Below are 222764 nucleotides of genomic sequence, written 5' to 3'. Positions count from 1 at the left end.
ACGCGGCGGCGCTTGGAGGGCCGGACGCCGTTGTGCGGGATCGGCGTCACGTCGCGGATTGACGTGATCTGGAACCCGACCGCCTGCAGCGCGCGGAGCGCCGATTCGCGGCCCGATCCGGGACCCTTCACTTCGACCTCGAGCGTGCGCACGCCATGGTCGGCGGCTTTCTTGCCCGCGTCTTCCGCCGCGACCTGGGCGGCGTAGGGCGTCGACTTGCGCGACCCCTTGAAGCCCATCATGCCGGCCGAGGACCAGGCGATCGCATTGCCCTGGGCGTCGGTGATGGTGATCATCGTGTTGTTGAAGCTGGCGTTCACATGGGCGACGCCGGCGGTGATGTTTTTGCGCTCGCGCCTACGAAGGCGCTGAGGTTCGCGTGCCATATTTCTCTACCTATCCTGAGAAGATCACGAAGCTGACGAGTCAGCTTACTTCTTTTTGCCGGCGATCGGCTTCGCCTTGCCCTTGCGGGTGCGCGCGTTGGTGTGCGTGCGCTGGCCGCGAACCGGGAGGCCCTTGCGGTGACGGAGGCCCCGATAGGAAGCGAGGTCCATCAGCCGCTTGATGTTCATCGCCACTTGGCGGCGAAGGTCGCCTTCGACGGTGTAGTCGGCGTCGATCGCTTCGCGGATCTGGAGAACCTCCTGGTCGGTGAGGTCCTGCACCCGGCGCTCGCTGGCGATGTTCAGCTTGCTCGTGATCTCCTTGGCCTTGGTGCGCCCAATGCCGTGGATATAAGTCAGCGCGATTTCGACGCGCTTGTTCGAAGGGATGTTCACCCCTGCAATACGTGCCATCTACTAGTTTCTCCTGCTCCACAGGGCGGCGGGCAAAGCCGCCCTATCTCAGCGCTTTGAACCCTTAAAACAGGCACAGCCGACGCGCGCACGAATGCGCCGCCGGTCGACCGGTTGAACGGGATAGGTGGCAATTAGGGATGCGCCGTGCGCGAGTCAAGCCGGAACGCAGGGCACCAAGAGGCAAATTGGACCGCCGCCCGCAAGGGGCGGCGGTCCAATCCAGCGTCAGACGACGCCGAACGCCAGCATGGCGTCGGCGACCTTCTTGAATCCGGCGATGTTGGCGCCGCGGACATAATCGACATAGTCGCTGCCGTCGCGCCGGCCATAGGTGAGGCAGCGCCCGTGGATGCCATCCATGATGTCGCGCAGCAGCTGCTGAAGCTCGGCTTCCTTCCAGCTGATGCGCGCCGAATTCTGGCTCATCTCTAGGCCGGAGACGGCGACGCCGCCGGCATTGGCCGCCTTGCCGGGCGCATAGAGGATCTGCGCGTCGCGGAAGACATGCGCGCCTTCAAGATCGGTGGGCATGTTGGCGCCCTCGGACACGGCGATGCAGCCGTTCTTGACCAGAGCACGGGCATCGTCGGCCAGCAGCTCGTTCTGCGTCGCGCATGGCAGCGCGACATCGCACTCGACGCCCCAGGGCCGCTTGCCGGCGTGGAAGGTCGCGCTCTTGAATTCGTCCGCATATTGGGAAATTCGACCGCGGCGCTTGGTCTTGTGCGCCTTCACCCAGTCTATCTTCTCCTGGTCGATTCCGTCGGGATCGTGGACGAAGCCTTCGCTGTCCGAAAGGGTCAGCACCTTGCCGCCCAGCTGCACGACCTTCTCCGCGGCGTGGGTGGCGACGTTGCCCGATCCGGAGATGACGGCGCGCTTGCCGGCCAGCTCCTGCCCCCGCGTCTTCAGCATATTCTCCAGGAAATAAACCGCGCCATAACCGGTCGCTTCGGTGCGGATCAGCGAGCCGCCATATTCGAGGCCCTTGCCGGTGAGGACGCCTTCGAAGCTGTTGGTGATGCGCTTATACTGGCCGAACATGTAGCCGATCTCGCGCGCGCCGACGCCGATATCGCCGGCCGGCACGTCGATGTTGGCGCCGATGTGGCGGTAGAGCTCGGTCATGTAGCTCTGGCAGAAGCGCATGATTTCGGCGTCGCTCTTGCCCTTGGGATTGAAGTTCGCGCCGCCCTTGCCGCCACCCATGGGCAGGCCCGTCAGCGCGTTTTTGAACGTCTGCTCGAAGGCGAGGAATTTAAGGACGCTCTCCGTCACCGACGGATGGAAGCGAATGCCGCCCTTGTAGGGGCCGATGGCGTTGTTGTTCTGGACGCGCCAGCCGCGCTGGACGCGGATATTGTGGTTGTCATCCTCCCAGCAGACGCGGAACGAAACCACCCGGTCCGGCTCCGCGATGCGGCGAAGTATCTGCCAGCGGTGATATTCTTCCTTGTCCTGGATGAAGTCGAAAATGTCCTCGGCCACTTCCTCGACAGCCTGGACGAATTCCGGCTGCGCCGGATTGCGGCGCTTCACGCCCTCCATGAAGGCGTTGAAATCGACATGCTCCGACGCCTTTGGGACAGATCCCCCCCTGTTCATACACCCGCTCCCTGATGAAATATGCGCGAAAAGCTTTACCCCCCTCGGCTCGCGCGGAGTCGAGAACGGGCAACCATAGCATGTTTTGAGAGAATTCTAGCGAGACCTAATCGGCCGACTTGGCAGATCTGCCGAGATACTCGGCCAGTCGGGCGAGTTGTTGTCCCATCACCTGGTCGATGATGGGCGCGAGCTTGGCGGCACTGCCGCGGATATAGCCGCCGACGACGTAGCTTTGCGTGATTTCGGTGCCGCCATCGACCGGCTTCAGCTGCCAGGTGAGCGTGCCGGTCGCGGCTTCGGACTGGAGGGGGCCGAGGCTGCCCTGCAACCTCAGCGTCTGGCCGGGGCGGGCATAGATGATGCGCCCATGCTCGATCGTGCCGCCGTCGTCCGGAATGGTCTCGCAGAAGCAGCCGCCGGCCTTCGCGACCAGGGTCATGTTGGACGCATCGCCGGAATAGGTATGTTCCGAATCCCACCATTCGCCGATGCGCGTCAGCGCGGCATAGGTCTTGGCCGGCGACACCTTGACCACCGCTTTCGCCTCGGCCTCAAACCCGATGGGCGTAGCGGGCTTCACATCGGCGACTGCCGGAGATGCCGTCGCGAGGAGCACCAGCGCCAGGAAAGCGGGCCTCATCATTCTCACCTCCGAAGTCGACCGCGCGAGATCGGCGCCAGCTTACCATTTTCCGGAGCAAAAGGTGATGACCTTCGCGCGTTCCGCCGCGGCAGAGCGGCTGGCGACCCGCGGGCCAGGCCGACGCTAGGCCCCGCCGTCGAGGATCGCCTCGATGGCGTCGTTGACCTCGGCAATCGGTGCCATTCCGTCGGCCCGCCGGACCAGCCCCTTCGCCTCGTAATGGGGCAGGATCGGCGCGGTCTTGGCGCGATATTCGGCGAGACGGTTGCGAACCGTCTCCTCATTGTCGTCCGGCCGGCGCTTGAACTCGCGGCTGCCGCAGACGTCGCAGACGCCCTCCACGAGCGGACGCTTGTAGCGCTCATGATAGCCGGTGCCGCAGCTGGCGCAGGAGAAGCGGCCGGTGATGCGGTCGATCAGGGCGTCCTCGTCGACGACCAGTTCGATGACATGATCGAGCGCCATGCCCTTCTGGGTCAGCAGGCGCTCCAGCGATTCCGCCTGGGCGACGGTCCGGGGATAGCCGTCGAGGATGAAGCCCTTCCGGACATCGTCATGGTCGAGCCGTTCCGACAGGATGCCGGTCACGATCTCGTCCGAGACCAGATCGCCGGCGTCCATCACCGCCTTGGCCTTGAGGCCGACCTCGCTCTTGGCGGCGACCGCGGCGCGGAGCATGTCCCCGGTCGAGAGCTGGACCATGCCTCGCTCCGCTTCCAGCCGGCTCGCCTGGGTCCCCTTGCCTGCCCCCGGAGGCCCCAGCAGTATGATGTTCACCTCGAGCGCCCGCCTTTCAGCTTCGCCTTCTTGATGAGGTCGCCATATTGGTGCGCGATGAGGTGGCTCTGGATCTGGGTCATCGTGTCCATGGTGACGTTCACGACAATGATGAGGCTGGTGCCGCCGAGGTAGAAGGGAATGCCGGCGCGGGCGATCAGATATTCGGGAATGAGGCAGGTCAGCGTCAGATAGGCGGCGCCGACGACCGTGATGCGGGTCAGCACATAATCGAGATATTCCTCTGTGCGCTTGCCGGGGCGGATGCCGGGAATGAAGCCACCATAGCGCTTCAAATTGTCGGCGGTCTCCTCCGGATTGAACACCACGGCGGTGTAGAAGAAGCAGAAGAAGGCGATGCCGGCGCCGTAGAGGAACATGTAGAGCGGCGCGCCGTGCTGGAGCGCAGTCGTCACCGTGATCAGCATGTCGCCCCAGAAGCTCTCGCCCTGGACGCGGTTGCCGGCGAACTGCGCGACCGTCAGCGGCATCAGCAGCAGCGACGAGGCGAAGATCGGCGGGATGACGTTCGCCGTGTTGATCTTCAGCGGCAGGTGCGAGCGTTCCGCCTGCATCTGGCCCCGTGCCGTCTGGCGCTTGGGATATTGGATGAGGATGCGGCGCTGCGCGCGCTCCATGAAGCAGATGAAGCCGATGAGGCCGAGCCCCAGGGCCATCACCGCCATGATGAGCAGCGGCGACAGGCTGCCGGTCCGCCCGCCCTCGAACACCTGGGCGAGCGCGGTCGGCATCTGGGCCACGATGCCGGCCATGATGATGAGGCTGACGCCATTGCCGATGCCGCGGCTGGTGATCTGCTCACCGAGCCACATCAGGAACATGGTGCCGCCGACAAGGCTGACGACGGTCGTGGCGCGGAACATCAGGCCGGGATCGATCACGGCCGAGCCGCCCTGGCCCGAGCCCCAGCCCTCTAGACCAACGGCAATGAAATAGCCCTGGATGATGCAGAGGAAGACGGTGCCGTAGCGGGTATATTGGTTGATCTTCTTGCGACCGCTCTCGCCCTCTTTCTTGAGGGCGGCCAGCGTCGGCGACATCGACGTCGCGAGCTGCACCACGATCGAGGCCGTGATGTAGGGCATGACGCCGAGCGCGATGAGGCTCATCCGCTCAAGGCTGCCGCCCGAGAAGGTGTTGAAGAAATCGAGGACGGTGCCCCGGGTCGTGTCGAACAGGGTCGAAAGCGCCCGCGGGTCGATGCCGGGCAGCGGCACGAAGCTCAGCAGGCGGAAGATGATCAGCGCGCCGAGGGTGAACCACAGGCGCTTCTTGAGATCGGTCGCCTTGGCGAAGTTGGCCAGTGAGAGATTGGCGGCCAGTTGTTCGGCTTGCGATGCCATGTGTGTTTCGACCCCGGAAAAGAATGTGGCGGCGGGAGAATGTTCGCCCCCGCCGCCTCATATAGTGATCGGTCGCGGCCTGTCAGCCCTCAACCGAGAAGATCAGGCTTTCGCCTTGGCGGCCTTCTTGGCGCTGCCCTTCTTGGCGGCCGCCTTTTCAGCCGCAGGAACGACCCCGATCAGCTCGACCGAACCACCGGCCTTCTCCACCGCCTCGCGGGCACCCGCAGACGCGCCGGCGACGACGAACTTCAGCTTGGCGCTGATCTCGCCCTTGCCGAGCAGGCGGACGCCATCCTTGCCGCCACGCGCGAGGCCAGCTGCCTTAAGCGCGGCATGGTCGATCGTGCCCTTGCCGTCGAGCTTGCCGGCGTCGACCGCCTTCTGGACGGCACCGAGGTTCACCTCGGCATAATCCTTGGCGAAGATGTTGTTGAAGCCCCGCTTCGGCAACCGCATGTGGAGCGGCATCTGACCGCCCTCGAAGCCCCAGATGGAGACGCCCGAGCGGCTCTTCTGGCCCTTCTGGCCGCGGCCGCCGGTCTTGCCGAGGCCGGAACCGATGCCGCGTCCGACACGGACGCGGGACTTGCGGGCACCTTTGTTGTCGCGGAGATCGTTGAGATTCATTGTCTGCACTCGCTTTCGCTTTTTTCGCGCTTAGTTTGACCGTCACCCCGGCGAAGGCCGGGGTCTCAGGCCGAAAAGGTCGCGGCGGGTCTCGCCGAGATTCCGGCCTTCGCCGGGATGACGGAGTGTTACTCCGCCACCGTCACCATATGCTGCACCTTCCGAATCATGCCGCGCACCTCGGGGGTGTCGTTCAGCTCGACCGTCTTGTGCATCTTGTTGAGGCCCAGGCCGATCAGCGTCTTGCGCTGGTCGGGCGTGCGCCGGATCGGGGATCCCGTCTGGGTGATCTTGATCGTCGCCATGGGACGCTTACTCCGTGACTGCTTCGGCTTCGGCCTGAGCCTCGGCCGCGCCCAGGCCGGCACGACGCGACATCAGGTCGGCAATCTTCTTGCCGCGACGCTGCGCCACCGCCTTGGGGCTGGACTGATCGCCAAGCGCCTCGAAGGTCGCCCGGATCATGTTGTAGGGGTTGGACGTGCCGACCGACTTGGTCACGACGTCCGCCACGCCCAGGCTCTCGAACACGGCACGCATCGGGCCGCCGGCGATGATGCCGGTGCCCGGCTTGGCCGAGCGGACATAGACGCGGCCGGCGCCGAAATGGCCGATGCCGTCATGGTGAAGGGTGCGGCCCTCGCGCAGCGGCACGCGGACCATCGCCTTCTTGGCCGCCGCGGTCGCCTTGGAGATCGCCTCCGGCACCTCGCGCGCCTTGCCATGGCCGAAGCCGGCCCGGCCCTTGCCGTCGCCGACGACGACGAGCGCGGCGAAGCCGAAGCGCTTACCGCCCTTCACGGTCTTGGAGACGCGGTTGATGTGGACGAGCTTCTCGACGAGCTCCTCGCCCTCTTCCTCACCGCCACGGCCGCCACGGCGGTCGTCGCGGCGGCCACGGCCGCCACGACGGTCGTCGCGGCCACCGCGCCCGCCACGGGCACCACGCTCGCGGCGCTGCTCGCCCTGGGGCGCTTCGGAAGCCTCGGTCGGCAGGTTCGACTGCTCGGCCGCTTCCGGGGTCTGGTTCTTGTCGTCAGCCATTTAGAACTCCAATCCGCCTTCGCGCGCGGCATCGGCGAGAGCCTTCACGCGGCCGTGGAACAGGAAACCGCCACGGTCGAAAATTACCTTGGTGACGCCGGCGGCCTTGGCGCGCTCGGCGATCCGCCGGCCCACATCCTGCGCGGACTCGGCCGTGGCACCGGTCTTGCCCTTGCCGTCCTTGTCCAGGGTCGACGCGGCGGCGACGGTGCGGCCCTCCACGTCGTTGATGACCTGGGCATAGATGTGCCGACCCGAACGGTGAACCGACAGGCGGGGCTTGTCGCCGCCGCGCTTGCGGAGCGAGGTGCGGACGCGCTGACGGCGCCGATCGAAGAGAGAGAGTTTCGCCATGGCTTACTTCTTCTTGCCTTCTTTGCGGAAGATATACTCGCCGCGATATTTGATGCCCTTGCCCTTGTAGGGCTCCGGCTTGCGCCAACGCCGAATCTCGGCGGCCAGCTGGCCGACCTTCTGGCGATCGATGCCCGAAATCTCGACCGTGGTCTGATCGGGGGTCTTCACCTCCAGGCCTTCCGGCACGGCGATGTTGACGTCGTGGCTATAGCCGAGCTGCAGGCGCAGGTTCTTGCCCTGGGCCGCCGCGCGATAGCCGACGCCGGTGATCTCGAGCGTCTTGGTGAAGCCCTCGGTCACGCCGGTGATCAGGTTCTGCACCATCGTGCGCTGCATGCCCCAGAAGGAGCGGGCGCGCTTGGAATCGTTGACCGGCTGCACCGAGATGGCGCCGTCGGCGATGTCGTAGGTGACTTCGTCGACCATGTTCAGGCTCAACGTGCCCTTCGGGCCCTTGACCGAGAGGATCTGGCCTTCGGTGGTCGCAGTGACGCCCGCGGGCATCGGGACCGGTCTTTTACCGATACGTGACATATCAGAATACCTCCGCCAGCACCTCGCCGCCGACATTCTGATCGCGCGCTTCCGCGTCGGACAGAACGCCCTTGGGCGTAGAGACGATGGTGATGCCGAGGCCGTTGCGCACGCGCGGAAGCTCCTGGCTTCCCGAATAGACGCGGCGGCCCGGCTTCGAGATGCGGGCCAGATGCTGGATAGCGGGCTGGCCCTCGAAATACTTCAGCTCGATGCGCAGGCCCTTGTGGTTGCCCAGCGCTTCTTCGCTGTATCCGCGGATGTAGCCTTCGCGCTGCAGCACCTCGAGCACGCGGGCGCGCAGCTTGGACGCGGGCGTGAGGACGCTGTCCTTGCGCGCCTGCTGGCCGTTGCGGATGCGGGTGAGCATATCGCCCAGAGGATCGGTCAATGGCATAGTCTAAACCTTACCAGCTCGACTTCGTGACGCCGGGGATGAGGCCCTTGTTGGCCAATTCCCGAAGCATGACGCGCGACAGTCGGAATTTGCGATAATAAGCGCGGGGACGGCCGGTCACCTCGCAGCGGTTGCGAATCCGGGTCGGATTGCCGTTGCGCGGGATCTCGGCCATCTTCAGCCGCGCGATCAGGCGCTCGGTGTCGTCCTTGGACTCGTCGTTCGCGATCGCCTTCAGCTTCGCATATTGGCCGGCATATTTCTTCACCAGCCGCTTGCGACGCTCGTTCTTGTTCACGGAACTCAGTTTCGCCATGACTTAAGTTCTCTTCCTTTCCTAGCAGACCGCTTACGCGGCCTGCTTCTGATCCTGATCCTGCGGGAACGGGAAGTTGAAGAGGCGCAGCAGCTCGCGCGCTTCCTCGTCCGTCTTCGCAGTGGTGGTGACGATGATGTCCATGCCGCGAACCTTGTCGATGCGGTCATAGTTGATCTCCGGGAACACGATCTGCTCCTTGAGACCCATGGCATAATTGCCCCGGCCGTCGAACGACTTCGGGTTGAGCCCGCGGAAGTCGCGGACGCGCGGCAGCGCGATCGTCACGAGACGGTCGAGGAACTCGTACATGCGCTCGCGGCGGAGCGTGACCTTGACGCCGATCGGCATGCCTTCGCGCAGCTTGAACTGGGCGATCGACTTCTTGGCCTTGGTGATGACCGGCTTCTGGCCGGCAATCAGCTCCATTTCCTGAGCGGCCGTCTCGACCTTCTTCTTGTCCTGGGTCGCCTCGCCGACGCCCATGTTGATGACGATCTTGTCGAGCTTGGGAACCTCGAGACGGTTCTTGTAGCTGAACTTCTCGGTCATCGCCTTGACGATGCGCTCGTCATAATCCTTCCGGAGGCGCGGCGTATATTTCGCGTCAGCCATTGATCATCTCCCCGGACCGCGCAGCGACGCGGACCTTCTTGCCGTCGCGGACTTCGAACCGGACCCGGGTCGCCTTGCCGGTCTTGGGGTCCTCGATCGCGACCTTCGATACGTGCAGCGGCGCCTCGGCCCGCTCCAGCCCGCCCTGCGGGTTCACCTGCGTCGGCTTGCGGTGGCGCGTGATGATGTTCACGCCGGCCACGATCACCTTGCCCTCCTTCGGGAACGCCTTGGTGACCTCGCCATGCTTGCCCTTGTCCTTGCCGGACAGGACGACGACCTTGTCGCCTTTCTTGATCTTCGCGGCAGCCATGATCTTACAAAACCTCCGGCGCGAGCGAGATGATCTTCATGTGCTTCTTCGCGCGCAGTTCGCGGACGACCGGCCCGAAGATACGGGTCCCGATCGGCTCGGCATTGTTGTTGACGAGGACGGCCGCATTCGAATCGAAGCGGATCGTCGACCCGTCGGGGCGGTGGATGTCCTTGGCGGTGCGGACGATGACGGCCTTGTGGACGTCGCCCTTCTTCACGCGGCCGCGCGGCGCCGCTTCCTTGACGGAAACGACGATGATGTCGCCCACGCCCGCAAAGCGCCGCTTCGAACCGCCCAGCACCTTGATGCACTGGACGCGCTTGGCGCCGCTGTTGTCCGCGACATCCAAGTTAGACTGCATCTGGATCATCGATCCATTCCTTCTCTAAACTTCAACCGGGACCCGCCCGGCGATCAGCTTCTACTTTTACGCGACGTCAGCCTTGGCCGGGGTGGCGTGCGTGTCGACACGCTCGATCACCTTCCAGGTCTTCAGCTTCGAGATCGGCCGCGTCTCTTCGATGCGGACGGTCTCGCCGGCCTTGAACTCATTGCCCTCGTCATGGGCATGATACTTCTTCGACCGCTTGATGATCTTGCCGTAGAGCGGGTGCTTCACCCGCCGCTCGACCTTGACCACCACGGTCTTGTCGGTCTTGTCGGACACCACGGTCCCGGTCAGAATGCGCTTCGGCATGGTAACTCCTTAGGCCTTGGCCTGAGCCGCGCGAGCGCGCTCGGTCTGCAGCGTCTTGATCTGGGCGATGGTGCGGCGCACCTCGCGGACCCGCGACGGCTTCTCGAGCTGGTTGGTGGCGCTCTGGAAGCGCAGGTTGAACTGCTCGCGCTTCAGCTCGCCCAGCTGCTCGGTGAGCTGGTCGTCGGTCTTGGTCTTGAGATCGTCGATCTTGGCCATCGTCTTAAGCTTCCTCAAACAACGATTCACCGAGGCGGGCGACTACCTTGGTCTTGATCGGCAGCTTCTCGGCCGCACGCTCGAAAGCGGTCTTGGCGAGCGGGCCGGGGACGCCGTCCAGCTCGAACAGGATGCGGCCCGGCTTCACGCGGGCGGCCCAATATTCCGGGCTGCCCTTGCCCTTGCCCATGCGGACTTCGGCGGGCTTCGACGAAACCGGCACGTCCGGGAACACACGGATCCAAAGACGCCCCTGGCGCTTGATGTGGCGCGTGATGGCGCGGCGGGCCGCCTCGATCTGGCGGGCGGTGATCCGCTCGGGCTCCATGGCCTTGAGGCCGAAGGCGCCGAAGTTGAGCGCCGTTCCGCCCTTGGCGTCGCCGGAGATGCGGCCCTTGAAGGCCTTGCGGAACTTGGTGCGTTTGGGTTGCAGCATTTTCTACGTTCCTTAGCGGCGATCGTCGCGCGCGGGGCGGACGCCGGAGGTCTGAGCCTCCATCATCAGCCGGTCCTGCGACATCGGGTCATGACCCAGGATCTCGCCCTTGAAGATCCAAACCTTGACGCCGCACACGCCGTAAGCGGTGTGGGCCTGGGCCTCGGCATAATCGACATTGCCGCGCAGCGTGTGGAGCGGCACGCGGCCTTCGCGATACCATTCCGTGCGCGCGATCTCGGCGCCGCCCAGACGGCCGGAGCAGGTGATGCGGATGCCCTCGGCGCCCAGACGAAGCGCCGACTGCACCGCGCGCTTCATGGCACGGCGGAAGGCGATGCGGCGCTCGAGCTGGTCGGCGACGCCCTGCGCGACGAGCTTGGCGTCGATCTCGGGCTTGCGGATCTCGACGATGTTCAGCGACACGTCGCTGGACGTCATCTCGCCGAGCTTCTTGCGCAGCTTCTCGATGTCCGCACCCTTCTTGCCGATGATCACGCCGGGGCGCGCGGCATAGATGGAGACCCGGCAGAGCTTCGCCGGACGCTCGATCACGACCTTGGAGATCGCGGCCTGCGGGATCGTCTTCAGCACATATTCGCGGATCTTGAGGTCCTCGAGCAGCAGCCGGCCATAATCGGCGCCTTCTGCGTACCAGCGGCTGTCCCAGGTCCGGTTGATCTGCAGCCTGAGGCCGATCGGATTGGATTTCTGACCCATAGTTTACGCTTCCTGCTGCTCGCGGACGACGATGCGCACGCGGCTGAACGGCTTGACGATGCGGCTCGAACGGCCGCGCGCACGCGGCGTCCAGCGCTTCATCGAGATCGACTTGCCGACACTCGCCTCGGCGACGACGAGGGCATCGACGTCGAGATTATGGTTGTTCTCCGCATTGGCGATGGCCGACGCCAGCACCTTGCGCACATCCACCGCCATCGCCTTGGGCGAGAACTTCAGGATGTTGAGCGCTTCCTCGGCCTTCTTGCCGCGGATCATCGCCGCAACCAGGTTCAGCTTCTGCGCCGAGCCACGGATGGTCGTGCCGACCGCCAGCGCCTCGTTGTCGCCGACCTTGCGGGGGGCTGCCTCTTTACCCATGGCTTACCTCTTGCCCTTCTTGTCGGCGGCGTGGCCCGGGAAGAAGCGGGTCGGAGCGAACTCGCCCAGCTTCATGCCGACCATGTCCTCGTTCACCGAGACGGGAACGAACTTGCGGCCGTTGTAGACATTGAACGTAAGGCCGACGAACTGCGGCAGGATGGTGGAGCGGCGCGACCAGGTCTTGATCGGAGCGCGGCCACCGGCCTCCTGAGCAGCCTCTGCCTTCTTCAGCAGGCTCAGTTCGACGAACGGGCCTTTCCAGACGGAGCGGGCCATTGCTTACCTCTTCTTCTTCGCGTGACGCGAACGGATGATCATCTTGTCCGTCGCCTTGTTCTTGCGGGTGCGGGCGCCCTTGGTCGGCTTGCCCCACGGAGTCACCGGGTGACGGCCGCCCGAGGTCCGGCCCTCACCACCGCCGTGCGGGTGGTCGACCGGGTTCTTGGCGACGCCGCGAGTGAGCGGACGCCGGCCCTTCCAGCGCGTGCGGCCGGCTTTGGCGAAATTCTGGTTCTGGTTGTCGGGGTTCGAGACCGCGCCAACCGTGCCCATGCAATCCGCGCGCAGATAACGCTGCTCGCCTGAATTAAGCCTGACGATGACCATGCCGCGGTCACGGCCGACGACCTGCACATAGGTGCCAGCCGAACGGGCGATCTGGCCGCCCTTGCCCGGCTTCATCTCCACATTGTGGACGATGGTGCCGACCGGCATCTGACCGAGCTCCATGGCGTTGCCCGGCTTCACGTCGACCTTCTTGCCGGCGACGATGCTGTCGCCCGGCGCCAGGCGCTGCGGCGCGAGGATGTAGGCGAGCTCGCCGTCCTCATATTTCACCAGCGCGATGAAGGCGGTGCGGTTGGGATCATATTCCAGCCGCTCGACAGTGGCCGGCATGTCCCACTTGCGACGCTTGAAGTCGATATAGCGGTAGCGCTGCTTGTGGCCGCCGGCGATGCCGCGCGACGTCACATGGCCCTTGTTGTTGCGGCCGCCGGTCTTGCGCTTGCCTTCGGTCAGCGCCTTGACGGGCTTCCCTTTCCACAGCGCCGACTTGTCGACGAGGATCAGGCCGCGCTGCGACGGGCTGGTCGGGTTGTATGTCTTGAGTGCCATCTTGCCCTTAGCCTCAGATACCGGTGGTGACGTCGATGGAATCGCCGTCCTTCAGGGTGACGATCGCCTTCTTGACGTCCGAACGTTGATAGGGGCGACCCTTCCAGCGCTTGGTTTTGCCCTTCTGGGTGATCGTGTTGACGCCCGTCACGCTGACGCTGAACAGAGCCTCGACGGCCGCCTTGATCTGCGGCTTGGTGGCGTCGTTCGCGACCTTGAACACGACCGCATTCTGCTCCGAAAGCAAGGTCGACTTCTCGGTGATGTGGGGGGCGAGCACGACATCATAATGGTTGATGTCGACCGCCGCTTTGGCAGGCTTCTTAGCCATTGAAACGCGCCTCCAGCTTCTCGACCGCGGCGCGCGTCAGCACCAGGGTTTCATGCTTCAATATGTCGTAGACGTTCGCGCCGACCGCCGGGAGGAGGTTGATCTCCCTGAGGTTCTGCGAAGCCTGGGCGAAACCGACGTTGAGGGCATCGCCGTCGATCACCAGCGCGGTCTTGCCGAAGCCCAGCTTCGAGAGCTGCTCGGCCAGCGCCTTGGTCTTGGCTTCCTTGACGTCGAGATTGTCCATGACGACCAGCTTGCCGTCGCGGGCCTTGCTCGACAGGGCCATCTTGAGGCCGAGCGCGCGAACCTTCTTGTTCAGCGACGGATTGAAGTCGCGGACGCGAGGACCATGCGCCTTGCCGCCGCCGACGAAGATCGGGGCGCGGCGATCGCCGTGACGGGCCGTGCCGCCGCCCTTCTGGCGACCGAACTTCTTGCCGGTGCGGGCGACATCGCTGCGCTCGCGGGCGGCGCGGGCGGTGCCGCGACGCTTCTCGAGCTGCCAGGTGACGACGCGGTGCAGGATGTCGGCGCGGGGCTCGACGGCGAAGATCGCGTCGTTGAGCTCGATGTCGCTGCCGGCCTTGCCGCCGTCGAGGGTCTGAACCTTGACCTTCATGACTTAGCCTTCCTGGCCTTCGGTGGCCGCCGCCGGAGCCTCGGCCTCGGCCGGAGTCTCAGCGGGAGCTTCGTTGTTGTTCTGGGCCTGCTTCAGACCCGCCGGATAGGGCACGCCCTCGGGCCGCGGCACCTTCACCGCGTCCTTGACGAGCAGCCAGCCGCCCTTGTGACCGGGCACGGAGCCCTTCACGAAGATGAGACCGCGGGTCGCGTCGGTGCGGACGACCTCGAGATTTTGCTGGGTGCGGTTGCGAGCACCCATGTGACCGGCCATCTTCTTGTTCTTGAAGACACGGCCCGGATCCTGGCGCTGACCGGTCGAACCGTGGGCACGGTGCGAGATGGAGACGCCGTGAGAGGCGCGCATACCGCCGAAACCCCAGCGCTTCATGGCGCCGGCGAAGCCCTTACCCTGGGTCACGCCCTGGATGTCGACCAGCTGGCCGGCGACGAAATGATCGGCCGAGAGCTCGGCGCCGACGTCGAGGAGCGCGTCCTCGGCGACCCGGAATTCGGCGAGGCGGGCCTTGGGCTCCACCTCGGCCTTGCCGAAATGACCGCGCTCGGGCTTGGTCAGGTTCTTCGCCTTGGCCGAGCCGGCGCCGATCTGGACGGCGACATAGCCGTCACGGTCCGCCTCGCGGCGCGCAACGACCTGAACATTGTCGAGTGCCAGGACGGTGACCGGCACATGGCGGCCGTCCTCCTGGAACAGGCGGGTCATCCCCATTTTCTTCGCGATCACGCCGGTGCGCATGACCAAACTCCTTACACAGAGGCCCGCGGGAGCCATCGCTGCCGCGGGCGTGCCAGCCCATGAAAGATACGTGCCCCGCTTGGGCTATTCCCGGCCGGGGCCGGAATGCGGGGGACGCAGACCACGGACGAGTCCGTGCGGTATCCCTAAATCCTGCGAGGAGCGTCGCCCCTCTCGTCGCCCCGGCGGAAGCCGGGGTCCAAGAGCACCGACCTCAGCGATATTCCGAGGCGCTTCGTGTTCCTGAGTCCCGACTCTCATCGGAATGATGTTCGCGCTCCGTGAGCGCAGTGGCCGTTAGGCCAATTTAATCTCGACATCAACACCCGCGGCGAGATCGAGCTTCATCAGCGCGTCGACCGTCTGCGGGGTGGGCTGCACGATGTCCAGCAGCCGCTTGTAAGTCCTCACCTCGAACTGCTCGCGCGACTTCTTGTCGATGTGCGGCGAACGGTTGACGGTGAACTTCTCGATGCGCGTCGGCAGCGGAATGGGACCGCGAATAAGAGCACCCGTGCGCCGAGCGGTGTCGGCGATGTCGCCAGTGGCCTGATCGAGCACACGATGATCGAACGCCTTCAGGCGAATGCGGATATTCTGCGTTTCCATGTCCATACCGATGCGAAAGAGCCAACCCCAACAGGGGCAATCAACAAAGCGTCACCAGGGCCTCAAGGCCCCGGTTCGGCCGATACTCAAACTGAAAAGCGAGCCGCGCGAATCTCTAAGGACCCGCGCGGCTGACGCCCTATATTACTTCGAGATCGAAGCGACAACCCCCGCGCCGACGGTCCGGCCGCCTTCGCGGATGGCGAAGCGCAGGCCCTGGTCCATGGCGATCGGAGCGATCAGCTTCACACCCAGGTTCACGTTGTCGCCGGGCATGACCATCTCGGTGCCTTCCGGCAGAACCACTTCGCCCGTCACGTCGGTCGTGCGGAAGTAGAACTGCGGACGATAGTTGGCGAAGAACGGCGTGTGACGGCCGCCTTCGTCCTTCGAGAGGACATAGACCTCGGCCTGGAAGTCGGTGTGCGGAGTGATCGAGCCCGGCTTGGCCAGAACCTGACCACGCTCCACTTCGTCACGACCGACGCCGCGGATGAGAGCACCGATGTTGTCGCCGGCCTCGCCCTGGTCGAGCAGCTTGCGGAACATCTCGACGCCGGTGACGGTCGTCTTCTGGGTGTCCTTGATGCCGACGATCTCGACTTCCTCGCCAACCTTGACGACGCCGGTCTCGACGCGGCCGGTGACGACGGTGCCGCGACCCGAGATCGAGAACACGTCTTCGATCGGCATCAGGAACGGCTTGTCGAGCGGACGCTCCGGCTGCGGGATGTACTCGTCGACGGCCTTCATCAACTCCAGAACGGCATCGCGGCCGATCTTGGTGTCGCTGTCCTCGAGCGCGGCGAGAGCCGAGCCCTTGATGACCGGGATGTCGTCGCCCGGGAAGTCGTAGGAGGAGAGAAGCTCGCGGACTTCGAGCTCAACGAGCTCAAGCAGTTCCTCGTCGTCGACCTGGTCGACCTTGTTCATGAACACGACGAGCGCCGGAACGCCGACCTGACGGGCGAGCAGGATGTGCTCGCGGGTCTGCGGCATGGGACCGTCGGCAGCCGACACGACCAGGATCGCGCCGTCCATCTGAGCGGCGCCGGTGATCATGTTCTTCACATAGTCGGCGTGGCCCGGGCAGTCGACGTGCGCATAGTGACGCTTCTCGGTCTCATACTCGACGTGGCTGGTCGAAATGGTGATGCCGCGCTCGCGCTCCTCGGGAGCCTTGTCGATATTGTCGTAGCTGGTGAACGTGGCGCCGCCCGTCTCGGCCAGGACCTTGGTGATCGCCGCCGTCAGCGACGTCTTACCATGGTCGACGTGACCGATGGTGCCGATGTTGCAGTGCGGCTTGTTCCGCTCGAACTTAGCTTTCGCCATTTTGCCTTACCCTCGTCTTTCTGACTAACTAACCGCCGCCCTGTCAGGCGAGCTTTGCCTTAACCTCGTCCGCAACATTCTGCGGAACTTCCTCATAATGCGAGAACTGCATCGTGTACTGAGCACGGCCCTGCGTGAAGGAACGCAGCTCATTAACGTAGCCGAACATATTCGCAAGCGGCACCATCGCCTCGACGACCTGCGCGTTGCCGCGGCTGTCCGTTCCCTGGATCTGGCCGCGCCGGCTGTTGAGGTCGCCGATGACGTCGCCCAGATAGTCCTCCGGGGTCACCACCTCAACCTTCATCACCGGCTCCAGCAACTTAATGCCGGATTTCTGTGCAACCTCGCGCATCGCGCCACGGCCGGTGATCTCGAACGCCAGGGCGGACGAGTCGACGTCGTGGTAGGCGCCGTCGATCAGCCGGATCTGGAAGTCGATGATCGGGAAGCCAATGAGGCTGCCGGTCTCGGCCGTCTCGCGCATACCCTTCTCGACCGAGGGGATATATTCGCGCGGGATGTTGCCGCCCTTGATCTCGTCGACGAAGGTGACGCCGGAACCGCGCTCGCCGGGAGCGACGATCACCTTGACGCGGCCGAACTGGCCGGAGCCGCCCGACTGCTTCTTGTGGGTGTAGTCGACCTCGACCTCGCGCTTCAGCGACTCGCGATAGGCGACCTGCGGCGCGCCGACATTGGCGTCGACCTTGAACTCGCGCTTCATGCGGTCGACGAGGATCTCGAGGTGGAGCTCGCCCATCCCCTTGATGATCGTCTGGCCCGATTCATGGTCGGTCGACACGCGGAAGCTGGGATCCTCGGCAGCCAGGCGGTTGAGCGCGATGCCCATCTTCTCCTGGTCGGCCTTGGTCTTGGGCTCGACGCTGAGCTCGATGACCGGCTCCGGAAACTCCATCCGCTCGAGGATGATCGGAGCGCCGGACGCGCACAGCGTGTCACCCGTCGTCGTCTCCTTGAGACCCGCGATGGCGACGATGTCGCCGGCGAAGGCCTCATCGATGTCCTCGCGCGAATTGGCGTGCATGAGGAGCATGCGGCCGATCTTTTCCTTCTTGTCCTTCACGGAGTTCAGGACCGTGCCCTTCTCCAGCTTGCCGGAGTAGATGCGCGCGAAGGTGAGCGAGCCCACGAAAGGATCGTTCATGATCTTGAAGGCCAGCGCCGAAAAAGGCGCAGCGTCGTCCGCCGGACGCGTATCCTTCGTCTCGCCGTCCAGCTTCACGCCATCGACGGGAGGAATGTCGAGCGGGCTCGGGAGATAATCGACGATCGCGTCGAGCAGCGGCTGCACGCCCTTGTTCTTGAACGACGAGCCACACATGACCGGCACGAACGAGAAGTTGAGCGTGCCCTTGCGGATCAGCTTCTTCAAGGTCGCCGCGTCGGGCTCCTCGCCGCCGAGATAGGCCTCCATGACATCGTCGTCCTGCTCGACGGCCATCTCGATCAGTTCCATGCGCGCCGCAGCGGCCTCGTCGGCGAGGTCGGCGGGGATGTCCTGATATTCGAACTTGGCGCCCAGGCTCTCTTCGAGCCAGACGATCGCACGATTGTTGACGAGGTCGACCAAGCCCTTGAAATCAGCCTCGGCGCCGATCGGCAGGTAAAGCACGGCCGGACGCGCACCGAGCCGATCCCGGATCATCTGGACGCAGCGCGGGAAGTTCGCACCGGTGCGGTCAAGCTTGTTGACGTAGCACATGCGCGGAACCTTGTACTTCTCCGCCTGGCGCCACACCGTCTCCGACTGGGGCTCGACGCCGGCGACGCCGTCGAACGCCGCCACGGCGCCGTCGAGCACGCGCAGCGAACGCTCGACCTCGATGGTGAAGTCGACGTGGCCAGGCGTGTCGATGATGTTGATGCGGTGCTCTTCGCCCTTGCCCTCATCGGCCCGCCAGAAGCAGGTCGTCGCGGCGGACGTGATCGTGATGCCGCGCTCCTGCTCCTGCTCCATCCAGTCCATGGTGGCCGTGCCCTCATGGGTTTCACCGATCTTGTAGTTCTTACCGGTGTAGAACAGGATGCGCTCGGTCGTGGTGGTCTTGCCGGCATCGATGTGAGCCATGATGCCGATGTTGCGATAGCGTTCGAGCGGATGGCTGCGGGCCATGTCTTGTCTCCAGGGCCGGGGCCGCTACCCTTTCATGGCAGCGCCCCGACGTTGTTTTCAGTTACCAGCGATAATGCGAGAAGGCGCGGTTCGCTTCCGCCATGCGGTGCGTATCCTCGCGCTTCTTGACCGCATTGCCGCGATTATTGGCGGCGTCGAGCAGCTCGCCCGACAGGCGGGCGGCCATCGTGTTCTCGCTGCGGGCACGCGACGCCGAGATCAGCCAGCGGATGGCGAGCGCCTGGGCACGCTCCGGACGAACCTCGACCGGCACCTGGTAGGTGGCGCCGCCGACGCGGCGGCTGCGGACCTCGATGCCCGGCTTGATGTTGTTGAGGGCGTCATGGAACACCTGCATCGGGTCCTTCTTGGCCCGCGCTTCGACGGTGTCGAGCGCGCCATAGACGATACCTTCCGCGACGGACTTCTTGCCGTCGAGCATGACGCTGTTCATGAATTTGGAAAGGACGATGTCCCCGAACTTCGGATCGGGGAGGATTTCGCGCTTTTCGGGACGGCGACGACGAGACATCTTCTTCTATTCCCTTACTTCGGACGCTTGGCGCCGTATTTCGAACGGCTCTGCTTGCGGTCCTTGACACCCTGGGTGTCGAGCACGCCGCGAAGCACGTGATAGCGCACGCCCGGAAGGTCGCGCACACGGCCGCCGCGGATCAGGACGACGCTATGCTCCTGAAGGTTGTGGCCCTCGCCGGGAATGTAGCTGATCACTTCGCGCTGGTTGGTCAGGCGGACCTTGGCCACCTTCCTGAGCGCGGAGTTGGGCTTCTTGGGGGTCGTCGTATAGACACGGGTGCAGACCCCGCGCTTCTGCGGGTTCTGGTCCATCGCAGGGACCTTGGATTTGGCCTTCTGCGGTTCGCGACCCTTACGGATCAGCTGGTTGATCGTCGGCATTGAAGCCCTTCACCTTTTCTCAAGTTACTCTACTGTCACGCAAAATGCACAAAAACCCCGGCGGCCATATCGGCCCCCCAGGCCCTTCGCGAACGTGCAGCAATGTTCAAGCTCTTGCCCGTTAAAGGCAGCGTCTGGTCTGTTTAAGGAACCACCACCAGCCCCGAGGCAGGGGCGGCCTATAGCGGCGGGGCACATGTGGGTCAACTGCTCACGTTTGTGAAGAGGACCGTGCTCAAAAACAGACGTCAGCGGCTACGCCTCAGTGGACCCGCACAAAGGCTCGGCCGCTAGCAGATTGCTCTTCGTCGCGGACGCGATAGTCGAACCGGGCAAGACCGCGAAAACCCGGGAGAGCCTTGATTCGCAAAACACCGTCGGATCCGACTTCCACGGATATGTGATTGACGTTGGCGGGAGCGATCGAAATCATGTCGATCATCGGCGTCGTCAGCCCGCCGAAAGTGATGTTCGGATAGAAGCGCCAATCATTGCTCGATAGTCGCCTTAAAGCACCATCGTGCTGGTCGAGGACGATCTCTCCGCCCGCAGGCACTTCTCGATAATCGGGTCCAGCGACAAGGAGATCTTCGACGAATTGACGCGGTGTATCGGCGTATACCGCGAAATCCTCTGCGATACTGGTGGGAGTTCGTGCGAGAATCGACGCAATCTCGGCATTCGCGTGACCCCTCAGCAGACTTTGCACCTGGGGCATTACGTCAAATACCAATCCAAGTTCGAATCGGCCTATAGTATCTATGTCGTCGACGAGATCCGGGACGGCGGAGGCATAATCGGACAGCAACTCGGCCGCCGCCTTTGTGGCCTCGTCTGTTGCAGCTGTCGCGAGGTTCATCGAGTGGATCAGCGTTTCCATATCGGTTGCAGAGCGCAGATCGCCTCGGCCTCCATCGGCAATGAATTCGCCAAACCGCCGCAGGCTTTCCTCAGTAGAAAAGAGGTCAGCCTCAGAAGAATTTCGTCCATACCCCGGGGAAAGGAGAATGCCCACCGCCAGCAGCTGCAGGTTGACCGAAGTTAGGCGCGCAGCGTCGCGCGCAGTAGCGGGATCAGATGACCTAAGTCCTCCGCCGGCGTGAAAGGTGAGGAGATCACGACCGTCGGAAATGGGTTGAGGACCTTCCCGCAGCCGCAGCGCGCTTATGACGGAGCTCGAGTTTCCAGCACCTTCTATGACTGTAGTGAGCGGCGATACCGTCGTCCCCCCAACGGGGGAGCTAAAGGACCAAGTGAAGCCGCTTGCCGGATCGATGCCTAGTACTCCCACCAACTGGGTCGGCGTATCCGGCGGCAAACGTCTGCGCGACCCCGGGATGATCACGCCAGTCACGCCGTTCCCGAACTGCCCTTTTCGGTTCGTGAATACGGCCGTCGCATCGTTCGAGAAGGGGCGGTCCGGCGGCTCTTGAAAATAGCCAACCCCAATCAGCGGCATGCCAAGTGAGGTCGTAAAGGTGAGATGGTCGGGAGGAGGTGGTGGCGGCGGTGGCGGGGGTGGTGGCGGTGGCGGGGGTGGCGCAGTGTTGGAACCGCCCCCGCTTCCTCCCCCCGAACCGCCTCCTCCGCAGCTAGCCAACAAGCAAGCCAATGCGATGGTCGCCGCTCCGACCAGCAAACGATTCCGTTTCACGAGTCCCCCTGTTCGTCCCCCGACGAGTAGAAAGTCGCGAAAAAACGCTAATTGTCAATTCGATACTTGACCGAGACTACCAGGATGCCTTTTGGAGAGCCCAAGGACTTACCCCTGCGGGCAAGGTGTTATTCAGTTGTCTTGCCGTCGAAATGGTCTTTGTCGTGGTCGTACTCGGCTTGAGCCTTGTCCTTGTGAACCACCCCGTCGCGGTGCTCGGGCGGGCCGTAAAGCGTGTAGAGCCGCAGCGGGCTGCTGCCGGTGTTGACGACGTTGTGACGAGCGCCGGCCGGGACGATGACGGCGAAATCGTCCTCGACGACGTTTGCGGTCCCGTCGATGCGGATTTCGCCGCGGCCTTGCTCGATCCGGAAGAACTGGTCGCGATCGTGGTGCACTTCCTCGCCGATCTCCTCGCCGGGTTTCAGCGTCATCAGCACGAGCTGAAGGTTCTTGCCCGTATAGAGAACGCGTCTGAAATCCTCATTCTCGACCGTCCGCGTCTCGATATTGTCGACATAGCCCTTCATCGGATCCTCCCTGCCACCTTGCAGTTCAAACAGCGCTCGAGGCCGTGTGTTCCCGTCGCGGCTCCCACCATTGCTCCGCCCGCGCCACTCCCCTACATGGCGAAGCCGGTGTCCGCGGGGAGAGACTATGCTGCTTGCCTTTTTCGACGTTCTTCAGCTGCTGCTGACGGTGCTGACCTGGATCATCATCATCCAGGCGATCCTAAGCTGGCTCGTCGCCTTCAACGTCATCAACACCTATAATGATTTCGTCCGTTCGCTCCTCAATGCGCTCGATCGGATCACCGAGCCGCTCTACCGCCCCATCCGCCGCATCCTCCCCGACTTCGGCGGCATCGACTTCTCGCCGCTCGTCGTGCTGCTGCTGATCTATGTCGTGCGTATCCTGCTCGGCGGGGTCGCGGCCGACATCGCCTACTGAGCCGCCATGAGCGCCGACATCATCGACGGCAAGGCCTTCGCCGAGGGCCTGCGCGCCCGCATCGCGGAGGCCGTGCCCACCTTCGTTTCGGCCAAGGGCCGCAAGCCCGGCCTCGCCGTCGTGCTGGTTGGCGAGGATCCGGCGAGCCAGGTCTATGTCCGCTCCAAGGGCAAGGCGACGGTCGCGGCCGGCATGGAGAGCTTCGAGCACAAGCTGCCGGATACGACGACCCAGGAAGAGCTGATCGCCCTCGTCGAGCGGCTGAACGCGGACGAGTGCGTCGACGGTATCCTCGTCCAACTGCCGCTCCCCAAGGGTGTCGACGACAAGGCCGTGATCGCGGCGATCGACCCGGCCAAGGACGTGGACGGCTTCCACATCGCCAATGCCGGCAAGCTCGCGGTGGGTGAAGAGGCGCTCGTGCCCTGCACGCCGCTCGGCTGCCTGATGCTGCTGAAGGACCGGCTCGGCGATCTCTCCGGCCTCGACGCCGTCGTGGTCGGCCGCTCCAACATCGTCGGCAAGCCGATGGCGCAACTGCTCCTCCAGGAGAATTGCACCGTCACCGTCGCCCACAGCCGGACGCGGGATCTTCCCGGTGCAGTCCGCCGCGCCGACATCGTCGTGGCGGCGGTCGGACGGCCAGAAATGATCAGGGGCGATTGGCTGAAGCCCGGCGCCACCGTGATCGACGTAGGCATCAATCGCATCCCCGCCAAGGAGGCAGGCAAGACCCGCCTCGTCGGCGATGTCGAGTTCGCGAGCGCCAGGGATGTCGCCGGCGCCATTACGCCGGTGCCTGGCGGCGTGGGCCCGATGACGATCGCCGTCCTGCTGCGCAACACCCTCGTCGCCGCCCATGCCCGGGCCGGCCTGCCGCCGCCCGCCGGACTGTGATCGAGCTCCTCACCTCGGCGCTGGTGACCTTCTTCGTCATCATCGACCCGCCGGGATGCGCACCGATCTTCGCCAGCCTGACCCAGGGCGCCCCCCACGCGCAGCGGCGGGCGATGGCGATTCGCTCGGTGCTGATCGCCGCCTCCATCCTCATCTTCTTCGGCCTGTTCGGCGAGGATCTCCTCTCCGCGCTCGGCGTCAGCCTCGCCGCCTTCCGCATCGCGGGCGGCATCATGCTGTTCCTGATCGCGCTGGAGATGGTGTTCGAAAAGCGCACCGAACGGCGGGAGCACCGCGCGCAGGAGGTCAATGCCACGCCGGAGATCGAGGACATCTCCGTCTTTCCTATGGCGATCCCGATGATCGCCGGGCCCGGCTCGATCGCGTCCATCATGCTGCTGATGGCGCGGAGCAACGGCCTTCAGGAATCGCTGATCGTGCTCGGCGCTCTTCTCGCCATCCTGCTCCTGACCCTTGTCGCGCTGCTGATGGCGAGGCCGCTGATGCGCCTGCTCGGCCACAAGATGGAGGCGATGATCACCCGCCTGCTCGGCGTCATCCTCGCCGCGCTCGCCGCCCAGTTCGTGATCGACGGCATCGCGATCAGCTTCAACGCCTGACGACGCGCCACATCCGGTAGGGCGAATTCTTCGGCAGCGCGATCGGCTCCAGCCAATCCGGCACCTGGCCGCGTGACAGCTGCACGTAGAAGCCCTGGGGCGCGCGAGAGCGATAGATGGTCGATTCGGACAGGTTCGGGCAAATCAGCACATAGTCGATGCCCCGCCGGGCAACGATGGCATGCGCATTGTCCGCCGAACCCCGAAAGGCCTGCATGACGTCCAGGATGGCGTCCCCGTTGCGGTGATAGGGACCGGCGACGGCGTCGTGATGGGTGACGGTGATGAGGCGCGGCCCGAGGTCGACATGGGTGAGGACATAACCCTTGGGCCGCAGCGCGATCGGACGCAGCGCGGCCAGCGTCGGGCATTTGGCATTGGCCGCGCTGACGGCCTTCGCCCCGGCGCTCGTCGGCTCCGGAAAGGCGCGGACCACCCACTGCACGGCGATGCCGGAGATGAGCAGGAAGGCAACCAGGACGGCCACGGCGCGCAACGCCAGGTTTGGAATCGACCAGGCCCGGCCGACGACCATCCATGCCAGGGCCGCGGCACCCGGGATGGCGAGAAGCTGGGCCGCCGGCGTCGCCCGCGTCTGCCAGAAGAGAAGGGCCACTGCGATCAACGCCGACAGCGCGATCGCCGCCCAGGGCGTCAGCGCCGCCTCGTCGCGCCGCAGCCGCCAGATCGTCACGCCATAGCCGATGAGCCCGGCGACCGGCAGCGCCAAGCCGTTGACGATCGTCTGCCAGCTATGGGTGTAGATCGGGCGAGCCTCGCGAACGTGGCTAAGCCACATCTTGTAGAGCTCCGGCGAGACGCCTTCCGGCCGACTGACGCAGTCCGGCCAGGCGAGCGCGAACCCGCCCGCCAGCAGTGCGCCCGCCAGCGCCGCGGCAGCAAGCCGCAGCAGCGGGCGCCCCAGTCGAAGCCAAGCGAGGAGCACCGCCAAGGCTCCCGCCGCCGCCATCACAGACAGCCAGACCGGAGAGAGCGCATCGCAGACCGGAGCCCTGTTCGCATCGGAGGCGAAGATAAGGTAGCCGAGCGTCGTGCCGCCGGCGAGGCTGGCGCCGTAAGCGGCCAATCGGCGCGCCTGGCCCGCATCGCGGATCCACATGAGCGCCGTCGCCGCGCCCGCGACGGCAAGATAGATCAGCATCTCCAGGCCGATCGAGAGCGAGAGCGCGGTGGCGATTCCGGTGACGGCGCCGCCGCGCGCGCGCTTGCGATCGGTCAGGCCGAGGAGCACCAGGCTCAGCATCGCCAATTGCCAACCATGATGGTCGATGCGCAGCGGCAGCCACATGCTTTTGGCGGAATGGGCGTAGAGCAGGAGCAGAAGGGCGAAGATATAGGCGGTCGGCGCGATCAGCCGGCGGCACAGGATGGCGAGCGACGCCATCGCCACCCCCATCGGCAGCATGGGCGCGACCGCGACCGCCACCTTCTCGGCCTCCGCTCCCGACATGAACAGCCTGAACAGCAGCATGAGCCCGGCCAAGGGCAGGTCGACCAGCCGCGACCAGTGGATGTCGGCGCCATAAGGGGGATCGAGCCGATATTGGCGGAGGTCGAACCAGCCCTGCCCCGCCAGCAGCGCCCGGGCCTCCATCATCCTCAAATTGTCGTCGGTATCGCCGAGCGCGAACCAGCCGATATATTGCCACCGCGCCCAGACGAAGGCAGCCGCCGTCGCCAGCCAGAAGAACGTCACCAACAGCCGCCAATGCCGGTCGAAATGATCGGCGGTGAAAATCATGCCGTCGGTCGCCCCTTCCCAATCCCTTGCACCGGCATTAGTCGCTGCGAAGCAAAGGGCAACCCGCGGGATTAAGGCGAGCGACAAGGAATGGATGGCGTTTCAGTCCTGTTCGGCCAGCTTGTCCGCTATGGCCTTACCGGCGCCTTCGTCACCGCGCTCGGCGCCGCCCTCTATTGGGTCACGGCGACGTTCCTGGGCGTCCATCCGCTCATCGCCAATTGGCTCGCCCATCTGCTTTGCGTCGCCATCGGCTACGTTCTGCACAGCCGCTGGAGTTTCCGGGGGCATGGCGGTCGCGACAATCCGGCGCGCCGGACGGGTCGTTTCTTTCTCGTCACCCTGGTAAGCTTCTGTCTCAATAGCATATTCGTCTGGATATTGACCGGACCGTTGCTGGACGGCCCCACCTGGTGGCCGATCGTGCCCATGCTGTTCGTGACGCCCTTCGTCACCTTCGCCCTCAACCGCCGCTGGGTTTTCGTCTAATGGAGCGTGTCGTCTACGACCGCATGGCGGAGCTCGACAGCCGCCATTGGTGGTACCGGGCGCGGCGGGAGATACTGGCCCGCCTCATTGAACGGAAAATCCGGCTGCCGAAGGACGCCCGCATCCTCGAAATCGGCTGCGGAACCGGTCACAATCTCGCCATGCTCCGCCGCTTCGGCCACGTCGATGGGATCGAGATCGACGCGGCCGCCCGGGCGATCGCCAGCCGCCGTCTCGGCCATGCCGTGAGCGAGGCAAGGCTTCCGGACCTCCCCGGCGTTCCCACCCATCACTACGATCTCGTCGCGATCCTCGACGTGCTGGAGCATGTCGGGGAGGATAGCGCCTCGCTCGCCAGCATCGCCCGCCGGCTGAAGCCAGGCGGCCGCATCCTGATCACGGTCCCGGCCTTCCCCTGGATGTGGAGCACGCACGACGTCGTGAACCACCATCATCGTCGCTACACTCGCGGGTCCCTCCGCAAGGCTGTCGCGGAGGCAGGGCTGCATGTCGAGTTCCTGAGTTGGTTCAACAGTCTTCTCTTCCCGCTCGCCGCCGCCGCACGGCTGGCGGGACGGCTGACCGGCAAGGAGGACAGCGACGACAAGCTGCCGCCCGGACCCGTCAATGGACTGTTCGAGACGCTGTTCGGCTTCGAGCGTCACCTCATCGGGCGAATGCCCTTCCCGCCTGGGGTCTCGCTGGTCGCGATCGTCTCGGCCTCGTGAGCGACATGGCCGAGCTGCGGCCGACCGGCGGCTCGTCCGGCAATATCCGACACGATGTAGAGGGGCCGTCGCTTCGCCTCGATATAGAGCCGCCCCAGATATTCGCCGATCATGCCGAGCACGAACATCTGCACCGCGCCGAGAATCACAACGACCAGCATCAGCGACGTCCAACCCTGGATCGTGCTGCCGCTCAGCCAGCCGATCGCGATGTAGAGCAGCAGCAGCAGCGAGGCGCCGACCAGCCATAGGCCGATATGGCTCGCCAGGCGCAGCGGCGCGGTGGAGAATCCGGTCACCGCGTCGAGCGCGAAGCTGATCATCTTGCCCAGCGGATATTTGGTGACGCCGGAGAAGCGCTCCGCCCGATCGTAAGCAAAGGGCACCTGTCGAAAACCGACCCACGCCACCATGCCGCGGATGAAGCGCGCTTGCTCGGGAAGGCTCAGCAGCGCGTCCAAGGCGCGGCGGCTCATCAGACGGAAGTCGCCGGCGTCGAGCGGGATTTCCACATCCGTCAGCCGCGACAGCAACCGGTAGAAAATCTTGGCGGTCGCCTTCTTGAAATGCGTTTCGCCCGCGCGCGCCCGGCGCACGGCGTAGACGACGTCCGCCCCCTGCGCGTCCATCTCCGCCACCATCTGCGGCAGCAGTTCCGGCGGGTCCTGGAGATCGGCGTCGATGATCAGGATGCGCTCGCCCGAACAGAGGTCGAGGCCCGCCGTCAGCGCCAGCTGGTGGCCGTGATTGCGCGAGAGGTTGATCGCCACCAGCCGCTCGTCGTTCCGCGCCAGGTCCTGCATGGCCGCCCAGCTGCCGTCGCGCGAGCCGTCATTGACGAGCACGATCTCATAGGAGTCGCCCGCGCTCGCCCGCGCCGCCGCGCTCACCCGGCGATGCAGCTCGGCCAGGCACGCCGCCTCATTGTAGCAGGGGATCACAACCGACAGGGCAGGAGCGCTCATTCATTGTCCTCGCTGGCGGTCGCCCGGCGTCGACCGATCGACCACGCGATAGAGCACGCTGGCGCCGCTGCGCCAGACTTCTTCCATCCCGCGGGCAAGGACGGGAGCATAAGCGGGCGGCTCGATCAGCCAGACATAGTCGAAGGCGTTGCGCGGGAAATTAGCCAAGGCTCGGTCGATGGTTCGCCAGCCTTCCCCACGGCAACTTGTGGCGGTGACGATCTGCGAAGGATCCGTGTCGAACCCGCGCGCCGCGGGATAGTCCACCTCGAGCAGTTGCGCGCCCGCCATCGCCCACTGGTCGTTTGAAAAGGCGTGGCGGCGGACGATCGCCAGCGCGGGAAGATGCTCCAGCCGGGACATCGTCCAAGGATCGGCGCACCCCCTGCCGACGAAGCTGACCATGCGGGCATCAGGCGGAACATGATTCAGAGCGGTGAGCAGCCGGTCATAGCTGCGGTCGTAGAGCCAGAAGCTGACGGTCGTCGACATGGTTCGGACCAGCAGGAAGGCGATGCCGAGCGCGGCGAGCACGCCAGCGAAGCGGCGGCCGGCGCTCGGCTTCAGGCGGATCGCGATGACCGCGACGGCGATCATGTAGGGAACGAGGCGCATGTCGGCATAGGCGGAGCCGAACACGATACGCGGGAGCAACAGGTACACGAGCGCCAGGAACACCGCCGACGCGGCAAGATTGCGCGAATATTCAAGGCGCCGGCTGAACAGGGCGAATAGAAGCAACAGGCCGATTAGGGCGAGCGAGGCGAGATCGAAAATCTCCCACCGATCCCGTAGCGCCATGATCAGCCAGTCGAACTTGCGCTCCCAGTTGAACCAATCAATTGTTCGGCCTTCGACATGACCTCCACTGCGCCACAGCAGCATGAGCAGGACCGGCGGCGCCAGAACGAGGCAATGCAGTCCCGCCCTGAACCCGGCTTTCAGGAAGGGACGGCCAAGATCGTACTGGCGGACGAGCTCCGCCGAGAAGGCCATGACGCCGAGCGTGCCCCAGCCGTAGGTGTGGACCAGCCAGATAAGAAAGGAGATCGGAACGAAGATCGCGGCGCGCATCGCCAGATGGCCAAGCCGCGCGAGACGCAACCACAGCGCGAAGGCGAGGAAGGCCAGCGCCATCGAGAGCGCGAAATTTAGGAAGCCGAAGTGAAACGGGAAACCATAAGCGAGCGGCGCGGCGAATATGGCCGTGGGTGGCAAGCGCCCTGCAACTTCGCGGGCCACCCAAAGAAAGCCGGCCACCGTCAATGGCGGAATGGCGATCACGATCAGCTTGACGGCGAGCTCCAGCCCAAAGAGCTTTGCCGCTCCAATCACCAACAGATCGAGGCCAAGATTGCCGATCAATGCCCAGTCGAAATCGTAGAAGCGCTGCAAGCCGGGCGACGAAGCAAGATTGAGCTGAACCTCGTACCTCCCCATGTGGCCGGGCAGATCGACGAGCGGCGGTATATCCGGCCAGACCAGCGGAAGCGCGGTTAGCAGGACGAGCGCGAACGCAAAGCTGCGGGTCTGCCACCAGCCCCGCAATTTCTCGTCATCGTTGCCGATTGCGCCCACGGTCATACAAGCTCGTTTTTCCTGCTTCACGAGCGACGTCAATCGACAACAAAGGGAGCGCTAGCGTAGACGGGCCGCCAGGATCGCCCCAGACAGGGCGGCTGGTTCTGGGATGGGAGCCCGCTCACTCGATGACGTGCGCTTCCCTGGCCTGAATTGGAGTGGCCCGGGAATCAGCTGGATTGCCCGCAAGCTTCGACGCCAAGAGGCGCCGCCCGCGATAGAATTTGTGCAACAACTGAAAGCACAAGACGGCGCACCCCGCCCCGACAATACCGTCGGCGGCATAGTGCCAACCGAGCGCAATCGAGAGTAGAAAAATGAAGATGCCCGCGATTGCCATGGGCATCATCAAGCGCCGCGCAAAAATATGTACTGCGATCATCATCCAGGCGGTTGTGGCGATGTGGAGTGAGGGCATGGCTGAGATGCCGCTGCCAGGACCGAAACCGTTGCTCGAATAGATTGCCCAGAGATAGGTCGCGGCGTCCTTTGTCTCCGAAACGCTGTGCAGGTCTGAAAAACGATTCCCGTAACCCAATTGATCGAAGAAAATGGGGCCCGCTGCGGGCAGAGTAGAGTGCACCAGGGGACCGACGACTGACCATAGGGTGAAATAAGTCAGCATGACGGCCGATTTTCTTGGCGACGGAGGAGCGGCGAGAACGATCACCAAGGTCACGATCATCAGTGCGAACCAGCCTCTATGGTAGAATATCGCAGCTGGAGTTGAGTTCAGCCACGTGAGCAGCGTCCAAGGGTCACGGCCGAAAAATACTGCATGATCAACATTGGCCAGTAGCGGGTCCGCCCAAAACGGAACCAAGTAATTCAATAATGGCTTTGTCCACATGAAGGTCGTCATGTTGATGCCGGCAAGGAATATGCAGAATACTCCTAGCCCCGCGCGTCGTGGGTCATTGGCGACAGCCTTGCGCATATGAGCAATCGGGCTATCCACGCGTGCGATCAGCATGGACAAGAACCAGCAGATGCTCGCCAGGACCGCCGATGCAAGCATCCAGTAAGGAAGTATCATGACCGCTGGCATGACGCCCGCGTAGTCCGGGATCAGAACGATGGCGATCAGGCCCGACGCAACAGTGAGGGCGATACTCGGCGCCAGCCAGTCACGATCGGTCATCGCAAATTCCGTCACCTATCCGTCGGACCCTGTGCCGTTGCACGTAGCTAGCCAGCGAACTTAGAAGGAATGGTTAATGCGATTAACGATCGGGACTTGAGGTCCAATGCGTTAGCGGCGCCTCGGCTTATTCAGCCAACTCGCTCTCCGCCGGTCGCAAGCGGGCACGCGCGGACGTCGGTGCGACGGCCCGATAGCGGTCCTCCGCCTCGGCCATATAGTCGCGGGTGATCGGCAGGGCGTGGCGGTCTCGGATGTATTGGAGCTGGTAGTTCACCATGCCGCCGTAGCGGAAGGTGACGACGACGCCCGCCAGATAGAATTGCCACATGCGGAAGAAGCGCTCGTCATAGAGCGTCACGATTTCGTCGCGCTTCTCCGTCACGCGGCGATACCAATGCTCGCCGGTATAGGCGTAATGAAGGCGCAGCGTCTCGACGTCGGCGAGGATGAGCTTGGTGCGCTCGCTGGCCCGCACGATTTCCGAAAGCGCCGGGATGTAGCCGCCGGGGAAAATATATTTGCGCGTCCAGGCGTCCGTCACCCCCGGCTCGCCCATGCGGCCGATCGTGTGCAGCAGCATCACGCCGTCCGGCTTAAGGAGGCTGCGGCATTGGCGGAAGAAGGTCCGGTAATGCGGCGGCCCGACATGCTCGAACATGCCGACAGACACGATCCGATCGAACGTGCCGTCGATGTCGCGATAGTCGATCAGCTCGAACTTGACCCGCTCCGCGACGCCCGCTTCCTCGGCGCGGCGGCGTGCGACCTTCAGCTGCTCCTCCGACAAGGTGATGCCGAGCACATCCACGTCGGCGACGCGGTTGAGGTAGAGCGCCATGCCGCCCCAGCCGCAGCCTATGTCGAGCACCCGCTGCCCGGGCTGCAAATAGAGCTTGGACGCGATATGCGCCTTTTTGTCCGCCTGAGCCTGGTCCAGGCTGTTGCCGGGATCGGTGAAATAGGCGCAGCTATATTGCCGGTCCGCGTCGAGGAAGAGGTCGTAGAGCCGGTCCGACAGGTCGTAATGATGGGCGACGTTCTGCTTCGAGCGCTGCTGCCAGTTGAGCCGGTCGAGCCGCGCCAGCAGGCGGCTGCCGCTCTTCTTCACGCCCCCGTCGCCACGTCCTCGGCCCCAGGGCGCGTTGGAGCGGAACAGGTCGAGGAGATCGAGTATCTCGCCTTCGACCATCACCAGTCGGCCGTTCATATAGGCCTCGCCCCCGCCGAGCCGCGGGTCCCGCGCGATGTCTAATGCGGCGCGCCGGTCGGTCAGTCGGACGACGACTCGGCGGCGTTCCGGATCGGGGACGCCAAAGCGATATTCCCGCCCGTCATGGTCGATCACCAGAAGCTCACCGCGCTTAACCACGCGCGCAAGCAGCTTAGCCAGCAGCCACATGGGCTCGATGTTACCTCAAATCGAAACGGAAGCAATCGGCGTCGAGCGTTGCCAGCCGGGGTCCGGTGAGGCATCGCTGCCGCTATGCAGGACAGTCCCGCGGCCGCATGAAAGAACGTATCTCGCTCGCCCAGGCTCGCCGCATCGCGCTCGCCGCGCAGGGTTTCGGTCGGACGCGACCCGATCGCACCAACCATGGTCATCTCCGCCGCACCGTCGAGCGCCTGGGGCTCCACCAGATCGAGCGTCAACGTCCTCGCCCGCGCCCATTATCTGCCGGCCTTTTCCCGCCTCGGCGTCTATGATCGCCAGCTTCTCGACCGGGCGGCCTGGGGGCGAAACAAGCGGGAGCGGCGGCTGTTCGAATATTGGGCGCACGAAGCGTCGCTGCTTCCGTTCGATCTGCATCCTCTCCTGCGCTGGCGCATGGCGGCGGCCGATCGGGGCGAGATCGGCTGGCGAAGCCTGCGCGCCTTTGCAGGGCAGCGTCGCCCCGAAGCCGAGGCGATATTGGCGCGCATCCGGATGGAAGGCCCCCTCGCCGCCTCCGATTTCGACCAGGGCAAGGGCAATGGCGGCTGGTGGGGCTGGGGCCATACGAAGCAGGCACTGGAATGGCTGTTCTGGGCCGGACACATCACGACTGCCACCCGCCGCGTAAGCTTCGAGCGGGTGTACGACATCCCCGAGCGCGTGATCCCGCCTGCTATCCTTACCTTGCCGACGCCTGCCGAAGCCGAAGCGAAGCGGGCGCTGGTGGCACTTGCCGCTGGAGCGTTGGGCATCGCCACCGAGGCCGACCTGCGCGACTATTTCCGCCTGGATCCCGCATCAACGGCGACGGCGGTGAAGGAGCTGGTCGAGGACGGGGTGCTCGTTCCGGTGAGCGTGCAAGGCTGGAGCAGACCGGCTTACCTGCACCGCGAGGCCCGCTGGCCGCGACGTATCGAAGGCCAGGCCCTGCTCGCCCCTTTCGATCCGCTGATCTGGCACCGCGGTCGCGCGGAGCGGCTGTTCGGCTTTCGCTATCGAATCGAAATCTACACGCCCGCGGAAAAGCGGACGCATGGCTATTATGTCCTGCCCTTCCTGCTCGACGACCGGCTCGTCGCCCGCGTCGATCTGAAGGCAGACCGCCGGCACTCCCGTCTCCTGGTCCAAGCGACGACCCTGGAGCCTGACGCGCCGGCGGAAACGAGCGAGTGGCTCGAAAATGAACTCCAGCTCATGGCGAAGTGGCTCGACCTCGAAACGATCGATCACCGGCACCGCTAGGAGAAGTCGTTTTAGATTCTCGTCATTGCGAGGAGCGCAGTGACGACGCAATCCAGTTGTGCCGAGCTGGATTGCTGCGCTTTGCTCGCAATGACGATCACCCGCGTGTTCAGACGGCGGGCAGCGCCGCCAGCTTTTCCTCGGCCAGGCGATCGAGCTCCGCGCGACTCTTCTTTTCCGCCGCCGATTTGAGCTGGCCGCAGGCCGCCATGATGTCGCGGCCGCGCGGGCGGCGGATGGGGGCGCTGATGCCCGCCTCGAAGATGATGTCGGAGAAGCGCTCGACCCGCTCGTCGGTCGAGCATTCATAGGGTGCGCCGGGCCAGGGATTGAACGGGATGAGATTGACCTTGGCCGGAAGCTTGTATTTGCGGATCAGGCGGACCAGCTCGCGCGCATCCTCGTCGCTGTCGTTCTTGTCCTTCAGCATCACATATTCGAAGGTGATGCGGCGGGCGTTGTTGGCGCCGGGATAAGCCGCGCAGGCCTCCAGCAGCTCCTCGATGCCATATTTGCGATTGAGGGGCACGATCTCGTCGCGGACTTCCTTGGTCACGGCATGGAGCGAGACGGCGAGATTGACGCCGATCTCCTCGCCCGCCTTGGCCATCATCGGCACGACGCCCGAGGTCGAAAGGGTGATCCGGCGGCGCGACAAGCCAAGGCCGTCGCCGTCCATCACGATCTTCAGCGCGTCGCGGACATTGTCGAAATTGTAGAGCGGCTCGCCCATGCCCATCATGACGATGTTGGAAAGCATGCGCCCCTCCGGCTGGGACGGCCATTCGCCGAGCGCATCGCGGGCCAGCATCACCTGGCCGACGATCTCGCCGGCGGTGAGATTGCGAACCAGCCGCATCGTGCCGGTGTGGCAGAAGCGGCAATTGAGGGTGCAGCCGACCTGGCTGGAGACGCAGAGCGTGCCCCGATCCGCATCCGGGATGAACACCATCTCGAAGTCATGGCCGTCACCGGCCTTGAGCAGCCATTTGCGAGTGCCGTCGGTCGAGACCTGCTGCACGACGACGTCCGGCCGCCCGATCCGGAAGCGCTCGGCGAACCACGCCCGCTGCGGCTTGGCGATGTCGCTCATCGCTTCGAAGCCGGTGGCGCCGCGATTGTAGATCTGGTGCCAGAGCTGCTTGGCGCGAAGCTTCGCCTGGCGCGCATCCAGCCCCGCTTCCTCCAGCGCCGCCCGAATCGCTTCCCTCGACAGGCCGACGAGGTCAGTGCGCGGGTCGTCGCCCACGGCGGGAGCGCGCGGCACGGGAACAGGGTCGATAAGACCCGGAATGGGCATGGCAGCTGTCATGAGAGGCGCCATGTAGTGACGAATGTGGCTTTTTTCTAGCGCTAGCGCGCGCAGGCGATGGCGGCGGCATCGATCGCGGTGGCGGCGCCCCTCAGCAGATAATAGTCGCGAACCCTGGCCCCGCTGGCCGATCGCGTCTCGACGGTCATGTCGACGCCGGTGCGCATCGCCGCGACGATCTCTGCATCGACGCGTCGATCCGGCGCCCAGGCGTTGTTGCCGCCGCCGATCAGCTGCCAGGTGCGGTCGTCGATCTTCAGCAGCACGGCCGATCCCTCCCGCTTCTGCCGGCTGAGGCGGACATGAAGCTGCCCGCGGGCGCCGCGATCCGGCCAGTAGCCGACCGAGGCGAACGGCTTCCACTCCAGTGGCCGTAGCGAACGTTCCGGCTCCGCGATCGCAAAGCAGCGGCCGGGTTCCTCGAACGCGCCCCACTGAAAAAATGCGCCGAGCGACTGGCGCTGGGCCGCGGCCGGAGCGGCAAGATTCAGCAACAAAAGGAGGATGATCGCGCCCCGCATCGCGCCTCCACAGTTCAACGGTCTGTGGCGCGATGGCAACAGAAAATCGCGTTTATCTTGGGTTAATGAAACTTACCGGAGCCGCGTTCGCTGGGCTCGCCGTTCCCCAATGAGGGCACGTAACGAATGGAGTTTAGGTATGCGTAGTTATGTTATCGCCGCCCTGCTGGCCGGCAGCGTCGCGTTTCCGGCGATGGCCCAACCCACGTCGCCCTTCACGGGCCCGCGGGTCGAAGGCCTGATCGGCTATGACTCCCTGCGCTCCGGCGAACGCGAGGACGACGCCGACACGGCCACCGACCAAGGCGACGAAACGATCGACGGCGTCGGCTTCGGCGTCGGCGTCGGCTACGACTATGACGTCGGCGGCGTGATCCTGGGCGTCGAGGGCGAGTTCATGGAATCGTCCGGCGAGCAGGATTCGGACGAGAGCATCGACGGCTTCACCCGCAGCATCGAGACGGGACGCGACCTTTATGTCGGCGGCCGTGTTGGCATGCAGGTGGCACCGAGCACGATGATCTACGCCAAGGGCGGCTACACCAACCTCGCCGTCGAGGCGAATTACGAGGGCGTCGACAATACTGTCGAGTTCGATGACAATGCCGACGGCTTCCGCGTCGGCGCGGGCGTCGAGCAGCTGTTCGGCCCCAATGCCTATGGCAAGCTCGAATATCGCTATTCGAACTACAACAATATCGAGCACAACATCGAGGGCGCCACCGACGTCACCCGGAACATCGACCTCGACCGTCACCAGGTGGTCGCCGGCGTCGGCTTCCGCTTCTGACCCGCGCAGCGGAGTCATCCGGTGTCTCGTGGAGAAGGGCCGTAGCCTGACAAATGAGATCCCAGCCTTTGCTGGCATGACGAGACTAGGGTCGGGCGGCGACGACGTCCGGCCCTTCTTTTTTCCGTCACTACCCTCTGGCGGGCGTCGCCACGCTCGTTATAACCGGCGGACTAAACCGGAAAATGCGGCAGGGGTCAGTAATGAAGGCGACGATCGAACGGGCTACGCTTCTCAAGAGCCTGGGGCACGTCCAGTCTGTGGTGGAGCGCAGGAACACCATCCCGATTCTGTCCAACGTGCTGATCGAAGCCACCGAAGACGGCACGATCCGCCTGATGGCGACCGACCTCGACCTGCAGGTGAACGAGACCGTCGAGGCCAACGTCACCCAGCCCGGCGCGACCACCGTCTCCGCCCACACGCTTTTCGACATCGCCCGCAAGCTTCCCGAAGGCAGCCAGGTCGAGCTGAGCGCCGCCGAGGGCAAGATGCAGATCAATGCCGGCCGCGCCCGCTTCAACCTCGCCACCTTGCCCCGCGACGATTTTCCGGTGATCGCCGAGGGCGACCTTCCGACCAAGTTCGAGCTTCCCGCAGCGACGCTCCGCCAGATCATCGACAAAACCCGCTTCGCCATCTCGACCGAAGAGACGCGCTACTATCTGAACGGCATCTTCCTCCACGTCTCGGATGAGGCGCAGCCGGTGCTGAAGGCGGCCGCCACCGATGGCCACCGCCTCGCCCGCGTGACGGTGCCGCGCCCGGCCGGCGCCGAGGGCATGCCGGACGTCATCATCCCGAGGAAGTGCGTCGGCGAGCTCCGCAAGCTGCTCGACGAGCTCGACGGCACGGTCGAAATCTCGCTTTCCGAATCGAAGGTCCGCTTCGGCCTCGGCAGCGCGATCCTGACCTCCAAGCTGATCGACGGCACCTTCCCCGACTACAGCCGCGTCATCCCGACGGCGAACGACAAGCTGCTGAAGATCGATCCGCGCTCCTTCGAGGAGGGCGTCGACCGCGTCGCCACCATCGCCAGCGAGAAGACCCGAGCGGTGAAGATGGCGCTCGACCGCGACCGCGTGACCCTATCGGTCACCAGCCCCGAGCAGGGCACCGCCGCCGAAGAAGTGCCCGGCGACTATGCCAACGAAGCGCTCGAGATCGGCTTCAACGCCCGCTATCTGCTCGACATCCTCGGCCAGATCGAAGGCGACACCGTCGAGGTCCATCTCGCCGACGCCGCCGCCCCGACCCTCTTGCGCGAGAATGACAAGGCGCCGGCGCTCTACGTGCTGATGCCGATGCGGGTCTGATGATCTGCCGGCTGTGGCGAGGCTGGACGAGTCCGGCAAACGCCGCAGCCTATGAGCGGATCGTCCGCGGCGAAGTCATCCCCGGCATCGAGGCGCGGCGCATCCCGGGCTTCCGCCATATCGACCTGATGCGCCGCGATGCCGGCGACGAAGTCGAGTTCCAGACCCTGATGTGGTTCGACAGCATCGCCGACGTGTCCGACTTCATGGGCGAGGATTACACCGTCAGCCACGTCCCCGCCGCGGCAAGGGCGGTGCTCTCCCGCTTCGATGCGCATGCCGTCCATTATGAAGTGCTAGACCGGCGGGAGCAGCCAGGGTGAACGCGTGACCAGACCGGGCCGGTCGACCGGTGGCGAGGCTTCCCTTGCCGAGGAGGTTGCCGCCGCGCAGCCTTGCGAATGGCGGGTGGGAAAACAACGCATCGTCCACGGGGACAGCGTCGACCTGCTCGCCCGCCTGCCCGCCGCGTCGATCGACGTCATCGTAACCTCGCCGCCCTACAATATCGGCGTCGCCTACAACAGCTATGACGACCAGCGGCCGCGTGCGGACTATCTCGCCTGGCTTGCTCGTATCGCTGGGGAGCTGGCCCGCGTGCTGGCGCCCAGCGGCTCCTTTTTCCTCAATGTCGGCGGCACCAACTCGGATCCCTGGATCGCGATGGACGTGGCGGGCGCCTTTCGCGACAGCTTCGTGCTCCAGAATCATATCGTCTGGGTGAAGTCGGTCAGCATCGGCGAGGACACCGTCGGCCACTTCAAGCCGATCACCAGCCGCCGCTATCTCAACAACAATCACGAGGCCGTATTCCATTTCACGAAGACCGGCGCGGTCGAGGTGGACCGGCTCGCCGTCGGCGTACCCTACAAGGACAAGACCAACATCTCGCGCTGGAAACATGGTTCCCCCGTTCGCTGCGCGGGGAACAGCTGGTTCATCCCCTACCGAACGGTGAAGTCGCGCGCGCAGAAGTTCGATCATCCGGCGGGCTTTCCCGTCGAGCTGCCGGAGCGCTGTATCAAGCTCCACGGGGTCGCCAATGCGACCGTGCTGGACCCGTTCCTCGGCGCCGGCAGCACCCTCGTCGCCGCGGAGAAGCTGGGCTGCACGGGAACCGGCTTCGAGATCGACCCGGCCTATGCCAAGGCGGCCGTCGCTCGCCTGAGAGCCGGGGAGCGCTAGGAACGAGCGCGCGATGACCTGGCGCGAAGCGATCATGCCGGCGGCATTTCCACGACCAGCGGCCGTGGCGGGTTGCGTTCAAGCCGACCTCTTCTATCGTGACGCCCCGATGAAAACCGTGACCGCTGCCGGCGAGCCCGTGGAATTGTTGACGGGTCGACGCCATCACCCCTGCGTCGGCATCCGCGGTGCGGCCAATGGCACGCGGGCGCGTTGATCGTTCGTGATGGAGGGGGCCCAAGAGTATATTGACGCCAACAGCGCGGTCATCGGGCTGATCATCCTCGCGGTGATGTTCGTCGAGTTCCTCCGCGAGCGCTATCCGGTTTCCGTCGTTTCGCTCCTCGGCGCCTGCGCATTCCTGGCCACGGGGCTGCTCGACGCCGACGGGCTGTTCTCGGCCTTTTCCAACAGCGCCCCGATAGCGATCGGAGCGATGCTGATCCTGTCGGGCGCGCTGATGCGCACAGGCGCCATCGAGGCCGTCGCAAACGTCATCGTCGCGCGAGCTGAGAAGCATCCGCGGCTCGCGCTCATCGAGGTGTTCGCAGGGATGCTCGTCGCGTCCCCGTTCATGAACAACACGCCGGTCGTGGTCATCATGATACCGATCATGTTCCGCTTGGCGGACGTCACCGGCATTCCGGCCAAGCGGCTGCTGATGCCGATGTCGATCCTGGCCGTGCTCGGCGGCTGCCTGTCGCTGATCGGCACCTCCACCAACCTGATCGTCGATGGTCTCGCCCAAGAGGCGGGGATGCTGCCGTTCGACATCTTCGAAATCACGCCCTACGGCCTCGCCGGTCTCGCCGCCGGCATCGTGGGCTTGCTCGTGCTGACGCCGCTGCTTCCGAAAGACCTCACCTCCACTGAGAAAAGAAGCGGCGCCGCGGGGGGGCAGCATTATCTGACCGAACTCACCATCCGGGCGGAGAGCCAGCAGATCGGCAAACCCGTCACCAAGCTCCCCCTGTTCAAGCGGGATGCCAAGCTGCTCGGCATCAAGCGCGGCGCCGAGACGATCCGGCGCGATCTCGAGGATCATCATTTGAGGGCGAACGATCGGCTGGTCGTCCGCGCCAGCGCGGTGGAGTTGATGACGCTGCGCAGCAGCCGCGATTTCGATGTCGGGGTGACGGGCACGGCCGGCCCGCCGACCAAGGGCGACAATGTCGTCGAGACCATGGTCGCGCCGTCGCACCCGTGGATCGGGCAGCGGTTGGGCGAGATCCCGTTCCTGCACAAGCTGCGCGTGCGTCTGCTTGGCGTCGCCCGCTACAACCATCTTCCCGGCCCCGACGTCACCAATGTGCGGATCAGGGCGGCCGACCGGCTGCTCGTCGCCGGCGACGAGGTCGAGATCGACCGGCTGCGCGAGAACCAGCATCTGCTGGGCGTCGATATCGCGCCGACCCGGGCCTTCCGTCGCGACAAGGCGCCGATCGCGGTCGCGGCTCTTGCCGTCGCGGTCACGCTCGCCGCGCTTGATGTCATGTCCATTGCCGTGGCCGCCATTCTCGCCGTCGCGGCCATTCTGGTCACGCGCTGCATCGATGCCGAGGAGGCGTGGAGCGCGATCGACGGCGACGTCCTGATCCTGATCGTCGCCATGCTGGCCGTCGGCTTCGGGCTGGAGGAAGCGGGCAGCGTCGCCCTCATGATCACGTGGCTGACGCCCCTGCTTATCGACGCCTCGCCGGCCTTGCTGGTCTTCCTCGTCTACGGTTTCACCGTCCTCCTGTCGGAGCTACTCAGCAACAATGCCGTCGCGGCGATATTGACGCCTATCGTGATCGGCCTCTCCCGAGACCTCGGCATCGATCCCCGCCCCCTGGTGCTCGCCTTGATGATCGGGGCGTCGGCATGCTTCGCCACCCCGATCGGCTATCAGACCAACGCCCTCGTTTACGCGGCCGGCGAATATCGCTTCGCCGACTTCGTCAGGATCGGGGTGCCGATGAACATCATCGTCGGCGTGGCAGTCTGCACCGCCATCCTCTTCCTCTACTGACTCACGCTGCCGGAGCGGGTAATCGTGCCTCCCATGACGGTCACCGCCAAGAGACTCCGGGTGCGCGGCCGCGTCCAGGGCGTGTTCTATCGAGGCTGGACGGTGGAGCGGGCGCGCTCGCTCGGCCTCAGCGGCTGGGTCCGCAATCGCCGCGACGGCAGCGTCGAGATACTCGCCTCCGGCCCTAGCGAGGCGATTGAGACGCTGATCGAGCAGTGCCGCCAAGGGCCGTCAGCGGCGCAGGTCACCGACGTCGATGTGCAGGAGACGGGAGAGCCCGCGCCCGACGGATTTCAGCAGCGCCCGACCGAATAAGAAACTAGCGGCGGCGGCCGATCAGCGTTCCCTTGGTGCCGCTCTTGACCAAATCGAAGTCGAAATCCGGCCAGAGCTTGCGCCAGCGGCGGGCGACGACCCGCTCGCCGGGACGCGCACCGTCGTCGAGCATGACGACGCCGCCCGGCGTGATCCGGCCGAACAGGGTCGCCGCCGCGCCGCGGGTGAAGGGATGTATGGTCCAGGGCGGACCATCGATCAGCATGAAGTCGATCGCGTCGGGCAGCGGCTCATGATCGTACCACATTCCCGGCCAGCCGCCCGGCGACGGCACTAGCGGCACGGCGCGAAGATCGGCGGAAAGGCCGTGCTCGGCGAGCCAGTCGCCGGTCGCCTCGACGAACTCCTTATGCTGGTCGAAGGCGATGTGCGTGCCGCCGCCGGCCATCTGCAGCGCCCGCGCGACGATGAGGGTCGAGGCGCCGGCGCCGAATTCCACCACCACCTTGGGGCGACGGTCGAGAATATGATCGGCCACCAGATGGAGCAGCCCGACATCGGCTTTCCAACTGCCCAGGTGCGGCAGCGCGTCGGCGGGAAGGTCCAGCTTTTCGAGCAGCGCGCGTTTGCGTTCCTGGCTGCCGCCGTACAGGCTTTTCAGCAGCCAGGGCGTGTTGATCGGCCCGAACGCGAATAGGGTAGCCCATTCGCGGATGGTCCGCTCATGCTTTGCCCACTCTGTGCCAGCCTGCGCGCGCGGAAGGATTCCGGTCGTCTCTCTCGAGGTCACTGTCTCTTCCGCACCTGTGGTTTATCAATCGGCGAACGGATCGCGCACCAGGATGGTGTCCTCGCGCTCCGGACTGGTGGAAACCAAAGCGACGGGACACTGGATCAGTTCCTCGACCCGCCGGATGTATTTGACGGCCTGGGCCGGAAGCTGCGCCCAGCTGCGCGCGCCAGCGGTCGACTGGGACCAGCCTTCGACGCTCTCGTAGATCGGCTCCACCGCCGCCTGGTCCCCGGCATGGGCGGGGAAATGGTCGAGCGTTCGGCCGTCGAGGCGATATCCGGTGCAGATCTTGATCTCGTCCAGCCCGTCGAGGACGTCGAGCTTGGTGAGGGCGATGCCGGTGACGCCGGAAACCGCCATCGACTGGCGCACCAGCACCGCATCGAACCAGCCGCAGCGGCGGCGACGACCGGTGACGGTGCCGAATTCACGGCCGCGCTCGCCGAGACGCTGGCCGATCTCATCCTCGAGTTCGGTCGGGAACGGCCCGGAGCCGACGCGGGTGGTGTAGGCCTTGACGATGCCGAGCACGAAGCCGGCCGCAGACGGCCCGAGCCCGGTTCCCCCCGCCGCCGTCCCCGCGATGGTGTTGGAGGAGGTGACGAACGGGTAGGTGCCGTGGTCGACGTCGAGCAGGACGCCCTGTGCGCCTTCGAACAGGATACGTTTGCCGCGCGCGCGCGCATCGTTGAGCGTCAGCCAGACAGGCCTGGCAAATTGCAGGACGAACTCGGCGATCTCGCCCAGGTCCGCCTCCAGCCGCGCCCGGTCGATCGGCCCTTCGCCGAAGCCGGCGCGGAGCGCGTCGTGATGGGCGCAGAGCCGGTCGATCTGCGGTCCCAGATCGCCGAGATGAGCAAGGTCGCAGACGCGGATGGCGCGGCGGCCGACCTTGTCCTCATAGGCAGGCCCGATGCCGCGCCGGGTCGTGCCGATCTTGCCCTGGCCACTCGCATCCTCGCGCAGCGCATCGAGATCGCGGTGGAAGGGCAGGATGAGCGGGCAATTGTCGGCGATCTGCAGTGTCTCGGGCGTGACTGAGACGCCTTGGGCGGTGAGCTTCTCGACTTCGGTCTTGAGCGCCCAGGGATCGAGCACCACGCCATTGCCGATCACCGACAATGTGCCGCGGACGATGCCCGACGGCAGGAGCGACAGCTTATAGGTCTCGTTGCCGACCACCAGCGTGTGGCCGGCATTATGCCCGCCCTGAAAGCGGGCAACGACATCGGCCCGGCTCGCCAGCCAGTCCACGATCTTGCCCTTGCCCTCGTCGCCCCACTGGCCGCCGATAACGGTTACGTTCGCCAAAGCTCTTCCCCGGAAAATGACCCGCCGGCTCTAGGAGGAGTCGCTTGCCGCGTCCAGCCGTGCCTTAGAAGCGCAGCGGCTTCACTTCACGAACACCGGGCAGCGCCTTGATCCGTTCGAGCAGACCGCGATCGACATGGTGGTCCACGGAAAGCAGCAGCACGGCCTCCCCGCCGGCGGACCGACGGCCGAGTTGGAAGGTGCCGATATTGATGGCCGCTTCGCCCAAGGTGCTGCCGAGCCGGCCGATGAAGCCGGGGGCATCGTCGTTCGCGATGTAGATCATCTCGCCGAAAAGCTCGGTCTCGATGCCCATCCCGAGCATCTCGACGAGGCGGGGCTTGGCGTTGCCGAACAAGGTACCCGCCACCGATTTCGGCCCGTCGGGCGTGTTCGCGGTGACGCGGACCAGCGTGTGATAGTCGCCCTCGCGGTCGTGACGCACCTCGCGCACATCGAGCCCGCGCGCCTTCGCGAGGAAGGGCGCGTTCACCATGTTCACCGTGTCCGAATAGACCCGCATCAGCCCGGCCAGCACGGCGCCTGTGATCGGCTTCGGGTTGAGATCCGCGGCCGCGCCTTCGACCTCGATGGCCACATTGGTGATGTGCCGCCCCACAAGCTGGCCGATCAGCGAACCCAGCTGCTGCGCCAGCTCCATATAGGGTTTCAGCTTCGGCGCCTCCTCGGCCGACAGCGAGGGCATATTGAGCGCGTTGGTGACGCCGCCGGTCATCAGATAATCCGACATCTGCTCGGCGACCTGAATGGCGACGTTGACCTGGGCCTCGGTGGTCGACGCGCCGAGATGGGGCGTGGCGATGAAGCCCGGCGTGCCGAACAGCGGGTTCGCCTTGGCAGGCTCCTCCACGAACACGTCGAGCGCGGCGCCCGCGACATGCCCGCTCTCCAGCGCCTCTTTCAGCGCCACCTCGTCGATGAGGCCGCCGCGGGCGCAGTTGACGATCCGCACCCCCTTCTTCGTTCTGGCCAGATTTTCCCGCGAGAGGACGTTGCGCGTCTGGTCGGTGAGCGGGGTGTGAAGGGTAATGAAGTCGGCGCGGGCGAGGAGATCGGCTAGCGCCACCTTCTCCACCCCGAGGTCGATCGCCCGCTCCGGCGTCAGGAAGGGATCATAGGCGATCACACGCATCCTGAGGCCCAGCGCGCGTTCGGCGACGATCGAGCCGATATTGCCGGCACCGATCAGGCCGAGCGTCTTGCCGGTGAGCTCGACGCCCATGAAGCGGTTCTTCTCCCACTTGCCCGACTGGGTGGAGACGTCGGCCTGCGGCAATTCCCGGGCGACGGCGAACATCAGGGCGATGGCATGCTCGGCCGTCGTGATCGAGTTGCCGAACGGCGTATTCATCACCACCACGCCCTTGGCCGACGCGGCCGGAATATCGACATTGTCGACGCCGATGCCGGCTCGGCCGACGACCTTCAAGTTCGTCGCGGCCTCGAGCAGCTCCTTCGTCACCTTGGTGGCCGAGCGGATGGCCAGGCCGTCATAGTCGCCGATGATGGCCTTCAGCTCGTCCTTTGACAGGCCGGGCTTCTCATCGACTTCGATGCCGTTGGCGCGAAAGATTTCGGCGGCCTTGGGATCCATGGAATCCGAGATCAGAACTTTGGGCATTTTTGATTTCCTTGTTCCCCGGCGAACGCCGGGGTCCAGTCTGGGCACAGGTTTTCGCCGGTGAACTTAAGCCGTCCGGGCTTCCTCGAAGGCCCAGTCGAGCCAGGGGCCGAGAGCCTCGATGTCGTCAGTCTCCACCGTCGCTCCGCACCAGATGCGGATGCCCGGTGGGGCATCGCGATAGCTGGCGATGTCGTAGGCCGCGCCTTCTGCCTCCAGCAGGGCGGACATGCTTTTCACCAGCGCATTCTGCCCCTCCTCGTCGAGGCCGCGAACGGCGGAGTCGGCGAATTTGAGGCAAACGCCGGTGTTGGTCCGGATCGCGGGATCGGCAACGAGATGCTCGACCCAGGGCGTCGCTTCGACCCAGGCGTCGACCGCTGCGGCGTTCGCATCGGCGCGGGCGATGAGCGCGCTGAGCCCCCCCAGGCCCTGCGCCCATTCGAGCGAATGGATGTAGTCCTCCACCGCCAGCATCGAGGGTGTGTTGATCGTCTCGCCCTTGAAGATGCCTTCGATCAGCTTGCCGCCTTTCGTCAGGCGGAAGATTTTCGGCAGCGCCCGGTCCGGCGTGTAGCTTTCGAGCCGCTCGACCGCGCGGGGGCCGAGGATGAGCATGCCGTGCGCGCCTTCGCCGCCCAGCACCTTTTGCCAGCTGTAGGTGGCGACATCGAGCTTGTCCCAGGGCAGCTCCATGGCGAAGCAGGCCGAGGTCGCGTCGCAAATGGTCAGACCCTCGCGCTCGCCGCTGATCCAGTCGCCGTTCGGAACGCGCGCGCCGGAGGTGGTGCCGTTCCAGGTAAATACGATATCGGTCGCGGGGTCGACCGCAGACAGGTCCGGCAAGGCGCCGTAATCCGCCTTCATCACGGTCGCGTCGAGCTTCAGCTGCTTCACCGCATCGGTGACCCAGCCTTCGCCGAAGCTCTCCCAGGCGAGCATCGTCACCGGCCGGGCGCCGAGCATCGTCCACATCGCCATTTCAACGGCGCCGGTATCGGATCCGGGCACTATCCCGATGCGGTGCGTCGCCGGCACGCGCAGCACCTTCCTCGTCAGCTCGATGGCATAGGCGAGCCGCGCCTTACCCAGCTTCGACCGGTGCGAACGGCCAAGCGATCCCAATGCGAGATGTTCGGGGCCCCAGCCCGGCGGCTTGGCGCAGGGACCGGAAGAAAAAAAGGGGCGCGCCGGGCGCACCTCTGGCTTATGATTCGTCACGTTTCAGTCTCTCCTTCCAGAGAGCGCGCGCCGCGTTGGGACGGCGTGGCCCGCCAGCGGCCTTAAAGGAGGCGGCGGGCCTGTCAACCGGCCCGCCGCATATTGGCGCGTAGCGGGAACGGTTCGACTCGTCGCGGCCGGTGACGTCTTGACCGCCAGACTCCCCCTCGGTCACCTTCTACTGATGGGGAGACGGGGGCTCATATTGGCGACGCTGCTGCTGGCAGGATGCATTCCTTCCAGCGAGCCGCGGCGGGCCGAGCCTTCGCGGGAGGAGCCTCGCGCCGCCAGATCGGATCCCGACACGCGCCAATGCCTGGCCGACCTGTCGCGGGAGCGTGTCCGGTTCGAGGTGCTGCCGGACCGAAATTTCGGCGGCGGCTGCTCGGCGATCGGTGCGGTGCAGCTGCTCGATATCGGAACGCCCACGGCCAATCTGGGCGCCATGACCTGCCCGCTCGCGCGCGAATATGCGCGCTGGACGCGCCAGGCGGTGCAGCCCGCCGCCCGAAGCTGGCTGAGCAGCGACGTCGTGAAGATCGAAAGCTTCGGCACCTACGCCTGCCGCCCGGTCAATGGCATGGCCGGCGGAAAGCTCAGCGAGCATGGCCGCGCCAACGCCGTCGACATTTCCGCTTTCGTCCTGCGCGACGGCCGGCGCATCACCGTGCTCGAAGGATGGAACAGCGACGATGACGATGTCCGCGCCTTCCTTCGGGCGGTCCATCAGGCCGGCTGTCGTCGTTTCGGCATTACCCTTGGTCCCGAAGCCAACTCGCTCCACCATAACCATTTTCATTTTGACATGGGACAGGGACCCTATTGCCGCTAAGGGTCGGCGCATGAACGATCTCGTCCCGCCGAAGCGCGTGTTCTCCCCCGCCCGCGAAGAAGCCGAAGTCGCCAGCCACGCGACATCGAGTCCGCAGACCGAGCATCCCGCCTACCGGCTTGCGTTCCAGGATCTGGATTTCCTGCTGCGCGAGGATCTGCGACCGGTGCGCTTCCAGCTAGAGCTGTTGAAGCCGGAGCTGGTGTTCGACGAGGCGAACATTGCCTCGACCTTGGTCTTCTACGGCTCGGCGCGCATACCCGAGCCCTCCAAGGCGGATGCCCTGATCGAGGCCGCCGCGACCGATCATCAGCGTCGCATCGCCGAGCGGCTCAAAGCCAAGTCCAAATATTATGACGAGGCACGCAAGCTCGCTCGCCTCGCCAGCCGCGTCGCTCCGGACAGCGACGGCAAGCGGCAATTCGTCGTCTGCTCGGGCGGCGGCCCGTCGATCATGGAAGCCGCCAATCGCGGTGCCGCGGACGAGGGCGAGGAATCGATCGGCCTCAACATCGTCCTGCCGCACGAGCAGCTGCCCAACCCCTATGTCACGCCGTCGCTCAGCCTCCAGTTTCACTATTTCGCGCTGCGAAAGATGCACTTCCTGATCCGCGCCCGGGCGGTGGCGGTCTTTCCCGGCGGCTTCGGCACGTTCGACGAATGTTTCGAGCTTCTGACGCTCATCCAGACCGGCAAGATCAAGCCGATGCCGATCATGCTGTTCGGCCGGGAGTTCTGGAATCGGGTGGTAAGCTTCGAGGGGCTGGTCGAGGAAGGCACCATCGCGCCCGACGATCTCAAGCTCTTCCATCTCGTCGAAACCGCCGACGAGGCGTGGGACTATCTCTGCGACTATTATTCCGGCAGCGAGCACCACCTCGACTGCGGGAAATAGACCTCGGGAGACACGGCATGGACCGGTTCACCGGGGGCTGCTTGTGCGGCGACGTCCGGATCGTGGCGTCGGGACGCCCCTACCGCGTCGGCATTTGCCACTGTCTCGACTGCCGCAAGCATCATGGCGCCCTGTTCCATGCGTCGGCGATATTCCCACGGGATGCGGTGACGATCGATGGCGAGACGGGCGACTATGCCGGGCGGATTTTCTGCGCCCGTTGCGGCTCGTCCGTGGCAGGGCGCAGCGGGGACGAAGTCGAGGTTAATCTGGGCTCATTGGACGCTCCCGACCAGCTGACCCCAAGCTACGAACTGTGGACCGTGCGCCGCGAGCGCTGGCTGCCGCCCTTTCCGGTGACGCGACGCTATGAGCGCGACCGCGAAACGCCGGCCCGCACCGAGGAATAAGGCACTAGATCAGCGCGAAGCTGCGGGTTCCGCTCGGCTTGGGCAGCCGGCGACACAAAGTAAGGAATGGCCGCCTGGCAGCTGGCCATCCCCTTGGTGCTTATTTCGTCTTGGGAGCGGCCTCGCCCTCGACATTGCCTTCGGGCTGCTGGGCCGCCTCGGTCTCGTTCAGCACGGGCTCGTCCTCGGCCTTGCCGGGCAGTGCTCCCTGATCGGCTTCCTCGGCCGCGACTTCGGCCGGCGTGTCGACGGCCGGCGGCGGCGGCAGGGGCAGGTTGCTGCCCTGGCTGTTCAGATAAGCCAGCAGGTCGGCCCGATCCTCGGGCTTGGAGATCCCGGCGAAGGTCATTTTCGTGCCGGGCGCGAAGTTGCGCGGCGATTTGATCCACTCGCTCATCGTGTCCCAGTCCCAGGTTCCGCCGTGCGACTTCAGCGCATCCGAATAGGCGAAGCCCGCGACATGGGCGACGGGCTTGCCCATTGTCGCCCAGAGGTTTGGACCAAGGCCGTTGGGGCCGCCCTGGTTGATGGTGTGGCAGGCAGCGCATTTCTTGAACTGCGCCTCGCCCCGGGCGGCGTCCGCGCTGGCCAGGAAGAAAGCGATCGGTTGCTCGGCGGCCTCACCTCCGCCTTCGGCTTCGACGCCCTCGATCGGATAGCCCATCTGCTCGGGCCGCTCGCCCTTAAAGATTTCGCCGGTGACGAGCGACGCGCCGAGCGCCACGATGCCCGCGCCCAAGACCCAGCCCGCAATCGTGTTCTTCCGATCCTGCACGCCCAAAAACCTCCGCGAAATCGCGCGGCCGCAGATGAGGGCGCGCGTCAGACCAATGAAATGATGGCGCTCCTTTAGGCGGGCCCGCGGCCTTGGGCAAGCATGTCAAGGCCATGAAGCCACCGCGTCATCAGCGTATTGGCGATGGCGAAGGGGGGCGGCGCCTGAAACGGCGCGTCCTCGGCTCCCGCCAGCGCGGCGGCGACCTGGCCGCGATCCACCCACATCAAATCCGCCAGCTCCGTGCGGTCGATGACGACGGCGGCGCTTTCGGCCTCGGCGATGCAGGCGATCATCAGCGACGCCGGAAACGGCCAGGGCTGGCTGGCGACGTAGCGGACGGACTTCACCCGGACGCCGGCTTCCTCCAGCAGTTCGCGGGCGACGCCCTCCTCGATCGATTCGCCGGGCTCGACGAACCCGGCGAGCGCAGAATAGCGCCGCTCCGGATAATTGAGCCCGCGTCCGACCAGCACCTTGCCGTCATGCTCGGCCAGCATGATCACGACCGGGTCGACGCGCGGAAAATGCTCCGCGCCGCAGCCGTCGCATTTCCGAGCCCAGCCGGCCCGGAAAATCTCGGTCGGGCTGCCGCAAACGCCGCAATAACCGTGGCGGTTGTGCCATTCGATCAGGCTCCGAGCCGTCGCCCAGAGCGCCGCATCCCCGCCTTCCATCCGGCCGATCAGCCCGAACACGCCCCAACCCCGCGTGGGTCCCGGCGCCATCCGCGTCAGCGGCGCGAATAGCGGGCTCTCGCCATCCAAGCCGAGGAAGAGCGGCACGGCACCCTCGGCCAGCTCGCTCATCGCCTGCCAGGCCAGCCGGTCATCCTCGCCGAGCAACGGATCGAGCGCCTCCAGCCTCAGCAGGCGCGCGTCGTCATGGTTCAGCAGGGCCGAGATTCTCTCCTGATCGAGTCGCAGATTGTCCGCCCGATCGATGGTCGAGCCGGTGAAGCCTGGCGTGGGAAAGTTCATGCGGCCCTTTGCCACGCGGTGCCGCGAGCCGCCAGCTTGGCGAAGACGGTCGGGAGCCCTGCTTCGTCCAGCCTGTCGATCGGCCACCATAGCTCGCCCGCGTCGCGACTGGCGGCCGGCGCGCAATAAAGCCGCAGGGTGAGGGCGAAATGGGTGAAGACATGATCGACCGCGCCGGCCTCGTCCCAATCCGCCGCCAGCGGGGCGCCTTCGCCCGGCTCGACCGTCTTCGCCCAGCTCCCGGTGGGAAAGCCCAGCATCCCGCCCAGCATCCCCCGCGGCGGGCGGCGTTCGAGGAGAACATGGCCGTCATGCTCCAGCCAATAGGCATTGCCCTGGCGAATCGGTCGGACGCTTTTTGCGGCCTTGAGGGGATATCGCTCCGGCTCCCCTTCCCGCCTTGCATCGCACCGGTCGGCCAGCGGGCATGCATCGCACGACGGCGCACGCGGCGTACAGAGGGTGGCCCCCAGGTCCATCATGGCCTGCGCGAAATCGCCGCAGCGCTCGACCGGCGTGATGGCGTCGGCGAGGGCGTACAGACGCGGCCGCGCGCCGGGCAGCGCCTCCTCGACGGCGAAGAGACGCGACACGACTCGCTCGACATTGGCATCCACCACCACCGCGCGGCGGCCGAAGGCGATCGCCGCGATGGCGGCGGCGGTGTAGCGGCCGATGCCGGGGAGCTTGAGGAGCCCCGTTTCGCTGTCCGGGAAGCGGCCGTCATGCTCGTCGGCGACCTTGCGAGCGCAGCCGATGAGGTTGCGGGCCCGGGCATAGTAGCCGAGGCCGGCCCAGGCGGCCATGATTTCCGAGTCGTCGGCCGCCGCCAGCGATTCGACGCTCGGCCAGCGACGGGTGAAGGCTTCGAAATAGGGCCGGGCATGGGCCACGGTCGTCTGCTGAAGCATGATTTCGGAGAGCCACACCCGATAGGGGTCCGGCCGCTCTTCGCCCCGCGCGCGCCACGGGAGCACCCGGGCGTTCGAATCATACCAGTGGATAAGTTGAACCGAGGCATCGACGGACATGGCCCGCCTATGCCATGCTGGCGCGGATGGTGAAATCGGGTCCGCGTTCGAAAAAACAGCAGGGGGAGCCGAGGCGCGCCATGCGCCCGCGCGCCGTTTCGGACCTGCTGCCCGAGGTGGGGCGCGCGGCTTTCCGTCGTTTCGGTTTCGTGCAGTCGTCGATCGTGAGCCGTTGGCGCGAGATCGTCGGCGAGCGCTACGCCGGCGTCTCCTCCCCAGAATCGATCAAATTCCCGCCCGGCCGGAAGTCGGACGGGGTGCTGACCCTCACCGTCGAAGGTGCCCATGCGCCGATGATGCAGCATGTCGCGCCGGTCATCGTCGAACGGGTCAATCGCTTCTTCGGCTATCCGGCCGTCGAGCGCGTCGTCTTCCGCCAGGGCATCGTCAAGATGACCAGGGCCAAGCCGCGGATCGCGCCGCCGTCGCTGAAGCCGATCCCCGCCAGCCTCGGCGACTCGCTCCGCGAGGTCGCCGATCCCGAACTCCGCGCGGTTCTCGAATCGCTTGCGCGCGGGCTTTCGCCAAGCGAAGGGCAAAACGCATCCCCCGACATGATGACGATTCCGGTCGTCGGCAAACTGACGAGGTAGATAGATGAAGGCATTGATCACCACCGCCACCGCGACACTCACCTTGCTGCTCGCAGGCTGCGGCAGCGAGGGCGGCGACACGGCCAATGTGGCGACGGCGGCCGATTCGGGCCCGATCGAGCAGATCCCGGCGCCGAATGGCGGCGACTGGACCCAGGTCGTGTCGGCGACTCCCGAAGGCGGCTTCATCATGGGCAATCCCGACGCCCCGGTGAAGCTGGTCGAATATGCCTCGATGACCTGCCCGCACTGCGCCGCCTTCTCCGGTGACGCCAGCGAGGCGATCAAGAATGAATATGTGAAAAGCGGCCAGGTCAGTTTCGAGTTCCGCAACTTCGTATTGAACGGCATCGACATGGCGGCGTCCCTGCTGGCGCGCTGCCAGGGGCCGGGCCCCTTCTTCCAGCTGACCGATCAGGTGTTCGCGGCGCAGGATCAGTGGATGCAGGGCTTCCAGAACATGTCGGAGGCGACTGCCCAGCAGCTCCAGACGCTGCCGCCCGAACAGCAGATCCCGGCGCTCGCGGAGGCTGGCAACCTCTATTCCTTCTTCCAGATGCGCGGCCTGCCCCAGGCGAAGGCCAAGGCCTGCGTCTCAGACAAACAGGCGGTCGAGCAGCTGGTCGCCATGGGCCAGCGGGCGACCGACCAAGGCATACAGGGCACGCCCACCTTCATGATCAACGGGGAAGTCGTCGAGGGCGCCGCGACCTGGGACCAGATCGAGCCCCGCATCCGCGGAGCGATCGGCTGATATGAAGCGGACCCTTGCCCTCCTGCTCGCCGCGGCCGCGCTGCCCCTCGGGGTGGCGGCCGTTCCCCCCGCCGAGGCCCAGGCCGTCAAGGACTGGACGAAGGTCGTTGCCCAGACGGCGGAGGGCGGCTTCCGGGTCGGCAATCCCGACGCGCCGGTAAAGCTGGTCGAATATGGCTCGCTCACCTGCGATCATTGCGCGCACTTCGCCGAGGAAGCGATGCCGAAGCTGCTCGGGCAATATGTGAAGAGCGGCAAGGTCAGCTTCGAATTCCGCAACTTCGTGCGCGATCCGGCCGACCTCACCGCGAGCCTGCTCAGCCGCTGCGCCGGGCCGGACGACTTCTTCGCGCTTACCCACCAATATTTCACGACTCAACCGCAATGGTTCGGCAAGCTCCAGGCGATGACCGAAGCGGAGCGGGAGGCGATCAACGCGCTTCCTCCCGCCGAGCGGCTGGTCCGCTTCGCGTCCATGGTCGGGCTGGACGCCACGGCCGCCAAAGCCGGTGTCTCGGCGGCCGAGGCCAAGCAGTGCCTCGCCAGCGAGGCGAACATCGGGCAGCTCGTCGAGATGGGCAAGACCGCGGTCGAGAAGCACCAGATCAAGGGCACGCCGAGCTTCATGATCAACGGCAAGACGTTGGAGAACGTCCACAATTGGGCGGCGCTGGAGCCGCATCTGAAGACGGGAGGCTGAGCAGGGGCCAATGAGCGCCGGGGGGCGGACTTGAAGATAAAGCGTCTCAAGCTTTCGGGCTTCAAGAGCTTTGTCGAGCCCGCCGAACTGCGCATCGAACCCGGCCTCACCGGCGTCGTCGGCCCCAATGGTTGCGGCAAGTCCAACGTGCTGGAAGCCATTCGCTGGGTGATGGGCGAATCCAGCCCGAAGTCGATGCGCGGCTCGGGCATGGAGGACGTGATCTTCGCCGGCACCGCCGCCCGACCGGCGCGCGACTTCGCCGAAGTCTCGCTGCTCGTCGAGCGCCCTGTCGGAGAAGTCCCCGACGAGTTCGGCGTCGCCAGCGAGGGCGAGGTCGAAGTCACCCGGCGGATCGAGCGCGGCGCCGGCTCCGCCTACCGCGTCAACGGCCGCGACGTCCGCGCCAAGGACGTGGCCCTGCTCTTCGCCGACGCCGCCACCGGCGCCCACTCGCCCGCCCTCGTCAGCCAGGGCAAGATCGCCCAGGTCATCTCCGCCAAGCCGACCGAGCGCCGGATGATGCTCGAGGAAGCGGCCGGGATCGCGGGCCTCCACGTCCGGCGCCGGGATGCCGAGCAGAAGCTGCGCGCCGCGGAAGCCAATTTGACTCGCCTGGATGAACTCCTTGGCGACATGGAGCAGCGCGCCGCCGCCCTCAAGCGCCAGGCCAAGGCCGCCGAACGCTATCGCAGGCTCACCGACCAGATCCGCGTTGCCGAGGCCCGCCTCATCTTCGCCCGCTGGCGCGAAGCGGCGCAGGCGGCCGAAGTCGCGAAGACGGAAGCCGAGCAGGCGAACGCCGCCGTCGACAAGGCCGCCGAAGCCCAACGCGCCGCCGCCGCCTACCAGACCGAGGCTGCCCAGGCGCTGGCCGACAAGCGCAAGGCCGCCGAAGCCGCCCGCGAGCAGGCGTCGTCGCTGGGCCACAAGCTGGCCGCGCTCCGCGCCGAGCGCGACGGCATCGATCGCCGCATCCGCGAGCTGGAGACGCGGCGGACGACGCTCGCCACCGACCGAAATCGTGAAGCCTCGCTCGGCGATGACGCCCAGGCAGCCCTCGCGCGCCTCGACGAGGAGCTTGCCGCGATCGCGCAGCGCCTGGCCGAGGCTGAAGCCAGCCGCAGCACCATCGACGTCCGCACCGTCGAGCATGAGGACAGCGCCCGCGAGGCGGAAGCGGCGCTCGGCAAGGCCCGCGCGGTGCAGGCGGCCGAGCAGGCCGAGGCCCGCGTCGCCGGTGTCGCCCTGGAAGCGGCGCGAACGAAGCTCGCCCGTGCCGAAGCCGAGTTGGGGCGGCTCCAGGAGCAGCTGGCCCAGATCGGTGATGAAGCGCCGCTAATCGAAACCAAGCGCGCGGCCCGCGCCAGGCGCGAACAGGCCGAGGCGGCTCTGGTTTCTGCATCGAGCGCTATCGCCGCCGCCGAGGAGCAGCGCGAGGCCGCCGTCACCGCCCGCGATTCCGCCGAGAGCGAAGGCGCTTCCGCTCGGGCCGCCCTTGCGGCGCTGGAATCGGAGGCCAAGGCTCTCATCCGCGCCGTCGAAAGCTCCGGCGGCGACCGCGCCATCAATCACCTGAAGGCTGCGCCTGGCTATGAACGCGCGCTCGCCGCCGCGCTGGGCGACGATCTCGAGGCGGCGCTCGAAGGCGATGCGCCCCGACGCTGGGCCGGCGCGGAGACTGGAAAGAACGACCCTGCCCTCCCCGCCGCTGCCTCGCCGCTCGCCGATCACGTCCAGGCACCCGCTGCCCTCGCCCGCCGCCTCGCTCAGATCGGCGTGGTCGACGAGGATGACCGCGCGATCGCTCTGGCGGTCGGCCAGCGTCTCGTCACACGCGACGGGCGGCTGCGGCGCTGGGACGGCTTTGTCGCCACCGGTGTCGGCGCGGCCGCGGCCGAACGGCTGATCCGCGTCAATCGTCTTGCCGAGATCGAGAAGGCCTTCCCAGCCGCCCGAGCGACAGTCGATGACGCTCAACAGGAGATCGAGCGCGCCCAGGCCGAGATGCAGTCCGCCCGCGCGGCCGCCGAGGCGGGGCGCAAGGCCGAGGCAGAGGCCGCCGCCGCCATTCGCGAAGCCACGCGCGAGGAAGACTCCGCCAACGTCGCCATAGAGCGGCTCGAGGTCCGCCGTACCGGCCTTGCCGAGCGCATGGCCCAGGCAGACGCCGACCTCTCGGACGCCAGGGCCGCCTTCGCCGAGGCGGAGAAGGCCGTCTCCGCTCTTCCCGACGCCGATGCCACCGAACGCCGTGTCGCCGAGCTTCGCTCGCGCGCCGAGGCTAAGCAGGCGGCGCTCGCCGAAGTGCGCGCCGAAGCCGCCACCCACGCCCGCGCCGTCAGCGCCGACAAGCAACGCGCCGAAGCCGCGCGCAAGGAACAGGAGGACTGGCGCGCCCGCGCTGCCGACGCCGCCCGGCGCCAGGCGGACGTGGCGAAACGCATCGGCGAGACGGAAGAGGAGGCCCAGCAGCTGGCCGACGCACCGCAAGCCTTGGCGGTGCAGCTCGAGAAACTGGAAGCGGAATCGACCGAGGCCGCCGAGGCCGCTCGCGCCGTCGCAGCTCATGAGCGCGGCGCCGAAGACGCGTTGCGGGAGACCGAGGCGCGGCTTGCCCAGGTCGGCGAGGCCCTGTCCATCGCCCGCGAGGCCCGCGCCGGCGCCGTCGCCCGCCACGAGAATCAGGAAATGCGCCGCGTCGAAATGGGCCGCATCTCGGGCGAGCGCTTCGAATGCCCGCCGCCGCTCCTGCCGCAGAAGCTCGATTTCGACGAAGGGAGCATCGAGGAAGCGCAGGCCGAGTCCGCCCGCCTCGACCGCCTCACCGCCGATCGCGAACGTATCGGCCCGGTCAATCTCGTCGCCGAGCGCGAACTCGCCGAGTTGGAGGAAGGCCGCACCTCGTCTCAGGCCGAGCGCGAGGAGCTTGGCCTTGCCATCCATCGGCTGCGCGGCTCGATCGGCAGCCTCAACCGCGAGGGGCGCGCCCGCCTCCTCGCCGCCTTCGAGGCAGTGGACCGCCACTTCCAGAGCCTCTTCACCACCCTGTTCAACGGCGGCCAGGCTCATCTCGCCCTCATCGAGTCGGACGATCCGCTGGAGGCGGGGCTGGAGATCATGGCCCAGCCGCCCGGCAAGCGCCTCTCCGCCCTCACCCTCCTTTCAGGCGGCGAGCAGGCGCTTACCGCGGTCGCCCTCATCTTCGGCCTTTTCCTCACCAACCCCGCGCCCATCTGCGTGCTGGACGAGGTCGACGCGCCACTGGATGACGCCAATATCGAGCGCTTCTGCGACCTCCTCGACCGCATGGCGGCGGAGACCGAGACCCGCTACCTCATCGTCACTCACAACGCCGTGACGATGAGCCGCATGCACCGCCTGTTCGGCGTCACCATGGTCGAAAAAGGCATCAGCCGCCTCGTCAGCGTCGACCTCGGCGGAGCGGAACGCCTCCTCGCCGCCGAATAACGTCATCCCGGCGAAAGCCGGGACCCAAGAACACGGTTGCCGGAACCACTCGCGCGGCTTTTTCATCGCCTTTCGGTGTTCTTGGGTTCCGGCTTCCGCCGGAATGACTAGATTCGTCTCATGACGACCCGTTTCGTCCCGCCGCACCCTCCGCGCGGACCCGCGCCGGTCCCGGTCTGGCGCGGTTTCTTCGGCGAACGGGCGCGCAATGCCGTCTATGGCTGGTCGGCGCCGATGTTCGAGAATTGGCATATCCGCCGCAACATCCTGGGCATCGTCGTTCACGTTGTGACGCATCCGGACGCGGTGCAGCGGGTGCTCCAGGCGAACGCCGCCAACTATGCGAAGCCGGACATCGTCAAGCGCGTGATTGCGCCGATGATCGGTCGGGGGCTGCTCAGCTCCGACGGGGAGCTTTGGCGCGAGCAGCGGCGGATCGTGGCCGCCAACTTCGCGCCGCCAGCCGTCGATGCGCTCGTCCCCGACTTCGCCCGCGCCGCCACGGCGAGGATGGCGGCCTGGGGCGATGGCGGCGTCCGCGACATGGCGGCGGAATCGACCGCCACCACAATGAGCGTCATCGCCGACACCCTGTTCGGCGGTGATCCACGGCTCAAGACGGATGCGGCCATGGCCCATATCGCGGCGGCGCTGAAGGCGGCGGCCGAGGCTCGGCTGTCGGCCGTGCTGCGCCTGCCTCCGCTCGGCTGGAATCCCACGATGCGCGCCGGCCAGCGCGGGCAGGCCTTCCTCCGCTCAACCCTTGCGGAGCTGGTGGAAGAGCGGCCCGGCCGATCCGACGGCGATTTCCTCGACCGCCTGATCTTCGCGCTCCACGACCGGTTCGGCGAGGAAGAGGCGGCGGCGCTCGCCCTCGACAATGCCGCCACCTTCTATCTCGCCGGCCACGAGACCACCGCCAACGCCCTCACCTGGACGATCTACTTGCTTTCGGAACAACCCGACCTGCAGGACCAGGCGGCGGAAGAAGCTCGGTCGGCACTGTCGGTCGGCGACGAAGCCGGACTGATCGAAGAACTCCCCCTGCTCCGCCGCATCCTCGAAGAGTCGATGCGCCTCTATCCGCCGGTGCCGCGCTTCGATCGCCAGGCGCTCTCCCTCGACACCCTCGCCGGCGCCTCCATCTCGCCAGGCGACATCGTCTCGATCTGGCCGTGGATCATCCACCGCCACAAGAAGCTGTGGGACGACGCCGACGCCTTCGACGCCGACCGCTTCCTCCCCGAGCGCAAGGCGGCGCTCCACCGTTTCCAATATGTGCCCTTCGGCGGCGGCCCGCGGGTCTGCGTCGGCGCCCGCTTCGCCACCAGCGAGGCGCTGACCATCCTCGCCCATTGGCTCGCGGCGTGGCGTTTCGAGCGCGTCCATGCCCGACCCGTCCGAGTGATCGGCACCGTCACCCTGCGCCCCGAAGGCGGGCTGCCGCTACGCCTATCGCGCCGCTAGCCCTTCTTCCGGCCAAGACGAGGCGCTCGTGGAAGAGCTATTGCGAATTAGTCTCATCTGCAATAACGGGAGGCAGACGCAAAAGCGCAAATAAGGGGTTCATTGATGTATATCCGACCGGTCTCGCTGGCCGCCATTGCGGCTGCGATTGCCGCTGTTCCCGCCCACGCCCAGGACGATATCGCGACTGGAGCCGCTGCAACCGCCGCCGCCGCCGACGCGGTGAACGGCGCGGCGGACATCATCGTCACGGGGCGGGCGCAGAAGCTCTACCGCGTCGACGAGATCGTGACCGGCAAGCTTCCCACCGATCCGCTCGCCTCCAGCCAGACCATTACCGTCATCACCGAGCAGCTGATCGAGGATCAGGGCGCCCGCGACGCGCAGGACCTCTATCGCAACATCTCCGGCGTCTCCTTCTTCAGCTACGCCGGAGTCACCGCGCGCGGCTTCAGGCAGGAAGAGATCTTCTACGACGGCTTGCGCGGCGATCCCTATGCCGGCTTTTCCGTCCCGCAGCTCTTCAACATCGAGAGGGTGGAGTTTCTCAAAGGGCCCGCCGGCATGCTCTACGGGCCGGGCGCGCCGGGCGGCCTCTTCAATTATGTCACCAAGAAACCCGAAGACAGCTTCTCGGCCGAAGTCTCGACCGTGGTGGGCACCGGCGACCGCTATGGCGGTTCCGCCGAAGTCACGGGCCCGCTGGTCGGCGCCCTCACAGGCCGCGCCGGGCTCTTCTACGAGGATCGCGATACCTACCGCTTCAACGCCGGCAGCGAGACGCTGATCGCCGACGGCGGCCTCGCTTATGATTTCGGGCCGGCTAAGGTCATCCTCCAGGCCACCCGCTACGATCAGGAGCTGGATGCCAATCGCTTGCGCGGCGTCCCCACCGACGACGAGGGCAACTTTCTCGCCAGCCGCCGCTGGAATCATAACGAGCCGACCGACTTCCTCAATCTGCGCTCCGATGTCGTCCAAGCGCGCATCGAAGCCGACCCGTCGGACAGCCTCAGCTTCGATGCGACGCTCCGTTACAATGACGCGCTGGAGGAACAGCAATATCATGAGCCGCGCGGCCTGTTCGATTCCGACGGCGACGGCGAGATCGACGCCACCATCCGCGAATTTCGCGATCAGGTGAGGATGCAGGAGACTTGGTCCTTCGGCACCAACGCGATCTGGTCCGCCGACTTCGGTCCGGTCTCCAACCGAATTCTCGTCGGCTATGACCGCTTCACCGGAGACTCCTTCTTCAAGGGCCGGAGCCTGCGCGGCACGACCGAGGTGACGCCGGGCCTTCCCAGCCCCTTAAGTCTCATCGATCCGCAATATGGTCTGTCGGACAGTTCGACCTACGACCAGATCCCGTTCCGGATCACTGACACCGAGCAGTCGCGCCAGGGCGTCTATCTGCTGGAGGAGGCGACAATCGGGCCCGTCGTTGCCGTCGGCGGCATCCGTTACGATCGTTTCAACGACGTGGAAGGCGAGACTGAATTCAAGGACAGCGAAGTCACCTGGCGCGCAGGCCTCGTGTACCGGGCGCGCGAGGACCTGTCCTTCTTCGGCCAATATGCAACGAGCTTCGAGCCTCAGGGCATTTCAGCCCAAAGCGAGCTCGCCGGCGGGCCGTTCGCGCCGACGACGGGCGACATTTTCGAAGGCGGGGTCAAGACCGACCTATTCAGCGGCAAGGTGCAGTCGACTCTCTCGGCCTATCGCATCCGCCGTCGCAACATTCTCCAAACCGATCCGCGAGGGGACGTCGGTGGCGACGGCATCGACGACCTCATCGCGTTCGGCGAGATCACCAGCAAGGGCATCGATTTCGACCTCGCCGCCGACCTTACGCGCAACTGGGTGCTGACCCTGGCCTATGCCTATAACGACACCCGCATCACCGAGGACAATGGCGAAGGCGGCGGCTTTGCGAATAATGTCGGCGACCGCTTCGCCAACGCGCCCGAGCACAAGCTAGGCTTCTGGACCCGCTACCAGTTTCCGGAACTCGGTCTCGCCCTGGCGCTGGGCGGAGACTATGTCTCCGAGCGGCTCAGCATCGATGGCCAGCGCGTCAAACCCTACATGATTTTCGACGCGTCGATCATCTACGAAACCGGCCCGTGGCGCGCTCTCCTGCGTGCCGACAACATCTTCGACAAGACCTACGCCGCCTCGGGCTTTATCGCCCGCACCGGCCACTTCCCGGGCGAGCCTCGCTCGGTCTTCCTCGAGGTCAGCCGGCGGTGGTGACGCGCGTCGCCCCCGCGACTGAGGTCGCCCCCTTCCCGCCCAAGGCGTTGCCCAAGAAGGCGCGCCTATGGTGGGTGATCCACCAATGGGCCGGCCTCAAGCTCTCCATCTTCATGAGCTTCGTGCTGCTGACCGGCACCCTCGCCGTGTTCAGCCACGAAATGGACTGGCTGATGCGCCCGGCGCTCCGCGTCGAGATGTCCAGCGTCTCCGGGCCGGTGAACTGGCCGGCCATTGCCCGCAACGTTGCCGCGCACGCGCCCGGGGCCAGTATCCGCAGCCTCGATGCCCCACTCGCCAAGGCTTTCGCCGCCACGGCTACCATCGAAAGTCCGGACGGCGAACTCCGTTTCGTCTACGCCCATCCCACCACCGGCGAGGTGCAGGGCGACGGCCATTGGGTCGGCGCGGCCCGCATCCTCCGCAACATGCACCGTCACCTCAATATGCCGACCTGGCTCGGCGTGCCGATCGTTTCCTCGCTCGCGCTGCTGCTCGCCGTCAGCCTCGGCACCTCCTTCGTCGTCTACAAGAAATGGTGGCGCGGCTTCCTGAAGCCGATACGCCTGCGCGACGCCCGCACCGCGTGGGGCGACTTCCATCGCCTGGCGGGCGTGTGGAGCCTGTGGTTCGTGGCTCTGATGATCCTGACGGGATTATGGTATCTCGCCGAAAGCACCATCGCGCGTGCTCCGCCGCATCCCCGCACGGAGGTTCCGGCACTCAGCCTTTCCAACACCGACATTGCGGCGCGTCTCGGCCCCAGCCTCGCCGCCGCCCGGGCCGCCAACCCGGACCTCGACATCAAGCGCATCATCTTTCCGAACGGCAAGTCGGGCGCCTTCCAGTTCCAGGGACAGGACGAGGCGATCCTCGTCCGCGACCGCTCCAACGCGGTTTGGACCTCCGCGGCCACCGGCGAGCCCCTGCTCGTCACCGCCGGGCGCGACCTCAACATCCACCAGCGCATCTCCGAAATGGCCGATCCCCTGCATTTCGGCACCTTCGGGGGCTATTGGACCAAGCTCCCATGGTTCCTGTTCGGCGCGCTCCTCACCGCTCTGTCCGTGTCCGGCGCGGCGCTTTACTCGCTCCGCCTCTTCAAGGCCGAACGGCGCCCCTCGGCAGGCCGGGCTGTTGCGGTTCGGGCGTGGCACGGCATGGGCCACTGGCGCTGGGCAGCGCTCGCCCTCGTGTTGACGGGGTTCGCCATGTTGCCGACCTTGTTCGGGGTCGCCGGCGATTAAATCCTTCCCGCGAAAGTATCGCAGGCTGCCGGGTCGCCGGTCGTGAGCCCACGCTGGAGCCATTCCATCCGCTGCTCCGATGTCCCGTGCGTGAAGCTCTCGGGAACGACGAATCCTTGCGAGGCCTGCTGCAACGTATCGTCGCCGATCGCTGCGGCGGCAGTCATCCCTTCCTGCACGTCACCCTGCTCCAGCGCCGCTCGCTCCGTCGAGGCCCAGACGCCGGCATAGCAGTCCGCCTGCAGCTCCATCCGCACTTGGAGGGCGTTGGCTTCCGCCTCGCTCGCCCGCGCCTGCGCCCGCCGCACTTGGTCGGCCGTGCCGTCCAGCGTCTGGATATGATGGCCCACCTCATGCGCGATCACATAGGCTTGCGCGAAATCGCCGGGGGCGCCGAGCCGCTGCGACAGTTCGTTGAAGAAGACCGTGTCGATGAAGATGCGCTGGTCGCTGGGGCAATAGAAGGGGCCCATGGCGGCCTGGGCGATGCCGCAGCCCGAGCGGTCGGTGCGGTCGTAGAGCACGAGAGTGGTCGGCGTATAGGTCTGACCGGCTTGCTGGAAGAGGCGGCCCCATTGGTCTTCGGTCGAGGCCAGGACCTGGGAAATGAAGCGATCGGTCTCGTTGTCGAGCGCCGTCTCGCCGCTCCTGGCGCCGTCCTGCTGCGCGTGCGGCGCCGTGAATTGGCCCTGATCGGCGGGCCCCAGCAGCTGCAACGGATTGACCCCGAGCAAAAGGGCAATGACGATCACGATCAGGAGTCCGCCGCAGCCGAGGCTGCCGCCTCCCACGCGCAGCCCGCCTCCCCCCATCGGGAGCCCGAAGCCCCCGCCCGCGCCCCGGCGGTTCTCGACATTGCTGCTCGTCCTTCTTCCGCCAAAGCGCATGGAACTCTCCGACTTTATGTGACGGCACAATGCTCGGGCCCGACCACGGGTTGCAACGGGGCCGCAACTAGTCGATTGGAGCCGCAGCCATGGCCGAAGCCGCCCCCCGCCGACGCAGCAATGGATCCCTCCCGCTGCCGGACCAAGTCGCCCTCGTTTTCCAGGGCGGCGGCGCGCTCGGCGCCTATCAAGCGGGCGTCTATGAGGCTTTGGCCGAAACCGCGATAGAGATCGACTGGATCGCCGGCATCTCGATCGGCGCGGTCAACGCCGCCATCATCGCCGGCAATGCGCCGGGTGAACGGGTGGCGAAGCTCAGATCCTTCTGGGAGATCGTAACCTCCGCCTTGCCGAGCCTGCCAATGATGGGCGGGGACGAATGGCGGGAATGGATGCACATCCTCTCCGCCGGTTTCGTCGCCGGCGCGGGTGTCCCCGGCTTCTTCCGGCCGCGCGCAGTCCCACCGGTGCTGGCTCCAGCCAAGAGCGCCGGCGCCCTCAGCTTCTACGACACCGCTCCGCTTGTCGAGACGCTGGATGCGCATGTCGATTGGGATCGGCTGAACGGCGGGCCGATACGACTGTCGGTCGGCGCGGTGAACGTCGAAAGCGGCAACTTCCGTTATTTCGACACGGCGAACGAGCGCCTGGACGCCCGCCATATCACGGCATCGGGCGCGCTCCCGCCGGGCCTCCCCCCGGTCGAGATAGATGGCTGCTGGTGGTGGGATGGCGGCATCGTTTCCAATACGCCGCTCTCTCATGTGCTCGACCGGCAGAGCGAGGATTTGCTCGTCTTCCAGGTCGATCTCTTCCCCGCGCGCGGCGACATGCCCCACACAATTATGGACGTCTATTCGCGCGAGAAGGACATCCGCTATTCCAGCCGTACCCGTCAGGTCACCGACCAGCTGATGCGCCTCCGCCAGGAGCGCGAGATCATTCGTAGGGTGCTGGCGAAGCTTCCCGACAGCCTCAACGACGATCCCGACGTCGCCAGTCTGCGCGACCTCTCCGCGGAGCACGCCGTCAACGTCGTCCATCTCATCTACCGCGCCCATGGCTGGGAAGGCGGCGCCCGAGACTTTGAATTCTCCCGTGACAGCATGGAGCATCACTGGGCGGAAGGCCGCGCGGCCGTCGCTGAGACGATGAAGAAGGGCGCGCTCGTCGCCCGCAACATCATCGACGGCAAGACCGCCGCCTTCGACCTCACCAAGTAGAAAGGACACCCCATGTTCCTCCAAGGCAAGACCGCCCTCGTCACCGGCTCCACCTCGGGCATCGGCCTCGCCTGCGCCCGCGCCCTGGCGGCGGAAGGCGCGAACGTGATGCTGAACGGGTTCGGGGATCCGGCGGAGATCGAGGGGCTGCGGACGGAGCTGGAGCAGGCGAGCGGCGGCACGGCGCGCTATAGCGGTGCCGATCTCACCAAGCCCGACGCGATCGAAGGGTTGATGAGGCTATGTGCCGACGAGCTCGGCGGAATTGACATCCTGATCAACAATGCCGGCATGCAGCATGTCGCTCCTGTTGATGAGTTCCCGGTCGAGAAGTGGGACCTCATCATCGCCCTCAACCTCACCGCCGCCTTTCACACGACCCGGCTCGCTTTGCCCGGCATGAAGGCGAAGGGCTGGGGCCGCGTCATCAACACCGCCTCGGCGCACAGCCTCGTCGCCAGCCCCAACAAGTCCGCCTATGTCGCCGCCAAGCACGGCATCGCCGGCTTCACCAAGACGGTCGCCCTGGAGACGGCGCAAATGGGCGTCACCATCAACTGCATCAGTCCCGGCTATGTCTGGACGCCTTTGGTCGAGAACCAGATTCCCGACACGATGAAGGCCCGCGGCCTCACCCGCGACCAGGTGATGAAAGACGTCCTCCTCGCCGCCCAGCCGACGAAGAAGTTCGTGACGGTCGACCAGGTTGCGGCGTTGGCGCTGTTCCTCTGCAAGGATGAAGCGAGCTCGATCACCGGCGCCAATCTCAGCATGGATGGCGGCTGGACGGCCCAATAAAGCATGCTGCCGACGCTGACGCGCAGCTTTGCCGTTCCGATATAGTACGCCTCCTTTCGGCCATCGACGACCGGCTTCTCCCCCGCTAAGCTCCTCCCCCGAGAGGGGATCGTTGGCTCGTGAGGTGGTGCATGAGGCTCGGTTATCTTCCCCTGTGCGCGGCGGCGGCGATGCTGGCCGGCTGCGGCTCGGGAAGCGGGAACGAGGCAGCCGGCGCGGCTTCCGTCGTGCCCGACTGGCGCTCCATCGCCACCACCAGTGATCGGCATCGTCTCCGCGAATGGCGGACGGCCTGGGTAAAGGCGCTAGAGTTGGCTCGGGCTTCCGGGCATGGACAGGCGCTCGCCCAGGAAGGCGCTCTGCTCCAGCCCGACGCGGGGCTTGCCTGGCAGGACCCGCCGCCCGGCGTCTATCGCTGCCGCACGATCAAGATAGGCGGGCAGTCCGAGGCGATGCTCGATTATATCGCCTATCCCTGGTTCGACTGCCGCATCCGCAACGAAGATGGCCTGATGAGCTTTACCAAGCTTACCGGCTCGCAGCGGCCGATTGGCCTCCTTTTTCCCTATGTCGGCCAGCGCATGGTGTTTCTCGGCACCCTCCAACTCGGCGACGAGAGCCGCGCGCTCCAATATGGGCGCGACACCGAGCGCGACATGGCCGGCGTGATCGAGCGGATCGGCGAGGCGAAGTGGCGGCTGGTCTTCCCCTATCCGCATTTCGAGTCCACTATCGACATATTGGAGCTCGTTCCCAAGAGCGCCGCCGGCTGAACCTGAAGAGGAAATTCGCCCAATGAGAAGCCAATTGCTGGCCGCCGCGTTGCTGTGCCTGATGACCACCGCCGCGCCCGCGCACGCCGACGCCTTGAGCGACGCAGTCGCCAAGGACATGCCGTCGCTGATCACGCTCTACCAGGACCTCCACGCCCATCCCGAGCTCTCCATGCAGGAGACGCGCACCGCCGCCAAGCTCGCGGCCGAAGCGAAGAAGCTCGGCTTCAAGGTCACCGAAGGCGTCGGCAAGACCGGCGTCGTCGCGGTGATGGAAAACGGCCCCGGCCCCGTTGTGATGCTCCGCGCCGACATGGACGGGCTCCCGGTCGAGGAGCAGACCGGCCTCCCCTATGCCAGCAAGGAGCGCGGCACGAGCCGCGCCGGGGTTGAGACCGGCGTCATGCACGCCTGCGGCCACGACACGCACATGACCGCCTGGGTCGGCGCCGCCCGCCGGCTTGCCGCCACCAAGGATCAGTGGTCCGGCACGCTCGTCATGATCCTCCAGCCCGGCGAGGAGACCAGCGAGGGTGCGAAGGCCATGCTGGAGGACGGCCTCTACACCCGCTTTCCCAAGCCCAGCCACGTCATCGCCTTCCACGACGCCGCGGCCCTTCCGGCCGGCGTTGTCGGCTATTCCAACGGCTATGCGCTGGCCAATGTCGACAGCGTCGACATCACCGTGAAGGGGGTTGGCGGACACGGCGCCTATCCGCACACGACCAAGGATCCGATCGTCCTCGCCAGCCGCATCGTCGGCGCGCTCCAGACCTTGGTCAGCCGCGAGAACGACCCGCAGAGCCCGGCCGTCGTCACCGTCGGCAGCTTCCACGCCGGCGCCAAGCACAACATCATCTCCGACGAGGCGCAGCTGCTGCTCACCGTGCGCAGCTACAGCGATGAAACCCGCCGGCTGCTGCTCGACGGCATCGAGCGCATCGTGCGCGGCGAGGCGATCGCCGCCGGCATGCCGGAGGACCGGATGCCCGTGGTGACCATTCGCGAGAAGGAATATACGCCCGCCGTCTTCAACACCGAGGCGCTGACGACGAACACCGCCAAATTGCTCACCGAGCGCTTCGGCCCCGAGCGGGTCATCGCCACGCCGGCGGTGATGGGCGGCGAGGATTTCAGCCGCTACTATCTCGCCGACAAGTCGATCCAGAGCCTGATCTTCTGGGTCGGCGGCGTGCCGCAGGACAAATGGAAGGCCGCCGGCGGCGACGCGTCCAAGCTGCCCTCGCTACACAGCCCCTTCTGGGCACCCGATCCCGAGCCGACCATCTCTACCGCCACCGAAGCCATGGTGACGGCGGCGATGGGCGTGTTCAACCGCGCCTCCTGAGGAATACGGTTCCCCGGCGGAAGCCGGGGTCCAGCTACTGACTCAGGCCTGGGCCCCGGCTTCCGCCGGGGAACTGCTAGTCGCCGATCCTACCGCTTTCGTCGCTGCGGCGCATGGCCGTCGCGCGAGGAGCGGCGGCTATCGCGGCCTGCGTGTCTTATTTCAGGACGATAGTAGTGGCCTCCTATTCAAGGAGGCCACCCATGAACACGCTGATCATCGCCGCCGCCCTCGCGCTCGCCCCCGCAGCCAGCGCCGGGGAACCCAGCCTCGATGCGGTGCGCGCCGCCGCGGAGCGGTTCCAGGACGTCAAGGTCGCGCTCGCCGAAGGCTATGTGCGCGATCCGATGAATATGTGCGTCAACGCGGAGGATGTGGGTTTGCCGCGAGAGCAAGGCGGCATGGGCGTCCATTATTTCCGCCCCGACCGGCTCGGCATTGCCGGCCCGCCCAATCCGCGCGTGGACGGAACCGGCACGCATACCGACTTCCTGAAGCCTTCGATCCTCATCTACGAACCGCAGGCGGATGGTTCGATGACCTTGGTCGCCGCCGAGAATCTGGTCTTCGCCCGCGCCTGGGAAGCGGCTGGAAACAAGACGCCGCCCGCCTTCCACGGCGTTCCCTTCGAACATATGGTCGACGATCCCGCGACCAAGCTCGACGAGGCCCATATGTTCGAGCCGCATTACGACCGCCATGTCTGGCTGTTTCGCGACAATCCCAGCGGGGTCTTCGCGCCCTTCAACCCGAACGTCAGCTGCGCTCACCACCGGCAGGGACACGCCCACCGTTAGCACTGTCGTCATGCCAGACCGAAGTTAATGCAGGATGGCGCGAGGTTCAGCCGCCCCAAAGCTCCTGAAGCCGCGCATCGCGGCCGCAGCGGGTGCGGTAGAAGCGATATTTGAGATCGTTCTTCTTGTAATAGTCCTGATGGTATTCCTCGGCCTCGTAGAAGGGCGCGGCCGGAAGGACCGGGGTCACCACCGGCCGATCGAGGGCCGCATCCGCCTCGGCCTTCTCGGCTTCGGCGATGCGACGCTCCTCCGGCCCCACGACGAAGATGGCGGTGCGATAGCTGTCGCCCCGATCGCAGAACTGGCCGCCGGCATCGGTCGGGTCGACGGTGCGGAAGAAATAGTCGGTCAGCTGCTCATAGCTGACGCGCGCCGGGTCGTAAGTGACGCGCACCGCTTCATAATGGCCCGTGCCGCCGCCCGAGACCTGCTCGTAGGTGGGGTTCTTGAGCGTTCCGCCGGTATAGCCCGACACCGCGGAGATCACCCCCGGCACCTTCTCGAAATCCGCCTCGGTGCACCAGAAGCAACCGCCCGCGAAGATCGCGGTTGCGGTCTCCCCGGGTCGCGCGGCAACCGGCCCTTCCGCGGTGTGCCCCTCGACCTTGGGCTGGTAATCGGGCGCGCATCCGGCGAGACCGAGCAAGGCGGCAAAACCGCCCGGCAGGAACAGGGGCGTGCGACGGCTCATAGGGCCCATCTGGAGCCCGCTGCCCGGGAATCAAGGCTCAGGGCTCCCACCGCAGGAACGGCATGTCGAAAAGGAGCGACCTGGCCTCCCGGCAGGACGGGTCAGCGCGACGCGTCGGAAAGCCGCGCCAGCTGGCCCTCGTCCAGCTCGAGCGTCATCGCCCCGATAAGCTCCTCGAGCTGCTCCAGCCGATTGGCGCTGGCGATGGGGGCGGTGACTCCGGGCTGGGCGGCGATCCAGGCGAGCGCGACTTGCGCCTGAGTGGCACGGGTCTCGGCCGCCACTTCGTCGAGCGCAGCCAGGACGGCCCGGCCGCGCGGGTTCAGATATTTGGCCATGCCGGCACCGCGCGGGCTTTTGCCAAAATCCGCCTCCGATCGGTATTTCCCGGTGAGGAACCCGGAGGCGAGCCCGAAATAGGAAAGGACGCCGAGGTTCCGCTCAATGCAGAGCTGCTGCAGGTCCCCCTCGAAACCATCGCGGGCCATGAGATTATATTCGGGCTGCAGGACCGTGTAGCGCGCCAGTCCCTCGCGCTCGGAGATGGCGAGCGCCTCGGCCAGCCGCTCGGCCGAATAGTTGGACGCGCCGATCGCCCGCGCCTTGCCGTCCCTGACCAGCCGGTCGAAAGCGGCAAGAGTCTCCCACAGAGGCGTCTTCTCATCGTCCTGATGCGCATAATAGAGGTCGATATAGTCGGTCCCGAGCCGCTTCAGCGACGCCTCCGCCGCGGCGGCGATGCGGGCGGGTTCCAGCTTCTCGCCGCCTTCGCCCGCCAGCATGCCCACCTTCGTCGCGATCAGCACGTCGTCGCGCCGGCCGCGCCGCCTCAGCCACTCGCCGAGCAACGTCTCGGACTCGCCGCCATGATGCCCCGGCACCCAGGCTGAATAGACGTCGGCCGTGTCGACCATCGTGCCGTCCGCCTCGACGAAGCGGTCGAGCACCGCGAAGGCCTCCGCGCCCCGCGTGGTGTTGCCGAAGACGTTCCCGCCCAGCACCAGCCGGGGCGTCGCCAATCCGCTCGCCCCCAGCAACCTCGTCGCGGCCATGCCGCCTCTCCTTCGTCCGCCGTGTTGGCCTTAGGCCTTGGCGGGCGCCGCTCCAACTCGCCGCGCCTCAAGGCCATGTATTTCGTCGATTATCCGATTGCGCAGAACCGTGAGGAGGACGATCCTGCACTCTGCGACTCGTCAACAGGAGGGAAACCAAGATGCTTTACCAGGAACATCGCTGGCAATCCTGCCGGCTGTTGATCGTGCACGGCCCGCCCGGTGTCGACGCCTCCTCGGTACTCGAAGGAAATGGCGTGACGCTGATGCACGACGATATCCTCATGATCGCCGAGCATGACGAGGGACCGACGCCTTGGCTCGAACTGGAACGGATCACCGTGCGCGGCGAGGCCGGACCGCTCGAAGACCCCGGAATACCGCGGGCGGCCTAGACCGCCGCTTTACCCGCTCGCGACCACAGCGGTGCGGTCGTCGGCCCATAGAGGTCCGCTTTCTCTCTTCCGCGACGCCGCCTCGACCGGGATGGCGAAGTCCCTGAGATAATCTCGGAAGCTCTCCCTCACATCCTCCGCCTCGAGCCCGAAACTGCCCAGCCTGTAGCTGTGCGACCGATATCGGCGGTCCCTTTCAGCGCGGGCCATATAGGCGCCCATCGCCGGTTCGGCCGGGGCCATGTCCAGGTCGAGAAAGCGGTAGATGCGCCGCATCACGCCGTGCCAGTCGCGATCCATCTCGTCAAAATGAACGTCGATCATGCGCCCCGCCGGAAGACCGGCCCGAGCCGCCGTCATCCGATCGATCTTGAGCCTCGTCTTGCGCAGCCATTCGCGACCTATCCAGCGGGGATCGACATGGTCGCTCTGCAGGCTCATCTGGTTCCAGGCGAGCGAACAGCTGCTCCCCACGACCGCCGCCGGATCGCGATGGGTGAAGATGATCCGCGCGTCGGGAAAGACGCGGAGCAGCGCCGGCAGGTCGAGCATGTGCTGCGGCGTCTTCAGGAGCCATGGCTTGCCCGGGTCCTCCTGCCTCATCCAGCCGGTGAGACGCAGCAGGTCGGCCATATGGGCATAGGCCGGGGTGGCATCGTCGGCCTCGCACCAGCGCGCATAGGCGGGCACGCGCCACTGCGCCTCGTGCTTCATGCCCCAGGCCGAAGCGACCAGGAGGCCGAGTTCCTCCTCCGGCGCCATGGGCCCCGTCGGATGGACCACGGCTGTCGCCGGATTGACGCGGTGGAGAAGCCCCAGGCTCATCGCCGCCAGCCACGGGCGGCGATCGCGCCCGCCCCCTCGCGCCGGCCGCGGCACCGGGCACATGGTTTCGAACATGCGCAGATGCGCGAAGCGACTGTCGGCGGCGAGCAGCCGGTGGAGCCGCGTCGTTCCCGACCGCATCGGCCCGACCACGACCACCGGCGGGGCGAGAGGTCGCCGCCGGATCTCGGCATTCTCGCCGAACCATTGCTGCGCCCAAAGCCGTTCCTTGAGCAGCTTCAGCACATAGGCGCGCGCGACGATACGCCCGACCGGATTGAGCTGCGCCTCCTCGGCGAGCGACTGCAGCAAACGGCGCAGAGGCCGGCGGAACCAGGGGTCGCCGAAGTCCGCGAGGCCCGTCTGCTGCTCGGCGCGCGTTTCCATTGCCTCCCCGTCCATCTCCGGCGGTGCCGAAAGCCTGCTATTCCAGACGGCATCCAGCAGATGGTTGGCGAGACGCAGGGGCGCCGGGCGCGGAAGGGCGAGGTCGGCTACAGGCATTTGGGTTCAAGCGAGGGGAGCCTAACTTGTTCCGGATCAGGATCAAGATTCCGCGGTCACGCCACGGCGGGGTCCATGATCCGGATGGTTCCTGCCTCGGCGTCGATCTCGGCGGGAATGCCGACCGGCAGGCTGAACTGGTTCGCGACATGGCCGATCAGCGCGCCCTGGAAGGCGGGTATGCCGAGCGGCTCCAGATGCTGCTTCAGCACCTCGGTGACCGTGAAACCGCCATAGGAAGGAGCCGAGGCACGGCAGTCGGTGCACTGGCCGAACACGACGCCGGCAACTTGGCCGAGCACGCCGCCGAGCGCCAGCTGGGTCAGCATCCGATCGATCCGGTAGGGTGCCTCGTCGGTGTCTTCGAGGAACAGGATCGCTCCCTTGAAGTCGGGAAGATAGGGCGTGCCCATCAGCGCTGCGAGCACCGTGAGGTTGCCGCCGAGCAACCGGCCCCGGGCCCGGCCGGGACGGATCGTCCAGGTGCGCCAGCGTGCCTGCACCAGCCGATCATCGGTCGCGACCGGGTTGCGATAGGTCGGCGTCCCACCTTCGAAAGCGAGTTGGCGGAAGGCGTTCCACGACAGCTCGCCCCAAGAGCTCGCGGCGTTCGGGCCGTGGACCGTCGCGAAACCCGCATGGGCGGCGAAGGCGAGATGCAGGGCGGTGATGTCGCTGAAGCCGATGAGCAGCTTCGGATGGGCGGCGATGCGCTTGTAGTCGAGGAGCGGCAGAATGCGCGCGCACCCCCAGCCGCCGCGCACTGCGAACACCGCCCGCACATCGTCGTCCGCATACATGGCGTTGACGTCGGCCGCTCGCGCCTCGTCGCGTCCGGCGAGATAACCGTAGCGCTGGAGCAAATGCGGCGCTGGCTTAGGCACCAGGCCCATCGCCCGCACCGTCTCCTCGACAAGCGCCAGATCGAAGGCGTCGTCGGTGAAGCCGGCCGGCTCGATCAGCCCGACCGTGTCGCCCGGCCGGAGCCGGGGCGGCTTTCCGGCCGCGGCTCGCGCAGCGGCGGTGCTGGACGGAAGCGCCAGCATGGCGGCGCCGGCGGCAATTCCTTGAAGGGCGGTTCGTCTATCGAGCATGCGGCCGCGCATAGCAGCTCATTTTGATGGTCCCAAACCGCCGCTTTTCCGGGCTCTTCAGGAATTATTTGTCAATTTGAGCGACACCATCGCCCGTGTCGGAAACCCTTACACGAAGGTCGGGGCCAGGCGGGGCGGCGGAGCGGCGGTGATCAGGCTGTTCAAACATTACGTGCCGCACACCGTGCTGCTCCTGGGTCTCATCGACTTCACGCTGCTGATGCTGGCCGCGGAGGGCGGCTGGCTGCTGCGCGAATGGCAGATCGGCGGCGGCATCGATCCGGCCGCCTCGCGGCTGCCGCACATGTTGACCTTCACCCTAACCCTGCAGGCGGCGATGGTCGGCGTCGGCGTCTATTCGGCGGATGCGTTGCTTTCGATCCGTTACGCCGTCGCGCGGCTGGTCGTCTCCATATCGCTGGGCGTCCTGCTTCTTTCCCTCATTTTCTTCATGGTGCCGTCGGTCACTTTCTGGCGATCGAACCTGCTCTACGCGATGATGATCGCGCTCATCATGCTCGGCGCCGCACGCGTCGCCCTCGGCCGGTCCCTGGGCGGCGAGGCGTTCAAGCGGCGGGTGCTGGTGCTGGGCGCCGGTCCGCGCGCCGCCCGGCTGGAGACGCTTGCCCGGCGCGATGGCGCAAGCTTCGCCATCGCCGGCTATGTCAACATGAACGAAGGCCCGGCGGCCGTCGGCCACGCCGTCAATCGTGACGACATCCCCCACCTTCCCCAGCATGTGTTGCGGCTAGGCGCCAGCGAGGTCGTGCTCGCGCTGGAGGAGCGCCGCAACGCCCTGCCGCTGGCCGACTTGCTGCGCATCAAGACGACGGGAGTCCATGTCAACGACCTGTCCTCCTTCCTGGAGCGGGAAACCGGGCGGGTGGACCTCGACAGCCTCAACCCCAGCTGGCTCATCTTCTCCGATGGATTTTCCGCCGGGCGGCGACTGTCGAGTCTCGGCAAGAGGCTGTTCGACATCGTCATCAGCGCCGCCATTCTCGTGCTCGCCGTGCCGATCATCCTCCTCACCGCCCTTGCGGTGAAGCTGGAGAGCGAAGGCCCGGCCTTCTTCCGGCAGCGCCGCGTCGGCCTTTACGGCCAGGGTTTCGAGATCGTGAAGCTGCGCTCGATGCGGCAGGACGCCGAAGTGGGCGGCGTCGCCGTGTGGGCCCAGCAGGACGATCCCCGCGTCACCCGCGTCGGCCATATCATCCGCAAGCTCCGCATCGACGAACTGCCCCAGGCCTGGAGCGTGCTGAAGGGCGAAATGAGCTTCGTCGGCCCCCGCCCCGAGCGGCCGCAGTTCGTCGCCGATCTCGAGGCGCGCCTACCGTATTATGCCGAGCGCCACATGGTGAAGCCGGGCATCACCGGCTGGGCGCAGATCAACTATCCTTATGGCGCCTCGATCGAGGACGCGCGCCAGAAGCTCGAATTCGATCTTTATTATGCCAAGAACTACACGCCGTTCCTGGACCTGTTGATCCTGCTCCAGACAATGCGCGTCATCCTCTGGCCAAAGGGGGCGCGCTGATGCTGACCGTCCTCGGCCTGTGGAGCCATGCGCTCGCCGCGCTCCTGTTCGGCGCCCTCGCCATCTGGCAGCTTCGTCACTGGAACGGCGATCCCCGCAACCGCCCGCTGGTCGCCGCCTTTGCGGTCACGGCGGTCTGGGCGATCTTCCTTGCGCTGCTCGGCTCGCACCATTGGCTTGCGGACATGGCCGAAAGCGCCCGCAACTTCGCCTTCCTCGCCTTCATGTACGGTATCGTGCGGAGTGCCGCCGACAATGAACGGCTGAGAGCCGTCCGGCTCGTCTACTTCACCGTCGCGGCGGTGATCGGCCTCCAGATCGTCGTCGCCGGCGTCCTCCCCCGCTTCGACGACGAACCGGCCGTCCGCAACGCGCTCGAAACGACGGCCCATATCATCGGTCTCACCATCGCGGCGGGCTCGCTGGTGCTGGTCCACAATCTCTATGGCCAGGCGGCGCCCGATGCGCGCTGGGGCATTCGGCTGCCGATGATCGCGCTGGCCGGCCTGTGGGCCTACGACCTGCATCTCTACACCGTCGCCTATCTGAGCCGGGCGCCGGTCGACGACCTGCTGGCGATGCGCGGCGCGATCGCCGCCATGCTCGTGCCGCTCTTTGCGCTGGCGAGCCGGCGCAATGCCCAATGGCGGATGCGGATGTCGCGCGCGGCGACCTTCCAGTCGCTCTCGGTGCTGGCGATCCTCGCCTATCTGATCCTGATGATGTCGGCGACCCAGGCGATCGAGGTCATCGGCGGCAATTGGACCCGGGTGGGCCAGATCGCTCTCATCTTCGTGATGAGCGTGGTGACGCTCATCCTCCTGCCTTCGGGAAAGGCAAGAGCGTGGCTGAGGGTGATGCTCGCCAAGCATTTCTTCGAACACCGCTATGACTATCGGGAGGAATGGCTCCGCTTCACCCGCACGGTCGGGCGTAGCGGCGGCGACGTCGCACCGCTCGGCGACCGGGTAATCAAGGCCCTGGCGGACATATCGGACTCTCCGGCCGGTCTCCTCCTCGTCACCGACGATCAAAACCGGCTCGTTCCGGCGGCACGATGGAACTGGCACCACGAGATAGGCCGTAGCGGCGCGAGCGATCACGGCTTCATTCGCTTCCTGGAGGCGACCGCCCATATCGTCGATTTCGAGACGACGCGGGATGGCAGGCTGATCGCGGGCGAAGAGCGCGTCGCCGTGCCGGCCTGGTTGGCCGAGATCGAGACCGCCTGGGCGGGCATTCCGCTCCTCCACAACGACAGGCTGGTCGGCCTCGTCATCCTGGCGCATCCGCTGGTCCGCCGGCCGCTCGACTGGGAGGATTTCGACCTGTTCCGCGCCGCCGGCATCCAGGCGGCGAGCTATCTTGCCGAAGCGCGCAGCCAGGAGGCGCTGGCCACATCGCAGCGCTTCGACGAATTCAACCGCCGCTTCGCCTTCATCCTCCACGACATCAAGAATCTGGTGAGCCAGCTCAGCCTGGTCGCCCGCAACGCGGAGCGACACGCCGACAACCCCGAATTCCGCGCGGACATGATCGCGACCCTCAGAAATTCGGTGACGAAGATGAACGACCTTCTCGCCCGCCTCACTCGCGACGGGCGCACCGAGCCAGCGTCGGTCCGCGAAACTAAGCTGCATCCGATCCTGTCGGCTATCGCCGGAGCCAAGCAGGGGTTGCACGCCGTCCATCTCTTCGGTGACCCGGCACTGACGGCTCGCGCCGATCCCGCCCGGCTCGAACAGGCCGTCGGGCACCTGGTGCAAAATGCGATCGATGCGAGCCCCCCGGGCGAGGCGGTGCGGATTTGCTACGGCGCCCGCGGCTCGGAGCTCGCAATCGAGGTGATCGACAGCGGCGCGGGAATGTCGGCGGAGTTCGTCGGCGGCCGCCTCTTCCAGCCCTTCGCCTCCACCAAGGAAGGCGGGTTCGGCATCGGCGCCTTCGAAGCGCGAACCTTGGTCGCCGCCATGGGCGGGCGGATCGAGGTCGAGAGCCGCGAGGGCGAGGGAAGCCGCTTCACCATCTTCTTGCCGGCGTGTCGGCCCGAGGCCGTCCGCCCATTCAAACCTGAACATGAACGGAAACGCGCATGAGTGCCGAAGCCAAGGCGAAACTGTTGATCGTCGAGGATGACGAAGGCCTGCAGCGGCAGCTCCGCTGGGCCTATGACGATTATGAGGTGCTGGTGGCGTCCGACCGCAACGCCGCCGTCGACCTCGTCCGCGCGCAGGAACCGCCGGTCGTCACGCTGGACCTGGGCCTGCCGCCCGACCCGGACGGCGTGAGCGAGGGCTTCGCCACGCTCGAGACGATCCTGTCGCTGAAACCCGACACCAAGGTCGTCGTGGCCACCGGCCACGGCGCCCGCGAAAGCGCGCTCCGCGCCATCTCGTCGGGCGCCTATGACTATTATCAGAAGCCAGTCGATATCGATCAGCTCGGCCTCATCGTCCGCCGCGCCTTCCAGCTCCACGACATCGAGGCCGAGAACCGGCGCCTCGAAAGCCAGGTGGGCGAGGGCCGCACGGTGCTCGGCACCATGATCACCGCGGCGCCGGAGATGCTGAGGGTGGCCCGCACCATCGAGCGGGTCGCCAACACCGACGTATCGGTCATGCTGCTCGGGGCCAGCGGGACCGGCAAGGAGCTCCTCGCCAAGGGCCTCCACGAGTCGAGCGGTCGCCGGAGCGGCGGCTTCGTCGCCATCAACTGTGCCGCCATCCCGGAGAATCTGCTCGAGGCCGAGCTGTTCGGCTATGAGAAGGGCGCCTTCACCGGCGCCATCAAGACGACCGAGGGCAAGATCGAGCTCGCCCATGGCGGCACCCTCTTCCTCGACGAGGTGGGCGACATCCCGCTGCCGCTCCAGGTGAAGCTGCTCCGTTTCCTGCAGGAGCGGGTGATCGAGCGCATCGGCGGCAGGAAACCGATCGCCGTCGACACCCGCATCGTCTGCGCCACCCATCAGGACCTGCCGGAGATGATCAAGGCGGGCAGCTTCCGCGAGGACCTCTACTACCGGCTCGCCGAAATCGTCGTGACGATCCCCACCCTCGCCGAGCGTCACGGCGACGCCACGCTCCTCGCCAAGCATTTCCTCCACCGCTTTGCGCGCGACATGAATCCGCAGGTGAAGGGCTTCGCGCCGAGCGCTTTGGCCGCGATCAACGACTGGCCCTGGCCCGGCAATGTCCGCGAGTTGGAGAACCGGATGAAGCGCGCGGTCATTATGGCCGACGGCAAGCTCATCGCGGCCGAGGATCTCGACCTCACGACCGACGAGGCGGACTCGCTCGCGGTCAACCTGAAGGCCGCGCGGGAAGAGGCCGACCGCAAAGCCATTCGCCAGGCGCTCGCCCGCACCGAGAACAATATTTCGGGCGCTGCCAAGCTGCTCGGGATCAGCCGCCCGACGCTCTACGACCTTCTCAAGCAATATGGACTCCAGCCATGACGCAATATTCCTCGAAGCTCGCCCTCAGCCTCGCCCTCCTGTTCGGCGCGGCCGCCTGCTCGAATGCGCCGAGCGACGCCGCCGGAGCCTATGAGCGGGGCGTCGCCGCGCTCGAAGCGGGACAGCCGCGCACTGCGCGCGTCGAATTTATGAACGCCCTCAAGGCCGATCCCGACAATGGCGAGGCGAGGGTGATGCAGGCCAGAACCTATCTCGCCTTGAACGACGGGGTCGCGGCCGCCGCCGAGCTCGCCCGCGCGCGTCAGCTCGGTATCCCGGCCGAGGCGACGGGGCACCTGATGGCGCACGCCCTCATTCTCCAGGACAAGCCGGAGGAAGCCTTGCGCGAAGCCGAGGCGGCGCCGGCGGCGCATCGCGGCTATGCGTCACGGATCAAGGGCCAGGCGCTCGCGAAGCTGGACGACCGGGCGGGCGCCGCCGCCGCCTTCGCCGAAGCGATCGAGGCGGCGCCGGAAAACGCCGACGCCTGGATCGAGGCGGCTCGCTTTCGACGCGCCAGCGGCGATCTTGCCGGCGCGATCGAGGCGACCGACCGGGCGGTGAAGCTGGCGCCCAACGACGCCGAGGCGCTTACCCTCCGCGGCGAGTTGACCCGCGGCCAATATGGGCTTCGCGCCGCCCTGCCCTGGTTCGATCGGGCGCTCGAGACCGATCCCGATTATGTGTCGGCCCATCTGGAACGCGCCGCGACCTTGGGCGAGATGGGCGAGATGCGGGCGATGCTGGCGGCCACCCGAAAAGCGCTGGAGCTGTCCGAAGGACACCCCTTCGCTTATTATCTCCAGGCGATGCTGGCGGCCCGGGCGCGCAATTTCGAGCTCGCCCGCTCCATTTATCAACATACCGAGGGCAAGCTCGACGATCAGCCGGCTGCGATGCTGCTCGCCAGCGCGATCGACTATCAGACGGGCAATGTCGAACAGGCGGTGAAGCGGCTGCAGCAGCTGATCGCCCGCCAACCCCATAACCGGAAGGCGCGGCGGCTCCTGGCGGCGGCCCAATGGAAGCTCGGCGACGCCGGCGCAACCGTCGCGACCTTGAAGCCGATCGTCGACGCCCCGGACGCCGACAGCTATTCGCTCACGTTGATCGGCGAGGCGCTACAGGCGCAGGGAGACGATGAAGCGGCGGCCGTCTACCTTGCCCGGGCGGCGCAGCCGCAGCGGCGCGCCGCAACCGCGCTGTGGTCGGAACCCGTCGACCAGGGGAAGCTCGAGGCACTTCGGCGCAACGCCGAGCGGAATCCGGGGCGGGCGCCGGCGCAAGTGGCGCTGATCGGCGCGCTCCTTGCCAATGGGCTGGGCGAGGAGGCGCTGCAACGGGCGGTGAAGCTTCAGGCGGAAAATCCCGGCGCGCCCGATGCTCATGTGCTGGTCGGCGACGCGCGCGGCCTCGGCGGCGACTTCAAGGGCGCCGCACAGGAGTATCGCAAGGCGGCGAACATCGCCTTCACGGAACCGGTGGCGATGCGCCTCATCGAGGCGCTGGAGCGCTCGGGTCAGGCCGCCTCCGCGACCGAGGTGCTGAACCTCTATCTGGCGCAGAACCCGCGCAGCGTGCCGGCTCAGCTGCTCGCCGCGGGCCGGATGATGGCCGCCCGCCAGTGGCCCGATGCCGTCCGCGTCTATGAAGGGCTCCGCCGCCGCCTCGGCGACCGGGACGCGGTGATGCTCAACAACCTCGCCTGGGCCTATTCGGAGCTGGGCGACTATGGCAAGGCGCTGCCGCTCGCCGAAAAGGCGTGGAAGCTCGACGAGGACAATCCCGCCACCGCCGACACCTATGGCTGGCTTCTGTTCAAGAGCGGCCGCGATCCGGCCAGGGGCCTGGCGCTGCTCGAACGCGCCTCCCGCGGCGCCCCCACCGACGAGCAGATCCGCGCCCATTTGACCGAGGCGCGGCGGGGCTAGAGTCCGCCGTCAGTAGCGCTTCAGCTCGCCAGCGCTTCTACCTGCTCGGCCAGTTCCAGCCATCGCTCCTCGGCGGCGTCGCGCTCGGCCCTCGCCTTCTCGATGGCGGCGGTAAGAGCGGCGAAGCGGGCGGGGTCGCGAGTGTAGAGGTCGGGATCGGAGAGGATGTCCTCGTCCCGGGCGATCTCGGCCTCCAGCTGGTCGATGCGCTCCGGCAGCAGGTCATAATCGCGCTGGTCCTTGTAGCTGAGCTTCGTCTGCCGGCGCGGCGCAGACGGCGCGGCCTTGGCGGGCTCCGGCACCTTCGCATTATGGGCGTGCGGCCGGCGCTTCCTCTCCCAATCCTCATAGCCGCCGGCAACGACGTCGACCTTGCCGGAGCCGTCGAGGCCCAGGGTGATGGTCACCGTGCGGTCGAGGAAGTCGCGGTCGTGGCTGACGATGAGGACGGTGCCGTCATAGTCCGCGATCACCTCCTGGAGGAGGTCCAGCGTCTCCAGGTCGAGATCGTTGGTCGGCTCGTCGAGCACCAGCAGGTTGGAACGGCGCGCGAATTCGCGCGCCAGCAGCAGGCGCGACCGCTCCCCTCCGGACAAGGTGCCGATCTTGGCGTCGATCAGCTCCGGGGCGAACAAGAATTCCTTCAGATAGCCCTGGACGTGCTTCCTCACCCCGCGCACCTCGATCCAGTCGCCCCCGTCGGCGAGCACGTCACGGACGCGCTTGTCGGGATTAAGCAGCTTTCGCTGCTGGTCGATCATGATGCCTTCCAGCGTCTTCGCCCGCCGGATCGTGCCCTCGTCCGGCTCGATCTCGCCGGTCAGCAGCTTCAAGAGGGTCGTCTTCCCCGCGCCGTTGGCACCGACCACGCCGATCCGGTCGCCGCGCTGGATGCGCAGGGTGAAGTCCTTGATGATCGCGCGGTCGCCGAAGCGCTTGGTGACGCCTTGGGCGTCGATCACCATCTTCGTCTTCACATCGTCATTCTCGAGGCCGAGCTTGGCTGTCCCCGCCGGCCCCAGCATCGCCGCCCGCGCCGCCCGCATCTCGTGCAGCTTGGCGAGCCGGCCCTGGTTCCGCTTCCGCCTGGCGGTCACGCCGCGCTGCAGCCAGTGCAGCTCCAGCTTGAGCTTGGCGTCGAGCTTCTCGGCTGCCCGCGCCTCCTCGGCATAAATCTGCTCCGTCCACGCATCGAAGCCGCCAAAGCCGATCTCCGCCCGCCGCAACTGCCCCCGGTCGAGCCACAGGCTCGAACGGGTAAGGCGCTTCAGGAACGTGCGGTCGTGGCTAATCGCGATGAAGGCGCCGGTGAAGCGGCCGAGCCAGTCTTCCAGCCATTCGATCGCGGCGAGATCGAGATGGTTGGTCGGCTCGTCTAGCAGCAGCACCTGCGGGTCCCGCGCCAGCGCCCGCGCGATCGCCGCGCGCCGTCGCTCCCCGCCCGAGGCGGTGGCGGCCGGCCGGCCGAGGTCGATGCCGATCTGGTCGGCGATCGCCTCCACCTCATGCGCCGCCGGCGCACCGGGGCCTGAGAGCGCATAGTCCCGAAGCGTCTCGAACCGGGCGACGTCCGGATCCTGCTCCAGCAGCACGACCTTCACCCCGGGCTGGATCGTCCGCCGCCCCTCGTCGGTCTCGATCATCCCGGCGAGGCATTTCAGGAGCGTCGTCTTCCCGGCGCCGTTGCGCCCGATCAGCGCCAACCGGTCGCGCGGCCCGACGAACAGGTCGAGACCCCGGAACAGCCAGCCGGCACCCTGGACGAGGCCGAGATTTTCATAAGCAAGAACAGGTGCAGCCATGGCCCGGGACATAGTCTGAGTTTCAACGGATGCCACTCCCTTAGGCCGGCCTTAGAGTTCTACAAGCTCCATGGCCGATCGACGCATTTCCTCGCGAAGAGCGGCAGGCGCCAGGGCCTCGATTCAGCGTGATGAGGCGGAGGAGCGGGCCTCCTCGCGCCGGTGGGGCGATACGTCTACTCGGGCGCTGCCTTTCCCGCGTAACGATCGGTGGCACGGATGAGCTGATCGAGAATACCGGGCTCGGAAAAAGCGTGGCCGGCACCCTCGACGAGGCGGAAGTCGGCTTCGGGCCAGGCGTGATGGAGACGCCACGCATACCGCGCCGCGCAGGGCATGTCGTAGCGGCCGTGAACGATCGTGCCGGGGATGCCTTTCAGCCGTCCCGCGTCGCGGATAAGCTGGTTCGGCTCCAGCCAGGCGCCGTGCATGAAATAGTGCGTCTCGATCCGGGCGAAGGCGAGCGCGAAATCGGGATCGTCATGCTGCGCCTGAAGCTTGGGATCGGGGAGCAGGGTGATCGTCTCGCCCTCATAGAGGCTCCAGGCGCGCGCGGCAGCGATCTGAAGCTCGCGGTCGTCGCCGGTCAGCCGCCGGTGGAAGGCGGCGAGGATGTCGCCCCGCTCCTCCTCGGGAATGATGGATACGAAACGATCCCACTCCTCCGGGAACATTTCCGACACGCCGAACTGGTAGAACCAGTCGAGCTCCGGCTTGGTGCAGGTGTAGATTCCCCGCAGGACCAGCTCGCTGACGCGCTCCGGATGGGTCTCGGCATATGCGAGCGCCAGGGTCGAGCCCCAGGAGCCGCCGAACACCAGCCATTGGTCGACGCCCATGAGCTCGCGCAGCCGCTCGATGTCGGCGACCAGATGCCAGGTCGTGTTCGCGTCCAGGTTCGCATAAGGCGTCGATCGGCCGCAGCCGCGCTGATCGAAGAGCAGTACGTCATACAGAGCCGGATCGAACTGGCGGCGATGCTCCGGCGAGCAACCGCCACCCGGTCCGCCGTGCAGGAACACCGCCGGCTTGGCGCCCTTCGTTCCGCAGCGCTCATAATAGACGCTGTGGCCGTCGCCGACATCGAGCATGCCGGATTCAAAAGGTTCGATCGAAGGATAAAGGGTGCGCAGCATGGTCTCTCCCGTTCCGGCCCTGTCAGGCCCTTCTCGGGGGACTAGCGTGACGCCGCCGCCGACGCCAGCGGCGACCCCTTGAGCTCCGCTCAAAGCTGGTAGGCGCGGATACGGCTCAGCAGGGCCTCGCGGGATTTGACGTTAAGCTTCACATGGAGGCTCTTGATGTGGGAGCGCGTCGTCGCCGTCGAGACCCCTAGACGCCGCGCGATCTGAGCGGCGGAATAGCCGTCGGCCAGCTGAAGCAGCACCGTCGTCTCGCTTCGCGTGAGCTGGAACGCCGCCTGCAGGTCGGCATAAGCGGGGCTGAACTCGGCCCCGCACCGCCGGAAGGTGAGGCCGAACCGGTCTCCAGGTAGCGGCTGCGCCATCAGCAGGAGATGACCTTCCTGATCCTCGCCCCTCAGGCACAGCGTCCCGCCACCGTCACCGCAGCGCTTCAGGAAGGCGATCAGCTCGCCATGCTGGGTGGTGCTGGTCGCCATCAGCAGCTCGCCCCGCCGCATGACGCCGCGCCGACGCCGCAACTCCCGCTCGGCGCTGAGATTCAGCCACTCGATCGTCAACGCGGGATCGACGACCAGCCGCGGGGCATCATCGGCGCCGAGCCAGTGCAGCGCGAGCTCCGCGATGTCGGGCGCGCCAGCCCCGGCCTGGCCCTGGGTTTGCCCGGTGCCATACTCATCCCCCTCGATGAGCCGGCGCTGGATCATTTCCGAAAGCATGACACCCGGCAATGTCCGCGACACGGCCCTAGGGCTGCTTCCAGCGATCCTTCCCCGATCCTGTTCATGATTGACGATGCGTTCCCCTCTCGCGGCGGCCAACAGATTGCGCGGATGGACTTTCTCGATGAGGGCTCCCATGAAACCCGTTAGCCCGTCCGGACGCAACTGACCGTCCGTTCCCCGCGCCGAGCGTAGCAAATCCCGGTTTGGGACTGGATATCCATGCGTCCCAAAAGTGGGATGCGGCGGCTAGCGAAGGCTGCCCATCCAGCCCCGCCAGCGCCTGTGTCCCTTTTCCGGGTCGCTTTCTGGAAGCGCCGTCATGATCCGCCGATAGGCGCCTGGCGACTTACCGAACGCCTCCCGGAAGCGGCGGCTCATATGGCTTTCGCTGGCGAAGCCATAAGCGTGGGCGAGCTCCGACAAGGGCGCCGTCGAGCCGTTATCGATCGCGGAGCGAACCGCTTGGAGCCGACGGGTCAGGATCAGCTGGTTGACGCCGCCATGGCTCTGCAGAAGGCGGTAGAGCACGGACCGCGACAGTCCCGTCGCCGCCGCGATCTTATCCGCCGAAAGATCACGGTCGCCGAGACGCGCGGCAATGCACCGTTCGATGGCTGTGAGGCGGTCGGAATGGAGCCGCCGCGCCGCCGCGCCGCCGGGTGCCTCGTCCGTCAGCGTCGCCGAGATGAGATCGGCCAGCACCCGCGAATAGTTGGGATTCTCGTCCTCCGGAAGCATCGGGAGCCAGCGCACCAGCGAGAGCAGGAAGTCCCTCAGCAGCAATGTCGATGGCGGCGAGAGCAGCCGTCCGTGGAGCACCCGCGCATTTCCGATCGCCGATTCGACCAGATGGCGGCTGATGCTCGCCGTCAGCATATGGACGTCGCGGGACAAGGTGCGGGACGGCTGTGTCGTGTCGACGAACAGGACGTCGCCAGGGTTGACCGTCCGGCTGCCTGCAGCATCGCTCCACTTCAACCGCCCCTCCAGCACCGCGTGGATCACGATATGGTCGAAGCCGTCGGAAAGGACGCGCATGTCGCGGGAATGCACGACGCCCGTCAGCCGGCGATCGAACAGGATGAAGCCGGGCAGTCGCCAGGCCCGGACCTCGGCCCAAAATGGCCCCTCGCCGCGAGCGACGTCCGATCCATGGGAATAGAGCCGCGCATACTCGTCGAACGCCTGGTCCTCCGTCCGGCCCGCACTCGAATAGGTGAAATGATCGCGCAGCTTCACCCTCCCGAGCAGGCTGAGACGCGATCCGTCCGCCCCGACCGGAGCGACTGGCGGCCGATCAGCCCGGCCAGCGCCGCCACGATGAGCGCGCCCGCCGTCACCAGCAGAAGCGCCAGCCGCAGTTCGTCGTGGCCGAGGCGATCGCTCAGCAGACCGGTCAGAAGCGGCCCGACGCCGTAACCGACCAGGGTGACGCTCGATAGGAACAAGGTGTTGGCGGTGAAGCGTTGCTCGGCGGGAAACATCGGCTGGAGGCCGATCAAGGCGGCCGCCGCCGCAAAGCCACCGCCCGCGCAGAAGGCGGCCAGCGCCAGCGCCGCTCCGGCAAGGCTCGAGGCGGCGGCCAGGGCGATGGCGGCGGCGAGCGTCGTCCCGAGCCCCACGAGGATGGGCGCATGCGGCCAGCGCTGGTCCTCCGGCCGCCTCGCCGAAAGCCACCCCGCGCTGAGATGGCCCAGCGGCGCCGCCACCAAAACGATCAGCCCAACCGCCATGGCGCTCTCGGCCACATCGAGGCCGAAATCGCGATAAAGGACGGTCGGAGCCCAGGCGCCGCCGGCCTGGACGATCACGATCGCCGCGGCGGCAACGACGAAATAGCTGGCGTGGACGACCGGAGCCCGGGCGAGACCTCGCAGCGTCGGCACCAGCCGACCCGAGGCGACGGCGTTGAACGGCACCCGCAAGCGCGATTTCCCCAGCAGCACCAGGGCGAGCAGGACATTGGGAGCGACCATGGCGAGGCTGGCGACCCGCCACGGCTCGAGCGCCACGGCCTCAAGGCTCACCGCGAACAGCAGCAAGGCCCCACCGATCAGCAGGCCCCCGCTCCTCCCCGTCGCCGAGCCGGTGGTCATCGCCGAGATCGCGACGGGCGGGCGTGGATGGCTGGACAAAGCGAGGATGGACAGGGCGGCCGGCGCGAAAGCCGCCTGGGTGAAGCCCAGCATCATGCGGGCGACGAGAAGTTCGCCATAGCTGGTCGCCAGCGCGAAGCCGGCCGCGGCCAGACTCCAGGCGAGGACGGAAAGACCCATCACCAGGAACGGCCGCACCGCCCTCAGGCACAGGCTGGCTCCGATCATGCCGGCCGCATAGGGAATGATCACCGCCGTCCCGTGCAGCATCCCCAATTCGGCATCATTGAGGGTGAAAGCGGCCTGAAGATCAGCCGCGAAAGCGGCCGTCAGGGCGCGGTCCGCATAAGCGCCGAACTGCGCCGCGCCGATAATGAGCACCATGGCCCATCCCAGACGCACTTTCGTGCCTTCGGCCTTATCCCCCATGGGGGCATGATCGGCACTTCAAATGGTTAGTCAACCTTTAGCCACGCCGGCCCCGCATTACGGCTGTTCAGTTCAGGGACGAGGGCCCCGTCGCTTTTTGAGCCTCCACCATCGCCGCGACGTCGGCGAGCAGCTTGTGGGCGTCGTAGACGATGCCGTCCTTGATGGTCCAACGGACGCCGCCGATCCTTTCGACCTGGCCGTTCTCGTCCAGCCGCTCGAAGCCGGTGCCGTAGAGCGTCTTAAAGTTGTGGAGCGGGTTTTCGGGGACGATGACGAGGTCGGCCAGCATGCCTTCCTTGACCATGCCGATGGGTGCCTCCGCGCCCTTGGGACGATAGAGCTCAAAGGCGCCGTTCTTGGTCGCCGCAACGATCGCTTCCAGAGGCGTGAAGCCCGCTTCCTGGAGCATCTCCAGTTCCTGGATGTAGGGGAAGCCCCAGCTCTGGTAGATATAGCCCGGATCGGAGCCGACGGTGACGATCCCGCCCATATTCTTATAGTCGTTCATCAGCCGCATGTACGGACCGTAGAAGCGGCGCCAGGCAACCTCCTTCTCGGTCGTCCAGTCGTACCAGTAGCTGCCATGATTGATGCGGCTCGGCTGGTAGAATTCGTAGAGCGACGGCAGCGTGTATTTCTCGTGCCAATCGGCGTTGCGGGCGCGCATCAAGTCGCGGCCGGCGGAATAGATGTTGAGCGTCGGGTTGAAGATGACGCCATTTTCGAGCTGCGCCTGGAGATAGGCCTGCCATTCCGGGCTGCCCGGCTCGACGATCTGGCCGGCGAGATTGGCGATCTCGTAGAAGCGGTCCTGCTCGTTGAACATATTATAGTCGGACGGATATTTGGGCAAACGGCCGTCCTTCAGCAGGCTTTCGAAATGGCCGTAGAAATGGGTGACGGTATCGAGCCCCATCTCGCCGGCGACGCGGGCGTTGACCTGGGCGACGCCGCCCTGGCCGAGATGCGCGATCGTGCCGAGCCCCTGCTTCTCCGCCTCGTCGATCGCCGCCGCCGTGACGGCGGGAGAGTTGGAATTGAAGAATTTGACGCCGTCATAGCCCTGCTTCGCCGCCCAGCGCACCCAGGCGCGGACCTTCTCGGGCGTGTCGACCGTGCCGCCGTCCCATTCGGAGCCGGGGACGATGTAGGCGAAGATGCGCGGCGCGACGATGCTATTGTCGGCGCTGCGCTTCTTGTCGGCGAGCGCGGTGGGACCATCCTGGATCGGCACGCCGCGCACGGTGGTGACGCCATGGGCCAGCCAGAGCTTGTAGCCATAGCTTGGCTGCGGCGCCTTTACGGGATCGCCATTATGGCCGTGGGTATCGATGAAGCCCGGCAGCACGTACATGCCGGTGGCGTCTATCTCCTGGTCGAAGTCGCGAGGCTCGCGATTCGACTCCAGCGGCAGGCCGGGCGTGCCGGCGCCGCGGATCTCGGCGATGCGGTTACCCTTGATGACGATATCAACCGGACCCATGGCCGGAGCCCCGCTGCCGTCGATGAGGGTCGCGCCCCGAATGACCAGCGTCCCGAACGGCCCCATGCCTTCATCGGCGCCGCGGGCGGGCACCGGCTGCATCGCGGCTTCCGGCTCGGCCGCTCCCGCAGCCGGCGCCATCAGCAGCGCCGCAAGCGCGGCAGCGGCGGCAAGCTTCAGTTCACGCATCGACGGCCATCCCCCTTCTTTTCGTGCGGGCTCAAAAGCTTAAGCTAAGCCCTCATTTGCATTCATGGCTTATTCAATGCGCCTTGGCTATCAGGCGGATCGAAACAAGGAAATAAGTGCAAATACGATGATCAAGCGCCTTCCTCTCCTGTTGGCCGTTGCCGTACTCGGCATCACGTCCGTCGCGCCCGCGGCCGACGCACGCCCGGGCCGCGACCGCGAACAGGACGCCGCCTACAAGGCGCGACAGCAGGGCCGGATCATGCCCTTGAGGAGCATCGAATCGCGAGTCATGCCGCGCATGCGGGGCGCCGAATATCTGGGTCCCGAACTCGACGCCGGCTCCGGCACCTATCGCCTGAAGTTCATGCGCGGCGGCCGCGTCATCTGGGTAGACGTCGATGCTCGCACCGGCGACGTTATCGGCCGCTCGGGCGATTAACGCGCCTCCACTGACCATTCCCTTCATGAAACCATTGGCATTCGCGCCGGTTGGGCGGATAGACTGCCGGCACGAACAGCCATAGGGGAAACTGATGCGGGTTCTCATCGTCGAGGACGAACCTAATCTGGGGCGGCAGCTCCGCGCGACGCTCGAAGGGGCGGGTTATGCCGTCGACCTAGCCACCGACGGCGAGGATGGGCATTTCCTCGGCTCGACCGAAAGTTATGACGCGATCATCCTGGACCTTGGCCTGCCCGAGATCGACGGCCTGACCGTGCTCGATCGCTGGCGCAAGGAGGGGATCAAGATCCCCGTATTGGTGCTGACGGCGCGCGACAGCTGGTCCGACAAGGTCGCCGGGCTCGACGCCGGCGCTGACGACTATCTCGCCAAGCCCTTCCAGACGGAGGAGCTGATCGCCCGCCTTCGCGCTCTTATCCGCCGCGCGTCCGGCAACGTAAGCTCGGAGCTCACCGCCGGCGACGTCCGCCTCGACACGCGCTCGGGCAAGGTGACCTTGGCGGGCGAGCCGGTGAAGCTCACCGCCCAGGAGTATAAGCTCCTGTCCTATCTCATGCATCACAAGGGCAAGGTGATCAGCCGCACCGAGCTCATCGAGCATATCTACGACCAGGATTTCGACCGGGATTCCAATACGATCGAGGTGTTCGTCACCCGCATCCGCAAGAAGCTCGGACCCGACGTCATCACGACCATCCGCGGCCTCGGCTATTCGCTGGAAGATCCCAACGGCTAGGGCTGCGTTCATGCCCCTCCTCGTCCTCCCCACGAGAGCGGGAGCCGAAGACGACCACAGGTCAATTCCGGCTGACGTTGTACCGAGGCAAGCGTTCTTCGGATGAACTGGCGCACTCTTTTGACCCGATCCCGCCAGCGCGGCACCGGATCGCTCTGGCGGCGGATGATCGTCGTGGCCACGGTGTGGATCGCCGTGCTCCTGAGCGGCGGCGGCTTCGCCCTCGATCGAGTGCTGGCCAGTGCCATCACCCGCAATTTCGACGCCCAGCTCGAATATGTGCTGACCGCGCTGATCGCCTCGGCGGAGATCGGGCCGGACGGCGAGGTCTTTCTCAACCGCGCGCCCGCCGACCAGCGATTCCTGGAGCCCTATTCGGGCCTCTATTTCCAGATCAGCGGCGAGACGTCCGATCCCGAATCCTGGTTTCCCTCCCGCTCGCTCTGGGACCGGCGCCTGGAAGTGGGCCGGGCCCATAACGACTTCCAGATCCACACCTACGACAGCGAGCAGTTCACCACCGAGACGCTCCGCGTCCTCGAACGCGACGTGCAGCTGCCGGGATCGCCGGTCCGCTGGCGCTTCCAGGTGGCTCAGAGCCGCGACGGGCTGGACGAACAGATCGGCGTGCTTCGCCGCACCATGGTGCGCTCCTTCGGAGTCCTCGGGCTCGGCTTGATCGTCCTGGCGGCGCTCCAGGCCTTTTACGGACTCTGGCCGCTCCGCCGCATGCGCAAGGCGATCGCCGCCATCCGCTCGGGGGACAAGTCCCGGATCGAGGAGCGCTTCCCCCAGGAAATCGCACCGATGACCGAGGAGCTGAACGACCTCCTCGCCCACAACGAGGTGCAGGCGGAAGAGGCGCGGCGTCACGCCGGCAACCTCGCCCATGCGCTGAAGACCCCGCTCACCGTCGTCACCAACGCCGCCACCGCGCACAGCCCCGACCTCGCCGAGACCGTCATCCGCGAGGCCAAGACGATGCGGCGCCAGGTCGACCATCATCTCGCCCGTGCCCGCGCCATCGGCCGCCGATCCAGCGCACAGGCCCGCGCCGAGGTGTGGCCCTCGCTGGAGGCGGTCCAGCGCGCGGTCGACCGGCTTTACGAGGGCGTCACCATCGACCTTGTCGGCGACAAGGCGGCCATCGTTCGAGTCGAACGCCAGGACCTGGACGAGATGCTCGGCAATCTCATCGAAAACGCGGCCAAATATGGCGGCGGCCGGGTTTTCGTGACGGTGAAGACCGCTCCGGAATGCGTCGAAATCGAAGTGGAGAATGACGGCCCCGGCATCCCGGCCGCCGAGCGCGAAAGCATCTTCGACCGCGGCGCCCGTCTCGACGTCGAAAAGCCCGGCACCGGCCTCGGCCTCGCCATCGTGCGCGACGTGGCCACAATCTACGGCGGATCGATTGCGCTCGAGGAAAGCGAGGATCTCGGCGGCCTTCTCGCACGACTCAAGCTACCGCTCTCCGGCTGACCCCTTGCCTTTGCGGCCTCCAGCGCGCAGAGGCGGCGGCCAATGAGCGCCACCATTCACCATTTGGGCGGCACGGGCCGCGCCCCTTCGCTCGACGCGATGTTCCAGCTCGTCGCGGCCGACCTCAACCATGTGAACAGCGTCATCCTCGAACGGATGCAGAGCGAGGTGGCGCTGATCCCGGAGCTCGCCGGCCATCTCATCGCCGGCGGCGGCAAGCGGATGCGGCCGATGCTCACCCTCGCCTGCGCGCGCCTGCTCGACTATGGCGGTACCCGCCACCATAAGCTCGCCGCCGCGGTCGAGTTCATCCACACCGCCACCCTGCTTCACGACGACGTCGTCGACATGTCGGGCCTTCGCCGCGGCCGGCGCACCGCCAACATCATCTGGGGCAATCCGGCGAGCGTGCTGGTCGGCGATTTCCTCTTCTCCCGCTCCTTCGAGCTGATGGTCGAGGACGGCAGCCTGAAGGCGCTCCGCGTCCTCTCCCGTGCCTCGGCGATCATCGCCGAGGGTGAGGTCAACCAGCTGACCGCCCAGCGCCGGATTGAAACCAGCGAGGACCAGTATCTCGACATCATCACCGCCAAGACGGCGGCCCTCTTCGCCGCCGCCTGCCAGATCGCCGCGGTCGTCGCCGAGCGCGACGAATCGGTCGAGCAGGCGCTCGACGCCTATGGCCGCAACCTTGGCATCGCTTTCCAGCTGATCGACGATGCCATCGACTATGCTTCGGACGCCGAGACGATGGGCAAGGGCGTCGGCGACGACTTCCGCGATGGCAAGGTCACGCTCCCCGTCATCCTCGCCGTCGCCCGCGGCAGCGACGAGGAACGCGGCTTCTGGCGCGACGCGATGGAAGGCCGCCGCAGCTCGGACGACGACCTCGCCCACGCCACCCGCCTTCTCCGCGCCCACAACGCCATCGACGACACGATCGAGCGCGCCCGCCACTACGGCCAGCGCGCCATCGACGCGCTGGGCCCATTCCCCGCCGGAAAGGCCAAGTCGGCGCTCGTCGAAGCCGTCGAATTCGCCATTTCCCGCGCCTATTGAGGCTCGCGGCTTCGGCGCGGTGGTCGGCTAGCGACCCGTCGCGTTCAGAGAGCCTCTTCCGCGGATAGTCTGAGCCGGGCGAGTATCTCATTCGCCTCGATGGCGCAGTATCTCAGATCGTCCAGCTCGACGTGCGGCAGGCCGGCTTTGACCTTCACCGCTTCCCAGCTGCCCTGGATCGACCGATAGGGCTGCCCGGTGCGGGGGTTGGACACGAGATACCGAGAACCCGCCGGCCTCGGCAGGGCCGCCAGCAATCTGATCGCACCGTCGCCCAGCTGCGCCTGGCGCGACCTTCCGGCCTCGATCTCTGGAAGCGTCCAGTGACGCTCTTCGACGTCGATGTGATCCCATTCGGCCTTCAGCAATTCTCCCGGGCGGACACCGGTGATCATCATCATGGCGAGGATGAACTTGAGTTCCCGGTTCGAACTGGACTGGGCCGCCTCAAGAAGCTTCAGGGCGCTCTCCGCCGTCAGCGCCTCATGTCGAGCCGCCCGCCATTCGCCCATGCTGTGCCTCTCGAGCGGGTTAGACTCCGCGCCGGGCAGGCCGAGCTTCACGGCAAGATTCCATATCTGGTTCAGGAGCGCGTGGAGCCGGTCGTCCGTGCCCGCCGGACAGGCCTCGACCTCGACCTTCGCGGCAAGCCAGGCGAATAGATCCGCTTCCGAGACCTCATCGAGGCGCAACTGGCCGAAGCGCGGCAGCACGTGGTTCCGCAAGTCGCGCTTGGCGCGTTCGCGACTGTGCTCATCCCCTTCGAACATGTCCAGATACCGCGCCGACAAGTCGCGGATGGTCGTCGCCGTATCACCATAGGCGCCTGCTCCGCTGCCGTCCGAACCGGACGAGTGCTGCAGCGACCGGCGCGGCGCAAGAGTAAGCCCGAGACGCTCGGCAAGCTTTTCCAGCGGTGTCGGGCTGACGCCCTCGTCCTCCACGACCGGATTTGAGGGTGTGGGCAGGCCCATCGTGCTTAGCAGATAGGGCGACACGCGATGGCTCGTGCACAGCCCGCCATTGCCGTCGTCGACGAGATGCTGCTCGAACGCGACCCCGTGCTTGCGTCCATCCGAACGGATCACGCGTGCGAAGGCGAGTTGGCCGTCGCCGAAATCCACGACGAGCAGGGTGTCCGGATTGAGCGCGATCGCACCCACGATGAGCGCACCGGACTCGGACAGGTTTTGAATGATGGCCTGTTCATAACGGCCGTCGTGGATGACGCCGACCCGCCGATAGACCGATTGCCGCGCGCTTCGCTGTCTGGCGGGCCCGGAAGGCTCGATAACCCAATCACCGGTTTCGAGCTTCTCGCTCAGATCGGCGGAGCTCAGGGCCCGGCTGTAGATCCAGCCTTGGGCGTGGCTGACCCTCAATTCCCGGATCAGGTTCAACTGATCCATATATTCGATGCCCTCCGCCGTCGTTTCCATGTCGAGCGCCTCGGCGAGCGCGACAATGGCCGCGATGATCGCGCTGTTCCGGGAGTCCGGCAGCGTCGCGGCCCTGACGAAGGATTGGTCGATCTTAATCTTGTCGAACGGCGCGCTCTGGAGGTAGCCGAGGGACGAATAGCCTGTTCCGAAGTCGTCGAGCGCCAATCGCACGCCGAGCTCCTTCAGCGCCGAGAAGATCGTGTCCGTGTCGGCCGACTGGCTGAGGAAGACGCCCTCGGTGATCTCCAGCTCGAGCTGATTGGGTGCCAGGCCTGAATGCGCGAGGGCATTCACGACGGTCGCTGGAAACCTCTCGCTCGAAAATTGGATCGGCGACACGTTCACGGCGACCCGGAGCTTGCGCGGCCAGCCGGCGGCATCCGCGCAGGCCTTGCGCAACACCCATTCGCCGATCTGCGCGATGATCCCGGCTTCCTCGGCAATGGGAATGAAGAGGGCCGGAGACACGTCGCCGCGCACCGGATGTCGCCATCTGACGAGCGCTTCGACGCCGGTCATGCGGTTGGTTCTGGCATTGACGATCGGCTGATACTCGACGCTCATTTCGCCGCGCGCCAAGGCCTCACGCAAATCCTCCTCGAGAGTTCGCTTGTCCTCTGCGTCCTTCAGCAGTTCACTGGAAAAGAAGCGAAACCGTCCCCGTCCGGCGCCCTTGGAGGCGTAAAGAGCAAGGTCGGCATTTCTGATCAGTTCGTCCTTGCTGTCTCCATCCAGCGGAGCCACCGCGATTCCGATCGAGGCACCGATGATGCAGCGGCTTCCTTCGATCAGATAAGGCTGGGAAATCGACCGGATGATATCGGTCGCGAGATCGCCCAATATGCCGCGATTGTCGTTGTTTCGCAGGACGACCTGAAACTCGTCGCCGCCCAGGCGGAAGACCGATTCCTGATGCCCCACGATCCTGACCACTCGCTCGGCCACCTGCTTGAGCAGCTGATCTCCGGCGGGATGACCGAGCGTGTCGTTGACCTGCTTGAAGCGGTCCAGGTCGATGAGCATGATGGCGCAGGACGTGTTCTGATGCCGCGCGATGCGCAGGTTCGTCTCCAGCACCTCCGCCATCCGCCGCCGGTTCGGCAATCCGGTCAGCGCGTCATATTGCGCCAGTAGCGATGCATGCTCGGACGATTTGCGATGCTCCGTCACGTCGACGGCGCTGCCGCGATAGCCCAGGAAACGGCCGCTCTCGTCGAACTGCGGTCGTCCAGACAGGGACCAGCAGCGCTCATTGTCTGCGACGGCCGCCCTGACGGTCAGGCGCTCGAACGGCGAATGCTTTGACAGCAAAAAGGGAAGCGTGCGTCGGCCGCTGCTATCTTCGTCGACATGGATGAAAAGCCGCGTGAATTCGTAGCCGAGGAAAGCTTCGGGCCCTCCCCCCAGCAGGTCACACATGCTCCCGCTGAGGTACGTCACATGTCCGCCCTCGTCCGTCGACCAGAACCATCCGTTGCAGGACTCTTCGAATGCCTTCAGGAGAAGCAAAGCTTCGGCCGTCGACATGCGGCGAGATGTTCTCGGCCTTCGCTGCGGACCCAGGCGTGAGATGAGATCTATAAACGATCGGTTGGTTGCGGACTGTTCCGCCTGCAAGCCAAGCGAAACCGCGCCCTTGGACACGCCCCAGCTCCCTGAATTAAAGGTCCATCATCTGGTTAGCCCGAATTGCTTAATGTTCGGTATTGCGCGGCGACTTCCCCGCTGCGGGTAAAGACGCAGGATTCGTTGCGTGAGGACACGCCCGGTTCCTGCCATGGCGCAACTGCCAGGACGAGATTAGGAGCCTTCCTAATCGGGACCTTTTACAGTCTAATCATGTGCCGGCCTTGCGAGCTTCATCCTGTCACCTTTCCGGAACCACCGTGCTGAGCCTGCCGATCAATCTCGTTCTACCTGACTTGCTGGCCGCCCTCCGGCGCGGATCGAACGCCGTGCTCGTCGCGCCGCCTGGGGCGGGCAAGACGACGGCCGTCGCGCCGGCGCTGCTCGATCAGCCCTGGTGCACGGGCGAGATCCTGCTCCTTTCCCCGCGCCGCCTCGCCGCGCGGGCCGCGGCCGAGCGCATGGCGGAGCTGGCGGGGGAGAGGCCGGGCGAGACGATCGGCTATGCGACCCGGCTCGACAGCAAGCGCTCGGCCAAGACCCGTATCCTCGTCCTCACCGAAGGCATATTCCGCAATCGGATCCAGGCGGATCCGGAGCTTGCCGGCGTCTCCGCCGTGCTGTTCGACGAGGTCCACGAGCGCAGCCTGGACAGCGATTTCGGCCTCGCCCTCGCCCTCGACGCGCAGGCGGCGCTGAGGCCGGACCTCCGCCTGCTCGCCATGTCGGCGACGCTCGACGGCGCCCGATTCGCGGCGCTCATGGGCGACGCACCGGTGATCGAGAGTGAAGGCCGCAGCCATCCCATCGACCTTCGTTATCTTGGCCGTTCGCCGGAGAAGCGGATCGAGGATGAGATGGCGGGCACCATCCGCCGCGCGCTGGGGGAGGCGGAGGGGAGCCTGCTCGCCTTCCTGCCCGGCGTCGCCGAGATCGAGCGGACGGCGGAGCGGCTGGATCGCCTCCCCTCCAACGTCGAGTTGCATCGCCTGCACGGCTCCCTCGACCCGAGGGACCAGCGTGCCGCCATCGTCGCCGCACCGACGGGCCATCGCAAGGTCGTCCTCGCCACCTCCATCGCCGAGACCAGCCTCACCCTCGATGGCGTCCGCATCGTCGTCGACAGCGGCCTCGCCCGCCGTCCCCGCTACGACCGCGGCGCCGGCATCACTCGGCTGGTCACCGAGCGCGCCAGCCAGGCCGCTGTCACCCAGCGCGCCGGCCGCGCGGGACGGCAAGGCCCCGGCACCGTCTACCGCCTGTGGGAAGAAGCCGCGACCGCCGCCCTCCCCCGCTTCGATCCGCCCGAGATATTGGAAGCGGACCTCTCGGCCCTTCTCCTCGACTGCGCGCTCTGGGGCGTCTCCGATCCGCGCGACTTGAAATGGATCGACCCGCCCCCCACCGCCGCCATCGACGAAGCCCGCAAACGCCTACGGTCGCTCGGCGCCCTTGACGAGGGTGGCCGCCCGACCCCGCACGGCAAGGCCGTCGCCGCTCTGCCCCTCCCCCCGCGCCTCGCTCACATGATGTTGGAGGCCGACGCCCGCGGCTGGGGCGAGACGGCGGCGGAGGTGGCGGTGCTTTTGTCGGAACGCGGTCTTGGCGGCAATAATGACACGGACCTGGAGCTCAGGCTGCGACGCTGGCGCGGCGACCGCGGCAAGCGCGCGGAAGCGGCACGAGGGTTGGCCAAGAGATGGCTGCAAATCACTCGTTCGTCCCGAGCGAAGTCGAAGGGCGCTGGCACGGACTCAGAGAAACACCCCTCGACTGCGTTCGGGACGAACGACGTAGGTCCATGTGTCGCCCTCGCCTTTCCCGACCGCTTGTCAAAACGCCGCAGCGCTGAAGGCACCGACTGGCTCTCCGCCGGCGGCCGCGGCTTCCGGCTCGATCCCGCCTCCCCACTCGCCCGCGAACAATGGCTTGCGGTCGCCGAGGTCGGAGGCGCGGCGTCGGGCGCCCGCATCCTCTCGGCCGCGCCCATCGACGAGGCAGACATCGAAGCGCTCTTCGGGGACCGCATCGAGACCGGCGCACAGGTCCGCTTCGATCCCGCGACAGGGGGCGTCCAGGCGACCCACGGCCGCCATCTCGGCGCGATCCGACTCTCCGGCGGCCAGGACAGTCGCGCCGACCCCGAGGCCATCGCCGCGGCGCTGGTCGAGGGCGTCCGCCAGCACGGCCTCGACCGCCTCCCCTGGAGCGAAGCAGCCCGATCGCTCCGCCGGCGCGCCGCGTTCGCGACAGCGCACGACCCGGCGCTCCCCGACCTTTCCGATGTCGCGCTCCTCGCCTCGCTCGACGAGTGGCTGCCGCTGATCGTCGCCGGCAAGCGCCGCCTCGGCGAGATCGACCCCGCCGCTCTCACCGGAGTCCTCGATGCCCGACTTGGATGGGAGGGCCGCAAGGCGGTCGACCGGTTCGCGCCGCACGCCTTCACCACCCCGGCCGGCAGCAGCCACGCCATCGACTATGAGGCGGAGGGCGGCCCTACCGTCACCGTGCGGGTGCAGGCGCTGTTCGGCCTTGCCGAGCACCCCGCCATCGCCAATGGCAAGGTCCCACTCGTCCTCAGCCTCACCTCCCCCGCCGGCCGGCCGATCCAGACGACTCCCGACCTGCCCGGCTTCTGGAAAGGAAGCTGGAGTTCCGTCGCCAAGGAAATGCGGGGGCGCTATCCCAAGCACCCCTGGCCCGACGACCCTGCCGCCGCCGATCCGACGCTCCGCACCAAAAGGGCGAGCGGGCGCTGAATCGCTCACGCCGGTGGCCTTTCGATAGTGGCGGACGCCTACCCCTCCCGTTTTGGGAGAATCCTCGTTAGAAGCGCGGACGCAGTCACATCCCTTCGGAAGCAAAAGCCTTGACCACCATCATTCGCGAGGCGGACCTCATCGAGAGCGTCGCCGATGCCCTTCAGTACATCTCCTATTACCACCCGATGGATTATATCCGGGCGCTTGGGGAGGCTTATAAGGCGGAGGAGAGCCCCGCAGCGAAGGACGCGATCGCGCAGATCCTGACCAACAGCCGCATGTGCGCCGAAGGGCACCGACCGATCTGCCAGGACACGGGCATCGTCACCGTCTTCGTGAAATGGGGGCAGGATTGCCGGCTGGAGTCGAGCAAGAGCCTCCAGGAAGTAATCGACGAGGGGGTGCGTCGCGCCTATCGCAACCCCGAAAATCCGCTCCGCGCCTCGATCCTCGCCGACCCCGCCTTCGGCCGCGTGAACACGAAGGACAACACGCCCTCGGTGATGCATGTCGAGATGGTGCCGGGCGCGACGGTTTCGATCGACGTCGCGGCCAAGGGCGGCGGCTCGGAGAACAAGACCAAGTTCAAGATGCTGAACCCGTCGGATTCGATCGTCGACTGGGTGCTGGAGATGGTGCCGCAGATGGGCGCCGGCTGGTGCCCGCCCGGCATGCTGGGCATCGGCATTGGCGGCACCGCCGAAAAGGCGATGCTGCTCGCCAAGGAAAGCCTGATGGGCGCGATCGACATGGCGCAACTCAAGGCACGCGGTCCCCAGAACAAGATCGAGGAGCTTCGCATCGAGCTGTTCGACAAGGTGAACGCGCTCGGCATCGGCGCGCAGGGGCTGGGCGGGCTTTCGACCATCCTCGACGTCAAGATCTTGGATTGGCCGACCCATGCGGCCTCGAAGCCGGTGGCGATGATCCCCAATTGCGCGGCGACCCGCCATGCGCACTTCACGCTCGACGGATCGGGCCCGGCCTATCTCGAGACGCCGAACCTCGCCGACTGGCCGGACGTCAACTGGACCCCGTCCAAGGAGGCGATCCGCGTCGATCTCGACGCGCTGACGCCCGAGATCGTCCAGAGCTGGAAGCATGGCGACCGGCTGCTCCTGAACGGCAAGATGCTGACCGGCCGCGACGCCGCCCACAAGCGCATCAAGGACATGCTCGACCGCGGCGAGGAGCTGCCCGTCGAGTTCCGCGGACGCGTTATCTACTATGTCGGCCCGGTCGACCCGGTCGGCGAGGAGGTGGTCGGCCCTGCCGGCCCCACGACCGCGACGCGCATGGACAAGTTCACCCGCATGATGCTGGAGCAGGGCCTGCTCGCCATGGTCGGCAAGGCCGAGCGCGGGCCGATGGCGATCGATGCGATCCGCGAGCACAAGAGCGCCTATCTGATGGCGGTCGGCGGAGCGGCCTATCTCGTCGCCCGCGCGATCAAGGGCTCGAAGGTCGTCGGCTTCGAGGATCTCGGCATGGAGGCGATCTACGAGTTCGAGGTTCAGGACATGCCGGTGACGGTGGCCGTCGACGCTGCCGGCGAGAGCGTCCACCACCTAGCCCCGCTGGTGTGGCGGGAGAAGATCGCGAAGATGAGAGCGCTGGAAGAAGCCTGATTATTGAGCCGCCCCCACGCGGGCGGCGATCAGGCCGACAGCCGGTTTTGCGTGCCGTGGACCAGCTCGCTGGCGCGTTCGAACTCCATCGGGCGGCCGAATAGATAGCCCTGGATCTGATGGCAGCCGAGGTCGCGCATGCGGGTGAAGTCGTCCGCGGTCTCGACGCCCTCGGCGGTCACGGTCATGCGGAAGCTCTTCGCCAGCTGGACGATCGACTGGATGATCGCCACCGTCTCCCTGTTGCCCGCGGCCTCGCGCACGAAGCTGCCGTCGATCTTCAATTTGTGGAAGACGGCCTTGTTCAGATAGCCGAGCGAGGAATAGCCGGTGCCGAAATCGTCGAGCGCGATGCCGACGCCGAGGGCGCGGAGCCGCTTCAGCACGTCGAGCGAACCGGCCGTATCCTCCAGGAACACGCTTTCCGTCACTTCCAGCTCGAGCCGGTTCGCCTGGACGCGGTAGCGCGACAGCGCGGCGTTGACGGTAGCGGGGAGGGCGGGAAGGACGAGTTGGCGCGCCGACAGGTTGACAGCCACCGAGATATTCTCAGGCCACTGCGACGCGGCCCGGCACGCTTCCTCGATCACCCAGTCGCCGAGGTTCATGATGAGCCCGGTCTCTTCCGCGAGCGGGATGAACTCGGTTGGCGGCACCACGCCCCGCGTCGGATGATGCCAGCGAATGAGCGCCTCGAAGCCGACGAGGCTCTGGTCGGCGGCGTTGATCAGCGGCTGGTAGAGAAGCTTCAGCTGGCCGGCGCCAATGGCGTGGGAGAGGTCCTGCTCGAGCTTCAGCTTATGCTCGGCAACGCTCTGCATCTCCGCATTGAAATAGCAGCAGGTGCCGCGCCCCTGGCCCTTGGCCTGGTAGAGGGCGATGTCGGCCTTCTGGATGAGATCGTCGACACTCTGCCCGTCGATGGGGCCGAAGGCGCAGCCGATCGAGACGCCGATCCGGATCTCGACCTTGTCGATGCGGTAGGGCTGCGCGACGGACTGGATGAGGCGGTCGGCGAGGTTCTCGACGATCTTGCGACCCTGGGCATCCTTGATGACGATAGCGAACTCGTCGCCCCCCATGCGCCCGACATAGCCGGCATCGCCGACCTCCTTGACGAGCCGCTGCGCGACGCCCTTCAGGACGGCGTCGCCCTTGGGGTGGCCGAACGTATCGTTGACCGGCTTGAAGCCGTCGAGGTCGAGGAACATGATCGCGCAGGGAATATTGGTCGCCTGCGCCGTGGAGAGCGCTTCGCCGAGAAGCTGACGGACGCGGCCGCGATTGGGGAGGCCCGAAAGCACGTCCATATTGGCGAGGTTGGTGAGCCGCTCCTGCGTCTTCCTAACCTCCGTGATGTCCGAACCGACCCCTCGAAACCCCTGGAACTGGCCGGCCATGTCGATGATCGGATCGCCGGCAAGGCTGATCCAGCGGGTGCCGCGCCGCGTCCTCAGCTCCATCTCGAGATTGGCGAAAGGCTGACGGGCGAGCAGCGTGCGGCCGAGCGCACTGTTGCCGCCGAGCGCGGCGGGAAGCGAATGACCCATAAGCTGGCTGGCCGAACGGCCAAGCAGCGAGGTCATCCGCGAGGAAATGTAGACGACCCGGTTCTCGCTATCGATCTGCCACAGCCAGCCGACGCCGCGATGCTCATATTCGCGGAGCAGCAGGCGGACCGATTCCGCCTGGGTGTTGATCCGCGCCATGTCCTGCAGAGCGCCGTAGGTCCAGCGAGTGAGGCGGGCGATGCCGAGGATGGCGATGGCGGCGAAGCCGACGATGGTGGCGGCGAGCTTGGGATTGATGGAAGGACTGTTGAACCAATAGGCGAAGCACAAGGCCAACGCCATCGTCGCGATCCACGCCACCGCCGCGGCGGGAATCGCGGTCAACGCCAGGCCCGCGACGATGAGTGCGCCCATCGCGCCGGCGATCACCACCTGCACTCCGCTCGGATGCAAAGCGAAGGCGTAGACGGGCAGCGACGCCCATATTCCGGCCAGCACGACCGCTTCCAGCACCGGGCGCCAGGTCGGCTCGATCCGCGCGCTGCGACCGCCGGCCGCGGCGCCGGCTTCGATCGCCTTGCGATAGGCCCACCAATGACCGCCGGCTACGGCGGCGAGCCAGGGAATGATCCGTTGGAGTTGACCCTGCTCGAACATCGCCCAGCCGACGAGCACGGCCGCGCCGACGCTCGCGAGGGCGAAATAAGGAGCGAACAGCGCGGTGGCCTTCGCCTGGCCATTATGGAGGTGCGCCCGGCGCAGACGTTCATTGCCGTCGTCGTAGGGAAGCTCCGCATCCGGCATTTCGGAGGGGGCGGCTTCGCTGGCGGCTGCATCTGCGGAAACAGGAGCGTTGAACATGGGCACCCTGACCAACTGACCGGAGCCGACTTACTATCTGCAGAGCCTTGATGGAGTGTTAAGACGCGCGCGCCGCCGAGGCCTGCGGCCGCCGCAAGTGCTTCAGTCTAGCGCCTGAAATCGGACGCAAGCGCGTGAAGGCTAGGCGGCTTTCGCCTGCTCTTCCGGCAGATCCTTCAACAGCCTGTCGATCGTCCCGGCCGTGACCGCGTGATAGGTCGGCCGCGCGGCCTCGTAGATTCGGGTGGCGATGGGGCGGCCCCACTCGCCCTGCGCGACCAGCGAATCGAACAGCGGCGCGACGAACTTGCGCCGTCCCTGGCTGGTGAGGAACCGTTCGAGCGCCGGGACGGCGGGGTCATAGCGGTTGGCGATTGCGAGCTGCAGCCAGGCGAACAGTACCTCGCTGTTGTTCGACTGCGACAGGTTGAAGGTGGTATCGAGCGCCGACAGACGCTCTTCCGGCAGCTCGCGCGGCAGCGCGTTCAGGAAACGGACCTGCTGCGCGTAGCTCCATTTGGGGAAGCCGAGCGAGGCGGCCGGCGCGCCGAGCGCATAAGCCTGCGCCTGCTGGTCGACGACGCGGAAGCCTTCGGACCTGAGGACGACGGCATTGGCGGGAAGGCCCGGCTGATACACCCATTCGTCCAGCCGGAGCAGCTGCTCCAGACGCTCGTCATTCTGGATCAGATTCTTGCGAAGGTCCGCCAGGAACAGGGCGCTGGTGATCGGCTGGAAGGCGTGCCGATCGAAATAGCCGCGCAGCCACTGGTCGAAGCGCTGGCGTCCGACGGCCTTCTCGATGGTGCGGAGGAAGGCTGCACCCTTGTCGTAGGCGATGGAGCTCATGCCCTCGTCCGGGTCTTGATCGGCGAGGTCGAGGTGGAGCCGGGTCATGGGAGACTCGGCTCCCGCGTCCTGGATCGCCGCCTCCAGCTCCTCCCAGCCGAGCTCGATGAGCTGGGCGGCGCGTTCGCGGCCGTACAGCTCCTCCATGATCCGGCCTTCGATGTAGGAGGTCACGCCCTCGTTGAGCCAGAAATCCGCCCAGGTGGCGTTGGTAACGAGATTGCCGGACCAGCTGTGCGCCAGTTCGTGCGCGATCAGCGAGACGAGGCTCTTGTCGCCGGCTAGGACGGTCGGCGTCAGGAAGGTGAGGCGCGGATTCTCCATGCCGCCGAAGGGAAAGGCCGGCGGCAGTACGATCATGTCGTAGCGGCCCCAGCGATAGGGGCCGTAGAGCGCTTCGGCCGCTTCGACCATCCGCTCGGTATCGGCGAGCTCGTTGGCGGCGGCCTTCAGCATCGACGGCTCGGCATAGACGCCGGTGCGCGGTCCCAATGACTGGAAGGCGATGTCGCCGACGGCGAGCGCGATCAGATAGGGCGCGACGGGCTTGTCCATCTTGAAGTGGAAGGCGCGGCCGCCACCCTCCACTTCCTCGCCCTCGGGCATCAGGTTCTGGGCGCTCATCACCGCCTTCAGCGGCGCCGGCACGACGATGCGCGCCTCCCAGGTCTGGCGGATGCCCGGGCTGTCCTGGGTCGGAATCCAGGTGCGGTTGAGGATCGCCTGACCCTGGCTGAACAGGAAGGGATATTTCTTGCCCGACGTCTGCTCGGGCGACAGCCATTGCAGCGCCGCCGCATCCGGGGCGCTCTTGTAGGTGATCTTGATCTGATCGGCGCCGTTCAGCTGCACGGTGAGCGGCGCGCCGAGAGTCTCGTCGGCGTTGCCGAGCTTCCAGGGCAGCATCTGGCCCTGGGCGTTGGTCACCGACCGGATCTGCAGCCCCTTGGTATCGAGCACGATCCTATTGGCGCCCTCGGCCGCCTGGATGTCGAGCGTTGCGGTGCCGCCGACCTGCCGCGCGTCGAAATCGGTGACGAGGTCCAGCGCGACATGAGTGACGCGCGCCTCGGCCGGAATGGCGTAGCTGTGAATGTCCTTGGCGTCCTCGGTCAGCAGCACCGGCGCCACCATCCGCTCTTCGCCGGGCGCCGTGGGCGCCTCGTTCGCCTTTTCGGAGGAACAGGCGGAAAGCAAGAGCAGGGCGGCGGCGAAGACGGCTCCGGCGGCGCGCGAAAGCGAAGAGTGGGGCACGGCTACTGTCCAGTCGAGTGGCGGATCGACGAGACGCTAACGAGCCACGCCGGTCGGGGCAAGGCCGGGCGGCGGCGCGATGCATCCGCCTCAGGGCACGGCCCGGCTTCGCATCGGGGAACGGTCGGCTGCGCGCTCCGTTGGTTTGTCTCAAGCCAATCCCGGCAGAAAGGAGTAGTCGATGGACATCAATCGCCATCTTGAACACGACCACAGGCAGATACATTCGCTGGGCGAGGACATCATCCGCAGCGGCGACGCAGGGGGCGTCGGCGGCCGCGACAATCAGTTCGACCTGTTCGACCTGCAGCTGCGCCGGCATCTCGCCGTCATCGAGGACGTTCTGTTCACGCCCCTCAAGAAGGAAGGCGAGGCGAAGACGGCGGTCGGAGACATAAAGAGTCTCCACAAGGAGCTTCGCAAGTCCCTCTCCGCTCTCGACCGCCGCGACAAGAACACCCACGAATGGACGGCCGAGTTTCGCAATGCCCTCGAGCGCTTCGACGTGGTCGCCAAGCGTCATCGGGCGATCGCCGCCCAATGCGAGGCCCGTATCGGCGTGGCCGAGCTCGGCGAGCAGTATGAGCAAGCCAAGCTGAGGCGCCTCGAGGGCGGCCATTGGAGCTGGAACAAGGTTGGAATGGGCGTGGCGAGCGCCGCCGCGGTGGCGGGTGCCGCCTATGCCGCCAATCGCTGGTATCAATCGGGACGGCGTCGTCACGGCAAGGCCGAGGACGATTTCGAGCTTCGGCTGGAAACCGACGAGAATCTCCGCCTCATCTCATCCAGGAAGGTGGAGGGGACGCCGGTCGTCGGCCGCGATGGAGAGCGGCTCGGCACGATCCAGAGCTTTATGGTCGACAAATATACGGGCCGTGTCGCCTATGCGATCATGAGCTTCGGCGGCACCATGGGCTTCGGCCAGAGCCTCTTCCCCCTGCCATGGCCGCTGCTCGACTATGACGAGGCGAATGACGGCTACGGGCTCGACATTTCCAAGGACGAGCTGGCCGCCGCGCCTCGCTTCGAGCCCAATGAGGAACCCGAGTTCACGCCCGAATATCGGCGCCGGATCCTGGTCTTCTACCGCCCGTCCGACCTGACCGCGTCCACCCGCACGACCGAGCGTTCGTCGACGCGCACCGGCCGGACCGAAACGGCGAGCCCGGAAACCGCCCAGGCCCGCGAACCGGCCATCGAGGGAGCGTAGGCGCACCTAAGAAGCGCACCGCAGCGCAAGGACATGCGAGTTCCGCAGCGGTGAGCAGGCCGACGAAGGGCGGGAGCGCTCCCGCCCTTCTCGTTCGCTCGATCCGAGCAGCGCCGGCCCCTCACTCTCTGTTAACCGCTCCCGCCTAGATTGCGGCGGCGCAAGAGCGAGTGAGGTGACGGGTGGCGGAAACGGACCGGACGGCGACTGAACGGCCTTCGCAGCTTGCCGACGAGAATGCGCTCCTGCGCGCCTCGCTTGCGCAAATGCGCGAGCGCGTCGACGAGCTCGAGCAGGCCGCCGATCTCGACACGTTGACGCCGCTTCCCAACCGCCGCGGCTTCCTCCGCGAGCTGGAAAGGGCGGTCGGACAGGCGGAGCGTCACGGAACGCCGGCCGCCCTGCTCCACATTGAGCTCAGCAATTTGGCGGCAATCAACGGCGGCCACGGCCAGGTCGCCGGCGACGCCGCTCTCATTCATATGGCGAAGCTGCTCGGCGGCCTCATCCGTTCGACCGATGCGCTCGCCCGGATCGATGGCGACGCCTTCGGCCTGATCCTCGACCATCTAGACCATAATAGCGCGATCGAAACGGCCGACCGGCTGTTCCGCTGCATCGCCGGCAGCCCGCTCGACCTCGGCAGCGCCACGGTCGCGCTGCATGCGACGATCGGCATCGCGACCATCCTTCCCGGCGACACGGTGGACGACGTGGTTCGCCGCGCCGAGCATACGCTCCGCGCCGCCAGGGAAGAGGCGTAGCCGCTCCGCCCTCGGCGGGAGCTAGCGGTCCTTCAGATAATAGCGCTCCTTCGCGTTCAGCCCTTCGTCCAGCTCGTAGACGATCGGCTGGCCAGTCGGGATTTCGAGGCCCGTAATCTCGTCGTCCGAAATGTTCGACAGATGCTTCACGAGCGCGCGGAGCGAATTGCCATGCGCCGATATCAGCACGCGCTCGCCCGCCTTCAGCGCCGGCGCGATCCGTTCCTCCCAATAAGGCAGAACGCGCGCGATCGTATCCTTGAGGCTCTCGGTCTGGGGCACGTCGATGCCGGCATAGCGGCGGTCATTGGCAAGGTCGAAGGGGCTGTCCGGCTCCATCGCGGGCGGCGCGATGTCGAAGGAGCGGCGCCAGATATGGACCTGTTCCTCGCCGACCTTCTCCCGCATCTCCTGCTTGTTGAGGCCGGTGAGGCCACCATAGTGACGCTCGTTGAGGCGCCAGTGCTTCTCGACCGGCAGCCACAGCCGACCCATCGCCTCGAGCCCGAGATGAAGCGTCTTGATCGCGCGGGTCTGCACCGAGGTGAAGCAAAGGTCGAAGTCGAGACCCTTGGCCGCCATCAGCTCGCCGGCTTCCTTCGCCTCGCGGGCGCCCAGCTCTGTAAGGTCCACGTCCCACCAGCCGGTGAAGCGATTTTCCAGGTTCCACGCCGACTGGCCGTGGCGGATCAGTACCAGCTTCGGCATCGTCAGCGCCGCTTCGGAAGTTCGTCGATCATCGCGTGGAGCGCGTCGAGGCAGGAGCGGGCGAGGAGGCGGCTGCGCTCCGGCGACCAGCCATGGTCCGGATCGGGCAGATCGTCATTGTCCTTGAAAGGCATTTCCAGCGTCATCGACACCGCGCCGAAGCGCTCGGCGAGCTGGGCGGTGGACATGGAAAGGTTCGCCTGCCCCGGACCCGGTATCTCATAGCCCTTCTCTGTCTGGAAGTCGGGCGAGAGCTTCACCAGCTCGTCGGAGAAGCCGTTGAACAGATCCTGCTGCGCCTGCTTGAAGGACGGGATGCCCTCGAAGCCGGCGAGGAAGTTGGCGGCGATCGCCTCGTCGCCATGGATGTCCATCGCGAAATCGACGCCGGTCTTGTCCATTTCTGCGAGCACGTGGAGCACTTCGGGGCTCTTCTCCGCCGAAGGTTCGTGCCACTCGCGATTGAGGTTGATCCCGGCCGCGTTGGTGCGGAGATGCCCGCGCTTGGAACCATCCGGATTCATGTTGGGGACGATATGGAAGGTCGCCTTCCGGACCAGGCGCCGGGATACCGGGTCGGCGTCGTCGAGCAGCTTCTCGAGCGCGCCTTCCATCCACCATTCGGCCATCGTCTCGCCGGGATGCTGCCGGGCGTAGAGCCAGACCGAGAGCGGCCCCTCGCCGACGCGGAAATAGTCGATCTCCTGCCCGTCCAGCGTCTGGCCGAGCGACTTATATTCGACGTCCGGATAGGCGGCGACGGAGGCGACGAGATCGTGATGCCGCTCCATCGTATAGGGCGCGAAATAGGCGAACCAGACGCTGTCGGACGCCGGCGTCACCTTGATGGTGAGGATGCCCTTCTCGTAGCTCGTCTCCGCCTGCTCCCAATATTCGCGATCGTAGGAGAGGCGAGCGCGGTACCCGTCCCAGCCGTGCGGATAGGCGGAATCGGCGCAGTTCAGGAGCCGCAGCTCGACGGCCTTGCCGCCGGCGCCGGTCAGCCGGAAATAGAACCACTGGTAGAAATCGGACTGATGATCCTTGACGATCTCAAGGTCGATACGATCGCCTTCGATGGCGACCAAACGGATGTTGCCGCCATCGAAGGCGCTCGAAATGCTATAGGTCATTCAACCCTGATAGTGCGGCCCGACTCCCCGGGGAAGTCCCGAAACAGCGCCTCGGACAGCTTTTGCGCGGCATAGTCTGGCTGGGCTTCGGCGCTGCCGGCGCAGGCTTCGGTAATGCCGCGGCCTTCCCAGAAGACGGTGCCGTCGGAGCGGCGCTTGATCCGCACCTCCATCAAGGTGGCGACGACATCCTCGCACCCGCCGCCGCCCAAGAGACTGCCGAGACCGACTCCCACGCCCACGCCAACGCCGCTCCCCCAGCCGCCGGTGTGGCCGCCGACGCCGACATTGACGGCCGAGCGGTCCCGTCCGAGGTTGCCGCGGGCGCCGCGCTCGACATGCACGGTCGCGACCTGCTCGGACTGGCCGACCGTCCCCACCACGTTCCAGCCGAGGCGCGCCAGCTGCTGCGCGACGGGAGCGGCGAGGGTGCGGAATTCGAGGCTGCCCGCGCCGGCCGGACTGATCGGCTCAACGGCGATCTGGCCGCGGGCGATGGGATCCTGACCGAGGTGGAAGCGGGTGACTTCGACGCCCCGCGAGGCGGGATTGGAGGCACAGCCCGCGAGCGAGGCGACGAGCGCGAGAGCGCAGGCGCGGGAGAAAAGGGCTTTCATTACATCACCTCGTCGTTATGCGGCTTCGTATAGGGACTGAAACGATCCGCAGGGAATTTTGCTGCAATCACAGCCATTGGAGAGGCGCCAAAATGAGCCAGGGTGGGGAAAAGCTTCCGGTGCTGGTGACCGGCGGCGCCGGCTATATCGGCAGCCACGCCGTGCTGGCGCTGCTCGACGCCGGCTGGCCCGTCATCGTGATCGACAATCTCACCACCGGCTTTCGCTGGGCGGTACCGGAAGGCGCGGTCTTCGCCGAGGGGGACATCGCCGACCAGTCGCTCGTCGCGCGACTGATCGAAGAGCATGGCATCAAGGCGATCATCCACTTCGCCGGATCGGTGGTCGTGCCGGAGTCGGTGGAAAACCCGCTCAAATATTATGAGAACAACACGGTGAAGAGCCGTTCGCTGATCGAGAGCGCCGTGCGGGGCGGCGTTCGCCACTTCATCTTCTCCTCGACGGCGGCGACCTACGGCATCCCGGAACGGGTGCCGGTAGGCGAGGACTCACGCACCCAGCCGATCAATCCCTATGGCTGGTCGAAGCTGATGACGGAGCGGATGCTCGCCGACACGGCCCACGCCCACCCGATGAACTTCTGCGCGCTTCGTTACTTCAACGTAGCGGGCGCCGATCCGCGGGGACGCTCGGGCCAGTCGACCGCGGGCGCCACCCACCTCATCAAGGTCGCCGTCGAGGCGGCCATCGGAAAGCGCAGCCATGTCGCCGTCTACGGCACCGATTACGAGACCCCCGACGGCACCGGTGTGCGCGACTATATCCATGTCAGCGACCTCGCCGCCGCCCATGTCGACGCGCTCGAGAAGCTGATCGCGGAGCCCGAGGCGTCGCACATCATGAATTGCGGCTACGGCCGGGGCTTCTCGGTCCTCCAGGTCCTCGACGCCGTCGACCGCGTCACCAACAGGAAGCTCGACCGCCGCGTCGAGGCGCGCCGGGCCGGCGATCCGGACGCGCTGGTCGCGGACAATGCGCGCATCCTCGCCACTCTCCCCTGGCGGCCCAAGCGCGACGACCTCGACACGATCGTCGCCAACGCGCTCGCTTGGGAGCGCAAGCTGGCGGAGCGGCCGCGCAGTTAATCTTTCGTTTCCGCCGCTAGCTTATGGTCGACGGGGTTAGGCGGGGGCTGACTGTGTTCGAGCGGCTATTCATGTTCGTCCTCTTGCTGCTGGCGTCGCAGGCCGCCCTCGCGCATGCCGAACAGTCCCCTCCCATCGCCGAGCGCTATTGCCACCAGGTGACGCCGATCGGAGCCGTTGCCGGCCCGGCCTGGAACTGCCAGGGCAGGCCCAGCGGCCATGAAGATCGGCGACTCTGGCTAAGCGCCGCGCCCGTAGCGGAAGAACTGGGCATGGAAGGCGCCACCTTGCTCGTCCACCAAAGTCGCTTCCAGGGGCTGACGGTGCTTTTCGGCTATGCCGATGGCCGGATCGTGCGGCACGCGGTTCGGGCCGGCGACTATGGCTCCTATTGGCGCGTCGGCGGCCAAGTCGCCTTCAGCGCGCCCCAGCGGGAAGCAGCGCTCACCTCGGTCACGCTCGGCGTCGATCGGCTTGCCGACTACCAGCTGTTGCGTACGCGCCTGCTCCCCGCCGGCGCGGCGGCGCGCGACGCGGCGCTCGCCGCAAGCCTGATCGGCGGCGCGCTCACCCTGCTCGCACTCAGCAGCGCCTACAACCTGCTGCTGGCAAGGGCATCGCGGCAGCGCTTCGTCGTCTGGCACGCGGCCTGGGTGGCCTCGGTGCTGATTTGGGGGCTTCTCTGGTCGCAACTCGCGCTTATCGCCTTCCCGGGGCTTGCCGGCACCACCGCGTCCAGGCTCTGCACCCTGCTCGCCACCTTGGCCATCGCCTTCGCCGCGACATGCGCCGCTACCTGTCCCGAAGCCGGGACCGTGCCGAGATGGCTGCAGCGGCTCGTGCTGGCGCTCGGATGGGGCGTCGCGGCGGTCGGGGTGCCGCTGGCGTTCGGGCCGCCCATCGTCATCGACCTTCTCGGACCTGTCAGCAGCGTCCTCGTGCTGGCCGTGCTCGCCGCCGTCGCCCTCCTTATCGGCCTTGCCTGGCGTCGCGGCAGCCGGGAGGCGCGGTCCTTCTTCCTCGCCTGGGCCGTGCCGATGGTCGTCCTCGGCGCGACGCAGTTGTTCGACATGGGGACGAGCCTGTTCGGCGGTGGCCCTCAAATCGCCGTCCTCTTCGCTTCCGCGATGCAGACCGTCTGGATCTCGGTCGCGACGACGCTGAACCTCGCCCGCTTTCGCGCCGAGCGCGACGCGGCAAGAGCCGCCCAGGCCGAGCTTCGCGAGCTCGCCCAGCGCGATCCCCTGACCGGGCTCCTCAATCGCCGGGGCTTCGTCGAACGCGCGGAAAAGGCCCTGGCGCGCCTCGCCAAGCGTGACGGAGCCTTCGCCCTGCTCCTCATCGACGTGGACCATTTCAAGGCGATCAACGATCGCTTCGGACATGAAGCCGGCGACGGCGTGCTGCAGCGCCTGGCGAGCCGCCTCGACGAGCTCGCCGGCGCGGGCTTCCACGCGGCCCGGCTCGGCGGAGAGGAGTTCGCTCTCGGCGCTACCGGTCTGTCACACGCGGACTTGCCCGAATTGGCCGAGCGCGTGCGCACCTGTCTCGGCGCCCTGTCTCTCGCGGATCTGATCGGCGAAAGCACTCGGCTCAGCGTCAGCATCGGCGTCGCCGAAGCCGCACCAGGCTCGACCTTCCAGTCGCTTTATCGACGGGCCGACGAGGCGCTCTATGCCGCGAAGAATGCCGGTCGAAACCGGGTGGCCCATGCGCCGCCGATGACGCCGACCCGCTTGGGCGAAAGTCGCATGAAAGCGGCCTGACCTGGACCGGCCTCAGGGCGCCGCCTTTTCATTGGTGGGCGCCGGCGTTGCCCCGGAGGCTTCGACGGGCGTGGGTGCCGGGAACGGAGCCGGGGTTCGGTTCAGCGTGCCCAGCCAGGCGAGCAGGTTGGCGCGGCTCTTGGGATTGCGAAGTCCGCCAAAGGACATCTTGTTGCCGGGGATCGCCCGTGCCGGGCTTTCGAGATAGATATCGAGCTGCTCGTAGGTCCAGGCACCGGAATGGCTGGCGAGAGCGTCGGAATAGGCGAAGCCCGGCGCGCTCCCTACCGGCCGACCGACAATAGCCCAGAGATTGGGTCCGACGCGGTTGGGGCCGCCCTGCTCGAACGTATGGCAGGAGGCGCAGACCTTGCCGACGCTTTCGCCGCGAGCCGGGTCGGCGGCGGCGAGGAGGGTGCCGAGGTCCGTCGGAACGGCTTCGGCGGCAGTTCCGGTGCCGGCTTCGCCCACGGGAAGCGCCGCCTTTTCGATATGGGCCATATAGCCCTTGAGCTCGGCGGGGTCGCCAGGCTGGTGCATGCCGGCCGGCCAAGCGCGCTGGAGAGCGGCGAGATCTATGGGCGCGACACCTTCCACCCCATAGCCGCGTGCCTCAGGATAATTGACGTCCAAGAGCTCACCCGAGAACCAATAGCCGCCCAGCATCACCGCGACGGCCGCGCCGACCGCGGTGCCGACCTTGGTCCACTCCCAGCCGTCCATCAGCCGCCCCCGTCGAAGAAGAGAATACGGGTCCAGAAGGTGTAGTCGGACTCGATCCACATCAGCCAAACCAAGGTGCCGAGCGCCAGCGGCGGCACGAGGATCGCGTAGATCAGCGCCATCCGCTCCCACATCATGTGCATGAACACGGCGACGATCAGCCCCGCCTTCAAGATCATGAAGGTGATGATGAGCACCCAGCGCATCACCCCCTGCACGGCGAAATAGTCGACCGCGTAGGACATGGCGCTCAGCACGAAGAGCAGGCCCCAGATTTTGAAGTAGATGCCGATCGGATGCTGCTGCCCGGGTTCGTGCGCGGGCGGCGGCGCGGTCTGGTGGGCGTCGTCCTGAACGGGATGGATCACGTGGTTCATGGGCGTCTCACCACAGGTAGAAGAAGGCGAAGATGAAGACCCAGACGAGGTCGACGAAGTGCCAGTAGAGGCCGGCTATCTCGACCGCGCTGTAATCGCCGGACCGGTCGTAATGGCCGCGCCACACCTTGGAGGCGACAATCAGCAGCATGATGACCCCGGCCGAGACGTGGAGGCCATGGAAGCCGGTGATCATGAAGAAGGAGGCGCCGAACTGCTCCGCCCCCCAGGGATTGCCCCAGGGCCGGACGCCCTCGTGGATGAGCTTGGTCCATTCGAAGGCCTGCATCGAGACGAAGGTCGCGCCGAGGACGGCGGTGGCGATCATCAGTGCGGTCGTGACCTTGCGGTTGCGGCGATATCCGTAGTTGACCGCCATCGCCATGGTGCCGCTGGAGCTGATCAGGACGAAGGTCATGATTGCGATGAGGAGCAGCGGCACCGAAACGCCGCCGACGGTGAGGCCGAACACCTCGCTGGTGTTGGGCCAGGGCACCGTCACCGACGAACGCATCGTCATGTAGGAGACGAGGAAGCTCGAAAATATGAAAGTATCGGAGAGGAGGAAGATCCACATCATGGCCTTCCCCCAGTGGACGCCCTTGAAGACCTCCTGGTCGGACGCCCAATCCTCGGCGAACTCGCGCAGAGCCTCCGGCGGCCCGCCGGCCGCGTCTTTCCCTGGGCGGATCACGGTGGACATGCCTTCGTCTCCTCAGGTCGACACGAACAGCCCCAGCATCAAAATCCAGACGAGCAGCAGGAAATGCCAATAGGCGGCGGTGAGCTGGATCGGCAGAGCCGCAGCTCCGCCGCCGAGCGAGCGCCGCATCGCCAGGCCCCAGAACCAGAGGCCGCCGATGAGGTGGAGGCCGTGGAGCGTGGTGATCATGTAGAAGAAGGCGTTGGCGGGGTTCGACTGCAGGAAATAGCCGCGCGCCGCGAACTGGCTCCAGAGGAGAAGCTGGCCGGCGAGGAACAGGATGCCGAGCGCGCCGGCGGTCACGAGGCTAGGCCGAACCAGCGCGCTCTCGCCCCGGCGCACGCCGATCCGCGCCGCTTCCCAGGCAAGGCTGGCGAGGAGCAGGACGGCGGTGTTGATCCAGATGAGCGGCGGCTCGGGCATGGGATGCCAGTCCAGCGTCCCGTGGCCCATGCCGGGCATGCCCATGCGCATGAAGTAGGCCGAGGTGACGAGGCCGAAGAGGATGGTGATGACGCCGAAATAGACGAGCATCAGCACCTGGGCGGCGGGCGGGCGATAGGTCACAGGATCGGGGGCATCGGCGCCGGCGCCCGGCGTCTCCCAGCTCTTTTCGCCGAGGCGCCTGAACAGGCTCATGTCGGGTGGTGCCTTGCCGAGCCGTCGTGCGGCACATTCTGCGGAATGAAGTCGCGTTCGGCGCCGGGGACCGAATAGTCGTAGGCCCAGCGATGGACGATGGGGAGCTTGTCGCCCCAATTGCCGTGCTTGGGGGGCGTGTCGGGCGTCTGCCATTCGAGGGATGCGGCGCCCCACGGATTGGGATCGGCCTTGGGCCCTCGGAACAGGGACCAGATCATGTTCCAGAAGAACAGCATCTGCGCCGCGAAGACGGTCAGCGCCGCGATGGTGATCGCCTCGTTGGCGAGATGCGCGGAGGGCGGGATGAAGGCGGTTTCGCCCAGCTCGAAATAGCGGCGGGGCACACCCAGGATGCCGAGATAATGCATCGGCAGGAAGATGGCGTAGACCCCGAGGAAGGTGATCCAGAAATGGAGCTTGGCGAGCGTATTGTTCCACATCCGCCCGGTGATCTTGGGATACCAATGGTAGATGGCGCCGAAGATGACGAGGATCGGCGAGACGCCCATCACCATGTGGAAATGGCCGACGACGAAGAAGGTGTCGCTGAGCGGCACGTCGACGCTGACATTGCCGAGGAACAACCCCGAGAGACCGCCATGGATGAAGGTGAAGAGGAAGGCGATGGCGAACAGCATCGGCACGGTGAAATGGATGTTGCCGCGCCACAGGGTCAGCAGCCAGTTGTAGACCTTGATCGCGGTCGGGATGGCGATGATCAGGGTAGAGGTCGCGAAGAAGAAACCGAAATAGGGGTTCATCCCGGATACGTACATGTGGTGGGCCCAGACGAAGAAGCTCAGCGCGCCGATGATGACGATGGCCCAGACCATCATCCGATAGCCGAAGATGTTCTTGCGGGCGTGGACGCTGATGAGGTCGGAAACGATGCCGAAGGCGGGCAGCGCGACGATATAGACTTCCGGATGACCGAAGAACCAGAAGAGGTGCTGGAAGAGGATCGGCGAGCCGCCTTGATGGCCCATATCGTCGCCGCCCATCGCCATGATGGTGGGCATGAAGAAGCTGGTGCCGGCAATGCTGTCCAGCAGCATCATGATGCAGGCGACGAACAGCGCCGGGAAGGCGAGCAGGGCCATGATCGAGGCGACGAAGATGCCCCAGACCGAGCAGGGCATGCGCATCAGGGTCATGCCCTTCGCGCGGGCCTGCAGGACGGTCACCACATAGTTGAGGCCACCCATGGTGAAACCGACGATGAAGATGGCGAGGCTGGCGAGCATCAGGATGATGCCCCAATCGTGGCCGGGCGTTCCCTGTAGGAGCGTCTGCGGCGGATAGAGGGTCCAGCCGCCGCCGGTCGGCCCGCCGGGCACGAAGAAGCTCGCGACCAGCACGAGCACGGCGAGGAGATAGACCCAGTAGCTCAGCATGTTGACATAGGGGAACACCATGTCGCGCGCCCCGACCATCAGCGGGATCAGATAGTTGCCGAAGCCGCCCAAGAGGATCGCGGTGAGGAGGTACACCACCATGATCATGCCGTGCATGGTGACATACTGAAGATAGTTTTCCGGCTGGATGAATCTGAACGTGTCGGGGAAGCCCAGCTGCAGCCGCATCAGCGCCGAAAGCACCAGCGCGACCAGGCCGATGGCGATCGCCGTCAGCGCATATTGGACGGCGATGACCTTATGATCCTGGCTCCAGATATATTTGCCGATGAAGGTCTTGGGGTGGTGGAGGGGCTTGAGGTCGTCGGCCAGCGTCGGATGCGTAACAGTCGCCATTCAGCGTCCCCCGGTCATGGCTGCGCCGGCATCGGCCAGCCGCACATTCCTGGCGGCTTCGTTCTGGGCGAGGAGCTGACCGAAGGTCATCTGCTCGGAAAGCCAGCTGTCGAAAGCCTCGCGGCTCTCGACGACGACGGTGCCGCGCATATTGTGGTGACCCACGCCGCAGAGCTCAGCGCAGAGAATGTCGTAGGTCCCCACCTTGGTGGGCGTCATCCAGAAATAGGTGACGATGCCGGGCACCAAGTCCATCTTCGCGCGGAACTGGGGCACGTAGAAATCGTGGAGCACGTCCTTCGAGCGAAGGACCAGCTTGACCGGCTGGCCCACCGGCATGTGGAGCTCGCTGGTCTCGACCAATATGTCGTCCCGGCCATAGGGGTCGCGCGGGTTGATGCCGAAGGGGTTGTCCGGCGAAATATGGGCCACGGCAGCCGTGCCGAGCACGCCGTCTCCGCCCGGGAAGCGATAGCCCCACTGCCATTGCTGGCCGGTCGCCTCGATCACCGACGCGTTCGCGGGGACGGTCACATATTGATTCCAGGCGAGGAGGCCGGGGGCGAGCATCCCGGCGATGCCGACGCCCGTCCAGAGCGTCAGCCGTTTCTCCAGCTTCGCATTTTCCGGCTCATAATGGGCGCGGTGTCCGGCGCGGCTCCGATAGCGCCAGAGCGCCAGTGCCAGGAACAGGTTGAGGACGATGAAGGCGACCGCGCAGATGTAGAGGGTGATGATCAGCGCATTGTCGATCGAGCCCCAATTGGAGGCGAGCGGCGTCATCCACCAGGGGCTCATCAGGTGGAAGATAATGGTGCCCAGCACCAGCAGCGCAATCACGATTGCGACAGCCATCACCCCTCCTGTCCGGTGGCGATCGTCGCCAGACATGCGGGGTATGACCTTGGACCTGGCTCAACCCGGCACGCGGGAACTCACCAACCAACTGAGAGAACCATATAACGAAACTAGGTGCGCGGGGAAAGCATCTCCCGGCGCATGATTATTCGCGAGGAGGAACGGTCCACAGATAGATGGTGTTGCCGTCCACTTCCTGCGTCACCTCCGGCTCCCATTCGCCCATGCTGAAGGCGTGGCTGACGATGCGGGTCCCGGGCTTGAGCTCGGCGAGCAGCTTGGGCCGCAGCTTCTCGTTGAGGCTCTGCAGCAGATAGAGGGTGACGACGCTCGCCTCGCTGATGTCGGATTTGAAGAGGTCCGCCTCCTGGAACGTCACCCGGTCGGTGACACCGGCCTCCTTCGCATTGGCGTTCGCCTCGGCGATGCGCTCGGGATCGATGTCGATGCCGACTGCCCGGATGCCGTAAAGCCTGGCAGCGGTGATCGGAATGCGGCCGTCGCCCGAACCGAGGTCGTAGAGGACGTCGCCCTTGTGAACCTTGGCGAGCTTCAGCATGCCCTCCACCACCGGCTGCGGCGTCGGAACATAGATGACGTCCGGCCGCCGCGCCGAGGCGGGATCGGGATGGACGAGCGCGACCGGCGGCATGGAGGCCGGCGCGGCCAGCGCGGCGGCAGCAAGGGCGATGAGGGCTTTCATGGGCAGGTCTCCTCTTCGGGTGGAACGCGAAGGAACAGGAGCAGCACGGCACCCAAGGCGAGGATTCCAACCCCGACGAGGGCGCTGGTGCCCGTATAGGCGACGCTCGAATAGAGAAGATAGAAGCTGGTGAGGCAGAAGATGGCCGGCAGCAGCGGGTACAGCGGGACGCGGAACGGCCGCTCGGCCTCCGGCTCGCGCACGCGCAGCACGAACAGGCTGATGCCGACCAGCAGCAGGAACAGCCAGAAGACGGGGGCTGTATATTCGACGGCCATCTGGAAGCCGTCGCGGGCAAAGGTTCCCGCGCCGATCAGCAGCAGCGCGATCGCCGCCTGGGCGAGCAAGGCATTGCCGGGCGTCTCGCCCCGCATCTTCCAGCGGCCGAGCCAGCGAAGCTGCGGAAAGTTGCGCCCGAGCGCATAGGTGGTGCGCGCGCCGGTGATCGACGTGGCGTTGGCCGAAGTGAGGGCGGAGACGGCGACCAGCAGGCTGATCAGCACGGCCCCGGCCGGGCCGACGGCGCGCTCCATCAGATCGGCGGCCACCGCGTCCGATCCCGCCACGCCGCCTAGGCCCAGCGCACGCAGATAAGCGAAGTTCACGAGCAAATAGAGCAAGGTGACAAGGACGAGGCTGCCGACCAGCACGCCGGCGATCCGCCGTCGGCCGCCACGCAGCTCGGCCGAGAGATAGGCGCCCTCGCTCCAGCCGCCATAGGTGAGGAGCACGAAGACGAGCACCAGCCCGATCGAGGATTCGCCGGACGGCTCGGTCGTTGAGGCTTCCGCCGATCCGACCAGCAGCCCGGCCGCGATGACGGCGAAGAGCCCGCCCACCTCGAGAATCGTCAGCCAAAGCTGGCTGCCCGTGCCGCGATGGACGTGAATCCAGTTGATCCCAGTGAGGGCGATGACAGCGGCCGCGGCGTAGAGCGCGGAGCTGTGGCGGCCGAGCGGCACGATCTCACTCGCATAGTCGCCGAACAGGAAGGCCAGCAGGGCAAGCGAGCCGGTCTGGATCACCGACAGCCTCGCCCAGGCATAGAGAAAGCCGAGGCGCCGGCCGAAGGCGCGGGTGAGGAAATGATAGTCGCCGCCGGCACTCGGAAAAGCCGACGCGAGCTCCGCATAGCAGAGCGCCCCTATGATCGAGAGCAGGCCGCCCGCCAGCCAGGTGAGGAGGAACACGGTCTCGGTCCCCGCCGCGCCGGCGACCAGCGAGGGGGTCCGGAAGATGCCCGCGCCGATGACGATTCCGATCACGACCGCCGCCACGTGGCGCGCGCCCAGGGTCGGGCGGGGTCCCGAAGGCCCCGTGGCCAGGAGGTCAGGCTGGGGCACGCTCGACCGATTCACGCTCCTCTCCAGGCTGGCGGAGCCGAAGCTCGGCCGTTACGCTTGACTTGAGCGGTCCTTCTTCATAGGGGAGCGCCTTCTTTTTCAGCAATCAGAATCGCAAAAGAACAGGCAGGTCAGTTCGGCCATGAAGATCCGCAACTCTCTCAAATCCCTCAAGTCGCGCCATCGCGACTGCCGCGTGATCCGTCGCCGGGGCCGCACGTACGTCATCAACAAGACGAATCGCCGCTTCAAGGCGCGCCAGGGCTGATCTTAACGCAGGGCCAAACTTCGTTCGTCCCGAGCGTAGTCGAGGGGCGTGCGTGATGAGTCCGTGCCAGCGCCCCTCGACTTCGCTCGGGACGAACGGGTGACTGTGAAAGCGCCCACCGCCGTCGTCTTCGATGTCGGCAACGTCCTCTACGGCTGGGATCCCGAAAGCTTCCTCGCCCGCCAGATCGCGGACGATGAAGCGCGCCTCAAGTTCATCGCAGACGTCGACCTTTGGGCCTGGCACGAGCGCCTGGACGGCGGCCGGCCCTATGACGAGGCGGCGGCCGAGCTCAGCGAGACCTTTCCCGATTACGCCCATCTGATCGCCGCCTGGGGCGAGCGCTTCGGCGAGACGATCACCGATCCCGTGCCGGGCGTCCACGCCATCGTCGAGGAGCTGGACGAGCGCGGCGTGCCGCTCTTCGCCATCACCAATTTTTCCGCCGACTTCTGGGCTCCCTTCCGCAAGCGGGAGAACGCCTTCTTCAGCCGCTTCCGCGACATCGTCGTTTCGGGCGAGGAGAAGCTGCTGAAGCCCGATCCGGCACTCTATTATCGCGCCCTCGACCGCTTCGGCCTCAAGCCCGAGGCAGCCATGTTCATCGACGACCGCCTCATCAACGTCGAAGGCGCGCGAGCCGTCGGCATGCACGCCCACCTGTTCACCAGCGCGGAGGATCTGCGCGAGCGGCTGGAGCAACAAGGGCTGCTCTGAACTTTTTGGCCCGCAGGGGCTTCTCAGCGGCATGACCGAGCCCCGCCTCCTGAACGCCACGCTGCTGCGCGACTTCCCGCTCCCGCACCATCCCGACGATTCCGACAAGGAAGATCGCGGCCGGCTGCTCGCCGTCGCTGGCAGCCGGCAACTGCCCGGCGCGGCGGTGCTGGCGGGGATAGCGGCGCTGCGGGCGGGCGCGGGCAAGCTTCAGATCGCGACGGCCCACAGCGTTTCCGCCGCGATCGGCGCGGCCGTGCCGGAGGCGCGGGTGATCGGCCATGAGGAGACCGAGGACGGCTGCATCGCGGAGAGCGCGATCGAGCCGCTGCTGGAATGGGCGCGCGCGGCACAGGCGATGATGATCGGCTGCGGGCTTCAGCACGGGCCGCCCCTCGACCGATGGCTCGACGCCCTGCTGGCGAGCCGCCTCGATCTGCCGCTGGTGCTGGATGCGACCGTGCTCGGCAGCCTCGCCAAGCGGGCGGATGCGCTGCATGGGTGGAAAGGCGACGCTATTCTCCTTCCCCACCCGCGCGAGATGGCACGGCTCCTTCAATGCGACGTCGCCGACGTAACCGCGGACCCGCTGGCCGCGGCGCGGACAGCGACCGAGCGGTTCGGAGCGGTGGTCGTCGTCAAAGGCGCCTGGAGCTTCGTCGCGGCGCCGGACGGCCGCTGCTTCAAGTTCGAAGGCGGCGGCGTCGGCCTCGCTACGTCCGGCTCCGGGGACGTGCTGGCCGGGATCGTCGGCGGTCTCGCGGCGCGCGGGGCGGACGGCCTCACCGCCGCCTTATGGGGCGTTTACCTCCACGGCGAGGCCGGGCGGGCCCCCGGCCTCGCTACGTCCGGCTCCGGGGACGTGCTGGCCGGGATCGTCGGCGGTCTCGCGGCGCGCGGGGCGGACGGCCTCACCGCCGCCTTATGGGGCGTTTACCTCCACGGCGAGGCCGGGCGGGCCCCGACCGAGAGGGTAGGCCGGATCGGCTTTCTCCCCCGCGAGATCCCGGACCTTGTCCCCGGGTTGATGAACTAGTCCGCTTTGTGGCGCTCCAGCTCGTCGCCGATCAGGCGGACGATGTGGAGGACATTGGTCGAGCCTGGCGTGCCGAAGGGGACGCCCGCGGTGACGACGACCCGCTCGCCGCCGCCGGCGACGCCGTGCCGCAAGGTCATCCGCTTGGCCTTGCCCACCATTTCCTCGAAGCTCGAAACATCGCGCGTGCGCACGGCATGGGCGCCCCAGAGGAGGCCGAGGCGGCGTGCCGTCTTGAGCGAGGGCGTGAGGATGAGGAGCGGCACCGTCGGCCGCTCGCGGGCGACTCGGCGAGCGGTGGACCCCGACGTGGTGAAGCAGACGATCGCCGAGGCGCCGACGGTGCGGACTATGTCGCTCGCCGCCCGGGCGATCGCGTCGTTGGTGGTGGCGTCGGGCAGGGTTTCGGTGAAATGCACACGGGCCGAGTGGCTGGGATCGGCCTCCACGCTGGTCGCGATGCGGTTCATGATCGAAACCGATTCGAGCGGCCATTGGCCCGACGCGCTTTCGGCCGAGAGCATGATCGCGTCGGCGCCGTCGTAGACGGCGGTGGCCACGTCGGAAACTTCCGCCCGCGTCGGCGACGGCGAGGTGATCATCGATTCGAGCATCTGCGTCGCGACGACCACCGGACGCCCCAGCCGGCGCGCGGCCTCGACGATCTGCTTCTGCAGGGGCGGCACGTCTTCGGGCGGTAGCTCGACACCAAGGTCGCCGCGCGCGACCATCACCGCGTCGGCCAGTTCGAGAATGCCTTCCAGCCGCTCGACCGCCGCGGGCTTCTCGATCTTGGCGAGCAGCGCGGCGCGGCCGGCGATCAGGCGCCGTGCTTCGGCGACGTCCTCCGGCCGCTGGACGAAGGAGAGCGCGATCCAGTCGACATGGTTGTCGAGCGCGAAGCTGAGATCCGCCCGATCCTTCTCGGTGAGCGCAGCGAGCGGCAGCACCACGTCCGGGACGTTGAGGCCCTTGTTGTTGGAAATAGTTCCGCCGACCTCGACCAGGGTCTCGATGCGCTCGGGCGCGACGCGAGTGACCCGGAGCACCAGCTTGCCGTCGTCGACCAGGAGGCGCGTGCCTTCCTTCACAGCATCGAAAATCTCCGGGTGCGGAAGGTTCACGCGGTCCGAATCGCCGAGCTGCCTGTCTCGATCGAGGATGAAGGTGGCGCCTTTCTCCAGCATCGCCTTGCCGTCCTTGAAGTGGCCGACGCGGAGCTTGGGACCCTGCAGGTCGGCCAGGATCGTCGTCGGCCGCTCCAGTTCCTTTTCGAGGCTGCGAATCGTCTCGATCAACTTCTTGTGATCGGCGTGCGTGCCGTGACTCATATTGACGCGGAAGGCATCGGCGCCCGCCTCGGCCAGCTGGCGGACCATCTCCGGCGTGTTGCTGGCGGGGCCAAGGGTGGCGAGAATGCGGACCTTGCGGCTGCGGGGGACGAACTGGCTCGGCAATGGTCTCTCCGGTCGGCTTGCGGTGGCGGAATAGCCACTATTGGCGACAGTTCAACCCGAACGTGCGGCGCGCGCTTGAGCCGCGTCCCCCGACCCCCAGGGTCCGTACTCGATTCCCGCAACGGTCGTGACGGAGCGGATTTTGGCGCAGGGCAAGGAGCAAGGAGGGAGCGATGCTGACGCATCGTGACCGACGCGCGACGCGGCCCTGCGACAAAATCCGCCCGCCGCTTCGCGGTCGCCCGGAGAAGGCCGCCAGCTACGTCGAACGGCTTGTCCGGGCAACCAGCCCGGCCCGCGCCGCCCTCCTTGCCGGCGACCTTCTCCGGGCGATCCCGACCATTGCGGGAATCGAGTACGGACCCTAGAGGCAACCGCTCATCTTGAATCGACGGAGTGTTTAATGGCGGAAGGAACCGTCGCGGCCGACGAGCTGCGATTGCTGATCGAACGTATCGAGCGGCTGGAGGAAGAGAAGAAGGCGATCGCCGACGACGTCAAGGACGTCTATCTGGAAGCGAAATCGCGCGGCTACGATACCAAGACGATCCGCGCCATCGTGCGCCTCAGGAAGATGGAGAGCCACGTCCGCCAGGAAGCCGAGGCACTGCTGGAGACGTACAAGGCGGCGCTGGGGCTGGACTGATTCCGTCATTGCGAGCGTAGCGCAGCAATCCAGTAGGGCATCGGACGCGCGCCTGGATTGCTTCGTCGCTCCGCTCCTCGCAATGACGACTGAGAACAGCGAGGAGAGCACGCATGATCGTCACCACGACCACTTTGGTGGAGGGCCGCCCGGTCCAGCAATATCTGGGCGTGGTTACCGGCGAGGTGATCGTCGGCGCTAACATCTTCAAGGACCTGTTCGCCGGCATCCGCGATATCGTCGGCGGTCGCGCGGGCTCCTACGAGAGCACGCTCCGCGATGCCCGCGCGACGGCTTTCGAGGAACTGGAGGCCGAGGCCGCACGGCTCGGCGCCAACGCGGTGATCGGCGTCGACATCGACTATGAGGTGATCGGCAAGGAAGGCTCGATGCTGATGGTCACCGTGTCCGGGACCGCCGTCAGGCTCGGCTAGCCACTGTTCCACAGGCCTCGAGTGCGATAGGCTGCCTCCAAAACGGGGGCTGATCATGAGCAACGGCGCTGCCGAGACCGCGGATCATGCGGATGGGAGAGGCTTCGCGGCCTTCCTGTCCGAAGCCGTCAGGCACCTGCTCGACTCGAGGATGCGGCTGCCGGCAGCATTGCTGCTCGTCATCCTGACCCTCAGCAATATCGTCATCCTCCTCAACGTTCCGGAGGGCGGCGCCGTCCCGTCCTACGCGTTCTTGGCCGCCGCGTTCGTGCGAGTGGGCGGAATATTGGTGCTTGGCGTCGCCATCCTCCGCATCCTCGCCGACAGCGAACGATATCCCTGGCGGCCCGACGACGCCTTCTGGCTCTACGCCGCCTCGCTGATCGTCACCTTCGGCATCGCCTCGTTGATAACCGGGTTGATAGAGGCGCCCGAGACGCTGTCGGGCATCATCCAGCGCAACCTGCTCCTGGCCGTCGTCCTGGCGCCGTTCGCGCCCTGGATCGTGGGCATCGCCGCGGCCACTCCGCTCGGCTGGGACCCGGCGCGCTTCCTTCGCGATTTCCGTCGCTGGCTCCCGCCCCTGCTCGCCTGGACGCTGCTTCTGGTGACTCCGATGGGCATCCTTCATGCCGCCATCGACCTGCACCTGCTGGGAGGAGCGGCCCGATGGTTCTGGCCACTGGCGCTGTTCGACGGGGCGCTCAGCACCCTCCTCGCGCTGCTTTCCCTCGGCCTCAATGCCGAAGCCTACAGGCGCGTTGCGCGAAGGTGACGCTCTCGGCTATCGCGTGGCCCAACGGCAATTTCACGAAGAGGCGAACCCGGATCCATGGCCGGCCATAGTAAATTCAAGAACATCATGCATCGCAAAGGGGCGCAGGATAAAAAGCGCTCGGCGATGTTCTCCAAGCTTTCCCGCGAAATCACCGTCGCGGCAAAAATGGGCACGCCCGATCCGGACATGAACCCGCGCCTGCGCGCGGCCGTGCTCGCGGCCAAGGCGCAGTCCATGCCCAAGGACAATATCCAGCGCGCGATCGACAAGAGCTCGGCCGGCGAAGGCGATAATTACGAGGAGCTGCGCTACGAGGGCTTCGGCCCGGGCGGCGTGTCGCTGATCGTCGAGGCGCTGACCGACAACCGCAATCGCACCGCGACCAACGTGCGCACCATCTTCTCCAAGAATGGCGGCAATCTTGGCGCGAGTGGATCGGTGAGCCACGGCTTCGACCGGCTCGGCCTCATCACCTATCCGGTCTCGGCGGGCAGCGCCGACAAGGTACTGGAAGCCGCGATCGAGGCCGGCGCGGAAGACGTCGAATCGGGCGAGGAAATCCACGAGATCTGGACCGCGCAGGAGGATCTGCACGAGGTCGAGAAGAGCCTGGAGAAGCTGCTCGGCGAACCGGAAAGCTCCAAGCTTGCCTGGCGGCCGCACAACCAGGTCGGCGTCGGCGAGGACGAGGCGGCGTCCCTGCTGAAGCTGATCGACGCGCTCGACGACGATGACGACGTCCAGACCGTCTGGGGCAATTACGACGTGCCCGACGAGGTGATGGAGCGTCTCAGCGCATGAATCCTCGTTCGGAGGCTAAGCATTGCTCATAGTGGGCCTTGATCCGGGCCTGGCCTGCACCGGCTGGGGCGTGATCGCCGCCGAGGGCAATCGCCTGAGCCATATCGCCAATGGGCAGGTGAGGACGGATGCGAAGGCGGCGTTGCCGGCGCGGCTCGTGGAGCTGCACGATCGGCTGGCCGCGCTCCTCGCCGAACACGGACCCGAGGGCGCGGCGGTGGAAGAGGTGTTCGTCAACGAGAATCCGCAATCGACCTTGAAGCTCGGCCAGGCGCGCGGGGTCGTGCTGCTGGCGGCGGCGCGGGGCGGGATCGCCGTCGGGGAATATGCGCCGCGGCTGGTGAAGAAGGCGGTTGTGGGCACCGGCGGCGCGGAGAAGGCGCAGGTCCATGCCATGGTGCAGCGGCTGCTGCCGAGCGCGAAGATTGTAGGCGCGGATGCGGCCGACGCCCTGGCGGTGGCCATCACCCATGTCCATCACCTCGCCAGCGCCAGGCGCGTCGCTTGACGACTGCCATGGCCGTTCGCCCTGAGCTTGTCGAAGGGCTGTCCTCCTCTCTACAGCATGAGTGAACGGCAGGGCTTCGACAGGCTCAGCCCGAACGGATTGGGGTGTGTCACTTGATTGCCAAGCTAAGGGGCCTGCTGGACAGCTTCGGCGCCGATCATGCGGTGATCGACGTGGCCGGCGTCGGCTATCTCGTCTCCGCCTCGACGCGGACGCTGTCGGGCCTCGGCGCGATCGGCGACCAGGTGGTGCTCCATACCGAGATGCAGGTGTCCGACGACGCCATCCGGCTGATCGGCTTCGCCAGCGCCGAGGAGCGGGACTGGTTTCGGCTGCTGACGTCGGTGCAGGGCGTCGGCGCGCGCGTGGCGCTCGCCATCCTCTCAGCGCTGAGCGGCGACGAGCTGCACCGTGCCATCGCCAGCGGCGACAAGGCGATGGTGGCCCGGGCGCAGGGCGTTGGTCCGAAGCTCGCCCAGCGGATCGTCAACGAGCTGAAGGACAAGGCCGGCGGCGTCGTGCTCGGCGGGGGCGGCGGGGGCGCTCCGGCGCCGGGGAGCCAAAGCGCCGACGCCGTGTCGGCCCTGCTCAATCTCGGCTTCAAGCCGGCCGAGGCCTCCGCCGCCGTCGCCAAGGCGGAAGGCGAGCTGGGGCCGGAGGCGTCGCTCGACGCCTTGGTGCGCACCGCGCTCAAGAAAGCCGCGCGTTAACGCATAACCGTCATTGCGAGGAGCAAAGCGACGAAGCAATCCAGCTGGGTATCACCGCCGCGCTGGATTGCTTTGCTCCGCTCGCAATGACGGATGGGCTAGGGGTGCGCTAGGCTGCCCACACTTCGGTAAAGAGGCGGGCGAAATTTTCGCCGAGCACCTTGTCGACCCGCGCGGAGCTCCAGCCTCGCGCCTTGAGGTCCGCCGCCAGCCGATCGTAGCGGGCGGCATCGTTATAGCCTTCGACGAGGTTGAGCACGTCCGCGGCTTCGCCCGGAGCGGCGATGCCGCGCTTGGCGCGGTCCTCGTAGAATTCGCGCTGCTGCTTTTTCGTTTCCTCGGTGATCTCGTAGCCGAGGAAGGGATTGTCGGTGCCGATGCCGACATGATCCTCGCCGCAGACATTTACCGCGTGTTCGAGGTGGCGGATGAGGTCCTCGCGGCCGGGCTGGCCCTTGGCGCGGAGGAAAGGCATCAGATAGACGCCGAACACGCCGCCCTTCTCGGCCAGGGCGCGCATGTCGGCGTCATGGGTGTTGCGCGGGAAATCGACGAGGGCGCGGCAGCCGCTGTGCGTAATGGCCGGCGGCCGCGTCGCGACGGCGATGCCCTCGGCGACGGTGCGCTGGCCGGAATGGCTGAGGTCGAGGAGGATCTTGGCCTTCTCGATCTCGGCGATCGCCTCGCGGCCGAAATCGGAAAGGCCGGCGTTCGAGGCTTCGAGGCAGCCGTCGCCGGCGAGATTGCGCTTGTTGTAGGTGAGCTGGATCACCTTCACGCCGAGCGCGCCGAACAGGCCCGCCTTGGCGGCATCGGCCTCGAGCGGCGTCGTGTCCTGGAAATTGTAGATGAGGCCGACCTTGCCCGGCGCGCGCGCGGCGGCGAGATCAGCCGCGCTTTCGACCTTGATGAGCAGCTCGGGATACTGCGCGATCATCTTGTCCCAGCTGGCGATCGCCTCCATCGCGCCGCGGAACCGGTCGGGGCCGTTGCCCACCTCGCCGATGGTCATGCTGACGACGTCGATCCGCCGCTGCTTCAGCGCCTCGATCAGCTTCTGCGTGGGCTTGTAGCTGCCCTCGCCGTCCGGCTCGAAGCCGGAGAGGCCGCCCTGCGCGTCGATATAGAGCGAGGGGTGCTGCGGAGGCCGCGGCGCCGCGGACTGCGCCCGCGCCATCGACGGAAGGCCGAGCAGGGCGCCCGCCGCACCCGCCGCCAGGAGAAATTCGCGACGATCCATGACGTCCCTCCCCTCTTTTCGGCGAGCCTAAGCGAGCCAGGCCGGCGGCTCAACCTGGTTATGGACAGGGGGTCCCGTTGCGCTAAAGCTGGCCCGCGTGGAGCAACCCGAACGCATCATCACCGGCGACCGCCGCCCCGAGGACCTCGATGCGGCGCTGAGGCCGAAGACGCTCGACGATTTCGTCGGTCAACGCGCAGCACGGGAGAATTTGCGGGTCTTCATCAATGCCGCCAAGGCGCGCGGCGACGCGCTCGATCATGTGCTGTTCTTCGGACCGCCGGGGCTCGGCAAGACGACCCTGGCCCAGATCATCGCGCGGGAGCTCGGCGTCGGATTTCGCGCCACCTCGGGCCCGGTCATCGCCAAGTCGGGTGACTTGGCCGCGTTGCTCACCAATCTCGAGGATGGCGACGTCCTGTTCATCGACGAGATTCACCGGCTCAATCCGGCGGTCGAGGAAGTGCTCTACCCAGCGATGGAGGATCGGGCGCTTGACCTGATGATCGGCGAGGGACCGTCGGCCCGGTCGGTCCGGATCGACCTGCCCAAGTTCACCCTGGTCGGCGCGACGACGCGCCAGGGGCTGCTCACGACGCCGCTCCGAGACCGCTTCGGCATTCCGGTGCGGCTCAGCTTCTACACCGTGGAGGAGCTGGAGAAGGTGGTGAGGCGCGCCGCGGGCCTGATGGAGCTAGACCTCACCGACGACGGCGCCACCGAGATCGCCCGCCGCTCGCGCGGCACCCCGCGCATCGCCGGGCGGCTGCTGAGGCGGGTGCGGGATTTCGCCCATGCGACCGGCGACGACCGGGTCGACGCCCGGGCCGCCGACGGCGCCCTCACGCGGATGGAAGTGGACGAGCTCGGCCTCGATGCCATGGACCGGCGCTATCTCAACATGATCGCCGACATCTACAAGGGCGGGCCGGTGGGCGTGGAGACGCTCGCCGCCGGCCTGTCCGAACCGCGCGACACGATCGAGGAAGTGATCGAGCCCTATCTCATTCAGCTCGGCCTCATCGCCCGCACCGCCCGCGGCCGCTGCCTCAACGGCCGCGGCTGGACCCATCTCGGGTTGACCCCGCCGCGATCGGAGCAGGAAGGGCTGTTCGACGCCAAATAGGCTCGGCTCGTCGATGATGGGCGCCAAACGGCGCTCGGGCCTTCACCCAAAGGTTAATGCTGCTAGAGAGACCTGGCATGACCGAACCGCTCCGCGATCGGCCCTATGAGGGCGCCTTCCACGGCCGCACCCATCGTTTCGCCCTCCGCGTCTATTTCGAGGACACCGACACGGCGGGCGTCGTCTACTATGCCAACTATCTCCGCTTCATGGAGCGGGCGCGCTCGGACATGCTCCGCGCGGTCGGCGTCGACCAGCGCGCGGCGCTCGAGGGCGGCGAAGGCGTCTACGTCGTCGCCGAGGCGAACATCAAATATCGGGCGCCGGCGAAGCTCGACGACGAGCTGGTGGTGGTGAGCCGCGTGCTCGAAGTACGCGCCGCCTCCTGCGTCATTCATCAACGAGTCATGCGCGGGCCTCAAGTCTTGACCGACGCGACCGTCACGGCTGCCTTCCTCTCGCCGGAAGGCAGGCCCAAGCGGCAGCCGCGCGCCTGGGTGGAAAAATTCGAGAAGCTCAAAGGGGAAAGCGAAGCGTGATGAACCTTAAATTGTCCGGCGGCTCGGAAATGATGTCGCCGGTCGCCCTGTTCATGCAGGCCGACATCGTCGTGAAGACGGTGATGATCGGTCTCATTCTGGCGAGCATCTGGACCTGGGCGATCATCATCGGACACTGGCTGCGCATCAAGAAGGTGGCGCGCGAGAATGAGCGGTTCGAGCGTGATTTCTGGAAGGCCCAGGACATCGACCGATTTCACGAGGCCCACGCCCGCGAGGATTGGCCGAGCGCGAAGATTTTCGCCGCGGGCATCGCCGAATGGCGCCGCTCGACGGCGAACAAGGTGCTCGACCGTGACGGAACCCGGGCGCGGCTGGCGGTGGCGATGCACGGCGCCGTCGCGGCCGAGATCGACCGGTTGTCGGAGCGTCTGAACATCCTGGCGACGGTGGGGTCGGTGGCGCCCTTCGTCGGCCTGTTCGGCACCGTCTGGGGCATCATGCGCAGCTTCAACGACATCGCCGGCGCCAACAACACCAGCCTCGCGGTGGTGGCGCCCGGCATCGCCGAGGCCCTGTTCGCCACCGCCCTCGGCCTCTTCGCCGCCATTCCGGCGGTGATCGCCTACAACCGCATGACCCACGGCATCAACCGGCTGGAGGCGCGTCTCGGCCGCTTCGCCGACGGCTTCCACGCCACGTTGAGCCGAGAGCTGGAGCGGGAAGGATGAGGGGCTGACATGGCTATGGGGCCGATCATGGGGGACCATCGCCAGAAGCGCCGCACGCCGATGGCGGAGATCAACGTCACGCCGATGGTCGACGTGATGCTGGTGCTGCTGATCATCTTCATGGTGACGGCGCCCCTGCTCGTCGCCGGCGTGCCGGTCGACCTGCCCGACAGCAAGGCCGGCGCGCTCGACCAGGAGCAGAAGCCGGTCCAGATCTCGCTCGACGCCAATGGCGCGCTGTTCATCGACGAGCAGCCGGTGAGCGAGCCCGAGCTCCCCGCCAGGTTGGCACAAATCGCCTCGTCCGCGACCGAAGAAGGCGGCCCCCGCATCTTCCTCCGCGCCGATCGCGGGTTGGATTACGGCCTGGTCATGCGCGTGATGGGCGAGATCAACGCCGCCGGACTGCGCAAGGTCGCGCTGGTCAGCACGCAGGGGTCCGAGACGGGCTGATGGATCGCGCGGAGGCAACCGGGCTGGGCGTAGCGGTCACGGGGCATCTTGCCCTGCTGGCGGCGCTGTCGCTCGGCCTCGCCTCCGTCACCCGTCCGTCGATGCAAAGCGATCCGATCCAGGTGTCCTTCGTCGATGAGGTCGGGCTCCAGGCGGCCGTCACCGAAGCGCAGATGGAGGATCCAGCCGAAGCGATGGCGCCCGAGATCGGGCCGATGGAAGAGGCCGCGTCGGCGCCCGCCGAAGCGCCCGCGCCCGCGCCGACGCCGGCGCCCCGCGCCGCCGAGCCCGAACCCGCCCCCGCGCCGACTCCCAAGGAGGCCGCAAAGCCCGCGCCGTCCAAGCCGGCGCCCAAGGCTCGGCCCAAGGAGAGCAAGTCGAGCGGCAGCGGCGCCCGCGAGAAGCCTCGCGCGTCCCGCCTCGGCGACGATTTCCTGAAGGGCATCAGCGACAAGAGCCAGGGCACAGCGACCAAGCCGCGCGCCGCCGTCAGCAGCCGCGACATGGCGAGCCTCGCCCAAGCCATCATCCGGCAGATCAAGCCCTGCTATGTCGTCCCGTCCGGCGGTGTCGACATCGACGAGATCGTCACCGTGTTCCGGCTCCAGCTTCACCGCAACGGATCGGTGCGCGCCGTAAACCTTCAGGATCAGGAAGGCGTCAATCCGTCGAACCGGGACTATGCGCGCCAGGTCGCGGAAGCCGCCCGCCGCGCGATCCTGCGCTGCGCACCCCTCGACCTTCCGGGGGAACTGTATGAAGGTGGCTGGGACGACATGGACATCGGCTTCCGGCCGAGCTCGCTGGGTTGAGGGCAAGAGATGCGACGCATTGGAGAGAGTATGAAATCCGTAGCTTTGTTCATTCTGGCTGCCGTCGCGCTGGCGGCGCCGGCGGCCGCCCAGGAGCGCCTCAGGGTCGACATCACGGGCGGCATCGCCGCGCCCATGCCGATCGCCATCCCGCCCATGCCGACGCCCAACGCGGTCGGGACCGCGGCCGGCAACACCGCCGAGCTTGGCCGGCAGGTGGCGGAGATCGTCACCAATGACCTTCGCAACAGCGGCCTGTTCAGCCCTATCCGGCCCGGTGCGCTGCGGCCCGTCTCCTATCCCGAGGTGACCTCCCCCAATTTCGGCTATTGGTCCGGGACCGGCGCCACCGCGTTGGTGCAGGGCTTCGTCCAGGCCAATGGCGATGGCACGCTGACCGTCGGCTGCTATCTCTACGATGTCTTCGCCCGCACCGAGCTCGACCGGCAGGGCTTTGTCGTGACGCCGCAATATTGGCGTCGCGCCGCGCACAAATGCGCCGACACCGTCTATACCCGCCTCACCGGCGAAGGCCCCTATTTCGACAGCCGCGTCGTCTATGTCTCGGAGACCGGCCCCAAGGCCAACCGCATCAAGCGGCTCGCCATCATGGACCAGGACGGCGCCAACCACCGCTTCCTCACCAACGGCCAGTCGACGGTGCTGACGCCGCGCTTCGCGCCCAACATGCAGACGATCGTCTATATGAGCTACGACGGCGAACGGCCGCGGGTCTATGTCTACGACATCGGCTCCGGGCGGCAGCGCTTGCTGGTCAACCAGCCGAACATGACGTTCGCCCCGCGCTTCTCGCCCGATGGCCGCTACGTCGTCTTTTCCATGTCGGTCGGCGGCAATACCGACATCTATCGGGTGCCGACGAGCGGCGGCACGCCGCAGCGCCTCACCAACGCGCCCGGCATCGACACCGGCGGCAGCTATTCGCCCGACGGCCGCCAGATCGTCTTCGAAAGCGACCGCGGCGGTGGGCAACAGCTTTATGTGATGAACGCCGATGGTTCGAACCAGCGCCGGATCAGCTTCGGCGGCGGCCGCTACGCCACGCCGGTGTGGAGCCCGCGCGGCGACCTCATCGCCTTCACCAAGATCGGCGGCGGCTTCCGGATTGGCGTCATGAGCCCGAACGGGTCGGGCGAGCGCATCCTCACCAACGCCTGGCAGGACGAGGGACCGACCTGGTCGCCCAACGGCCGCGTCATCATGTTCTTCCGAACCGCCCAGGGCTCCGGCCGCACCGATCTCTGGTCCGTGGATCTCACCGGCGTCAACGAAAGGCGGATCCCGACACCGCTCGATGGATCGGATCCGGCCTGGTCGCCGTTACTACCCTGAAACAATTTACCAGTGCGTCGTTTTTACAGGAGAAGTGAATGAATAGGAATTTGCTCAGCACGGCCGCTATCGCCGCGGCGCTCACCCTTTCCGCCTGCGCCAAGAAGGCGCCGGAGGAACTGCCGCCGCCGCCGTCGGCCCCGACCGCGCCGACCGACACCACCGGCGACACGGGCCAGATCGGCACGGGCATCGTCCCCGGCTCGCGCGCCGACTTCATGCAGAATGTGACGTCGGACCGGGTCTTCTTCGGCACCGACGTGCACACGCTCGACGCCCAGGCGCGGGCCGTGCTCGACACCCAGGCGCAGTGGCTGCTCGCCAACCCCTCGGTCAATGTCACGATCGAAGGCCATGCCGACGAACGCGGCACCCGCGAATATAACCTGGCGCTCGGCGACCGCCGCGCCAACTCGGCCAAGAACTACCTCGTCTCGCGCGGCGTCCCGGCGTCGCGGCTGAACGTGGTCAGCTGGGGCAAGGAGCGGCCCGAGGCGCTCGGCTCCAACGAATCCGCCTGGGCCCAGAACCGCCGCGCCGTAACGGTGGTGCCGCAATAAGAGGTTGCGCCCCGGCGAAAGCCGGGGCCCAGCTTGTCTGCTTAGGGGCCGGGCCCCGGCGTTGGCCGAGGACCTACTCGTCTCCGAAAATGGCCACGGTCCGCCCTTCGGCACTGGCCTTGCCGCGATACATACCAGGCGTGTTGAATGACCAGGTCGCCTCGCCCTTGGGCGTCACCACGATGACGCCGCCGTCGCCGCCCAGCGCCTTCACTTCGGCCATCACCGCGTCGGCCGCTTCCTTGCCGCCATCGCCCTTCATCCGAATGCGGGCGCAGATCTCGTGGGCGACGCCGGCGCGGATGAAATATTCGCCCGCTCCCGTCGCGGAGACGGCGCAGGCGCGGTCGTCGGCATAGGTGCCGGCGCCGATGATCGGGGAATCGCCGATCCGGTCCCAGCGCTTGCCGGTGAGCCCTCCCGTCGAGGTGGCGGCGGCGACATGGCCCTTCGTGTCGAGCGCGACCGCGCCGACCGTGCCATATTTGAGATCGACGTCGAACCAGCTGAGCTTCCTCGCCTTCAGCTCGTCGAGTTGGCGGCGACGTTCGGGCGTCGCGAAATATTCGGGCGGCGCCTGCTCCAACCCCTGCTCCTTCGAGAACTGGTTGGCGCCCTCGCCGCTCAGCATGACATGCGGGCTATCCTCCATCACCGCGCGGGCGAGGCTGATCGGATTCTTGGTGGCGGTGACGCCGGCGACGGCGCCGGCATTGCGAGTCTCGCCGTCCATGATCGCGGAGTCCATCTCGTTGGTGCCGTCATAGGTGAAGACGGCGCCGCGGCCGGCGTTGAAGTTCGGATCATTCTCCAGGACCTTCACCGCCGCCTCGACCGCATCCAGCGAATCGCCGCCGGATGCCAGGATCTTGGAGCCCGTCTGCAGTGCCAGGTCCAGCGCCGCGCGTATCTCCTTCTCCTGCTCGGGCTTCAGCCGACTCCGCTCGATCACACCGGCGCCGCCATGGATGACGAGCTTCCAGTCGGTCTTCCCGTCACCGGAAGGCTGGGCGGCATGGGCGGCGGTGGTCATCATCAAGGCTCCGATCAGCAAAAACAAACGCATATGTCCCTCTCCCTTGTTCCTGCGCTCATAGCAGAAGTGGAGCAAAAGCAATCGCCGCTCCAGTTGCCTTTCCGCCCTCTGCATCCTTAGCTGCACGATATCGAGCGGGGACGGCTCAGGCGGTGCCCAGTGCCAGAGACAGGGGGAAATGGATGAGTGGCATAACGTTGCGCCTGATGCTGTTGGGCCTTGCCGGGGCGGCGTCCCTGCTCCTGCTTCCGGTGGAGAAGCTCGCGCCCACAGCCTGGCCGCCGCTCGCGCTGCGCGCGTTGGCGACGGTGCAGCCCGCGCTGCTCATTCTGGTGGCGACGGCCCTCGGCGCCTGGCTCGCACCCCGGAGCGGGCTCGACGCTCCGCTTATCCGCGCCTGGGCCGAGCGTCGCCCGTGGCGCCCTGTCGTTCGCGAACAGCTGCCCGCCGCCATCATCGTTGGGCTTTTGGTGGCCGCAATCCTCGTCGCCTATGCTGGCCTTTGGGAGGCACGGATGGCGGGCGTGGCGTCCGGCCCGGCCCTGGGGTTTGAAGTGCCGCTGGTCACCAAGCTCCTCTACGGCGGCATCGCCGAGGAATTGCTGATGCGCTGGGGCGTGATGTCGCTGGTCGCATGGCTGGCCTGGCGATTGCCGGGCCGCTCCCAACCCGTGCCCGGCTGGTGCTACTGGACCGGAGCGGCCGCGGCGGCGCTGCTGTTCGCCGCCGGGCACTTGCCGCTGCTTTTCCTCTCGGTGCCCTCGCCGCCGCCATGGCTGGTCGGCGCGGTGATCCTCGGCAACGCCTTGCCCGGTCTGCTCTTCGGCTGGCTTTTCTGGCGCAAGGGCCTGGAGGCGGCCATGATCGCCCATGCGTCCGCCCATCTGGCCTCCACCGCCGTGCTCGCGCTCTAAGTAATCAAGCGGCTGACGCTGCCGGATAGGTGATCGTGCCTCCTGTCTCGCGCGCGGCCGGCGTCATTTTTGCGGGCGTCACACGGTCGTCGCCCATCAGGTGGAACACCGCCTCGCCTCCGAGAAGGAGATAGTCGGCGACGATTCGGCGGTGGCAGCGCCACCAGACCGCTTCGGAACACATCATGGCAAGCCGCCGCTCCCGGCCGAGCGCAAGCAACTTTTCGAGGCCGTGCCGGAATTCGTCCGACAGGGCGTAGTCGGCATAATTGTGGAAGCTTTGATTCTCCCACCAGCCATTCACCTCCGGCGGCACCTCCCGAGATTTGCCGCGCAGACCACCCAGCGCCTCGATGCGGGTGTGGCCGATCTGATAGGTCGCCAGCGAGTCGGGCAGCGCATCGAGATTATATTGGGGATTGGTGCGCGAGCGCGGCACGGTGCGGATATCGACGACCATGGCGACCTCGCCGGCCCGCAGCAGCTCGACGAAGGCCTCGATACTCCGGGTGGAGTGGCCGACAGTGAAGAAAGGTAGGGTCATCTCGCCGCCTTGCCGTGCATCGTTCGTCCTCCATTAGGTTCCGAGACTTTCGCCCGTCACCTTCCCTCTCTATATCGGCCGAACCACCCATGGAGTTTCATCATGTCCGTTCGCCCCTGGCGAGACATAGCGCGGCGCCCATCGCGTCAGATCATGGTCGGCAGCGTGCCTGTCGGCGGCGGCGCGCCCGTCACCGTCCAGACGATGACCAACACGATCACCGCCGACGCCAAGGCGACGATCGACCAGATCAGGCGCTGCGAGGAAGCGGGCGCGGACATCATCCGCGTCTCCTGTCCCGATGAGGATTCGACGGCGGCGCTGAAGCAGATCGTCCGTGCGGCGCGGGTGCCGATCGTAGCCGACATTCATTTCCACTATAAGCGCGCGCTGGAAGCGGCGGACGCGGGCGCGGCCTGTTTGCGCATCAACCCGGGCAATATCGGCTCCGAGGCGCGGGTCGCCGAAGTCGTGCGCGCGGCGAAGGCCAATGGCTGCGCGATGCGGATCGGCGTCAACGCCGGCAGCCTCGAGAAGGACCTGCTCGAAAAATATGGCGAGCCTTGCCCCGAGGCGCTGGTCGAGAGCGCGCTCGACCATATCAAGCTGCTCGAGGACCAGGATTTCCGCGAATACAAGGTAGCGGTGAAGGCGAGCGACGTCTTCCTCGCCGTCGCCGCCTATCAGCAGCTCGCCGAAGCCGTCGACTGCCCGCTCCACCTCGGCATCACCGAGGCGGGCGGGGCGCGCGGCGGCACCGTCAAATCGGCGATCGGCATCGGCTCGCTGCTCTGGTTCGGCATCGGCGACACGATCCGCGTCTCGCTCTCGGCCGAGCCCGAGGAGGAGGTCCGCGTCGGCTTCGAGATTCTGAAGAGCCTCGGAATCCGCAACCGCGGCGTCCGCGTCGTCTCCTGCCCGTCGTGCGCGCGCCAGGGTTTCGACGTCATTCGCACCGTCCAGACGCTGGAGGAGCGCCTCTCCCACATCCGGACGCCCATGTCGCTTTCGGTCCTCGGCTGCGTCGTCAACGGCCCGGGCGAGGCGCGCGAGACCGACATCGGCATCACCGGCGGCGGCCAGGGCAAGCATATGGTCTATCTCTCCGGCGTCACCGACCATCATGTCCGCGACGAGGACATGGTCGACCATATCGTGAAGCTGGTCGAAGCGAAGGCCGCCGAGATCGAAGCCGGCACCGACGATTCCGTCGCCCACGCCGCGGAATGACGAGACCACCGGCAACCCGGCGGACGCCGGGGCCCAAGAACATTGTCGTTTCCGTCCTGCCCGCGCCGTATTCTTGGGTCCCGGCTCTCGCCGGGATGACGCGATAGGGCTGTGAAACCCGTTTCCACGGCGACCGCCTTCGCCGTCGCCTCCCTCGGCATCGCCGCCTTCTCCACGATGGACGCCCTGATGAAGGGGCTGTCGATCGAGATGGGCGCCTACAACGCCCTGCTGTGGCGGACGCTGGCGGGTGCCGTCATCGGCGGCCTGATCTTCTTTGCCCGCGGCAACCCCTGGCCCGGGCCGCAGGTCGCGCGGCTCCACATGCTGCGCGGCGTCCTTTCGGCGGCGATGGCGATCCTCTTCTTCTGGGGCCTCGCGCGAGTGCCGCTGGCGCAGGGAGTGGCGCTCTCCTTCGTGGCGCCGCTCATCGCCCTCCATCTCGCCGCCTGGCTGTTGAAGGAGAGGATCGAGCGGCAGGCGATCCTCGCCTCCCTGCTCGGCTTTGCCGGCGTGCTCGTCATCCTGTCCGGCCAGGCGCAGTCGGACCTCGGCCCCGAGGCGTTCCGCGGCGCCCTCGCCATCCTCGCCTCCGCCGGCCTCTATGCCTACAACATCATCCTGATGCGCCAGCAGGCGCTGGTGGCGAAGCCGCTCGAGATCGCCTTCTTCATGAGCCTCATCATGAGCGCCTGCTTCCTCGTCGCCGCGCCGGTGCTGGCGGTGGTGCCGACGCCGCCGCAGGTACCCGCGCTGGCCGGGGCGGCGTTGCTCGCCTTCGTGTCGCTGATGCTGCTGTCCTGGGCCTACGCCCGGGCGGAAGCCCAGCATCTGGCGCCGGTCGAATATACGGCCTTCATCTGGGCGAGCATCCTCGGCCTGCTTGTCTTCGCCGAGCCGGTGCGGCCCTTGACCCTGCTCGGCGCCGGCATGATCGTCGCCGCCTGCATCATCGCGGCGCGGCGGCGCCCGGTCTCGATCGCGGAAATGGAGGCGGCGCTGTGACCATGGCTTGGGTTTGGTTGATCCTGGGCGGATTCTTCGAAGTCGGGTTCACCACCTGCCTGCGTTTCGTCGACGGCTTCAAGAATGTGCCCTGGACGATCGGCTTCCTCGTTTCGGTGGCCCTGTCGATGGGGCTCCTCGAGCTTGCCTCCCGCAACATCGCGATGGGGACCGCCTACGCCGTCTGGGGCGGGATCGGCGCGGTCGGCACGGTGCTGGTGGGCATCTTCTTCTTCCAGGAGCCTGCCGGAGCGCTTCGCGTCGCGCTCATCTTCGGCATCGTCGCCTGCATCGCCGGCCTGAAGCTGATCCACTGATGGCGCTGGACGAGGGCCTCTACGCCTGGGTGCAAGATTCGCTGGAGCCGCTCGGGCCGGTGACGATGCGCAAGATGATGGGCGGCGCGACCCTCTATCTCGACGGCACCATCTTCGCGATCCTCGACGAGGGCGAGATCTGGTTCAAGGCGGATGCTGAGACGGACGCGATCTGGGACGCCGAAGGCTGCGAGCGCTTCTCCGTCACTTTCAAGGACGGCCGCGTCGATACGATGAACTATCGCCGCGCGCCCACCGACGTCTACGATGATCCGGAGGCGATGCAGCGCTGCGCCAGGCTGGCGGTGGAGGCGGGCCTCAGGGGCGCGGCGAAGAAGAAGCCCCGCAAGCGCTAGTCGACCGGCTCCAGCAGCGGGGCGATTTCGGGGCTTTCCTCGATGGACTCAAGGAATCGCGGCTCGACGCGCTTCCGGGTCGCCTGCTCATAGTCGTAACCTAGAGACAGGATCAGCGCGTCGGACCATTTGGGACCGATGAAGCTGAGGCCGACGGGGAGGCCCTTCACCTCGCCCATCGGCACGGTGAGGTGCGGATAGCCGGCGATCGCGGCGAGGCTCCCCGCGCCGCCGCCCGGGACCTGGTCGCCGTTGACGCTGTCGATGAGCCAGGCCGGCGATAGGGTCGGGCCCACCAAGGCGACCACATTATAATCGCTCAGCAGCCGGTCTATGCCCTCTGGGCCGGCGAGGCGGAACGACGTCTCACGCGCTTTGACATAATCGGGATCGCCAAGACCTTTCGTGGCCTCGGCCTCGATGAAAGTGTCCTGGCCGAACAAAGCCAGCTCCCGCTCCCCATGGGCTTTGTTGAAGGCGATGAGGTCGGCGAGGCTGCGCGTCTCTACATCGGACGGCAGCGTGGCGAGATAGGCGTTGAGGTCCGCCTTGAACTCGGTGAGCAGGACGGTGAATTCGGCGTCGCCCATCTCTGCCGGCATCTCGTAATTGTCGATGTCGACCAGGATCGCGCCTTCGCGCCGCAGGGCCGCCAGCGCCTCCTCGAACGGCGCCTCGGTGCCGAAGCCGTCGGCGAAGCGCATGACGCCGATGCGCTTGCCTTCCAGCGCTGTGGTCGAGAGCGCCGCGACATAATCGGACCTGTGCTGGTCCGCTTCTGCCGTGCCCGGATCGGCAGGGTCCGTGCCGGCCATGGCGGCCAGCACCCGCGCCGCACCGCTGACGCTGCGGGTCATCGGGCCGGCCGTGTCCTGGCTGTGGCTGAGCGGCACGATATGGGTGCGACTGACGAGCCCGAGGGTGGGCTTGAACCCGACGATGCCGTTCACCGCCGCCGGGCAGGTGATCGATCCGTCCGTCTCCGTGCCGATCGCCGCCGGCACCATGCCCGCCGCGACCGCCGCCGCGCCGCCGGAGCTCGAGCCGCAGGGATTGCGATCGAGCGCGTGCGGATTGCGGGTCTGGCCGCCGACGGCGCTCCAGCCGGATATGGAGTCGGACGAGCGGAAGTTCGCCCATTCCGAGAGGTTCGCCTTGCCCACGATCACGGCGCCGGCGGCGCGCAGGCTCGCGACCAGCGGCGCGTCGCGATTCGTCACATTGCCCTTCAGCGCCAGGCTGCCTGCCGTGGTAGGCAGCGGTCCCCTCGCCTCGATATTGTCCTTGAGGAGGATGGGCATGCCGAAGAGCAGCCCGCGCGCCGTGCTGCTCCGGTCGAGCGCCTGCGCCTGCTCGATGGCGGTCGGATCGATGGCGATGACCGCATTCAGCCCCTCGTCCAGCCGCTCGATCCGTGCCAGCGCCGCCCGTGTCTGCGTCTCGGCACTGGCGGCGGCCAGCCCCCTCGGCGGCGCTTCGCCACCCGACGCGGCGGCGCAGCCCGCCAAGGCAAGCGCGGCCGAAATCGGGAGCAAGAGCCGGAGCATTCCCACTAGGGCAGCGGCTTCAGCAGCGCATCGAGCGTGGAGGGGCCGCTCCCCACCTTCACCAGCCGCGGGTAGCGGAGGCCGTCATGATAATCGAGTTCGACCGTGCGGTAGAGATCGCCCTTCTTGACCAGCAGCTTGATCGGCGCCTTCGTGCCCTTGGCCGCGGTGATCGCGCCCTTCAGGTCGTCGTCGGAATAGGCGCGGCCGTCGATGGCGACGATCTTAGTGCCGGTCGTCACGCCTTCGTTGAACAGCGGCGAATCCCAGGCGACGCCGGTGATCTCGCCTTCCTTCCCGATCGTGATTCCGATCGTGTAGGTGAGGTCGACCGTCTCGCGATCCTTTTCGCGCGACTTGAAGTAATCGGTCGGCGTGTCGGTATATTCGAGGCGGTAGCCGCCGCGCTCGATCCATTCGAGCGGCGCCTTGCCGGTCTGGTTGACGCGGCGGTCGAGATAGGAAGCCCAGTCGTAAGGCGCGACCTGGTTCAATGTCGCGACCACATCGTCGACCGTGTAGGTGACGATACCCTCGTGGCCCGGATTGATGCCGAAGAAGGCGCGGGCGAAATCGTCGAGCGAGCGCTTCCCCTTCGTCTGCTGGCGGATCATGCTGTCGACGTCGAGCCAGATCAGCATGCCCTCACTGTAATAATCCTCCGACCGCTGCCAGCTCGAGAAGGGCTTCGGGCGCCGCGCGGCGACGATCGGATCGTGCGTGGTATCGATCAGCGGACGCCAGCTGCGGCCGGGGAGCGTGTCGTAATAAGCGGCCGTCCGGGCAAGCTCCGCCTTAACGTCCTCGACGGGCATCATCCCCGATCGCGCCGAGAGGATATTGCCCCAAAACTGCGTCTGCCCCTCATAGACCCAGAGCAGGGTGTCGCGCATCGGCATGCGGTAATCGGGCGTGAACAGGTCGGCCGGGCGGCGATATTTGCCGTTCCAGCTATGCGTCATTTCGTGGGCCAACAGGTCGCGTCCGGCCGAACCCTTGTCCCATTCGGTGAAATAGGTGCGCGGGTGGGTGTTCTCCGAGGAACGGAGATGCTCGAGCCCGATACCGCCCATCGTCTCGGTGAGGCCGAGCAGGAACTCATATTCGTCGTAGTGCCGGGTGCCGAACAGCTTCAGCGCCTGTTCGACCAGCCGCTTGTGCGCGGCGATCTGCTCGGGCGTCGCGGCAAGATCGCTCGGCCGGTCGGCGACGATGTTGAGGTCCACATCCTCGCTGAGCGGGATTTCCTTGAAGTAACGCCCGGCGAACATGGGGGAGTCGACCAACGTCTCGTACGAGACCGGACGATAGGTGATGCGGTTGCCGCTCTTGCTGGCGACGTCGAGCGACGTCGCGCCCTGCCAGCCGGCGGGAAGCGTGACGGAGGGCTGGACGGTAATGTTCCGCACGAAGTAGCCAGCGGGGTAGAGCGTCATCTTCTCCCACTGCACGTTCAGCATGTCCGGCGTCATCACGACGCGGCCTTCATCGGGCTCGGTGGGCGAAAGGTGCTGGAACTCGACGTCGATCGACTCCACGCCCTCCGGCACGTCGACATGGAAGGCATAGACGTCGGCCGGATCGCGGCGCCAGGCGAGCGGCTTGCCGCCTGCACTGACCTCCAGCCCCGCGATCGAGGCGATCGGCCCGCGCGGCGCGTGATTGCCGGGCAGCCATTCGGGATAGAGGAGCGTGAAGGGGCCGGGGCCGGGCACCGGAATGGTCTGCTTCACCCGGAAGATCGCGCGCGCCGTGTCGGTCGCGTCGACATCGATGGCGATCGTTCCCGGATAGGGGATGTCCCGCGCCGCCGGTATCCGCTCGTCGATCGCCAGCGGCTGCGGCTCGGCCGGCGGCGTCTGGGCGAAAGCGGAGGTGCCAAGGAGAAAGGCGAGCGGAACGATCAGGCTGCGGTGCAACGGAAAACTCCATCGAAGAGGCTGTGGCTCTTGGATGAAGGATCGTTTCGCCCGCGTCTACCCCGGGGCACGAACAAGACAGGGGGGGCGGGCGGAGAGACGACCGCGCCGCTCTCCGCCCCGGGCTCCACGGATCAGGCCGTCTTGCTGGCGATCCAGTCGTCGATCTTCTTTTCCAGCACCGTCATCGGCAGCGATCCCGTCATCAGGACCTGGGCGTGGAATTCGCGCGGATCGAACTTGTCGCCGAGCGCCTTCTCCGCCTTCTCCCGCAGCCGCTGGATAGTGAGCGCGCCGACCTTGTAGGCCAGCGCCTGGCTCGGGATGGCGATGTAGCGCTCGACTTCGATCGTCGCGTCGGTGCGGCTCATGCCCGAATTGTCGAGCATATATTGGATCGCCTGGTCGCGCGTCCATCCCTTGGCGTGGATGCCGCTGTCGACCACCAGGCGCATGGCGCGCAACATCTCGTCGTCGAGATGGCCGAACCGCTGGTAGGGATCGGTGAACAGGCCGAGGTCCGGACCCAGGGTCTCGGCATAAAGCGCCCAGCCCTCGACGAAGGCGGTGTTGCCGCCGAAGCGCATGAAGGCCGGAAGCGCCTCATTCTCCTGGGCAAGGCTGATCTGGAAATGATGCCCGGGCGAACCCTCGTGGAGATAGAGCGTCTCCATGCCGTAGGTCGTCCGCGACGGCAGGTCGTAGGCATTGTAGTAGAAGATACCGGGCCGCGAGCCGTCGGGCGTGCCCTGCTGGTAGGAGCCGCCCGCCGCCGTCTTCTCGCGGAAGGGCTCGACCGCGCGGATCTCGAGCGGGCTCTTGGGGATGGTCGAGAATTGCTCGCCGATACGGGCGTCGACCTTCTTGCCGATCGCATAATAGCCGTCGCGCAGCGCGTCGCGGGACTCGGCCTTGAACTTCGGGTCCGTGCGCAGATAGTTGAAGAATTCGGCGAGCGTGCCCTTGAAGCCGACTTCCTCCTTGATCGCCTCCATCTCCGCCCGGATCCGGGCGACTTCGCTGAGGCCGAGATTGTGGACGTAGTCGGCCTTGAGCGGCAGCGTCGTCGTCTCCTCGATCATATATTCGTAGAGCTTCTCGCCGCCCTTCATGTGGACGAGACCGACGCCATCGCGCGCCTTGGGCAGATATTCGTTCTTCAGGAAGTCGCGGAGGCGCGTGTAGGCCGGGAAGAGCTCCTCGGTGACGGCCGCGCGATAGGCGGCCTTGAGGCGGGTCTGGTCGGCCTCCGAGATGCCCTCCGGAAAGCCGAGGACCGGTGCGTAATAGGGCGACTCCTCCGGCTTGTCGGCCAATTGGGTGTTGAGCTGGTCGATTACATTTTGGATCGTCAGCTTCGTCTCGAACACGCCGGACTCCATGCCCTCGCGGAAGCGGCCGATCGAGCGGTCGATGATCGTCACGAAATCCTTATGGCGCTTGAGGTTGTTCTCATAGTCCTCGAGCGTCTTGAACGGCGCCGCGCCCTTCCCGCTCGCGAAGGTGGGATAGAAGGTGTGGAAGCCGCTGAAATGGTTCACCGGCCGCACGACCGTGAGCGCCATGATCTCGTCGGAGAGGCCGTTTAGGTCCGCCTCCCGGTCGAACTTGAAGACGTCATAGGCGATCTTGTCGGTATCGTTCAGCTGCGACCGGTCGATCTTCGCCAGCGTCGCCAGCTCGGTCCGGGCGGCGGCTTCCTCGGCCGCGAAATATTCGTCGCTGATGAAGTCGCCGAGCTGGTCGGCATAGCGCATGTCGCCGCGGAACAGCGCGCTCACCGGATTGCGGCGAAGATTGTCCTCGTCGCTTTTCTTGAACAGCGCGTGGAGCTGCTGCGAGGCGGTCGATTGCGCCGCCTGGGTCGTCTCGGCCTGCAGGGCGACGGCGTTCGGGGCGGCAAGGGTGAGAGCGAGAAGGGAGGAAGCGGCGGCAAGAAGCGTACGGTTCATGAAGAGCCTTTCCGATGATGCTGTATTGCTCGTCTAAAACGGCGAGGCGTGCCGCGCAAGCGGTGATCCGAGTAGGATGAATGTGCTAAGATCGTCGGCGAGGGAGTCGTGCCGATGCGGCAGCCAGGTCCGGACCATCCGATCGAGATCAGCCCCTTCGGCGGGCGCGTCCGAGTGCTGTTCGAGGGCCACACGCTCGCCGATAGCTCGCACGCGCTGCGGCTCGAGGAAGCAAGCTATCCGCCGGTCTTCTACATACCGCGGAGCGACGTCCATATGGAGATGCTGGCGCATAGCGGCCGCCTCACCCACTGCCCCTACAAGGGCGATGCCAGCTACTTCAGCATCGACGGCGGCGGCGCCCATGTCCGCGATGCTGCCTGGAGCTATGAGCATCCCTATCCCGCCGTGGCCGGGATCGCCGGATATCTCGCCTTCTACCCGGACAAAGTCGCCATCGAGACGGTGCCCTTTGGCTGAGCGGGCCGCTCAATAAAGGGTCGTCGCGGCGGCGAGGCTCGGCGTCCAGGGGCGCTCTCGATACCATTTGGTGATCACATATTTGACACCCGCGATCACCGGCATGCCCTGATGGAGCGAGGTCATGTTGGGCGCGCCATGCTCATCCAGATTGTTCCAGACGAGGAGGTTGCCCTTGCGCGGGGTGATCCGCACCTTCGCTTCGGGAAACTGGGTCTGTCCCCCGTCCTCGACGGCGTTCAGGAACATCATCGCCGTCCAGGTCCGCTGGCCGCCATTCCGCTCCTGCTCGGGCCAATAGGCTTCGGTCGTGAAGAAGAAATCGTGGTGCGGCTTGAACTGCTGGCCGACCGCGTAGCGCTGGCCCTGGATGGTCTCGCCGCAAGCCGGATCGAGGCTCATGACCTGCGCGATCTTCTTCTCCACCGCGCGGACGACCGGATGCGTGGGATCGAGATTGCAGCTCTCGCTGGTGCGGAATTCCGGATCGCCGGTGTGAGCGAGCAGGCGCGACGGCTCACGACCTTCGTCGATGAGGGCAATCAGGGCCGAGCACTCCTTGTCGGCCAGAAAATCGCGCAGGACGTACATCTCGACGCCGGGCGCCGGCACCTTGAACAGGCCCGGCACCGTCGAGAACCGGCGTCGCACCGCCTCCGCGGCCTCGATGACACCCATATGCTCAGTCGATCGTACGTCCCTGGACCATCACCCAATCCACCTTCTCCAGAACGCGGACGTTCTCCAGCGGGTTGCCCTCGACCGCAATGAGATCGGCCGAATAGCCGGGCGCGATCCGCCCCACCTCGTTCTGCATGTCGATCAGCTCCGCCGCTCCGGTGGTGGCGGAGGCGAGCGCCTCGGCCGGGCTCATGCCGACGATCTCGACCAGCTGGGCAAACTCCTCGGCGTTGCGGCCATGGGGATAGACGGCCGAATCGGTGCCGAATACCACCGGCACGCCGGCGGCGCGCGCGGCGCGCGCGGCTTGGCCCACTTGATCGAGCGTCATCCTCACCTTCTCGGCCACCGCCGGCGTGAAGACGCCCTTGGCGAGGCCGTCGCGGATGCCGGTATAGGCCATCAGCGTCGGCACCAGCGCGGCGCCGTTCGCCTTCATCGCCTTGATCGCGGCGCCGTCGGCGAAGGTGCCATGCTCGATCGAATCGACGCCCGCCCGCGCCGCCGCCTCGATGCCGCGCGCGCCATGGGCGTGGGCGGCGACCTTGAGGCCGAGGCTATGGGCGGCGTCGACGATCGCCTTCATCTCCTCATCGGTGAAATGCTGGCCGAGCCCGCGCGCCTGCTGGGACAGCACACCGCCTGTGGCCGGGATCTTGATGAGATCGGCGCCGGCGCGCGAGGCTTCGCGCACCCGCTCGGCGCATTCCACCGCCCCCGTGCAGGTATTGCCGATCTCGAGCGTCTCCATCACGTCGGGACGGAAGCCGGTCACGTCGCCATGGCCGCCGATGATCGAGATGCTGGAGCCCGCCGCGACGATGCGCGGGCCAGGAATGACGCTTTCATTGGTGGCGCGGCGAAGGGCGAAGATCGATTGCGGAGACGCGCCTAGGTCGCGGACGGTGGTGAAGCCGGCCTTGGCCGTGAGCAGCGCATTCTTGGCGCCCACCAGGGTCGACCATTCGGACGTGTCCACCGCCTCGTCGCGCCAGTCGCCGCCCGGCTCGCCGGTGAGGTGGACATGGGTGTCGATGAGACCCGGAAGGACGGTCTTGGAAGAAAGGTCGACGAGCTCGGCACCGGCCGGGACGGCCGAATGGCCTTCGGTGATGCTGCTTATCCGCCCATCGACGACGGTGATCGTCGAGGGACCCATTGGCGGCTTCGAAGCGTCGGCGATCAGCTGACCGGCGTGGATGACGATGGTCTCGGCCGCGGCGGGCGCGGCAATCAGGCAGGCGGACAGGACAAGCAAAAGGCGCGACAGCATGGACGGGAACCCCCTAGGACACGAACTGCGCCCGATGCTGCGTCAGGTGCGCGCGCTTTGACAAGCAAAAAGCCCGGAGCGTCGGTGGGACGCCCCGGGCTTGTTTGCCTCGACGGTCTGCCGCTGTGGCGGCTACCAGAAGAAGTCGTAGATCACGTCCAGGACTTCGCCGGTGTAGACGTCGACCAGCAGCACATCGTCATAATAGCGGACCCACTGCGTGCCGGGATAGGCCGGCGGCAGTCGATACTGCCACGGATCGTGGATCCGGTAGCGGCTCGAATAGAAGGGCGCGCCCAGGAACACGCCGATCGAGAAGCGGCTGTAGCTGTGGCCCCGATAGGGCGCGTAGTAGCGACCCGGGCTGAAGATGTGACGATTGCTGTAGCGATAGTCACGCCAGTTGTAGCGGCGATCATTGCGCCAGTCGCGACGCCACTCCCGGCGGTCCGCGCGCCAGTCGCGGCGATCCTCGCGCCGGTCACGGCGCCATTCGCGGCGATCTTCGCGCCGGTCCTGCCGCCATTCGCGACGGTCCTCCCGGCGCTCGCGCCGATCCTCGCGCAGCCGGCGCTCGTAGCGCGCCTGGTTCTCGGCGGCCTTGCGCTGGTAGCGGGGGATGACGTTCACCGCGCTCTGGCGCGACGCCTCACGGGATTCGCGGATCTGCTGGCGCAAGCCATCGCGCCGATCGGCACGCCGCTCCTGTCGATTCTCCCGCCGCTCGGCCCGGCGCTCGACGCGCGCCTCGCGACGCTCCTGACGCTGGGCCTGGCGCTGCCGCGTCGCGCGACGCTCGCTCCGGGCTTCCTGCCGGGCCTGACGCGCCGCCCGTGCCGCAGCGCCGCTGTCATTTTGGGCGACCACTCGCCGCTCCGCCGGTGCCGCCGCGGCTGCCGACGCCAGCGGCGTGCCGGCCGTGGCGGCCATCAAAACTGCAATAAGCGCCTTGCGCATCCGAGTTACTCCATACTCCCGACAGGCAACGCGCCCGTCACATCATGGACGGATAGTGCATCGCGAAGGATGAGCCGTTGCTGAACTCGAATGCAAGCTTTCCGAAAGAATCCAATCTTCTTCGTACGATGGCGGGACAGTCGGCGCGGACGGGGAGGGCCTAAAGCGCCTGCTTCAAAGAGTCGACGAGGTCCGTCTTCTCCCAGGTGAAGAGCTCGCCGTCGGGCTTGCGGCCGAAATGGCCGTAGGCGGCGGTGGGGAGGTACACCGGTTTGTTGAGGCCGAGATGGGTGCGGATGCCCTTGGGCGTCAGCCGCACCAGTCGGGGCAACACTTCCTCCAGCTTGGCGGCGGTGGCGCCGTTCGCCTCGGTGCCGTGCAGGTCGACATAGAGCGACAGCGGCTCGGCGATGCCGATCGCGTAGCTCAACTGGATGGTGCAGCGCTTCGCCAGCCCGGCGGCGACGATGTTCTTGGCGAGATAGCGCGACACATAGGCGGCCGAACGATCGACCTTGGTCGGGTCCTTGCCCGAGAAGGCGCCGCCGCCGTGCGGAGCCGCGCCGCCATAGGTGTCGACGATGATCTTGCGCCCGGTAAGGCCCGCATCACCGTCCGGACCGCCGATCTCGAACAGGCCGGTAGGGTTGACGAAGATGTCCTCGTCGCCCGGCATCCAGCCGTTGGGCAGCACGTCGGCGAAAACGCCTTTCACATAGTCGCGCAGCTTCGCCTGGCCGGCATCGTTGCTGAGGTCCTTCGAATGCTGCGTCGAGACGACGAGCTTTACCGCCTTCACCGGCTTGCCATTCTCATAAGCCAGGGTGACCTGGCTCTTGGCGTCGGGCTCGAGGAAATCGACGACCTTGCCGTGGCGGTCGGCGGCAAGCTTCTCCAGCACGCGGTGCGAATAATGGAGCGTCGCCGGCATCAGATCCGGCGTCTCGTCGCAGGCGAAGCCGAACATGATGCCCTGATCGCCCGCGCCCTCATCCTTGTTGCCGCTCTCGTCGACGCCCATCGCGATATGGGCGGACTGGCCGTGCAGATGGCAGGCGAAATCGGCATATTGCCAGTGGAAGCCGTGCTGCTCGTAGCCGATCGCCTTCACGGTGTCGCGCACCGCCGTCTCGATCTCGGCCTGGGTCGGAGTCACGTCCTCGCGGCAGCGGACCTCGCCGGCCAGCACGATGCGGTTGGTGGTGACCATCGTCTCGCAGGCGACGCGCGCTTCCGGATCGCGGCCGATGAAGAGATCGACGACGGCGTCGGAAATCTGGTCGGCGACCTTGTCCGGATGGCCTTCGGAAACCGACTCGGACGTGAAGATGTAGTTGCTGCGCATCGTGGAAAAACGGCCTTTTCGCTGAGGAACCTTCAGGAGATGCGGATATAAAGATATCCTTATATGCGGCTCTTTAGCGTTGTTTGCGGCGCGCCGCAATGCGGTCTCCGGCCAGGGCGGCGGCCACCAGCAGCAGCGCGAGAAGGAAAGGCAACATGTTGCCGAGGCGAGCGAACAGGGTCGCCGGTTCGGGCGGCGGCAGCCGCGCGTCGATCGCCCCGGCCGTGCGCCAGGGCAGGGAATGGAGAACGTTCCCGTCGGAGTCGATCACCGCCGAGATGCCGGTCGGCGTCGAGCGCAGCACCGGCAGCCCCTCCTCCAGCGCCCGCATCCGCGCCTGCGCCAGGTGCTGCGGCGGACCCCAGGCGCCGAACCAGGCGTCGTTGGACGGGTTGAAGATGAAATCCGGCCGGTGGTGCGGATCGACGACCTGGCCGGAAAAGATGATCTCATAGCAGACCTGGAAGCCCACATCCCCCACGAGCGGCAGCACGAGCGTGCCCGGGCCGGGACCGGCATCGAAGTCGACGCTGCCGGGCGCCAGGCGGGAAAGGCCGAGGCGCGACAGCAGAGGTCGGGCCGGCAGATATTCGCCATAGGGCACGAGATGCGCCTTGTCGTAGCGGGCGAGGATCCGGCCGGCGGCGCCGATGGCGAACACGCTGTTGGTGGCGCTGGTGACCTTCCTGCCGTCGACGGACTGGAAGGTGACGCCGCCCGTCAGCAGCAGGTCGCGGGGGCCAAGGACGCTGGCGGCCCTCTGCCGCTCACGCGCCGCCTGCTGCTGGTAGAAAGGATCGGAGCGCTCATCCTGCAACGCGTCGGTTATCGCTGCCTCCGGCCACAGCAGCAGCCTCGGCGTCTCGCCCGGAACGCCCGAGAGTCGCCTCAGCCGCTCGAAATTCTGCTCCTCAAAGCCTTCCCGCCACTTGTCCTGCTGGCCGATATTGGGCTGGACGATGCGGATCGGGGCGCCGGCCGCGCCGGCCGCCGCGCGATTGGCGAAGGGCGCGGCGACCATTGCCGCAACAACGCCGCCGGCGAGGATCATGGTCCTGGGGCGGCGCCGCTCCATCGCCACAAGCATGAGCGCGCCGGAAAACAGCATCGCGACGCCCGAGACGCCATAGGTACCGATCCACGGAGCGAGCTGATCGAGGCGGCTGTCCAGCAAGGCGACACCGGCCGGATTCCAGGCGAAGCCGGTGAACAGCGTCGCCCGCAGCCACTCGGTGACGATCCAGGCGGCCGCGAACAGAAGAATGAAGCGCAGGCCGTCAGCGCGGCCCCATCGCCAGGCCAAGCCGGCCGCGGCGGCCGGGAAGACGGCGAGATAGAGGGAGAGCAGCACGACGGCGATCCAGCCGAGCCAGGCCGGCATCGCCGACTGATAGGTGAAGGCGGTCGCGATCCAATTGAGGCCGAGCGTGAAGTGCCCCACGCCGAACCACCAGCCCCGCGCCAGCGTGCTCCGCATCGACGGCGCGGTGAAGATCAGTCCCATCAGCGCGGCGAAGCCGAGGACGGTCAGCGGCCAGAGCCCCACCGGCTCGAAGCCGAGCGCGGCGACCAGACCGGCGAGGAAGGAAAGACCAAGGAACTTCATTCCGCCCTGCTATGTGAAGGATGGTCCGCCATTGCAATCCGCGATAGAGCGGCATCATGAGCCTGCCGCCATTCCATCTCGCCTTCCCCGTCCACGATCTCGCCGCCGCCCGCGCTTTCTATGGCGGCCTGCTCGGCTGTCGCGAAGGGCGCAGCGCCGACGAATGGATCGACTTCGATTTCTTCGGCCACCAGATCGTCGCGCACCTCGCGCCCGAGGCCGCGTCCCGCCGGCATCACAATCCGGTCGATGGGCATGACGTACCGGTGCCGCACTTCGGCGCGGTGCTGACCATGGAAGACTGGCGGACGCTGGCCGACAGGATGAGAGACGCCGGCACCGCCTTCGTGATCGAGCCGACCATCCGCTTCGCCGGTCAGTCCGGCGAGCAGGCCACCATGTTCTTCCTCGACCCCTCCGGCAACGCGATCGAAATCAAGGCGATGCGCGATCCGGCGAAGCTGTTCGCGACCGAGTGACTCGGATCTAGCGCGCGCTGCCGTAGGCGCCGTTCAGATAGATGAGGGGATCCACCTCATCGCGCACCCTCACCTCCTCGACCACGCCGATGAAGATGCTGTGCGTGCCGAACTGGTGATGGTCGATCCGGCGGCAGGTGAGGAACGCCTGAGCGTCGGCGAGGCGAGGCGGGCGGTCGCCGCCGACCTCCCAGCCGCTCGCGAAGCGCAGATGGTGCTGGCTGCGATCGGCGAACATCCGCGCCAGATGCTCCTGATCGCGATGGAGGACGTTGACCCCGAAGTGCGACACATCCTGCAGCGATCCGTGAAGCGCGGCGGCCTGGTTGATGCAGACGAGCAGGCTCGGCGGGTCCATCGCGAGCGAGGACATGGCGGTGGCGGTGATGCCCATCGGCTCGCCATTCACGCAGATGGTGATGACGTTCACCGTCGAGGCGACGCGGCGCATCGCCTGGCGGAAATCGTCGGTGAGACCCGGATCGGTGTCGTACATCATCGCCGCTCCGTCCGCGCCGCATAGCCGGCCAGCACTTCGCAGACCCAGCGGCCGGCGGTGAGGGCGGTGATGTCGCTGACGTCGAGCGACGGATCGAATTCGGTGAGGTCGACCAGCTTCACGCCGGGATGCGAGGCGAGATAACGGGCGGCATCGAAGAACATGCCGACCGGCATCCCGCCCGGCCGCGCGCCCGGCGCGCCGGGGCATTGGGAGCGGTCGATAACGTCGATGTCGAAATCGACCATCAGCGCCTCACAAGCCTCGAGCCGGTCCAGCGCCTCGTCGATGATCTCCAATATGCCTTCCTCGCGGACATCGTCGATCGTGAAGACGCCGATTCCCGCGGCCTCGGCGTCCCGATGCATCTTGGCCGTGTTGGCATAGGGCGCGAGGCCGATCTGGCAGATGTTCCGGCCGGGAAGGCCGTCCTCCAGAAGGCAGCGAATCGGATTGCCGTTGAGCGGGCCCTGGTCGGTCTCGCGCAGGTCGAAATGAGCGTCGAGCGTGATCAGCCCGATCTTCTCCAGCGGCACCCCCAGGGCGTGGGCGGCTGGGCGGGTGACCGCATTGTTGCCGCCGAGCACGATCGTGAGGTCGTGGTCGACGGTGCAGCGGGCGACCGCCATTTCGATCGGCGCGAAGCCTTCGGCGGGCATCACGCCCTTCACGTCGGCATCGCCGGCATCGAGGATGCGAAGCGCCAGCTCCTTGCCCGTCTCCACGTCATAGGTGCTGAACCGGCGCAGCGTCTTGCGGATGATCTCCGGGGCGAGGTCGCAGCGTCCGGGCGTGACGGAGCCCGCCTCCATCGGCGCTCCGACAAGGGCGATCTCGGCGTCGCCGCTCGGGGCGATCAGGTCGGCTATCGATGTCCAGCTCATGGCTTTGCCTTTACGGGCCTTCGTGCCAATAGGCGAGCCATGTGGGATCGCCTGCTGACCGACTGCAACATCGCCACGATGGATCCGGCCGTGGGCGCGCCCTTCGGAGCGATCGAGGACGGCGCGATCGCGATCCAGGACGGACGGATCCTCCGCGTCGGCCGCCGGGTCGAGCTGGCCGGCAATCGCGCCAAGACCGTCGAGCCGCTGGGCGGCGCCTGGGTCACGCCCGGCCTCATCGACTGCCACACCCACCTCGTCTTCGGCGGCAACCGCGCGGGCGAATATGAGCAGCGCCTCCAAGGCGCGACCTATGAGGAGATCGCGAAAGCCGGTGGCGGCATCGTCTCCTCGGTAAAGGCAACGCGCGAGGCATCGCTGGACGATCTGGTCGAGACGGCGCGGCGGCGTCTCCATGCGCTGATGCGGGGCGGGGCGACCACGGTGGAGATCAAGTCCGGCTACGGACTCGACACCGAGACGGAGCTCAAGATGCTGCGCGCGGCCAAGAGATTGGGCGAGACCGAGTCGGTGAGGATCGTGCCGACCCTGCTCGCGCTCCACGCCCTCCCGCCCGACTATAAGGAACGGCGCGACGCGTTCGTGCGGCTCGCGACCGAGGAGATGATCCCGCAGGTTGCCGGCCTTGCCCAGGCGGTGGACGCTTATTGCGAGGGCATCGGCTTCACCCAGGCCGAGGTGCGCGCGCTGTTCGAAGCGGCGACTCGCCACGGCCTTCGCGTCAAGCTCCACGCCGAACAGCTCAGCAACATGGGCGGCGCCGCTCTGGCCGCCGACTACAAGGCGCTGTCGGCCGACCATCTCGAACATGCCGACGAGGCGGGGATCGTGGCGATGGCGAAGGCGGGCATGGTGGCCGTGCTTCTGCCCGGCGCCTTCTACGCATTGAAGGAAACGAAAAAGCCGCCGGTCGATCTACTCCGCAAGCACAAGGTGCCGATGGCAGTGGCGACCGATTGCAACCCCGGCACCTCGCCGGTGCTGTCGCCGACGCTCATGCTCAACATGGCCTGCACCCTGTTCGGACTGACACCGGAAGAGGCCTTGGCCGGCATGACGCGGGAAGCAGCCCGCGCGCTCGCATTGCAGGACGAGGTCGGCACGCTAAGCGCCGGTAAGGCTGCCGACCTTTGCGTCTGGCGCGTGAGCCGGCCGGCCGAACTTTGCTACTGGATTGGACTGCCCGGACCCGAGCGGCGGATCGTGGCCGGGCGGGATGCGTGACCAGAGTTCGTTCGTCCCGAGCGTGTCGAGGGGCGTTTGTGATGAGTTCGTGCCAGCGCCCCTCGACTTCGCTCGGGACGAACGGATAGGGGAGCCGGATGAACATACGACGCGACAATAGCCGACATATCGAGGCGCCGACCGGGCCCGGAATCACCGCCAAAAGCTGGACCACCGAGGCGGCGATGCGAATGCTGATGAACAATCTCGATCCGGACGTCGCGGAGGCGCCGGAGGAGCTGGTCGTCTATGGCGGCATCGGCCGGGCGGCGCGTGACTGGGAAAGCTATGATGCGATCGTCGCGACGCTGAAGCGGCTGGAGGAGAATGAGACACTCCTCGTCCAGTCGGGCAAGCCGGTGGGTGTGTTCCGCACCCACAAGGACGCGCCCCGCGTCCTGCTCGCCAATTCCAACCTGGTGCCGAAATGGGCGGACTGGGACCATTTCAACGAGCTCGATCGGAAGGGCCTGATGATGTACGGCCAGATGACGGCCGGCTCCTGGATCTACATCGGCAGCCAGGGCATCGTCCAAGGCACCTATGAGACCTTCGTGGAAATGGGCCGCCAGCATTATGGCGGCGACCTCTCCGGCAAATGGATTTTAACGGCGGGCCTTGGCGGCATGGGCGGCGCGCAGCCGCTCGCTGCAGTCATGGCGGGCGCCCATTGCCTCGCCATCGAATGCCAGGAGAGTCGGATCGAGAAGCGGCTCGAGACCCGCTATCTCGATCGCCGCGCCGAGACGCTGGACGAGGCGCTCGAGATCATCCGCACGGCCCAGGAACCGATCTCGGTCGGGCTGCTCGGCAACGCGGCGGAAATCCTGCCGGAGATGGTGAAGCGCGGCATCCGGCCCGATGCAGTGACCGACCAGACCTCCGCCCACGATCCCGTGAACGGCTATCTCCCCATCGGCTGGACCGTCGACGAGTGGATCGAACGCCGCGAGCGCGACCCCAAGGCGGTGGAAGATGCCGCGCGCGCCTCGATGGCCGTGCATGTCGAGGCGATGCTCGCCTTCCAGAAGATGGGCGTGCCCACTTTCGACTATGGCAACAACATCCGCCAGGTGGCGAAGGACGAGGGCGTCGAGAACGCGTTCGATTTCCCCGGCTTCGTCCCGGCCTATGTCCGCCCGCTCTTCTGCCGCGGCGTCGGCCCGTTCCGCTGGGCGGCGCTCTCGGGCGACCCGGAGGACATCTACCGCACGGACGCCAAGGTGAAGGAGCTGATCCCCGACGATCCGCACCTCCATCGTTGGCTCGACATGGCGCGGGAGCGCATTGCCTTCCAGGGGCTTCCGGCGCGCATCTGCTGGGTGGGCCTGGGACAGCGGCACAGGCTCGGCCTCGCCTTCAACGAAATGGTAGCCAAGGGCGAGCTGAAGGCACCTGTCGTCATCGGCCGCGACCATCTCGACTCCGGTTCGGTCGCCAGCCCCAATCGCGAGACCGAGGCGATGAAGGACGGCTCCGACGCCGTCTCCGACTGGCCGCTTCTCAACGCCTTGCTCAACACCGCGAGCGGAGCGACCTGGGTATCGCTGCACCATGGCGGCGGTGTCGGCATGGGCTATTCGCAGCATAGCGGCATGGTGATCGTCGCCGACGGCACCGAGGACGCGGCGCGGAGGCTGGAGCGCGTGCTCTGGAACGATCCCGGCACCGGCGTCATGCGCCACGCCGACGCCGGCTACGACATCGCCATAGACTGCGCGCGCGAGCAGGGTCTCGATCTGCCGATGGTGGGACGATGAAGATGCACTTCGGAAACAGCCCCTCTCCCCTTGCGGGAGAGGGATCAAGGGAGAGGGGGAGCGAACGCTTCGCCTCGATGGCGGAGTGTTCGCTGGATGACGCGCCCGCTGCGGCATCGAGCCGCAACGTGCGCACCCCTCTCTCCCACCTCTCTCCCGCAAGGGGAGAGAGGCTATGAACCCGATCACCCTCCGCCCCGGCTTCGTCACGCTGGCCGAGCTGCGCGCCGTCTGGGGCGGGGCGCCGGTCGCGCTCGAAGCCTCCGCCTTCGACGCGATCGACGCCGCCCAGGCGAGCGTCGAGCGCATCGTCGCGTCGGGCCGCACCGTCTACGGCATCAACACGGGCTTCGGCCTGCTCGCGCAAACCCGTATCCCGCACGAGCGGCTGGCGGAGCTTCAGACCAACCTCATCCTCTCGCATAGCTGCGGGCTTGGCGACGATCTCTCCCGCCCCGTCATGCGGCTCGTCATGGCGATGAAGGTGATCGGCCTCGCCCGCGGCCATTCGGGCGTGCGGCGGATCGTCGTCGATCGCCTGCTCGACATGCTGGAGCGCGACGCCATTCCCTGCGTCCCCGCCCAGGGCTCCGTCGGCGCGTCGGGAGACCTCGCCCCCCTCGCCCATCTTTCCGCCGCCATGCTGGGTCACGGCCGCATCGCCCTTCACGGCGAGATCATGCCGGCCGCCGAGGCGCTGCAGCGGCTTGAGCTGCAGCCGCTTGAGCTCGGTCCCAAGGAAGGCCTCGCCCTCATCAATGGTACCCAAGTCTCGACCGCCATTGCCCTCGACGCGCTGTTCGCCGGCGAGCGGGTCTTCGCCTCCGGCCTCATCGCCGGCGGGCTTTCGATCGAGGCGCTGAAGGGCACCGACGCCGCCTTCGATCCGCGCATCCATGCGGTGCGCGGGCAGCCGGGCCAGATTGCCGTCGCCAAGGTGCTGCGCGATCTCCTGCGCCACAGCGAAATCCGCCAGTCGCACGCCGATTGCGAGCGGGTGCAGGACCCCTACAGCTTCCGCTGCCAGCCGCAGGTGATGGGCGCGGCGCTCGACCTGCTGCGTCACGTCTCCGCCACGCTGGAGATCGAGGCGAACGGCGTCACCGACAATCCGTTGATCTTCCCCAACGGCGACGACAGCATCTCCGGCGGCAATTTCCACGCCCAGCCGGTCGCCTTCGCCGCCGACATGCTGACCATGGCGATGTGCGAGGTCGGCTCCATCTCGGAGCGGCGGACGGCCGTGCTGGTCGATCCCAAGATGAGCGGCCTCCCGCCCTTCCTGGTCGAGGACAGCGGCGTCAATTCGGGCTTCATGATCGTCCAGGTGACGGCAGCCGCCCTGGTCTCGGAGAACAAATCTCTCGCCCATCCGGCCAGCGTCGACACCGTCCCCACCTCGGCCAATCAGGAAGACCATGTCTCGATGGCGACCCATGGCGCCCGCAAGGCCCGGACCGTCACCGGCAATGCCGCCGGCGTGATCGGCGTCGAGCTGCTCGCCGCCTGCCAGGGCATCGACTTCCACGCCCCCTTGCGCACCTCGCCCGCCCTCAGCCTCGCCTATGACGCCGTGCGCGCCGTCGTGCCGCATTACGAGAAGGACCGCTATTTCGCCGACGAGCTCGCCTGGGCGCAGCAGGAAGTGCTGAGCGGGTCGCTTTCCAGCGAGGTGCAGGCGGAGCTTTTCGGGTGATTTCTGCCATCACGACGACATGATGGACCTGAACGAATCCCGCGATTTAACGTCACTCGCCGGCGACGTCTGCGTGATCGGAGCGGGGGCGGCGGGTATCAGCCTCGCGCGGCGGTTGCTGGCGGCGGGTCACGAGGTGATCCTGCTCGAGAGCGGCGGACTCGATTACGAGAAGCCGATCGCCGATCTCGCCGCCGGGGAGAATGTCGGCCTCGACTATTACGAGCTGGAGGATACGCGGCTGCGCTTCTTCGGCGGCACCACCGCCATCTGGGGCGGGCGCTGCGCGGAGTTCGACCCGATCGATCTCGAGAAGCGCGACTATGTGCCCCATTCGGGCTGGCCGATCGGCTGGGACGAGCTGGAGCATTATTATCGCGAAGCCCGGCCGCTCTTCGACCTGCCGGACGAACCGCTGACGCCGGAGCGCTTCCGCGCCGCGGGTGTGCCGCTGCCACGCTTCGATGCGGACAGGCTGGCGACGCCGCTCTGGACCTTCGACCGGCGGTTCAACCGCTTCACCTTCGATGCCTGCGAGGATCTGAGGTCCGATCCCCGCTGCCGCATCGTCACCCATGCGACGGTGACCGAGATCAAGGCGGCGGAGTCGGGCACCGGGATCGCGCAAGTCGAGGCGCGGTCGCTGGCCGGCGCGACTTTGACCGTCAAGGCCCGCACCTATGTGCTGGCGGCCGGCGGGATCGAGAATGCGCGGCTGCTGCTCGCCTCGCGCTCGGTGATGCCGGATGGGCTCGGCAACGCTCACGACCAGGTCGGCCGCTATTTCATGGAGCATCCCCATGCGCGCGGCGGGCGCGTCGTCGACGGCGGAGCGTGGCAGCTGCTGAAAGCGTTCGGCCGGCGCCACCGCATCCAGGGCCAGGACATGGCCGCGCTGATCGCGCCGTCGGAGGCGCTTCAGCGGCGCGAGGGGATTCTCAACACCTCGCTCACCATTGTCGCGCGCCAGCCAGAGGGCGCACGGCAGTTCTTCGGCATGAAGGCCTATTCGGGCATCAAGCATAATATGGCGCCGACCCGCGGCGGCCGCGCGCTCTGGATGACGACCAAGAAGGCGGCGAGCTGGGCGCAGCGCCATGTCGATCCGGCGCGGCCGTGGCTCCTCAACAGGATCGGCAACCTCGACATCGCCCTTCTCGTCCGCGCCGAGCAGGCGCCCAATCCCGACAGCCGCGTGATGCTGACGCGCGAGGCCGACGCGACGGGGATGCCGCGCGTCGCGCTAGACTGGCGCCTCTCGGAGATCGACACGCGCAGCGTCGCCGTGCTGATCGACGTGCTCGGCGGAGAGTTGAAGCGGCTGGAGCTCGGTCGGGTCGAGCCGGCCCCTTGGCTGAAGGACAGAGGCTGGCGGTTCGACCCGCTCATCTCCTCCCACCCGATCGGCGGCTATCACCATCTGGGAACGACGCGCATGGGCAGCGACCCCAGGACCAGCGTGACCGACGGCGACGGGCGGGTGCACGGGATCGGCAATCTCTACGTCGCCGGCTCGTCGCTCTTTCCGACGGGGAGCTGGGCGAACCCCACCCTCACCATCGTCGCGCTGGCGCTGCGCACGGCCGACCGCATCGCGGGGGCGCGGGCGTGACGGGGATCGTCGCCGTCGGCGAGAACGACACGAAATTATGGGGCCTGACCGCTGGCGAGCGGCTGGAGCGGATCGTGCGGGCGCGCGGGCTCGAAGAGGCGCCGGTGATCGCCCATCTCGGCTATGTCTGGGACCCGGCCTGGCTCGTCCATGTCGCAGGCCGGCCCGGCGCGATCGTGACCTTGGGGGGCGTCCCCGTGCTCGCCCATGTCGAAGGCGAGGCCGAGCGGGAGCGGATCATCGCGGCGATGCGCGAGAACCGCCCCATTACGGAGGGGCTCGCCTGGGAGGAAAGCGGCGGCCTCCTCAACGACGAACTGAGGAAGCGCGAGCGGCCGTTCATGGATCGGCTCGCGCAGGACACGGTGCGCAGCCTCGAACGGGCCAGCTATTTCGGCGCCTATAAAGGCGTCACCGACATCCTCACCAAATATCTCTGGCCCGAATGGGCGCTGGTGCTGACGCGGCTGGCGGCGCGGATCGGGATGACGCCCAACCAGGTGACCCTGATCGGCGCGATCCTGTGCGTGGCGGCGACCTTCGCTTTCTATCACGGCCATTACTGGTCCGGCCTCGCCATGGGCCTCGTCTTCATGGTGCTCGACACGGTGGACGGAAAGCTCGCCCGCTGCACCATCACTTCTTCCTGGTGGGGCAATGTGTTCGATCACGGCATCGACCTCGTCCACCCCCCGTTCTGGTGGTGGGCCTGGGGGATGGGGCTCATCCCTTATGGGCTGCCGCTGGAGCCGGCGGTTTTCTGGGGCGTGATGGCGGTGATCGTCGGCGGCTATGTCGTCCAGCGGCTGATCGAGGGCGCGTTCATCGGCCTCTTCGGCATGCACATCCACGTCTGGCGGCCGTTCGACAGCCGCTTCCGGCTGGTGACCGCACGCCGCAATCCCAATATGGTGATCCTTCTCGCCTTCCTGATCGCGGGACGGCCGGATTGGGGGCTGATCGCGGTCGCGGCCTGGACTTTGCTCTCCCTGCTCGTTCACCTGGTGCGGCTGCTCCAGGCGATGGCGGAGAAAGCGCGCGGCCGCGAGGTGACGAGCTGGCTCGGCTGAGGAGACGGCAATGAACGAGACGATCCTGCGTTTCGGCTATCCGGCGACTTTGGTCGCGGATTACGACCATTGGGTGGTGCTGCTGCGGCCTGCCCAGCCCACCCTCGGCAGCCTGATCCTCGCCGCCAAGGGCGAGGCCACCGCCTTCGCCGACCTCTCCCCTGCCGCCTTCGCCGAGATGGGGCGCGTCGTCGCCGATATCGAGGCGGCGCTCAAGGGCGCGGTCGATTATGCCCGCATCAACTATCTGATGCTGATGATGGTCGATCCCCACGTCCACTTCCACGTCATCCCGCGCCACGAAGGGACGCGCGAGGCGGAAGGCGTGGCGATCGAGGACAAGGGCTGGCCGAAGGTGCCGGCGCTGGGCGAGGCGGTGGCTCTGGACGAGGCGCGCACAGCCGCGCTCGTCGCCTGGCTCAGAGCGCTTTGGCCCAACGCGCGGTAAGCGAACGCGCCTTCTCGACATCCTCGGGAAAGTCGACCTCCTGCCACTCCTCGCCCTTGATCGACACCGTCTGGATCTCGTGATCGGCAGCAAGCGCGTCGATGGCGCGAAGGAACCAACGGCGGGTGCCCTCCGGCGTTCGCATCATCCGCTCGACCTCGTCGATGAACAGCCTCCCGCCCTCACCGCGGAATGCCAGGAGGCCGATCGATTCCGCATTGTACGCCCCCGGCTCGAGCGCCTTGCCGATGCGGAGAAGACGCGTTCCGTTGCGGAGCACCTTCATGTCGTCGGCGTCGTAATCGGCCTTCTCGTCCACCGTCACGGTGATGGCCGCGCCCTCGGCCGCCTGGACCTTCGCGAGGAGGGCCGGCGAGACGAGCGTGTCGCCGTTGAGGAGCAAAGTGCCGGACCCGAATTCGCCGCGCGCCATCCAGACCGAGCCCAGATTGTCGGCGACATGGTAGAAGGGATTGAACAAGGTCCGCACACCCTGTCGTGCCGCCGCGACCGCATCCACCAGCTCGTCCCTGAAGCCGGTAACGACCACCACCTCCCGAACGCCGCTCGACGCCAAGGCATCGAGCTGCCATTCGAGCAGGCTCTTGCCGTTCAGTTCGATCAGGCATTTGGGCCGGTCGGCGGTGAGCGGGAGGAGCCGCGAGCCCTTGCCCGCGCTCAATATGACGGCTTTGTCGATTGGCATGAACGCCCCCCCATCCCACTTTGGCCCAGAGGCTTCGCGCCCGAGGCGGCCATAACGAAGCCTTGTCGCGGCGTCACTTTTTTCATGGCCCGGCATTATGTTCCCGGATAGATCGAAGCCCGTGGGGACCTCCTTGAAAACGACAAGAAAATGGACGGCGATCATCCTGGCGGGCCAGCGGCCCGGCGAGAATGATTTCGCGGCTGCGAACGGCGTTTCCGCCAAGGCTCTCATCCCGGTCGGGGGCACGCCCATGCTCGGCCGCGTCGTCGAAACCGTGTTGGCGGCGCCCTCGGTCGATCGGGCCGTCGTGCTGACGCAGGACCCGGACGCGCTGCTCTCGGGTTCGCTGCAATGGATCAAGGATGACCCGCGCATCGACGCCGCCCGCGCCCAGGACGGAATTTCCGCCAGCATCCTTGAGGTGGCGGGCAGCGAGGTCGCGCCCTGGCCGGTGCTGCTGGTGACCGCCGATCATGTCTTGCTCACTCCCGTCATGATCGAGGAGTTTCTTGCCGCCGTCGGCGAAGCCGATGCCGCGGCCGCCGTCGTCGAGCGCCGGACGGTCGAGGCTTCCTATCCGTCGACCCGGCGGACCTGGCTTCGCTTTCGCGACGGCGACTATACGGGCGCCAACCTGTTCGCGCTGACGAGTCTCCGGGCCCGCAAGCTGCTGGCCCTTTGGTCCGGCGTCGAGCGCGACCGCAAGAAGGCGCTGCGCCTCCTCATGCATTTCGGGCCCTTCCTGGCGCTTCGAGCAGCGACCCGGACGATCTCTCTCGACGGCTTCGTCTCCGCCATGGCCCGACGACACGGCCTCGGTCTTCGCGCCGTCCGCCTCAGCCACGCGGAAGCGGCGATCGACGTCGACAAACCCGACGATCTGAGGCTGGTCGAGGCGATACTGGCAAATGCCTGAGTCGATCAGGCGGGGATGAACTTCATCGCGTCGCCGTTCATGCAATAGCGAAGGCCCGTCGGCTTTGGCCCGTCATCGAAGACATGACCGAGATGGCCGCCGCAGCGCCGGCAATGCACCTCGGTGCGCCTGATGAAGAGGATATTGTCGGGTCGAGTGCCGACCGCGTTCGGCAGCGGCTTCCAGAAGCTCGGCCAGCCCGTCCCGCTGTCATATTTGGTGGCGGAGGAATAGAGCGGCAGCCCGCAGCCGGCGCAGGCATAGATGCCCTTGCGCTTTTCCTTGTCGAGCGGGCTTGAGCCGGCGCGCTCGGTGCGCTCCTCGCGCAGCACCGCATATTGCTCCGACGTCAGGCGCTTGCGCCACTCGGCCTCGGTCAGCCGGATTTCGAAGTCACCCTTGCGCGCTTCCGCGCTGCGCTTTCCGCCGAAGAGGGCAAAGCCGCCGATCAGGGCCGCTCCTCCGGTCGCGATGATGGCGCGTCTATCGAAATTCATCGGCGCCTCCTAGACGCCCTCTGGACCCGATCGCCTGAACCGGGGCTGAAATCAGGCCCTGATCGCCGGAATCAGCCCGCGTACCGCATTGCCGACATAGAAGCCGCCCGCCAGGTCGTCCGCCACCAGATCGCCCTCCTCCGCCCTGCCTTCGGCGATCAGGCGGCCGCGAAGCACGCCCGGAAGAAGGCCCCGCGACAAGGGCGGCGTCACCAGCTTGCCGTCCCGCTCGACGAAGAGGCTGGTGAAGCTCCCCTCGGTCAGAAAGCCCGCCTCGTCCTCGAAGACGATCTCGAAGGTGCCGGCGTTCCGGCGCGACTCGACGTAGAGAGACCGGTCGCTGGTCTTGTGGCGCAGGCGGAAGTCCGCGGCGCCGACGCCTCTGGGCACGATAGCGACCCTAACCGGTTCGGGCGGCGGCGGCGGCAGGGGGCGGGTCTCGATGGCGACCGCGCCCGACGGGGACAATAGAAGGCGCAGCACCCTCGCCTCGCGCAGCCGGAAGGTCGCCGCCTGGAGCTCGTTGCGGGTCTCATGCCGGTCGAACGGGAACCCGAAGGTCTCGGCGCTGGCCTTCATCCGTTGCAGATGGCTTTCGAGCTCGGCCACCCCGTCCAGGGGATCGAACCGCATCGTCTCGATGAGGTCGAAGCTCCTCTCGCCGTCGTGCACAAACGCCCCTTTCGCCAGACATTCGCGCCATTCGTCGCCGGCGCGGCTGTCCGCCACTATTCCCGAACCCAGCCCCATCAATCCCCGCTCTTTCCCCACTTCGAGGGTGATGGTTCTGATGGCGACATTGAACGATGCTTCTCCGTCGGGCGCAACCCTTCCGATCGCCCCCGTATAGACATGGCGAGGTTGCCGTTCGATGTCGGCGATAAGCTCCATCGCCCGGATCTTGGGCGCGCCCGTGATGGACCCGCAGGGGAAGATCGTTTCGACGAGATCGACCGCACCGACCCCCTTCTCCAGTGCCGAAACGACGGTCGAAGTCATCTGGTGGACCGTAGGATAGGTCTCGACGTTGAAGAGGGTCGGCACCTTGACGCTGCCCGGGCGCGAGACCCGAGACAGGTCGTTGCGGAGCAGGTCGACGATCATCAGATTCTCGGCCTTCTGCTTCGGGTCAGCACGGAGCGCGGCCGCAGCCGCACGGTCCTCGGCATCCTCGGCCCGCCGCTTGGCAGTGCCCTTCATGGGCCGGGCGGTCACCGCGCTATCCTCCACGCTGACGAAGAGTTCGGGCGAGAAGGATAGGAGCCAGTGCGCTCCGGTGAAGACGAGGCCGCCATGTCCCGCCCGGGCGCGGCGGCGGATGTTGGCGTAGAGCGCGCGCGGGTCGCCGGCCGTCGCCACCTTTGCGGCAAAGGTGAGGTTCGCCTGATAGATGTCGCCCGCTTCGATATGCGCCTTCACGCGTGCGACGGCCGCCTCGTAATCGCCGCGTTCGATCAGCGGCTTGGGCCGCCCCGCCCAGGCGGAGGCGGGATCGGGCAGCCGCTGCGGGACCCGGCTTGCCTCGATGGTCTCGAACGTCTCGAAAAGGCCGAACCAGAGGAGAGGCGGTGCCTCGCTCGGCGGGGAAAACCGGAGAGGCGCCAGTTTCGGCTCCAGCGCATGCCCAGCCTCGTAGGAGATGAAGCCGGCGGCGTGCAGGCCCCGACCTTGCGCCGTGCGGAGCCGATCGAGGCAGGAGCGCACCGCCTCCGGATCGCGCGTCTCGACGATCTCGACCGGCCCGGCATAGAGCCGCGCCGGCTCGGCGCCCGCCTGCCGCGCATCGTCGAGCAGGACGAAAGGTCGCGAGGGCTCGATCATGCGGAGTGCGGTTGCCATATAAGGCGGTGCGGCGCATGGCGCCGCCGGCGCCCGGGCGATTCCGGGTCGGTTAGGAGAAGCTCAGTGGTCGCCAGTGTCTTCGATCTGTTCAAGATCGGGGTGGGTCCTTCCAGTTCGCACACCATGGGGCCGATGACGGCCGCGTGCGACTTTGTCGAGGGGTTGGCCGACAAGGCGCTGCTGGCGTCCACCGCCCGCGTGGAGGTGGACCTCTATGGTTCGCTCGCCCTTACCGGCAAGGGCCACGCCACCGATCGCGCCATTCTGCTCGGCCTTTCCGGCGAGCAACCCGACACGCTCGATCCCGACGCGGCCGATTTCATGGTGGAGAACATTCGCGCGACCGGCCGCCTGAAACTCGCCGCCAGGCACGAAGTCGCCTTCGACGAAGGAACGGACCTGCGCTTTCTTCAGCGCGAACGGCTGCCGCACCATTCCAACGGCATGCGCTTCACCGCGGTCGGCGCGGACGGCCAAGTCCTGGACAGCAAGATCTACTATTCCGTCGGCGGCGGGGCGGTCGTGGACGAGGCGACCGTCGCCCGCAATGCGCCGCCCGAGGGCGGCTGGGACGCACCCTACAACTATCATTCCGGCGAAGAGCTGCTCGCCATCGCGGCGCGGGAAGGACTCACCATCGCCGAGATCGCCCGCGCCAATGAGCGCACCGCCCTGGACGATGCCGAGATCGACAGCCGGCTCGATGCCATCGCGGGCGCTATGGCGGGCTGCATCGACCGCGGCATGGCGGCGGACGGCATCCTGCCCGGCGGCCTCAAGGTGAAACGCCGCGCCCCGGCGCTTCATCGCCTGTTGGCGGAACGCGCCGAACGGGCGCTGTCCGACCCGCTGACCGTGATCGACTGGGTCAACCTCTGGGCGCTGGCCGTCAACGAGGAGAATGCCGCCGGCGGCCGCGTCGTCACCGCCCCGACCAACGGCGCCGCCGGCATCGTGCCGGCCGTGCTGCGCTATTATCAGCGCTTCACGCCGCGCGCGTCGGACGAAGGCGTGCGCACTTTCCTGCTCACCGCCGCCGCGATCGGATCGCTGTTCAAGGAAAATGCCTCCATCTCCGGCGCCGAAGTCGGCTGTCAGGGCGAGGTGGGGGTCGCCTGCTCGATGGCCGCGGCCGGCCTCACCGCGGCGATGGGGGGCAGCCCGGCGCAGATCGAGAACGCCGCCGAGATCGGCATGGAGCACAATCTCGGCCTCACCTGCGATCCCGTGGGCGGGCTCGTCCAGGTGCCCTGCATCGAGCGCAATGCCGTGGGCGCGGTCAAGGCGCTAGAGGCCTCGCGCCTCGCCCTCGTCGGCGACGGCACCCACCGGGTCTCGCTCGACCAGGTAATCGAGACGATGCGCAAGACCGGGCTCGACATGAACGAGCGCTACAAGGAGACCTCGCTCGGCGGCCTGGCGGTGAACGTGGTGGAGTGCTGAGGGCGCTCGCGCTTTTCCGGCGCCCTAACCTTCACGATCGCTCGCAAATCCGCTATGGCGTCGACAATACCGCATCGATGATCGGGCGTGCCGCGTCAGTAACCCTTGCCGGGATGCGCGGAAGCTGGAGCCTTTTTCCAAGGAGCCCCTGAATGCTGAGCTACGCACTGAGACTCTCCGGCCGCTATGACGGCATGGTGATCGCGACCATTCCGGACGTGCCGGAAGCGAGGGCGATCGGCCGCGACGACCAGGAGGCGTGCGAGCAGGCGCTGTGCGCGCTCGAGGCCGTTCTCGAAACCTATCAGGCGGAGGGCCGGGCTTTTCCGGAGCCGCGCGCCACGGGCAGCCTCACCGTCACCACGACCAAATATGTGACGCTCGCCGAAGCCTGACTTTCGCGGGTCAGGGACGAAAGCGGCGGCCTCGCAGGCGCGGGGCCGCCGCTTCCGCATTGGATCAAAGCGCGATCGCGACGGTCTTCAGCTCGGTATAGGCCTCGATGCCGTAACGGCCCGATTCGCGGCCGAAGCCGGACTGCTTGTAGCCGCCGAAAGGCAGCGAAGTGTCGGCGCCCGAGTTGATGTTGCCCCAGACCATGCCGGCGCGCAGCTTCGCGGCCATCGTGTGCATGGCGGAGACGTCGCGGGTCCAGACGGTGGCGGCAAGGCCGTAGGGCGTGTCGTTGGCGGCCCTGGCGACCTCGTCGAGATCGTCGAAGCGCTGGGCAGCGAGGACGGGACCGAAAATCTCCTCCTTCACCACGCTCATGTCGGGGTTTACGTCGACCAGGATGGTCGGATTGACGAAATAACCATCGCCGCCCGGGCTGTCGCCGCCGTGGAAGACGGACGCGCCGGCCTTCCGGCCCTGGTCGATATAAGACATGACGCGGTCGAACTGCTCGGTCGAGACCAGCGGCCCCATGGTCGTGTCGGGCGCGAGGCTGGGACCGACCTTGAACTTGCTGGCATTCTCCGCGACCGCCTCGAGCAATTTGTCGAAGATGTCGCGGTGGGCATAGAGCCGCGAGCCCGCAATGCAGACCTGGCCGGCATTGGCGAAGATCGAGCGGGCGGCGCCCGCCCCGGCCTTCGAGATGTCGATGTCGGGAAGGACGATGACCGGCGATTTGCCGCCCAGCTCGAGGGTGACGCGCTTCAGCGTGTCCGTGGCAGCGCGGTTGATCATCTTGCCGACCTCGGTCGAGCCCGTGAAGGCGACCTTATCGACCAGCGGCGAGCGCACCATCCGATCGCCGCTGGTCTCGCCGAGGCCGGTGACGAGGTTGAACACGCCGGCCGGGAAGCCCGCTTCGGCGACCAAGTCGGCGAGGCGCAGCGCTGTGAGCGACGTCTGCTCGGCGGGCTTCAGAATCACCGTGCAGCCGGCGGCGAGCGCCGGCGCGATCTTCTGCACCGCCATCATCAGCGGGAAGTTCCAGGGCACGATCTGCACCGCGACGCCGATCGGCTCGCGGCGGACATAGGCGTGGAAGGTGCCGGTGGGGTGCCCCGACGGCTCGATATGCTCGCCCGAAAGCTTGGTCGCCCAGCCGGCCATGTAGCGCAGCGCCTGGACGCATTTCGGCAGGTCATAATTCTGGCTGGCGCTGCGCGGCTTGCCGTTGTCGATCGATTCAAGCTCGGCCAGCTCGGGGATATTCTGCTCGATGAGGTCGGCGAGCCGGTTGATGATGCGGTCGCGGGCATAGGGCGCGAGGCCGGACCAGCGGCCGTCGTCGAACGCAGTCCGGGCCGCCGCGACGGCGCGGTCCGCATCGGCGTCCGACGCGTCGACGATGGTCGAGATCTCGCGCCCGGTCGAAGGATCGTACACCGGCAACGTCTTGTCGTGGCTGGATTTCACCCACGCGCCGTCGATGAACAGCGCCGGCTCCCGCTTCAGCAGCTTCTGGACGCCTTCCGAATAAGCGGGCTGGGCGGATATGCGGGTCATTTCGTTCATGGGCGAGTCTCCTTCGGGCAGGGCCTATAGCGGCTGGCGGCGGATCAGACGAGCATGCCGCGAGCTTTCTCCACCCGCGCTTCGTCATTATCCTCTTCGCGCGGCGGGATCGCCCGGCCGCGCTCGACGGCGGGCCGAGCGGCGATCTGGTCCATCCAGCGCGTCAGATGATCCAGCCCCGAAATGTCAACGCCGGTCCACTCATGGGTGTGCGCCCAGGACCAATTGGCGATGTCGGCGATCGAATAGTCGCCGGCGAGATATTCATGGGCCGCGAGATGACGATCGAGCACTTCGAGGAGCCGCCGGCTCTCACGCAGATAGCGGTCGATGGCGGCCGGGAGTCGTTCGGGGAAGTAGCGGTTGAAGACGTTGGCCTGCCCCATCATCGGACCAAGGCCGCCCATCTGGAACATCAGCCACTGAATGACCCTGGACCGACCCTTCGGATCGGACGGGATCAGCCGTCCCACCTTGTCGGCCAGATAGAGCATGATCGCGCCGGACTCGAACACGGCGAAGTCGCCATTGCCGCGATCGACGATGGCGGGGATGCGGCCATTGGGATTGATGGCGGTGAACCAGGGCTCCTTCTGCGCGCCCGACGAAAGGTCGATGGCGTGCAGCTCGTAGGGAAGCCCCAGCTCCTCCAGCGTTATCGAGGCCTTCCAGCCATTGGGGGTGGCGGCGGTGTAGAGATCGATCATTTCGGAGGCCTCCTGTCGCTGTTTCAGTTGCGAAGTAGGACGGATCGGACCGAATTAAAGGGTGCGAAGCGCCCGAGCCGGACGCGCGGCCAGAGCCGGCAGGGAGCCAAGCAGGCCGAGCAGCAAGGTGATCAGCGCCCCCGCGGCGAGGGTGAGCGCGACGACGCCCCAGTCCGGCGCCCATTCGAGCTCCAGCACCTCCACCACGACATACCAACCGGCGCCCGCGCCGAGGCCGAAGGCGAGCAGGGCGACGATGAGGGCGAGGGCCAGGAACTCGATCGCCTGCGCCATGAGGATGCGGGCGCGGGTGGCCCCCAGGAGCTTCAGCATGACGCTGTCGTAGATGCGGGCGCGGCGGCTGGCGGCGAGCGCGCCGATGAGGACGGCGATGCCGGCGAAGATCGCGACCGACGCCGCCGCGCGAACGGCGACGCTCAGTTGCCCGAGCATCCCGGCGACGGTCTCGACGACCTCCTTGACCCGGATGACCGAAACGCTCGGAAAGGCGTTGGCGACGGCGCGGGAGAAAGCCGGCTCCTCGCTCGCCGGCATCGAGATGGTCGCCATGAAGCTGTGCGGCGCGTTCTCGAGCGTCCCGGGCGCGAAGACGATGACGAAGTTGAAGCCCATCGTGTCCCAGTTGATCTCGCGGAGCGACGCGATCTCCGCCTCGATCTCGCGGCCGAGGATGGAAACGGTCAGCGTGTCGCCCACCTCCAGCCCGACGGCGCGCGCGGCCTCGATGTCGAGCGAGACGAGCGGATCGCCGTGATAATCGGGCGCCCACCAGCCGCCTTCGACGACGCGGCTCCCCTCGGGGATCTCGCGCGCATAGGTGAGGCCGCGGTCGCCCCGCAGGAACCAGGCGCCTTCCGGGATCTCCGCCATGTCGGATACGCGCTGGTCGCCGATCGCGACCACCGAGCCGCGTAGCGCCGGAATGGTGACGAGGTCCCCTTCGGGCGCCGCCTTCATGGCGAGGGTGCGGAAGCGGCCGACTTCCTCGACCGGAATGTCGAGCATGAAGAAGCTCGGTGCCTTCTCCGGGATGGTGGTGCGGATCTGGCCCGACAGGTTGGTCTCGATCACCGCCAGCGTCGTGAACAAGGTCAGGCCGAGGCCGAGTGCAACGACGAGCTTGCCGGTCTGGGCGGCGGGACGGTGTAGATTGGCAAGGGCGAGGCGGAAGAGCGGGTTCCTCGGGCGCGGCAGCTTGGCGGCGGTCCAGCGGATGAGGCCGCCGAGCAGCGTGAGGAGCAGGAGCAGCGCCAGCGCAGCGGCGATGAAGCCGGCGGCGAAGCCCGGCTCCCGGGCGGTGGCGATGGCGAGGGCGGCGATGAGGCCGGCCGCCACGATCACCGCTACAATCAGGCGCCAGCCGGGCCGGCGAACCGGTTCGAGGCTGCCGCGAAAGAGGCTCGCGGCGGGAACGGTGCGCGCCCGCGCCAGGGGCAGCAGCGCGAACACCAAGGCGATGAGCAGCCCATAGGCGGCGCTGATCAAGAGCGGCAGCGGATAGAAGGATAGGATCGGCGACACCGGCAGCGCGCTGCCGGCGATCTGCGTCACGACCCACGGCACCAGCGCGCCGACGACAAGGCCCGCGATGATCGCCGCTGCGGCGACGAGGCCGATCTGGATGAGATAGGAGAGGAAGATGGTGCGGCTGGTCGCGCCGAGCAGCTTCAGGGTCGCGATGATGCCGCGCTTGCCGTCGAGATAGGAGGTGACCCCATTGCCGACGCCGATGCCGGCGACGACCAGCGCGGCGAGGCCGACCAGGGTCAGGAACTGTCCCAGCCGCTCGATGAAGCGACGGGTGCCGGGAGCGCCGTTGGTCCGATCGTCGATCTCGAAGCCGGCGTCGGGGAAGCGCTCCTCGAGCCGCTCCGTCACCGCCTCGAGATCGGCGCCGGCCGGCAGCCTGAGGCGATAAGCGCTCGTGTAGAGGCTGCCGGGCTGGACGAGCCCCGTCGCGTCGAGGCCGGCGCGATCGACCAATGCGGTCGAGCCGAGCGTGAAGCCCTGCCCGACCCGATCCGGCTCCTCGGCGATGAGCCCGATGATGCGCAGAGACGCCTCACCGATGCGAAGGCTGTCGCCCACCTTCAGCCGCAACCGCTCCGCCAGCTCGGGACCGATGGCGACCTCGTTGCCGGACGGGCGGGCGGCCAGCGCGCCGGGCTGGAGACTGAGTTGGCCGTAGAGTGGATAGGCGTCGTCTACGCCCTTCAGTTCGACCAGAAGGCTGTCGGCGCCGTCGAGCCGGCCGGCCATGGCCCGCATCCGGGTGACGTGGCTCACCTCTCCCTCGGCCCGGAAGGCGGCGAGCTCTTGCGGCGTGGCGGCGCGCTGGACGACTTCTATCTGGACGTCGCCGCCGAGGATCGACTGACCCTTTTCGGAAAGGCCGGTGACGATCGCCGACGACAGCGACCCCACCGCCGCCAACGCCGCGACGCCGAGAAACAGGCAGACGGCGAGCAGACGAAGCCCGGTGAGGCCGCCCCTGAGATCACGCAGAGCGAGGCGAAAGGCCATCCTCAAGCCGTCGGGCGCACTGCTATCTCGTTCGTCCCGAGCGTAGTCGAGGGGCGCATGTGATGAATCCGTGCCAGCGCCCCTCGACTTCGCTCGGGACGAACGGACCTGATTCATTGGGCGCTGTCCGCCACAATCCGCCCGTCCTGCATCTCCAGCACCCGCCCGCACCGCGTCGCCAGCTCCGGATCGTGGGTGATGACCAAGAGCGTCGCGCCGGTGTCGGTCTGTCGCGCGAAGAGCAGATCGAGGATCGCATGGCCCGTCTTGCCGTCCAGGTTGCCGGTCGGCTCGTCGGCGAAGATGAGGTCGGGGCGCGGCGCCATGGCGCGGGCGATGGCGACGCGCTGCTGCTCGCCGCCCGAAAGCTGGGCGGGATAGTGGGTGAGGCGGTGGCCGAGGCCGACCGACTGCAGTTCCTCAGCGGCGATCGAAAAGGCATCCTCCTCTCCGGCCAGCTCCAGCGGCACGGCGACATTCTCGTGCGCCGTCATGGTGGGGAGCAGGTGGAAGGCCTGGAGCACGATGCCGATATGGCCGCGCCGGGCCCGGGCGAGCCCGTCCTCGTTCAGCGCGGTGAAATCGGCGCCGGCGACGCGGATGCTTCCCGAATTGGCCCGTTCCAGCCCCGACAGCACCGCCATCAGCGAGGATTTGCCCGATCCGGACGGGCCCAGCAGGGCGACGCTCTCGCCCTTGGCGACGCGAAGGTCGATGCCGCGCAAAATGTCGACGCGCGCCTCCCCCGAGCCCAGCGACAGAGTGACATTCGACGCGTCGATGACGTAGGTATCGGTCATGCAGGGGAAGAGGATCCGGATGGGGTTAGCGTTTGCATATGGCGTGCGGCGGCTGTTTGTCCATTGGGCGCTGCTGCTGTTTTTCGGCCTAGCCGCACCCGCCGCGGCGCAGGACATTCGCATCCTCGCCTTCGGCGACAGCCTGACGGCCGGCTACGGGCTTCCCCAAGGCCAAGGCTTCGTTCCGCAGCTGCAGGAAGCGCTGAGGCGCAACGGCGTCCGCGCCTTCGTCTCCGACGCCGGCGTTTCCGGCGATACCTCGGCGGCAGGACGGGCGCGGCTCGATTGGACGCTCGACGGGCTCAAGGAAAAGCCGGATCTTGCCATCGTCGCGCTGGGCGGCAACGACATGCTGCGCGGCCTCCCGCCCCGGCAGACCCGCGCGAACATGGAGGCAATCGTCGCCGAGCTCGACCGGCGCGGCATCAAGGTGCTGATCGCGGGAATGCTAGCGGCGCCCAATCTGGGGCCGGATTACGCCGCCGAGTTCAATCGCATCTTTCCCGATCTCGCCGGCAAATACGGCGCCGATCTCTATCCCTTCTTCCTCGCCAATGTCGTCGGCGACCGCGCGGTGCTGCAGGGTGACGGCATCCACCCCAATTTTCAGGGGATCAAGCGGATGGTTTCGGGGATTTTGCCGAACGTGCTGACGGCGCTGGGGCGACCTTAGCGAACGGGTTGGCGCCGGACGAGGCCTTTCGCCCCAGCGCCTGGAACACGACCAGCGGATCGATCGGCTCGGAGAATTGGGCGCCGAGCTTCCCGTCCTTGGACCAGATGACGAGCGCGCTGGCGCGGCTGCCGTCGGGCAGCGTCAGCCACACGCGAGCGCCCTTGGCGATGTCGCAGTCGGTTTCCGCCATGAAACCCCGGCTGGAGATGTTGACGAGCCGCGCCTCGGTGCCCGTCGCGCCGAACGGCCGCAGGGCGACGTCGGTCGAGACAGAAAGCCGGGTCTCGCTGCGGCGGCAATCGGCGGCGCCGTCGGGGACGATCTGGGTGAGGAACATGGTTGCGTTATCCCAATATGATTTCATGGCCGAAATTGAGGCCCAGGCGGCCCTCGCGGATCCAGCGGACGAAGGCCTGCATGCGGGTACAGCCCTCGAACTGGACGGCCACGGACTCGCCGATGCGCGGCACGATGTCGCTTTCGATCATGGTGCCCCGCGAGGAGATGTTGACGACGGGGACCAGAAATTCCTGGCCGCGAAAGGTGAGGATCGCGCGTTCGACGATGTCGGCATGGCGCGGCTCCGACCTCTGCTCGACCAGCCTCGACTGCGCGCGCGGGATCAGATCCCCGGCCAGCGCGAGATTTCTCTTCTGCAATCCCATGACCCACACTCCCCCGAATTGGGGAGAAGATGCCTCAAAGGCCTTACCGAATTCCTAGCAAGGCCATGCGGATAGCGGCAGGAGGGCACGGCGCCCGCCTGTCGTCATCCCGGCGAAAGCCGGGACCCAAGAACACAGGCGCTGAAAATTTATGCGATCGACGCGTCACTGAACCTACATGCGTCGATGGTCTTGGGTCCCGGCTTCCGCCGGGATGACGCCGACAGCTCCAACCGGCCCCGCTCAGTCCTCCCAATAATAGGGTTGCAGCGTGCTGGTGCCGGTCACTTCCTCGGCCAGCGTCGCGGCATCGTAGAGGCGGCCGTTGAGCATGACCTTCGACACATCGTCGCTATTGCGGATGTCGACCAGCGGATCGGCGTCGAGGATGACGAGGTCGGCGAGCTTGCCCGGTTCCAAGGTGCCGATGTCCTTGAAGCCGAGGGCCATGGCGGGCACCGAGGTCGCCGCCTGCAGCGCCTCCAGCGGAGTCATGCCGCCGCGCACGAACGACCATATCTCCCAATGGGCCGCGATGCCCTGCTGCTGGCCGTGGGCGCCGATCGACACCGGGACGCCGCGATCGGCCAGCATGTCCGCGGTGCGGGCACTGACCTGGTCGGCATAATCCTCCTCGGGCGCCGTCTCCACGCGGACGAGCTCGGCGTTGAGATAGTCGGTCGGCACATGCTGGGTCAGCAGCGGATGCTTCCACACCTGGCTTTCCTGGATCCAGTAGGGCTCGCCGCCCGGCCCGCCATAGGTGACGCCGAGCGTCGGCGTGTAGCCCACCTTGGTCTGGCTGAAGAAGCTCAGCACATCCTCGTAGAGCATCGACTGCGGGATGTTGTGCTCGAGCGTCGTGTTGCCGTCCTGGATCAGCGAGATGTCCTGCCCGTAGAGCGAGGCGCCCTCGGCGACGACGGCGATATTCTCATCCTTCGCCGCCTTCACCACCTGCTGGCGCTGGTCGCGGCGGGGCTGGTTGTAGTTCTTGATCGAATGGGCGCCCTGGACCTTCAGGCGATGCACATGGGCGCGAGCATCCGCATAATCGTCGATGACCGCAAACCGGCCCGGCGCCTTGGCGCCATAGACGATCTCGCCGGACGAGAAGGAGCGCGGCATCAGGACCAGCCCCGCCCGCTGCATCTCGGCCGCCGCAAACACTTCGCTCGCGGTGTTCGAAGGATCGTGCGCGGTGGTGACGCCGAAGGCGAGATGGACGAGCTGCTGCCAGTTCTGCTGCGGGATGAGATCGTCCTCGCCGTACGGACCATGGGCGTGGGCGTCGATCAGGCCGGGGATGATCGTCTTGCCGGCCATGTCGACCTGCTTCGCAGCCGCCGGAATATCCACCGATCCGCGCGGGCCGACCGCGCGGATGCGGTTGTTCTCGACGAGGATGACCCCGTCCTCGATGATGCCGCCATTCTCGTCCGACATGGTGATGATCTTGGCGCCGGTGAGGGCGACGAGGCCGTCCGGCTTGTCGGACGGCACGGTCATGGCGAGGGAGACGCCGGTCTTGGGCGCGGTATATTCGCTGTCGTCGCCGGCGCGGGTCACGGTCGCCGCATCGGTCGAATAGAGCGTCGGCCCCAGGCTCCAGCCGAGGGTGCGGCCGCCCGCGCCCCAATGGAGATACTGGCCGCCATCGCCGCTGACGCGGGTGACCGGAAGCTGCGACGCCTTGGCGCCGATCTCGATGGTCTTGGCGCCGCCGAAGAAGGGCATCAGGAAGGCGTTGTAATCCTCGCGGAACGCGACCCAGTTGCCGGTCGGCGACACTTCATAGCCGATCACCATCTCGCCTTGGGCGTGGACGCGCCTGTCGTGGCCGTTCAAGTCGACGCTGACGAGCTTCAGCTTTTCGTCCTCGCGCAGCTCCATGAAGACGCGGTCATTCGATGCCCCGAAATGCGGATTGCCGCCCTCGGTGGTGAGGCGCACCGCCTCGCCGCCGGCGGTGGAAATGCGGTAGACGCCGGGGTTCGCCGACCAGGTCTCTGAGGTCAGGCCGCCGCCCTCGCCTTTCTCGAACACGATGGTGCGGCCGTCCGGCGAGAAGCGCGGACGCCGGTAGTGACCGGGATTCTTGGTTACGGTCGTCATGCCGCTGCCGTCGGCGGCGACGGTGCGGATTTCGCCGAGGCGCTGGTCGTTCCAGCTGACGAAGACGATGCGCGAGCCGTCCCGCGACCATGAGGGGAAGGATTGGAAGTCGCCATCCGGCGCCGTCAGCGGCCGCGGCTCGCCGCCGTTGACGCCCTTGACGTAGAGCCGGCCGAGGCTGGCGAACACGACCTGTCGACCGTCGGGCGACAGCGTCGCGAAGCGCGGCATCTTGGTGGTGAAGCTGTCGCTATAGACATTCACCTCGGGCCGGGGCGGATCGACGACCGCGCGCGTATCTGAGACCGAGAAGGGGATCTCGGCATGGCCGGAGCCATCGGCGTCGATGCGATGGATCTTGCCGCCCGCCCAGAAGACGATCGAGCGGCTGTCGGGCGTCCAGTCCATGTTCGGATAGACGCCGTGCACCGCCCAGGTCTCCTGCATGTCCTGGTCGAGGTCGTCGTAGATCTTGCGCTCCGCGCCCGACTGCAAGTCCTTGATGTAGAGCTTGGACTTGGCTCGCTCGCGCTTCACATAGGCGAGCCAGCGGCCGTCCGGCGACGGCGTCGGGCGCACCGCGCCGCCCGGCCCGCCGGCTACCTTGGTCCGCTCGCCCGTGTCGAGATCGTAGCGGTCGATCGCGAACAGCTCGGCATTGGAGTTCTCGGCATATTCGAACATGTTGCCGGGCGTGGTGGCATGGCTGAAATAGATGCTCTTGCCGTCCGGCGTGAACATCGGCTCGCCCAATTCCTTCTGATACTGCTTGTTCGGCCGCTCGACGAGCGACACGCCGTCGCCTCCGCCGATGTGATACATCCAGATTTCGCCGGTGCCGAGGGAACGGCCCGTGGTGAAATGCTTGCGCGCCGCGATGTAGTTTCCGTCCGGGCTCCAGGTGGCATTGTTGAGGAGGGTGAACTCCTCCTTGGTCAGCTGTCGCCGGTTGGAGCCGTCGACGTTCATGATCCAGATATTGTCGCCGCCGCCGCGATCCGAGGTGAAGGCGATCTTGCTGCCGTCCGGCGAGAAACGGGGCTGAACCTCATAGGGGATCCCGGCCGCGATCCGGGTCGCCGCTCCGCCGGTGATCGGGATAGTGTAGATGTCGCCCAGAAGGTCGAAGGCGATGGTGCGGCCGTCGGGGCTGACGTCGAGGTTCATCCAGGTGCCCTCGGTAACGTCGATCTTGACCGGGCGGGTTTGCATCGGCGGCGCGGCGACATCCCATTTCTTCTCGTCCTTCTCCGCGGCGAGCGCGGTGGTGGAGAGCAGGAAGAGTGATAGGGCGGCGATGCCTTTGACCATGAAGATATGCTCCCGGACGCGCCAGGACGGCGCTGATGCTGGTGAGATAGGAAGGCAAGACGGTGCAATATCGCGGCGCACCGCGCAAGCTGCGGTTTCGCGAAGGCAGCGCCGTGGCGCTCAGCCGGCCTGGGGCTCCGAAACGAGAGCGGACGGCAGCAGGTCGTTGACCGGCGTGAGCGGCGTCGGATCCGGCCGACGGGCCAGCTCTCCAAACGTCGCGCACAGCGCGGCGGTATCGCCGGTGAAGATATGGTGGGCTATGCGTCTCAACTCGCGCTCCAGCACCGGCACTCGCCCCGCTATGGGCAAGGTCATGTCGTAGACGGTGGCGGCGGAGGCGAGGTGGCGAGTGAACAAGAGCATTTCCGGATCGCAATACCAGCGGATGAACGGCCCCTCTTCCTCGGTCAGGAATTCGTTGAGCAGCGCCCGTAGCGCCGCCTCCCGGTCAAGCCGCTTCATCGGCTCGGGCAGGGACGGGGTGACGATCACGACGCCGCTTTCTGCGCAGGTGCGCACGCCCAGCGCCGGCTCGCACTCTGGCGTCGCCTCCTCCGGTTCCTCCCAATAGACGACCCGGCCGCTCCGGGCGAAGCGGCTCATCAGATATTGAAGCCTGTGAAATTCGAAATTCCAGCGCAGATGCGAGAAACAGATCAGCGAATGGCCGGGTGGCAGGGAGAGGGAGGAAGGCACCTCGGAAGAGGCGGCGAAGTCGAACACGAAAACCCCTGCATTTTAAAGGTTTTCTCGTAACGTAGAGAAGGCGGGGCGAGTTCCGGGGAATCCGCCTGACCAAGCTTTGTATGGGACGGTTGGAGCGCCTCAGTCGCCCAGCGCCGTCCTCAGCTCGTCCAGCCATGGTCCGGCAACGCCATCCGACGGCGCACGCCAGTCGCCGCGCGGGCTGAGGGAGCCGCCCATCGAGACCTTGGGCGCGTTCGGCAGCGCCGAGCGCTTGAACTGGCTGATCTGGAAGAAGCGGAACAGGAACACCTCCAGCCATTTCCGGATGGTGGGAAGGTCGTATTCGCGCTTCAGATGCTCGGGATAGTCGATCGGCCACAGGCCTTTCGAGGCGTCGTGCCACGCCTGCCAGGCGAGGAAGGCGACCTTGGACGGCGGCTGCCCGGCGCGAAGCGTGTGGAACAGGAAGAAGTCGTGCAGCTCGTAGGGGCCGATCCGGTCCTCGGTGCTCTGCATCTCCTCCTCGTCATCCGCCGGCACCAGCTCCGGAGAGATTTTGGTGGAGAGAATGGCGTCGAGCACCTCATTGGTCGCCGCGTCGAACTGGCCGGACCGCACGCACCAGCGGATGAGATACTGGATCAGCGTCTTCGGCACGCCGGCGTTGACGCCATAATGGCTCATATGATCGCCGACGCCATAGGTGCACCAGCCGAGCGCCAGCTCGCTGAGGTCGCCGGTGCCGACCACGAAGCCGCCGCGCTGGTTGGCGAGACGGAAGAGATAGTCGGTGCGAAGCCCCGCCTGCACATTCTCGAAGGTGACGTCGTAGACCGGCTCGCCCGAAGCGAAGGGATGGCCCATATCGGTCAGCATCTGCCTGGCGGCCGGGCGGATGTCGATCTCCTCGCCGACAATGCCGAGCGCCTTCATCAGCTTCCAGGCATTGCCCTTGGTCGTCTCGCCGGTGGCGAAGCCGGGCATGGTGAAGCCGAGCACCGTCGAACGCGGCAGCTTCAGGAAATCGCACGCCTTGGCGGCGACGATCAGCGCGTGGGTTGAATCAAGCCCGCCCGAGACGCCGATGACGAGGTGCTTGCCCGAAGTCGCGGTGAAGCGCTTGGCGAGGCCCTGCACCTGGATGTTGAACGCCTCGTAGCAATCATGGTCGAGCTGCTCGGGGCGGTTCGGCACATAAGGGAAACGGCGAATGCGCCGCTCGAAGCCGATATTTTCCAGCACCGGCTTATGCTCGAAGGAGACGCGGCGGAACGCCAGCTCCGGATGTCCCCTCGCCGCGGCGTTGTCGTTGAAGGTGCCCATCCGCATCCGCTCAAGCCGGAGGCGCTGGACGTCGAGGTCGGCGACGCACAGCTCCGGCTCCAGATCGAAACGGCCCGATTCCGCCAGCAGTTCGCCGAGTTCGTAGATCGATCCCTGACCGTCCCAGGCCAAGTCCGTCGTGCTCTCGCCGGGGCCGGAGGCGGCGAACACATAGGCGGCGCAGCATCGCGCGGACTGGGCGGCGGAGAGCAGCTTCCTCTCATCCGCCTTGCCGATGGTGATGTTGGACGCGGAGAGGTTGCAGAGGATCAGCGCCCCGGCCAGCGCCCCCACCGTCGAAGGCGGCTGCGGCGCCCAATAATCCTCGCAGATCTCGACGTGGAAGATGAAGTCCGCGAGGTCCGAAGCGGCAAAGGTGAGGTCGGTCCCGAAGGGCGCCGTCTGGCCCGCCAAGGCGACATCGAGGCCGGTGAGGCCGATGCCGGAGGCGAACCAGCGCTTCTCATAATATTCGCGGTAGTTGGGCAGGAAACTCTTCGGCACCACGCCGAGGATGCGGCCACGCGAGAGGACGACGCCGCAATTGTAGAGGCGGCCGTTCCGGCGGACAGGCGCGCCGACGATGAGAACCGGCGAGAGCCCGAGCGTCGCCTCGCACAGCCTTCCGATTCCCTGTTCGACCGCGTCGAGGAACGCCTCCTGGAGATGAAGGTCGTCGACCGCATAGGACGACAGGTTGAGCTCGGGAAAGACGACCAGGTCGACGCCCCGCCGATCGGCTTCCTCTGCCTGCGCTATCGCCTGATCGACATTGAAGGCGACGTCGCCCGCCGACGCCGTCGGCGTCGCGGCGGCGGCGCGGACGAAGCCGTGGCGGTGGATCGCCTCGAAGGGTGGCACCGTCGCCATTCAAAGCATCTCCGTCATCATCTCGATCCCGACCCGCATGCACTCGACCCGCGTAGCACCTCTGCCGATCGGCCCGAAATGCTCTTCGCGATGGGCCGTGATCCGGCCGCCCCGGGCGCAGGCGAAGTGCACCAGGCCCGGCTCTTCGCCCTTGTCGGCATAGCCGGTGACGGAAAGGGCGATATTCGCCTTCGATCGCTCCAGCGCTCCTTCCGCCATGGCGATCGCCACCGCCCTGGACACCGCCCCTTCCCGCTTGATGAGGTCCAAGGGAATGCCGAGCATCTCCGCTTTCGAGTCATCCGTATAGGTGACGAAGCCCCGTTCGAAGGCATGGGCGCAGCCTTGGACGTCGGTCAGCAGCGACGCCAGCATCCCGCCCGTGCAGCTCTCCGCCGTGGCCAGCGACAGCTCGCGCTCGCACGCCTTCTCCAGCAGCCGCAAGGTCGCCTTCTCGATCTCCTCGTCCAGGACGGGCGAAAGGGTTTCGGTTTCCGACACTTTTTCCTTTCCTCCGGCCCCGGCCACAGGGAACCGGCCGCTTGCCCCGAATGTTCCCATCCCGAAATCAGGAGGCACGAAATGGCTAATCAAAGCAAGCAGGATGCAACGCATCTCCTCTCCCAGGACCACCGGGAAGTGGAAGCGTTATTCGCCAAGTTCGAGAAGGCGAAGGGCAGTTCGGAAAAGGAGAAACTGGCGCGGCAGATCTGCACCGAACTGAAGATCCACGCCATGATCGAGGAGGAGATTTTCTATCCGGCCCTGAGGGGCAAGATCGAGGACGATGCCCTCGACGAAGCGATCGTCGAGCATGATGGCGCCAAGCTGCTGATCAACGACATCGAAGCGGCCGAGCCTGACGAGCAGTTCTACGACGCCAAGGTGAAGGTGCTGCAGGAAGAGATCGAGCATCACGTAAAGGAAGAGGAGAAGATGCAGGGCAACATCTTCCAGCAGGCCCGCGCCACCGACATCGATCTTGAGGCGCTGGGCGAACAGCTCGCCGCCCGCAAGCAGGAGCTGAAGCAGAAGGCCGAGACCGAGGGCCTGCCGCCCGCCCAGCCGATCGCGGTGGAGGCGGTCTGACATGGTGAGCTGGAACCGCAAAACGGCGCTCGCCACGGGTTTCGGGGCCGCTCTGGCGGCCGCAGGCGGCTATGTCGCCGCCCGGATGATCCGCCATCGCAATCACCGTGAGCGTCCCGCGCCGGCGCTGACGCACGGCCGTCCCCCCGGCCCGGTCGGCGACAGCGGCAATGTCCGGCCCGCGGGACGCGAGACGATGCGAGACCCGCCGCGCCGCTGGGACGAAGTCGACGAGGCATCGGACGAAAGCTTCCCGGCGAGCGACCCGCCCAACCTCAGCAAGCATGTCGATTGATCAAACCTCGGCGCCGCCCTCGGGCGGCGCATCCTTGTCCGGTCCGTCGTCGAAGATCATCTCCCGCGCCAGGGCCAGCTCGCGCATGGCGCGGGCGGTACTAACGCCCCATACGATATGGGCCGCGATCATCAGGACGTTGCGGCGCGGCGGGTGGTTCGTGGCGGGCTTCAGCAGGCGCGCCGTGGGTATCCAGCCCATATAGCTCGCCAGCCACACGCCCACCCCGGCGATCCCGCCGCTCACCGGCCCCATCGCGACATTGGCGGCGCCCATCAGCGCTCCGGTCGCCGCGCCGTAGGCGAAATGGGCGGCCGTGGTGACGTCCTTGGAAAGTTCGTTCTCGGCTTCGGTTCCGGCATCGCCGGCCGCTGAATCGACGATCTCGCGGGGCGTCAGCGGATAGCGTTGCTTCGCCGGCAGCTTCTCGTGCATGCGCCGCATCGCCGCCGTCATGGCCAGCGTTCCGGCAAAGCCGGCGATGGCGCCGGTCAGCAGGCGGCTGCCGAGCTTTGGGCTGTTGTCGCTCAAAATCGAAATCTCCGGTCTCGCGATCATCACCCCGAAGATCGCCAGCGCCGCAATAGAGGCCGGAAAGCCGCATGCGGAAGAGGCTTCGTCAGAGATCGACTCCGGTGGCGATCGCCTCCAGCTTGCGTAGGCGCTCGCGGATGTCGGCCATTTCGATGCGCAGGCCCGACGAGGTATCATCCTCCGGCTCCGGCTCCGGCTCCGGTCCGGAACGGTCGGCGGCGATCTCGTAGCGCTTGAGGTCGAGCCAGCCGCGCCAGCCTCTGAGAAGGGCGACGCTGACGATCGAGGTGATGGCGAGGGCGGCGGCCGCCCAGACGAGTGCGGTCATAGGAGCTTTCTATTCGTATCTGAGCGCTTGGATGGGGTTGAGGCGGGCGGCCCTGAAGGCGTGGCCGGCGACGGTTCCGATCGCGATGGCGAGCGCCAGCACGCCCGCCGCCAGGAACGGCGTCGGGCCGAGGTCGATGCGGGCGTCGAAGCCGTTCAGCCAGTCACGCATCGCCCACCAGGCGAGCGGCCAGGCGATGAGGTTGGCGAGCACGACCGGCTTCGAGAATTGCCAGGCGAGCAGGCGGACGATGTCGCGCACCTTGGCGCCGAGCACCTTGCGGATGCCGATCTCCTTGGTCCGCCGCTCGGTCGCGAAGGAGGCGAGGCTGTAGAGGCCGAGGCACGCGATCACCACCGCCAGCGCCGAGAAGGCCGCGAACAGCGCGCCCCGCGCCCGATCGGCCTCATAAACTTCGGCGACGATATCCTCGGCGAACCGCCCCTGAAACGGAATCTCCGGCTCAAACCGGCGCCAGACTGCGTTGAGGCCGGCCATCACCTCGCCGGGCTTGGCGGCGGCATAGCGGACCATGACCTGGTCGGTGCGATCGGGATCGTAGCCATAGACCAGAGGCTCGATCGCGTCGCGGGCTGTGCGGATGCGGGTATCTTCGACGACGCCGACGATGGTCGAGGGGATCATGTTGTCGCCGTCGATGCCGACCTTGATCGTTTGGCCGACCGCCGCCGCCGGCGACTGGAAGCCAATCAACGCCGCGGCCGTCCGATTGACGACGACGTTCAGCCCGCGGGCGGCGAGCTGTGCCATCACCGCCGCGTACCCGGCTTCGTCCGCGTCGTAGCCCGGGCGCAGCATCCGGTCGTTCGCATATTGATCGCCCAGGAAGCGGCCCGCGAGCAGCGGCACATCCATGGTCCGCAGGAAATCGGTGTCGATGCCGTAATAGCCGATCGACAAATCCTCCGGCGCGCCGGGCGCGCGCACCGCCAGGATGTTCTTGTTGGTCGCGGCGAGGCCGAGATTGGTGCGCCCCGCCGCCACCACGCCGGGGATCGCCAGCATCTCGCGGCGGGCCACCTCGTACCGGCTGCTGTCGCCGGCGAAGCGCCAGGCGGAATCGATCTGGATCAGCCCGTCGCGGCGATAGCCAGGATCGATCGTCTCGACATAGCGCGTCTGCGAATAGATCACCGACGTGCAGATGATGAGGCCGATGGCGATGGCGAACTGGAGCAACACGAGGGCGGTCCTGAGCCGGCCGCTGCCCGGCGTTTCGGCCGAAGACTTGTTGGCCCTAAGCACCGCCGCGGGCTGGAAGCGGCTCAGATACAAGGCCGGATACAGCCCACCGAGAATGCCGACGGAGGCGAACAGCACCAAGGCCGGGACCAGCATGCCGTCTCTGCCCAAATAGGCCATCTCCAGGTCGGCTCCGATCCAGGCGCCCACCCAGGGTACGGCGAGCTCGACCATCGTCAGCGCCAGCAGCATGGCGAAGGCGGTCAGCACCAGGGATTCGCCAATCAGCTGGGTTATGAGCTGGCCACGCCTCGCGCCGAGAACCTTGCGCAGCGCCACTTCGCGGGCGCGCTGAGTGGCCCTGGCCGTCGACAGGTTGATGAAGTTCATCACCGCCATGCCGAGCGTCAGCAGCGCCACTATGGTGAAGGTGGCAAGCGCGCGCGGATCGCCGCCGGGCCGCAGCGCATTCGATTGGGCGGGGCCGAGGTGCACGTCGCCGATCGGCACCAGCTCCAGGTCCATGATGTCGGCCTGCGAGGAGGGTTTGCCGTCGATTATCTGGGGCGCGATCGTGCGCTTTTCCCAGGCGGGAAGAGCGGCATTGATGGCGGCCGCGTCGGCGCCGGCACGCAGCTTCACATAATGCTGCTGGTTCATATTGCCCCAACCCTTGGCGCCGGGGAGCCAATCATAGTCGCTGGGATTGTAGTGGTAGACGATGGCGAGCCGCAGGCTTGAATTCTTCGGCAGGTCGCGAAGCACGCCCGTGATCAGATGGTCGCGCTTGCCTTCCCCTGCCCCCAGACTCATCGTTTGGCCGACGACGTCGGTGGTGCCGAACGCCTTCACCGCCTCCGTTTCAGTGAGCACGATCGAATTGGTGTCGCGCAGCGCGCTCGCCGCGTCTCCATGCGCGAACGGAAGCTGGAAGATCTCGAAGAAGCTGGGATCGACCGAGGCGACGTCGAGGAAGATCGCCTGGCCGTCGCGCATCGTCACGGTCTGGCCATTGCTCATGACCGTGAGCGCCTCGATCTGCGGGAACCCTCCCTTCAGCCTATCGCGCACCGGGAAGGGGCTGTTCTGCGATCGCGTCACCGGCTGCCCCGGCTCATGCCAGGTCGCCTGCACCTGATAGATGCGCTCGCTGTCCGGCAGCCATTGGTCATAGCTCGACTCGTAGCGGACGTAGAGGAGGATCATCAGGCAGGCGGCGATCCCCAGCGCCAGGCCAACGATATTGATGAAGGCATAAGCCTTGTTTTTCGCCAGCGCCCTGAAGCCGACCGTCAGATAGTTCCTCCACATGCCCCCGTGACTCCTTCTCCTATTCGTAACGCAGCGCGTGGATCGGATTGGCGCGAGCGACCTTGAGCGCGTGTCCGGCGATGGTGCCGATCGCGATGGCGAGGGCGATGATGGCCGCGAGGACGAACGGCGTCAGGCCGAGGTCGATGCGGGCGTCGAAGGTGTTGAGCCAATCGCGCATCACCCACCAGGCGACGGGCCAGGCGATGAGGTTGGCGATGATCACCGGCTTGGAGAACTGCCAGGCAAGCAGGCGAACGATGTCGCGTGACCGAGCGCCCATCACCTTGCGGATGCCGATCTCCTTGGTGCGCCGCTCTGCAGTGAAGGCGGCGAGGCCAAAGAGGCCGAGGCAAGCGACGATGACGGCGAGCACGGCGAAGCCGGCGAAGATCGTCGCGCGGGCGTCCTCCGCCTCGTAGAGCTCGCCGATGATCTCCTCGCTGAACTTGGCGTCGAACGGCACTTCCGGCGCCATCCGCTTCCACACCCCCTCGATCCGGTCGCGCACCGCGGCGGGATTGTCGCTGTCGTAGCGGACGAGCAATTCGTTCACGAAGTTGGGCGCGTAGAAGAACATGATCGAGTCGATCGGCTCCCGCACCGAGCGGAAGCGGGAATCCTCGACCACGCCGATGATCGTTACCGGCACCATGCCGCCATATTCCGGGTCGACGAGCGCGGCCTTCAGGGTCTTGCCGACGGCCTGTTGCGAAGAGGCGAAGCCCATGCGCTTGGCCGCCAACTCGTTGACGACGACATTGGCGCCGCGCGCAGCGAAGGCCTGCTCGGCCGCGGGATCTTCGGGGAAGGGACGCTCGGAGCTGTCGGCGGGCCGATTCTCGTCGAAGGTGCGGCCGGCGAGCAGGTCGATGCCCATCGTCTCGAAGAAACCGTCATCGATATAATATTGGCCGATGTTGATCGGCTGGTCGCGGCCCGGCAGCTGGACGCCCGTGTTGCTGCTGTTGCCGGTGGCGATGCCGATGGTGGTGCGGCCGGTGCCGACGACGCCGTCGATCTTGCCGATCTCGCGCATCAGCGGCTCGACGACCGGTTCGAGCTGGCGGCGACCGATGCCGGCGATCTGGATCAGGCCTTCGCGATTATAGCCCGGGTCCGCCGTGCGGGCGTGGACCGTCTGGAGGTAGACCACCGCCGTGCAGATGATGAGGCCGATGGAAACGGCGAACTGGCTCACCACCAGCACGTTGCGCAGTCGGCCGGTGCCCTGCGCCTCGGCGGACGACTTGTTGGCCTTCAGCACCTGGGCCGGCTGGAAGCGCGACAGGTAGAAGGCGGGATAGATGCCACCCGCCGCACCGACGACGAGCACCAGCGCCAGGATCGGCAATATCAGGCCGCCTTCGCCGAAATAGTTGAGCGCCAGATCCGCTTCGAGGAAGTTGGAGATGACCGGCAGCGCCAGCTCCGTCATCGCCAGGGCGAGCAGCATGGCGAAGGCGGCGACCAGCACGGACTCGCCGATGAACTGAACGATGAGCTGCTTGCGATTGGCGCCGAGCACTTTCCGCAGCGCCACCTCACGGGCCCGCTGGCTGGCGCGGGCGGTGGCGAGGTTGGTGAAGTTGACGCAGGCCATGCCGAGGATGAGCAAGGCGACGATGGCGAAGGTGATGATCGAGCGGCGATCGTTGCCGGGAGTCATCGCGCCGTCCTGGGCCTCGCCGAGATGGACGTCGCGGATGTTGACGAGGCCGAAATCGGCCTGGTCGCCCTGGTTGAAGCGCTGCCCGCCGAAGAACTGGTCGGGGATGTTGCGCTTCTCCCAGGCCTGGAGCTGGCTGTTGATCGCCTGCGGATCGGTGCCGGGCTTCAGCTTCACGTAGACATGGCCGGACTGCCAGCCGAAGGAAGTGAGGAAGTCGGGATTGTCGGCCCAATAGGTGGCGGGATCGTAGCGCGCCGCCATGGTCAGCTTCACATGGCTGTTCTTGGGCGGATCCTGGATGATGCCGGTGACGCGATAGTCGGTGTTGACGCCCTGGGCGACGACGGTCAGCGTCTGGCCCATCGGATTCTCGTTGCCGAAACGTTTCTCAGCCTCACTCTCGGTCAGCACGATCGAACCCGGCTGGGCGAGCGCGGTCCCCGGATTTCCCTGGACGAAGGGGAATTGGAGGATCTCGAACAGCGGCCCGTCGACGAACTTGAAGTCCTCGACGTCGAACGCTTCGCCGTCCTTGATCACCACCGGACCCGACCACTGCGCGTAGACGATCTGATCGATCTGCGGAAAGTCCTTCAGCAGCGCCTGCTTGGTGGCATAGGCCGCCATCTGGAGGTTGCCCTCCTCGCCCGTGTCGGGATCGGTGTAGTAGGTCTGGAACTGATAGGCGTTCTCGGACCCGGGCAACGCCTCGTCATAGGTGAGCTCGTAGCGCACGAAGAGCAGCAGGATCAGGCACGCGGCCATGCCGATCGCCAGCCCCAAGATGTTGATCAGGGCATAGGTCTTGTTCTTGCCGAGAGCCCGGACACCGACCGTCAGATAATTGCGCCACATATCTTGTTTTTCCTACTCGTAGCGGAGGGCGTTGATGGGGTTGGAGCGTGCCACCTTGAAGGCGTGGCCGGCGATGGTGCCGATGGCGATGGTGAGCGCCAGGACCGCCGCCAGCACGAAGGGACCGGGGCCGAGGTCGATGCGCGCATCAAACGTGTTGAGCCAGTCCCGCATCGCCCACCAGGCGATCGGCCAGGCGATGAGGTTGGCGATGATGACCGGCTTGGAGAATTGCCAGGCGAGCAGGCGCACGATGTCGCGGCTGCGCGCGCCCATCACCTTGCGGATGCCGATCTCCTTGGTCCGCCGCTCGGCGGTGAAGGCGGCGAGGCCGAAGAGGCCGAGGCAGGCGACGATCACCGCCAGCAAGGCGAAAGCGGCGAAGGTTTGCGCGCGCGCGTCCTCGGCCTCGTAAAGCTCGCCGATAATGTCGTCGCTATATTCGGCCTTGAACGGGACGTCGGTGGTGATGCCCTTCCACATCTGCTCGATGCCGGCCCGCACCGCCTTGGGATCGCCATTGTAGCGGACGATGAGGTGGGTGTGGCCGCTGTTCCAGTTGGTGAACATGATCGGGTCGAGCGGCAGCTTCACCGAACGGAAGCGGGAGTCCTTGACCACGCCGATGATGGTGACGGGCACGAGCCCGATCTCATTGTCGACCAGCGCCGCCTTCAAAGTCTTGCCGACGGCGTCCGCCGGGCTCTTGAAGCCCAGCCGCTGCGTCGCCAGCTCGTTGACCACGATATTGCCGCCGCGCTGCGCCATCGCCCGCTGCGACTCGTCTTCGGGCGGATAGGGCAGCGTCATGTCGTCCATCGGCCGCGCTTCCTGGAACCAGCGGCCGGCGGCGAGGGTGATGCCCATCGCGTCGAAGAAGCCCTCGTCCACCTGATAGTTGCCGATGGTGATCGGCTCCGGATTGCCCGGGACCATGAAGCCGGTGTTGTTGTTATTGTCCGTAGCGACGCCGATGGTCGTGCGGCCGGCCGCGACCACGCCGGGAACCCGCTTCGCCCGCTCGGCGATCGCCTCGCCCTTGTCGATCAGCTGGTAGCGGGAGAGCTCCTCGACCTGGAGGATGTTGTCGCGGTTGTAGCCCGGATCGACGGTGCGGGCGTAGACGGTCTGGCCGTAGATGATGGCCGTGCAGATGATGAGCCCGATCGACACCGCGAACTGGGCGATCACCAGCGCATTGCGCAGCCGCCCGGTGCCGGGCGTTTCGGCCGACGACTTATTGGCCTTCAGCACCGAAGCCGGCTGGAAGCGAGACAGGAAGAAGGCGGGATAGAGGCCTCCGAACACGCCTACGATCGTCACCAGCAGCAGCACCGGAATGAGGATGCCGCCGGTGCCGAAATAGGAGATGGAAAGGTCCGCCTCGAGGAAGGCGGCGAACGGCCGGATGGCGAGCTCGACCATCGCCAGCGCAATCAGCATCGCCACCACCGAGACGATGATGGACTCGCCGATGAATTGCATGATGAGCTGCCGCCGCGTCGCGCCGAGCACCTTGCGCAGCGCGACTTCGCGGGCGCGCTGGCTGGCGCGCGCCGTGGCGAGGTTGGTGAAGTTGACGACCGCCATGCCGAGGATCAGCACCGCGATGATCGCGAAGGTGACGATCGTGGTCCGATCGTTGCCGACGGACATAGCGCCCGCCTGCGCCTTGCCGAGATGCACGTCCTCGACGTTGACGATGTGCCAGTCCTGGTCGTCGCCGGCGTTGAACCGCGCCTCGCCCGAATTCTGGTCGGGGATGTTGCGCTTCTCCCAGGCCGGGAAGCCGGCTTCGACCGCCTGCGGATCGGCGCCGGGCTTCAGCTTCAGATAGATGTGTCCGTTCTGGCAGCCCCAGCAGGTGAGCACGTCCGGCGTGTCGAAATTGTAGCCCGGATAATCGAGCCTCGCGATGCCGGTCGTCTTGAAATGGGTGTTCTTCGGCAGATCCTGGAGAATGCCCGTGATGCGGAAATCGCGCGTGATGCCGCGCGTGATCATGGTCAGCGTCTGGCCCACGACATCGTCGGTGCCGTAAAGCCGCCGCGCCTCGCTCTCGGTCAGCACGACGGTGTTGACCTGGCCCAGCGCGTTCGCGTCGCCGCGCTTCAGCGGCAGCGGCACGGTTGCGAGGAAATTCCCGTCGGTGAAGAGGAAGTCCTCGCTCGACGTGGCTTCCCCGTTCTTCAGGAAGACGGGATTGTTGTTGAAGAGGTAGACCTGGCTCTCGACCTGGGGAAAATCCTTCTGGATCGCCGCGCCCGACGCCCAGGGCGTCATCTGGAGGAAGGTTTCCTCGCCCGTCTCGCTCGATTTATACCAGCTCTGGACCTGGTAGATCCGCTCCGCGTCCGGGATCCACTTGTCGTAGCTCATCTCGTAGCGGACGTAGAGCAGGATCATCAGGCACGCCGCCATGCCGATGGCGAGGCCGAATATGTTGATGAAGGCGTAGGTCTTGTTCTTGGCCAGCGCCCGGATTCCCACCGTGAGATAATTCCGCCACATCGCGACCATCTCCTCCAAGCCCGCATCGACAGCGGGCGTGAATGAGGACGGGTGCCATGACCCAACCCGTCCCCACCCCGATCCTCCGCCGTTTCAAGCGACGGAGGTGAAAGCCTTATGCGGCCCGGCGCCGCTCCTGCAGGATGCGGCCGTCGAGCATGTTGACGACGCGGCCGGCATAATCGGCATGTCCCGGCGAGTGGGTGACCATGACGATGGTCGAACCTTCCGCGTTCAGGGACTGCAGCATCTTCATCACTTCCTCGCCATGATGCGTGTCGAGGTTGCCGGTCGGCTCGTCCGCGAGGATCAGCTTCGGCTCGGCGATGAGGGCGCGGGCGACGGCGACGCGCTGCTGCTGGCCGCCCGAAAGCTGGCTCGGCCGGTGCTTGGCGCGGTGGCCGATGCCGACCTTGTCCATCACCTCGTCCGCGCGGCGCCGGCGCTCGGAAGCGGGCACGTCGTGATAGAGGAGTGCGAGCTCCACATTCTCCCGCACGGAAAGCTCGTCGACCAGGTTGAAGCTCTGGAAGATGAAGCCGAGATTTTTCTTTCGGACGTCGGCGAGCTTCGCTTCGGGAAGCCCGGCCACTTCCTCGCCGTTGAAGACGTAGGAGCCGCTCGTCGGGCTATCGAGCATGCCGATGACGTTGAGCAAGGTGGACTTGCCGCAGCCCGACGGACCCATCACGGCGACGAACTCGCCGTCCTCGATCTCGAGGTTGATGCCGTCGAGGGCCGTCGTTTCGACGGTGTCGGTGCGGTAGACCCGCGTCAGATCGCGCATGCTCAGCATTAGACCAGCTCCTTCTTATTCAGATTCGAGGTCGAGCCGATCCTTGTCGGCGAAACCGGTATAGGGTGAGGTGAGGACCTTCTCTCCGGGCTCCAGCCCTTCGAGGACTTCGATATAATTGGAATTGCGGCGGCCGAGCCGGACGGGGCGCTTCACCGCCTCGTCGCCGTCGGGCGCCACGACGAAGACCCAGCTGCCGCCCGTCTCATTGTAGAAGGCGCCGTTGGGGATGAGCAAAGCCGGGGCGGGATCGCCCAGGGTCAGCTTCGTCTGAAGCGTCTGGCCGCGCTGCACATCCTCAGGCGCCTGGCCGACGAAGTGGAAGTCCACCTCGAACGTGCCGTTCCTGACCTGCGGATAGATTTTCGCGACCTTGAGGTTGTAGGTCTTGCCGCCCCACTCGGCGGTCGCCTTCTGCCCCGGCTCCACACGGCCGAGATAGAATTCGTCGACCTGGGCGACGAGCTTGTTGCCGGCCGTATCGATCTGGCCCAGCCGCTCCCCCTGACTCATCGATTGCCCGACCTGGATCGAGAAAGCAGTGAGCTGGCCGGCGACCGGAGCGCGAATGTTCAGCGCGTCGAGGGTCGAGCGGGCGATCTGGAGGCTGTCCGCCAGGGACGCGTTGGAGGCACGGAGCTGGGCGAGCTGACTCGTTTGCAGCCGCTCGTCGGTCGCCTGGGCGCGCTGGACCACCTCATAGCGCTGTCGGGCGGCCTCATATTCATCACGCGTGTCACGAAAGACCTTGCCGGCGACGAAGCCCTTATCGGCGAGCGGCTTCTGCAGATTATATTGCCGCTCCGCCTTCTCGGCGGTGAGCCGGGCCTCGATCAGCGCGCGCTGGTTGGAGAGGCGGGTCTGCGACAGCGCCAGCTCCTGGCTGCGCATCGAGTTGAGCTCGCGCGAGACGTCGGCTTGGCGAGCGAGCAGGTTGAGCTGAAGGTCGGAGTTGGAGAGGACGGCGAGGAGTTGTCCCTTCTGGACCATGGCGCCGTCCTCGACGAGCACCTCCTCGACCCGGCCGCCCTCGATCGCATCCAGATAGACGCTGACCAGCGGGGTGACGCGGGCACGCAGCGGGAGGAAATCATCGAAGGTGCCGCGCTCGACGGTGGAGATCGTCACTCGATCGGCGGCAACCGTCTGGGTGTCGGCGCTGGGCGCCATCGTATAGAAGCCGGTGGCGGCAATCAGCAGCACGGCGCCGCCGATGCCGAGCTTGACCTGCTTCGACAGCCCCTTTTTCTCGACGACCCGATCCATGCCGCCGCCGCTAAGCGGCTTTGCCTCGACGTCCGACGCCTTCATCTTGATCACACTCATCAAAAGGGAACCTCCCACCCTTTCAAGGCAAGGGCCGTGCCAGATCGGCCGCGACTATCTCCCCGAGGCGTCGCTTCGGCGTCTGACGAGGCCGTCTGTTCGTTTCCGGACAGTGGCTGTTCGGCTGCGGACAAAAGGGTTCAGGCCAGCGACGGCTTGCAATCGGTCGAGACCACGCCCGTGGCGAGATTGGTGCAGACCTTGCCGACCATCACGCTGGTGGCGGGGCAGGTCCTCTTCGCCTGAACGGGTTCGAGCGCGGCGAAGACCAGGGTCAGCGAGAGCAGCATCCAGACGGCTGCCCCGGCGATGGAACGAGTGTTGGTCATTTCACGTCTCCCCGAAGAAGATTTCTTCAGCAGCTTTCTTCCAGCATCAGCCGTGCCAATCCGGGAGAGGCCCGGAAAACCGCCATTCCGCGGCTTCGCTGCGGCGGCGCCCTCCTGCCATTCTGTTCGTTTCCGGACGACAGGCGTTCGGCCGCGGACAGGCTGGCATGGAAATTGTTTGTGCCCCATCATCCAGGGTTTAGGAGTCGGAGCCGTGAAGCGGGGATCCACATTCGCGCGATGCATCATCATCGATGATGATCCGGACATATTGCTGTCGGCGCGGCTGCTGCTGCGCGACCTGTTCGAGGAGGTCGCCGTCTTCCAGGCGCCGGAAGAGGCGATGGCGGCCATGGAGGAGCGGCTGCCCGACGTCATCCTCCTCGACGCCAATTTCGGCCGCGGCGCCACCAACGCCGCCGAGGGCTTCCACTGGCTCGGCGAGATATTGAAGCGCGATGCCGATGCGGTGGTGGTGATGATCACCGCCCATGGCGGCGTGCAGATCGCGGTCGAAGCGATGAAGCGCGGCGCCACCGACTTCGTTTCCAAGCCCTGGTCGAACGAGCGGCTGCTGGCGACGGTCCGCACCGCCGCGGCCCTTCGCAACTCGCGCGAGACGGCGAGCACCGAGCGCAGGCGCGCCGCCGCCATCGCCCAGCCCCCCAGCGGCGAGACGCCGCTGCTGGGCAAGTCGCCTGCCATCCAGCGCGTCTTCTCGCTGATCGAGCGCGCCGCGCCCACCGAGGCCAATGTCCTCATCCTCGGCGAGAACGGCACCGGCAAGGAGCTGGTCGCGCGCGAGATTCACCGTCGCTCCCGCCGAGCCGACGGGGTGCTGGTCTCCGTCGATCTCGGCGCCGTCGCCGAGAATCTGTTTGAATCCGAGCTGTTCGGCCATGTGAAGGGCGCCTTCACCGACGCCCGCGGCGACCGCGTTGGGCGTCTTCAGGCGGCCGACGGGGGCACGCTCTTCCTGGACGAGGTCGGCAACCTTCCGCTCCACCTGCAGCCGAAGCTTTTGACGGCGCTCGAGCAGCGGCAGGTGATCCCCGTAGGGTCGAACAAGCCGGTGCCGATCGACATCCGCGTCGTCGCCGCGACCAACCTGCCGCCGGAGCGGCTCGCCGACGAAAGCCTGTTCCGCCAGGATCTGCTGTTCCGTCTCAACACCGTCGAGATCGAGCTGCCGCCGCTCCGCGAACGACGCGAGGACATTCTGCTCCTCGTCGATCATTTCATCGCCGTCTATTCGAAGAAGTATGGTAAGCCCGAGCGAGCCCTTCCCGACGACGTGGCGATGGCGTTGGAAAGCTATGACTGGCCGGGCAACGTCCGGGCCCTGCGCCACGCCGCTGAGCGCGCCGTGATCCTAGCCGGCGAAGATAGCTTCACCGTCGAGGATTTCTCCCTGTCGCGGAGCGGCGCGCCGAAAACCCCACCAACCCCGGCGACCGCCAACGGCGGCGATCTCAATCTCGATCGGGCGGAGCGGCACATGGTCGAAGCGGCGCTCAAGAAGCACGCCTACAATATCTCGCTTGCCGCCGCCGAGCTCGGCCTCACCCGCGCCTCCCTCTATCGCCGCATGGACAAGCATGGGCTGTGAGAGCGCCCGCCATGGGCTTTAAGCGCCGCTTCATCCTCGGCCTGCTGTGGCGGGTGATGGTGCTGCTACTGGCGGCTTTCCTGTTCGTCTGGTCATTGAGCCTTGAGGGCCTCGGCGCGGCGCGGCTCCTCGCGGCCCTGCTCTGCGCCGGCGCGATCGCGGGCCTCTGGCGCTTCATCCAGCGCACCAATGTCGAGCTGGCGCGCTTTGTCGATGCGGTGCGCTTCGGCGATTTCTCACAGAACTTCACCCACCGCCATGAAGGCAGCGGCTTCAGCGAGTTCGGCGAAGCGTTGGAGGAAGGCATGCGCCGCCTCCGCGACGAGCGCCTTCGCCTCAGCGATGACACCCGCTTCTTCGAGGCTGTGCTCGACGACGCGCCGACCGCCCTCCTCACCATCGATGCCGAAGGCAAGGTCGAGCTCGCCAACAAGGCCGCCCGCCGCCTGCTCGTCCGCCATAGCGGCGTTCGGATCGAGGATTTCGCCGAATATGGCGATGCCTTCGCCAAGAGCCTCGCCGACGCCTCCGTCGGACGGCCCCGGCTCGTCCCCTTGACCATCGACAGCGTGCCTCAGACTGCGATGATCAGCGCCGCGCTGGTGCACCGCCTCGGCAGCCGGGTCCGCGTGGTCGCCATACAACCGATCCAGGGCGAGCTGAACGCGGTCGAGATCGCAGCGCAAAGCGACCTGGTGCGCGTCCTCACCCACGAAATCATGAACAGCATGACCCCGGTCACGTCGCTGGCGCAGACGGCGGCGGGTCTGATGGCCGAGGTCGACAAGGGCGACGACCGCGACATCGCCGATGCACGAGCGGCGGTCGAAACGCTCGCCCGCCGAGCCGACGGCGTCATGCACTTCGTCGAAAGCTACCGCCAGATCAGCCGCACCCCCGAGATTCGGCGCCGCGTCTTCGAGATTCTGCCCTGGGCGCGCGAGCTGGAGGCGCTGTTCCGCGCCGGCGAGGCGAGCGCCGGCGTCACCTTTGCGCTCGAGGTCTCGCGCGACGACCTCACCATAGACGCCGACCCCGATCTGTTGGCGCAGGTCCTCATAAATCTGATGCGCAACGCCGCTGAAGCCGCCAGGGCGCACAGCGACGCACCGGCCGTGTCGCTATCCTTCGCCGAAACCCGAAGCCGGCGCGTCCAGATCGAGGTGGCGGACAATGGCCCCGGCGTGCCGGAGACGCTCCGCCACGACATCTTCCTTCCCTTCTTCACGACCAAGGAGAAGGGGACCGGCGTGGGCCTCAGCCTCGCCCGCCAGATCGTCCTCGGCCACCGCGGCTCGATCGATCTCGCGACCAGCGAGGCTGGCGGAGCGTTGTTCCGAATCCTGATCTGAGCCGGCTAAAGACTGGCAATCTCGTCCGCCGGAACGGGATCGGCAAGGCTAAGCCCATCCAGGATGCGCGCCGTTTCATCGCGCACCATCAGCATCACGCGGTGGAGGCGGCATTTCTCTTCGTCGATGCAGTTGGTGCATTGCTCATAGGCGAGCCGGCTGGCGCAGGGCAGCAGCCCCAGCGAACCGCGCGTCAGCCGCACGATCTCGCCATAGCTGATCTCGCTCGGCGGTCGCGCCAGCCAATAGCCGCCGTCGCGCCCGCGCCGGCTGCCGACCATGCCTTCCCGGCTCATCTGGGAGAGCATCACCGTCAGGAATTTCGGCGGGATATTCTGCGCCTCGGCGATCTCCGCGAGCTGCACCGGCCCTTCCCCATAGCGGTCGGCGAGATGGAGCAGCGCCCTTATTGTATACCGCGTTCGTTGAGAAAGCATCGGCCGCTCATGAACCCAAGCCGCGTTCTTGGCAACCGGTCCGCTAGAGGCCTTTCAGCAGCAGGCCCGCGAGGGCTGCCGTTCCGATGAGCGGGAGGATGCCCATCCTGAACCCCAGAGCCGCCACCAGCGCCGCAGCGGAGAGAAGAGCCGCCAGCGGATCGAGGCTGCTCCATTCGGGCAGATCAAACCGTAGCGGCCCCAGGCGCCGCTCGCTGACGGCACCGAACAGATAGTGGAGGGTGAACCACAAAGCGAGGTTCAGGATAACGCCCACGACCGCGGCCGTGATGGCGGAAAGCGCGCCGGCAAGGGCGCGGTTCTCGCGGAGGCGCTCGATATAAGGCGCGCCGGCGAAGATCCAGAGGAAGCAGGGAACGAAGGTCACCCAGCTGGTGAGCAAACCGCCCAAGGTCCCCGCCAGAAGCGGCGGCAGCCCCCCCGGATCGCGATAGGCGCCGAGGAAGCCGACGAACTGGGTGACCATGATCAGCGGCCCCGGCGTTGTTTCGGCGAGGCCGAGGCCATCGAGCATCTCGCCGGGCGCGAGCCAGCCGTAGGTTTCGACCGCGGCCTGCGCGACATAGGCGAGAACAGCATAGGCGCCGCCGAACGTCACCACCGCCATCTGCGAGAAGAAGAGGGCGATGTCGGCATAGACCCCCGCTTCCGCAGCGACGAGCGCGGCCACGGGGACGAGCCATAGCATCAGAAGCAGGGCCGGCAGTCCGAGCCGGCGGCGCGCCCGCGTCCGGGCGTGAAGAGGCAGGGCCGTTCCAAGGGCGCTCTCCGCATCGCCCAGCGACGTCCCTCCGCCCCCTGCGTACGCGCCCTGGACGAAGGCTCGGCTGCCGCCCTTCGCGGCGGCATAGCCGATCAGGCCGGCGCCTAGCACGATGAGCGGGAAAGGCAGGTCGAACAGGAAGATCGCGGCGAAGGCGGCGGCCGCCACGGCGATGCGAGCGCGGTTGCCGAGTGCGCGGCCGCCGATGCGGATCACCGCCTGGAATATGATCGCAAGCACCGCCGCCTTGAGGCCAAAAAACAGGCCCTCGATCGCACCGACATTGCCGTAGAGGACGTAGACCCAGCTCAAGGCCATGATCGACACGAGGCCAGGGAGGACGAACAAGGTGCCGGCGACAAGGCCGCCTTTCGCTTTGTGCAGCAGCCAGCCGACATAGATGGCGAGCTGCTGCGCCTCCGGTCCCGGCAGCAGCATGCAGAAGTTGAGCGCGTGGAGGAACCGCGCCTCGCCGATCCATTTCTTCTCCTCGACGAGGATGCGGTGCATCACCGCGATCTGCCCCGCCGGCCCGCCGAAGCTGAGCAGCGCGATCCGCACCCACACGCGCACGGCCTCCCCGAAGGCGATGCCATGATCCGGCGGCGACGCGGGGCTCTTGTCCACCAGCCCAAATGAGCCGCGCCGAAGGCGACCGCAAGGACTTTGCGCCCGGGACTCGCACGCGTTCAGATCAGGCGATTTGCCACCGACGAACGCGGCCCACCTGTCCCATATCGGGATTGCGCAGCACTCTAGTTTCGGATTGACTCCGTAACGATTTGTAAATGCTGGGTGATTTTATGCCTAACCAAAGATGATGATTTTAGGTTTACGCGACTTTAACCGAAAGCTATGTTGCCCAAGGATTTCACAGGGAGGAATTCACATGGAAAAGAAGGAACAGACCGTCGTGGTCGAGCTCACCGAAGCCGAAATCGCCGCCGTCGCGGGTGGTAAGGTTCTGGAAGGCAACACCGGCGTCGAAGGCTAAACAGCCTCAAAAATAGAAGTTCGAGGGCCCAGCGGCGAAAGCCGCTGGGCTTTTCTGATTCCGGCTCTCAGCTGAACACCGTGAAACCATCCATTTTGGGTAAGAAAAAGGAAAGGCTTTCTCGCTAGAAAATCTGGGGCGGAAAGGAGCGACCAGATTGAGCCCCGACAAGGGCATCAACCTCCGCATGGCACGACGGCCCGAGGGAGATGCCATCAACATGCTCATCCGGTTAGCAAACGGGCTAACAAGGCGCGCTGGAGCGATCATTGTCGCGGCAGCTTGCGTGGTGGGCGCTACTATCGAGCTCACGGGGGGGGCGGCGGCGCTAGAAAACTCCCTTGAGGAATTTCGTAGCGATCTCCTGAGAAAACCGGTTAGCGGCGAAACTGTGATCGTCGAGATCAGCGGGCGCAGCCTCTTGGAGGTGCATCCTTGGCCCTTCCCCAGAAGCATCCACGGTCAGCTTGTAGACAAGCTACGGCAAGCTGGTGCCCGTCAAATCTTATTTGACATCTCCTTTACGTCGCCGGCGAGCGATGTCGAACAAGACGTCGCGTTTGCCAAGGCGCTTGAGCGCGCATCGGAGCGTGTTGTCCTGCCGGCCGTTCTTGAGAGCGCTCCCGAGCTTGGCCCTCGGATCGAAAAGATGCCCGCCCCAATTCTACGCCCGCATGTACAGGTCGCGTCGATTTGGATTTCGCTCGATGAAGACGTATACGCGCGACGTCTTCCATACAGTGTCGAGATTGCCGGGGCTCAGCGACCGTCACTGGGTACATACCTCGCCAACCAGCCGAGCCGCCGTACTGATTCATTTCTGATCGATTGGTCCTTTGATCTAACCTCGTTTCCCACCGCCAATTACGCCGACGTCCTGACCGGGAACGTCGATCCAGGATTTTTCAGTGGGAAGAACGTCATTGTAGGTGTCACGTCGAGCACGCTCGGGGATCGCTGGACCGTGCCCAGCCATGGCCGTATTCCAGGTCTATTCATCCAAGCGGCGGCGTCGGAGACACTCAGACGCGGCCGCCCTGCCCCCCTCGGCGACTGGCCCGCTCTAGCGGGTGCAATTGTGTTTATCAGTCTCTCGCTGGCTTTTCGTAGAATGGTGGTCCGGTTGCTCGCTATGGCAGTGGGCATGACAATGCTGGTAGCGACCTACGTCCTGCTCCGGGAATTCACGCCGCTGATCTTGGGGACCGGCGCAGCGTTCTTTTCACTTGCGACCGCGATACTGCTTCAAAGCGCCGCCGGCATTGCGAGCAGCGTGATGTCGCGCCTGACGCAGGACCCTGGAAGCAATTTGCCGAACATCACGGCCATGCGGCTTTCCGCGCCTACGCCGGGGATCACCGTCGCGGTGCGTCTGCGCAACAGTGTTGAAACGGCCGCGCTACTGGGCGCCGACGTTCAGCGCGAGCTGTTGCGCAAAGTGTCCGCGCGCCTTTCGCTCGCTGCGTCGGGCGCGGCCGTGTTCCAGGTCGACGATCACAGCTTCGCCTGGCGCGCCGAGGGCAGCTTCGATGCGACGATCGAGTCGATCGAGGGCCTTCACGCCATCTTGGCGAGCGGCGTGACCGTCGGCGGCTGCACCGTCGACGTGACCGTCAGCATCGGTGTCTGCGAAGAGTCAGATCTCGATACGGACGCGGCGGTGACGGCGGCGCTGCTAGCCGCCGAGCGCGCGGCGCAGCGCGGCCTCAACTGGGAAAAATATGTGGCCGATGACGACGGCAGTTGGCGGCTGTCGCTCCTCGGCGATCTCGATCGGGCAATCGACCATGGCGAGGTATGGGTCGCCTACCAGCCGAAATTCGACCTCGCCACCCGGACCCTCATGGGTGCCGAGGCGCTGGCGCGCTGGTCCCATCCCGAGCGCGGCGATATCCGGCCCGACCTGTTCATCCCCATCGTCGAGGAGAATGGCCGCATCGAGAAGCTCACTTTGCACGTGCTTCATCAGGCGATCCGCGACTTCTCGGACCTCGACGAAAACCTGTCCGTGGCGGTCAACATCTCGATGCGGATGATCGGCCGGAACCGGCTCGTCGAGCCGATCCGGGCCATGCTCGAGAGATATCATATGGACGCTCAGCGCCTGACGCTCGAGATCACCGAGTCGGCCGCCCCGGCCGGCGAGGCGGGCATCCAGGAGCTCAATCGGCTGCGGGAGCTGGGGGTCAATATCTCGATCGACGACTATGGGACCGGGCAGTCGACGCTCAGCTATCTGAAGACGCTGCCGGCGACCGAGCTCAAGATCGACCGCAGCTTCGTCCAGCTCATCCGCAGCAGCAAGAGCGACGCCACCGTCGTCGACTCCACCATCAAGCTCGCCCACGCGCTGGGCCTCCGGGTGGTCGCGGAAGGCGTCGATTCGGAGGAGACCCTCGCGCTCCTCGAGGCGATGGATTGCGACATCATCCAGGGCTTCCACATCGGCGAGCCGACCCCGCTCCACGCCTTCCTAGCGCGGCTGCCCACGCCCAGCCATCGGGCGGCCTCGGCGAGCTAGCAAGGCTCAGGGCGGGACGACGCAGGAGAAGGAGTGGCGGAGCGGGAGGGATTCGAACCCTCGATACGGTTTTGCCGTATACTCACTTTCCAGGCGAGCGCCTTCGACCACTCGGCCACCGCTCCGCATGTCCCGGAAGGGACGCCATCTAGTGGCGTCGGGGCTTCAGGGCAAGCTAGCGCGCAAATGCGTCGATCCTTTTCGCCAGATCGATATCGCGGCGGGTGAGGCCGGCGGCGTCGTGGGTGGTGAGGAGGATGTCGACCCGGTTCCAGACGTTGGACCAATCCGGATGATGGTTGGCCGTCTCGGCGGCGAGAGCGACGCGGGTCATGAAGGCGAAGGCTTCGCTGAAGTCCGCGAACTTGAAGCTCCGCCTGATCGCATCGCGCTCCGCGTCGAAGGTCCAGCCGTCCAGCTCTTTCAGCGCCGCCTCGCGCTCCGTCGCCTCGAGTTTGGGCATGGTCGTCTCCGTTACTGGCGCCCTCCGCCGTTGCCCTCTATGTCCCTTTTCGTGAGCGAGGGTCAAACCTATGCGCCCGATAGGGGCATGTTCGAGCGGCTGGCGGACGAGGCCGTTCAGCGCCTGCCCGAGCCGTTCCGGCGGCTGCTCGACGGCGTCGTCTTCCGGATCGAGGAGTTTGCCGAGGAGGAGGTGCTGCGGGAGCTCGGCATCGACAATGCGTTCGACCTTACCGGACTCTATACCGGCCGGCCGATCGGCGAGCAGTCGTCGATGCTGTCGGGCGAGCTGCCGGCGATGATCCACCTCTATCGCCGCCCGTTGCTGAACGAGTGGGCGGAGACCGGCGTCAGCCTCGAAGCGCTGGTCACCCATGTCATCGTCCACGAGGTCGGCCACCATTTCGGCTTCTCCGACGACGACATGCACGCGATCGAGGATGCCGCCGGGTGACGGCGGGTCCGTTGCTCCGGATGGAAAAGGTCGCCTGCCGCCGTGGCGGGCGGCTGCTGTTCGAAGCGCTCGACCTGGAGCTGGAGCCCGGCGCGGCGGCGATCGTCACGGGGCCCAACGGCGTCGGCAAGTCGAGCCTGCTGCGGATCGCCGCCGGGCTCCTCAACCCCGCGTCCGGAACGGTCGAGCGGACCCAAGCCGCGCTGGCGGACGAACGGGCGGCGCTGGACGAGCGACTGACATTGAGCGGGGCGCTGAGCTTCTGGACGAGGCTGGACGGATCGGCCGCCACGCCCGGCCTGGCGGCGATGGGCATAGCCCATTTGGCCCCGGTGCCGGTGCGGATGCTGTCGACCGGGCAGCGGAAGCGTGCCGTGCTGGCGCGGGTGGTGGCGAGCGGCGCGCCGCTCTGGCTGCTCGATGAGCCGGCCAACGGGCTGGACAGCGACGGGATGAAGCGGCTCGTCGGCGCGATGGCCGCCCACCGGGCGCGCGGGGGCGCGGTGCTTGCCGCCTCGCACCAGCCGCTGGCGCTGGAAGAGGCGCAGCGGGTGGCGCTGGGATGATCGCCCTCGTCCTTCGCGAGCTGAGGCTGGCAGCGACCGGCGGCCACGCGCTGCTGCCGCTGGTCTTCTTCCTGCTGGTCGCGACGCTCTTTCCCTTCGCGGTCGGGCCGGACGCACCGCTGCTGGCCCGGACCGGCGGTGGAGCGCTGTGGATGGCGGCGTTGCTGGCGGCGCTGCTGCCGGTCGAGCGGCTGGTCGAACCGGATCAAGTGTCGGGCGTGCTCGATCAGCTGGCGGTGCGCGGGATGAGCGATGAGGCCGTCGCGCTCGCAAAGCTGATCGGCCATTGGCTTAGCTTCGGCCCGCCGCTGATGCTTGCGGCAATCCCTGCGGCGGCGCTGATGAAGCTGCCGGCGGGCGTTGTCGTCCGATTGGAGCTGGGGCTTTTGGTGGGCACGCCAGGGCTAGCCGCGCTGACCCTAATGGTGGGTGCTCTCACCGCCGGTCTCAGGAGCACGGGCGCGCTGGCCGGGCTGTTGATGCTGCCGCTCGCCGTGCCGCTTCTCATCTTCGGCGCCAGCCTCATCGAGCGCGGCAACGACGCCAGTGCGCTGAAGCTGCTGGCGGCCGTTTCGCTGCTGCTCGTGGCGCTGGCACCATTCGTGGCGGGAGCGGCCATCCGCGCGGGAAGGGATTAGGGTTAGCGCCGATTCCGTTCGTCCCGAGCGTAGTCGAGGGGCGTGTGTGATGAGTCCGTGCCAACGCCCCTCGACTTCGCTCGGGACGAACGAGTTTACGAGGCCAGCGTCCCGCTCAATCCCGCGACCACCTAGCGAAAATTGCGGTGGGGAGGAGGAGACCCCTTGCCTCCTCGCGTACCGCCATGTCTCCCATTTCCACTCGCCCGCCGAGATGGCCCGTCGCCTGTCGCAGCAGCTCGCCGATGGCCAGGGCCGACATACGCACTGCGTAGACCGTGAGGACCAGGAATCGGCTGTCGGCGTCGAGCAGCTTCGCGCAGTCGGCGATGAGACCGGGAAGGCCTTCCTCCAGCTTCCAAACCTCGCCGGTGGGCCCGCGGCCATATTTGGGCGGGTCGAGGATGATGCCGTCGTAGCGGCGGCCGCGGCGGACCTCGCGGGCGGTGAACTTGGCGGCGTCGTCGACGATCCAGCGGATGGGGCGCGCCTCCATGCCGGACAGCGCCGCATTCTCCTTGCCCGCTTCGACCGACTTCTTGGACGCGTCGACATGGACCAGATGGGCGCCGGCGGCAGACAGGGCCAGCGTGCCGACGCCGGTATAGCCGAAGAGGTTGAGCGCGGTGGTGCCTTCCCCCAGCCGTTCACGCATCCACGCCCATTGCGGCGCCATGTCCGGGAAGAAGGCGAGGTGACGAAAGGGGGTGCACTGGCTGCGGAAGCGGACGTCCTGCCATTCCATGTCCCAGCCTTCGCGCGGCACCGGACGCGCGAATTGCCAGCGGCCGCCGCCTTCCTCGTCGGAGCCCGGGATGAACTCGCCGTCGGCGTCCCACGCGTCCAGCGCCGGCGCCCACATCGCCTGCGGCTCCGGCCGAATGAAGCTATAGGGGCCGTAGCGCTCGAGCTTGCGGCCATTCCCTGAGTCCATGAGGCCGTAATGGCTCCATGGCTCCGCGACGAGGGTTGAGAGGCTCACGCGGCGCGGGCGGCGGGCACGCCGATTGTCGCCCGGGCGCGGGGGCCGCTCAGCATCTTCGAGCCGGCGGCGCGGACCTCGTCGACGGTGACGGCGTCGAGATCGGCGATCACTTCGGAAGGCTCGACGAGGCGCTCATAGAGAGAGAGCATGCGGGCGACATAGCCGGCCTGGCCCCAGCTCGACTCCAGGGACATGAGCAGGCCGGCCTTGGCCTGGGTGCGAGCGCGGTCGACCTCGCGCGGCGTGATGTCACGCGCGGCCTCGGCGACGATCTCCTCGATCAGCTTGGCGGCGGCAGCCGATTGCCGGCGGGCGGTGGCGGCATAGATGGCGAGGAGGCCGACGTCGCGCCAGGGCATCAGACTCGCATAGACCGAATAAGCGAGGCCCCGCTCCTCCCGCAGCCGCTGGAACAGGCGCGACGAGGCGCCGCCGCCGATCGCGTCCGCAAAGAGTCGGGCGGCGTAATAGTCGGCATCCAATTGGGCGGACCCGGCGAGGGCGAGGGCGAGATGGGCCTGATCGCTCGACGCGCGGCCGACGCGATCGCCGCCGGTGAAGCGGGCGCCTTGCGCCTCGTCGATGCCGCCGCCTGGAAGCTCCGAGAAGTGCCGCTCGGCAAGAGCGACCAGCTCGGCGTGATTGACCTTGCCGGCCGCGACCAGGGCGAGGCCGCCGGCCCGATACTGGCTTTCCCGCCAATCGTGGAGATCCTCGACCGAGATAGCGGCGATGGTCGCCTCGTCGCCGAGGATCGAGCGGCCGAGCGGCTGGTCAGCGAAGGCGGCGGCCAGCAGGTCGTCGAAGATGATGTCGCCGGGCGTGTCCCGCGCTTCGCCCAGCTCCTGCAGGACGACATCCTTTTCGCGTTCGAGCTCCCGCGGCTCGAAATGCGGGCGGAGGATCATGTCGGCGATCAGCTCGACGCCGAGCGGCACATGCTCGGCCATCACCGTCGCCATGAAGCTGGTATTGTCGCGATCGGTGGCGGCGTTGAGGTCGCCGCCCACATCCTCGATCGCCTCGCTGATCTCGCGCGCCGAGCGGCCGCCGGCGCCCTTGAAGACCATATGCTCGTAGAGATGTGCGAGGCCGTTGAGCCGCGCCAGCTCGTAGCGCGAGCCGGTATCGGCATAGAGGCCGACCGCCGCCGTTTCGACTCCGGGCATTTCGCGGGTCGCGACCTTGAGACCGTTCGGCAGGAGAGTGAGCTGCATCATCTGCGGACGGACTTAGGACGCGTGGTTGGTAGGGGCAACCTTCCCCCCGCCTTTGCGTCTCAGCGCCAGCAGGTAGATGACGGCGGCGGCAGCGGCGAAGAAGAACCATTGAATGGCGTAGAACAGGTGATTGTTCGGGATGTTTTGCGCGAGCGGAATAGCGCTCGGTTCAAGCGGCGGATCCGGCTCGCTCACAATGAGCAGGGGCGGCTGCTCGTTGAACCTTAGAACCGGCCCGACAAATGTATGGTCGCCAGGCTCCAGGATAACCACCTGCGGCGCCTTAGACCAGCCCAAGTCTACCGTCAGTACTCCCATCTCGCCCTCGGCCAGCATCGCCTCACATGGCACGAGATAATGATATCCAACCATGTCATCCTGATTCCGTCCGGCCCGCGCTTCTGGGTTTTCGCTAATCCGGCAGTCGATCGAAATCGGCGGCCCCGCCCCATAGGCCTCAGCTTGCGCTATCAGCGCCTCCTTCCACTCCTTCCGCTCCAGCTGCCAGACGCCGAGACCGATCATGACCGCGACGGCGGCGGCGACGATCAGGCTGGGAAGGACCGGCAACCGCATCAGTCGCTGATCCGGCCTTCGCGGGCCTTGTGCCGATATTCGAGCGTGAGCAGCGCCGCCTTGGCCAGGCGAAGCAATCCAAGAACCGCGGCGAGGGTGACGAGCGGCCAGAGAAGGAGGTGAAGCCACAGAGGCGGCGCGGCCGCCAGCTCGAGCGTGATCGCGAGGCCGGTAACCAGCCCCCCGACGATCAGGATCAGGAAGGCGGCCGGCCCGTCGCCGACGTTGAAGGATGAGTAATCGAGCCCGCAGGCGCGGCAGCGCGGAGCGAAGCGGACGATCCCGTCGAAAAGCGACTTGGTCCCGCAGCCGGGGCAGAAGCCTTTGAGGGCGGCTTCAGCGACCCCCCTCCCGCTTGCGGGAGGGGCCGGGGGAGGGATTGTCGCTTTCACGGGTTTCGGCCGACAGGCCCTCCCCTCAATCCCCTACCGCAAGCGAGAGGGGAAGTTCATCAGTGATACTCGGCGCCCCACCCGCCCCAGACGTAGATGGCGAGGAAGAGGAACAGCCAAACCACGTCGACGAAGTGCCAATACCAGGCCGCCGCCTCGAACCCGAAATGCTGACGCGGCGTGAAATGGCCCTTGTAGCTGCGGATCAGGCAGACGATCAGGAAGATCGTGCCGACGATGACGTGGAAGCCATGGAAGCCCGTCGCCATGAAGAAGGTCGACGTATAGATATTGTCGCCGAAGCCGAACGGCGCATGGGCATATTCATAGGCCTGGATGAAGCTGAACAGCACGCCGAGGCCGATCGTTACCCACAAACCCTTCTTTAGTCCCTCGCGGTCGCCGTGGATCAGGGCGTGGTGCGCCCAGGTGATCGTGGTGCCCGAGCAGAGCAGGATCAGGGTGTTGAGCAGCGGATATCCGAAGGGATCGAGGACCTTCATGCCCTGAGGCGGCCAAACGCCACCGATCGACTCCACCGCCGGTGGGAAGATCGCGGCGTTGAAATAGGCCCAGAACCAGGCGACGAAGAACATGACCTCCGACGCGATGAACAGGATCATGCCGTAACGCAGGTGGAGCTGGACGACCGGCGTATGATCGCCGCCCTGGGCTTCGCGGATCACGTCGACCCACCAGCTGAACATGCAGAAGAGGGTAGCGATGACGCCCGCGAAGAAGACATAATTGCCGATGGGATGATCGTGCATCCACATGACGGCGCCTCCAAACAGCGCCAGCGCCGAAAAGCTGGTCAAGAGCGGCCAGATGCTCGGCGGCAAGATGTGGAAATCGTGGGTTTTGGCTCCGGCCATGTCTCGTCCTGTTCCTGTCTCTCAATCGTCACCCCGGCGAAGCCCGGGTCCATTCAGACCAGATTGGATTCCAGCTTTTCGCTGGAATGACGGGGTTTCTCTAACTTTGAGCCGTCGGCTCGTCCACGGGATAAAAAGTGTAGCTCAGCGTGATCTCGCTGATGTCCTTGGCGTACGGGTCGTCGAGGATGGCGGGATCGATATAATAGATGACCGGCATCCGGACTTCCTCACCGGGCTGCAACGTCTGCTCGGTGAAGCAGAAGCACTCGATCTTGGTGAAAAATTGCCCGGCCTGGAGCGGCGTCACGTTGAAGGTGGCGGTACCGGTGACCGGCTCGTCAGACAGGTTCTTCGCCCTGTAGAAGGCCATTTTGCGGGCCCCGATCGCCGTGCGCTCGACATGCTTTTCGGGCTGGAACTCCCAGGGCAGCGCGGAATTGGTGTTGGAATCGAAGCGGACGTTGATGATCTTGCCGGTGGGTTGGACCGGGAGATCCGCTTCGTCGGCGCGCTGCGTGGTGCCGGCGAAACCCGTCACCTGACAGAAGAGGCGATAGAGCGGCACGCTGGCGAAGGCGAGGCCGACCATGGCGAGCACGATCAGAGCGGCGATGGCCGCCGTGCGGCCGTTCTTTTGAGCAAGCGTCGTCATTGGTTCACCGTCATCTTGGCGATCGTGATCGCGAACATCAGGATGACGAAGGCACCGAGCAGCCAGGCCATGAGGTTGGCGCGGCTTCTCTGGCGGGCGCGGAATTCCTCGTCGGGGTCGGGCAGGGTCATGCCAGCAACCAACGATCGAGGACGAGAGCGCCGAAAATGGCGAAGAGATAGATGACGGAGAAGGCGAAGAGGCGCTTTTCCGGCTTCATCTCCGAAGGCTCGGTGGCCCGGTTGGCGAGCACCTGGAGCGCCAGGACGATGAAGGCCAGGCTGAGCGCGGCGGCGGCGACGCCGTAGACTGCGCCGGCGAGGCCCAGCGGCCAGGGCGCGACGGCGGCGGCCGCCATCGGCAAGGTGTAGAGCGCGATCTGCTGGCGCGTCACCCTCGGCCCCGAGACGACCGGCAGCATCGGCACGCCGGCATTGGCATAGTCCGAGCGGACGAACAGCGACAACGCCCAGAAATGCGGCGGCGTCCACATGAAGATGAGGGTGAAGAGAAGAAGCGGGAGCAGGGTCACGTCCCCCGTCGCCGCGGCCCAGCCGATCACCGGCGGGAAGGCGCCGGCGGCGCCGCCGATGACGATGTTCTGCGGCGTGCGCCGCTTCAGCCACACGGTGTAGACGAGGACGTAGAAAAGGATCGAGACGGCGAGCACCGCCGCCGCGAGCCAGTTGGTGGCGACGCCCATCAGCAGGACCGAGAAGGCGCCGAGCCCCACGCCGAAATGAAGCGCCGTCTGCCGGTCCATACGGCCGGCGGGCAGCGGACGCTTCGATGTGCGCCTCATCAGCGCATCGATATCGGCTTCGTACCATTGGTTGAGCGCCGCCGCCGCGCCCGCGCCAAGGGCGATGCAGAGGATGGCGGTGAAGGCGAGCACCGGGTGGATCGCGCTCGGCGCCGCGAGGAGACCGCACAGGCCCGTGAAGACGACGAGCGTCATCACCCGGGGCTTCGTCAGCGCGACGAAGTCCCGCCAGTCGGCGGTCAGGGCGCGAGTCTGTTCCAGCACTTGCGTGGTCATATCAGCAATTCCGCCGCCACCCCAGCCAAAGGACTGGGATGGCGGTGGTCTCTCTTCCTTTGTGCCTCAGTCGATCTTCGGCAGCGTCTCGAACTGGTGGAACGGCGGCGGCGAGGACAGCGTCCACTCCAGCGTGGTCGCACCTTCGCCCCACGGATTGGCCGGCGCCTTCTTGCCCGCGATCAACGACCAGAAGACGTTGATGAAGAAGAACACCATGCCGACGGCCATGATCACATAGCCCCAGCTCGCGACCTCGTTCCAGCCGGCATAGGCGTCCGGATAGTCCGGATAGCGTCGCGGCATGCCGTCCAACCCGAGGAAGTGCATCGGGAAGAACAGGATGTTGACGCCGATGAAGAAGGTCCAGAAGTGAAGCTGACCCAGCACTTCGTTATACTGGCGTCCCCACATCTTGCCGAACCAATAGTACCAGGCCGCGAACAGCGCGAACACGGCGCCGAGCGAGAGCACATAGTGGAAGTGGGCGATGACGTAGTAGGTGTCGTGCATGTAGTTGTCGATGCCGCCATTGGCGAGCACGACGCCGGTGACGCCGCCGATCGTGAACATGAAGATGAAGCCCAGCGCCCACATCATCGGCGTCTGGAAGGTGAGGCTGCCGCCCCACATGGTGGCGATCCAGCTGAAGATCTTGATGCCCGTGGGCACCGCGATCACCATCGTCGCCGCGGTGAAATACATCTTCGTGTTCACGTCCATGCCGACGGTGAACATGTGGTGGGCCCAGACGATGAAGCCGACCACGCCGATCGCGACCATGGCGTAGGCCATGCCGAGATAGCCGAAGACGGGCTTGCGGCTGAAGGTGGCGACGATCTGGCTGACCATGCCGAAGCCCGGCAGGATCATGATGTACACTTCGGGGTGGCCGAAGAACCAGAACAGGTGCTGGTAGAGCACCGGGTCGCCGCCCTGGCTGGCGTCGAAGAAGCTGGTGCCGAAGTTGCGGTCGGTCAGCAGCATGGTGATCGCGCCGGCCAGCACCGGCAGCGCGAGCAGCAGCAGGAAGGCGGTGATCAGCACCGACCAGGCGAACAGCGGCATCTTGTGCAGGGTCATGCCCGGCGCGCGCATGTTGAAGATGGTCGTGATGAAGTTGATCGCGCCGAGGATCGAGCTAGCACCCGCCAGGTGCATCGCGAAGATGCCCATGTCGACCGACGCGCCCACCGACCCGCTGGTCGAGAGCGGCGGATAGAGCGTCCAGCCGGTGCCGGAGCCCATGCCGGTGCCGCCCGCCACGAAGGACGAGCCGAGCAGCAGGATGAAGGCCGGCGGCAGCAGCCAGAAGCTGATGTTGTTCATGCGCGGGAAGGCCATGTCCGGCGCGCCGATCATCAGCGGCACGAACCAGTTGCCGAAGCCGCCGATCATCGCCGGCATCACCATGAAGAAGATCATGATGAGGCCGTGATTGGTGATGAGCACGTTCCAGAAGTGCAGAGCCTCGTCGAACGAGGCGGCGCCCGACCAGGCCTCCAGATACTGGACGCCCGGCTCCATCAGCTCCCAGCGCATCAGGCCGGAGATCGCCCCGCCGATGATGCCCGCGATGATCGCGAAGATCAGGTAGAGGGTGCCGATGTCCTTGTGGTTCGTCGACATGAACCAGCGCGCGAAGAAGCCCGGCTTGTGGTCCTCATGCGCAGGCGCCTCATGGGCGTGGTCCGCCTGGAAATAGGCGGCGTTGGCGGTCGTGTCGGTCATCATTCAGCCTCGGTGGGATTGACGGTCGCGGCCTGTTCGACGGGAACGGCCGGGCCGGTGGCGTTCACCAGCGTCGGTTCGGGGATCTGGGGCGTCTCGGTCGCCGACGTGTCGTCGATCGCGTCCGAGGCGGTGACGGGCGCCGGCGCCGCGCCGGGCATGGTGCCGCCCTGGGAGGCGACCCAGGCGGCGAACTGCGCCGGCGGGACCACTTCGACGGCGATCGGCATATAGGCGTGACGCGCGCCGCACAGCTCCGAGCACTGGCCGTAATAGACGCCGGGCCGATCGACCTTGAACCAGGTCTCGTTGAGGCGGCCGGGAACGGCGTCGATCTTGGACCAGAAGGCCGGAACGGCGAAGGCGTGGATGACGTCGTTGGAGGTGACGATCAGCTTCACGGTGGCGCCGGCGGGGACAACCATCCGATTGTCGACCGCGAGCAGCCGCGGCTCGCCGCGGGCCTTTGCGTCCTCCTCGGACAGCATGTTGGAGACGACCTCGAAATCGCCATGGTCCGGATACTGGTAGGTCCAGTACCACTGGTTGCCCATCACCTTGACGGTGAGGTCCGCCTCGGGCGGGGAATATTGGTTCGCGAGCAGCCGGATCGACGGCACCGCGATGATGACGAGGATGATGACCGGTACCAGCGTCCAGATCACCTCGATCATCGTGTTGTGAGTCGTCCGCGACGGCTCCGGATTGGCGCGGCGGCGATAGCGGACCACGACCCACACCATCAGGAACAGGACGAGGATCGAGATGGCGGCGATCACCGGCATCAGGATCACATCATGGAACCAGGCGGCTTCTTCGCCGATGCCGGTATACTGATCCTGCAGGCCCATGCGGCCGTCGGGCTGGCCGACGCCGGGCTCGGGCATGATGTTGCTGGCATAGGTGCTCTCCGCGACCGTGGCGTCGCTCGGCTCCTCGGGGTTCACCGCCGCCTGGTCGGGCGAGGCTTCTTCCGGCTGGGCCGGAGCGGCCTGCGAGTCGGCCACCAGCGACTCGGCGACGGGCGCCGGCTGGGTATTCTGGGCGAACGCCGAGGCGGGTGAGAGGCCGAGCGCGGCTGCGACGGCAATTAGCTTGATTAGAGTCTTCATCTAAACCCCTTGGGCCCGGACCAAAAGGAGCGGGCATGGATTCGGTCGCGGACGGTAAAGGTTGGCGGCCTTATAGCAGCGGAAATGCGCGCCTCAAGTCCGTGAAACTTTTTGGCTAAAGCTTGATGAGGAAGGCACACCGGCCTATCTGCCCTCGGGCAAGGAGCGAGCGGGTATTTGGGTATGAGTGAAGAAGAGATTTTGGCGGAATTCCGGGCCGCGGACGCGCTGCTGGAGGGGCATTTCATATTGTCCTCCGGCCTCCACAGCCCGCGCTACCTGCAATGCGCGCGCGTGCTGGCGGACCCGATGCGGGCCGCGCGGCTGGCCTCCGCGCTGGCCGCGTCGATGCCGCGCGACATCCGCAGCCAGATCGAGATTGTCGTGTCCCCGGCCATGGGCGGCGTCATCGCCGGCCATGAGATGGGCCGTGCTCTAGGGGTCGAGGCGATCTTCGTCGAGCGGCCCACCGGCACCTTCGAGCTTCGCCGCGGCTTTCGCCTGAAGCCGGGGCAGAAGGTGCTGCTGATGGAAGATGTGGTCACCACCGGCCTCTCCTCGCGCGAGGCGATCAAGGCCGTAGAGGAAGCGGGCGGCGAAGTCATCGCGGCCGCGGCGCTGGTCGACCGCTCCAGCGGCGAGGCCGATCTGGGCGTCCCCTTCTTCCCGCTGGTCAGCATCACCGTGCCGACCTATCCGGCCGACGCCCTCCCGCAGGACCTCGCCGCCCTTCCGGCCGAGAAGCCGGGGAGCCGGAAGGCGGCGTGATCCTCCGAGGCGCTCAGGACGGACTCCGCCTTGGCGTCAATGTCGATCATGTCGCGACGATAAGGAACGCGCGCGGCGGCGACCATCCCGATCCGGTGCGTGCCGCGTTCGCCGCGGCCGATGCGGGCGCTGACGGCATCACCGCCCATCTTCGCGAGGACCGCCGGCACATCACCGACGACGACATCCACCGGCTGATGGAGCGCCTCACCATACCGCTCAATCTCGAGATGGCGGCAACCGAGGAAATGCTGGAGATTGCGCTCCGCCACCGTCCGCACGCCGCCTGCATCGTCCCCGAGAAGCGCGAGGAGCGGACCACCGAGGGCGGCCTCGACGCCGCCGGTCAGCACGACCAACTCGCGCCGTTCGTCGCCCGCCTCAACGAGGCGAGCATCCGCGTCAGCCTGTTCATCGAGCCGGAGCCCCGTCAGATCGAGGCCGCGATCCATCTCGGCGCGCCGGTCGTCGAATTTCACACCGGCCTCTACGCCCATCTGGAGGGCGAGGCGCGGACGGCCGAGCTTCGCCGACTCGCCGACGCGGCCGCGCTCGCCCGGAAGAACGGCATCGAGCCGCATGCCGGCCATGGCCTCACCTTCGACAATGTCGCGCCCGTCGCCGCCATCCCGCAGCTCGCCGAGCTCAACATCGGCCATTTCCTGGTCGGCGAGGCGATCTTCACCGGTTTTGAAGCGAGCGTCACGAGAATGCGCGCGCTAATGGATGAGGCACGGGGATGAGCGTCACTCGTTATCCCGGCGCAGGCCGGGATCTCAGGACAAGAAGTCACCGCGGGTCTCCACGAGACCCCGACCTTCGCCGGAGTGACGGCCTGTTGGGGCCGTCATGATCATCGGCATCGGCTCCGACCTCTGCAATATCGAGCGGATCCAGAAATCGCTCGACCGCTGGGGCGAAAAGTTCGAGCGGCGCGTCTTCACCGACGTGGAACGAGCCAAGGCGGCGAGCCGCCCGCACACCCGCGCCGGCACCTATGCCAAGCGTTTCGCCGCCAAGGAGGCCTTTTCCAAGGCGGTCGGCACCGGCTTCAAGCGCGGCGTGTTCATGAAAGATATAGGCGTCGTCAATAAAGCGTCGGGCCAGCCGACGCTTGCGCTGACCGGCGGAGCGAAGCAGAGACTTGACGCCATGACCCCGGAAGGCCACGCCATTTCCATTCATTTGACGATGACCGACGATCATCCCTTCGCCCAGGCTTTCGTCATCATTACCGCCAGCCCCCTAGAAGGAGCCCAAGGGTGAGCGAGAGCGATCCCGCCGTCGCGATGACCGATAGCGCTTCAGAAACCGAGGAAGCCGCCAAGAAGAAGGGCGGCACCGACTGGTGGGGGGAGATCAAGGCGATCTTCTGGCTGATCCTGGCCGTGCTCGCCTTCCACAGCTTCATCGCCAAGCCCTTCTATATCCCCTCGGAATCGATGATGCCGACGCTCTTGAAGGGCGATCGGCTGGTGGTGAGCAAATTTCCCTATGGCTGGTCCTGGGTGTCGCCCAGCTTCCACATCCTTCCGCCGAGCGACGGGCGGCTGTTCGGCTCGCTCCCGGAGCGCGGCGACATCGTCATCGTCACGCCGCCGGGCCAGACCTCCGACTATATCAAGCGCGTCGTCGGCCTTCCCGGCGACACGATCGAGATGATCGACGGCCACCTCATCATCAACGGCGTGCCGGTGAAGCGCGTGGAGTTGCCGCCGGCGATGATCCCGATCGACGAGAACATCCCCTGCTATCCCGATGAATTCGGCGAGCATCGCGTGACCGGTCCGGATGGCCAGCGTTACTGCCGCCTGCCGCTCTATCGCGAGACGCTGCCCAACGGCGTTTCCTACGACACCATCGACATGGGCTATTCGGAGGTCGACGATTTCCCGCGGATCCGAATCCTCGAGGAGCATGTGTTCCTGATGGGCGACAATCGCGACAAGTCGGCCGACAGCCGGGTGAGCGCGGATCGGCAGGGCCTGGGCGGCCCCGTGCCCTATGAGAATATCGGCGGGCGGGCCGAGTTCATCACCTTCTCGCTCGATGGATCGTCGGAATATCTGAACCCGATCAGCTGGTTCACGGCGCTGCGCGGCGGCCGCGCCGGCGACTCGCTCCATCCGGACGCGGCCGCGCCCGCGCAATGAGCGATGCGCCCGGCCGCCGCGATGTCGAGGAGCCGGGCCCGACGGAGTTTCGCGACCCGCTGATCCGTCAGGAACTGAAGCGGGCGAGCGTCTGGCTCGGGCTTGGGCTGCTCATCTTCGCGGTCGCTTTCCTGTCGCAGCCGCTGCTGCTGATCCTCGGCGGCCTCGTCTTCGCCTCGATTCTCGATGGCGGAACGCGCCTTCTGGGCCGTGTGCTGCCGATCGGGCGCGGCTGGCGCCTCACCATCATCACCCTGCTCGCCATTGCGTTCCTGGTCGGAACGATCGCGCTCGCGGGCATGCAGATCGCGCAGCAAGCGGGCAATTTCCAGGAGGTCATCACCCGCCAAGCCAACCGCGCGCTCGAATGGGCAGCGAGCTTCGGCTTCGTTCCCGGCGACATCAGGATCGAACAGATATTCGAGCAGGTGATGGGCTCGCTGGGGCGCCTCACCTACGCCGTCACGAACGTCATCGGCGCGGCGACCAGCCTGTTCCTGATCATGGTCATCGGCGTGTTCATCGCCGTCGAGCCGCGCCTCTACGAGCGCGGCGTCGGCTGGATGCTGCCGATGCGCAGCCGAGACGGCTTTTACCGCATGATCGAGCGCATGGCCTTCACCCTGCGCCGCCTGATGGCGGGCCGGCTGCTCGGCATGGCCGTGGAAGGGGTCGGAACCTGGGTGCTGCTATGGGCGGGCGGAGTGCCGATGGCGCTGCTGCTCGGCCTCCTCACCGGCATCCTGGCCTTCCTTCCCAATATCGGCGCCATCATCTCGGGCGTGCTCATCATCCTCGTCGGCTTCAGCGCCGGCGTCGACACGGGCTTGTGGGCGGTAATGGTCTACGCCGTGGTCCAGATCGTCGACGGCTATCTGATCGTGCCTTACGTCGCCAAGAAGACGGTCGACCTGGCGCCGGCGCTGGTGCTCGGCGCCCAGCTGCTGTTCGGCGCCATGTTCGGCATCCTCGGCCTGGCCCTCGCCGACCCGATCCTGGCCATGGCCAAGGCGGCCCTGCAGCAAAGATCGGAAGAGGAGCACGGCGCACGAACGCCGGAACCCTAGGCAGTGTCGGCCGTCATTGCGAGCGAAGCGAAGCAATCCAGTGAGGCGGCAGAGCGGGGCTGGATTGCTTCGTCGCTTCGCTCCTCGCAATGACGAAAGAATCCTGTCCCGGCAGCCTCACATGCCGGGCGGGGGTATTCCCATGCCTTGCAGCGCCGAGGCCGGAACGAAGTCGATCAGCGTCACTTCGAACTGGAGATCGGCGTCAGGCGGAATGGCATCCCCGGCACCTGTGGCGCCATAGGCCAGCTCGGACGGGATGCGCAGGCGGTAGGTCCCGCCCTTGCGCATCATCTGCAGGCCCTCGGCGAAGCCGGGGATCGAGCCCATCACGGGCAGCGGGACGGGTTGCCGGCCCTCGCTGGTGTCGAACACCGTGCCGTCCTCGAGCGTCCCCGTATAGTCGATGAGGACAATGTCGGTGGGCGCCGGGTGCGGCCCTTCGCCTTCGCTCACGACTCGGAACTGCAGGCCCGATTCGGTGGTGACATAATGCTGGCCGGCGGTTCCCGCCCAGGCCAGCGCACCGGCGGCGAGGCTAAGTGCCGCCAGACCGATCCATAATTTGGTGACGGAGCCCTTCTTGATCGGGCGAATGGGAACCGCGGTGACGGACATGGGCGTATCCCGAACAATGGAAAGGGCGACGATGCTCTATCGCCGCCCTGCATGCGGAAGCAAGCCTGTCCCGCCGAAAATGCCCTTAGCGGACGCCGTCGCGCTCCAGCCGCTTGCGCTCCAGCTTACGGGCGCGGCGGACGGCGGCGGCGCGCTCGCGGGCGCGCTTCTCGGACGGCTTCTCATAGTGACGGCGCAGCTTCATCTCGCGGTAGACGCCTTCGCGCTGGAGCTTCTTCTTGAGCGCTCGCAGCGCCTGGTCGACATTGTTGTCGCGAACGATGATTTGCATAAGCGGTCGTCACTCTCCGATTTCAAAAGGCCGTGCGGCGATCGATAGGAACCGCCTGACACAAACCCGATAGAAGCGATAGAACAGGGTCGTCGCGAAACATTCTTCCGCGCCGTCGTGAGCGGCCCGATACCAGCGGCCGAGGCTCATTTCAAGCGGCAATGCTCGCTCCTGCCCCTTCCCCGATCGGCCGGCGAGACCTAAAGCCGGGACCATGACCCGCTTCACCGTGAACGGCCAGCCCGTCCATTATCGGATGGATCCGGAGACGCCCCTGCTCTGGGCGCTGCGGGACGCCTCCAACCTTACCGGCACCAAATATGGCTGCGGCACCGGCGATTGCGGCGCGTGCACGGTGCATATCGACGGCGAGGCGGTACGCAGCTGCACCGTCACCATCGCGGCCGTCGAAGGCAGCTTCGTGACGACCATCGAGGCGCTGTCGCGAGACCGGTCGCATCCGGTGCAGCAGGCCTGGGTGGCCGATTCGGTGCCGCAATGCGGCTTCTGCCAGCCCGGAATGATCATGGCCGCCGCCGCGCTGATCGAGAAGAATCCCAATCCGACCGACGCGGAGATCGACGCCGCCATCACCAACATCTGCCGCTGCGGCACCTATCCCCGGGTCCGAAACGCAATCCGCCGGGCGACGAGAGTGAGGGCGGGCATCGAGCGGATCGCCGCGCCCCCACCGCCGGGCGGCAGCGACGGCTCGGAACAGAGCTGAGCCGCGGAGCGGCGCCCGCCGGGCGACTCGAAAGGCTAGGCCGCTCGTCGCACCTGTCCAAGGCCGGCGGCGAAATCCAAGCCCGTCGGCTGCTGGAACAGCCGCAGCCCGAATTCGGGCAGGATGGCGATCAAATGGTCGAAGATGTCGGCCTGCGTCCCCTCATGATCCGCCCAGGCCGTGCTGGCCGTGAAGGCGTAGATTTCGAGCGGCAGACCGGTCTCCGAAGGCGCGAGCTGGCGCACCAGCAAGAACAGCTTGTCGGAGAGGTCTCCGCGGGCCTTCAGATAGGCGCTCACATAGGCACGGAAAGTGCCGATATTGGTGATGCGGCGGGCGTTCACCGCGTCCCTGGTCCGCTCCGGCCGGGCCTGGTTCCATTCGGCGAGCTCCGTCTCCTTGCCGGCCAGATAGTCGGAGAGGAGCGAGAAGCGCCGCAGCCTTTCCACTTCGCTGGGCTCGAGGAAGCGGATGCTGTTCTGGTCGATCGTCAAGGATCGCTTGATCCGCCGTCCGCCTGCTTCGTACATGCCTCGCCAGTTCCGGAAGGACTCGCTGATCAGGCGGTGCGTCGGGATGGTCGTGATCGTCTTGTCCCAGTTCTGAACCTTGACCGTGTGGAGCGCGATATCGACGACGTCGCCGTCGGCGCCGAGCTGCGGCATCTCGATCCAGTCGCCTACGCGAAGCATGTCGTTCGAACTCAGCTGGACCGAGGCGACGAGCGAGAGGATCGTGTCCTTGAACACCAGCATCAGCACCGCCGCCATCGCGCCGAGGCCGGAGAGGAGGAGCAGCGGGGATTTGTCGATCAGCGCGGCGATGATGAGGATCGCGCTGGCGAAATAGACGATGATCTTGCCGACCTGCAGATAGCCCTTGATCGGCCGGCTGCCCGCATCAGGCCTGCGGTTATAGACTTCGTTGGCGAAATCGAGCGCGGCGCTGATCGCCATCGCCACCGTCAGGATCATGAAGCCGGTGGCGACCGCCTGGACAAGGCTGATGAGGGCGCTCGGCAGGTTCGGCACCGCCACGATGCCGGCCTGAATGATGAGGGCCGGGACGAGGTTGGACAAGCGCCGCGCGATTCGCGTGAGCGCCCCCTGCTCGCCCTCATGCGGGGTCAGGGTCAGCAAACGGCCGAAGATCTTGAGGACGACCTGCTTGGCGATCCAGTTTCCCAGCATGGCGACGAGGACGAGTATGGCCAGGAAAAGCAGCGTCTGCAGCCAGGGCTGGTCGGTAACGGTGTATCCGATGAAATCGGAGATGATTTCCTCCTTTGCTAGGGGATGGATGGGAGGTGCGGGAGCCCCCCCGCGGGCATATGATTGCCCAAGGGTGACGAAACCAGGGTCGTTTCGCAAGGATGCTTGGCGGCAGCGGCAAATGCGGCGATAGGGCCGGCGCATGACGACCGCGAAATCCGATCCGACCACCATCCGACGCCTTTACGGGCGCCGTTCGGGCCATAAGCTCCGCCAGGGGCAGGCGGCGCTGGTCGAGGAGTTGCTGCCGGCCGTCAGCGTTCCCGAGGAGGGGCCGGTCGATTGGACCCGCCTGTTCGGCGACGAGCGCCCGCTTCACTTCGAGATCGGCTTCGGCTCCGGCGAGCATCTCGCCTATCGCGCCGATCTGCTGCCGGACCACGGCTTCATCGGCTGCGAGCCTTTCCTGAACGGCGTCGTCGGCGCGCTCGTCCATATCCGCGACAAGCACCTGCCGAATGTCCGGCTTCACATGGGCGACGCGCTCAATGTGCTGGAGCGGCTACCGGACGCGAGCCTGCGCTTCGTGTATCTGCTGCATCCCGATCCCTGGCCGAAGGCGCGCCATGCCAAGCGCCGCATGGTCAATCATGGCCCGCTCGACCTCATCGCCGCCAAGCTACAGCCCGGCGGCGAGTTCCGGCTCGGCACGGACGACCCGACCTATTGCCGCTGGTCGATGATGATCATGAACCAGCGCCGCGACTTCGAGTGGCTGGCGGAGAGCGCCAAGGACTTCCTCACCCGTCCCGGCGGCTGGCCGGAGACCCGCTACGAGGCCAAGGCCCGCCGCAAGGGCCACGAAGTCTGGTATTTCCGCTATCGCCGGGCCTAGGTCGCCGGGGTCAGCCTCAGCAGCCGGCCGCCCGAGCCTTCACGCTCGTCTTCCAGCAGGTAGATCGAGCCGTCCGGCCCCTGCTCCACCTCGCGGATGCGCTGGCCCATGTCCCAATGGTCCGCGACTTTGGCGGTGGTTCCGTCGAGATCGATGCGGAGCAGCGCCTTCCCGGACAGCCCGCCCATCAGCGCGTCGCCGCGCCATTCGGGGAACATCGCACCCGAGTAGATGATGAGGCCCGCGGGCGAGACGACGGGCGTCCAGACGATCTTCGGCTTGGTGAATTCGGGCCGGGTCGCGTGAGCCGGTATGTCGCGCCCGTCATAATGATCGCCGTCGGAGACGATTGGGTAGCCGTAATTCTGGCCCTTCTCGATGAGGTTGAACTCGTCGCCGCCCTTCGGACCCATCTCATGCTCCCACAGCCGTCCTTCGGCATCGAAGGCGAGGCCGAGCGGGTTGCGGTGGCCGAGGCTCCAGATTTGCGACGTGACGCCGCCCTGGTCGTGGAAGGGATTGTCGCTCGGCACCGTGCCCGTGTCGGTCAGGCGGATGATCTTGCCGAGGTTCATCTTCATGTCCTGCGCCGGATCGAATTTCTGGCGCTCGCCGCTCGAGATGAAGAGATAGCCGTCGGGCGAGAAGACGAGGCGGTGGGCATAATGGCCGCGGCCGGTCACCTTGGGGTCCTGGCGCCAGATCACCTGCATGCCCTCGATGCGGGGAGCCCCGCCCTCGAGCACCAGCCGCCCCCGGCCCACGGCCCCGCCGCGCGTGTCGCCTTCGCCGGCCTCCGCCCAGCTCAGATAGATGACGCCGTTATTGGCAAAATCGGGATGGAGGATGACGTCGCCGAGGCCGCCCTGGCCGCCATGGTCGACGGCGGGCACGCCCTGCACCTCGGTAACCGCCCCGCCAGGCGTCCACAGCATGAGCTCACCCGACTTTTGCGTGATCAACGCCTGGCCGGTGCCGGGAATGAAGGTCATCGCCCAGGGCTCGTTGAACTGAGCGATCTCCTGGACCTGGAAGGGACGGCCCGGCTCGCCATCCGCGGGAGCGGCCTGGTTGCCGGTGGCAACGCCTTCCGTCGGGTTGCAGGCAACGAGCAGCAGGGCGGTGGCGGCAAGAGAGAGAGGACGCATCTATAGGCCTCCAGGCAAACAGGGTGTAAGGATCGGGCGACGTGGCGGACCTTCCAGCGGCAGGTCGGTTGCGTCAAGATGGGGGCGATCGGATCGGACCGATGGATGCCGAATAATAGTCGTCCTCCGGTGGCCCTGCTCTCGCTCGCGACGGCGGTTCCCCCCCATGTCCTCGTCCAGGAGGAGGCTAAAAGCTTCGCCCGGAGCCTGTTCGGCACACGCATGCGGCTTTTCGAGCAGCTGGAGCCGGTCTTCGACAATGCCGGGGTTGCCACTCGGCGTCTCTCCAGGCCCACCGACTGGTATTGGGGCGATCATGGCTGGAAGGAGCGCAACCAGGTCTATCTGGAGACGGCCGAGGCGCTTTATGTCGAGGCGGCGAGGAAGGCCCTCGACCAGGCCGGTGTCGAAGCCCGCGACATCGACTGCCTCGTCACCGTCTCGACAACGGGCATCGCCACCCCCAGCCTCGAGGCCCGCGTTGCCGGCAGGATGGGCTTCAGGGTCGATGCCGAGCGCGTCCCCCTGTTCGGCCTTGGCTGCGCCGGCGGCGTCAGCGGGTTGGCCACCGCGGCCCGGTTGGCAGCGGCCGGCGAAGGCAGGACGGCGCTGTTCGTGACGATCGAACTCTGCTCGACCACGATCCGGATCGACAAGGTCAGCAAGGCCAATATCGTCGCCACCGCCCTGTTCGGGGACGGCGCGGCCGCCGCCGTCCTGCGCTCCGGCGACGGGGGGTGGGCCACGGTCGAGGGGGGATGCGAGATATTGTGGCCCGACACGCTGGGCATCATGGGCTGGGATGTCGAGGATCCCGGCCTGGCCGTCATCTTCGACCGCGCCATTCCGCCGTTCGTCGAGCAGTATATGGCCACCGCCGTGGCGCATATGCTGGAGGCGCTCGGCCTGGAACGTCGGGAGATAGACCGCTTCACCTGCCATCCCGGCGGCGCCAAGGTCGTCGCGGCACTGGAGTCGGGCCTGGCGCTGAAGGAGGGCGAGCTCGACCACGAGCGCGCCATCCTCCGTGATTTCGGCAACATGTCCGCGCCCACGGTGCTCTTCGTGCTGGAGCGGTTGCTCCAGGCGGGCATGCCGGAGCGGACGTTGCTGCTGGCGCTCGGGCCGGGCTTCACGGCCGCGGGATTGTCGTTGGCGCGGGCGCGGAATGCCTGAGCTCGGGATCGGTGAGGTGGGTTGGCCGGCGGTGATCCTGGCCCTGGTGACGGCGCAGCGGCTGGGCGAACTGATGCTCGCGCGCCGCAATACCCAGGCCCTGCTCGCGCGCGGGGCCTATGAAGTCGGCCAAGGCCATTATCCGCTGATCGTCGCCGTCCACGCGGCCTGGTTGGCGGCACTTTGGTGGCTAGCCCCCGGTCGTCCTGTGATCTGGCCGCTGATCGGCTTGTTCCTGCTGCTCCAGGTCGGGCGCATCTGGGTGCTCGCAACGTTGGGCCGGCGTTGGACGACTCGCATCATCGTTCTTCCGGACGCGCCTTTGGTGAAGGACGGGCCGTACCGATGGCTCCGCCATCCCAATTACGCCATCGTTGTCGGCGAGGTCGCGGTGCTGCCGCTCGCCTTCGGACTGTGGCAGGTCGCGAGTCTGTTCACGCTGCTCAACGGGCTTGTCCTCGCGATCCGGATACGGGTCGAAGAGCCACGCCTTGGCAGGGCCCGTCTTTCCCCCTAGCGTCTCCTCATGAAGTGGATCGCGCTCCCGCTTGCCCTTGTCCTCGCCGCCTGTACGGACGGGGGCGTCGCCGACGATCAAGCGCCGGTCGCCGCCGCGGAGACCGCCGCCGATCGCTTCTTCGCCAGCCTCTCGGCGCTGTGCGGCAAGGCCTATGAAGGCCGGGTGGTTTCGGACGAAGCGGCCGACGAGGAGATGCGCAGCAGCCGCCTGGTGATGCACGTGCGGGAATGTTCCGACGACACGATCCGCATCCCCTTCCATGTCGGCGAGGATCGCTCGCGCACCTGGGTCGTGTCGCGCACCGAAGAGGGCGGCCTTCGCCTCAAGCACGACCATCGCCACCCGGACGGCAGCGAGGACGTGCTGACCCAATATGGCGGCGACACGACCGCGCCCGGGACCGCGACCCGGCAGGAATTCCCCGTCGACTCATTTTCCAGGGACCTGTTCAACCGCGAGGGAGCGGCGGTCTCGACCACCAACGTCTGGGCCATCGAGATCGAGCCGGGTCGGATTTTCGCCTACGAGCTCCGCCGCCCGAACCGCTACCTGCGCGCGGAGTTCGATCTCACCAGACCGGTCGCGCCGCCTCCGCCGCCGTGGGGCGCGAAGCCGGAAGCCTGACTAAAGCCGCATTCCATATCGGGTAATGCGTCCGGGCCGGACAGGCCGGCCCGGATAGCGTTTGTGGGCTGTCAGTGCCGAGTGCCCGCGCTGATCGGGATACGCCGGCCGCGCACGACCTCCGCCGAACGTGGGATCGTCACCGTCAGCACGCCCTCTTCGAACCGCGCTGACGCCTTGTCCTCTTCGGCGCCGCTCGGCAGCGCGATACGCCGTTCGAAGCGTCCGTAGAAGCGCTCGGAATAGCCTCGATCCTTGGCCTCGCTTTCGGACCTCCGCTCGCCGCGGATGCAGAGCATGCCGTCGTCGACGGTGAGCTCTATGTCCTTTTCATTGAGGCCCGGCACCTCGGCGATGATGCGGAACTCGCTGTCGGTTTCACTGACCTCGACGCTCGGCCAACTCGTCATGCGACTCATCATCATGGACGGGCCGCCGAAGCCGCGAAGGACGTCGTCGAACATCCTGTCCATCTCCCGCCGGAGCGAGAGGAACGGATTTCGATCCTCCTGGTCGAGAAGCATCGGGGCACGGTTCTCCTGCCGAGCCCGGGGAACAAGATCACGAATAGACATAATCACTCCTCCTTGTGGCTTACAGTCGAAGGCGGCCCGACATGCTCCGGGCCAGCCGGAGCCGGCCCGGAGCGGTCATGTCGCCACCACTTGGTTCAGGCGGCCTCGCGGTCGACCTTTGTCGTCGCTTCGCCCGAAGTGTCGAGCTGCTGGACGCCCCGGCCGATCTCGATCCTGCGCGGGCGCATGGCCTCGGGGATCTCGCGCTGGAGCTCGATCGTGAGGAGGCCGTCCTTCATGTCGGCGCCCTTCACCTGCACGAAATCGGCAAGCTCGAACCGGCGTTCGAAGCTGCGCCGGGCGATGCCGCGGTGGAGATAATTGGCATTGCCGTTCTGCTCGTCCGCCTTGCGGCCGGACACGATGAGCAGGTTCTGCTGCGCCGTCACGTCGATCTCGTCCGGCTTGAACCCGGCCACCGCAAGCGTGATGCGGTAGCGGTCCTCGCCGTCATGTTCGAGATCGAAGGGCGGATAGCCGTCGCTGTTCTGGGCGGCTGCGCTGCTTTCGAGCAGGTCGAAGAGCCTGTCGAAGCCGATGGTGGACCGGCGGAAGCCGGAAAGGTCGAATTCGTTCCTCATATCAAAGTCCTCCTTGGAGCAACGATGTTACAAGGTGCGTCCGAGAGAGCGGACGCCCTCTGGTCAGCCGGCCCCGCAATGGCAGCCGGCGGCGCTAATTTGGGTGGCCGAAAAATCGGTTTCAAGACGGGAGCCGGGGCGTGCCCAATCGCGGCTTGCTCCCTTCCCGACCTTCCCCTATATAGCCCCTGCCTTTCTCGACATCGGTAACAATGTTGAGGCTGGTCCCAGGGTGGGGCCGGCACCGAGGCCCTTTGGTTGTTGGGATGCATGGATGGCGGACGTCGCCGAACTGACGAGACTGATCGAGCCCGCGGCCAAGGCCGAGGGGCTGGAGCTGGTGCGCGTCAAGATGATGGGCGGCAAGTCCGATCCGACGCTTCAGGTGATGGCCGAGCGGCCGGATACGCGCCAGCTGACGCTTGACGACTGCGCGCGGCTGTCGCGTCGACTGTCCGAGTTGCTCGACGAGGCGGACCCGATCGAAGAGGCCTATCGGCTGGAGGTGAGCTCGCCCGGGATCGACCGGCCGTTGACCCGGCTCAAGGATTTCGAAGATTGGAAGGGGCACGAAGCCAGGATCAGCCTTCGCGAAGCCCTGGACGGCCGGAAGCAATTCACCGGCGATCTGATCGGCGTCGAGGGTGACACGATCCTGATTGAGGTGCAGAATATCGGGGAGGCGCGCCTCCCCTTCGACAAGGTTCATTCGGCCAAGCTGCTGATGACCGACAGGCTAATCGAAGCGACCGCTCCGCTCTCGGCGGAGGGCGCGGACTCCATCAAGGTAGAAGGACAGGACTGAGACCCATGGCCACCACCGCAAGCTCCGGCGCCCCGGGCGCCGTTTCCGCCAACAAGGCCGAGCTGCTCGCCATCGCCGACGCCGTCGCGCGCGAGAAACTGATCGACAAGGCGATCGTCATCGAGGCGATGGAGGACGCGATCCAGCGCGCCGCCCGTGCCCGCTATGGCGCCGAGAACGACATCCGCGCCAAGCTCGACCCGAATTCGGGCGACCTGCGCCTGTGGCGCGTCGTCGAGGTGGTCGAACAGGTGGACGACTATTTCAAGCAGGTGAGCCACGCCGACGCGCAGAAGCTTCAGCCCGGCGCAAACGTCGGCGACTTCATCGTCGATCCGCTGCCGCCGATCGAGTTCGGCCGCATCGCCGCACAGGCCGCCAAGCAGGTCATCTTCCAGAAGGTCCGCGACGCCGAGCGCGAGCGGCAATATGAGGAGTTCAAGGACCGCGCCGGCGAGATCATCACCGGCGTCGTCAAGCGCGTCGAGTTCGGCCATGTCGTCGTCGACCTGGGCCGCGCCGAGGGCGTCATCCGCCGCGACCAGCAGATCCCGCGCGAAGTCGTTCGCGTCGGCGACCGCGTGCGCTCGCTGATCCTCAACGTCCGCCGCGAGAATCGGGGGCCGCAGATCTTTCTCTCCCGCGCGCACCCGGACTTCATGAAGAAGCTGTTCGCGCAGGAAGTCCCCGAAATCTACGACGGCATCATCGAGATCAAGGCCGCCGCCCGTGATCCGGGCAGCCGCGCCAAGATCGGCGTCATCAGCCACGACAGCTCGATCGACCCGGTCGGCGCCTGCGTCGGCATGAAGGGCAGCCGCGTCCAGGCCGTCGTCCAGGAGATGCAGGGCGAGAAGATCGACATCATTCCCTGGTCCGAGGATCTCGCGACTTTCGTCGTCAACGCGCTGCAGCCCGCGACTGTCGCCCGCGTCGTCATCGACGAGGAAGAAAGCCGGATCGAGGTCGTCGTTCCCGACGATCAGCTGAGCCTCGCCATCGGCCGCCGCGGCCAGAATGTGCGCCTGGCCAGCCAGCTCACCAATTCGGCGATCGACATCATGACCGAGGCCGATGCCAGCGAGAAGCGCCAGCGCGAGTTCGTCGAGCGCTCCGAGATGTTCCAGAACGAGCTGGACGTCGACGAGACGCTGGCCCAGCTGCTGGTCGCCGAAGGCTTCGGCGCGCTGGAGGAAGTCGCCTATGTCGAGCCGGAGGAGCTGTCCTCCATCGAAGGCTTCGACGAGGAGCTGGCGGCGGAGCTGCAGAGCCGCGCCGCCGAGGCGCTGGAGCGCCGCGAGGCCGCCGCGCGCGAGGAGCGGCGCGCGCTCGGCGTGTCGGACGAGCTGGCGGAGATGCCCTATCTCACCGAGGCGATGCTGGTGACGCTCGGCAAGGCGGGCATCAAGACGCTCGACGATCTGGCCGACCTCGCCACCGACGAACTGGTCCAGAAGAAGCGGCAGGAGCCGCGCCGTCGCCAGGAAAGCTCGCGGCCCGAGGACAAGGGCGGGATCCTCGCCGACTATGGGCTCTCCGACGAGCAGGGCAATGAGATCATCATGGCGGCCCGCGCTCACTGGTTTGAGGACGAAGGGGAGGACGCGGTTGCGGAAACCTCCCAATGACACGGCAGAACTGACCAGCCGGAGCGGCATTAAGGGCCGTTCCGATGATCGATCGGCCCATATACCCGAGCGCAAGTGCATCCTTTCCGGGGAGCATGACGCGCGCGACAATCTCGTCCGGCTCGCGCTAGGGCCGGGCGGCGAGATCGCGCCCGATGTTCGGGCCAAGGCGCCCGGGCGCGGCGCCTGGATCGGCGTCGATCGCGCGGCTCTGGAAGCGGCTCAGGCCAAGGGCAAGCTCAAGGGTGCGTTGGCTCGCGCCTTCAAGACCGGCGCCCTCTCCATTCCGCCCGATCTGGGGGAGCGGATCGAGAAGGCCTTGCGCCAGGCGGCGCTCGATCGGCTGGGTCTCGAAGCCCGCGCCGGCACGCTGATCACCGGATCCGACAAGATCGAAACCGCGGCGCGGCGCGGTGAGGTTCACCTCCTCATCCACGCCTCGGACGCGGGCGAGGACGGCAACCGCAAGCTCGATCAGGCCTGGCGGATGGGCGACGGCGAAAGCCAAGGGGTGGTTTTTCCAGCCGAAAGGGCCATATTGTCGTTGGCGCTGGGGCGGCACAATGTGGTACATGTCGCCATCGTCGACCGGGCTGCCGCCGCGCGTGTGCGTCACGCGATCGACAGGTGGCGCGCTTTTATCGGAACGGATGATGGGCTAAGCGCCGGGGCGGCGGAAACGTCGGGCGCTTCGGCTGTGGATGTGAACGAAGGATTAGAATGAGCGATACGACAGACAAGCCGAAGCTCGGAGCACGCGCGCCGTTGGGCCTCAAGCGGACGATCGAAACCGGCAAGGTGAAGCAGAGCTTCAGCCATGGCCGGTCCAACACCGTCGTGGTCGAGGTGAAGAAGCGTCGTATCCTGGGCCGGCCCGGCGAGGCCGAAGCGCCCAAGGTCGAGGAAGCGCCCAAGCCGGAAGCACCCGTCGCCAAGGCGCCCCCGCCCAAGCCCAAGCCCGCTGCTCGTCCGGTCAACGATGCCGCCGCGCGCAAGGAGCTTCAGGAGAAGCTGCTGCGCGAGGCCGAGGAAGCGCGCATGGCTGCGCTCGAGGAAGCG

General features: G+C 66.4%; 224 protein-coding genes, 1 tRNA gene and 1 pseudogene (2 of these 226 cut by a window edge). 99 read left to right on the top strand and 127 right to left on the bottom strand.

Going from position 1 to position 222764, the window contains the following annotated elements:
• The 33 genes from rpsK to DF286_RS07995 all read right to left on the bottom strand — a co-directional run.
• A protein-coding gene (gene rpsK / locus DF286_RS08160; protein ID WP_109270982.1) for a 30S ribosomal protein S11 crosses the window boundary here: on the bottom strand, window positions 1-386 show its 5' portion. Its footprint begins 4 nt before the window's first position; only the first 386 of its 390 coding nucleotides appear in the window; it begins with the start codon at window positions 384-386; its stop codon lies beyond the left edge, outside the window.
• Window positions 387-431: 45 nt separating this feature from the next.
• A complete protein-coding gene (gene rpsM, locus DF286_RS08155; protein WP_109270981.1) occupies window positions 432-800 on the bottom strand; it encodes a 30S ribosomal protein S13 in 369 nt (122 codons plus the stop codon).
• 228 nt (window positions 801-1028) lie between these two features.
• Window positions 1029-2408, bottom strand: a complete 1380-nt coding sequence (gene gdhA, locus DF286_RS08150) for an NADP-specific glutamate dehydrogenase (protein WP_109270980.1) — start codon at window positions 2406-2408, stop codon at window positions 1029-1031.
• Between the two features lie 106 nt (window positions 2409-2514).
• Window positions 2515-3054 (bottom strand): SRPBCC family protein, encoded by a 540-nt coding sequence (locus DF286_RS08145; protein WP_109270979.1) that lies wholly within the window; start codon window positions 3052-3054, stop codon window positions 2515-2517.
• Between the two features lie 123 nt (window positions 3055-3177).
• Window positions 3178-3831, bottom strand: a complete 654-nt coding sequence (locus DF286_RS08140) for an adenylate kinase (RefSeq protein ID WP_109270978.1) — start codon at window positions 3829-3831, stop codon at window positions 3178-3180.
• Window positions 3828-5195 (bottom strand): preprotein translocase subunit SecY, encoded by a 1368-nt coding sequence (gene secY, locus DF286_RS08135; RefSeq protein ID WP_109270977.1) that lies wholly within the window; start codon window positions 5193-5195, stop codon window positions 3828-3830. The genes DF286_RS08140 and secY overlap by 4 nt, the downstream gene beginning before the upstream one ends.
• Before the next feature lie 102 nt (window positions 5196-5297).
• Window positions 5298-5825: a 50S ribosomal protein L15 gene (gene rplO, locus DF286_RS08130; RefSeq protein ID WP_109270976.1), complete on the bottom strand. Its 528-nt coding sequence runs from the start codon at window positions 5823-5825 to the stop codon at window positions 5298-5300.
• A gap of 128 nt (window positions 5826-5953) precedes the next feature.
• Window positions 5954-6130 carry a 50S ribosomal protein L30 gene (rpmD, locus tag DF286_RS08125; protein WP_109270975.1) on the bottom strand — a complete coding sequence of 59 codons (177 nt, stop codon included), beginning with the start codon at window positions 6128-6130 and terminating at the stop codon, window positions 5954-5956.
• A 7-nt stretch (window positions 6131-6137) separates the two neighbouring features.
• Entirely contained in the window at window positions 6138-6869 is a 732-nt protein-coding gene (rpsE, locus tag DF286_RS08120; protein ID WP_109270974.1) for a 30S ribosomal protein S5, read from the bottom strand.
• Complete coding sequence (gene rplR / locus DF286_RS08115; protein WP_109270973.1) at window positions 6870-7223, bottom strand: 50S ribosomal protein L18; 354 nt, start codon at window positions 7221-7223, stop codon at window positions 6870-6872.
• A gap of 3 nt (window positions 7224-7226) precedes the next feature.
• On the bottom strand, window positions 7227-7760 hold the full coding sequence (gene rplF, locus DF286_RS08110; protein WP_109270972.1) for a 50S ribosomal protein L6: 534 nt from the start codon (window positions 7758-7760) through the stop codon (window positions 7227-7229).
• 1 nt (window position 7761) lies between these two features.
• A complete protein-coding gene (rpsH, locus tag DF286_RS08105) occupies window positions 7762-8157 on the bottom strand; it encodes a 30S ribosomal protein S8 (RefSeq protein ID WP_109270971.1) in 396 nt (131 codons plus the stop codon).
• Between the two features lie 10 nt (window positions 8158-8167).
• Entirely contained in the window at window positions 8168-8473 is a 306-nt protein-coding gene (gene rpsN, locus DF286_RS08100; RefSeq protein ID WP_109270970.1) for a 30S ribosomal protein S14, read from the bottom strand.
• Window positions 8474-8506: 33 nt separating this feature from the next.
• Complete coding sequence (gene rplE / locus DF286_RS08095) at window positions 8507-9088, bottom strand: 50S ribosomal protein L5 (protein WP_109270969.1); 582 nt, start codon at window positions 9086-9088, stop codon at window positions 8507-8509.
• Window positions 9081-9401, bottom strand: coding sequence for a 50S ribosomal protein L24 (gene rplX, locus DF286_RS08090; protein ID WP_109270968.1), 321 nt, complete (start codon window positions 9399-9401; stop codon window positions 9081-9083). The genes rplE and rplX overlap by 8 nt, the downstream gene beginning before the upstream one ends.
• Before the next feature lie 4 nt (window positions 9402-9405).
• The gene (rplN, locus tag DF286_RS08085; protein ID WP_109270967.1) at window positions 9406-9774 is read right to left on the bottom strand and encodes a 50S ribosomal protein L14; all 369 of its coding nucleotides are present in this window, start codon (window positions 9772-9774) and stop codon (window positions 9406-9408) included.
• A 57-nt stretch (window positions 9775-9831) separates the two neighbouring features.
• Window positions 9832-10101 carry a 30S ribosomal protein S17 gene (rpsQ, locus tag DF286_RS08080; protein ID WP_109270966.1) on the bottom strand — a complete coding sequence of 90 codons (270 nt, stop codon included), beginning with the start codon at window positions 10099-10101 and terminating at the stop codon, window positions 9832-9834.
• A gap of 9 nt (window positions 10102-10110) precedes the next feature.
• Complete coding sequence (gene rpmC, locus DF286_RS08075; RefSeq protein ID WP_109270965.1) at window positions 10111-10320, bottom strand: 50S ribosomal protein L29; 210 nt, start codon at window positions 10318-10320, stop codon at window positions 10111-10113.
• 4 nt (window positions 10321-10324) lie between these two features.
• Entirely contained in the window at window positions 10325-10756 is a 432-nt protein-coding gene (gene rplP / locus DF286_RS08070) for a 50S ribosomal protein L16 (protein WP_109270964.1), read from the bottom strand.
• A 12-nt stretch (window positions 10757-10768) separates the two neighbouring features.
• On the bottom strand, window positions 10769-11476 hold the full coding sequence (rpsC, locus tag DF286_RS08065; protein ID WP_109270963.1) for a 30S ribosomal protein S3: 708 nt from the start codon (window positions 11474-11476) through the stop codon (window positions 10769-10771).
• A gap of 3 nt (window positions 11477-11479) precedes the next feature.
• Window positions 11480-11857 (bottom strand): 50S ribosomal protein L22, encoded by a 378-nt coding sequence (gene rplV / locus DF286_RS08060; RefSeq protein ID WP_109270962.1) that lies wholly within the window; start codon window positions 11855-11857, stop codon window positions 11480-11482.
• Between the two features lie 3 nt (window positions 11858-11860).
• Entirely contained in the window at window positions 11861-12136 is a 276-nt protein-coding gene (gene rpsS / locus DF286_RS08055; protein ID WP_109270961.1) for a 30S ribosomal protein S19, read from the bottom strand.
• A gap of 3 nt (window positions 12137-12139) precedes the next feature.
• Window positions 12140-12976, bottom strand: a complete 837-nt coding sequence (rplB, locus tag DF286_RS08050) for a 50S ribosomal protein L2 (protein ID WP_109270960.1) — start codon at window positions 12974-12976, stop codon at window positions 12140-12142.
• Window positions 12977-12989: 13 nt separating this feature from the next.
• Entirely contained in the window at window positions 12990-13307 is a 318-nt protein-coding gene (locus DF286_RS08045) for a 50S ribosomal protein L23 (RefSeq protein ID WP_109270959.1), read from the bottom strand.
• Window positions 13300-13929, bottom strand: a complete 630-nt coding sequence (gene rplD / locus DF286_RS08040) for a 50S ribosomal protein L4 (RefSeq protein WP_109270958.1) — start codon at window positions 13927-13929, stop codon at window positions 13300-13302. Before rplD ends, DF286_RS08045 begins: the two co-directional genes overlap by 8 nt.
• Before the next feature lie 3 nt (window positions 13930-13932).
• The gene (rplC, locus tag DF286_RS08035; protein ID WP_109270957.1) at window positions 13933-14688 is read right to left on the bottom strand and encodes a 50S ribosomal protein L3; all 756 of its coding nucleotides are present in this window, start codon (window positions 14686-14688) and stop codon (window positions 13933-13935) included.
• A 297-nt stretch (window positions 14689-14985) separates the two neighbouring features.
• A complete protein-coding gene (rpsJ, locus tag DF286_RS08030; RefSeq protein ID WP_044450118.1) occupies window positions 14986-15297 on the bottom strand; it encodes a 30S ribosomal protein S10 in 312 nt (103 codons plus the stop codon).
• Window positions 15298-15441: 144 nt separating this feature from the next.
• A complete protein-coding gene (gene tuf / locus DF286_RS08025; RefSeq protein ID WP_109270956.1) occupies window positions 15442-16632 on the bottom strand; it encodes an elongation factor Tu in 1191 nt (396 codons plus the stop codon).
• Between the two features lie 43 nt (window positions 16633-16675).
• Window positions 16676-18769: an elongation factor G gene (gene fusA, locus DF286_RS08020; protein ID WP_109270955.1), complete on the bottom strand. Its 2094-nt coding sequence runs from the start codon at window positions 18767-18769 to the stop codon at window positions 16676-16678.
• A 61-nt stretch (window positions 18770-18830) separates the two neighbouring features.
• Window positions 18831-19301 carry a 30S ribosomal protein S7 gene (rpsG, locus tag DF286_RS08015; RefSeq protein WP_109270954.1) on the bottom strand — a complete coding sequence of 157 codons (471 nt, stop codon included), beginning with the start codon at window positions 19299-19301 and terminating at the stop codon, window positions 18831-18833.
• A gap of 14 nt (window positions 19302-19315) precedes the next feature.
• On the bottom strand, window positions 19316-19687 hold the full coding sequence (gene rpsL, locus DF286_RS08010) for a 30S ribosomal protein S12 (protein ID WP_109270953.1): 372 nt from the start codon (window positions 19685-19687) through the stop codon (window positions 19316-19318).
• Between the two features lie 262 nt (window positions 19688-19949).
• Window positions 19950-21146, bottom strand: coding sequence for a hypothetical protein (locus DF286_RS14955; protein WP_146193580.1), 1197 nt, complete (start codon window positions 21144-21146; stop codon window positions 19950-19952).
• A gap of 323 nt (window positions 21147-21469) precedes the next feature.
• Window positions 21470-21871, bottom strand: a complete 402-nt coding sequence (locus DF286_RS07995) for a cupin domain-containing protein (protein ID WP_109270950.1) — start codon at window positions 21869-21871, stop codon at window positions 21470-21472.
• 127 nt (window positions 21872-21998) lie between these two features.
• Between DF286_RS07995 and DF286_RS07990 the strand changes: the two genes are divergently transcribed.
• The 3 genes from DF286_RS07990 to DF286_RS07980 are packed head-to-tail and all read left to right on the top strand — an operon-like array spanning window position 21999 to window position 23809.
• Entirely contained in the window at window positions 21999-22292 is a 294-nt protein-coding gene (locus DF286_RS07990) for a YggT family protein (protein ID WP_109270949.1), read from the top strand.
• 6 nt (window positions 22293-22298) lie between these two features.
• The gene (folD, locus tag DF286_RS07985) at window positions 22299-23189 is read left to right on the top strand and encodes a bifunctional methylenetetrahydrofolate dehydrogenase/methenyltetrahydrofolate cyclohydrolase FolD (RefSeq protein ID WP_109270948.1); all 891 of its coding nucleotides are present in this window, start codon (window positions 22299-22301) and stop codon (window positions 23187-23189) included.
• Entirely contained in the window at window positions 23186-23809 is a 624-nt protein-coding gene (locus DF286_RS07980) for a MarC family protein (RefSeq protein ID WP_109270947.1), read from the top strand. The genes folD and DF286_RS07980 overlap by 4 nt, the downstream gene beginning before the upstream one ends.
• Here the strand turns inward: DF286_RS07980 and DF286_RS07975 are convergent.
• Window positions 23799-25571, bottom strand: coding sequence for a hypothetical protein (locus DF286_RS07975; RefSeq protein ID WP_109270946.1), 1773 nt, complete (start codon window positions 25569-25571; stop codon window positions 23799-23801). The genes DF286_RS07980 and DF286_RS07975 overlap by 11 nt on opposite strands.
• 90 nt (window positions 25572-25661) lie before the next feature.
• Between DF286_RS07975 and DF286_RS07970 the strand changes: the two genes are divergently transcribed.
• Together DF286_RS07970 and DF286_RS07965 are read left to right on the top strand one after the other, a co-directional pair.
• Window positions 25662-26060, top strand: coding sequence for a GtrA family protein (locus tag DF286_RS07970; protein WP_109270945.1), 399 nt, complete (start codon window positions 25662-25664; stop codon window positions 26058-26060).
• Entirely contained in the window at window positions 26060-26788 is a 729-nt protein-coding gene (locus tag DF286_RS07965) for a class I SAM-dependent methyltransferase (protein WP_109270944.1), read from the top strand. Before DF286_RS07970 ends, DF286_RS07965 begins: the two co-directional genes overlap by 1 nt.
• Here the strand turns inward: DF286_RS07965 and DF286_RS07960 are convergent.
• From DF286_RS07960 to DF286_RS07945, 4 genes are all read right to left on the bottom strand, one after another.
• Window positions 26722-27753: a glycosyltransferase family 2 protein gene (locus DF286_RS07960; RefSeq protein WP_109270943.1), complete on the bottom strand. Its 1032-nt coding sequence runs from the start codon at window positions 27751-27753 to the stop codon at window positions 26722-26724. The genes DF286_RS07965 and DF286_RS07960 overlap by 67 nt on opposite strands.
• A complete protein-coding gene (locus DF286_RS07955) occupies window positions 27754-29337 on the bottom strand; it encodes a hypothetical protein (RefSeq protein WP_109270942.1) in 1584 nt (527 codons plus the stop codon).
• Between the two features lie 118 nt (window positions 29338-29455).
• On the bottom strand, window positions 29456-30475 hold the full coding sequence (locus DF286_RS07950; RefSeq protein ID WP_109270941.1) for a phosphatase PAP2 family protein: 1020 nt from the start codon (window positions 30473-30475) through the stop codon (window positions 29456-29458).
• 127 nt (window positions 30476-30602) lie between these two features.
• Window positions 30603-31877, bottom strand: a complete 1275-nt coding sequence (locus DF286_RS07945; RefSeq protein WP_109270940.1) for an SAM-dependent methyltransferase — start codon at window positions 31875-31877, stop codon at window positions 30603-30605.
• A 195-nt stretch (window positions 31878-32072) separates the two neighbouring features.
• Between DF286_RS07945 and DF286_RS07940 the strand changes: the two genes are divergently transcribed.
• Window positions 32073-33152, top strand: a complete 1080-nt coding sequence (locus DF286_RS07940; RefSeq protein WP_243444767.1) for a winged helix-turn-helix domain-containing protein — start codon at window positions 32073-32075, stop codon at window positions 33150-33152.
• Between the two features lie 109 nt (window positions 33153-33261).
• Here the strand turns inward: DF286_RS07940 and rlmN are convergent, their stop codons facing one another.
• Together rlmN and DF286_RS07930 are read right to left on the bottom strand one after the other, a co-directional pair.
• Window positions 33262-34464 (bottom strand): dual-specificity RNA methyltransferase RlmN, encoded by a 1203-nt coding sequence (rlmN, locus tag DF286_RS07935; RefSeq protein WP_243444766.1) that lies wholly within the window; start codon window positions 34462-34464, stop codon window positions 33262-33264.
• A gap of 41 nt (window positions 34465-34505) precedes the next feature.
• A complete protein-coding gene (locus tag DF286_RS07930) occupies window positions 34506-34985 on the bottom strand; it encodes a hypothetical protein (RefSeq protein ID WP_109270938.1) in 480 nt (159 codons plus the stop codon).
• A 139-nt stretch (window positions 34986-35124) separates the two neighbouring features.
• Between DF286_RS07930 and DF286_RS07925 the strand changes: the two genes are divergently transcribed.
• The 7 genes and pseudogenes from DF286_RS07925 (at window position 35125) to DF286_RS07895 (ending at window position 40602) form a co-directional block, all read left to right on the top strand.
• The gene (locus DF286_RS07925; RefSeq protein ID WP_109270937.1) at window positions 35125-35775 is read left to right on the top strand and encodes an outer membrane protein; all 651 of its coding nucleotides are present in this window, start codon (window positions 35125-35127) and stop codon (window positions 35773-35775) included.
• A gap of 203 nt (window positions 35776-35978) precedes the next feature.
• Complete coding sequence (gene dnaN / locus DF286_RS07920) at window positions 35979-37091, top strand: DNA polymerase III subunit beta (protein ID WP_109270936.1); 1113 nt, start codon at window positions 35979-35981, stop codon at window positions 37089-37091.
• On the top strand, window positions 37091-37414 hold the full coding sequence (locus DF286_RS07915; RefSeq protein ID WP_109270935.1) for an antibiotic biosynthesis monooxygenase: 324 nt from the start codon (window positions 37091-37093) through the stop codon (window positions 37412-37414). The genes dnaN and DF286_RS07915 overlap by 1 nt, the downstream gene beginning before the upstream one ends.
• A gap of 4 nt (window positions 37415-37418) precedes the next feature.
• On the top strand, window positions 37419-38276 hold the full coding sequence (locus DF286_RS07910) for a DNA-methyltransferase (RefSeq protein WP_109270934.1): 858 nt from the start codon (window positions 37419-37421) through the stop codon (window positions 38274-38276).
• A gap of 68 nt (window positions 38277-38344) precedes the next feature.
• Window positions 38345-38469, top strand: a pseudogene (locus DF286_RS07905) (chorismate synthase); the annotation flags it as partial.
• Window positions 38470-38502: 33 nt separating this feature from the next.
• The gene (locus DF286_RS07900) at window positions 38503-40287 is read left to right on the top strand and encodes an SLC13 family permease (protein ID WP_109270932.1); all 1785 of its coding nucleotides are present in this window, start codon (window positions 38503-38505) and stop codon (window positions 40285-40287) included.
• Window positions 40288-40320: 33 nt separating this feature from the next.
• Window positions 40321-40602: an acylphosphatase gene (locus DF286_RS07895; protein ID WP_109270931.1), complete on the top strand. Its 282-nt coding sequence runs from the start codon at window positions 40321-40323 to the stop codon at window positions 40600-40602.
• Between the two features lie 4 nt (window positions 40603-40606).
• Here the strand turns inward: DF286_RS07895 and DF286_RS07890 are convergent, their stop codons facing one another.
• The 4 genes from DF286_RS07890 to DF286_RS07875 form a co-directional block, all read right to left on the bottom strand.
• The gene (locus DF286_RS07890) at window positions 40607-41353 is read right to left on the bottom strand and encodes a class I SAM-dependent methyltransferase (protein ID WP_109270930.1); all 747 of its coding nucleotides are present in this window, start codon (window positions 41351-41353) and stop codon (window positions 40607-40609) included.
• 24 nt (window positions 41354-41377) lie between these two features.
• Window positions 41378-42667: an adenylosuccinate synthase gene (locus DF286_RS07885; RefSeq protein WP_109270929.1), complete on the bottom strand. Its 1290-nt coding sequence runs from the start codon at window positions 42665-42667 to the stop codon at window positions 41378-41380.
• Window positions 42668-42731: 64 nt separating this feature from the next.
• The gene (gene serA / locus DF286_RS07880; protein WP_109270928.1) at window positions 42732-44309 is read right to left on the bottom strand and encodes a phosphoglycerate dehydrogenase; all 1578 of its coding nucleotides are present in this window, start codon (window positions 44307-44309) and stop codon (window positions 42732-42734) included.
• Between the two features lie 66 nt (window positions 44310-44375).
• Window positions 44376-45530 (bottom strand): phosphoserine transaminase, encoded by a 1155-nt coding sequence (locus tag DF286_RS07875; RefSeq protein ID WP_109270927.1) that lies wholly within the window; start codon window positions 45528-45530, stop codon window positions 44376-44378.
• Window positions 45531-45735: 205 nt separating this feature from the next.
• Between DF286_RS07875 and DF286_RS07870 the strand changes: the two genes are divergently transcribed.
• The 3 genes from DF286_RS07870 to DF286_RS07860 are packed head-to-tail and all read left to right on the top strand — an operon-like array spanning window position 45736 to window position 47667.
• On the top strand, window positions 45736-46362 hold the full coding sequence (locus tag DF286_RS07870; RefSeq protein ID WP_341533234.1) for an extensin family protein: 627 nt from the start codon (window positions 45736-45738) through the stop codon (window positions 46360-46362).
• 10 nt (window positions 46363-46372) lie between these two features.
• Entirely contained in the window at window positions 46373-47257 is an 885-nt protein-coding gene (locus DF286_RS07865; RefSeq protein WP_109270925.1) for an LOG family protein, read from the top strand.
• A gap of 17 nt (window positions 47258-47274) precedes the next feature.
• Complete coding sequence (locus tag DF286_RS07860) at window positions 47275-47667, top strand: GFA family protein (protein ID WP_109270924.1); 393 nt, start codon at window positions 47275-47277, stop codon at window positions 47665-47667.
• A gap of 100 nt (window positions 47668-47767) precedes the next feature.
• Here the strand turns inward: DF286_RS07860 and DF286_RS07855 are convergent, their stop codons facing one another.
• The 3 genes from DF286_RS07855 to mutY all read right to left on the bottom strand — a co-directional run bounded on the left by DF286_RS07855 (window position 47768) and on the right by mutY (window position 50453).
• Entirely contained in the window at window positions 47768-48442 is a 675-nt protein-coding gene (locus DF286_RS07855; RefSeq protein WP_109272090.1) for a c-type cytochrome, read from the bottom strand.
• A gap of 74 nt (window positions 48443-48516) precedes the next feature.
• On the bottom strand, window positions 48517-49422 hold the full coding sequence (nudC, locus tag DF286_RS07850) for an NAD(+) diphosphatase (protein WP_109270923.1): 906 nt from the start codon (window positions 49420-49422) through the stop codon (window positions 48517-48519).
• Window positions 49419-50453, bottom strand: a complete 1035-nt coding sequence (mutY, locus tag DF286_RS07845; RefSeq protein WP_109270922.1) for an A/G-specific adenine glycosylase — start codon at window positions 50451-50453, stop codon at window positions 49419-49421. Before mutY ends, nudC begins: the two co-directional genes overlap by 4 nt.
• Window positions 50454-50467: 14 nt before the next feature.
• On the opposite strand from mutY, the gene DF286_RS07840 reads away from it, so the two are divergent.
• From DF286_RS07840 to DF286_RS07810, 7 genes are all read left to right on the top strand, one after another.
• Complete coding sequence (locus tag DF286_RS07840; protein ID WP_109270921.1) at window positions 50468-51046, top strand: DUF721 domain-containing protein; 579 nt, start codon at window positions 50468-50470, stop codon at window positions 51044-51046.
• Window positions 51047-51050: 4 nt separating this feature from the next.
• Complete coding sequence (locus DF286_RS07835) at window positions 51051-51800, top strand: thioredoxin domain-containing protein (RefSeq protein WP_109270920.1); 750 nt, start codon at window positions 51051-51053, stop codon at window positions 51798-51800.
• Between the two features lies 1 nt (window position 51801).
• The gene (locus DF286_RS07830) at window positions 51802-52500 is read left to right on the top strand and encodes a thioredoxin domain-containing protein (RefSeq protein ID WP_109270919.1); all 699 of its coding nucleotides are present in this window, start codon (window positions 51802-51804) and stop codon (window positions 52498-52500) included.
• Window positions 52501-52530: 30 nt separating this feature from the next.
• Window positions 52531-55971 (top strand): chromosome segregation protein SMC, encoded by a 3441-nt coding sequence (gene smc, locus DF286_RS07825; RefSeq protein ID WP_109270918.1) that lies wholly within the window; start codon window positions 52531-52533, stop codon window positions 55969-55971.
• Between the two features lie 120 nt (window positions 55972-56091).
• Complete coding sequence (locus tag DF286_RS07820; protein ID WP_109270917.1) at window positions 56092-57438, top strand: cytochrome P450; 1347 nt, start codon at window positions 56092-56094, stop codon at window positions 57436-57438.
• A 105-nt stretch (window positions 57439-57543) separates the two neighbouring features.
• Window positions 57544-59694, top strand: coding sequence for a TonB-dependent siderophore receptor (locus DF286_RS07815; protein ID WP_109270916.1), 2151 nt, complete (start codon window positions 57544-57546; stop codon window positions 59692-59694).
• Window positions 59691-60941 carry a PepSY-associated TM helix domain-containing protein gene (locus DF286_RS07810; protein WP_243444765.1) on the top strand — a complete coding sequence of 417 codons (1251 nt, stop codon included), beginning with the start codon at window positions 59691-59693 and terminating at the stop codon, window positions 60939-60941. Before DF286_RS07815 ends, DF286_RS07810 begins: the two co-directional genes overlap by 4 nt.
• Here DF286_RS07810 and ypfJ read toward each other — a convergent pair.
• Entirely contained in the window at window positions 60938-61828 is an 891-nt protein-coding gene (ypfJ, locus tag DF286_RS07805; RefSeq protein ID WP_109270915.1) for a KPN_02809 family neutral zinc metallopeptidase, read from the bottom strand. The genes DF286_RS07810 and ypfJ overlap by 4 nt on opposite strands.
• An 89-nt stretch (window positions 61829-61917) precedes the next feature.
• On the opposite strand from ypfJ, the gene DF286_RS07800 reads away from it, so the two are divergent.
• The 5 genes from DF286_RS07800 (at window position 61918) to DF286_RS07780 (ending at window position 66767) form a co-directional block, all read left to right on the top strand.
• The gene (locus DF286_RS07800) at window positions 61918-63051 is read left to right on the top strand and encodes a patatin-like phospholipase family protein (RefSeq protein WP_109270914.1); all 1134 of its coding nucleotides are present in this window, start codon (window positions 61918-61920) and stop codon (window positions 63049-63051) included.
• Window positions 63052-63063: 12 nt separating this feature from the next.
• Window positions 63064-63849 (top strand): 3-hydroxybutyrate dehydrogenase, encoded by a 786-nt coding sequence (locus DF286_RS07795; protein WP_109270913.1) that lies wholly within the window; start codon window positions 63064-63066, stop codon window positions 63847-63849.
• Between the two features lie 131 nt (window positions 63850-63980).
• Window positions 63981-64622, top strand: a complete 642-nt coding sequence (locus DF286_RS07790) for a DUF4893 domain-containing protein (RefSeq protein ID WP_109270912.1) — start codon at window positions 63981-63983, stop codon at window positions 64620-64622.
• A 22-nt stretch (window positions 64623-64644) separates the two neighbouring features.
• A complete protein-coding gene (locus DF286_RS07785; protein WP_109270911.1) occupies window positions 64645-65970 on the top strand; it encodes an amidohydrolase in 1326 nt (441 codons plus the stop codon).
• A 203-nt stretch (window positions 65971-66173) separates the two neighbouring features.
• On the top strand, window positions 66174-66767 hold the full coding sequence (locus DF286_RS07780) for a hypothetical protein (RefSeq protein ID WP_109270910.1): 594 nt from the start codon (window positions 66174-66176) through the stop codon (window positions 66765-66767).
• Between the two features lie 46 nt (window positions 66768-66813).
• Here the strand turns inward: DF286_RS07780 and msrA are convergent, their stop codons facing one another.
• Both msrA and DF286_RS07770 read right to left on the bottom strand, forming a co-directional pair.
• Window positions 66814-67461: a peptide-methionine (S)-S-oxide reductase MsrA gene (gene msrA, locus DF286_RS07775; RefSeq protein WP_109270909.1), complete on the bottom strand. Its 648-nt coding sequence runs from the start codon at window positions 67459-67461 to the stop codon at window positions 66814-66816.
• Window positions 67462-67562: 101 nt separating this feature from the next.
• A complete protein-coding gene (locus DF286_RS07770; protein ID WP_109270908.1) occupies window positions 67563-68513 on the bottom strand; it encodes an aldo/keto reductase in 951 nt (316 codons plus the stop codon).
• A 161-nt stretch (window positions 68514-68674) separates the two neighbouring features.
• Between DF286_RS07770 and DF286_RS07765 the strand changes: the two genes are divergently transcribed.
• Window positions 68675-68908, top strand: a complete 234-nt coding sequence (locus tag DF286_RS07765; RefSeq protein WP_109270907.1) for a hypothetical protein — start codon at window positions 68675-68677, stop codon at window positions 68906-68908.
• A gap of 9 nt (window positions 68909-68917) precedes the next feature.
• On the opposite strand, the gene DF286_RS07760 is transcribed toward DF286_RS07765, so the two are convergent.
• The gene (locus DF286_RS07760) at window positions 68918-70237 is read right to left on the bottom strand and encodes a sulfotransferase family protein (protein WP_170303947.1); all 1320 of its coding nucleotides are present in this window, start codon (window positions 70235-70237) and stop codon (window positions 68918-68920) included.
• Window positions 70238-70293: 56 nt separating this feature from the next.
• A complete protein-coding gene (locus DF286_RS07755) occupies window positions 70294-71331 on the bottom strand; it encodes a S66 peptidase family protein (RefSeq protein ID WP_109272087.1) in 1038 nt (345 codons plus the stop codon).
• Window positions 71332-71479: 148 nt separating this feature from the next.
• Here DF286_RS07755 and DF286_RS07750 point away from each other — a divergent pair, with 148 nt between their 5' ends.
• The 4 genes from DF286_RS07750 to DF286_RS07735 are packed head-to-tail and all read left to right on the top strand — an operon-like array spanning window position 71480 to window position 78256.
• On the top strand, window positions 71480-72868 hold the full coding sequence (locus tag DF286_RS07750; RefSeq protein ID WP_109272086.1) for a TIGR03013 family XrtA/PEP-CTERM system glycosyltransferase: 1389 nt from the start codon (window positions 71480-71482) through the stop codon (window positions 72866-72868).
• Entirely contained in the window at window positions 72868-74964 is a 2097-nt protein-coding gene (gene prsK, locus DF286_RS07745) for an XrtA/PEP-CTERM system histidine kinase PrsK (RefSeq protein WP_109270906.1), read from the top strand. The genes DF286_RS07750 and prsK overlap by 1 nt, the downstream gene beginning before the upstream one ends.
• A complete protein-coding gene (gene prsR, locus DF286_RS07740; protein WP_109270905.1) occupies window positions 74961-76325 on the top strand; it encodes a PEP-CTERM-box response regulator transcription factor in 1365 nt (454 codons plus the stop codon). Before prsK ends, prsR begins: the two co-directional genes overlap by 4 nt.
• Window positions 76322-78256 carry a tetratricopeptide repeat protein gene (locus DF286_RS07735; protein WP_109270904.1) on the top strand — a complete coding sequence of 645 codons (1935 nt, stop codon included), beginning with the start codon at window positions 76322-76324 and terminating at the stop codon, window positions 78254-78256. Before prsR ends, DF286_RS07735 begins: the two co-directional genes overlap by 4 nt.
• A gap of 20 nt (window positions 78257-78276) precedes the next feature.
• Here the strand turns inward: DF286_RS07735 and DF286_RS07730 are convergent, their stop codons facing one another.
• The 6 genes from DF286_RS07730 to DF286_RS07705 form a co-directional block, all read right to left on the bottom strand.
• Window positions 78277-80058 (bottom strand): ABC-F family ATP-binding cassette domain-containing protein, encoded by a 1782-nt coding sequence (locus DF286_RS07730; RefSeq protein ID WP_109272085.1) that lies wholly within the window; start codon window positions 80056-80058, stop codon window positions 78277-78279.
• A gap of 176 nt (window positions 80059-80234) precedes the next feature.
• Window positions 80235-81194, bottom strand: a complete 960-nt coding sequence (pip, locus tag DF286_RS07725; RefSeq protein ID WP_109270903.1) for a prolyl aminopeptidase — start codon at window positions 81192-81194, stop codon at window positions 80235-80237.
• 89 nt (window positions 81195-81283) lie between these two features.
• Window positions 81284-81907 (bottom strand): helix-turn-helix transcriptional regulator, encoded by a 624-nt coding sequence (locus tag DF286_RS07720; RefSeq protein ID WP_158274643.1) that lies wholly within the window; start codon window positions 81905-81907, stop codon window positions 81284-81286.
• Between the two features lie 264 nt (window positions 81908-82171).
• Window positions 82172-83164, bottom strand: a complete 993-nt coding sequence (locus DF286_RS15480; protein ID WP_109270901.1) for a helix-turn-helix transcriptional regulator — start codon at window positions 83162-83164, stop codon at window positions 82172-82174.
• The gene (locus DF286_RS07710; protein WP_158274642.1) at window positions 83161-84405 is read right to left on the bottom strand and encodes an MFS transporter; all 1245 of its coding nucleotides are present in this window, start codon (window positions 84403-84405) and stop codon (window positions 83161-83163) included. The genes DF286_RS15480 and DF286_RS07710 overlap by 4 nt, the downstream gene beginning before the upstream one ends.
• Before the next feature lie 112 nt (window positions 84406-84517).
• Window positions 84518-86125, bottom strand: coding sequence for an amidohydrolase family protein (locus DF286_RS07705; protein WP_109270899.1), 1608 nt, complete (start codon window positions 86123-86125; stop codon window positions 84518-84520).
• 127 nt (window positions 86126-86252) lie between these two features.
• Between DF286_RS07705 and DF286_RS07700 the strand changes: the two genes are divergently transcribed.
• From DF286_RS07700 to DF286_RS07685, 4 genes are all read left to right on the top strand, one after another.
• On the top strand, window positions 86253-86567 hold the full coding sequence (locus DF286_RS07700) for a PepSY domain-containing protein (protein ID WP_109270898.1): 315 nt from the start codon (window positions 86253-86255) through the stop codon (window positions 86565-86567).
• Between the two features lie 94 nt (window positions 86568-86661).
• Window positions 86662-87327 (top strand): response regulator transcription factor, encoded by a 666-nt coding sequence (locus tag DF286_RS07695; RefSeq protein ID WP_109270897.1) that lies wholly within the window; start codon window positions 86662-86664, stop codon window positions 87325-87327.
• Between the two features lie 102 nt (window positions 87328-87429).
• Window positions 87430-88809 (top strand): sensor histidine kinase, encoded by a 1380-nt coding sequence (locus tag DF286_RS07690; protein WP_243444764.1) that lies wholly within the window; start codon window positions 87430-87432, stop codon window positions 88807-88809.
• Between the two features lie 42 nt (window positions 88810-88851).
• Window positions 88852-89868 (top strand): polyprenyl synthetase family protein, encoded by a 1017-nt coding sequence (locus DF286_RS07685; RefSeq protein ID WP_109270896.1) that lies wholly within the window; start codon window positions 88852-88854, stop codon window positions 89866-89868.
• A gap of 44 nt (window positions 89869-89912) precedes the next feature.
• On the opposite strand, the gene DF286_RS07680 is transcribed toward DF286_RS07685, so the two are convergent.
• On the bottom strand, window positions 89913-92837 hold the full coding sequence (locus DF286_RS07680; RefSeq protein ID WP_109270895.1) for an EAL domain-containing protein: 2925 nt from the start codon (window positions 92835-92837) through the stop codon (window positions 89913-89915).
• A 359-nt stretch (window positions 92838-93196) separates the two neighbouring features.
• Here DF286_RS07680 and hrpB point away from each other — a divergent pair, with 359 nt between their 5' ends.
• On the top strand, window positions 93197-95695 hold the full coding sequence (gene hrpB, locus DF286_RS07675; protein ID WP_109270894.1) for an ATP-dependent helicase HrpB: 2499 nt from the start codon (window positions 93197-93199) through the stop codon (window positions 95693-95695).
• A gap of 110 nt (window positions 95696-95805) precedes the next feature.
• Window positions 95806-97326, top strand: a complete 1521-nt coding sequence (locus DF286_RS07670; protein ID WP_109270893.1) for a fumarate hydratase — start codon at window positions 95806-95808, stop codon at window positions 97324-97326.
• A gap of 29 nt (window positions 97327-97355) precedes the next feature.
• Here the strand turns inward: DF286_RS07670 and DF286_RS07665 are convergent, their stop codons facing one another.
• Together DF286_RS07665 and DF286_RS07660 are read right to left on the bottom strand one after the other, a co-directional pair.
• The gene (locus DF286_RS07665) at window positions 97356-99698 is read right to left on the bottom strand and encodes a putative bifunctional diguanylate cyclase/phosphodiesterase (RefSeq protein WP_109270892.1); all 2343 of its coding nucleotides are present in this window, start codon (window positions 99696-99698) and stop codon (window positions 97356-97358) included.
• Window positions 99699-99839: 141 nt separating this feature from the next.
• Window positions 99840-101801, bottom strand: a complete 1962-nt coding sequence (locus DF286_RS07660; protein WP_341533233.1) for a M1 family metallopeptidase — start codon at window positions 101799-101801, stop codon at window positions 99840-99842.
• Window positions 101802-101982: 181 nt separating this feature from the next.
• Between DF286_RS07660 and DF286_RS15385 the strand changes: the two genes are divergently transcribed.
• The gene (locus tag DF286_RS15385) at window positions 101983-103011 is read left to right on the top strand and encodes a PRC-barrel domain-containing protein (protein WP_243444763.1); all 1029 of its coding nucleotides are present in this window, start codon (window positions 101983-101985) and stop codon (window positions 103009-103011) included.
• 182 nt (window positions 103012-103193) lie between these two features.
• The gene (locus tag DF286_RS07650) at window positions 103194-103775 is read left to right on the top strand and encodes a GGDEF domain-containing protein (RefSeq protein ID WP_109270891.1); all 582 of its coding nucleotides are present in this window, start codon (window positions 103194-103196) and stop codon (window positions 103773-103775) included.
• Between the two features lie 21 nt (window positions 103776-103796).
• Here DF286_RS07650 and gpmA read toward each other — a convergent pair whose 3' ends face one another.
• The 3 genes from gpmA to DF286_RS07635 are packed head-to-tail and all read right to left on the bottom strand — an operon-like array spanning window position 103797 to window position 106233.
• Window positions 103797-104483 (bottom strand): 2,3-diphosphoglycerate-dependent phosphoglycerate mutase, encoded by a 687-nt coding sequence (gene gpmA, locus DF286_RS07645; protein WP_109270890.1) that lies wholly within the window; start codon window positions 104481-104483, stop codon window positions 103797-103799.
• 2 nt (window positions 104484-104485) lie between these two features.
• Window positions 104486-105616 (bottom strand): M14 family metallopeptidase, encoded by a 1131-nt coding sequence (locus DF286_RS07640; protein ID WP_109270889.1) that lies wholly within the window; start codon window positions 105614-105616, stop codon window positions 104486-104488.
• Window positions 105613-106233, bottom strand: a complete 621-nt coding sequence (locus DF286_RS07635) for a DUF4136 domain-containing protein (RefSeq protein ID WP_109270888.1) — start codon at window positions 106231-106233, stop codon at window positions 105613-105615. Before DF286_RS07635 ends, DF286_RS07640 begins: the two co-directional genes overlap by 4 nt.
• 92 nt (window positions 106234-106325) lie before the next feature.
• Between DF286_RS07635 and galE the strand changes: the two genes are divergently transcribed.
• Both galE and DF286_RS07625 read left to right on the top strand, forming a co-directional pair.
• The gene (gene galE, locus DF286_RS07630; RefSeq protein ID WP_109270887.1) at window positions 106326-107339 is read left to right on the top strand and encodes a UDP-glucose 4-epimerase GalE; all 1014 of its coding nucleotides are present in this window, start codon (window positions 106326-106328) and stop codon (window positions 107337-107339) included.
• Window positions 107340-107392: 53 nt separating this feature from the next.
• Window positions 107393-109105: a GGDEF domain-containing protein gene (locus DF286_RS07625; RefSeq protein ID WP_158274641.1), complete on the top strand. Its 1713-nt coding sequence runs from the start codon at window positions 107393-107395 to the stop codon at window positions 109103-109105.
• 12 nt (window positions 109106-109117) lie between these two features.
• Here DF286_RS07625 and DF286_RS07620 read toward each other — a convergent pair whose 3' ends face one another.
• The 8 genes from DF286_RS07620 to DF286_RS07585 form a co-directional block, all read right to left on the bottom strand.
• The gene (locus DF286_RS07620; RefSeq protein WP_109270885.1) at window positions 109118-109828 is read right to left on the bottom strand and encodes a c-type cytochrome; all 711 of its coding nucleotides are present in this window, start codon (window positions 109826-109828) and stop codon (window positions 109118-109120) included.
• Window positions 109828-110205 (bottom strand): cytochrome C oxidase subunit IV family protein, encoded by a 378-nt coding sequence (locus tag DF286_RS07615; protein WP_109270884.1) that lies wholly within the window; start codon window positions 110203-110205, stop codon window positions 109828-109830. Before DF286_RS07615 ends, DF286_RS07620 begins: the two co-directional genes overlap by 1 nt.
• Before the next feature lie 7 nt (window positions 110206-110212).
• A complete protein-coding gene (locus DF286_RS07610; RefSeq protein ID WP_109270883.1) occupies window positions 110213-110908 on the bottom strand; it encodes a heme-copper oxidase subunit III family protein in 696 nt (231 codons plus the stop codon).
• A gap of 12 nt (window positions 110909-110920) precedes the next feature.
• Window positions 110921-111547, bottom strand: coding sequence for a cytochrome c oxidase subunit 3 (locus DF286_RS07605; RefSeq protein WP_109270882.1), 627 nt, complete (start codon window positions 111545-111547; stop codon window positions 110921-110923).
• Window positions 111544-113301, bottom strand: coding sequence for a cytochrome c oxidase subunit I (locus DF286_RS07600; RefSeq protein ID WP_109270881.1), 1758 nt, complete (start codon window positions 113299-113301; stop codon window positions 111544-111546). Before DF286_RS07600 ends, DF286_RS07605 begins: the two co-directional genes overlap by 4 nt.
• Window positions 113302-114156 carry a cytochrome c oxidase subunit II gene (locus DF286_RS07595; protein ID WP_109270880.1) on the bottom strand — a complete coding sequence of 285 codons (855 nt, stop codon included), beginning with the start codon at window positions 114154-114156 and terminating at the stop codon, window positions 113302-113304.
• A 148-nt stretch (window positions 114157-114304) separates the two neighbouring features.
• Complete coding sequence (locus DF286_RS07590) at window positions 114305-114862, bottom strand: SAM-dependent methyltransferase (protein WP_109270879.1); 558 nt, start codon at window positions 114860-114862, stop codon at window positions 114305-114307.
• Window positions 114859-116220 (bottom strand): APC family permease, encoded by a 1362-nt coding sequence (locus DF286_RS07585; RefSeq protein WP_243444762.1) that lies wholly within the window; start codon window positions 116218-116220, stop codon window positions 114859-114861. The genes DF286_RS07590 and DF286_RS07585 overlap by 4 nt, the downstream gene beginning before the upstream one ends.
• 127 nt (window positions 116221-116347) lie before the next feature.
• Between DF286_RS07585 and ykgO the strand changes: the two genes are divergently transcribed.
• The 3 genes from ykgO (at window position 116348) to DF286_RS07570 (ending at window position 118226) form a co-directional block, all read left to right on the top strand.
• Window positions 116348-116473, top strand: coding sequence for a type B 50S ribosomal protein L36 (gene ykgO / locus DF286_RS07580; RefSeq protein WP_006833921.1), 126 nt, complete (start codon window positions 116348-116350; stop codon window positions 116471-116473).
• A 63-nt stretch (window positions 116474-116536) separates the two neighbouring features.
• Window positions 116537-117190, top strand: coding sequence for an HAD family hydrolase (locus DF286_RS07575; protein ID WP_243444761.1), 654 nt, complete (start codon window positions 116537-116539; stop codon window positions 117188-117190).
• A 31-nt stretch (window positions 117191-117221) separates the two neighbouring features.
• A complete protein-coding gene (locus tag DF286_RS07570) occupies window positions 117222-118226 on the top strand; it encodes an NAD(P)H-hydrate dehydratase (protein ID WP_109270876.1) in 1005 nt (334 codons plus the stop codon).
• Here DF286_RS07570 and pyk read toward each other — a convergent pair.
• Complete coding sequence (gene pyk / locus DF286_RS07565; protein ID WP_109270875.1) at window positions 118223-119683, bottom strand: pyruvate kinase; 1461 nt, start codon at window positions 119681-119683, stop codon at window positions 118223-118225. The two genes, DF286_RS07570 and pyk, sit on opposite strands and share 4 nt — an antisense overlap.
• A 173-nt stretch (window positions 119684-119856) precedes the next feature.
• On the opposite strand from pyk, the gene DF286_RS07560 reads away from it, so the two are divergent.
• From DF286_RS07560 to ruvA, 7 genes are all read left to right on the top strand, one after another.
• Entirely contained in the window at window positions 119857-120051 is a 195-nt protein-coding gene (locus DF286_RS07560; protein WP_109270874.1) for a hypothetical protein, read from the top strand.
• Window positions 120052-120086: 35 nt separating this feature from the next.
• A complete protein-coding gene (locus DF286_RS07555; RefSeq protein ID WP_109270873.1) occupies window positions 120087-120329 on the top strand; it encodes a DUF2312 domain-containing protein in 243 nt (80 codons plus the stop codon).
• Between the two features lie 113 nt (window positions 120330-120442).
• Window positions 120443-120763, top strand: a complete 321-nt coding sequence (locus DF286_RS07545; RefSeq protein ID WP_109270871.1) for a heavy metal-binding domain-containing protein — start codon at window positions 120443-120445, stop codon at window positions 120761-120763.
• A 55-nt stretch (window positions 120764-120818) separates the two neighbouring features.
• Window positions 120819-121538 carry a hypothetical protein gene (locus DF286_RS07540; RefSeq protein ID WP_109270870.1) on the top strand — a complete coding sequence of 240 codons (720 nt, stop codon included), beginning with the start codon at window positions 120819-120821 and terminating at the stop codon, window positions 121536-121538.
• Between the two features lie 57 nt (window positions 121539-121595).
• Window positions 121596-122342, top strand: coding sequence for a YebC/PmpR family DNA-binding transcriptional regulator (locus tag DF286_RS07535; protein ID WP_109270869.1), 747 nt, complete (start codon window positions 121596-121598; stop codon window positions 122340-122342).
• A gap of 22 nt (window positions 122343-122364) precedes the next feature.
• Window positions 122365-122850 (top strand): crossover junction endodeoxyribonuclease RuvC, encoded by a 486-nt coding sequence (gene ruvC, locus DF286_RS07530; protein ID WP_109270868.1) that lies wholly within the window; start codon window positions 122365-122367, stop codon window positions 122848-122850.
• 113 nt (window positions 122851-122963) lie between these two features.
• Complete coding sequence (ruvA, locus tag DF286_RS07525) at window positions 122964-123560, top strand: Holliday junction branch migration protein RuvA (protein ID WP_109270867.1); 597 nt, start codon at window positions 122964-122966, stop codon at window positions 123558-123560.
• Window positions 123561-123669: 109 nt separating this feature from the next.
• On the opposite strand, the gene DF286_RS07520 is transcribed toward ruvA, so the two are convergent.
• Window positions 123670-124800: a dipeptidase gene (locus DF286_RS07520; RefSeq protein WP_109270866.1), complete on the bottom strand. Its 1131-nt coding sequence runs from the start codon at window positions 124798-124800 to the stop codon at window positions 123670-123672.
• 97 nt (window positions 124801-124897) lie between these two features.
• Between DF286_RS07520 and ruvB the strand changes: the two genes are divergently transcribed.
• The 7 genes from ruvB (at window position 124898) to pal (ending at window position 130335) form a co-directional block, all read left to right on the top strand.
• Window positions 124898-125926 (top strand): Holliday junction branch migration DNA helicase RuvB, encoded by a 1029-nt coding sequence (gene ruvB, locus DF286_RS07515; protein ID WP_109270865.1) that lies wholly within the window; start codon window positions 124898-124900, stop codon window positions 125924-125926.
• Between the two features lie 77 nt (window positions 125927-126003).
• On the top strand, window positions 126004-126465 hold the full coding sequence (ybgC, locus tag DF286_RS07510) for a tol-pal system-associated acyl-CoA thioesterase (protein WP_109270864.1): 462 nt from the start codon (window positions 126004-126006) through the stop codon (window positions 126463-126465).
• A complete protein-coding gene (gene tolQ, locus DF286_RS07505; RefSeq protein WP_109270863.1) occupies window positions 126465-127157 on the top strand; it encodes a protein TolQ in 693 nt (230 codons plus the stop codon). Before ybgC ends, tolQ begins: the two co-directional genes overlap by 1 nt.
• 9 nt (window positions 127158-127166) lie before the next feature.
• Window positions 127167-127610, top strand: a complete 444-nt coding sequence (locus DF286_RS07500; RefSeq protein WP_109270862.1) for an ExbD/TolR family protein — start codon at window positions 127167-127169, stop codon at window positions 127608-127610.
• Window positions 127610-128422, top strand: a complete 813-nt coding sequence (locus tag DF286_RS15120; RefSeq protein WP_158274640.1) for a hypothetical protein — start codon at window positions 127610-127612, stop codon at window positions 128420-128422. Before DF286_RS07500 ends, DF286_RS15120 begins: the two co-directional genes overlap by 1 nt.
• A 30-nt stretch (window positions 128423-128452) precedes the next feature.
• On the top strand, window positions 128453-129775 hold the full coding sequence (gene tolB / locus DF286_RS07485; protein WP_424141240.1) for a Tol-Pal system beta propeller repeat protein TolB: 1323 nt from the start codon (window positions 128453-128455) through the stop codon (window positions 129773-129775).
• A gap of 38 nt (window positions 129776-129813) precedes the next feature.
• Window positions 129814-130335, top strand: a complete 522-nt coding sequence (gene pal, locus DF286_RS07480) for a peptidoglycan-associated lipoprotein Pal (protein WP_109270859.1) — start codon at window positions 129814-129816, stop codon at window positions 130333-130335.
• Window positions 130336-130408: 73 nt separating this feature from the next.
• Here the strand turns inward: pal and DF286_RS07475 are convergent, their stop codons facing one another.
• Complete coding sequence (locus DF286_RS07475) at window positions 130409-131401, bottom strand: isoaspartyl peptidase/L-asparaginase family protein (protein WP_109270858.1); 993 nt, start codon at window positions 131399-131401, stop codon at window positions 130409-130411.
• Between the two features lie 152 nt (window positions 131402-131553).
• On the opposite strand from DF286_RS07475, the gene DF286_RS07470 reads away from it, so the two are divergent.
• The gene (locus DF286_RS07470; RefSeq protein WP_207790013.1) at window positions 131554-132285 is read left to right on the top strand and encodes a CPBP family glutamic-type intramembrane protease; all 732 of its coding nucleotides are present in this window, start codon (window positions 131554-131556) and stop codon (window positions 132283-132285) included.
• 4 nt (window positions 132286-132289) lie between these two features.
• Here DF286_RS07470 and DF286_RS07465 read toward each other — a convergent pair whose 3' ends face one another.
• Window positions 132290-132829 (bottom strand): DUF488 domain-containing protein, encoded by a 540-nt coding sequence (locus DF286_RS07465; RefSeq protein ID WP_109270857.1) that lies wholly within the window; start codon window positions 132827-132829, stop codon window positions 132290-132292.
• A 102-nt stretch (window positions 132830-132931) separates the two neighbouring features.
• On the opposite strand from DF286_RS07465, the gene ispG reads away from it, so the two are divergent.
• The 4 genes from ispG to DF286_RS07445 all read left to right on the top strand — a co-directional run bounded on the left by ispG (window position 132932) and on the right by DF286_RS07445 (window position 135737).
• On the top strand, window positions 132932-134059 hold the full coding sequence (gene ispG, locus DF286_RS07460) for a flavodoxin-dependent (E)-4-hydroxy-3-methylbut-2-enyl-diphosphate synthase (RefSeq protein WP_109270856.1): 1128 nt from the start codon (window positions 132932-132934) through the stop codon (window positions 134057-134059).
• Window positions 134060-134170: 111 nt separating this feature from the next.
• Window positions 134171-135064 (top strand): DMT family transporter, encoded by an 894-nt coding sequence (locus DF286_RS07455; protein ID WP_279379325.1) that lies wholly within the window; start codon window positions 134171-134173, stop codon window positions 135062-135064.
• A gap of 2 nt (window positions 135065-135066) precedes the next feature.
• Window positions 135067-135381 carry a DMT family transporter gene (locus DF286_RS07450; protein ID WP_109270855.1) on the top strand — a complete coding sequence of 105 codons (315 nt, stop codon included), beginning with the start codon at window positions 135067-135069 and terminating at the stop codon, window positions 135379-135381.
• Complete coding sequence (locus DF286_RS07445; RefSeq protein ID WP_109270854.1) at window positions 135381-135737, top strand: TfoX/Sxy family protein; 357 nt, start codon at window positions 135381-135383, stop codon at window positions 135735-135737. Before DF286_RS07450 ends, DF286_RS07445 begins: the two co-directional genes overlap by 1 nt.
• Here DF286_RS07445 and DF286_RS07440 read toward each other — a convergent pair.
• From DF286_RS07440 to DF286_RS07430, 3 genes are all read right to left on the bottom strand, one after another.
• Window positions 135734-137284 (bottom strand): amidase, encoded by a 1551-nt coding sequence (locus tag DF286_RS07440; RefSeq protein WP_109270853.1) that lies wholly within the window; start codon window positions 137282-137284, stop codon window positions 135734-135736. The two genes, DF286_RS07445 and DF286_RS07440, sit on opposite strands and share 4 nt — an antisense overlap.
• Before the next feature lie 5 nt (window positions 137285-137289).
• Window positions 137290-139203 carry a M61 family metallopeptidase gene (locus DF286_RS07435; protein WP_109270852.1) on the bottom strand — a complete coding sequence of 638 codons (1914 nt, stop codon included), beginning with the start codon at window positions 139201-139203 and terminating at the stop codon, window positions 137290-137292.
• A gap of 134 nt (window positions 139204-139337) precedes the next feature.
• On the bottom strand, window positions 139338-141155 hold the full coding sequence (locus DF286_RS07430) for a DUF885 domain-containing protein (RefSeq protein WP_109270851.1): 1818 nt from the start codon (window positions 141153-141155) through the stop codon (window positions 139338-139340).
• Between the two features lie 114 nt (window positions 141156-141269).
• Here DF286_RS07430 and DF286_RS07425 point away from each other — a divergent pair, with 114 nt between their 5' ends.
• Window positions 141270-141635: a DUF427 domain-containing protein gene (locus DF286_RS07425; protein WP_109270850.1), complete on the top strand. Its 366-nt coding sequence runs from the start codon at window positions 141270-141272 to the stop codon at window positions 141633-141635.
• A gap of 9 nt (window positions 141636-141644) precedes the next feature.
• Here the strand turns inward: DF286_RS07425 and DF286_RS07420 are convergent, their stop codons facing one another.
• From DF286_RS07420 to lnt, 5 genes are all read right to left on the bottom strand, one after another.
• Window positions 141645-142313: a prolyl hydroxylase family protein gene (locus DF286_RS07420; protein WP_109270849.1), complete on the bottom strand. Its 669-nt coding sequence runs from the start codon at window positions 142311-142313 to the stop codon at window positions 141645-141647.
• Between the two features lie 4 nt (window positions 142314-142317).
• Window positions 142318-143589 (bottom strand): metal-dependent hydrolase family protein, encoded by a 1272-nt coding sequence (locus tag DF286_RS07415; RefSeq protein WP_109270848.1) that lies wholly within the window; start codon window positions 143587-143589, stop codon window positions 142318-142320.
• 132 nt (window positions 143590-143721) lie between these two features.
• Window positions 143722-144546, bottom strand: a complete 825-nt coding sequence (locus DF286_RS07410) for an RcnB family protein (protein WP_109270847.1) — start codon at window positions 144544-144546, stop codon at window positions 143722-143724.
• Window positions 144547-144706: 160 nt separating this feature from the next.
• A complete protein-coding gene (gene metK, locus DF286_RS07405; RefSeq protein ID WP_109270846.1) occupies window positions 144707-145891 on the bottom strand; it encodes a methionine adenosyltransferase in 1185 nt (394 codons plus the stop codon).
• Window positions 145892-145964: 73 nt separating this feature from the next.
• Entirely contained in the window at window positions 145965-147497 is a 1533-nt protein-coding gene (lnt, locus tag DF286_RS07400; RefSeq protein WP_109270845.1) for an apolipoprotein N-acyltransferase, read from the bottom strand.
• Window positions 147498-147553: 56 nt separating this feature from the next.
• Between lnt and DF286_RS07395 the strand changes: the two genes are divergently transcribed.
• On the top strand, window positions 147554-147976 hold the full coding sequence (locus DF286_RS07395) for a VOC family protein (protein ID WP_109270844.1): 423 nt from the start codon (window positions 147554-147556) through the stop codon (window positions 147974-147976).
• 7 nt (window positions 147977-147983) lie between these two features.
• Here the strand turns inward: DF286_RS07395 and DF286_RS07390 are convergent, their stop codons facing one another.
• Both DF286_RS07390 and DF286_RS07385 read right to left on the bottom strand, forming a co-directional pair.
• Window positions 147984-148475 carry a flavin reductase family protein gene (locus DF286_RS07390; RefSeq protein WP_109270843.1) on the bottom strand — a complete coding sequence of 164 codons (492 nt, stop codon included), beginning with the start codon at window positions 148473-148475 and terminating at the stop codon, window positions 147984-147986.
• Complete coding sequence (locus tag DF286_RS07385; RefSeq protein ID WP_109270842.1) at window positions 148472-149359, bottom strand: agmatinase family protein; 888 nt, start codon at window positions 149357-149359, stop codon at window positions 148472-148474. The genes DF286_RS07390 and DF286_RS07385 overlap by 4 nt, the downstream gene beginning before the upstream one ends.
• Window positions 149360-149398: 39 nt before the next feature.
• On the opposite strand from DF286_RS07385, the gene hutI reads away from it, so the two are divergent.
• The 6 genes from hutI (at window position 149399) to DF286_RS07355 (ending at window position 157190) form a co-directional block, all read left to right on the top strand.
• A complete protein-coding gene (gene hutI, locus DF286_RS07380; RefSeq protein WP_109270841.1) occupies window positions 149399-150604 on the top strand; it encodes an imidazolonepropionase in 1206 nt (401 codons plus the stop codon).
• A 98-nt stretch (window positions 150605-150702) separates the two neighbouring features.
• The gene (hutU, locus tag DF286_RS07375; protein WP_109270840.1) at window positions 150703-152364 is read left to right on the top strand and encodes a urocanate hydratase; all 1662 of its coding nucleotides are present in this window, start codon (window positions 150703-150705) and stop codon (window positions 152362-152364) included.
• A gap of 175 nt (window positions 152365-152539) precedes the next feature.
• A complete protein-coding gene (hutH, locus tag DF286_RS07370) occupies window positions 152540-154060 on the top strand; it encodes a histidine ammonia-lyase (RefSeq protein WP_109270839.1) in 1521 nt (506 codons plus the stop codon).
• 19 nt (window positions 154061-154079) lie between these two features.
• The gene (locus DF286_RS07365) at window positions 154080-155672 is read left to right on the top strand and encodes an FAD-dependent oxidoreductase (protein WP_109270838.1); all 1593 of its coding nucleotides are present in this window, start codon (window positions 154080-154082) and stop codon (window positions 155670-155672) included.
• Window positions 155669-156742, top strand: coding sequence for a CDP-alcohol phosphatidyltransferase family protein (locus tag DF286_RS07360; protein WP_243444759.1), 1074 nt, complete (start codon window positions 155669-155671; stop codon window positions 156740-156742). Before DF286_RS07365 ends, DF286_RS07360 begins: the two co-directional genes overlap by 4 nt.
• A gap of 10 nt (window positions 156743-156752) precedes the next feature.
• Complete coding sequence (locus tag DF286_RS07355) at window positions 156753-157190, top strand: HIT family protein (RefSeq protein WP_109270837.1); 438 nt, start codon at window positions 156753-156755, stop codon at window positions 157188-157190.
• On the opposite strand, the gene DF286_RS07350 is transcribed toward DF286_RS07355, so the two are convergent.
• Window positions 157162-157896 carry a phosphocholine cytidylyltransferase family protein gene (locus tag DF286_RS07350; RefSeq protein WP_109270836.1) on the bottom strand — a complete coding sequence of 245 codons (735 nt, stop codon included), beginning with the start codon at window positions 157894-157896 and terminating at the stop codon, window positions 157162-157164. The genes DF286_RS07355 and DF286_RS07350 overlap by 29 nt on opposite strands.
• Window positions 157897-158029: 133 nt before the next feature.
• On the opposite strand from DF286_RS07350, the gene DF286_RS07345 reads away from it, so the two are divergent.
• Window positions 158030-158815: a nucleotidyltransferase family protein gene (locus DF286_RS07345; protein ID WP_109270835.1), complete on the top strand. Its 786-nt coding sequence runs from the start codon at window positions 158030-158032 to the stop codon at window positions 158813-158815.
• Between the two features lie 5 nt (window positions 158816-158820).
• Here DF286_RS07345 and msrB read toward each other — a convergent pair whose 3' ends face one another.
• Together msrB and pabB are read right to left on the bottom strand one after the other, a co-directional pair.
• Window positions 158821-159312, bottom strand: a complete 492-nt coding sequence (gene msrB, locus DF286_RS07340; protein WP_109270834.1) for a peptide-methionine (R)-S-oxide reductase MsrB — start codon at window positions 159310-159312, stop codon at window positions 158821-158823.
• A 51-nt stretch (window positions 159313-159363) separates the two neighbouring features.
• A complete protein-coding gene (gene pabB / locus DF286_RS07335; protein WP_243444758.1) occupies window positions 159364-161133 on the bottom strand; it encodes an aminodeoxychorismate synthase component I in 1770 nt (589 codons plus the stop codon).
• Between the two features lie 84 nt (window positions 161134-161217).
• Between pabB and DF286_RS07330 the strand changes: the two genes are divergently transcribed.
• Window positions 161218-162597, top strand: a complete 1380-nt coding sequence (locus DF286_RS07330; protein ID WP_109270833.1) for an L-serine ammonia-lyase — start codon at window positions 161218-161220, stop codon at window positions 162595-162597.
• A gap of 152 nt (window positions 162598-162749) precedes the next feature.
• A complete protein-coding gene (locus DF286_RS07325) occupies window positions 162750-162992 on the top strand; it encodes a type II toxin-antitoxin system HicB family antitoxin (RefSeq protein ID WP_109270832.1) in 243 nt (80 codons plus the stop codon).
• 64 nt (window positions 162993-163056) lie between these two features.
• Here the strand turns inward: DF286_RS07325 and DF286_RS07320 are convergent, their stop codons facing one another.
• The 4 genes from DF286_RS07320 to DF286_RS07305 form a co-directional block, all read right to left on the bottom strand.
• On the bottom strand, window positions 163057-164565 hold the full coding sequence (locus tag DF286_RS07320; RefSeq protein ID WP_109270831.1) for an aldehyde dehydrogenase family protein: 1509 nt from the start codon (window positions 164563-164565) through the stop codon (window positions 163057-163059).
• Window positions 164566-164609: 44 nt separating this feature from the next.
• Window positions 164610-165272, bottom strand: coding sequence for a glutathione S-transferase family protein (locus DF286_RS07315; protein WP_109270830.1), 663 nt, complete (start codon window positions 165270-165272; stop codon window positions 164610-164612).
• Between the two features lie 54 nt (window positions 165273-165326).
• Entirely contained in the window at window positions 165327-167816 is a 2490-nt protein-coding gene (locus DF286_RS07310; RefSeq protein WP_170303945.1) for an ABC transporter permease, read from the bottom strand.
• 113 nt (window positions 167817-167929) lie between these two features.
• Window positions 167930-168616, bottom strand: a complete 687-nt coding sequence (locus tag DF286_RS07305) for an ABC transporter ATP-binding protein (RefSeq protein ID WP_109270828.1) — start codon at window positions 168614-168616, stop codon at window positions 167930-167932.
• Window positions 168617-168635: 19 nt separating this feature from the next.
• On the opposite strand from DF286_RS07305, the gene DF286_RS07300 reads away from it, so the two are divergent.
• Window positions 168636-169289 carry an arylesterase gene (locus tag DF286_RS07300; protein ID WP_109270827.1) on the top strand — a complete coding sequence of 218 codons (654 nt, stop codon included), beginning with the start codon at window positions 168636-168638 and terminating at the stop codon, window positions 169287-169289.
• Here DF286_RS07300 and DF286_RS07295 read toward each other — a convergent pair.
• The 6 genes from DF286_RS07295 to DF286_RS07270 all read right to left on the bottom strand — a co-directional run bounded on the left by DF286_RS07295 (window position 169231) and on the right by DF286_RS07270 (window position 176767).
• Entirely contained in the window at window positions 169231-169629 is a 399-nt protein-coding gene (locus tag DF286_RS07295) for a PilZ domain-containing protein (RefSeq protein ID WP_158274639.1), read from the bottom strand. The genes DF286_RS07300 and DF286_RS07295 overlap by 59 nt on opposite strands.
• 7 nt (window positions 169630-169636) lie before the next feature.
• Entirely contained in the window at window positions 169637-169957 is a 321-nt protein-coding gene (locus DF286_RS07290; protein WP_109270825.1) for a PilZ domain-containing protein, read from the bottom strand.
• A gap of 243 nt (window positions 169958-170200) precedes the next feature.
• Window positions 170201-173383, bottom strand: coding sequence for an amidohydrolase family protein (locus DF286_RS07285; protein ID WP_170303944.1), 3183 nt, complete (start codon window positions 173381-173383; stop codon window positions 170201-170203).
• Window positions 173384-173503: 120 nt separating this feature from the next.
• On the bottom strand, window positions 173504-174109 hold the full coding sequence (locus DF286_RS07280) for a glycosyltransferase family protein (RefSeq protein WP_109270824.1): 606 nt from the start codon (window positions 174107-174109) through the stop codon (window positions 173504-173506).
• Between the two features lie 102 nt (window positions 174110-174211).
• Complete coding sequence (locus DF286_RS07275; protein ID WP_109270823.1) at window positions 174212-176266, bottom strand: NAD(+) synthase; 2055 nt, start codon at window positions 176264-176266, stop codon at window positions 174212-174214.
• A complete protein-coding gene (locus DF286_RS07270; protein WP_243444757.1) occupies window positions 176267-176767 on the bottom strand; it encodes a CinA family protein in 501 nt (166 codons plus the stop codon).
• 81 nt (window positions 176768-176848) lie between these two features.
• Here DF286_RS07270 and DF286_RS07265 point away from each other — a divergent pair, with 81 nt between their 5' ends.
• Both DF286_RS07265 and DF286_RS07260 read left to right on the top strand, forming a co-directional pair.
• Window positions 176849-177355 carry a hemerythrin domain-containing protein gene (locus DF286_RS07265; RefSeq protein WP_109270821.1) on the top strand — a complete coding sequence of 169 codons (507 nt, stop codon included), beginning with the start codon at window positions 176849-176851 and terminating at the stop codon, window positions 177353-177355.
• 1 nt (window position 177356) lies between these two features.
• Window positions 177357-177650, top strand: coding sequence for a hypothetical protein (locus DF286_RS07260; protein WP_109270820.1), 294 nt, complete (start codon window positions 177357-177359; stop codon window positions 177648-177650).
• On the opposite strand, the gene DF286_RS07255 is transcribed toward DF286_RS07260, so the two are convergent.
• From DF286_RS07255 to DF286_RS07220, 8 genes are all read right to left on the bottom strand, one after another.
• Window positions 177651-178208, bottom strand: coding sequence for a hypothetical protein (locus DF286_RS07255; RefSeq protein ID WP_207790011.1), 558 nt, complete (start codon window positions 178206-178208; stop codon window positions 177651-177653).
• A 61-nt stretch (window positions 178209-178269) separates the two neighbouring features.
• The gene (locus tag DF286_RS07250) at window positions 178270-178512 is read right to left on the bottom strand and encodes a hypothetical protein (RefSeq protein ID WP_109270819.1); all 243 of its coding nucleotides are present in this window, start codon (window positions 178510-178512) and stop codon (window positions 178270-178272) included.
• 9 nt (window positions 178513-178521) lie between these two features.
• The gene (locus DF286_RS07245) at window positions 178522-181026 is read right to left on the bottom strand and encodes an ABC transporter permease (RefSeq protein ID WP_109270818.1); all 2505 of its coding nucleotides are present in this window, start codon (window positions 181024-181026) and stop codon (window positions 178522-178524) included.
• A gap of 19 nt (window positions 181027-181045) precedes the next feature.
• Complete coding sequence (locus DF286_RS07240) at window positions 181046-183553, bottom strand: ABC transporter permease (RefSeq protein ID WP_109270817.1); 2508 nt, start codon at window positions 183551-183553, stop codon at window positions 181046-181048.
• 12 nt (window positions 183554-183565) lie between these two features.
• On the bottom strand, window positions 183566-186064 hold the full coding sequence (locus DF286_RS07235) for an ABC transporter permease (protein WP_109272076.1): 2499 nt from the start codon (window positions 186062-186064) through the stop codon (window positions 183566-183568).
• A gap of 115 nt (window positions 186065-186179) precedes the next feature.
• Entirely contained in the window at window positions 186180-186860 is a 681-nt protein-coding gene (locus DF286_RS07230) for an ABC transporter ATP-binding protein (RefSeq protein ID WP_109270816.1), read from the bottom strand.
• 15 nt (window positions 186861-186875) lie between these two features.
• Window positions 186876-188186: an efflux RND transporter periplasmic adaptor subunit gene (locus DF286_RS07225; RefSeq protein WP_109270815.1), complete on the bottom strand. Its 1311-nt coding sequence runs from the start codon at window positions 188184-188186 to the stop codon at window positions 186876-186878.
• 140 nt (window positions 188187-188326) lie between these two features.
• Window positions 188327-188515 (bottom strand): hypothetical protein, encoded by a 189-nt coding sequence (locus tag DF286_RS07220; RefSeq protein WP_109270814.1) that lies wholly within the window; start codon window positions 188513-188515, stop codon window positions 188327-188329.
• A gap of 214 nt (window positions 188516-188729) precedes the next feature.
• Between DF286_RS07220 and DF286_RS07215 the strand changes: the two genes are divergently transcribed.
• The gene (locus DF286_RS07215; RefSeq protein WP_243444756.1) at window positions 188730-190124 is read left to right on the top strand and encodes a sigma-54-dependent transcriptional regulator; all 1395 of its coding nucleotides are present in this window, start codon (window positions 188730-188732) and stop codon (window positions 190122-190124) included.
• A gap of 11 nt (window positions 190125-190135) precedes the next feature.
• Window positions 190136-191476, top strand: a complete 1341-nt coding sequence (locus tag DF286_RS07210) for a sensor histidine kinase (protein ID WP_109270812.1) — start codon at window positions 190136-190138, stop codon at window positions 191474-191476.
• Window positions 191477-191481: 5 nt separating this feature from the next.
• On the opposite strand, the gene DF286_RS07205 is transcribed toward DF286_RS07210, so the two are convergent.
• Both DF286_RS07205 and chrA read right to left on the bottom strand, forming a co-directional pair.
• Entirely contained in the window at window positions 191482-191913 is a 432-nt protein-coding gene (locus tag DF286_RS07205; RefSeq protein ID WP_109270811.1) for an RrF2 family transcriptional regulator, read from the bottom strand.
• Window positions 191914-191956: 43 nt separating this feature from the next.
• Window positions 191957-193324: a chromate efflux transporter gene (gene chrA / locus DF286_RS07200; RefSeq protein ID WP_243444755.1), complete on the bottom strand. Its 1368-nt coding sequence runs from the start codon at window positions 193322-193324 to the stop codon at window positions 191957-191959.
• A gap of 524 nt (window positions 193325-193848) precedes the next feature.
• Here chrA and DF286_RS07195 point away from each other — a divergent pair.
• Window positions 193849-196212 (top strand): EAL domain-containing protein, encoded by a 2364-nt coding sequence (locus tag DF286_RS07195; RefSeq protein ID WP_109270809.1) that lies wholly within the window; start codon window positions 193849-193851, stop codon window positions 196210-196212.
• Between the two features lie 34 nt (window positions 196213-196246).
• Here DF286_RS07195 and DF286_RS07190 read toward each other — a convergent pair.
• Both DF286_RS07190 and DF286_RS07185 read right to left on the bottom strand, forming a co-directional pair.
• Window positions 196247-196337 (bottom strand) — tRNA-Ser (locus DF286_RS07190).
• A 50-nt stretch (window positions 196338-196387) separates the two neighbouring features.
• Entirely contained in the window at window positions 196388-196675 is a 288-nt protein-coding gene (locus tag DF286_RS07185) for a 4a-hydroxytetrahydrobiopterin dehydratase (RefSeq protein WP_109270808.1), read from the bottom strand.
• 39 nt (window positions 196676-196714) lie between these two features.
• Between DF286_RS07185 and DF286_RS07180 the strand changes: the two genes are divergently transcribed.
• From DF286_RS07180 to DF286_RS07170, 3 genes are read left to right on the top strand one after another with little or no spacing between them, the layout of a single operon-like run.
• Window positions 196715-197128, top strand: a complete 414-nt coding sequence (locus tag DF286_RS07180) for a metallopeptidase family protein (RefSeq protein ID WP_109270807.1) — start codon at window positions 196715-196717, stop codon at window positions 197126-197128.
• A 20-nt stretch (window positions 197129-197148) separates the two neighbouring features.
• Window positions 197149-197694, top strand: a complete 546-nt coding sequence (gene ccmA, locus DF286_RS07175; protein ID WP_109270806.1) for a heme ABC exporter ATP-binding protein CcmA — start codon at window positions 197149-197151, stop codon at window positions 197692-197694.
• The gene (locus DF286_RS07170) at window positions 197691-198332 is read left to right on the top strand and encodes a heme exporter protein CcmB (protein WP_109270805.1); all 642 of its coding nucleotides are present in this window, start codon (window positions 197691-197693) and stop codon (window positions 198330-198332) included. Before ccmA ends, DF286_RS07170 begins: the two co-directional genes overlap by 4 nt.
• Window positions 198333-198447: 115 nt before the next feature.
• Here DF286_RS07170 and DF286_RS07165 read toward each other — a convergent pair whose 3' ends face one another.
• The 10 genes from DF286_RS07165 to coxB all read right to left on the bottom strand — a co-directional run bounded on the left by DF286_RS07165 (window position 198448) and on the right by coxB (window position 206917).
• Entirely contained in the window at window positions 198448-199314 is an 867-nt protein-coding gene (locus tag DF286_RS07165; protein WP_109270804.1) for a class I SAM-dependent methyltransferase, read from the bottom strand.
• On the bottom strand, window positions 199311-200537 hold the full coding sequence (locus DF286_RS07160; RefSeq protein ID WP_243444754.1) for a M16 family metallopeptidase: 1227 nt from the start codon (window positions 200535-200537) through the stop codon (window positions 199311-199313). Before DF286_RS07160 ends, DF286_RS07165 begins: the two co-directional genes overlap by 4 nt.
• A gap of 12 nt (window positions 200538-200549) precedes the next feature.
• A complete protein-coding gene (locus DF286_RS07155; RefSeq protein WP_109270803.1) occupies window positions 200550-201113 on the bottom strand; it encodes an SURF1 family cytochrome oxidase biogenesis protein in 564 nt (187 codons plus the stop codon).
• Window positions 201113-201505, bottom strand: coding sequence for a DUF983 domain-containing protein (locus DF286_RS07150; RefSeq protein WP_109270802.1), 393 nt, complete (start codon window positions 201503-201505; stop codon window positions 201113-201115). Before DF286_RS07150 ends, DF286_RS07155 begins: the two co-directional genes overlap by 1 nt.
• 59 nt (window positions 201506-201564) lie before the next feature.
• Window positions 201565-202380: a cytochrome c oxidase subunit 3 gene (locus DF286_RS07145; RefSeq protein ID WP_109270801.1), complete on the bottom strand. Its 816-nt coding sequence runs from the start codon at window positions 202378-202380 to the stop codon at window positions 201565-201567.
• Between the two features lie 100 nt (window positions 202381-202480).
• Window positions 202481-203035, bottom strand: coding sequence for a cytochrome c oxidase assembly protein (locus tag DF286_RS07140; protein WP_109270800.1), 555 nt, complete (start codon window positions 203033-203035; stop codon window positions 202481-202483).
• Window positions 203032-203166, bottom strand: coding sequence for a hypothetical protein (locus tag DF286_RS15475; protein WP_279379322.1), 135 nt, complete (start codon window positions 203164-203166; stop codon window positions 203032-203034). Before DF286_RS15475 ends, DF286_RS07140 begins: the two co-directional genes overlap by 4 nt.
• Window positions 203163-204074 (bottom strand): heme o synthase, encoded by a 912-nt coding sequence (locus DF286_RS07135; protein WP_109270799.1) that lies wholly within the window; start codon window positions 204072-204074, stop codon window positions 203163-203165. Before DF286_RS07135 ends, DF286_RS15475 begins: the two co-directional genes overlap by 4 nt.
• Window positions 204075-204140: 66 nt before the next feature.
• On the bottom strand, window positions 204141-205805 hold the full coding sequence (ctaD, locus tag DF286_RS07130) for a cytochrome c oxidase subunit I (RefSeq protein ID WP_109272074.1): 1665 nt from the start codon (window positions 205803-205805) through the stop codon (window positions 204141-204143).
• A complete protein-coding gene (gene coxB, locus DF286_RS07125) occupies window positions 205805-206917 on the bottom strand; it encodes a cytochrome c oxidase subunit II (RefSeq protein ID WP_109270798.1) in 1113 nt (370 codons plus the stop codon). Before coxB ends, ctaD begins: the two co-directional genes overlap by 1 nt.
• Window positions 206918-207100: 183 nt before the next feature.
• Here coxB and pyrE point away from each other — a divergent pair, with 183 nt between their 5' ends.
• The 5 genes from pyrE to DF286_RS07100 all read left to right on the top strand — a co-directional run bounded on the left by pyrE (window position 207101) and on the right by DF286_RS07100 (window position 210905).
• A complete protein-coding gene (pyrE, locus tag DF286_RS07120) occupies window positions 207101-207685 on the top strand; it encodes an orotate phosphoribosyltransferase (protein WP_109270797.1) in 585 nt (194 codons plus the stop codon).
• Complete coding sequence (locus DF286_RS07115; RefSeq protein WP_109270796.1) at window positions 207682-208428, top strand: pyridoxine 5'-phosphate synthase; 747 nt, start codon at window positions 207682-207684, stop codon at window positions 208426-208428. Before pyrE ends, DF286_RS07115 begins: the two co-directional genes overlap by 4 nt.
• A gap of 106 nt (window positions 208429-208534) precedes the next feature.
• A complete protein-coding gene (gene acpS / locus DF286_RS07110) occupies window positions 208535-208951 on the top strand; it encodes a holo-ACP synthase (RefSeq protein ID WP_109270795.1) in 417 nt (138 codons plus the stop codon).
• A gap of 23 nt (window positions 208952-208974) precedes the next feature.
• A complete protein-coding gene (gene lepB, locus DF286_RS07105; RefSeq protein WP_109272073.1) occupies window positions 208975-209838 on the top strand; it encodes a signal peptidase I in 864 nt (287 codons plus the stop codon).
• On the top strand, window positions 209835-210905 hold the full coding sequence (locus DF286_RS07100; protein WP_109270794.1) for an AI-2E family transporter: 1071 nt from the start codon (window positions 209835-209837) through the stop codon (window positions 210903-210905). Before lepB ends, DF286_RS07100 begins: the two co-directional genes overlap by 4 nt.
• A gap of 117 nt (window positions 210906-211022) precedes the next feature.
• Here DF286_RS07100 and DF286_RS07095 read toward each other — a convergent pair whose 3' ends face one another.
• The gene (locus DF286_RS07095; protein WP_109270793.1) at window positions 211023-211523 is read right to left on the bottom strand and encodes an FKBP-type peptidyl-prolyl cis-trans isomerase; all 501 of its coding nucleotides are present in this window, start codon (window positions 211521-211523) and stop codon (window positions 211023-211025) included.
• 85 nt (window positions 211524-211608) lie between these two features.
• A complete protein-coding gene (gene rpsU / locus DF286_RS07090) occupies window positions 211609-211815 on the bottom strand; it encodes a 30S ribosomal protein S21 (RefSeq protein WP_109270792.1) in 207 nt (68 codons plus the stop codon).
• A gap of 214 nt (window positions 211816-212029) precedes the next feature.
• On the opposite strand from rpsU, the gene DF286_RS07085 reads away from it, so the two are divergent.
• Complete coding sequence (locus DF286_RS07085; RefSeq protein ID WP_109270791.1) at window positions 212030-212542, top strand: (2Fe-2S)-binding protein; 513 nt, start codon at window positions 212030-212032, stop codon at window positions 212540-212542.
• Between the two features lie 35 nt (window positions 212543-212577).
• On the opposite strand, the gene DF286_RS07080 is transcribed toward DF286_RS07085, so the two are convergent.
• Window positions 212578-213819, bottom strand: a complete 1242-nt coding sequence (locus DF286_RS07080) for a mechanosensitive ion channel family protein (RefSeq protein WP_424141251.1) — start codon at window positions 213817-213819, stop codon at window positions 212578-212580.
• Between the two features lie 136 nt (window positions 213820-213955).
• On the opposite strand from DF286_RS07080, the gene trmB reads away from it, so the two are divergent.
• Entirely contained in the window at window positions 213956-214648 is a 693-nt protein-coding gene (gene trmB / locus DF286_RS07075; protein WP_109270790.1) for a tRNA (guanosine(46)-N7)-methyltransferase TrmB, read from the top strand.
• Here trmB and DF286_RS07070 read toward each other — a convergent pair.
• Window positions 214645-215796, bottom strand: coding sequence for a PQQ-dependent sugar dehydrogenase (locus DF286_RS07070; protein WP_109270789.1), 1152 nt, complete (start codon window positions 215794-215796; stop codon window positions 214645-214647). The two genes, trmB and DF286_RS07070, sit on opposite strands and share 4 nt — an antisense overlap.
• 105 nt (window positions 215797-215901) lie before the next feature.
• Here DF286_RS07070 and DF286_RS07065 point away from each other — a divergent pair, with 105 nt between their 5' ends.
• The 3 genes from DF286_RS07065 to DF286_RS07055 are packed head-to-tail and all read left to right on the top strand — an operon-like array spanning window position 215902 to window position 218116.
• Window positions 215902-216972 carry a type III polyketide synthase gene (locus DF286_RS07065; protein ID WP_109272071.1) on the top strand — a complete coding sequence of 357 codons (1071 nt, stop codon included), beginning with the start codon at window positions 215902-215904 and terminating at the stop codon, window positions 216970-216972.
• Entirely contained in the window at window positions 216965-217489 is a 525-nt protein-coding gene (locus tag DF286_RS07060; protein ID WP_207790010.1) for an isoprenylcysteine carboxyl methyltransferase family protein, read from the top strand. Before DF286_RS07065 ends, DF286_RS07060 begins: the two co-directional genes overlap by 8 nt.
• A 9-nt stretch (window positions 217490-217498) precedes the next feature.
• Window positions 217499-218116 (top strand): hypothetical protein, encoded by a 618-nt coding sequence (locus DF286_RS07055; RefSeq protein ID WP_207790009.1) that lies wholly within the window; start codon window positions 217499-217501, stop codon window positions 218114-218116.
• Window positions 218117-218187: 71 nt separating this feature from the next.
• Here the strand turns inward: DF286_RS07055 and DF286_RS07050 are convergent, their stop codons facing one another.
• Complete coding sequence (locus DF286_RS07050) at window positions 218188-218640, bottom strand: Hsp20/alpha crystallin family protein (protein WP_341533232.1); 453 nt, start codon at window positions 218638-218640, stop codon at window positions 218188-218190.
• Between the two features lie 146 nt (window positions 218641-218786).
• Complete coding sequence (locus DF286_RS07045; RefSeq protein WP_109270787.1) at window positions 218787-219272, bottom strand: Hsp20 family protein; 486 nt, start codon at window positions 219270-219272, stop codon at window positions 218787-218789.
• A 274-nt stretch (window positions 219273-219546) separates the two neighbouring features.
• On the opposite strand from DF286_RS07045, the gene rimP reads away from it, so the two are divergent.
• The 4 genes in view from rimP to infB are tightly spaced (at most 10 nt apart) and all read left to right on the top strand, a layout consistent with a single transcriptional unit that may run on beyond the window.
• A complete protein-coding gene (gene rimP / locus DF286_RS07040; RefSeq protein ID WP_109270786.1) occupies window positions 219547-220077 on the top strand; it encodes a ribosome maturation protein RimP in 531 nt (176 codons plus the stop codon).
• A 5-nt stretch (window positions 220078-220082) separates the two neighbouring features.
• Window positions 220083-221705, top strand: a complete 1623-nt coding sequence (nusA, locus tag DF286_RS07035) for a transcription termination factor NusA (RefSeq protein ID WP_109270785.1) — start codon at window positions 220083-220085, stop codon at window positions 221703-221705.
• A gap of 10 nt (window positions 221706-221715) precedes the next feature.
• Window positions 221716-222429 (top strand): DUF448 domain-containing protein, encoded by a 714-nt coding sequence (locus tag DF286_RS07030; protein WP_243444857.1) that lies wholly within the window; start codon window positions 221716-221718, stop codon window positions 222427-222429.
• A protein-coding gene (gene infB / locus DF286_RS07025) for a translation initiation factor IF-2 (protein ID WP_109270783.1) crosses the window boundary here: on the top strand, window positions 222426-222764 show its 5' portion. Its footprint extends 2178 nt past the window's final position; the window shows 339 of its 2517 coding nt (coding positions 1-339); the start codon lies at window positions 222426-222428; the stop codon falls past the right edge of the window. Before DF286_RS07030 ends, infB begins: the two co-directional genes overlap by 4 nt.

This window comes from Sphingosinicella humi (assembly GCF_003129465.1).
Taxonomy (GTDB): Bacteria; Pseudomonadota; Alphaproteobacteria; order Sphingomonadales; family Sphingomonadaceae; genus Allosphingosinicella; species Allosphingosinicella humi.
The sequence above is the reverse complement of the archived record's forward strand: the minus strand, read 5'-3'. Positions and strand labels throughout refer to the sequence as shown.

Bases quoted from the DNA above. Each gene is read 5' to 3' on its own strand.
- rpsM (WP_109270981.1), bottom strand. From the start codon at position 800: ATGGCACGTATTGCAGGGGTGAACATCCCTTCGAACAAGCGCGTCGAA.
- gdhA (WP_109270980.1), bottom strand. From the start codon at position 2,408: ATGAACAGGGGGGGATCTGTCCCAAAGGCGTCGGAGCATGTCGATTTC.
- DF286_RS08145 (WP_109270979.1), bottom strand. From the start codon at position 3,054: ATGATGAGGCCCGCTTTCCTGGCGCTGGTGCTCCTCGCGACGGCATCT.
- secY (WP_109270977.1), bottom strand. From the start codon at position 5,195: ATGGCATCGCAAGCCGAACAACTGGCCGCCAATCTCTCACTGGCCAAC.
- rplO (WP_109270976.1), bottom strand. From the start codon at position 5,825: ATGAATCTCAACGATCTCCGCGACAACAAAGGTGCCCGCAAGTCCCGC.
- rpmD (WP_109270975.1), bottom strand. From the start codon at position 6,130: ATGGCGACGATCAAGATCACCCAGACGGGATCCCCGATCCGGCGCACG.
- rpsE (WP_109270974.1), bottom strand. From the start codon at position 6,869: ATGGCTGACGACAAGAACCAGACCCCGGAAGCGGCCGAGCAGTCGAAC.
- rplR (WP_109270973.1), bottom strand. From the start codon at position 7,223: ATGGCGAAACTCTCTCTCTTCGATCGGCGCCGTCAGCGCGTCCGCACC.
- rplF (WP_109270972.1), bottom strand. From the start codon at position 7,760: ATGTCACGTATCGGTAAAAGACCGGTCCCGATGCCCGCGGGCGTCACT.
- rpsH (WP_109270971.1), bottom strand. From the start codon at position 8,157: ATGCCATTGACCGATCCTCTGGGCGATATGCTCACCCGCATCCGCAAC.
- rpsN (WP_109270970.1), bottom strand. From the start codon at position 8,473: ATGGCGAAACTGAGTTCCGTGAACAAGAACGAGCGTCGCAAGCGGCTG.
- rplE (WP_109270969.1), bottom strand. From the start codon at position 9,088: ATGGCTGACGCGAAATATACGCCGCGCCTCCGGAAGGATTATGACGAG.
- rplX (WP_109270968.1), bottom strand. From the start codon at position 9,401: ATGGCTGCCGCGAAGATCAAGAAAGGCGACAAGGTCGTCGTCCTGTCC.
- rplN (WP_109270967.1), bottom strand. From the start codon at position 9,774: ATGATCCAGATGCAGTCTAACTTGGATGTCGCGGACAACAGCGGCGCC.
- rpsQ (WP_109270966.1), bottom strand. From the start codon at position 10,101: ATGCCGAAGCGCATTCTGACCGGGACCGTGGTGTCCGACAAGACCGAC.
- rpmC (WP_109270965.1), bottom strand. From the start codon at position 10,320: ATGGCCAAGATCGACGATCTCAAGACCAAGACCGACGACCAGCTCACC.
- rplP (WP_109270964.1), bottom strand. From the start codon at position 10,756: ATGCTGCAACCCAAACGCACCAAGTTCCGCAAGGCCTTCAAGGGCCGC.
- rpsC (WP_109270963.1), bottom strand. From the start codon at position 11,476: ATGGGTCAGAAATCCAATCCGATCGGCCTCAGGCTGCAGATCAACCGG.
- rplV (WP_109270962.1), bottom strand. From the start codon at position 11,857: ATGGGTAAAGAGGCAGCCCCCCGCAAGGTCGGCGACAACGAGGCGCTG.
- rpsS (WP_109270961.1), bottom strand. From the start codon at position 12,136: ATGGCCCGCTCCGTCTGGAAAGGCCCGTTCGTCGAACTGAGCCTGCTG.
- rplB (WP_109270960.1), bottom strand. From the start codon at position 12,976: ATGGCACTCAAGACATACAACCCGACCAGCCCGTCGCAGCGCGGCCTG.
- DF286_RS08045 (WP_109270959.1), bottom strand. From the start codon at position 13,307: ATGGCTAAGAAGCCTGCCAAAGCGGCGGTCGACATCAACCATTATGAT.
- rplD (WP_109270958.1), bottom strand. From the start codon at position 13,929: ATGAAGGTCAAGGTTCAGACCCTCGACGGCGGCAAGGCCGGCAGCGAC.
- rplC (WP_109270957.1), bottom strand. From the start codon at position 14,688: ATGCGCACCGGCGTGATCGCGAAGAAAATGGGGATGACCCGCCTGTTC.
- rpsJ (WP_044450118.1), bottom strand. From the start codon at position 15,297: ATGGAAACGCAGAATATCCGCATTCGCCTGAAGGCGTTCGATCATCGT.
- tuf (WP_109270956.1), bottom strand. From the start codon at position 16,632: ATGGCGAAAGCTAAGTTCGAGCGGAACAAGCCGCACTGCAACATCGGC.
- fusA (WP_109270955.1), bottom strand. From the start codon at position 18,769: ATGGCCCGCAGCCATCCGCTCGAACGCTATCGCAACATCGGCATCATG.
- rpsG (WP_109270954.1), bottom strand. From the start codon at position 19,301: ATGTCTCGTCGTCGCCGTCCCGAAAAGCGCGAAATCCTCCCCGATCCG.
- rpsL (WP_109270953.1), bottom strand. From the start codon at position 19,687: ATGCCGACGATCAACCAGCTGATCCGTAAGGGTCGCGAACCGCAGAAG.
- DF286_RS14955 (WP_146193580.1), bottom strand. From the start codon at position 21,146: ATGCCGCTGATTGGGGTTGGCTATTTTCAAGAGCCGCCGGACCGCCCC.
- DF286_RS07995 (WP_109270950.1), bottom strand. From the start codon at position 21,871: ATGAAGGGCTATGTCGACAATATCGAGACGCGGACGGTCGAGAATGAG.
- DF286_RS07990 (WP_109270949.1), top strand. From the start codon at position 21,999: ATGCTGCTTGCCTTTTTCGACGTTCTTCAGCTGCTGCTGACGGTGCTG.
- folD (WP_109270948.1), top strand. From the start codon at position 22,299: ATGAGCGCCGACATCATCGACGGCAAGGCCTTCGCCGAGGGCCTGCGC.
- DF286_RS07975 (WP_109270946.1), bottom strand. From the start codon at position 25,571: ATGATTTTCACCGCCGATCATTTCGACCGGCATTGGCGGCTGTTGGTG.
- DF286_RS07970 (WP_109270945.1), top strand. From the start codon at position 25,662: ATGGATGGCGTTTCAGTCCTGTTCGGCCAGCTTGTCCGCTATGGCCTT.
- DF286_RS07965 (WP_109270944.1), top strand. From the start codon at position 26,060: ATGGAGCGTGTCGTCTACGACCGCATGGCGGAGCTCGACAGCCGCCAT.
- DF286_RS07960 (WP_109270943.1), bottom strand. From the start codon at position 27,753: ATGAGCGCTCCTGCCCTGTCGGTTGTGATCCCCTGCTACAATGAGGCG.
- DF286_RS07955 (WP_109270942.1), bottom strand. From the start codon at position 29,337: ATGACCGTGGGCGCAATCGGCAACGATGACGAGAAATTGCGGGGCTGG.
- DF286_RS07950 (WP_109270941.1), bottom strand. From the start codon at position 30,475: ATGACCGATCGTGACTGGCTGGCGCCGAGTATCGCCCTCACTGTTGCG.
- DF286_RS07945 (WP_109270940.1), bottom strand. From the start codon at position 31,877: ATGTGGCTGCTGGCTAAGCTGCTTGCGCGCGTGGTTAAGCGCGGTGAG.
- DF286_RS07940 (WP_243444767.1), top strand. From the start codon at position 32,073: ATGGTCATCTCCGCCGCACCGTCGAGCGCCTGGGGCTCCACCAGATCG.
- rlmN (WP_243444766.1), bottom strand. From the start codon at position 34,464: ATGACAGCTGCCATGCCCATTCCGGGTCTTATCGACCCTGTTCCCGTG.
- DF286_RS07930 (WP_109270938.1), bottom strand. From the start codon at position 34,985: ATGCGGGGCGCGATCATCCTCCTTTTGTTGCTGAATCTTGCCGCTCCG.
- DF286_RS07925 (WP_109270937.1), top strand. From the start codon at position 35,125: ATGCGTAGTTATGTTATCGCCGCCCTGCTGGCCGGCAGCGTCGCGTTT.
- dnaN (WP_109270936.1), top strand. From the start codon at position 35,979: ATGAAGGCGACGATCGAACGGGCTACGCTTCTCAAGAGCCTGGGGCAC.
- DF286_RS07915 (WP_109270935.1), top strand. From the start codon at position 37,091: ATGATCTGCCGGCTGTGGCGAGGCTGGACGAGTCCGGCAAACGCCGCA.
- DF286_RS07900 (WP_109270932.1), top strand. From the start codon at position 38,503: ATGGAGGGGGCCCAAGAGTATATTGACGCCAACAGCGCGGTCATCGGG.
- DF286_RS07895 (WP_109270931.1), top strand. From the start codon at position 40,321: ATGACGGTCACCGCCAAGAGACTCCGGGTGCGCGGCCGCGTCCAGGGC.
- serA (WP_109270928.1), bottom strand. From the start codon at position 44,309: ATGCCCAAAGTTCTGATCTCGGATTCCATGGATCCCAAGGCCGCCGAA.
- DF286_RS07865 (WP_109270925.1), top strand. From the start codon at position 46,373: ATGAACGATCTCGTCCCGCCGAAGCGCGTGTTCTCCCCCGCCCGCGAA.
- DF286_RS07860 (WP_109270924.1), top strand. From the start codon at position 47,275: ATGGACCGGTTCACCGGGGGCTGCTTGTGCGGCGACGTCCGGATCGTG.
- nudC (WP_109270923.1), bottom strand. From the start codon at position 49,422: ATGAACTTTCCCACGCCAGGCTTCACCGGCTCGACCATCGATCGGGCG.
- mutY (WP_109270922.1), bottom strand. From the start codon at position 50,453: ATGTCCGTCGATGCCTCGGTTCAACTTATCCACTGGTATGATTCGAAC.
- DF286_RS07840 (WP_109270921.1), top strand. From the start codon at position 50,468: ATGCTGGCGCGGATGGTGAAATCGGGTCCGCGTTCGAAAAAACAGCAG.
- DF286_RS07835 (WP_109270920.1), top strand. From the start codon at position 51,051: ATGAAGGCATTGATCACCACCGCCACCGCGACACTCACCTTGCTGCTC.
- DF286_RS07830 (WP_109270919.1), top strand. From the start codon at position 51,802: ATGAAGCGGACCCTTGCCCTCCTGCTCGCCGCGGCCGCGCTGCCCCTC.
- DF286_RS07820 (WP_109270917.1), top strand. From the start codon at position 56,092: ATGACGACCCGTTTCGTCCCGCCGCACCCTCCGCGCGGACCCGCGCCG.
- DF286_RS07815 (WP_109270916.1), top strand. From the start codon at position 57,544: ATGTATATCCGACCGGTCTCGCTGGCCGCCATTGCGGCTGCGATTGCC.
- ypfJ (WP_109270915.1), bottom strand. From the start codon at position 61,828: ATGCGCTTTGGCGGAAGAAGGACGAGCAGCAATGTCGAGAACCGCCGG.
- DF286_RS07800 (WP_109270914.1), top strand. From the start codon at position 61,918: ATGGCCGAAGCCGCCCCCCGCCGACGCAGCAATGGATCCCTCCCGCTG.
- DF286_RS07795 (WP_109270913.1), top strand. From the start codon at position 63,064: ATGTTCCTCCAAGGCAAGACCGCCCTCGTCACCGGCTCCACCTCGGGC.
- DF286_RS07790 (WP_109270912.1), top strand. From the start codon at position 63,981: ATGAGGCTCGGTTATCTTCCCCTGTGCGCGGCGGCGGCGATGCTGGCC.
- DF286_RS07785 (WP_109270911.1), top strand. From the start codon at position 64,645: ATGAGAAGCCAATTGCTGGCCGCCGCGTTGCTGTGCCTGATGACCACC.
- DF286_RS07780 (WP_109270910.1), top strand. From the start codon at position 66,174: ATGAACACGCTGATCATCGCCGCCGCCCTCGCGCTCGCCCCCGCAGCC.
- msrA (WP_109270909.1), bottom strand. From the start codon at position 67,461: ATGAGCCGTCGCACGCCCCTGTTCCTGCCGGGCGGTTTTGCCGCCTTG.
- DF286_RS07770 (WP_109270908.1), bottom strand. From the start codon at position 68,513: ATGGCCGCGACGAGGTTGCTGGGGGCGAGCGGATTGGCGACGCCCCGG.
- DF286_RS07765 (WP_109270907.1), top strand. From the start codon at position 68,675: ATGCTTTACCAGGAACATCGCTGGCAATCCTGCCGGCTGTTGATCGTG.
- DF286_RS07760 (WP_170303947.1), bottom strand. From the start codon at position 70,237: ATGCCTGTAGCCGACCTCGCCCTTCCGCGCCCGGCGCCCCTGCGTCTC.
- DF286_RS07755 (WP_109272087.1), bottom strand. From the start codon at position 71,331: ATGCTCGATAGACGAACCGCCCTTCAAGGAATTGCCGCCGGCGCCGCC.
- prsK (WP_109270906.1), top strand. From the start codon at position 72,868: ATGCTGACCGTCCTCGGCCTGTGGAGCCATGCGCTCGCCGCGCTCCTG.
- prsR (WP_109270905.1), top strand. From the start codon at position 74,961: ATGAGTGCCGAAGCCAAGGCGAAACTGTTGATCGTCGAGGATGACGAA.
- DF286_RS07735 (WP_109270904.1), top strand. From the start codon at position 76,322: ATGACGCAATATTCCTCGAAGCTCGCCCTCAGCCTCGCCCTCCTGTTC.
- DF286_RS07730 (WP_109272085.1), bottom strand. From the start codon at position 80,058: ATGGCTGCACCTGTTCTTGCTTATGAAAATCTCGGCCTCGTCCAGGGT.
- pip (WP_109270903.1), bottom strand. From the start codon at position 81,194: ATGCTGCGCACCCTTTATCCTTCGATCGAACCTTTTGAATCCGGCATG.
- DF286_RS07720 (WP_158274643.1), bottom strand. From the start codon at position 81,907: ATGATCCAGCGCCGGCTCATCGAGGGGGATGAGTATGGCACCGGGCAA.
- DF286_RS07710 (WP_158274642.1), bottom strand. From the start codon at position 84,405: ATGGTGCTCATTATCGGCGCGGCGCAGTTCGGCGCTTATGCGGACCGC.
- DF286_RS07705 (WP_109270899.1), bottom strand. From the start codon at position 86,125: ATGCGTGAACTGAAGCTTGCCGCCGCTGCCGCGCTTGCGGCGCTGCTG.
- DF286_RS07700 (WP_109270898.1), top strand. From the start codon at position 86,253: ATGATCAAGCGCCTTCCTCTCCTGTTGGCCGTTGCCGTACTCGGCATC.
- DF286_RS07695 (WP_109270897.1), top strand. From the start codon at position 86,662: ATGCGGGTTCTCATCGTCGAGGACGAACCTAATCTGGGGCGGCAGCTC.
- DF286_RS07690 (WP_243444764.1), top strand. From the start codon at position 87,430: ATGAACTGGCGCACTCTTTTGACCCGATCCCGCCAGCGCGGCACCGGA.
- DF286_RS07685 (WP_109270896.1), top strand. From the start codon at position 88,852: ATGAGCGCCACCATTCACCATTTGGGCGGCACGGGCCGCGCCCCTTCG.
- DF286_RS07680 (WP_109270895.1), bottom strand. From the start codon at position 92,837: ATGTCGACGGCCGAAGCTTTGCTTCTCCTGAAGGCATTCGAAGAGTCC.
- DF286_RS07665 (WP_109270892.1), bottom strand. From the start codon at position 99,698: ATGTTCAACGCTCCTGTTTCCGCAGATGCAGCCGCCAGCGAAGCCGCC.
- DF286_RS15385 (WP_243444763.1), top strand. From the start codon at position 101,983: ATGGACATCAATCGCCATCTTGAACACGACCACAGGCAGATACATTCG.
- gpmA (WP_109270890.1), bottom strand. From the start codon at position 104,483: ATGCCGAAGCTGGTACTGATCCGCCACGGCCAGTCGGCGTGGAACCTG.
- DF286_RS07640 (WP_109270889.1), bottom strand. From the start codon at position 105,616: ATGACCTATAGCATTTCGAGCGCCTTCGATGGCGGCAACATCCGTTTG.
- DF286_RS07635 (WP_109270888.1), bottom strand. From the start codon at position 106,233: ATGAAAGCCCTTTTCTCCCGCGCCTGCGCTCTCGCGCTCGTCGCCTCG.
- galE (WP_109270887.1), top strand. From the start codon at position 106,326: ATGAGCCAGGGTGGGGAAAAGCTTCCGGTGCTGGTGACCGGCGGCGCC.
- DF286_RS07620 (WP_109270885.1), bottom strand. From the start codon at position 109,828: ATGGACGGCTGGGAGTGGACCAAGGTCGGCACCGCGGTCGGCGCGGCC.
- DF286_RS07615 (WP_109270884.1), bottom strand. From the start codon at position 110,205: ATGAACCACGTGATCCATCCCGTTCAGGACGACGCCCACCAGACCGCG.
- DF286_RS07610 (WP_109270883.1), bottom strand. From the start codon at position 110,908: ATGTCCACCGTGATCCGCCCAGGGAAAGACGCGGCCGGCGGGCCGCCG.
- DF286_RS07605 (WP_109270882.1), bottom strand. From the start codon at position 111,547: ATGAGCCTGTTCAGGCGCCTCGGCGAAAAGAGCTGGGAGACGCCGGGC.
- DF286_RS07600 (WP_109270881.1), bottom strand. From the start codon at position 113,301: ATGGCGACTGTTACGCATCCGACGCTGGCCGACGACCTCAAGCCCCTC.
- DF286_RS07595 (WP_109270880.1), bottom strand. From the start codon at position 114,156: ATGGCTGTCGCAATCGTGATTGCGCTGCTGGTGCTGGGCACCATTATC.
- DF286_RS07590 (WP_109270879.1), bottom strand. From the start codon at position 114,862: ATGAAAGCCCTCATCGCCCTTGCTGCCGCCGCGCTGGCCGCGCCGGCC.
- ykgO (WP_006833921.1), top strand. From the start codon at position 116,348: ATGAAGATCCGCAACTCTCTCAAATCCCTCAAGTCGCGCCATCGCGAC.
- DF286_RS07570 (WP_109270876.1), top strand. From the start codon at position 117,222: ATGACCGAGCCCCGCCTCCTGAACGCCACGCTGCTGCGCGACTTCCCG.
- DF286_RS07560 (WP_109270874.1), top strand. From the start codon at position 119,857: ATGCTGACGCATCGTGACCGACGCGCGACGCGGCCCTGCGACAAAATC.
- DF286_RS07555 (WP_109270873.1), top strand. From the start codon at position 120,087: ATGGCGGAAGGAACCGTCGCGGCCGACGAGCTGCGATTGCTGATCGAA.
- DF286_RS07545 (WP_109270871.1), top strand. From the start codon at position 120,443: ATGATCGTCACCACGACCACTTTGGTGGAGGGCCGCCCGGTCCAGCAA.
- DF286_RS07540 (WP_109270870.1), top strand. From the start codon at position 120,819: ATGAGCAACGGCGCTGCCGAGACCGCGGATCATGCGGATGGGAGAGGC.
- DF286_RS07535 (WP_109270869.1), top strand. From the start codon at position 121,596: ATGGCCGGCCATAGTAAATTCAAGAACATCATGCATCGCAAAGGGGCG.
- DF286_RS07520 (WP_109270866.1), bottom strand. From the start codon at position 124,800: ATGGATCGTCGCGAATTTCTCCTGGCGGCGGGTGCGGCGGGCGCCCTG.
- ybgC (WP_109270864.1), top strand. From the start codon at position 126,004: ATGACCGAACCGCTCCGCGATCGGCCCTATGAGGGCGCCTTCCACGGC.
- tolQ (WP_109270863.1), top strand. From the start codon at position 126,465: ATGAACCTTAAATTGTCCGGCGGCTCGGAAATGATGTCGCCGGTCGCC.
- DF286_RS07500 (WP_109270862.1), top strand. From the start codon at position 127,167: ATGGCTATGGGGCCGATCATGGGGGACCATCGCCAGAAGCGCCGCACG.
- DF286_RS15120 (WP_158274640.1), top strand. From the start codon at position 127,610: ATGGATCGCGCGGAGGCAACCGGGCTGGGCGTAGCGGTCACGGGGCAT.
- tolB (WP_424141240.1), top strand. From the start codon at position 128,453: ATGAAATCCGTAGCTTTGTTCATTCTGGCTGCCGTCGCGCTGGCGGCG.
- pal (WP_109270859.1), top strand. From the start codon at position 129,814: ATGAATAGGAATTTGCTCAGCACGGCCGCTATCGCCGCGGCGCTCACC.
- DF286_RS07475 (WP_109270858.1), bottom strand. From the start codon at position 131,401: ATGCGTTTGTTTTTGCTGATCGGAGCCTTGATGATGACCACCGCCGCC.
- DF286_RS07470 (WP_207790013.1), top strand. From the start codon at position 131,554: ATGAGTGGCATAACGTTGCGCCTGATGCTGTTGGGCCTTGCCGGGGCG.
- DF286_RS07465 (WP_109270857.1), bottom strand. From the start codon at position 132,829: ATGACCCTACCTTTCTTCACTGTCGGCCACTCCACCCGGAGTATCGAG.
- ispG (WP_109270856.1), top strand. From the start codon at position 132,932: ATGTCCGTTCGCCCCTGGCGAGACATAGCGCGGCGCCCATCGCGTCAG.
- DF286_RS07450 (WP_109270855.1), top strand. From the start codon at position 135,067: ATGGCTTGGGTTTGGTTGATCCTGGGCGGATTCTTCGAAGTCGGGTTC.
- DF286_RS07445 (WP_109270854.1), top strand. From the start codon at position 135,381: ATGGCGCTGGACGAGGGCCTCTACGCCTGGGTGCAAGATTCGCTGGAG.
- DF286_RS07440 (WP_109270853.1), bottom strand. From the start codon at position 137,284: ATGCTCCGGCTCTTGCTCCCGATTTCGGCCGCGCTTGCCTTGGCGGGC.
- DF286_RS07430 (WP_109270851.1), bottom strand. From the start codon at position 141,155: ATGAACCGTACGCTTCTTGCCGCCGCTTCCTCCCTTCTCGCTCTCACC.
- DF286_RS07425 (WP_109270850.1), top strand. From the start codon at position 141,270: ATGCGGCAGCCAGGTCCGGACCATCCGATCGAGATCAGCCCCTTCGGC.
- DF286_RS07420 (WP_109270849.1), bottom strand. From the start codon at position 142,313: ATGGGTGTCATCGAGGCCGCGGAGGCGGTGCGACGCCGGTTCTCGACG.
- DF286_RS07415 (WP_109270848.1), bottom strand. From the start codon at position 143,589: ATGCTGTCGCGCCTTTTGCTTGTCCTGTCCGCCTGCCTGATTGCCGCG.
- DF286_RS07410 (WP_109270847.1), bottom strand. From the start codon at position 144,546: ATGCGCAAGGCGCTTATTGCAGTTTTGATGGCCGCCACGGCCGGCACG.
- metK (WP_109270846.1), bottom strand. From the start codon at position 145,891: ATGCGCAGCAACTACATCTTCACGTCCGAGTCGGTTTCCGAAGGCCAT.
- lnt (WP_109270845.1), bottom strand. From the start codon at position 147,497: ATGAAGTTCCTTGGTCTTTCCTTCCTCGCCGGTCTGGTCGCCGCGCTC.
- DF286_RS07395 (WP_109270844.1), top strand. From the start codon at position 147,554: ATGAGCCTGCCGCCATTCCATCTCGCCTTCCCCGTCCACGATCTCGCC.
- DF286_RS07390 (WP_109270843.1), bottom strand. From the start codon at position 148,475: ATGATGTACGACACCGATCCGGGTCTCACCGACGATTTCCGCCAGGCG.
- DF286_RS07385 (WP_109270842.1), bottom strand. From the start codon at position 149,359: ATGAGCTGGACATCGATAGCCGACCTGATCGCCCCGAGCGGCGACGCC.
- hutI (WP_109270841.1), top strand. From the start codon at position 149,399: ATGTGGGATCGCCTGCTGACCGACTGCAACATCGCCACGATGGATCCG.
- hutU (WP_109270840.1), top strand. From the start codon at position 150,703: ATGAACATACGACGCGACAATAGCCGACATATCGAGGCGCCGACCGGG.
- hutH (WP_109270839.1), top strand. From the start codon at position 152,540: ATGAACCCGATCACCCTCCGCCCCGGCTTCGTCACGCTGGCCGAGCTG.
- DF286_RS07365 (WP_109270838.1), top strand. From the start codon at position 154,080: ATGATGGACCTGAACGAATCCCGCGATTTAACGTCACTCGCCGGCGAC.
- DF286_RS07355 (WP_109270837.1), top strand. From the start codon at position 156,753: ATGAACGAGACGATCCTGCGTTTCGGCTATCCGGCGACTTTGGTCGCG.
- DF286_RS07350 (WP_109270836.1), bottom strand. From the start codon at position 157,896: ATGCCAATCGACAAAGCCGTCATATTGAGCGCGGGCAAGGGCTCGCGG.
- msrB (WP_109270834.1), bottom strand. From the start codon at position 159,312: ATGAATTTCGATAGACGCGCCATCATCGCGACCGGAGGAGCGGCCCTG.
- pabB (WP_243444758.1), bottom strand. From the start codon at position 161,133: ATGATCGAGCCCTCGCGACCTTTCGTCCTGCTCGACGATGCGCGGCAG.
- DF286_RS07325 (WP_109270832.1), top strand. From the start codon at position 162,750: ATGCTGAGCTACGCACTGAGACTCTCCGGCCGCTATGACGGCATGGTG.
- DF286_RS07320 (WP_109270831.1), bottom strand. From the start codon at position 164,565: ATGAACGAAATGACCCGCATATCCGCCCAGCCCGCTTATTCGGAAGGC.
- DF286_RS07315 (WP_109270830.1), bottom strand. From the start codon at position 165,272: ATGATCGATCTCTACACCGCCGCCACCCCCAATGGCTGGAAGGCCTCG.
- DF286_RS07310 (WP_170303945.1), bottom strand. From the start codon at position 167,816: ATGGCCTTTCGCCTCGCTCTGCGTGATCTCAGGGGCGGCCTCACCGGG.
- DF286_RS07305 (WP_109270828.1), bottom strand. From the start codon at position 168,616: ATGACCGATACCTACGTCATCGACGCGTCGAATGTCACTCTGTCGCTG.
- DF286_RS07300 (WP_109270827.1), top strand. From the start codon at position 168,636: ATGGGGTTAGCGTTTGCATATGGCGTGCGGCGGCTGTTTGTCCATTGG.
- DF286_RS07295 (WP_158274639.1), bottom strand. From the start codon at position 169,629: ATGTTCCTCACCCAGATCGTCCCCGACGGCGCCGCCGATTGCCGCCGC.
- DF286_RS07290 (WP_109270825.1), bottom strand. From the start codon at position 169,957: ATGGGATTGCAGAAGAGAAATCTCGCGCTGGCCGGGGATCTGATCCCG.
- DF286_RS07285 (WP_170303944.1), bottom strand. From the start codon at position 173,383: ATGGTCAAAGGCATCGCCGCCCTATCACTCTTCCTGCTCTCCACCACC.
- DF286_RS07275 (WP_109270823.1), bottom strand. From the start codon at position 176,266: ATGGCGACGGTGCCACCCTTCGAGGCGATCCACCGCCACGGCTTCGTC.
- DF286_RS07265 (WP_109270821.1), top strand. From the start codon at position 176,849: ATGGCTAATCAAAGCAAGCAGGATGCAACGCATCTCCTCTCCCAGGAC.
- DF286_RS07260 (WP_109270820.1), top strand. From the start codon at position 177,357: ATGGTGAGCTGGAACCGCAAAACGGCGCTCGCCACGGGTTTCGGGGCC.
- DF286_RS07255 (WP_207790011.1), bottom strand. From the start codon at position 178,208: ATGATCGCGAGACCGGAGATTTCGATTTTGAGCGACAACAGCCCAAAG.
- DF286_RS07250 (WP_109270819.1), bottom strand. From the start codon at position 178,512: ATGACCGCACTCGTCTGGGCGGCCGCCGCCCTCGCCATCACCTCGATC.
- DF286_RS07245 (WP_109270818.1), bottom strand. From the start codon at position 181,026: ATGTGGAGGAACTATCTGACGGTCGGCTTCAGGGCGCTGGCGAAAAAC.
- DF286_RS07240 (WP_109270817.1), bottom strand. From the start codon at position 183,553: ATGTGGCGCAATTATCTGACGGTCGGTGTCCGGGCTCTCGGCAAGAAC.
- DF286_RS07235 (WP_109272076.1), bottom strand. From the start codon at position 186,064: ATGTGGCGGAATTATCTCACGGTGGGAATCCGGGCGCTGGCCAAGAAC.
- DF286_RS07230 (WP_109270816.1), bottom strand. From the start codon at position 186,860: ATGCTGAGCATGCGCGATCTGACGCGGGTCTACCGCACCGACACCGTC.
- DF286_RS07225 (WP_109270815.1), bottom strand. From the start codon at position 188,186: ATGAGTGTGATCAAGATGAAGGCGTCGGACGTCGAGGCAAAGCCGCTT.
- DF286_RS07220 (WP_109270814.1), bottom strand. From the start codon at position 188,515: ATGACCAACACTCGTTCCATCGCCGGGGCAGCCGTCTGGATGCTGCTC.
- DF286_RS07210 (WP_109270812.1), top strand. From the start codon at position 190,136: ATGGGCTTTAAGCGCCGCTTCATCCTCGGCCTGCTGTGGCGGGTGATG.
- DF286_RS07205 (WP_109270811.1), bottom strand. From the start codon at position 191,913: ATGCTTTCTCAACGAACGCGGTATACAATAAGGGCGCTGCTCCATCTC.
- DF286_RS07185 (WP_109270808.1), bottom strand. From the start codon at position 196,675: ATGCCCAAACTCGAGGCGACGGAGCGCGAGGCGGCGCTGAAAGAGCTG.
- DF286_RS07180 (WP_109270807.1), top strand. From the start codon at position 196,715: ATGTCCCTTTTCGTGAGCGAGGGTCAAACCTATGCGCCCGATAGGGGC.
- ccmA (WP_109270806.1), top strand. From the start codon at position 197,149: ATGGAAAAGGTCGCCTGCCGCCGTGGCGGGCGGCTGCTGTTCGAAGCG.
- DF286_RS07170 (WP_109270805.1), top strand. From the start codon at position 197,691: ATGATCGCCCTCGTCCTTCGCGAGCTGAGGCTGGCAGCGACCGGCGGC.
- DF286_RS07160 (WP_243444754.1), bottom strand. From the start codon at position 200,537: ATGATGCAGCTCACTCTCCTGCCGAACGGTCTCAAGGTCGCGACCCGC.
- DF286_RS07155 (WP_109270803.1), bottom strand. From the start codon at position 201,113: ATGCGGTTGCCGGTCCTTCCCAGCCTGATCGTCGCCGCCGCCGTCGCG.
- DF286_RS07145 (WP_109270801.1), bottom strand. From the start codon at position 202,380: ATGGCCGGAGCCAAAACCCACGATTTCCACATCTTGCCGCCGAGCATC.
- DF286_RS07140 (WP_109270800.1), bottom strand. From the start codon at position 203,035: ATGACGACGCTTGCTCAAAAGAACGGCCGCACGGCGGCCATCGCCGCT.
- DF286_RS15475 (WP_279379322.1), bottom strand. From the start codon at position 203,166: ATGACCCTGCCCGACCCCGACGAGGAATTCCGCGCCCGCCAGAGAAGC.
- DF286_RS07135 (WP_109270799.1), bottom strand. From the start codon at position 204,074: ATGACCACGCAAGTGCTGGAACAGACTCGCGCCCTGACCGCCGACTGG.
- ctaD (WP_109272074.1), bottom strand. From the start codon at position 205,805: ATGACCGACACGACCGCCAACGCCGCCTATTTCCAGGCGGACCACGCC.
- coxB (WP_109270798.1), bottom strand. From the start codon at position 206,917: ATGAAGACTCTAATCAAGCTAATTGCCGTCGCAGCCGCGCTCGGCCTC.
- pyrE (WP_109270797.1), top strand. From the start codon at position 207,101: ATGAGTGAAGAAGAGATTTTGGCGGAATTCCGGGCCGCGGACGCGCTG.
- acpS (WP_109270795.1), top strand. From the start codon at position 208,535: ATGATCATCGGCATCGGCTCCGACCTCTGCAATATCGAGCGGATCCAG.
- lepB (WP_109272073.1), top strand. From the start codon at position 208,975: ATGACCGATAGCGCTTCAGAAACCGAGGAAGCCGCCAAGAAGAAGGGC.
- DF286_RS07100 (WP_109270794.1), top strand. From the start codon at position 209,835: ATGAGCGATGCGCCCGGCCGCCGCGATGTCGAGGAGCCGGGCCCGACG.
- DF286_RS07095 (WP_109270793.1), bottom strand. From the start codon at position 211,523: ATGTCCGTCACCGCGGTTCCCATTCGCCCGATCAAGAAGGGCTCCGTC.
- rpsU (WP_109270792.1), bottom strand. From the start codon at position 211,815: ATGCAAATCATCGTTCGCGACAACAATGTCGACCAGGCGCTGCGAGCG.
- DF286_RS07085 (WP_109270791.1), top strand. From the start codon at position 212,030: ATGACCCGCTTCACCGTGAACGGCCAGCCCGTCCATTATCGGATGGAT.
- trmB (WP_109270790.1), top strand. From the start codon at position 213,956: ATGACGACCGCGAAATCCGATCCGACCACCATCCGACGCCTTTACGGG.
- DF286_RS07070 (WP_109270789.1), bottom strand. From the start codon at position 215,796: ATGCGTCCTCTCTCTCTTGCCGCCACCGCCCTGCTGCTCGTTGCCTGC.
- DF286_RS07065 (WP_109272071.1), top strand. From the start codon at position 215,902: ATGCCGAATAATAGTCGTCCTCCGGTGGCCCTGCTCTCGCTCGCGACG.
- DF286_RS07060 (WP_207790010.1), top strand. From the start codon at position 216,965: ATGCCTGAGCTCGGGATCGGTGAGGTGGGTTGGCCGGCGGTGATCCTG.
- DF286_RS07055 (WP_207790009.1), top strand. From the start codon at position 217,499: ATGAAGTGGATCGCGCTCCCGCTTGCCCTTGTCCTCGCCGCCTGTACG.
- DF286_RS07050 (WP_341533232.1), bottom strand. From the start codon at position 218,640: ATGCTTCTCGACCAGGAGGATCGAAATCCGTTCCTCTCGCTCCGGCGG.
- DF286_RS07045 (WP_109270787.1), bottom strand. From the start codon at position 219,272: ATGAGGAACGAATTCGACCTTTCCGGCTTCCGCCGGTCCACCATCGGC.
- rimP (WP_109270786.1), top strand. From the start codon at position 219,547: ATGGCGGACGTCGCCGAACTGACGAGACTGATCGAGCCCGCGGCCAAG.
- nusA (WP_109270785.1), top strand. From the start codon at position 220,083: ATGGCCACCACCGCAAGCTCCGGCGCCCCGGGCGCCGTTTCCGCCAAC.